204 protein-coding genes, 1 pseudogene, 2 CRISPR repeat arrays and 1 riboswitch (2 of these 208 cut by a window edge) are annotated in these 226974 nt (G+C 66.8%); of the genes and pseudogenes, 114 read left to right on the top strand and 91 right to left on the bottom strand.

Going from position 1 to position 226974, the window contains the following annotated elements; genetic code table 11:
* The 11 genes from YS110_17485 to YS110_17535 all read right to left on the bottom strand — a co-directional run.
* Positions 1 to 173 carry the 5' end (the start) of a TonB-dependent receptor gene (locus YS110_17485; GenBank protein ID UJB66419.1) on the bottom strand. It extends 2026 nt beyond the left edge of the window, so 173 of the gene's 2199 nt are visible here — the first part of the coding sequence; the start codon lies at positions 171 to 173; its stop codon lies beyond the left edge, outside the window.
* Positions 174 to 356: 183 nt separating this feature from the next.
* Entirely contained in the window at positions 357 to 716 is a 360-nt protein-coding gene (locus tag YS110_17490; protein ID UJB66420.1) for a hypothetical protein, read from the bottom strand.
* A 147-nt stretch (positions 717 to 863) separates the two neighbouring features.
* Positions 864 to 6317: a DNA repair ATPase gene (locus YS110_17495; protein ID UJB66421.1), complete on the bottom strand. Its 5454-nt coding sequence runs from the start codon at positions 6315 to 6317 to the stop codon at positions 864 to 866.
* A 55-nt stretch (positions 6318 to 6372) separates the two neighbouring features.
* Positions 6373 to 6714 (bottom strand): hypothetical protein, encoded by a 342-nt coding sequence (locus YS110_17500; protein UJB66422.1) that lies wholly within the window; start codon positions 6712 to 6714, stop codon positions 6373 to 6375.
* A gap of 20 nt (positions 6715 to 6734) precedes the next feature.
* Positions 6735 to 7802, bottom strand: coding sequence for a DUF1016 domain-containing protein (locus tag YS110_17505; protein ID UJB66423.1), 1068 nt, complete (start codon positions 7800 to 7802; stop codon positions 6735 to 6737).
* Positions 7799 to 8356: a hypothetical protein gene (locus YS110_17510; protein UJB66424.1), complete on the bottom strand. Its 558-nt coding sequence runs from the start codon at positions 8354 to 8356 to the stop codon at positions 7799 to 7801. Before YS110_17510 ends, YS110_17505 begins: the two co-directional genes overlap by 4 nt.
* Before the next feature lie 116 nt (positions 8357 to 8472).
* Entirely contained in the window at positions 8473 to 10605 is a 2133-nt protein-coding gene (locus YS110_17515; GenBank protein ID UJB66425.1) for a hypothetical protein, read from the bottom strand.
* Positions 10606 to 10665: 60 nt separating this feature from the next.
* Entirely contained in the window at positions 10666 to 11304 is a 639-nt protein-coding gene (locus tag YS110_17520) for a ubiquinone biosynthesis protein (GenBank protein UJB66426.1), read from the bottom strand.
* Positions 11305 to 11352: 48 nt separating this feature from the next.
* On the bottom strand, positions 11353 to 11739 hold the full coding sequence (locus YS110_17525; protein UJB66427.1) for a hypothetical protein: 387 nt from the start codon (positions 11737 to 11739) through the stop codon (positions 11353 to 11355).
* A gap of 17 nt (positions 11740 to 11756) precedes the next feature.
* On the bottom strand, positions 11757 to 12473 hold the full coding sequence (locus YS110_17530; GenBank protein UJB66428.1) for a PspA/IM30 family protein: 717 nt from the start codon (positions 12471 to 12473) through the stop codon (positions 11757 to 11759).
* An 18-nt stretch (positions 12474 to 12491) separates the two neighbouring features.
* On the bottom strand, positions 12492 to 12908 hold the full coding sequence (locus tag YS110_17535) for a DUF2170 family protein (GenBank protein UJB66429.1): 417 nt from the start codon (positions 12906 to 12908) through the stop codon (positions 12492 to 12494).
* Positions 12909 to 13033: 125 nt separating this feature from the next.
* A riboswitch (S-adenosyl-L-homocysteine riboswitch) is annotated at positions 13034 to 13115 on the top strand.
* 76 nt (positions 13116 to 13191) lie between these two features.
* Between YS110_17535 and YS110_17540 the strand changes: the two genes are divergently transcribed.
* The 5 genes from YS110_17540 (at position 13192) to YS110_17560 (ending at position 17730) form a co-directional block, all read left to right on the top strand.
* Positions 13192 to 14598 (top strand): adenosylhomocysteinase, encoded by a 1407-nt coding sequence (locus tag YS110_17540; GenBank protein ID UJB66430.1) that lies wholly within the window; start codon positions 13192 to 13194, stop codon positions 14596 to 14598.
* A 114-nt stretch (positions 14599 to 14712) separates the two neighbouring features.
* Positions 14713 to 15714, top strand: coding sequence for a TlyA family RNA methyltransferase (locus YS110_17545; GenBank protein UJB66431.1), 1002 nt, complete (start codon positions 14713 to 14715; stop codon positions 15712 to 15714).
* The gene (metF, locus tag YS110_17550; protein ID UJB66432.1) at positions 15711 to 16544 is read left to right on the top strand and encodes a methylenetetrahydrofolate reductase [NAD(P)H]; all 834 of its coding nucleotides are present in this window, start codon (positions 15711 to 15713) and stop codon (positions 16542 to 16544) included. Before YS110_17545 ends, metF begins: the two co-directional genes overlap by 4 nt.
* Positions 16545 to 16583: 39 nt before the next feature.
* Positions 16584 to 17129: a hypothetical protein gene (locus tag YS110_17555; protein UJB66433.1), complete on the top strand. Its 546-nt coding sequence runs from the start codon at positions 16584 to 16586 to the stop codon at positions 17127 to 17129.
* A gap of 157 nt (positions 17130 to 17286) precedes the next feature.
* Positions 17287 to 17730: a septal ring lytic transglycosylase RlpA family protein gene (locus YS110_17560; protein UJB67504.1), complete on the top strand. Its 444-nt coding sequence runs from the start codon at positions 17287 to 17289 to the stop codon at positions 17728 to 17730.
* On the opposite strand, the gene YS110_17565 is transcribed toward YS110_17560, so the two are convergent.
* The gene (locus YS110_17565) at positions 17727 to 18602 is read right to left on the bottom strand and encodes a 23S rRNA (adenine(2030)-N(6))-methyltransferase RlmJ (GenBank protein UJB66434.1); all 876 of its coding nucleotides are present in this window, start codon (positions 18600 to 18602) and stop codon (positions 17727 to 17729) included. The two genes, YS110_17560 and YS110_17565, sit on opposite strands and share 4 nt — an antisense overlap.
* Before the next feature lie 79 nt (positions 18603 to 18681).
* Between YS110_17565 and YS110_17570 the strand changes: the two genes are divergently transcribed.
* From YS110_17570 to mdtD, 5 genes are all read left to right on the top strand, one after another.
* Entirely contained in the window at positions 18682 to 20430 is a 1749-nt protein-coding gene (locus YS110_17570) for a serine/threonine protein kinase (GenBank protein UJB66435.1), read from the top strand.
* A 149-nt stretch (positions 20431 to 20579) separates the two neighbouring features.
* On the top strand, positions 20580 to 21008 hold the full coding sequence (gene rplM / locus YS110_17575) for a 50S ribosomal protein L13 (protein ID UJB66436.1): 429 nt from the start codon (positions 20580 to 20582) through the stop codon (positions 21006 to 21008).
* Between the two features lie 11 nt (positions 21009 to 21019).
* A complete protein-coding gene (gene rpsI, locus YS110_17580) occupies positions 21020 to 21412 on the top strand; it encodes a 30S ribosomal protein S9 (protein UJB66437.1) in 393 nt (130 codons plus the stop codon).
* Between the two features lie 158 nt (positions 21413 to 21570).
* On the top strand, positions 21571 to 21936 hold the full coding sequence (gene erpA / locus YS110_17585; GenBank protein ID UJB66438.1) for an iron-sulfur cluster insertion protein ErpA: 366 nt from the start codon (positions 21571 to 21573) through the stop codon (positions 21934 to 21936).
* A 74-nt stretch (positions 21937 to 22010) separates the two neighbouring features.
* Complete coding sequence (gene mdtD / locus YS110_17590; GenBank protein UJB66439.1) at positions 22011 to 23414, top strand: multidrug transporter subunit MdtD; 1404 nt, start codon at positions 22011 to 22013, stop codon at positions 23412 to 23414.
* Here mdtD and YS110_17595 read toward each other — a convergent pair.
* Positions 23402 to 24511 carry an anhydro-N-acetylmuramic acid kinase gene (locus tag YS110_17595; GenBank protein UJB66440.1) on the bottom strand — a complete coding sequence of 370 codons (1110 nt, stop codon included), beginning with the start codon at positions 24509 to 24511 and terminating at the stop codon, positions 23402 to 23404. The two genes, mdtD and YS110_17595, sit on opposite strands and share 13 nt — an antisense overlap.
* 10 nt (positions 24512 to 24521) lie before the next feature.
* On the bottom strand, positions 24522 to 25889 hold the full coding sequence (locus YS110_17600; protein ID UJB66441.1) for a M23 family metallopeptidase: 1368 nt from the start codon (positions 25887 to 25889) through the stop codon (positions 24522 to 24524).
* Positions 25890 to 26088: 199 nt separating this feature from the next.
* On the opposite strand from YS110_17600, the gene YS110_17605 reads away from it, so the two are divergent.
* A complete protein-coding gene (locus tag YS110_17605) occupies positions 26089 to 27321 on the top strand; it encodes a tyrosine--tRNA ligase (GenBank protein UJB66442.1) in 1233 nt (410 codons plus the stop codon).
* Between the two features lie 86 nt (positions 27322 to 27407).
* Here YS110_17605 and YS110_17610 read toward each other — a convergent pair whose 3' ends face one another.
* Positions 27408 to 27827: a bacteriohemerythrin gene (locus YS110_17610; protein ID UJB66443.1), complete on the bottom strand. Its 420-nt coding sequence runs from the start codon at positions 27825 to 27827 to the stop codon at positions 27408 to 27410.
* A gap of 231 nt (positions 27828 to 28058) precedes the next feature.
* Between YS110_17610 and glmU the strand changes: the two genes are divergently transcribed.
* Both glmU and YS110_17620 read left to right on the top strand, forming a co-directional pair.
* Entirely contained in the window at positions 28059 to 29501 is a 1443-nt protein-coding gene (glmU, locus tag YS110_17615) for a bifunctional UDP-N-acetylglucosamine diphosphorylase/glucosamine-1-phosphate N-acetyltransferase GlmU (GenBank protein ID UJB66444.1), read from the top strand.
* A complete protein-coding gene (locus tag YS110_17620) occupies positions 29465 to 30259 on the top strand; it encodes a two-component sensor histidine kinase (protein ID UJB66445.1) in 795 nt (264 codons plus the stop codon). Before glmU ends, YS110_17620 begins: the two co-directional genes overlap by 37 nt.
* Here the strand turns inward: YS110_17620 and YS110_17625 are convergent.
* The 3 genes from YS110_17625 to YS110_17635 all read right to left on the bottom strand — a co-directional run bounded on the left by YS110_17625 (position 30245) and on the right by YS110_17635 (position 32111).
* Positions 30245 to 30574: a MerR family transcriptional regulator gene (locus YS110_17625; GenBank protein ID UJB66446.1), complete on the bottom strand. Its 330-nt coding sequence runs from the start codon at positions 30572 to 30574 to the stop codon at positions 30245 to 30247. The two genes, YS110_17620 and YS110_17625, sit on opposite strands and share 15 nt — an antisense overlap.
* Before the next feature lie 2 nt (positions 30575 to 30576).
* Complete coding sequence (locus YS110_17630; protein ID UJB66447.1) at positions 30577 to 31563, bottom strand: DnaJ domain-containing protein; 987 nt, start codon at positions 31561 to 31563, stop codon at positions 30577 to 30579.
* 68 nt (positions 31564 to 31631) lie between these two features.
* Entirely contained in the window at positions 31632 to 32111 is a 480-nt protein-coding gene (locus YS110_17635; protein UJB66448.1) for an Lrp/AsnC family transcriptional regulator, read from the bottom strand.
* Between the two features lie 130 nt (positions 32112 to 32241).
* On the opposite strand from YS110_17635, the gene glmS reads away from it, so the two are divergent.
* From glmS to YS110_17660, 5 genes are all read left to right on the top strand, one after another.
* On the top strand, positions 32242 to 34104 hold the full coding sequence (gene glmS, locus YS110_17640) for a glutamine--fructose-6-phosphate transaminase (isomerizing) (protein ID UJB66449.1): 1863 nt from the start codon (positions 32242 to 32244) through the stop codon (positions 34102 to 34104).
* Positions 34105 to 34681: 577 nt separating this feature from the next.
* Positions 34682 to 35845 carry an MBL fold metallo-hydrolase gene (locus YS110_17645; GenBank protein ID UJB66450.1) on the top strand — a complete coding sequence of 388 codons (1164 nt, stop codon included), beginning with the start codon at positions 34682 to 34684 and terminating at the stop codon, positions 35843 to 35845.
* A 5-nt stretch (positions 35846 to 35850) separates the two neighbouring features.
* Positions 35851 to 41679 carry a serine protease gene (locus tag YS110_17650; GenBank protein UJB66451.1) on the top strand — a complete coding sequence of 1943 codons (5829 nt, stop codon included), beginning with the start codon at positions 35851 to 35853 and terminating at the stop codon, positions 41677 to 41679.
* A 17-nt stretch (positions 41680 to 41696) separates the two neighbouring features.
* Entirely contained in the window at positions 41697 to 41957 is a 261-nt protein-coding gene (locus YS110_17655; GenBank protein ID UJB66452.1) for a hypothetical protein, read from the top strand.
* Between the two features lie 390 nt (positions 41958 to 42347).
* Entirely contained in the window at positions 42348 to 42974 is a 627-nt protein-coding gene (locus YS110_17660; GenBank protein ID UJB67505.1) for a TIGR02391 family protein, read from the top strand.
* Between the two features lie 416 nt (positions 42975 to 43390).
* On the opposite strand, the gene YS110_17665 is transcribed toward YS110_17660, so the two are convergent.
* From YS110_17665 to YS110_17675, 3 genes are all read right to left on the bottom strand, one after another.
* Positions 43391 to 43966, bottom strand: a complete 576-nt coding sequence (locus tag YS110_17665) for a hypothetical protein (GenBank protein ID UJB66453.1) — start codon at positions 43964 to 43966, stop codon at positions 43391 to 43393.
* Positions 43967 to 44213: 247 nt separating this feature from the next.
* Complete coding sequence (locus tag YS110_17670; GenBank protein ID UJB66454.1) at positions 44214 to 45035, bottom strand: IS3 family transposase; 822 nt, start codon at positions 45033 to 45035, stop codon at positions 44214 to 44216.
* Positions 45032 to 45283 (bottom strand): transposase, encoded by a 252-nt coding sequence (locus tag YS110_17675; protein UJB67506.1) that lies wholly within the window; start codon positions 45281 to 45283, stop codon positions 45032 to 45034. The genes YS110_17670 and YS110_17675 overlap by 4 nt, the downstream gene beginning before the upstream one ends.
* Before the next feature lie 193 nt (positions 45284 to 45476).
* Here YS110_17675 and YS110_17680 point away from each other — a divergent pair, with 193 nt between their 5' ends.
* A complete protein-coding gene (locus tag YS110_17680; GenBank protein ID UJB66455.1) occupies positions 45477 to 46052 on the top strand; it encodes a hypothetical protein in 576 nt (191 codons plus the stop codon).
* Between the two features lie 150 nt (positions 46053 to 46202).
* Here YS110_17680 and YS110_17685 read toward each other — a convergent pair whose 3' ends face one another.
* On the bottom strand, positions 46203 to 47381 hold the full coding sequence (locus tag YS110_17685; GenBank protein ID UJB66456.1) for a Fic family protein: 1179 nt from the start codon (positions 47379 to 47381) through the stop codon (positions 46203 to 46205).
* A gap of 195 nt (positions 47382 to 47576) precedes the next feature.
* On the opposite strand from YS110_17685, the gene YS110_17690 reads away from it, so the two are divergent.
* From YS110_17690 to YS110_17725, 8 genes are all read left to right on the top strand, one after another.
* Positions 47577 to 48272: a hypothetical protein gene (locus YS110_17690; GenBank protein ID UJB66457.1), complete on the top strand. Its 696-nt coding sequence runs from the start codon at positions 47577 to 47579 to the stop codon at positions 48270 to 48272.
* 65 nt (positions 48273 to 48337) lie between these two features.
* The gene (locus YS110_17695; GenBank protein UJB66458.1) at positions 48338 to 48628 is read left to right on the top strand and encodes a hypothetical protein; all 291 of its coding nucleotides are present in this window, start codon (positions 48338 to 48340) and stop codon (positions 48626 to 48628) included.
* A 293-nt stretch (positions 48629 to 48921) separates the two neighbouring features.
* Positions 48922 to 49779 (top strand): DUF2971 domain-containing protein, encoded by an 858-nt coding sequence (locus YS110_17700; protein UJB66459.1) that lies wholly within the window; start codon positions 48922 to 48924, stop codon positions 49777 to 49779.
* A 508-nt stretch (positions 49780 to 50287) separates the two neighbouring features.
* Complete coding sequence (locus YS110_17705) at positions 50288 to 50677, top strand: transposase (GenBank protein UJB66460.1); 390 nt, start codon at positions 50288 to 50290, stop codon at positions 50675 to 50677.
* Positions 50678 to 50689: 12 nt separating this feature from the next.
* On the top strand, positions 50690 to 51031 hold the full coding sequence (gene tnpB / locus YS110_17710) for an IS66 family insertion sequence element accessory protein TnpB (GenBank protein UJB66461.1): 342 nt from the start codon (positions 50690 to 50692) through the stop codon (positions 51029 to 51031).
* A gap of 72 nt (positions 51032 to 51103) precedes the next feature.
* Positions 51104 to 52720, top strand: coding sequence for an IS66 family transposase (locus YS110_17715; protein UJB66462.1), 1617 nt, complete (start codon positions 51104 to 51106; stop codon positions 52718 to 52720).
* 5 nt (positions 52721 to 52725) lie between these two features.
* Positions 52726 to 53226, top strand: a complete 501-nt coding sequence (locus YS110_17720; protein UJB66463.1) for a hypothetical protein — start codon at positions 52726 to 52728, stop codon at positions 53224 to 53226.
* A 78-nt stretch (positions 53227 to 53304) separates the two neighbouring features.
* Positions 53305 to 53826, top strand: a complete 522-nt coding sequence (locus tag YS110_17725) for a DNA/RNA non-specific endonuclease (protein UJB66464.1) — start codon at positions 53305 to 53307, stop codon at positions 53824 to 53826.
* Positions 53827 to 53966: 140 nt separating this feature from the next.
* On the opposite strand, the gene YS110_17730 is transcribed toward YS110_17725, so the two are convergent.
* Positions 53967 to 54500 carry a hypothetical protein gene (locus tag YS110_17730; protein UJB66465.1) on the bottom strand — a complete coding sequence of 178 codons (534 nt, stop codon included), beginning with the start codon at positions 54498 to 54500 and terminating at the stop codon, positions 53967 to 53969.
* 78 nt (positions 54501 to 54578) lie between these two features.
* On the opposite strand from YS110_17730, the gene YS110_17735 reads away from it, so the two are divergent.
* On the top strand, positions 54579 to 54878 hold the full coding sequence (locus YS110_17735) for a helix-turn-helix transcriptional regulator (protein ID UJB67507.1): 300 nt from the start codon (positions 54579 to 54581) through the stop codon (positions 54876 to 54878).
* Between the two features lie 109 nt (positions 54879 to 54987).
* Here the strand turns inward: YS110_17735 and YS110_17740 are convergent, their stop codons facing one another.
* The 3 genes from YS110_17740 to YS110_17750 all read right to left on the bottom strand — a co-directional run bounded on the left by YS110_17740 (position 54988) and on the right by YS110_17750 (position 57428).
* Complete coding sequence (locus YS110_17740) at positions 54988 to 55269, bottom strand: hypothetical protein (GenBank protein UJB67508.1); 282 nt, start codon at positions 55267 to 55269, stop codon at positions 54988 to 54990.
* Between the two features lie 135 nt (positions 55270 to 55404).
* Positions 55405 to 55983, bottom strand: a complete 579-nt coding sequence (locus YS110_17745) for a DUF2384 domain-containing protein (GenBank protein UJB66466.1) — start codon at positions 55981 to 55983, stop codon at positions 55405 to 55407.
* A 323-nt stretch (positions 55984 to 56306) separates the two neighbouring features.
* The gene (locus YS110_17750; GenBank protein UJB66467.1) at positions 56307 to 57428 is read right to left on the bottom strand and encodes a hypothetical protein; all 1122 of its coding nucleotides are present in this window, start codon (positions 57426 to 57428) and stop codon (positions 56307 to 56309) included.
* Positions 57429 to 57452: 24 nt separating this feature from the next.
* Here YS110_17750 and YS110_17755 point away from each other — a divergent pair, with 24 nt between their 5' ends.
* The 4 genes from YS110_17755 (at position 57453) to YS110_17770 (ending at position 62801) form a co-directional block, all read left to right on the top strand.
* Positions 57453 to 58058, top strand: coding sequence for a helix-turn-helix domain-containing protein (locus YS110_17755; protein UJB66468.1), 606 nt, complete (start codon positions 57453 to 57455; stop codon positions 58056 to 58058).
* Positions 58059 to 58370: 312 nt separating this feature from the next.
* The gene (locus YS110_17760; GenBank protein UJB66469.1) at positions 58371 to 59273 is read left to right on the top strand and encodes a TnsA endonuclease N-terminal domain-containing protein; all 903 of its coding nucleotides are present in this window, start codon (positions 58371 to 58373) and stop codon (positions 59271 to 59273) included.
* The gene (locus YS110_17765; GenBank protein ID UJB66470.1) at positions 59264 to 61522 is read left to right on the top strand and encodes a DDE-type integrase/transposase/recombinase; all 2259 of its coding nucleotides are present in this window, start codon (positions 59264 to 59266) and stop codon (positions 61520 to 61522) included. Before YS110_17760 ends, YS110_17765 begins: the two co-directional genes overlap by 10 nt.
* Before the next feature lie 100 nt (positions 61523 to 61622).
* A complete protein-coding gene (locus YS110_17770; protein ID UJB67509.1) occupies positions 61623 to 62801 on the top strand; it encodes an AAA family ATPase in 1179 nt (392 codons plus the stop codon).
* Here YS110_17770 and YS110_17775 read toward each other — a convergent pair.
* The 3 genes from YS110_17775 to YS110_17785 all read right to left on the bottom strand — a co-directional run bounded on the left by YS110_17775 (position 62756) and on the right by YS110_17785 (position 66315).
* Positions 62756 to 64156, bottom strand: a complete 1401-nt coding sequence (locus YS110_17775; protein UJB66471.1) for a TniQ family protein — start codon at positions 64154 to 64156, stop codon at positions 62756 to 62758. The genes YS110_17770 and YS110_17775 overlap by 46 nt on opposite strands.
* Before the next feature lie 19 nt (positions 64157 to 64175).
* On the bottom strand, positions 64176 to 64505 hold the full coding sequence (locus tag YS110_17780; GenBank protein ID UJB67510.1) for a hypothetical protein: 330 nt from the start codon (positions 64503 to 64505) through the stop codon (positions 64176 to 64178).
* A gap of 67 nt (positions 64506 to 64572) precedes the next feature.
* A complete protein-coding gene (locus tag YS110_17785) occupies positions 64573 to 66315 on the bottom strand; it encodes a TniQ family protein (protein UJB66472.1) in 1743 nt (580 codons plus the stop codon).
* A 539-nt stretch (positions 66316 to 66854) separates the two neighbouring features.
* Here YS110_17785 and YS110_17790 point away from each other — a divergent pair.
* From YS110_17790 to YS110_17810, 5 genes are all read left to right on the top strand, one after another.
* Positions 66855 to 68240: a hypothetical protein gene (locus YS110_17790; protein UJB66473.1), complete on the top strand. Its 1386-nt coding sequence runs from the start codon at positions 66855 to 66857 to the stop codon at positions 68238 to 68240.
* 363 nt (positions 68241 to 68603) lie between these two features.
* Positions 68604 to 69545 (top strand): DUF3800 domain-containing protein, encoded by a 942-nt coding sequence (locus YS110_17795; GenBank protein ID UJB66474.1) that lies wholly within the window; start codon positions 68604 to 68606, stop codon positions 69543 to 69545.
* 392 nt (positions 69546 to 69937) lie between these two features.
* Positions 69938 to 70249, top strand: coding sequence for an HU family DNA-binding protein (locus YS110_17800; GenBank protein UJB66475.1), 312 nt, complete (start codon positions 69938 to 69940; stop codon positions 70247 to 70249).
* A 99-nt stretch (positions 70250 to 70348) separates the two neighbouring features.
* Positions 70349 to 70801: a helix-turn-helix transcriptional regulator gene (locus YS110_17805; GenBank protein ID UJB66476.1), complete on the top strand. Its 453-nt coding sequence runs from the start codon at positions 70349 to 70351 to the stop codon at positions 70799 to 70801.
* A gap of 851 nt (positions 70802 to 71652) precedes the next feature.
* Positions 71653 to 73332, top strand: coding sequence for an AAA family ATPase (locus tag YS110_17810; protein UJB66477.1), 1680 nt, complete (start codon positions 71653 to 71655; stop codon positions 73330 to 73332).
* Positions 73333 to 73451: 119 nt separating this feature from the next.
* On the opposite strand, the gene YS110_17815 is transcribed toward YS110_17810, so the two are convergent.
* Positions 73452 to 74135 carry a hypothetical protein gene (locus tag YS110_17815; protein ID UJB66478.1) on the bottom strand — a complete coding sequence of 228 codons (684 nt, stop codon included), beginning with the start codon at positions 74133 to 74135 and terminating at the stop codon, positions 73452 to 73454.
* A gap of 991 nt (positions 74136 to 75126) precedes the next feature.
* On the opposite strand from YS110_17815, the gene YS110_17820 reads away from it, so the two are divergent.
* Positions 75127 to 77493 carry a TonB-dependent receptor gene (locus tag YS110_17820; GenBank protein ID UJB66479.1) on the top strand — a complete coding sequence of 789 codons (2367 nt, stop codon included), beginning with the start codon at positions 75127 to 75129 and terminating at the stop codon, positions 77491 to 77493.
* A 32-nt stretch (positions 77494 to 77525) separates the two neighbouring features.
* Entirely contained in the window at positions 77526 to 78632 is a 1107-nt protein-coding gene (locus YS110_17825; protein UJB66480.1) for an ABC transporter substrate-binding protein, read from the top strand.
* A 93-nt stretch (positions 78633 to 78725) separates the two neighbouring features.
* Here the strand turns inward: YS110_17825 and YS110_17830 are convergent, their stop codons facing one another.
* The 3 genes from YS110_17830 to YS110_17840 all read right to left on the bottom strand — a co-directional run bounded on the left by YS110_17830 (position 78726) and on the right by YS110_17840 (position 82358).
* On the bottom strand, positions 78726 to 79883 hold the full coding sequence (locus tag YS110_17830; GenBank protein ID UJB66481.1) for an MFS transporter: 1158 nt from the start codon (positions 79881 to 79883) through the stop codon (positions 78726 to 78728).
* Entirely contained in the window at positions 79880 to 81103 is a 1224-nt protein-coding gene (locus YS110_17835; GenBank protein UJB66482.1) for an MFS transporter, read from the bottom strand. Before YS110_17835 ends, YS110_17830 begins: the two co-directional genes overlap by 4 nt.
* Positions 81104 to 81167: 64 nt before the next feature.
* Complete coding sequence (locus YS110_17840; GenBank protein ID UJB66483.1) at positions 81168 to 82358, bottom strand: beta-lactamase family protein; 1191 nt, start codon at positions 82356 to 82358, stop codon at positions 81168 to 81170.
* 122 nt (positions 82359 to 82480) lie between these two features.
* Between YS110_17840 and YS110_17845 the strand changes: the two genes are divergently transcribed.
* From YS110_17845 to YS110_17855, 3 genes and pseudogenes are all read left to right on the top strand, one after another.
* Positions 82481 to 83413: a LysR family transcriptional regulator gene (locus YS110_17845; protein UJB66484.1), complete on the top strand. Its 933-nt coding sequence runs from the start codon at positions 82481 to 82483 to the stop codon at positions 83411 to 83413.
* A 580-nt stretch (positions 83414 to 83993) separates the two neighbouring features.
* On the top strand, positions 83994 to 84416 hold the full coding sequence (locus tag YS110_17850; GenBank protein ID UJB66485.1) for a MerR family transcriptional regulator: 423 nt from the start codon (positions 83994 to 83996) through the stop codon (positions 84414 to 84416).
* A gap of 146 nt (positions 84417 to 84562) precedes the next feature.
* Positions 84563 to 85078, top strand: a pseudogene (locus YS110_17855) (aldehyde dehydrogenase family protein).
* A gap of 174 nt (positions 85079 to 85252) precedes the next feature.
* On the opposite strand, the gene YS110_17860 reads toward YS110_17855, so the two are convergent.
* From YS110_17860 to ttcA, 4 genes are all read right to left on the bottom strand, one after another.
* Complete coding sequence (locus YS110_17860; GenBank protein ID UJB66486.1) at positions 85253 to 86422, bottom strand: DSD1 family PLP-dependent enzyme; 1170 nt, start codon at positions 86420 to 86422, stop codon at positions 85253 to 85255.
* Positions 86406 to 87047 carry a histidine phosphatase family protein gene (locus YS110_17865; GenBank protein ID UJB66487.1) on the bottom strand — a complete coding sequence of 214 codons (642 nt, stop codon included), beginning with the start codon at positions 87045 to 87047 and terminating at the stop codon, positions 86406 to 86408. Before YS110_17865 ends, YS110_17860 begins: the two co-directional genes overlap by 17 nt.
* Before the next feature lie 11 nt (positions 87048 to 87058).
* Positions 87059 to 87661, bottom strand: a complete 603-nt coding sequence (locus tag YS110_17870) for a DUF4136 domain-containing protein (protein ID UJB66488.1) — start codon at positions 87659 to 87661, stop codon at positions 87059 to 87061.
* 73 nt (positions 87662 to 87734) lie between these two features.
* On the bottom strand, positions 87735 to 88688 hold the full coding sequence (ttcA, locus tag YS110_17875) for a tRNA 2-thiocytidine(32) synthetase TtcA (GenBank protein UJB66489.1): 954 nt from the start codon (positions 88686 to 88688) through the stop codon (positions 87735 to 87737).
* A gap of 176 nt (positions 88689 to 88864) precedes the next feature.
* On the opposite strand from ttcA, the gene YS110_17880 reads away from it, so the two are divergent.
* Positions 88865 to 91669 (top strand): EAL domain-containing protein, encoded by a 2805-nt coding sequence (locus tag YS110_17880; protein ID UJB66490.1) that lies wholly within the window; start codon positions 88865 to 88867, stop codon positions 91667 to 91669.
* 13 nt (positions 91670 to 91682) lie between these two features.
* Here YS110_17880 and YS110_17885 read toward each other — a convergent pair whose 3' ends face one another.
* Genes YS110_17885 through YS110_17895 form a run of 3 tightly spaced genes read right to left on the bottom strand, consistent with a single transcriptional unit; the run spans position 91683 to position 94661 of the window.
* Positions 91683 to 93500, bottom strand: coding sequence for a sulfatase-like hydrolase/transferase (locus YS110_17885; protein ID UJB66491.1), 1818 nt, complete (start codon positions 93498 to 93500; stop codon positions 91683 to 91685).
* Entirely contained in the window at positions 93494 to 93865 is a 372-nt protein-coding gene (locus tag YS110_17890) for a dihydroneopterin aldolase (protein ID UJB66492.1), read from the bottom strand. The genes YS110_17885 and YS110_17890 overlap by 7 nt, the downstream gene beginning before the upstream one ends.
* A gap of 7 nt (positions 93866 to 93872) precedes the next feature.
* Positions 93873 to 94661, bottom strand: a complete 789-nt coding sequence (locus tag YS110_17895) for an SDR family oxidoreductase (protein UJB66493.1) — start codon at positions 94659 to 94661, stop codon at positions 93873 to 93875.
* Between the two features lie 33 nt (positions 94662 to 94694).
* Here YS110_17895 and YS110_17900 point away from each other — a divergent pair, with 33 nt between their 5' ends.
* The 3 genes from YS110_17900 to YS110_17910 are packed head-to-tail and all read left to right on the top strand — an operon-like array spanning position 94695 to position 97001.
* Positions 94695 to 95789, top strand: coding sequence for an SAM-dependent methyltransferase (locus YS110_17900; GenBank protein ID UJB66494.1), 1095 nt, complete (start codon positions 94695 to 94697; stop codon positions 95787 to 95789).
* Positions 95790 to 95791: 2 nt separating this feature from the next.
* Entirely contained in the window at positions 95792 to 96508 is a 717-nt protein-coding gene (gene queC, locus YS110_17905; protein UJB66495.1) for a 7-cyano-7-deazaguanine synthase QueC, read from the top strand.
* Between the two features lie 28 nt (positions 96509 to 96536).
* The gene (locus YS110_17910) at positions 96537 to 97001 is read left to right on the top strand and encodes a hypothetical protein (GenBank protein UJB66496.1); all 465 of its coding nucleotides are present in this window, start codon (positions 96537 to 96539) and stop codon (positions 96999 to 97001) included.
* Here the strand turns inward: YS110_17910 and YS110_17915 are convergent.
* From YS110_17915 to YS110_17930, 4 genes are all read right to left on the bottom strand, one after another.
* The gene (locus tag YS110_17915) at positions 96985 to 97284 is read right to left on the bottom strand and encodes a type II toxin-antitoxin system RelE/ParE family toxin (GenBank protein UJB66497.1); all 300 of its coding nucleotides are present in this window, start codon (positions 97282 to 97284) and stop codon (positions 96985 to 96987) included. The two genes, YS110_17910 and YS110_17915, sit on opposite strands and share 17 nt — an antisense overlap.
* 2 nt (positions 97285 to 97286) lie before the next feature.
* Positions 97287 to 97571, bottom strand: a complete 285-nt coding sequence (locus YS110_17920; protein UJB66498.1) for a ribbon-helix-helix protein, CopG family — start codon at positions 97569 to 97571, stop codon at positions 97287 to 97289.
* A 65-nt stretch (positions 97572 to 97636) separates the two neighbouring features.
* Positions 97637 to 98320 (bottom strand): glutathione S-transferase family protein, encoded by a 684-nt coding sequence (locus YS110_17925; GenBank protein UJB66499.1) that lies wholly within the window; start codon positions 98318 to 98320, stop codon positions 97637 to 97639.
* A gap of 177 nt (positions 98321 to 98497) precedes the next feature.
* Positions 98498 to 99070 (bottom strand): 5-formyltetrahydrofolate cyclo-ligase, encoded by a 573-nt coding sequence (locus tag YS110_17930; GenBank protein ID UJB66500.1) that lies wholly within the window; start codon positions 99068 to 99070, stop codon positions 98498 to 98500.
* Between the two features lie 14 nt (positions 99071 to 99084).
* Between YS110_17930 and YS110_17935 the strand changes: the two genes are divergently transcribed.
* Together YS110_17935 and YS110_17940 are read left to right on the top strand one after the other, a co-directional pair.
* The gene (locus tag YS110_17935; protein ID UJB66501.1) at positions 99085 to 101082 is read left to right on the top strand and encodes a lytic transglycosylase domain-containing protein; all 1998 of its coding nucleotides are present in this window, start codon (positions 99085 to 99087) and stop codon (positions 101080 to 101082) included.
* Positions 101083 to 101160: 78 nt separating this feature from the next.
* Positions 101161 to 101712 (top strand): DUF4124 domain-containing protein, encoded by a 552-nt coding sequence (locus tag YS110_17940; protein ID UJB66502.1) that lies wholly within the window; start codon positions 101161 to 101163, stop codon positions 101710 to 101712.
* A gap of 4 nt (positions 101713 to 101716) precedes the next feature.
* Here the strand turns inward: YS110_17940 and YS110_17945 are convergent, their stop codons facing one another.
* The 6 genes from YS110_17945 to YS110_17970 all read right to left on the bottom strand — a co-directional run bounded on the left by YS110_17945 (position 101717) and on the right by YS110_17970 (position 107531).
* Positions 101717 to 102253 carry a cytochrome b/b6 domain-containing protein gene (locus YS110_17945; protein UJB66503.1) on the bottom strand — a complete coding sequence of 179 codons (537 nt, stop codon included), beginning with the start codon at positions 102251 to 102253 and terminating at the stop codon, positions 101717 to 101719.
* 148 nt (positions 102254 to 102401) lie between these two features.
* Positions 102402 to 102671, bottom strand: a complete 270-nt coding sequence (locus YS110_17950; protein ID UJB66504.1) for a PepSY domain-containing protein — start codon at positions 102669 to 102671, stop codon at positions 102402 to 102404.
* A gap of 102 nt (positions 102672 to 102773) precedes the next feature.
* The gene (locus YS110_17955; protein UJB66505.1) at positions 102774 to 103457 is read right to left on the bottom strand and encodes a Fe2+-dependent dioxygenase; all 684 of its coding nucleotides are present in this window, start codon (positions 103455 to 103457) and stop codon (positions 102774 to 102776) included.
* Entirely contained in the window at positions 103451 to 104572 is a 1122-nt protein-coding gene (locus YS110_17960) for an alpha-hydroxy-acid oxidizing protein (GenBank protein ID UJB66506.1), read from the bottom strand. Before YS110_17960 ends, YS110_17955 begins: the two co-directional genes overlap by 7 nt.
* Before the next feature lie 51 nt (positions 104573 to 104623).
* A complete protein-coding gene (locus tag YS110_17965; GenBank protein UJB66507.1) occupies positions 104624 to 106942 on the bottom strand; it encodes a TonB-dependent siderophore receptor in 2319 nt (772 codons plus the stop codon).
* Between the two features lie 226 nt (positions 106943 to 107168).
* Positions 107169 to 107531: a hypothetical protein gene (locus tag YS110_17970; GenBank protein ID UJB66508.1), complete on the bottom strand. Its 363-nt coding sequence runs from the start codon at positions 107529 to 107531 to the stop codon at positions 107169 to 107171.
* A 107-nt stretch (positions 107532 to 107638) separates the two neighbouring features.
* On the opposite strand from YS110_17970, the gene YS110_17975 reads away from it, so the two are divergent.
* A complete protein-coding gene (locus YS110_17975; protein ID UJB66509.1) occupies positions 107639 to 108391 on the top strand; it encodes a hypothetical protein in 753 nt (250 codons plus the stop codon).
* A 177-nt stretch (positions 108392 to 108568) separates the two neighbouring features.
* On the opposite strand, the gene YS110_17980 is transcribed toward YS110_17975, so the two are convergent.
* From YS110_17980 to YS110_17990, 3 genes are all read right to left on the bottom strand, one after another.
* Positions 108569 to 109495, bottom strand: a complete 927-nt coding sequence (locus tag YS110_17980; GenBank protein UJB66510.1) for an MBL fold metallo-hydrolase — start codon at positions 109493 to 109495, stop codon at positions 108569 to 108571.
* A gap of 94 nt (positions 109496 to 109589) precedes the next feature.
* Positions 109590 to 111269 carry an AMP-binding protein gene (locus tag YS110_17985; protein ID UJB66511.1) on the bottom strand — a complete coding sequence of 560 codons (1680 nt, stop codon included), beginning with the start codon at positions 111267 to 111269 and terminating at the stop codon, positions 109590 to 109592.
* A 62-nt stretch (positions 111270 to 111331) separates the two neighbouring features.
* Positions 111332 to 112066 carry a hypothetical protein gene (locus tag YS110_17990; GenBank protein UJB66512.1) on the bottom strand — a complete coding sequence of 245 codons (735 nt, stop codon included), beginning with the start codon at positions 112064 to 112066 and terminating at the stop codon, positions 111332 to 111334.
* A 107-nt stretch (positions 112067 to 112173) separates the two neighbouring features.
* Here YS110_17990 and YS110_17995 point away from each other — a divergent pair, with 107 nt between their 5' ends.
* Positions 112174 to 113082, top strand: a complete 909-nt coding sequence (locus YS110_17995; protein ID UJB66513.1) for an alpha/beta fold hydrolase — start codon at positions 112174 to 112176, stop codon at positions 113080 to 113082.
* 15 nt (positions 113083 to 113097) lie between these two features.
* Here the strand turns inward: YS110_17995 and YS110_18000 are convergent, their stop codons facing one another.
* From YS110_18000 to YS110_18015, 4 genes are all read right to left on the bottom strand, one after another.
* Positions 113098 to 113922, bottom strand: coding sequence for a phenylalanine 4-monooxygenase (locus YS110_18000; protein ID UJB66514.1), 825 nt, complete (start codon positions 113920 to 113922; stop codon positions 113098 to 113100).
* Positions 113923 to 113939: 17 nt separating this feature from the next.
* Positions 113940 to 115067, bottom strand: a complete 1128-nt coding sequence (hppD, locus tag YS110_18005) for a 4-hydroxyphenylpyruvate dioxygenase (protein UJB66515.1) — start codon at positions 115065 to 115067, stop codon at positions 113940 to 113942.
* 142 nt (positions 115068 to 115209) lie between these two features.
* Positions 115210 to 116004 (bottom strand): lipase chaperone, encoded by a 795-nt coding sequence (locus tag YS110_18010; protein ID UJB67511.1) that lies wholly within the window; start codon positions 116002 to 116004, stop codon positions 115210 to 115212.
* Positions 116005 to 116144: 140 nt separating this feature from the next.
* Positions 116145 to 117077: a triacylglycerol lipase gene (locus tag YS110_18015; protein ID UJB66516.1), complete on the bottom strand. Its 933-nt coding sequence runs from the start codon at positions 117075 to 117077 to the stop codon at positions 116145 to 116147.
* A 141-nt stretch (positions 117078 to 117218) separates the two neighbouring features.
* On the opposite strand from YS110_18015, the gene YS110_18020 reads away from it, so the two are divergent.
* From YS110_18020 to cas3f, 21 genes are all read left to right on the top strand, one after another.
* The gene (locus YS110_18020; protein UJB66517.1) at positions 117219 to 117692 is read left to right on the top strand and encodes an Lrp/AsnC family transcriptional regulator; all 474 of its coding nucleotides are present in this window, start codon (positions 117219 to 117221) and stop codon (positions 117690 to 117692) included.
* A 147-nt stretch (positions 117693 to 117839) separates the two neighbouring features.
* The gene (locus YS110_18025) at positions 117840 to 118574 is read left to right on the top strand and encodes a GNAT family N-acetyltransferase (protein UJB67512.1); all 735 of its coding nucleotides are present in this window, start codon (positions 117840 to 117842) and stop codon (positions 118572 to 118574) included.
* 90 nt (positions 118575 to 118664) lie between these two features.
* Positions 118665 to 119549, top strand: a complete 885-nt coding sequence (locus tag YS110_18030; protein ID UJB66518.1) for a CBS domain-containing protein — start codon at positions 118665 to 118667, stop codon at positions 119547 to 119549.
* On the top strand, positions 119549 to 121108 hold the full coding sequence (gene lnt, locus YS110_18035; GenBank protein ID UJB66519.1) for an apolipoprotein N-acyltransferase: 1560 nt from the start codon (positions 119549 to 119551) through the stop codon (positions 121106 to 121108). The genes YS110_18030 and lnt overlap by 1 nt, the downstream gene beginning before the upstream one ends.
* Before the next feature lie 171 nt (positions 121109 to 121279).
* Positions 121280 to 121804, top strand: coding sequence for a bifunctional 3-hydroxydecanoyl-ACP dehydratase/trans-2-decenoyl-ACP isomerase (gene fabA / locus YS110_18040; protein UJB66520.1), 525 nt, complete (start codon positions 121280 to 121282; stop codon positions 121802 to 121804).
* Positions 121801 to 123021, top strand: a complete 1221-nt coding sequence (gene fabB, locus YS110_18045; protein UJB66521.1) for a beta-ketoacyl-ACP synthase I — start codon at positions 121801 to 121803, stop codon at positions 123019 to 123021. Before fabA ends, fabB begins: the two co-directional genes overlap by 4 nt.
* Before the next feature lie 144 nt (positions 123022 to 123165).
* Complete coding sequence (glyQ, locus tag YS110_18050; protein UJB66522.1) at positions 123166 to 124104, top strand: glycine--tRNA ligase subunit alpha; 939 nt, start codon at positions 123166 to 123168, stop codon at positions 124102 to 124104.
* A 17-nt stretch (positions 124105 to 124121) separates the two neighbouring features.
* Positions 124122 to 126281 (top strand): glycine--tRNA ligase subunit beta, encoded by a 2160-nt coding sequence (locus tag YS110_18055; GenBank protein ID UJB66523.1) that lies wholly within the window; start codon positions 124122 to 124124, stop codon positions 126279 to 126281.
* Positions 126282 to 126299: 18 nt separating this feature from the next.
* Positions 126300 to 126869 carry a D-glycero-beta-D-manno-heptose 1,7-bisphosphate 7-phosphatase gene (gene gmhB, locus YS110_18060; GenBank protein ID UJB66524.1) on the top strand — a complete coding sequence of 190 codons (570 nt, stop codon included), beginning with the start codon at positions 126300 to 126302 and terminating at the stop codon, positions 126867 to 126869.
* Positions 126870 to 126936: 67 nt separating this feature from the next.
* On the top strand, positions 126937 to 127674 hold the full coding sequence (locus YS110_18065) for a 1-acyl-sn-glycerol-3-phosphate acyltransferase (GenBank protein UJB66525.1): 738 nt from the start codon (positions 126937 to 126939) through the stop codon (positions 127672 to 127674).
* 15 nt (positions 127675 to 127689) lie between these two features.
* Positions 127690 to 128565, top strand: a complete 876-nt coding sequence (locus tag YS110_18070; GenBank protein ID UJB66526.1) for a M48 family metallopeptidase — start codon at positions 127690 to 127692, stop codon at positions 128563 to 128565.
* Between the two features lie 73 nt (positions 128566 to 128638).
* A complete protein-coding gene (locus YS110_18075; protein UJB66527.1) occupies positions 128639 to 129073 on the top strand; it encodes a rhodanese-like domain-containing protein in 435 nt (144 codons plus the stop codon).
* 168 nt (positions 129074 to 129241) lie between these two features.
* The gene (locus YS110_18080) at positions 129242 to 130696 is read left to right on the top strand and encodes a hypothetical protein (GenBank protein UJB66528.1); all 1455 of its coding nucleotides are present in this window, start codon (positions 129242 to 129244) and stop codon (positions 130694 to 130696) included.
* Positions 130697 to 131047: 351 nt separating this feature from the next.
* Positions 131048 to 131773 (top strand): ABC transporter ATP-binding protein, encoded by a 726-nt coding sequence (locus YS110_18085; GenBank protein ID UJB66529.1) that lies wholly within the window; start codon positions 131048 to 131050, stop codon positions 131771 to 131773.
* Positions 131774 to 131776: 3 nt separating this feature from the next.
* Positions 131777 to 132367: an energy-coupling factor transporter transmembrane protein EcfT gene (locus tag YS110_18090; GenBank protein UJB66530.1), complete on the top strand. Its 591-nt coding sequence runs from the start codon at positions 131777 to 131779 to the stop codon at positions 132365 to 132367.
* A 214-nt stretch (positions 132368 to 132581) separates the two neighbouring features.
* The gene (locus tag YS110_18095) at positions 132582 to 133163 is read left to right on the top strand and encodes a biotin transporter BioY (protein ID UJB66531.1); all 582 of its coding nucleotides are present in this window, start codon (positions 132582 to 132584) and stop codon (positions 133161 to 133163) included.
* Positions 133160 to 134581 carry an AMP-binding protein gene (locus YS110_18100; GenBank protein UJB66532.1) on the top strand — a complete coding sequence of 474 codons (1422 nt, stop codon included), beginning with the start codon at positions 133160 to 133162 and terminating at the stop codon, positions 134579 to 134581. Before YS110_18095 ends, YS110_18100 begins: the two co-directional genes overlap by 4 nt.
* Entirely contained in the window at positions 134572 to 135747 is a 1176-nt protein-coding gene (locus tag YS110_18105) for an acetyl-CoA C-acyltransferase (GenBank protein UJB66533.1), read from the top strand. Before YS110_18100 ends, YS110_18105 begins: the two co-directional genes overlap by 10 nt.
* The gene (locus YS110_18110) at positions 135744 to 136418 is read left to right on the top strand and encodes a nitroreductase (GenBank protein ID UJB66534.1); all 675 of its coding nucleotides are present in this window, start codon (positions 135744 to 135746) and stop codon (positions 136416 to 136418) included. Before YS110_18105 ends, YS110_18110 begins: the two co-directional genes overlap by 4 nt.
* Before the next feature lie 69 nt (positions 136419 to 136487).
* Complete coding sequence (cas1f, locus tag YS110_18115; GenBank protein UJB67513.1) at positions 136488 to 137483, top strand: type I-F CRISPR-associated endonuclease Cas1; 996 nt, start codon at positions 136488 to 136490, stop codon at positions 137481 to 137483.
* Positions 137480 to 140968 carry a type I-F CRISPR-associated helicase Cas3 gene (gene cas3f, locus YS110_18120; GenBank protein UJB66535.1) on the top strand — a complete coding sequence of 1163 codons (3489 nt, stop codon included), beginning with the start codon at positions 137480 to 137482 and terminating at the stop codon, positions 140966 to 140968. The genes cas1f and cas3f overlap by 4 nt, the downstream gene beginning before the upstream one ends.
* Positions 140969 to 140973: 5 nt before the next feature.
* Here the strand turns inward: cas3f and YS110_18125 are convergent, their stop codons facing one another.
* Positions 140974 to 141285 carry a HigA family addiction module antidote protein gene (locus tag YS110_18125; GenBank protein ID UJB66536.1) on the bottom strand — a complete coding sequence of 104 codons (312 nt, stop codon included), beginning with the start codon at positions 141283 to 141285 and terminating at the stop codon, positions 140974 to 140976.
* Positions 141286 to 141332: 47 nt separating this feature from the next.
* Positions 141333 to 141614 (bottom strand): type II toxin-antitoxin system RelE/ParE family toxin, encoded by a 282-nt coding sequence (locus tag YS110_18130; protein ID UJB66537.1) that lies wholly within the window; start codon positions 141612 to 141614, stop codon positions 141333 to 141335.
* Between the two features lie 151 nt (positions 141615 to 141765).
* Here YS110_18130 and csy1 point away from each other — a divergent pair, with 151 nt between their 5' ends.
* From csy1 to YS110_18155, 5 genes are all read left to right on the top strand, one after another.
* Positions 141766 to 143166 (top strand): type I-F CRISPR-associated protein Csy1, encoded by a 1401-nt coding sequence (gene csy1 / locus YS110_18135; protein ID UJB66538.1) that lies wholly within the window; start codon positions 141766 to 141768, stop codon positions 143164 to 143166.
* A complete protein-coding gene (gene csy2 / locus YS110_18140; GenBank protein UJB66539.1) occupies positions 143163 to 144248 on the top strand; it encodes a type I-F CRISPR-associated protein Csy2 in 1086 nt (361 codons plus the stop codon). Before csy1 ends, csy2 begins: the two co-directional genes overlap by 4 nt.
* A 56-nt stretch (positions 144249 to 144304) precedes the next feature.
* Positions 144305 to 145330, top strand: a complete 1026-nt coding sequence (gene csy3, locus YS110_18145) for a type I-F CRISPR-associated protein Csy3 (protein ID UJB66540.1) — start codon at positions 144305 to 144307, stop codon at positions 145328 to 145330.
* A gap of 5 nt (positions 145331 to 145335) precedes the next feature.
* A complete protein-coding gene (gene cas6f / locus YS110_18150) occupies positions 145336 to 145911 on the top strand; it encodes a type I-F CRISPR-associated endoribonuclease Cas6/Csy4 (protein UJB66541.1) in 576 nt (191 codons plus the stop codon).
* Between the two features lie 129 nt (positions 145912 to 146040).
* Positions 146041 to 147449: a CRISPR direct-repeat array (repeat unit 28 nt; unit sequence GTTCGCTGCCGGATAGGCAGCTCAGAAA).
* Between the two features lie 97 nt (positions 147450 to 147546).
* The gene (locus tag YS110_18155) at positions 147547 to 148632 is read left to right on the top strand and encodes an IS630 family transposase (protein ID UJB66542.1); all 1086 of its coding nucleotides are present in this window, start codon (positions 147547 to 147549) and stop codon (positions 148630 to 148632) included.
* A gap of 14 nt (positions 148633 to 148646) precedes the next feature.
* A CRISPR array of direct repeats spans positions 148647 to 150536; the repeat unit is 28 nt; unit sequence GTTCGCTGCCGGATAGGCAGCTCAGAAA.
* A 60-nt stretch (positions 150537 to 150596) separates the two neighbouring features.
* Here the strand turns inward: YS110_18155 and ruvB are convergent.
* On the bottom strand, positions 150597 to 151646 hold the full coding sequence (gene ruvB, locus YS110_18160) for a Holliday junction branch migration DNA helicase RuvB (GenBank protein ID UJB66543.1): 1050 nt from the start codon (positions 151644 to 151646) through the stop codon (positions 150597 to 150599).
* 15 nt (positions 151647 to 151661) lie between these two features.
* On the bottom strand, positions 151662 to 152234 hold the full coding sequence (gene ruvA, locus YS110_18165) for a Holliday junction branch migration protein RuvA (protein UJB66544.1): 573 nt from the start codon (positions 152232 to 152234) through the stop codon (positions 151662 to 151664).
* Positions 152235 to 152283: 49 nt separating this feature from the next.
* Between ruvA and YS110_18170 the strand changes: the two genes are divergently transcribed.
* The 4 genes from YS110_18170 to YS110_18185 all read left to right on the top strand — a co-directional run bounded on the left by YS110_18170 (position 152284) and on the right by YS110_18185 (position 156754).
* Positions 152284 to 153234 (top strand): PhoH family protein, encoded by a 951-nt coding sequence (locus tag YS110_18170; protein ID UJB66545.1) that lies wholly within the window; start codon positions 152284 to 152286, stop codon positions 153232 to 153234.
* Between the two features lie 56 nt (positions 153235 to 153290).
* Positions 153291 to 153743 carry an rRNA maturation RNase YbeY gene (gene ybeY / locus YS110_18175; protein ID UJB66546.1) on the top strand — a complete coding sequence of 151 codons (453 nt, stop codon included), beginning with the start codon at positions 153291 to 153293 and terminating at the stop codon, positions 153741 to 153743.
* A gap of 86 nt (positions 153744 to 153829) precedes the next feature.
* Positions 153830 to 154579 (top strand): sulfite exporter TauE/SafE family protein, encoded by a 750-nt coding sequence (locus YS110_18180; protein ID UJB66547.1) that lies wholly within the window; start codon positions 153830 to 153832, stop codon positions 154577 to 154579.
* A gap of 90 nt (positions 154580 to 154669) precedes the next feature.
* The gene (locus YS110_18185; protein UJB66548.1) at positions 154670 to 156754 is read left to right on the top strand and encodes a TonB-dependent receptor; all 2085 of its coding nucleotides are present in this window, start codon (positions 154670 to 154672) and stop codon (positions 156752 to 156754) included.
* A gap of 105 nt (positions 156755 to 156859) precedes the next feature.
* Here the strand turns inward: YS110_18185 and lysM are convergent, their stop codons facing one another.
* Positions 156860 to 157348: a peptidoglycan-binding protein LysM gene (gene lysM / locus YS110_18190; GenBank protein UJB66549.1), complete on the bottom strand. Its 489-nt coding sequence runs from the start codon at positions 157346 to 157348 to the stop codon at positions 156860 to 156862.
* 145 nt (positions 157349 to 157493) lie between these two features.
* Here lysM and YS110_18195 point away from each other — a divergent pair, with 145 nt between their 5' ends.
* A complete protein-coding gene (locus YS110_18195) occupies positions 157494 to 158291 on the top strand; it encodes a type III pantothenate kinase (protein UJB66550.1) in 798 nt (265 codons plus the stop codon).
* Between the two features lie 21 nt (positions 158292 to 158312).
* Here the strand turns inward: YS110_18195 and YS110_18200 are convergent, their stop codons facing one another.
* The 3 genes from YS110_18200 to YS110_18210 all read right to left on the bottom strand — a co-directional run bounded on the left by YS110_18200 (position 158313) and on the right by YS110_18210 (position 160635).
* Positions 158313 to 159089: a hypothetical protein gene (locus tag YS110_18200; GenBank protein UJB66551.1), complete on the bottom strand. Its 777-nt coding sequence runs from the start codon at positions 159087 to 159089 to the stop codon at positions 158313 to 158315.
* 36 nt (positions 159090 to 159125) lie between these two features.
* Entirely contained in the window at positions 159126 to 159794 is a 669-nt protein-coding gene (locus tag YS110_18205; protein UJB66552.1) for a TetR/AcrR family transcriptional regulator, read from the bottom strand.
* Between the two features lie 163 nt (positions 159795 to 159957).
* Positions 159958 to 160635 carry a phasin family protein gene (locus tag YS110_18210; GenBank protein ID UJB66553.1) on the bottom strand — a complete coding sequence of 226 codons (678 nt, stop codon included), beginning with the start codon at positions 160633 to 160635 and terminating at the stop codon, positions 159958 to 159960.
* A gap of 231 nt (positions 160636 to 160866) precedes the next feature.
* On the opposite strand from YS110_18210, the gene YS110_18215 reads away from it, so the two are divergent.
* From YS110_18215 to YS110_18295, 17 genes are all read left to right on the top strand, one after another.
* The gene (locus tag YS110_18215; protein UJB66554.1) at positions 160867 to 162855 is read left to right on the top strand and encodes an SDR family oxidoreductase; all 1989 of its coding nucleotides are present in this window, start codon (positions 160867 to 160869) and stop codon (positions 162853 to 162855) included.
* Between the two features lie 66 nt (positions 162856 to 162921).
* Positions 162922 to 163983: a dTDP-glucose 4,6-dehydratase gene (gene rfbB / locus YS110_18220; protein UJB66555.1), complete on the top strand. Its 1062-nt coding sequence runs from the start codon at positions 162922 to 162924 to the stop codon at positions 163981 to 163983.
* Positions 163980 to 164870 carry a dTDP-4-dehydrorhamnose reductase gene (gene rfbD, locus YS110_18225; GenBank protein ID UJB66556.1) on the top strand — a complete coding sequence of 297 codons (891 nt, stop codon included), beginning with the start codon at positions 163980 to 163982 and terminating at the stop codon, positions 164868 to 164870. Before rfbB ends, rfbD begins: the two co-directional genes overlap by 4 nt.
* Positions 164871 to 164882: 12 nt before the next feature.
* The gene (gene rfbA / locus YS110_18230; protein ID UJB66557.1) at positions 164883 to 165770 is read left to right on the top strand and encodes a glucose-1-phosphate thymidylyltransferase RfbA; all 888 of its coding nucleotides are present in this window, start codon (positions 164883 to 164885) and stop codon (positions 165768 to 165770) included.
* Positions 165770 to 166315, top strand: coding sequence for a dTDP-4-dehydrorhamnose 3,5-epimerase (gene rfbC / locus YS110_18235; protein UJB66558.1), 546 nt, complete (start codon positions 165770 to 165772; stop codon positions 166313 to 166315). The genes rfbA and rfbC overlap by 1 nt, the downstream gene beginning before the upstream one ends.
* Before the next feature lie 67 nt (positions 166316 to 166382).
* Positions 166383 to 168113, top strand: coding sequence for a Flp pilus assembly complex ATPase component TadA (gene tadA / locus YS110_18240; protein ID UJB66559.1), 1731 nt, complete (start codon positions 166383 to 166385; stop codon positions 168111 to 168113).
* Positions 168106 to 169356 (top strand): type II secretion system F family protein, encoded by a 1251-nt coding sequence (locus YS110_18245; protein ID UJB66560.1) that lies wholly within the window; start codon positions 168106 to 168108, stop codon positions 169354 to 169356. Before tadA ends, YS110_18245 begins: the two co-directional genes overlap by 8 nt.
* Before the next feature lie 28 nt (positions 169357 to 169384).
* On the top strand, positions 169385 to 169822 hold the full coding sequence (gspG, locus tag YS110_18250; GenBank protein UJB66561.1) for a type II secretion system major pseudopilin GspG: 438 nt from the start codon (positions 169385 to 169387) through the stop codon (positions 169820 to 169822).
* Positions 169823 to 169850: 28 nt separating this feature from the next.
* The gene (locus YS110_18255; protein UJB66562.1) at positions 169851 to 170297 is read left to right on the top strand and encodes a prepilin-type N-terminal cleavage/methylation domain-containing protein; all 447 of its coding nucleotides are present in this window, start codon (positions 169851 to 169853) and stop codon (positions 170295 to 170297) included.
* Positions 170298 to 170368: 71 nt separating this feature from the next.
* Complete coding sequence (locus YS110_18260) at positions 170369 to 170710, top strand: general secretion pathway protein GspI (protein UJB67514.1); 342 nt, start codon at positions 170369 to 170371, stop codon at positions 170708 to 170710.
* Positions 170711 to 170742: 32 nt separating this feature from the next.
* Positions 170743 to 171393, top strand: coding sequence for a prepilin-type N-terminal cleavage/methylation domain-containing protein (locus YS110_18265; GenBank protein ID UJB66563.1), 651 nt, complete (start codon positions 170743 to 170745; stop codon positions 171391 to 171393).
* Positions 171393 to 172250, top strand: a complete 858-nt coding sequence (locus tag YS110_18270; GenBank protein UJB66564.1) for a general secretion pathway protein GspK — start codon at positions 171393 to 171395, stop codon at positions 172248 to 172250. The genes YS110_18265 and YS110_18270 overlap by 1 nt, the downstream gene beginning before the upstream one ends.
* Before the next feature lie 6 nt (positions 172251 to 172256).
* Complete coding sequence (locus YS110_18275; GenBank protein UJB66565.1) at positions 172257 to 173462, top strand: PilN domain-containing protein; 1206 nt, start codon at positions 172257 to 172259, stop codon at positions 173460 to 173462.
* An 8-nt stretch (positions 173463 to 173470) separates the two neighbouring features.
* Positions 173471 to 174022, top strand: coding sequence for a general secretion pathway protein GspM (locus YS110_18280; protein UJB66566.1), 552 nt, complete (start codon positions 173471 to 173473; stop codon positions 174020 to 174022).
* Positions 174019 to 174672 (top strand): hypothetical protein, encoded by a 654-nt coding sequence (locus YS110_18285; GenBank protein UJB66567.1) that lies wholly within the window; start codon positions 174019 to 174021, stop codon positions 174670 to 174672. The genes YS110_18280 and YS110_18285 overlap by 4 nt, the downstream gene beginning before the upstream one ends.
* A gap of 38 nt (positions 174673 to 174710) precedes the next feature.
* Positions 174711 to 177071 carry a type II secretion system secretin GspD gene (gene gspD, locus YS110_18290; GenBank protein UJB66568.1) on the top strand — a complete coding sequence of 787 codons (2361 nt, stop codon included), beginning with the start codon at positions 174711 to 174713 and terminating at the stop codon, positions 177069 to 177071.
* Positions 177072 to 177089: 18 nt separating this feature from the next.
* Entirely contained in the window at positions 177090 to 177518 is a 429-nt protein-coding gene (locus tag YS110_18295) for a hypothetical protein (GenBank protein ID UJB66569.1), read from the top strand.
* Between the two features lie 13 nt (positions 177519 to 177531).
* Here YS110_18295 and YS110_18300 read toward each other — a convergent pair whose 3' ends face one another.
* The 5 genes from YS110_18300 to YS110_18320 all read right to left on the bottom strand — a co-directional run bounded on the left by YS110_18300 (position 177532) and on the right by YS110_18320 (position 183334).
* Positions 177532 to 178434 (bottom strand): hypothetical protein, encoded by a 903-nt coding sequence (locus tag YS110_18300; GenBank protein UJB66570.1) that lies wholly within the window; start codon positions 178432 to 178434, stop codon positions 177532 to 177534.
* 84 nt (positions 178435 to 178518) lie between these two features.
* A complete protein-coding gene (locus YS110_18305) occupies positions 178519 to 179760 on the bottom strand; it encodes an ABC transporter ATP-binding protein (protein UJB66571.1) in 1242 nt (413 codons plus the stop codon).
* Between the two features lie 6 nt (positions 179761 to 179766).
* Positions 179767 to 180567, bottom strand: coding sequence for an ABC transporter permease (locus YS110_18310; protein UJB66572.1), 801 nt, complete (start codon positions 180565 to 180567; stop codon positions 179767 to 179769).
* Positions 180568 to 180621: 54 nt separating this feature from the next.
* Complete coding sequence (locus YS110_18315) at positions 180622 to 181389, bottom strand: peptidyl-prolyl cis-trans isomerase (protein UJB67515.1); 768 nt, start codon at positions 181387 to 181389, stop codon at positions 180622 to 180624.
* Positions 181390 to 181723: 334 nt separating this feature from the next.
* Positions 181724 to 183334, bottom strand: a complete 1611-nt coding sequence (locus YS110_18320) for a cell surface protein (protein UJB66573.1) — start codon at positions 183332 to 183334, stop codon at positions 181724 to 181726.
* A 392-nt stretch (positions 183335 to 183726) separates the two neighbouring features.
* On the opposite strand from YS110_18320, the gene YS110_18325 reads away from it, so the two are divergent.
* Positions 183727 to 185643: a hypothetical protein gene (locus YS110_18325; GenBank protein UJB66574.1), complete on the top strand. Its 1917-nt coding sequence runs from the start codon at positions 183727 to 183729 to the stop codon at positions 185641 to 185643.
* Between the two features lie 120 nt (positions 185644 to 185763).
* Here the strand turns inward: YS110_18325 and YS110_18330 are convergent, their stop codons facing one another.
* Entirely contained in the window at positions 185764 to 186702 is a 939-nt protein-coding gene (locus tag YS110_18330; protein ID UJB66575.1) for a glycosyltransferase family 2 protein, read from the bottom strand.
* A gap of 149 nt (positions 186703 to 186851) precedes the next feature.
* Between YS110_18330 and YS110_18335 the strand changes: the two genes are divergently transcribed.
* On the top strand, positions 186852 to 190136 hold the full coding sequence (locus YS110_18335; protein ID UJB66576.1) for a glycosyltransferase: 3285 nt from the start codon (positions 186852 to 186854) through the stop codon (positions 190134 to 190136).
* Positions 190133 to 190363, top strand: a complete 231-nt coding sequence (locus tag YS110_18340; protein ID UJB66577.1) for a hypothetical protein — start codon at positions 190133 to 190135, stop codon at positions 190361 to 190363. Before YS110_18335 ends, YS110_18340 begins: the two co-directional genes overlap by 4 nt.
* Positions 190364 to 190450: 87 nt before the next feature.
* On the opposite strand, the gene YS110_18345 is transcribed toward YS110_18340, so the two are convergent.
* A complete protein-coding gene (locus YS110_18345) occupies positions 190451 to 192862 on the bottom strand; it encodes a glycosyltransferase (protein ID UJB66578.1) in 2412 nt (803 codons plus the stop codon).
* A 286-nt stretch (positions 192863 to 193148) separates the two neighbouring features.
* Between YS110_18345 and YS110_18350 the strand changes: the two genes are divergently transcribed.
* From YS110_18350 to argB, 3 genes are read left to right on the top strand one after another with little or no spacing between them, the layout of a single operon-like run.
* The gene (locus tag YS110_18350; protein UJB66579.1) at positions 193149 to 193949 is read left to right on the top strand and encodes a glycosyltransferase; all 801 of its coding nucleotides are present in this window, start codon (positions 193149 to 193151) and stop codon (positions 193947 to 193949) included.
* A 12-nt stretch (positions 193950 to 193961) separates the two neighbouring features.
* Positions 193962 to 195065, top strand: coding sequence for a glycosyl transferase (locus YS110_18355; GenBank protein UJB66580.1), 1104 nt, complete (start codon positions 193962 to 193964; stop codon positions 195063 to 195065).
* A 47-nt stretch (positions 195066 to 195112) separates the two neighbouring features.
* Positions 195113 to 196003, top strand: a complete 891-nt coding sequence (gene argB, locus YS110_18360; GenBank protein ID UJB66581.1) for an acetylglutamate kinase — start codon at positions 195113 to 195115, stop codon at positions 196001 to 196003.
* A 63-nt stretch (positions 196004 to 196066) separates the two neighbouring features.
* On the opposite strand, the gene tgt is transcribed toward argB, so the two are convergent.
* Positions 196067 to 197239: a tRNA guanosine(34) transglycosylase Tgt gene (gene tgt, locus YS110_18365; protein UJB66582.1), complete on the bottom strand. Its 1173-nt coding sequence runs from the start codon at positions 197237 to 197239 to the stop codon at positions 196067 to 196069.
* A gap of 65 nt (positions 197240 to 197304) precedes the next feature.
* Here tgt and YS110_18370 point away from each other — a divergent pair, with 65 nt between their 5' ends.
* Positions 197305 to 197772 carry a universal stress protein gene (locus tag YS110_18370; protein UJB66583.1) on the top strand — a complete coding sequence of 156 codons (468 nt, stop codon included), beginning with the start codon at positions 197305 to 197307 and terminating at the stop codon, positions 197770 to 197772.
* A gap of 43 nt (positions 197773 to 197815) precedes the next feature.
* Here YS110_18370 and YS110_18375 read toward each other — a convergent pair whose 3' ends face one another.
* The 3 genes from YS110_18375 to YS110_18385 form a co-directional block, all read right to left on the bottom strand.
* A complete protein-coding gene (locus YS110_18375; protein ID UJB66584.1) occupies positions 197816 to 198202 on the bottom strand; it encodes a hypothetical protein in 387 nt (128 codons plus the stop codon).
* Positions 198203 to 198428: 226 nt separating this feature from the next.
* The gene (locus YS110_18380) at positions 198429 to 198881 is read right to left on the bottom strand and encodes a hypothetical protein (protein UJB66585.1); all 453 of its coding nucleotides are present in this window, start codon (positions 198879 to 198881) and stop codon (positions 198429 to 198431) included.
* Positions 198878 to 200941 (bottom strand): UvrD-helicase domain-containing protein, encoded by a 2064-nt coding sequence (locus YS110_18385; protein UJB66586.1) that lies wholly within the window; start codon positions 200939 to 200941, stop codon positions 198878 to 198880. The genes YS110_18380 and YS110_18385 overlap by 4 nt, the downstream gene beginning before the upstream one ends.
* A 115-nt stretch (positions 200942 to 201056) precedes the next feature.
* On the opposite strand from YS110_18385, the gene YS110_18390 reads away from it, so the two are divergent.
* The gene (locus tag YS110_18390) at positions 201057 to 202016 is read left to right on the top strand and encodes an AEC family transporter (protein UJB66587.1); all 960 of its coding nucleotides are present in this window, start codon (positions 201057 to 201059) and stop codon (positions 202014 to 202016) included.
* A gap of 206 nt (positions 202017 to 202222) precedes the next feature.
* Here the strand turns inward: YS110_18390 and YS110_18395 are convergent, their stop codons facing one another.
* From YS110_18395 to YS110_18405, 3 genes are all read right to left on the bottom strand, one after another.
* Positions 202223 to 203344 (bottom strand): asparaginase, encoded by a 1122-nt coding sequence (locus YS110_18395; protein UJB66588.1) that lies wholly within the window; start codon positions 203342 to 203344, stop codon positions 202223 to 202225.
* Positions 203345 to 203515: 171 nt separating this feature from the next.
* Positions 203516 to 205630 (bottom strand): primosomal protein N', encoded by a 2115-nt coding sequence (gene priA, locus YS110_18400; protein UJB66589.1) that lies wholly within the window; start codon positions 205628 to 205630, stop codon positions 203516 to 203518.
* An 801-nt stretch (positions 205631 to 206431) separates the two neighbouring features.
* Positions 206432 to 207544, bottom strand: a complete 1113-nt coding sequence (locus tag YS110_18405) for a uroporphyrinogen decarboxylase (protein ID UJB66590.1) — start codon at positions 207542 to 207544, stop codon at positions 206432 to 206434.
* Positions 207545 to 207644: 100 nt separating this feature from the next.
* Here YS110_18405 and YS110_18410 point away from each other — a divergent pair, with 100 nt between their 5' ends.
* Positions 207645 to 208967: an amidase gene (locus tag YS110_18410; protein UJB66591.1), complete on the top strand. Its 1323-nt coding sequence runs from the start codon at positions 207645 to 207647 to the stop codon at positions 208965 to 208967.
* Positions 208968 to 209172: 205 nt separating this feature from the next.
* Positions 209173 to 209361, top strand: coding sequence for a CsbD family protein (locus YS110_18415; protein ID UJB66592.1), 189 nt, complete (start codon positions 209173 to 209175; stop codon positions 209359 to 209361).
* 156 nt (positions 209362 to 209517) lie between these two features.
* Here the strand turns inward: YS110_18415 and YS110_18420 are convergent, their stop codons facing one another.
* Both YS110_18420 and YS110_18425 read right to left on the bottom strand, forming a co-directional pair.
* Entirely contained in the window at positions 209518 to 210840 is a 1323-nt protein-coding gene (locus YS110_18420) for an O-acetylhomoserine aminocarboxypropyltransferase/cysteine synthase (protein UJB66593.1), read from the bottom strand.
* An 85-nt stretch (positions 210841 to 210925) separates the two neighbouring features.
* Positions 210926 to 211441 (bottom strand): CoA-binding protein, encoded by a 516-nt coding sequence (locus tag YS110_18425; GenBank protein UJB66594.1) that lies wholly within the window; start codon positions 211439 to 211441, stop codon positions 210926 to 210928.
* 311 nt (positions 211442 to 211752) lie between these two features.
* On the opposite strand from YS110_18425, the gene YS110_18430 reads away from it, so the two are divergent.
* On the top strand, positions 211753 to 212025 hold the full coding sequence (locus YS110_18430) for a hypothetical protein (GenBank protein UJB66595.1): 273 nt from the start codon (positions 211753 to 211755) through the stop codon (positions 212023 to 212025).
* Positions 212026 to 212104: 79 nt separating this feature from the next.
* Positions 212105 to 212548, top strand: a complete 444-nt coding sequence (locus YS110_18435; protein UJB66596.1) for a hypothetical protein — start codon at positions 212105 to 212107, stop codon at positions 212546 to 212548.
* 144 nt (positions 212549 to 212692) lie between these two features.
* On the opposite strand, the gene YS110_18440 is transcribed toward YS110_18435, so the two are convergent.
* Positions 212693 to 213319: a thioredoxin family protein gene (locus YS110_18440; GenBank protein UJB66597.1), complete on the bottom strand. Its 627-nt coding sequence runs from the start codon at positions 213317 to 213319 to the stop codon at positions 212693 to 212695.
* Positions 213320 to 213444: 125 nt separating this feature from the next.
* A complete protein-coding gene (locus YS110_18445) occupies positions 213445 to 215652 on the bottom strand; it encodes a thioredoxin family protein (GenBank protein UJB66598.1) in 2208 nt (735 codons plus the stop codon).
* A 150-nt stretch (positions 215653 to 215802) separates the two neighbouring features.
* Here YS110_18445 and YS110_18450 point away from each other — a divergent pair, with 150 nt between their 5' ends.
* Positions 215803 to 216174: a hypothetical protein gene (locus YS110_18450; protein UJB66599.1), complete on the top strand. Its 372-nt coding sequence runs from the start codon at positions 215803 to 215805 to the stop codon at positions 216172 to 216174.
* Positions 216175 to 216276: 102 nt separating this feature from the next.
* Complete coding sequence (locus YS110_18455) at positions 216277 to 218598, top strand: TonB-dependent receptor (protein UJB66600.1); 2322 nt, start codon at positions 216277 to 216279, stop codon at positions 218596 to 218598.
* Between the two features lie 5 nt (positions 218599 to 218603).
* On the opposite strand, the gene YS110_18460 is transcribed toward YS110_18455, so the two are convergent.
* Positions 218604 to 219608: a hypothetical protein gene (locus YS110_18460; protein ID UJB66601.1), complete on the bottom strand. Its 1005-nt coding sequence runs from the start codon at positions 219606 to 219608 to the stop codon at positions 218604 to 218606.
* A gap of 108 nt (positions 219609 to 219716) precedes the next feature.
* On the opposite strand from YS110_18460, the gene YS110_18465 reads away from it, so the two are divergent.
* Entirely contained in the window at positions 219717 to 220568 is an 852-nt protein-coding gene (locus YS110_18465) for a creatininase family protein (protein ID UJB66602.1), read from the top strand.
* Position 220569: 1 nt separating this feature from the next.
* Here YS110_18465 and YS110_18470 read toward each other — a convergent pair whose 3' ends face one another.
* Positions 220570 to 221085 carry a hypothetical protein gene (locus YS110_18470; GenBank protein UJB66603.1) on the bottom strand — a complete coding sequence of 172 codons (516 nt, stop codon included), beginning with the start codon at positions 221083 to 221085 and terminating at the stop codon, positions 220570 to 220572.
* Positions 221086 to 221098: 13 nt separating this feature from the next.
* Complete coding sequence (locus YS110_18475) at positions 221099 to 221770, bottom strand: histidine phosphatase family protein (GenBank protein ID UJB66604.1); 672 nt, start codon at positions 221768 to 221770, stop codon at positions 221099 to 221101.
* A 176-nt stretch (positions 221771 to 221946) separates the two neighbouring features.
* Here YS110_18475 and YS110_18480 point away from each other — a divergent pair, with 176 nt between their 5' ends.
* Positions 221947 to 222408 (top strand): RcnB family protein, encoded by a 462-nt coding sequence (locus tag YS110_18480; protein ID UJB66605.1) that lies wholly within the window; start codon positions 221947 to 221949, stop codon positions 222406 to 222408.
* A gap of 2 nt (positions 222409 to 222410) precedes the next feature.
* Here YS110_18480 and YS110_18485 read toward each other — a convergent pair whose 3' ends face one another.
* From YS110_18485 to YS110_18505, 5 genes are all read right to left on the bottom strand, one after another.
* A complete protein-coding gene (locus YS110_18485; protein UJB66606.1) occupies positions 222411 to 223394 on the bottom strand; it encodes a threonine dehydratase in 984 nt (327 codons plus the stop codon).
* 62 nt (positions 223395 to 223456) lie between these two features.
* Positions 223457 to 224305 carry a PhzF family phenazine biosynthesis protein gene (locus tag YS110_18490; protein UJB67516.1) on the bottom strand — a complete coding sequence of 283 codons (849 nt, stop codon included), beginning with the start codon at positions 224303 to 224305 and terminating at the stop codon, positions 223457 to 223459.
* A gap of 82 nt (positions 224306 to 224387) precedes the next feature.
* Positions 224388 to 225575, bottom strand: a complete 1188-nt coding sequence (locus tag YS110_18495; GenBank protein UJB66607.1) for a PLP-dependent aminotransferase family protein — start codon at positions 225573 to 225575, stop codon at positions 224388 to 224390.
* Between the two features lie 119 nt (positions 225576 to 225694).
* A complete protein-coding gene (locus tag YS110_18500; protein ID UJB66608.1) occupies positions 225695 to 226609 on the bottom strand; it encodes a DMT family transporter in 915 nt (304 codons plus the stop codon).
* Positions 226606 to 226974, bottom strand: the 3' portion of a protein-coding gene (locus tag YS110_18505) for a LysE family translocator (protein ID UJB66609.1). It continues 231 nt past the right edge of the window; the window shows 369 of its 600 coding nt (coding positions 232-600); its start codon lies off the right edge, out of view; its stop codon occupies positions 226606 to 226608. Before YS110_18505 ends, YS110_18500 begins: the two co-directional genes overlap by 4 nt.

The raw sequence follows: 226974 nt of genomic DNA on the forward strand, positions 1-226974 counted from the left end.
TGGAGCTTGCCGTTCGGCGCGGGGGCCGCGTCCACCACGTTCACGGTCTGCAGGGTGGCGGCGGCGTTGGCGGGGGGCGTCTGGGCCAGGGCGTGGTGGCTGGGCAGCAGCACGCAGGCGAGAGAGAAGAAGGGCAGGGCGCGCACGGCGCGGCCCGGGGAAGCAAAGGACATGGCGAATCCACGAAAGCGCATGCTGCGCCAGCAGCCGCCCGTATTGCGCGGGGCGGCGGCTGGCGGCAGGCAAAACAGGGGTGGCCGGGCCCGCCCGGCGGGGGGCGGAAGACCGTCCACGGACAGCCGCGCGCAGGGCACGGCGGGACGGACGGCACGCGCGGGTGCGCGTGCCTGCCGTTGTCAGGCGCGCAGTGGCGGGGGGCCGCGGGCGGGCAGGGGCGCCGCTGTGGCGGCGGCGATGCGGGCCGCTGGAATGGGCTGCAGCGCATGGGCCAGCGGCGCCGGGGCGGACAGGCCCAGCGCCGGGGCGGGCGGGGGCGCGCCCAGGGCGGCGCACAGGGGGCAGTCCATGCCCGTGGGGGCCAGCTCCGGCGTGCCGTCGTCCGTCGAGGCCACGAGCTTCAGGGTGCCCGCGCCGGAGCAGATGGTTTGCAGGCCCTGCGGGTTGACCCATGGCGCGGCAATGGCCACGCCGCACGACGCCATGAACCACGCCAGCACCCAAAGGCGCAAGGCGGTAAAGGTTCGCAGGGCGGACATGGGGGCGGATGATACAGGCGGCTTCCTCCGCCGCGCAGGGCGGCGGAAGAGTGCTATTTTGTTGATAGCTGGTTGCGCTTGCTGGTCAAGGGCTGGAGGCTGATTTTGATGTGAATCCGGCAGGCCCCGGATTCCACCCAATCCCCTTCATGCCTTCGGTGCATTCGGTGCATGCGGCAGGCTGTCGAACATCTGCTCCAGCCGCTCCACTTCCTGGTGCAGCTTGGCGTCGGCGCCCATGCGGGTTTCGATGGCGCGCACCAGCGGCATGATGAGCTGGCGGTAGGTGACCGAGAGCGAGAGCAGCGCCTCCACCATGCGCTGGTGCTGCGCCGCGTCGCTGTGCGTGTGCAGCGCCTGGGTGCTGGCCTGCAGCGCTTGCATGGCCTGGGCCGAGGCGTGCAGGCCGTCGCGCAACTGCGCCTGGGCCTGGGTGGTGCCGCTTTGCAGGTGGCGGGCCATCTCGGCCAGGGCGGCGAGCGCGGGCTCCAGCCGCTCCAGCACCGCCGTCTGGGCCTGTTGCGCGGGCGTGGCCGTGCCCAGGCGCTGGGCGATGGCGACCAGCGGGCGTGCCAGCAGCTCGGTGGTCTGGCGTGGCTGCAGCGCATCCACGCTGCGCGCGATGTCGAGCAGCCCGCGCGTCACGCGCACGCTGGGGTCGTCGTCGGCGCCGCCGAGCTTGCGCTGGCGCTGGAAGCTGTCGCTGATCTCGGCCCAGCGCGCGGCTTCGTCGGGCGTGGGGCGGCCGATGAGGTGGGCGAGCTGCAGCAGGTTTTCTTCCGCGCCCGTGGTCAGCGTCTGCGCCTCGCCCCGGTAGTGGTCGCGCAGCAGGGCGTCGAGTTCGCCGTCCTGCATCAGCGGTGTGACCTGGGGCGCGAGGCGCGCCATGTTGCGGTAGCTGCCTTGCAGGCGAAACGGTGGCGCCGTCCGGTAGCGGTCGTCCTGCGCGGCGGATTCGATGTAGGCGAGGTTGACCTTGAGCAGCACGTCGCGCACCTTGAACAGGCGGCGCAGCAGGTTCGTCAGCTCGTCCAGTTCGACGGCGCTGTAGGGGTGGGCGAAGGCGGTCGCGTCGATGGCCTCGCCCTGCGCCATGCGCACCAGCAACTGCACGTCCTTCGGCTCGCGCGAGGCCAGCGGCTGGGTGACGGGGTGGGCCGTCAGGCTGTTCTCGATGTACGACAGCGCAAACACCGCCTCGCGGCCCGAGAGCACGTCGCCCAGGTTGTAGATGTCGGCCCGGTTGGCCAGCATGTCGGGGATGCGGAACACGTCGCCCGACTCGGTGTACGGGTTGCCCGACATGACGATGGCGAAGCGCTTGCCGCGCATGTCCCAGGTGCGCGGCTGGCCCTGCCACACGCCCTCGATGCGGCGCGTGCCGTCGGCCAGGGCGATGAACTTCTGCAGGAACTCGGGGTGCGTGTGCTGGATGTCGTCCAGGTACAGCATCACGTTGCTGCCCATGGCGAGGCCGAGGTTGAGCTTTTCCAGCTCCTGCCGGGCGGCGCTGTTGGGGGCGGTGGAGGGGTCGATGCTGGTCACGCCGTGGCCGAGCGCGGGGCAGTTGATGCGCACGAACACCAGGCCCAGGCGGTTCGCCACGTATTCCATCAGCGTGGTCTTGCCGTAGCCGGGCGGGGAGATGAGCAGCAGCATGCCCATGCGGTCGGTGCGTGCGGCGTCGCCCGCCGCGCCCAACTGCTTGGCGAGGTTGTTGCCGACCAGGGGCAGGTACACCTCGTCGATGAGCCGGTTGCGCACGAAGGTGGCGAGCGGCTTGGCCTGGAACTGGGCGAGGTGCAGGCGGGCTTTTTCCTGCACCAGCAGTTCGTGGCGCAGGGCTTGCAGTTGCGTGAATCCCTGCACCGCGTGGCTGCGGTGGTGGCGCACGCGGCGGCGCAGGTCGTTGAGGTGAAAGGGCAGGGAGCCTTCGCGGATGCGCGGGTGTTCGCCGCGCAGGCCGTCGATGTTTGCGCTCAGTTGCACGTTGACGCGGCGGCGTGGGCCTTGGAAAGTGAGGGCGGTGGCGGCGTCGTCGATCCATTCAGTACCGCTGTCTTGCGACGTGGCGAAGGCGCGCAGCCAGCCGCGTGCGAGTCGCCAGCGCTCCAGCGGCTCGGCCGCTTGCAGGTCGCGCTGCCATGCACTGGCGAGGCCGCCGTGGTCCAGTGTGCGTTGCAGGGCGTGCAACAGGTCTTCGCCTGCGCCGCTGATAGCCCAATGCGGCGCATCTTCGGCCTGCGCGAGTTCGCGCACGAGGTAGGCAGCGGCTTCTTCGGCCAGGGTGTTGATGAGGGAGCCGTCCTGCGCATGGGCGCCCAGCGCCTCGGCGAGTTCGGGCAGCCATTCCTCGCCCAGCGCGGAGTGCTGCGTGAGGAACTGGCGCAGGCCCTGCGCGGCTTCCTGCTCCAGCGTTGCGCGCGCGGCGGTCTGCGCGAAGAGCTGGGCGATGTGCTGCGCGCTGCGGGCGCGGCGGGCCAGGGACTGGCGGCTTTCCTCGCGCAGGCCCTGGTGCCAGTAGAGCTGCGCCAGCGCGCGTTCGGCCGGGCCGTAGAGCAGCAGGCCCGCCGCCGCCTGGATGGGCGCGAGCACGCGCACGATGGCGAGGGCGTCGTCGTCGTGGATGCCGCGCTGGTAGCCCTCCTGGTAGCGGCTGGCGGCGAAGCGGCGCAGGCTTTCGAGCGGGGCGGTGGAGGCTTCGTCCTGCAACTGCACCAGCAGTTCGTCCCCGTCGGTATCGTCCAGCCATTCGGCGGCAAGGTATTCGGCGCGCGCAAGCTGTGGCGTTTCCGACACCAGCGCCTGTGGCCAGAACGGGCGCAGCGCTTCCAGCCGCGCATCGTGCGCGGGTGCGAGGTAGTCGGTGCCGGTGATCTGCCACGCGAGGCCGTCGCCATGCGCCACCAGCGTCAAATCGAGCGGCTGCTTGTTGACCGTGAAGGTGTGCGTGCCCAGCTTGATGCCACCCTGCGCGCCCGATGAGAGTTCACGCTGGTCGCGCACCGCGCGCACGGCCTGGTCGCGTGCGGTGGCAAGGCGCGTCGCAATGTCATCCGCCGCCACCGCCGCGCCCAGCTTGCGCAGCTCGGCCACCTGCTCGCGCAGCTTGGCGAGCATGGGGTCGGACGCGAAGTAGCTGTGGACCTGCGCGATTTCAGTGAGGCCCGCCACGCGGCGCGGCACGCCGTCGAGGATGCGGCCCGCCGCGTCGGCCAGGGCCTTGGCGCGGCGCTGCTGGGCTTCCACCAGGCTTTGGCGGCGGGCGGAGAGCGCTTCATAGACCGTCTCGCGCTGTGTGGCAATGTCGGCCAAAAACTCTTCCTGCTCGGCAAAGCGGCCTTCAATGTCCTCCAGTTGCGCCAGCAGGCGCGTCAGCGCTTCGTCGCACTTCTCGGGCGTGTCCGACAGCTCCAGCGCGTTCTCCACCGCCTGCCCGAACAGCTTGAACTGCGCGCCGAACTCGGCCCGCTGCTCCGCCGCGCCCAAACTGCGGCGGCGCGCACGCGCATCGGCGCGCAGGCGGTTGATGTCGGCGTACAGTAGCGCGATGCGGTCGAGGATGGCGGTGCGCTGCACCGCGTCGCCGCCGGGCAGGTTGCCCAGTTGTTCGCTCAGTAAATCCAGGCCCGCTGCCTCGGCGTCCAGGCTGCCCAACTGTTCCGCAATCTGGGTGGCGGTGGCCGCCTGCGGCAGCACGGCGGCCACGGCGGCCAGCGCTTTTTGCTGGCCGTCGAAGGCTTTTTCCTCAGCCAGGAACTGCATGGCGCGCTCGCCCACGCGGCGCTGCTCGGTGGCGAGCTGCTCGGCCATCGTGTCGATCAGGCCCAGGTCGGCATAGCGCAGCTCGCGCAGCAGTTGCAGTTCGCCCTGGCGCTGGCGCAGCTTGTCCAGCGCCTGCACGAAGTCGCCGGGGCCGCGCCACATCTGGCTGGCGATGGCGGTCATCAGCTCGCGCTGCTGGCCCTCGGCCTTGTGCAGGGCGCGGGCCGTGTCCTGGCGGATGCTTTCGACCTTCTCGAACTCGCCCAGCGTGGCCTGCGCGGCCTGGTCGATGGCGGCCAGGTCGGCGGCGGCGTTCTGCGCTTCGCCGGCGTCGAGCCAGAAGTAGGCGTCGCGCGCGCGCTGGCACTGGCGGATGAGGTCCTCGTACGCGGTGCGCGTGGGCACCTGCTCGCGCACGGCGCGGGCAATGGCCAGCAGGTCGGAGATGCCGCGCACCAGGTCGGCATTGCCCACGCGGGCGTAGAAGCCGGTGCCTGCGGGCTGGCGGCTGGCGTATTCCTCGGTGGCAAACGGCGTGCGCCAGAGCTGCATGGGGTGCACCCGCGTGGCCTCGCCGCGCGCGGCCTGGAAGACCAGCATGCGCCCGTCCGGGAAGGCGCTGTAGCCGTCGGCCAGGATGGGCGGCGACAGGGCCTTGTCGATCAGGTTGTAGGTGAAGATGGCGTAGCAGCCCGCATCCAGCGTGGCGGGACTGCCCTGCGGCGGCGGCTGCGTGCCGTAGAAGATGTAGGCCACGTCCTCGCCGTTGGGCGAGCGCTTCATGCGCGTGAAGCGCAGTTGGCCGGTCAGCTCGGGCGGCAGGTCGAAGCGCTTGTGCTCGCCCGATTGCAGGTAGTAGCCGCCGGGGAAGATGATGCCGTGGTCCTCGGGCAGCTGCATGCACGAGGCGCCGATGGCGTCGATGCGCGTGACCTGCTGCGTGCGCTGGTTGAAGACCAGGTAGCGTGTGGCGTTCTCGCGGTAGGGGCGCACCTGCAGCAGGATCAAGAGGCCCAGCCTGGCGTAGGCGATCTCGGCGTCGCCCAGGGCCTGGTTGGCATCGTCCACCGGTTCTTCGTAGATGCCCAGGCCGGTCTCGGTGTTGTTCTCGACCTTGATGGTGAGCGTGCCGCCGATGGTTTCGACGAACAGCGTGTCCAGCACGTTGATGTGCGGGTGCGCGCCGCCCACGTGGTGCTCGCGCGTGAGCGGCGTCCACGCGAAGTCGTGGCTGGGCGGCGGCATCAGGTCGCGCTCGCCCCGGTTGTCCACGTATTTCAGCGAGCCGTCGCTCTCGCGCTTCCAGCGGAACACGCGGATGTCCTGCGCCTGCTGGCCGATCTGGAAGGCCGCGAGCAGGAACTCCGGCGTGGGCCGCAGCAGTTGCAGCGTGGCCTGCTTGTAGTAGGTGTACAGCTCGTTGAAGTCGGCGGCAAAGCGCGGGTCGTCCAAAAAGCTGCCCGCCAGGGGCACCTGCACCAGTTCGTCGCTTTCGGGTGCGCCGTTGCCTTCGTGGTGCGCGAGTTCGTAGATGGCGAACACGTCCTCCACCCGCGTCTCGCGCCGCAGGCCCATGAACACGTTGTAGCCGAACAGCAGCCGGTTGCCGCCGATGTAGGCCAGGTCGCGCGCCACGCAGTTGTGCTCGGTGCGCGCGCGCAGGCGCATCAGCAACTGCTGGTCGCGCTGGCCGAACTGGCCGATGCGCGCGGCGTTGAGCGCCTGGGCCTTGGCGAGCAATGCGTCGCCCTGGGTTTCGAGGCGCTTTTTCAGCAGCTCGTAGCTGCTGCTTTCGGCCACGCTGGCGTCGATGGCGGGGTCGGGCGGGGTGGTCATGGCGATGAGTGGTTAAAAGTGCCTCCAGCGCTTGTGGAGAAAGCGCTGGTAGCTATCAAATTTGATGTGCTGAATCCGGCGTGGGTTGAAGGCCGTAATAGAAGACCCACGCCGCAAGGAAATAAACCACCGGGTAGGCGGCCACATAGCCCAGCAATGCCAGGTACGCCGACAAACGGTCTTGCGCGGCCAGCAGTGCGTGCACCAGCGCTGCACCCAGCGCGATGGTGTAGCCAAGCAGCACCCCATACGCGGCTATCGTGGCCGCGTGCAGAAGGATGCGCTGCCTGCCCGGCAGCCGCAGCTTGCCCCGCCAGAGCTTGCGGGGGATGTCCACCAGCCGGTGGATGGCAAGGCCGAAGACCAGGGGCAGGAAGAGGGCGGGCAGTAGGAACATGGGGGGCGCTGGGGCGTTCTTCAGCCATCCGATGGGGCCGGGGGCAGTGCTGCGGGGGCCGCACGCTCGCGTGCCAATTGCACCGCACGGTGCAGTTGCGCCTGCAACAGCGCCGTATCGGGGATGTGCGCCAGGTATTCCGCCACGCGGATGTTGGAAGCGCCCAGGTCCATCAGTTCGACCTGCTCCGTGTCCTTGCCCGCGCACAGGATCAGGCCGATGGGCGGCTCCTCACCCGCTGCGCGGTCGTGCTGGTCCAGCCAGCGCAGGTACAGCTCCATCTGGCCCTTGTGCGCGGGCTGGAACTTCTCCAGCTTCAACTCCACCGCCACCAGCCGCCGCAGATGGCGGTGGTAGAAAAGCAGGTCGAGGTAGAAGTCGTCCGCCCCCACGCTGATGCGCTTTTGCCGCGCCACGAAGGTGAAGCCCACGCCCAGCTCCAGCAGGAAGCCCTCCATCTCGCGCAGGATGGCGCCTTCGAGGTCGCGCTCGCTGTAGCCGTGCGGCAGGCCCAGGAAGTCGAGCATGTACGGGTCGCGGAACACGAGGTCGGGCGTCATCTGGCCGCCTTCGCGCAGGTGGCTGATCTCGGCCTGCACGACTTGCTCGGGCTGCCTGGAGATGGCGGTGCGCAGGTACAACTGGCTGGCGATGCGCTCGCGCAGGGTGCGGACGCTCCAGCGCTCGATGCGGCACAGCTCGGCGTAGTACGCGCGCTCCAGGGGCTGCTTGAGGGGCAGGATTTCGATGAAGTGGCTCCAGCTCAATTGTCGCGACAGCGTCGCGACAATTCGTTCGTCGGGAAAAACTTCCGCGAACTTGACCATGCGCGCCAAGTTGCGGGCGCTGAACCCCTGCCCGTAGCTCGGCTGCAATTTTGCCGACAGTGTCGGCAAAATCTCCTCGCCGTAGCTGGCCCGCCCTTCCCGCAGCACTTCCTTGTGGATGCGCTGGCCCACGTACCAATACAGCATGGTTTGCGCGGCATTGGCCGTCTGCGCAACGTGCGTGCGCGCCTGCTCGATCAGGCCGCGCAGTTCGGTCAGCAGGCGGCCCGCGTCGGCGGGTGAATGAAGTGTGGGCTTCATGGCAGCGACCCCTCGGGCGATCGAAGCAGCGCCAGCAGCTCATCGGCCAGCGGCTGCCCCGCCAGCCAGCGGCGAAAGCGCAGCACTTCGTCGATGCGCTCGTCGCCATGGCGCTGCCGCAGGGTGTGCATGCGGGCGGCCAGCAGGCGTTCGTTTTGCAGGCGGCGCTGGCCTGCGTCGGACAGCAGCGTGTCCAGTTGCAGGGCTACGCCCAGTTGCACCAGCGCGGCCCATTCGCCGGGGTCCAGCCACAGGTACTGGCAAGGGATGCAGCGGTCTACGCGGAAGTCCTGCGCGTTGTGCACGGGCAGGCGCTGCATCAGCCGTGTGCAGGCGGGGCAGGCGCGGGCGCGGCCCGTGTCGGCGAGCGGCGCTGCTGCGGGGGCGGCCGCCGTGGGCGTCTGCGGCGCGCGGCTGCGCCAGCGGCGCCAGTCGTCCATTTGCAGCAGCACGGCGCCGCAATCGGGGCAGACGGCGGCGGGCAGCCCCGGTTCCAGCGCCACGGTCTTGAGGGTGGATTGGCTGGCGCAACTGCAATGCAGCGATGGAGGCATGGTCGTGTATCTGGGAGGGTGCTATTGAATCAGGAGCTTCTGGCGCTTGATTCCATTGGGTTTCAAATAGAAAACCACATGAAACCCTTGTATATCAAGCGCTGCCAGCTATCGTTTTATTTGCGAAAGCTCTGCGCCAGTTGCTGCAGCGCCTGCTTCTGGCTGTCCGTCCCGTTCTGCATCACCCGCGCAATCAGGGCCGAAACACTCAGGTTCTGCAACTCCCCCGCCGACTGCCCGGCGGCGCCCAGCACGCCCTTGAGGTCTTCCACCACGTCGCGCTCGCCCGCCAACTGCTCCTTGAACGCCACCTGCAAGGTATCGCTCTTGTTCACCGCCGCGTCGATGCCCTTGCCCACCGACAGCGCGCGCACGAAGCTGTCGAAGTAGTCCCCCTGGCCGCCCACGATGTCGATGCGCGCGTTCTTCAGCGCCACACCCAGCACCTCGGCCTGTTCCTTGGCGATGTGCTGCTGCGCCTCGATCTGCTTCAAGGTTTCGAGGTGCGCGCGCTCCAGGCGCATGCGGTATTCCTCGTGCTCGCGGGTCTCGGTGCTCATGGCCTTCATGGCCTCGAACTTTTCCTTGAGGCCGCGGGCCTCGGCGTTGAACTTCACGTCGATGTTGTGCGCCTCGGCATCGCCCAGCTTGGCGAGCGCTTCGGCATCCACGGTGCGCACCAGCGCCTCGGCCTGGCCGACCTTTTCTTTACCGGCTGCTTCGGCCTCCATGCGGGCGCGCAGGCCCACGGCCTCGGCCTGCGCCTGGGCTTCGATCACCTGCGCCTCGGCGCGGCCGACCTTCTCCTTGCCCGTGGCTTCGGCCTCCATGGTGGCGAGCTTGGCGCTGGCCGTGGCGACCTGCACCTTGGCATCGGCGAGGCCAGGCGCGGCCGTGAGGGCCTCAATGCCCTCGGCCTCGCGCTTCTTGGCTTCGGCCTCGCGCTCGGCCACTTTCAGGCGGGCGTCGGCCAGCACCAGGTCTTCGGCGGCCTTGTGGCGCGCCTTGCGTTCTTGCGCCTCGGCGGCCTTCACTTCCAGGATGACCTTCTCTTCGGCTGACGCTTCCGCGCCAATCACCACGGCCTTGCGCGTGCGGTCGGCCTCGGCCACTTCGCGCACTTCCTTAATGGCTTCTTCCTGCTCGGCCACGGTGCGCTCGACCACGATGCGCTCGCGCACTACGTCGGCGATGGCCTTCTTCTGCACTTCTACCGCCTTGTCCTTCTCGATGCGCTGCAGCGTCACTTCCTTCTCGCGGGCCACCACTTCCAGCTCCTGCGCGCGGGTCACGCGCTCCTGCTCGATGACGACGGCGCGCTTGCGGTTGTTCTCGGCCACTTCCTTCTCGCGCAGCACGTTCTCGTTCTGCACGGCCAGTTGCTGGTCGGATTGCAGGCGGGCCATTTCGGCGCGGGTGTGTTCCTCGGCGCGCACCTTGGCGGTTTCGGCTTCTTCGCGGGCCTTCACGCTGGCGACTTCGCGTGCTTGGCGGGCGGTGGCGTCGGCCTGCTGGCGCTCCAGCTCCAGCAGCGCTTCCTGCGTTTCCACGTTCTTCTTCTTGATCTGCATTTCCTCGTTGCGGCGCAGCTCGTTGGTGACGACGTGCTCCACAGCGGTCAGCTCGGTGATCTTCTTGATGCCCTGCGCGTCCAGGATGTTGTTGGTGTCCAGCTTGGCCAGCGGCGTCTGCTCCAGGTAGTCGATGGCGGCGTCTTCCAGCACGTAGCCCGAGAGGTCGTCGCCGATCTGCTCGATGATCTTGTCGCGGAAGCGGTCGCGCGCCTGGTACAGGTCCACGAAGTCCAGCGCCTTGCCAGCGGTCTTGAGCGCCTCGGAGAACTTGGCGGAGAACAGGTCTTCCAGGATCTCGTGGTTGGACGCGCGTGCGCAGCCGATGCCTTGCGCCACGCGCAGCACGTCGTCGGAGGTCTGGTTCACGCGCACGAAGAACTTCACCTTGATGTCGGCGCGGATGTTGTCCGCGCAGATCAGGCCCTGGTCGCCCGAGCGGTCGATCTCGATGGTCTTGATCGAGATGTCCATCAGCTCGGCCTTGTTGATGATGGGCAGCACCAGCCCGCCGGTGAAGGTGACCTTGGACTCGCCCCGGAAGGGGTTGATGATGAGCGCGTGGCCCTGCTCCACCTTGTGGTAGAAGCGCGCGAACATCGCGAACAGGCCGAAGATGAACACGACGGCGATGCCGGCGAGGACCAGGAAGGTGATGACCGAAGGCGAAAGTTGCATGGCAGACGGCTCGCTAAAAAAAGGGGGAAAAGGCAGAAAAAGAAGTGGTGGGCGCGGCGCTCACGGGTCGAGGGGCTGCACCAGGTAGCGGTGCGTTGTGGCGTCGTATTCGAGGACCAGCGCCTGGCTGCCGCGGCGCAATGTGTTGGGGCTGGGCGCCCAGACGCGGATGTTGATGCCCGCGCCGCGCTGGGCCACTTCGGCGCGGCCCTGCTTTTCGTCCACGATGCCGGTGAGGATGCGGCAGGGCTGGCCCACCAGGTCGGCGCTGTGCAGCCCGTAGCGCGTGGTGAACGCGCCGCGCAGCGGGCGCACCAGGCGCGCGGTGATGACCAGGGACAGCGCCGCGCTGGCCAGCAGCACCGCCAGGCCCGCCGCGACCTGCAGTGGCAGCGTGGGCACCCAGGCCAGCAGCCAGATGCTGGCGAAGGTGGACAGCGTCCAGCCGACCACCACCAGCAGCGAGACGACGATGGAGAACGGCACGCCCGACAGGCCGAACGCCACCACGTAGCTGGCGATGGCGCCGAGGTGGTCGCCCGGCGTGTCGGCGTGCTGGCCGATGTCCAGGTCGATGTCGCTCTCGCCGAAGTCCACCAGGCCGGCGATGGCCAGCAGCCAGTACACCAGCACCACCACCAGCAGCAGGCTGAACACGAAGGTGGGAAAACCCAGGATGACGGAGAGGAATTCGCGCATGTGTGTTTCGTTTTGTGTGGCGAACGGGGGGCGGGAAGGGATGGGCGATCAGGCCTTTTTCTTGCGCCGCGCGGGCGGGCCGAGGGATGGCGGCGGTGGCGCGGTGAACGCCATCAGCTCGCGTGTGGCCGCTTCCTTGATGCCCAGGCGGTCGTCGGGCGCCAGGCCGTAGCGCGCGGCGAGCTGTGTGTAGTCCGACTCGTCCAGCGTGACCGTGAGGCGCGGGCGCAGCGGGCGCGCGGCCACGGGCAGGCCCAGCACCTTGCGGATCTGCGTGGAGGTGGAGACGTTCTCGTGGAAGGCGGCGATGCGGATGGCCTCCATCACCGCCTGCTCCACGTCGAATGCCACCTGCACGGCGCGCAGGGCGCTTTCGGTGCCCTGCCAGCGGGCGGGCTTCTCTCCGGGGGCGGTCTTGCGCGGCGGCGGGGTCATGGCGCGGTTCCGGAAGGTCAGCCGTTGTTGGCCGGGCCGCCGCTGGTGCGGCGCGCGCGCAGCCGGGCCATCACGGCGGCGGCGCGGCTCTTGTCGCTGTCGCCAATGCCGGCGGCGGCCAGCTCGTGCTCCAGCGCCTGGTGGCCGAATTCCTTGTCCAGCGTTTCGGCGGCGGCCATGCGGTCGGCCAGGTCCTCGTGGCGCTTCTTGATGCGCTCCAGCGACTCGCGCGCGCTGGTCAGGCGCGAACCCGTGGCGCCCATGCTGTCGGAGATGCTCTGCGTGGCGCGGTACACGCTCTCGGTGGTCTTGGCGATGCCGATCTCGCGCTCGTGCTCGCGCACGCGCGCCTCGGCCGCGCGGATCAGGTCCTTGAGCTTGCCCACCTGCACGGCGAAGCCGGCGTGCGCGGCGGTCTGCGCCTGCAGCTCGCCCTCCAGCGCGGCCACCTTCTCGGCCACCTTCTCGGCCAGGCCCTCCTCGGCCTTGTCCAGCGCCTGCATCGCCATGTCCTCGTGGCGGCGGATCTCGCCCTGGATGCGCTCGATGTCGCGCGCCGTCTGCATCTCCTTGGCCATCACGGCGGTGAGTTCGGTCTTGGCCTCGGCGATGCTGTGGCGGGCATCGACGATCTCCTGCTCGTAGATGCGCGTGGCGTTGTTGTCCACCACGCTCTGGCCCAGTTCGCGCGCGCTGCCGCGCAGCAGGGTGACGAGTTTCTTGATGACGGTCATGTTCGGCTCCTGGTGGGGTTAGTGCAGGTAATCGGCCAGCGCGTCGAGCGCATCGAGCGCGTTGTCGCTCAGGACGGCGACTTCATGGGCCACGTCCTCGGCGCGGGCGCCGCGCGCCAGCGCGCCGGTGAGCATGTAGCGGCCATCGACGCGGCCGAAGGACGACAGCGGCACGGAAGGGTTCAGGTCCAGCAGCGCCTCGTGCAGCGCGGCGCGGCGCGCGGGCTGCACGTCGGCCTCGGTCCAGAGGTAGCACAGGCAGATGACCTGGTTGTCGGAGCAGGTCACGAAGATGGGCAGCTCCTCGCGCCCCTCGATGCTGACCTGGATCACGGGCACCTCGCCCGTGATGGGTTGCAATTGCACGGCCGCGCCGCCCATCAGGGCCGACAGCAGCGTGTCCAGGTGACTGAGCTGGCGAAGCAACGCGGTCATGTGAACCCCTCCGTTTGTGCTGGTGAGTGATGGCCCCAGTGTCGAAGGCCTGACATTTCATGTCAAGCGCTTTTCGACATGAAATGTCACGAAATGCATGCCGGACGGGCCGGTATAATTTGCCGCTTTCCGAGGAGCGTTGCAGCGCCCCCAGCACGGCGGGGCGCGAGGCTCGGAATCCCACTTCTGCAACGACGCTCGCCCACGCTGGTCTTGTGCGGTGAGTTCCTTTTTCCCTCTGCCAAGGCGCGTGGTTTTTCCTACTTTCTTGAAGGACGACACCATGAGTGCTGCAACCCCCGCCGATACCGCCATCGCCGACATTTCCCTGGCCGCCTGGGGCCGCAAGGAAATCGCCATCGCCGAGACCGAGATGTCCGGCCTGATGGCCATCCGCGAGGAGTTCGCCGCCAGCCAGCCCCTGAAGGGCGCGCGCATCACCGGCTCGCTGCACATGACCATCCAGACGGCCGTGCTGATCGAGACGCTGAAAGCCCTGGGCGCCGACGTGCGCTGGGCCTCGTGCAACATCTTCTCCACGCAGGACCATGCCGCCGCCGCTATCGCCGCCGGCGGCACGCCGGTGTTCGCCATCAAGGGCGAGTCGCTGCAGGACTACTGGGACTACACGCACCGCATCTTCGAGTTCGGAAACAAGGGCCCGAACATGATCCTGGACGACGGCGGCGATGCCACGCTGCTGATGCACCTGGGCCAGCGCGCCGAGAAGGACGCCTCGGTGCTCGCCAACCCCGGCAGCGAGGAAGAGCGCATCCTGTTCGCCGCCATCCAGGCCAAGCTCGCGCACGACGCCACCTGGTACACGCGCATGAGCGCCGAGATCATCGGCGTGACCGAGGAGACCACCACCGGCGTGCACCGCCTGAACGAGATGAGCGCCAAGGGCACGCTGCTGTTCCGCGCCATCAACGTCAACGACTCCGTCACCAAGAGCAAGTTCGACAACCTCTACGGCTGCCGCGAGTCGCTGGTGGACGGCATCAAGCGCGCCACCGACGTGATGATCGCGGGCAAGGTGGCCCTGGTGGCCGGCTACGGCGACGTGGGCAAGGGCTGCGCCCAGGCCCTGGCCGCCCTGCGCGCCCAGGTGTGGGTGACCGAGATCGACCCCATCAACGCGCTGCAGGCCGCGATGGAAGGCTTCAAGGTCGTGACCATGGAGTACGCCGCCGACAAGGCTGACATCTTCGTGACCACCACCGGCAACAAGGACGTGATCCGCCACGAGCACATGGTGGCGATGAAGAACGAATCCATCGTCTGCAACATCGGCCACTTCGACAACGAGATCGACGTGGCGTCGATCGAAAAGTACCAGTGGGAAGAGGTCAAGCCCCAGGTGGACCATGTGATCTTCCCCGATGGCAAGCGCATCACCCTGCTGGCCAAGGGCCGCCTGGTCAACCTCGGCTGCGCCACCGGCCACCCGAGCTTCGTGATGAGCAGCAGCTTCGCCAACCAGACCATCGCGCAGATCGAGCTGTTCACCAAGCAGGGCGACTACCAGGCCGGCAAGGTCTACGTGCTGCCCAAGGTGCTCGACGAAAAGGTCGCGCGCCTGCACCTGAAGAAGGTCGGCGCCCAGCTCACCGAGCTGACCGACGCGCAGGCCGCCTACATCGGCGTGAAGAAGGAAGGCCCGTACAAGGCCGACACCTACCGCTACTGAGCTTCAAAAACCATAGCTGCCAGCGCTTGCCTGTAGCCACTTCCGGCATGAAAAGTTCCTGAATATGGCTGTGGGCAAGCGCAACCAGCTATCAAAACGAGAGAGGACAGCGCCATGCGCGCCGATGTTTTTCTGGTGGAAGGCGGCCATGCCGCGACCCGCTCCCAGGCCCAGCGCCTGATCGCCGCCGGCGTGCAGTGGCGCCTGGCGCCCACGCTGCCGTGGAACGCCGTGGCCAAGAACGGCGATGAGATTCCCGCTGGCGCCGAGGTGCAATTGCTCGACGCCGCCGAGGCCAAGTACCTCTCGCGCGGCGGCCTCAAGCTCGAAGGCGCGCTGGCCGCGGCCGGCCTGCGCGTGGACGGCCTGTGCTGCCTCGACGTGGGCCAGAGCACGGGCGGCTTCACCGACTGCCTGCTCGCGCACGGCGCGGCCCAGGTGGTGGGTGTGGACGTGGGCCAGGGCCAACTGCACGAGCGCCTGCGCGGCGACGCGCGCGTGATCGGCGTGGAAGGGCTGAACGCCCGCCACATGACGCCCGAGGCCCTGCGCGAAGCCTGCGAGGAAGCGCTGTGCGAGCGCATCGAGGCCGAGCCCGAGGACAACGACACCCAGCCCGTGGCGCCCTACGCCTGGATGCGCAACGGCGGCGTGGTCGATGAAGCCTACGACGACAGCGACGACGCCAAGGAGCACGACGTCGAAGCCTTCAAGGCCGAGCGCGCCGCCAAGGCCCAGGCGCGCGCCGCCGGCCACGTGGCCACCGTGCGCCAGCGCCGCGCCGGGCGCGAGGGCGTGGCCATTCCCGCCGCGTTCGACCTGGTCACGGGCGACCTGTCCTTCATCTCGCTCACGCTGGTGCTGCCCGCGCTGGTGCCGCTGCTGGCGCCGCAGGGCCAACTGCTGCTGCTGGCCAAGCCGCAGTTCGAGCTGCAGCCGGGCCAGGTGGGCAAGGGCGGCATCGTGCGCGACGCCGCGCTGTTCCCCGTGGTCGAGCAGCGCCTGCGCGACTGCTGCGCGCAGCTGGGCCTGCAGGTGCTGGGCTGGCACGGCAGCGCCATCGAAGGCGGCGACGGCAACCGCGAGTTCTTCATTCACGCCAGGAGGTCGGCATGAGCCTGCCCATCAGTTTCGAATTCTTCCCGCCCAAGACGCCCGAGGGCGCCGAGAAGCTGCGCGCCGTGCGCCAGCAGCTGTACGCGCTGCGCCCGCAGTTCTGCTCCGTCACCTATGGCGCGGGCGGCTCCACGCAGGAGGGCACGTTTGCCACCGTGCGCGCCATCCTGGCCGAAGGCGCGGACGCCGCGTCGCATTTCTCGTGCATCGGCGCCACGCGCGCCAGCGTGCGCGCGCAGCTCGCCGAGCTCAAGGCCATGGGCGTCAAGCGCCTGGTGGCGCTGCGCGGCGACCTGCCCAGCGGCTACGGCATGGGCGGCGAGTTCCAGTACGCCAGCGACCTGGTGGCCTTCATCCGCGCCGAGACTGGGCGCGACTTCCATATCGAAGTGGCGGCCTACCCCGAAGTGCACCCGCAGGCGCGCTCGCCCGAGGCCGACCTGCAGGCCTTCGCCGCCAAGGTGCGCGCGGGGGCCGATTCGGCCATCACCCAGTACTTCTTCAACGCCGACGCCTACAGCCGCTTCGTCGAGGACGCGCGCCGCCTGGGGCTCGACGTGCCCGTGGTGCCGGGCATCATGCCCATCATGGGTTCGACCCAGCTGATGCGCTTTTCCGACGCCTGCGGCGCCGAGATCCCGCGCTGGATCCGCCTGCGCCTGCAGGGCTTTGGCGATGACACGGCCAGCATCCGCGCCTTCGGCATGGACGTGGTGGCGCAGCTGTGCGAGCAACTGCGCCGCGCCGGCGCGCCGGGCCTGCACTTCTACACCATGAACCAGAGCGCGGCCACCCAGGCGCTGTGCCAGCGCCTCGGGCTGATTGGGTAATATCGCGCGTCTTTTTTTCCGCATTGCCGTGTTGCCGCCATGAAAGCCGTACGGATCGTCGCCTTGCTTGCCTTGTCCCTGTCGGGCGCATTTGCCGCCGCGTCCGCATCGGCCCAGTACTACGGGCGCGGCTACACCCCGCCGCCCGAGGAGCCGCCGCACGTGCAGTTCATGGGCGGGCGCTGCCGCGACCTGTACAACGCCCTGCGCGCCCGCACCCTGCCGTCGTCGCACGAGGTCGTGGAAGGCATGCGGCGCGAGTACCGCCGCGATTGCGAGGAAGAAGAGCAGGATGCCCGCCAGCGCTACTACGACCAGCGCAACGATGCGCGCCGCGCCAGGTACGACGACCGGCGCGACGCGCGCCGGCAGGCCGATGCGCAGTACAAGGAGCAGCGCGCCGGTGTGCTGGCCAGCCGCCAGGAAACGGAAGTCGGGCGCCAGCAGAATGCCGAGCAATCGGCCCAGTGCGCGGAGTCCTACCGCATCCTGGCGGCCAAGAAGGCGCGCACGGACCTGTCGGCGGGTGAAATGAATGATCTGCGGCGTTTTGAAGACAACGTGGCTGCGCGCTGCCGCCGCTGATGCGCGGGGCGCGCGCCGGCGCTGGGGCGTGCGCGCCGCCGTCCTGGCATGGCTGGCCTGCGGCGCCATCGCCACCGGCGGCGCCTGGGCCAGCGAGGGGCTCAACCCCAAGAGCGAGGATTTCGCGCCCTTCGTCCTGACGGTGCCGGGCGAGGCCATGCTGCTCGATCCCCCCGGCGCCGTGGCGCCCGAGGACGAGGAGGCGCCGGAACTGCCCGCGGGCAACCCCTACGAGCTGCGCGAAACCGAGCGCGGCGGGGCCTCCTGGTATGGCGCGCGCTTTCACCGCCGCCGCACGGCCAGCGGCGAGCGCTTCGACATGCGCGCCTTGACGGCGGCGCACCGTACCTTGCCCTTCGGCACCCGCGTGTGCGTGCGCAGCCTGCTCACGGGGCGCGCCGTGGAGGTGCGCATCAACGACCGGGGCCCCTTCCATCCCGGGCGCGTGATCGACCTGAGCATGGCCGCGGCAGAGAAGCTGGGCAGCAAGGGCCTGGGCATCAAGCAGGTCTCGCTCGCCACCATGGACGATGCCGCCGACCTGTGCCAGGACGGCCCTCCGCCGGAGCCGGAAGAGGACGCCGAGGCGGACGGGGATTAGCCCGCGGCTTCGAGGCTGTGGGCGGCGTGGCGGTCCTGCGCCAGCAACTGCTGCAGCTGCGGCAGGGCCTCCTTCAGCGCGCCGTGCAGGGTGTAGGGCGGGTTGATGAGGAACATGCCGCTGGCGGGCAGGCCCGGGCGCTTCTCCGCCAGCGGTGCCGTCTTGCCGGACTTGACCGTCAGCGTGGCGTGCAGCCAGCCCTTGCCGGCCTTGGTGGCCAGCTGCTTGAGGCGGCGTGGCAGGTCGTGGGCTTCCTGGCGCGCGATGATCGGGTACCAGACGGCGTAGGTGCCGGTGGCGAAGCGCCGCAGCGCGTCGTCCACCATGTCCACCACGCGGCCATAGTCGCTCTTGATTTCATAGCTGGGATCGCACAGCACCAAGGCCCTGCGGGCCGGTGGCGGCAGGAATTTCTTCAGGCCCTCGAAGCCGTCCTCGAGCAGGATGGCCACCTGGCGCCCGGCCTCGAGCTGCGCCACGTTGCCCGCGAGCAGGCGGTGGTCCGTGGGGTGCAGTTCGAACAGCTTGAGCCGGTCGTGGCCGCGCAGCAGGCGCTGGGCGATGAAGGGCGAGCCGGGGTAGATTTTCGTGCTGGCGGGCGAGGCATTGAACGAGCGCACCAGATCGACATAGTCCTGCAGCGCGGGTGCCAGGCCGGGCGCCTGCGCCAGGCGCAGGAAGCCGTCCGCCGCCTCGCCGCTGGCGTGCGCGTAGTCGCCGTCGAGCCGGTACAGCCCCGCGCCCGCGTGGGTGTCCAGCACGGTGAGCGCCGCGTCTTTTTGTATCAAATGTTGCAAAACTGCAACCAGAACCGTGTGTTTGAGCACGTCGGCATGGTTGCCTGCATGGAAGGCGTGGCGATAACTGAACATGGGCCTATGGTAGCGGCGCCGGGTAGGCCACAATCTATGCCGCGCCGCAGCATCCTGCGCCTTTGCCTCTGCCGTATCGATGACAGCTTCCCTTGCCGCCGCCCCTGCCGTCAGCGTTGACCATGTCGACGCCTTGCCCGTGGGTGCGCGCCTGGGGGAGTTCGAGATCCTGGCTCTGCTGGGCGTGGGCGGGTTCGGCATGGTCTACAAGGCGTTCGACCACTCGCTGCACCGCCATGTCGCCATCAAGGAGTACATGCCCGCGGCGCTGGCCGCGCGCGCGCAGGGGCAGCAGCTGTCGGTGCGCACCTCCACCGATCTGCAGACGTTCCAGGCCGGGCTCGCCTCGTTCGTCGAGGAGGCGCGGCTGCTGGCGCAGTTCGACCATCCGTCGCTGGTCAAGGTGTTCCGTTTCTGGGAGGCCAACAACACCGCCTACATGGTGATGCCGCTGTACCAGGGCATGACCCTGAAGCAGGCGCGCGCCTTCATGCGCAAGCCGCCGCCCGAGGCCTGGCTGCGCAAGCTGCTCTGGGCCGTGCTGGACGCGCTGCGGGTGCTGCACGAGAACGACACGCTGCACCGCGACATCTCGCCCGACAACATCTTCCTGCAGGATGCCGGGCCCCCGGTGCTGCTCGATCTGGGCGCTGCGCGCCACGCGATCTCGGCGCCCGAGGCACAGCTCACGGCGATCCTCAAGGTCAATTACGCGCCCATCGAGCAATACACCCAGGAAAGCGGCGAGGCGCCGCTGCCCCAGGGGCCGTGGAGCGACCTGTACGCCCTGGCGGCCGTGGTGCATGGCTGCATCTGCAACGACACGCCGCTGCCCGCCACGCTGCGCGCCATCCGCGACCGGATGGTGCGTTTCGCGCGCGTTGCCAGGACCGTGAAGCGCCAGTTCGGCGTGGAATATTCCGACGCCTTCGTGGCTGCCATCTCCCAGGCGCTCGAAGTGCAGCCCGAGAAGCGCCCGCAGAGCATCGACGCCTTCCTGGCGCGCATGGAAATGCCGGGACCGCCCGAGGGGCAGGCGCATTTCGACTGGAAGGCCGAGCTGGGCTCCGCCTGGGAGCCCTCGCCGGAGTCGGCGCAGGAGGCCGCGGCCGATGCCGACCTGCCCACCCGGCTCATGGAGCCCCGCGCGGGCGAGGCTGCGGTCGATCTGGATTTCGGCGCCATGGACCGTGCCGTGGTGTCGCCCGTGGAGTCCGGCGGCCATGGCGATACGGTCTTCGTGGCGGAAACCGTGCCCGCGCCGCGTCCGCGCATCGCGGCGCAGCGCTCGCGTGCCCGGCGTCAGGTCTGGGGCGCGGTGGCCGTGGCCGGCCTGGCCCTGGCCGGGTGGTGGGGTTTGCGGCCCATGGCCGCCGTGTCGCCGGATGGGCTCGTCGCGGAGGCGGCCAAACCGGCCGGACTGCCCGGCCGGGCGGCTGAGATGCCGATTCCTGCGGCGTCTGATCCCGTCGAGGAGATCATCGAGGAGTACGAGCCGGCTCCCGCCCCCGTGGCCATTCCCGCGCCGGCTGCACGCCAGGCGCCGCACCGCAGTGCTGCGCGGCCTGCGGCCGCTGCGCCGGTGCCGGTGCCGGTGCCTCAGCCTGCGCCGGCACCCGAGACGCCAGCGCCGGTGCCCGCTCCGGCGCCGAAGCCGGCTGCGCCGCCGCGCGGCCCCGAGGAGGCCTGCGCCGACGCCAACTTCCTGACCCGGCCCATGTGCATCCACAACGAATGCCAGAAACCGGCGCTGGCCAGCCACCCCGTGTGCGTCGAGGCGCGGCGCCGCTACGAGGCCGATGCCCGCCGCCAAAGCATGAGCCCTTGAGGGTCTGCCTGGCTTTTCGTATAATGGCGGGCTTCGCAGCGTTTTCATAGGGTCCCGCGGCGAAGCTTCGAACCCACCTAAGAGGCTCCCGCAAGAGGAGCACCGACCGTGGAAAAGGGCCTTCCCTCCCTCTCAACCAAGAGAAAACCATGACTACTTTCAGCGCAAAGCCCGCTGAGGTCGTGCATGAGTGGTTTGTGATTGACGCCACCGACAAGGTGCTCGGCCGGGTCGCCAGCGAAGTGGCCCTGCGTCTGCGCGGAAAACACAAAGCCATCTACACGCCTCACGTCGACACCGGTGACTTCATCGTCGTCGTCAACGCCTCCAAGCTCAAGGTGACCGGCACCAAGTCCCTGGACAAGGTGTACTACCGTCACTCCGGCTATCCCGGCGGCATCACGGCCACGAACTTTCGCGACCTGCAAGCCAAGCATCCCGGCCGTGCGCTGGAGAAGGCCGTCAAGGGCATGCTGCCCAAGGGCCCCCTCGGCTACGCCATGATCAAGAAACTCAAGGTGTACGGCGGTGCAGAGCATCCCCACACCGCACAGCAGCCCAAGGCGCTGGAAATCTAAGGAGTCTTGAGATGATTGGTGAATGGAACAATGGCACCGGCCGTCGCAAGTCCAGCGTCGCCCGCGTGTTTCTGAAGAAAGGCTCCGGCAAGATCACTGTGAATGGCAAGGACATTCAGCAGTATTTCGGCCGCGAGACCTCCATCATGATCGCCAAGCAGCCGCTCGTGCTGACCAACCATGTCGAGACCTTCGACATCCAGGTCAACGTGCACGGCGGCGGTGAATCCGGCCAGGCCGGTGCCACCCGCCACGGCATCACCCGCGCCCTGATCGACTACGACGCGACCCTCAAGCCCACGCTGAGCGCCGCCGGCTTCGTGACCCGCGATGCCCGTGAAGTCGAGCGTAAGAAGGTCGGCTTGCACTCCGCCCGCCGCGCCAAGCAGTTCTCCAAGCGCTGATCCGCGCGAGTTGTCTGCGACAAAGCCACCTTCGGGTGGCTTTGTCTTTTGTTGGGGCATGGAAAGCCCCCATCGGCATGACCGGCAAGGCTGGCCCTGCCTGAATTCCCGAGCGGATTGCAGTAGCATTTCCGCAATCTAGAAAACCGGAGAGATCCATGAGCGCCGTCGCCGAAAACGTCACTACCGATATGCCCGCCCCCATCCATTTCACCGACAGCGCCGCGGCCAAGGTGGCGGATCTGATCGCCGAGGAGGGCAACCCCGACCTGAAGCTGCGCGTGTTCGTGCAGGGCGGCGGCTGCTCGGGCTTCCAGTACGGCTTCACGTTCGACGAAATCACCAACGACGACGACACGACCATGACCAAGAACGGCGTGTCGCTGCTCATCGACGCCATGAGCTACCAGTACCTCGTGGGCGCCGAGATCGACTACAAGGAAGATCTGCAAGGCGCGCAGTTCGTCATCAAGAACCCCAATGCCGAGACCACCTGCGGCTGCGGCTCAAGCTTCTCGGTCTGACCACGGCCCCTGGCATTCCAGGCCGCAGCGTGCCGCCCCGCCAGGGCGGCTTTTTTTTGAGGTCACGCCCACCCATGCCCACCGGAATCGAGCGTTCCCGCATGCCCCTGCTGTGGCTCGTGGCCGTGGGCTTCTTCATGCAGACGCTGGACGCCACCATCGTCAACACGGCGCTGCCCGCCATGGCGCAGAGCCTGGGCGAGAGTCCGCTGCGCATGCAGTCGGTGGTGGTGGCGTATTCGCTGGCCATGGCCATGCTGATCCCCGCATCGGGGTGGATGGCCGACCGCTTCGGGCCGCGCCGCGTCTACCTGGGGGCCATCAGCGCCTTCGTGCTCGGCTCGGTCCTGTGCGCCCTGTCGCCGCGCCTGGACCTGCTGGTGGCCGCGCGGGTGCTGCAGGGCTGGGGCGGGGCCCTGCTGCTGCCGGTCGGTCGCCTGGTGGTGCTGCGCACTTTCCCGCGCGACCAGTTCCTGCACGCCATGGGCTTCGTGACCATTCCCGGCCTGGTCGGGCCGCTCATCGGCCCGACGCTGGGCGGCTGGCTGGTCGAGACGGCGTCCTGGCACTGGATCTTTCTCATCAACGTCCCCGTCGGGCTGGCCGGCTGCATGGCCACGCTGCGCTTCATGCCGAAAGTGCAGGGCGCCGCCGCGGGCCGCTTCGATGCCGCGGGCTACGGCCTGCTGGCCTTTGGCATGGTCGCGCTGTCCCTGGGGCTCGACGGCCTGTCCAGCCTGGGCATGGGGCAGGCGGCGGTGCTGCTGCTCATGGTGTTCGGCCTGGCCAGCCTGGCCGCCTACTGGCTGCACGCGGCGCGCGTGCCGCAGCCGCTGTTTTCACCCCGGCTGTTCGCGCAGCCGTCGCTGCGCATCGGGCTGCTGGGCAACCTGTTCGCGCGGCTGGGCAGCGGCAGCATGCCGTTCCTGATTCCCTTGCTGCTGCAGGTGAGCATGGGCTACTCGCCGCTGCAGGCCGGCCTGATGATGCTGCCCGTGGCCGTGGCCGGCATGGGGGCCAAGCCGCTGGCCACGTGGCTCATCACCCGCCTGGGCTACCGCCGCGTGCTGGTGGGCAACACCCTGGCGGTGGGGGTTGTGATGGCCAGTTTCGCCCTCACGTCGCCAGCGCATCCGCTGGCGTTGCGCGTGGCCCAGCTGGCGTTGTTCGGCGCGGTGAATTCGCTGCAATTCACGGCCATGAACACGGTCACCCTGAAGGACCTGGCCCCCGGCATGGCCAGCAGCGGCAACAGCCTGCTTTCGATGGTGCAGATGCTGGCCATGGGCATGGGCGTGGCGGCGGCCGGGGCGGTGCTGGGGGCCTTCACGGCGCTGTGGGGCGGTGCGCCGGGGCAGACGCTGCCGGCCTTCCATGCCACCTTCGCCTGCATGGGGCTGATGACCATGGCGGCGGCGGGCATCTTCGCCCAGCTCTCGCCCGACCTGCCTGCCGATGAAGGGGCTCAGGCGGGGTAGATGGCGCCCAGGATGCGCGGGCCGGCGGCGCCTGTGACGCGCGGCAGGTTGCCGGGCAGGCCGTCCATGCAGCGCTGCGCCAGCCAGGCGAACGCCGCCGCTTCCACCTGCAGGGGCGGCAGGCCATGCCGCGCCGACGACTCCACGGCCCAGCCGGGCAGCAGCGCCGCCAGGCGCCGCATCAGGTGGCCGTTGTGCGCGCCGCCGCCGCAGACGATCAGTAGTTTGCTCTCGTTTCCGTAGCTGGTGGCGCTTGCTGCACAAGCGCTGGAGGTCAATTCGGCCAATGTCGCCTGCACGTCCGCAGGGTCCGCCGCGGGCGCGGCGTGGAGCCGTTGCTGCAGCCATTCGGGGTGGAACAGGTCGCGCCCGGTGCTCTTGGGCGGCGGCAGCGCCAGGAACGGCTCCGCCTGGAGCGCCTGCAGCAGCGCGGGCAGCACCTGCCCGCTGGCGGCCCAGGCGCCGTCGTCGTCGTAGGGGCGGCCCAGGTGCTGCTGGCACCAGTGGTCCATCAGGGCATTGCCGGGGCCGCAGTCGAAGCCCAGCACCGAGCCGTCCGCGCCCAGTACGCTCAGGTTGGCGATGCCGCCCACGTTGAGCACGCAGGCCGTGCGGCCCGGCTGGCCGAACAGGCCCCAGTGGAACGCCGGCACCAGCGGCGCGCCCTGGCCGCCCGCCGCCACGTCGCGGCTGCGGAAGTCGGCCACGGTGGTGATGCCGGTGCGTTCCGCCAGCAGGGCGGGGTTGTTGAGCTGCAGCGTGTAGCCCGTGCCGTCAAAGGCCTGCGGGCGGTGGCGCACCGTCTGCCCGTGGGCGCCGATGGCACGCACGGCCTGGGCCGGGACGCCGGTTTGCTGCAGCAGGGCTTGCACGGCCTGGGCGTAGCATCTGGCCAGCGCATTGGCCGCCAGGGCGGCGCGGTGCAGTTCGTCGGCTCCCGTGCTGTTGAGGGCCAGCAGTTCGGCGCGCAGCGGCGCCGCGAAAGGCAGCGCCACGTGGCCGAGCACGCGCCCGGGGGGCGTGGCGAAGTCGGCCAGCACGGCGTCCACGCCATCGAGCGAAGTGCCCGACATCAGGCCGATGTAGAGCGCGCTCACGGCGGCAGGGTCAGTTCGCGCTGGCTTGCTGCAGGGTGTCAGCGGCGGCAAGCTGGCTGCGCATCATGGCGGCCAGGCGCTCGAATGCGGGGCGCGCCGCGGCGGAGACCGGCGCCGCGGCCTCGCTCTGGCGGGCGATGGTCATCGGGTCCTGCTGCTGGCCGTTCACGCGGAACTCGAAGTGCAGGTGCGGCCCAGTGGCCCAGCCCGTGGCGCCGACGGCGCCCAGGGTGTCGCCCTGCGTGACCGGCTGGCCCTTGTGCACGTCCATGCGGCTGAGGTGGGCGTACACCGTTTCGTGGCCGTTGCCGTGCTTCACGAACACCACGTTGCCGTAGCCGTTCTGCACGCCCGCGAATTCGACCACGCCGTCGCCCACCGTGCGCACCGGCGTGCCCGTGGGCGCGGCGAAGTCCGTGCCCAGGTGGGCGCGCCAGGATTTCTGGATCGGGTGGAAGCGCATGGCGAAGCCGCTGGAGATGCGCGTGAACGCCACGGGCGAGCTGAGGTAGGCGCGCGCCATGCTCTGGCCATCGGGCAGGTAGTAGGCGCCCCGGGCCTTGGGCGACTCCTGGAACCAGACGGCTTGGTGTGTCTTGCCGTTGTTGCGGAACTCGGCGCTGAGCACGCGGCCGCTGCGCAGCGGCTCGCCGTCGGCCTCCAGTGTTTCGTAGACGACCGAGAAGCGGTCGTCCTTGCGCAGCGCGCGGCGGAAGTCGATGTTGCCCGAGAAGATGTCGGCGAGCTGCGTGGCCACGCCGTCGGGGATGTTGGCCTCGTCGGTGGCGGCGAACAGCGAGCTGCGGATCACGCCGCCCGCCAGGCGGCTGCCCAACTGCAGCGGGGCGGTGTCGATGCGCGAGCCCCAGGCGCCGTCCGCGCCGCGCTCGATCACCAGGCGCTTGAAGTTGCCGCTGTCGTCGTGGGCCCAGCGCGCGGTGAGGCGGATCAGGCGGTGGTCGTCGGTGGCCTCGGCCTTGACCTGGCGGTTGGTGCGGCCCAGCAGCTGCTGGCGCGCCAGGCCGTCGGTGCGCAGGAACGCCGCCGCGCTGGGGTCGGCCACGCCCATGCGCTGCAGCAGGGATTCGGCGGTGTCGCTGGCGCGCACCAGGTCCGAGCGGTACAGCGCGTAGCTGGGCATGCCGTCGGACAGCGCGGCCAGGGTCTGGCCCTCGGCCAGCGAGGCGACGGGGTACTGCACGGTGCTGACCGGCAGGTCGGCCGGATCGGGGCCGAGCGAGGCCACGGCGAAGGCGCCGCCGCCTCCGGTGAGGAGCACGGTGGCGATGGCGGCGGTGATGCGGCGGGGGTGCTGCTGGGCGGCGCGGGCGATCCGTTCGAGCAAAGCCTTACTGGCGGTGGTCAAGCCGTTGGTCAAAGTCGTTCCCCAGGGCGTGAATGCACGTTCAGGCAAAGCCGGCGCCCGGCTGTGGGGCGCGGTGCCTGAGTGTGCGGAACAATCCGGAAATGCAAGCCTTCGACGGAGCCGAAGTGGCGGGCCTACTAGAATCCGCCTTTTGCAAAATGTGGCCCGGAGTATAGCGGCGCTCGCTTGCCGGACATCCCCAGAAACCCTTATGAATCAATCTGCTGCCTCCACGAATCCGCCCAGCAATGAGGTACGTCAAGCGCTGGAAATTTCCCTGCGCGGGGTGGACGAGCTGCTGCCCCAGGACGAATGGCTGAAGAAGCTCGTGCGCGCCGAGGCCACGGGCCAGCCGCTGCGCATCAAGCTGGGGCTGGATCCGACGGCACCGGACATCCACCTGGGCCACACCGTGGTGCTGAACAAGATGCGCCAGCTGCAGGACCTGGGCCACCAGGTGATCTTCCTGATCGGCGACTTCACCAGCCTGATCGGCGACCCGTCCGGGCGCAACAGCACGCGCCCGCCGCTCACCGCCGCGCAGATCAAGGCCAACGCCGAGACCTACTACACCCAGGCCGCCAAGGTGCTGGACCCGGCGCGCACCGAGATCCGCTACAACAGCGAATGGTGCGACCAGCTGGGCGCGCGCGGCATGATCGAGCTGTCGGCCAGGTACACGGTGGCGCGCATGATGGAGCGCAACGATTTCCACCAGCGCTTCTCCGAAGGCAACTCCATCAGCCTGCATGAATTCCTCTACCCGCTGCTGCAGGGCTACGATTCGGTCGTGCTGAAAAGCGACCTGGAGCTGGGCGGCACCGACCAGAAGTTCAACCTGCTCATGGGCCGCCACCTGCAGCAGGAGTATGGGCAGGAGCCGCAGTGCGTGCTCACCATGCCGCTGCTCGTGGGGCTGGACGGCGAGCACAAGATGTCCAAGTCGAAGAACAACTACATCGGCATCACCGAGGACGCGAACACCATGTTCGCCAAGGTGCTGAGCATCTCGGACACGCTGATGTGGAATTGGTACACCCTGCTGTCCTTCAGGAGCCTGGCCGAAATCGCCGCGCTGAAGGCCGAGGTGGCGGGCGGGCGCAACCCCAAGGACGTCAAGGTGATGCTGGCCAAGGAGATCACCACGCGCTTCCACAGCGCGCAGGCGGCCGACGCGGCGGAGCAGGATTTCCAGAACCGCAGCAAGGGCGGCATTCCCGATGACATCCCCGAGGTGGCGCTTTCTGGCGCCCCCCTGGGCATCGGGGCGCTGCTCAAGCAGGCCAACCTGGCGCCCTCGACCAGCGAGGCCAACCGCCTGATCGACGGCGGCGGCGTGCGCGTGGACGGCGCGGTGGTCAGCGACAAGGGCCTGAAGCTCGCCTCCGGCAGCTACGTGGTGCAGGTGGGCAAGCGCAAGTTCGCCCGCGTCACGCTGGGCTGATTGGGTATAAAAATGGCCGCTAGCCCTTGCTGGGGGAGCGCTGGCAGCTATTGAAAGAGAAGCGCCCAAGCGCCCTCTGGGGCTCCTCAGGCCACGCTTTCCTGGGCGAGGGCGGCGCGGAAGAACGGCAGGTAGGCGCGATCGACCTTGCAGATGTGGTGGATCAGCCAGTCCTTGAGAAACTCCAGCGCTTCGAGCGAAACCTCCTCGCCGTCCTCGAAGCGCATCAGCAGATCCATCGCCTTGGCCGTGAAGCGGTTGTGCTGCGCCTGGTGCGCCGGGGTTTCCGGGTAGTCGTGCTGCTGGAACAGCACCTCCTCGACGATGAAGTGGTTGTGCGTGTAGTCCACCAGGCCTTCCAGCACGGCGCCAATGGCCGCGTGCTGCGGCGCGGGGCTGGAGATTTCGGCATGCAGGGCGTTGGCCAGCCGCACCAGCTCCTTGTGCTGGTTGTCGATCTCCTCGATTCCCAGCTCCAGTTCGCTGGTCCATGGCATGAATGTCATTGCTTCCCTCCTTCCGCGGCCGGCCACATTGCCCGGGGCGGCGAAAGTGTGACAGGAGGTTATTACCAAGGGATGGCTGTTGCCAGGCATTTTGCTGACCTGCATCAATCTCATGCATTGATGTTCATCAGGTCTGGGCCGGTGCGGGCCGGGGGCGGCGCGGCGGGATAATGGCGGCCATCCGGCGCCGGCCGCCCGGCCCGCGCCTTTCTTTCCCCGGATTGCTTTCCAATGACCACAGCACTGGACCTCATCATCATGGCCGCGGGCAAGGGCACGCGCATGAAAAGCCGCATCCCCAAAGTCTTGCAGCACCTGGCGGGCCGTCCGCTGCTGGCGCACGTGCTGGCCGCGGCGGCGCCGCTGCAGCCGCGCCGCGTGGTCGTGGTGACCGGCCATGGTGCTATGGAAGTGGAAGCTGCCAGCGCTGGCTGGGCAAGCCCTGGGGCCGGTTTTGACCTGCAATTCGTGCGCCAGGAGCCGCAGCTCGGCACCGGCCACGCCGTGCAGCAGGCCATGCCCCGGCTGGCCGACGACGGCACCGTGGTGGTGCTCTCGGGCGACGTGCCGCTGACGCGCCCCGAAACCCTGCAGGCGCTGGTGCAGGCCAGCGCGGGCGAGCGCCTGGCGCTGCTCACGGTGCGCCTGCCCGACCCCACGGGCTACGGCCGCATCGTGCGCGGCGCGGACGGCATGGTGCAGCGCATCGTCGAGCACAAGGACGCCAGCGAGGCCGAGCGCGCCATCGGCGAGATCTACAGCGGCATCATGGCCGTGCCCGCGCGGCGGCTCGCGCCCTGGCTGGCGCGGCTGACCAACGACAACGCCCAGGGCGAGTACTACCTGACCGACATCGTTGCCATGGCCGTGCAGGACGGCGTGCCGGTGGCCGCGCATTGCATCGCCGACGCGCTGCAGGTGGAAGGCGTGAACAGCCCTGCGCAGCTCGCCGCGCTGGAGCGCGCCCACCAGCGGCGCCAGGCCGATGCGCTGATGGAGCAGGGCGTGCGCCTGGCCGACCCGGCGCGCTTCGACCTGCGCGACGACGCGCGCAGCGGCGCGCGCGGCGAACTGGCCTGCGGGCAGGACGTGGAGATCGACGTGGGCTGCATCTTCACCGGCCGCGTGGAGATCGGCGCGGGCGCGCGCATCGGCGCCTACTGCTGCATCGGCAACGCCACCATCGCCGCGGGCGCGGTGATCCACCCGTTCACGCACATCGACGGCGAGCAGGCTGGCGCCCGCGTGGGCGAGGGCGCGCTGGTCGGCCCGTTCGCGCGCCTGCGCCCGGGCGCGCACCTGGGGCGCGAGGTGCACATCGGCAACTTCGTCGAAGTGAAGAACTCCACCCTGGCCGACGGCGCCAAGGCCAACCACCTGGCCTACCTGGGCGACGCCAGCGTGGGCGAGCGCGTCAACTACGGCGCCGGCAGCATCACCGCCAACTACGACGGCGCCAACAAGCACCGCACCGTGATCGAGGCCGACGCGCACATCGGCAGCAACTGCGTGCTGGTGGCGCCCGTCACCATCGGCGCCGGCGGCACCGTGGGCGGCGGCTCCACCATCACCAAGAACACGCCGCCCGGCGCCCTGAGCGTGGCGCGCGGCAAGCAGGTCAGCCTGGACGCAAGCAAATGGCAACGCCCGGTGAAGCAGCCCAAGAAGGCTTGAGCGACAGCCTGGGCGCGCAACTGGCCGCGCTGCGCCAGGCGCACGACGGGCTGCTGCACGCCGTCTCGCACGACCTGCGCGCGCCGCTGCGCCACATCACCTCGTTCGCGCCGCTGCTGCGCGAATCGGTGCAGGCGCTGCGCGCGGGCGCGCCGGGGGCGGACGCCGAGGCCGAGCAGTTCCTCGCCACCATGGAGCAGGCCGCGCGCCGCATGGCCGGCATGATCGACGCGCTGCTGCTGCTGTCGCGCGCGCAGCGCGCGCCGCTGCACCCCGGGCCGCTCGACCTTGCTGCGCTGGCGCGCGAAGCCAGCGCGCGCCTGCACGCCGCCGCCCCGCAGCGCGCCGTGGAATGGCAACTGCCCGCCGCGCCCGTGCCGCTGCACGCCGACGCGGCGCTGCTGCGCCAGTTGCTGGACGCGCTGCTGGGCAATGCCTTCAAGTTCACCCAGGGATGCGCGTGCGCGCGCATCGCCCTCACGGTGGAGCCGCAGCCCGGCGCCCTGTGCTGGCGCGTGCAGGACGATGGCGCGGGGTTCGACCCGGCGCGCGCGCAGGGGCTTTTCGGCCTGTTCCAGCGCCTGCACCGCGAGGGCGAGTTCGACGGCGTGGGCGGCGGGCTGGCGCTGGCCCAGGCCATCGTGCAGCGCCATGGCGGGCGGATCGGCGCCACGGCCCTGCCCGGGGCTGGCTGCGTGGTCACCGTCCACTGGCCGGTGGCGCCTGCGCAGCCGTTTCCAGGGTCAGTGGCCGCGTAGCGCCTCCAGCTGCCGCAGGCGCTGGCGCAGCGCCGCCACTTCCTCGATCAGGTCGGCGGTGAGCCCGGCGAGCTGCGGGTCGGCGTCGAAAGTGGCTTCCAGGTGGGCCAGGCGCCGCGCGCGCACCACGGTGGTGGCGCTGAAATGCCAGCCGCCCCCGGCGCGCTCGCCGTGCAGCAGGCCGGCTTCCAGCCGTTCGGTGATCCAGCCGGGCTGCATGCAGCAGGCGCGGGCCAGTTCGTCGAGGGTGAGGCGGGCCTGTTCGTCCAGCAGTTCGGCCAGGGCGCTGCTGCCGCCGTTGTCGTGCGTTGCCATGCTCATGCTCCTTGCGTGCGGGGCTGGAAGTGCGGGAAAGCCTGCGCCAGCGCGCGGTAGGCCGCGCGCTGCGCGTCGGTGGCGGCGGGCGGCAGGGCCACGTGCAGCTCCAGGTACAGGTCGCCGGGCGTGGCGGCGGGAATGCCGCGCTCCTTCAGGCGCAGCTTGCGCCCGGGCTTCCAGCCGGCGGGCACGGTCACTTCCACCGTGGCGCCGCCGGGCGTTTGCACCTCCACGGGGCCGCCGAGCGCTGCCTCCCAGGGGGCGAGGGCGAGCGGCTGGTACACGTCGCGGTCCTCTGCGCGCCAGCGCGCGTCGGGCCTGAACTGCACTTCCAGGAACAGGTCGCCCGCCGGCGCGCCGCCCTGGCCGGGGCCGCCCTGGCCGGCCAGGCGGATGAGCTGGCCCTCGCGCACGCCCTTGGGAATGCTGACCTGCAGCTGGCGCTCCTCGTTGACGAGGTGGCCGCCCGCGTCCAGCCGCGCGCCGCGCAGCGTCAGCGTGCGCTCGGCGCCGTGGTAGGCGTCGAGCAGGTCGAGCTCGATGCGGGCATGGCTGTCGCGCCCGCGCTGCGCGGAGGCGGCCCCGGCGCTTTGTGCGCCCGCGCGCCGTGCGCGCGCGGCCTGGCCGAAGAGCTGCTCGAAGAAGTCGCTGAACTGGGCCTCGTCCATGCCGTGGCCGCCGCCGGGCGCGGCGCCGGTGAACTCGAAGCCCGCGTCCCAGTGCGGCGGCGGGCGGAAGTCGGCGCCCGCGCCGTGCTGCTGTTGCTGCGCCGCCTGGCGGCCCAGCGCGTCGTAGGCGGCGCGCTTTTCCGGGTCCGACAGCACGGTGTTGGCCTCGTTCACCTCGGCCATGCGCGCGGCGGCGTCGGGCTCCTTGCTCACGTCGGGGTGGTAGCGGCGCGCGAGCTTGCGGTAGGCCGCCTTGATGCCGGCGGCCGTGGCGTCGCGCGGCACGCCCAGGATCTGGTAGTAGTCCTTGAACTCCATGCGTGTTCTCCATGCAAAGGCGCCGGGCTTGGCGCCCCGCGCCCACTATAAGAGCACGAAAGACGGCGCTACACCGGCACCGCCGTAGAGAACTTGGCCCGCTTGACGCCGAAGAACGCCTTGACGTTGCGCACGTTCGCATCCTGCGTGAACAGGCGCTGCGCCAGCGCCAGGTAGCCGGGCATGTCGCGCGTGTGGGTGACGAGCACGAAGTCCGGCCCCGGCGATACGCGCCAGCATTGCTGCACGGCCGCGTCGGCCACGGCGCGGGCCTCGAAGGCGTCGAGCTGCTCGGCGCCCTGGCGGTCCAGCGTCACCTCGACGATGGCCGACAGGCCGTGCCCCACCAGCGCCGCCAGCCGCGCGGGCGGCACGATGGCCACCTGGCGCTCGATCAGCCCCAGCGCGTGCAGCCGCCGCACGCGCCGCAGGCAGGTGGGGGGCGACACGTGCACGCGCGCGGCCAGGTCCTGGTTGCTCAGGCTGGCGTCGTGCTGCAGGGCGTTCAGCAGTTGCAGGTCGATGGTGTCGAGTTCGTCGGATTCCATTTTTTCTTCGGTAATGAAATTGAATTTTGCAAATCACAATTGTTGAAATTTAATTCCAAAATCATCCAAAAAACAATCGGTAATTTTTTTGCTCCACCCCTAGCATGGCGGCTTCTTCAAGGAGCTTTCCATGTGCGGCATCGTCGGCGCGGTCTCTTCGCGCAACATCGTTCCCATCCTCGTGCAGGGCCTGCAGCGCCTGGAATACCGCGGCTACGACTCCTGCGGCGTGGCCGTGCATGGCGCCAGCCTGGGCGGCGCGCCGGGCCTGCAGCGCGCGCGCAGCACGGCGCGCGTGGCCGAGCTGCTGGCCCAGGTGCAGGCCGAGCACCTGCAGGGCGCCACCGGCATTGCCCATACGCGCTGGGCCACGCACGGTGCGCCGGCGGTGCATAACGCGCACCCGCACTTCAGCCACGGCCCCGGCAGCGAGGGGCCGGGCCGCGTGGCCCTGGTGCACAACGGCATCATCGAGAACCACGAGGAACTGCGCGCCGAACTGCAGGCGCGCGGCTATGCCTTCGCCAGCCAGACCGACACCGAAGTCATCGCCCACCTGGTGGACAGCCTCTATGGCGGCGACCTGTTCGAGGCCGTGCAGGCCGCCACGGCGCGGCTGCGCGGCGCCTACGCCATCGCCGTCATGCACCGCGACGAGCCGCACCGCGTCGTCGGCGCGCGTGCCGGCTCGCCCCTGGTGCTGGGCGTGGGCGAGGGCGAGAACTTCCTCGCCAGCGACGCCATGGCCCTGGCCGGGGTGACGGACCAGATCGTCTACCTGGAAGAAGGCGACCTGGTGGACCTGCAGCCCGGCCGCTACTGGGTGGCCGGGCGCGACGGCCGCCCGCTGGACGCTGCGCAGCGCCCCGTGCGCACCGTGCACGCGCACAGCGGCGCGGCCGAGCTGGGGCCGTACCGGCACTACATGCAAAAGGAAATCTTCGAGCAGCCGCGCGCCATCGCCGACACGCTTGAAGGCGTGCACGGCATCGTGCCCGAGCTGTTCGGCGATGGCGCGTACCGCGTGTTCAAGGACATCGACGCCGTGCTCATCCTGGCCTGCGGCACCAGCTACTACAGCGGCTGCGTGGCCAAGTACTGGCTGGAGAGCATTGCGCGCATTCCCACGCAGGTGGAAATCGCCAGCGAATACCGCTACCGCGACACCGTGCCCAACCCGCGCCAACTGGTGGTCACCATCAGCCAGTCGGGCGAGACGGCCGACACCCTGGCCGCGCTGCGCCATGCGCAGAGCCTGGGCCACCGCCACACGCTGACGGTGTGCAACGTGGCCACCAGCGCCATGGTGCGCGAATGCCAGTTGGCCTACGTGACGCGCGCCGGGGTGGAGATCGGCGTGGCCTCCACCAAGGCCTTCACCACCCAGCTCGCCGGGCTGTTCCTGCTCACGCTGGCGCTGGCCCAGGTGCATGGCCGCCTGACCGAAGAACAGGAGGCCGCACACCTCAAGGCCATGCGCCACCTGCCGGTGGCGCTGCAGGCCGTGCTGGCGCTGGAGCCGCAGGTGATCCGCTGGGCCGAGGACTTCGCGCGCATGGAGAACGCGCTGTTCCTGGGCCGGGGCGTGCACTACCCGGTGGCGCTGGAGGGCGCGCTCAAGCTCAAGGAAATCAGCTACATCCACGCCGAGGCCTACCCGGCGGGCGAGCTCAAGCACGGCCCGCTCGCGCTGGTGACCAGCAGCATGCCCGTGGTGACGGTGGCGCCCAACGACGCGCTGCTGGAAAAGCTCAAGAGCAACATGCAGGAAGTGCGCGCGCGCGGCGGCGTGCTCTACGTGCTGGCCGACGCCGACACGCGCATCGAGAGCGGCGAGGGCCTGCACGTGATCCGCATGCCCGAGCACTACGGGCCCCTCAGCCCGCTGCTGCACGTGGTGCCGCTGCAACTGCTGGCCTACCACACGGCCTGCGCGCGCGGGACGGATGTGGACAAACCGCGCAACCTCGCCAAGAGCGTGACGGTCGAATGACCGGCGTGCTCTTTGGGGTAGCTATTCTGGGCAATTAAAGTCGTAAACACGCAAATAAAGTCGTAAACAAGCCTCCAGCATTCATGCGGGTTTGCGGGGTGGTCATTTGTAACGGTAAAGTCGTAAACTCGAATTCAACGGGTAGAGAAGACCTAGATATGCGCAACTAACCCCAGCCCCGTGCGGACTTGTTGCTATACAAAAAAGAGCGCTAGCTTTGAGCGCTCTTTTTTGCGAAAACTTCTTGAGGTTCGAGCAGGCCCTACATGCCGCAATGGCTGCAAGAGGCTGGACTGAGACATTCGCTGCCGAAGCCCGAATGCCGGCTTCGGCCGAAACCGGCTACTCGTGCGGCGTGGCCGCGACTGACCGCTGCACGCTCTAAACGTACGGTGGGAGCATCGCCGCATCACGGCGCATGGAATGGCTGTGTTCGCCGCCGGCGCACGTGTTGCGAGCTAGACTGCGCTAGGAGCCCCCCCTTTCCTCCTGCCCCACGCGCCCACGAGCGTGGCCTGTCTACGTCGCATGCATGTGACTGCACCGCATCAAAACAGCTCCTTGCCTTTGCCCTTGCATGCTGAGAATTAAGATGTACCCAGCCAGGAACGGCGACTCGTTCCTCGTAGATGCGGGAGGGCCGTTCATTCTCATCGATGCCGGCTTTGCAAGCACATTCCAGGATTTCGTCAAGAAGGACCTTTCGTTACTTGCCAGCAACGGCTGCCGGCTAGCCCTTGCAGTCTGCACGCACATCGACGCTGACCACATTGGCGGCCTTCTGGAGTTCTTCTCCTCCAATGGTCCTCAGCCACGCCGTATCGTTGAAGTCGACAGGGTGTGGCACAACAGTTTGCGCTCGATGCCGCTTCAACCTGGCGGAGAGGAAGGCGTCCAGGGCAAGCTCGTCCTGGAGGCGCTTCGAAGGCGAGGGTTCGGCGGGCCTGCGGCGCCGGGGCCTATCGGCGCTCGCCAGGGAAGTTCCCTCGCCAAGATGCTTGGGCACGACGGCTACCTTTGGAACGAAGGGAATGGCACGACCTGCATAAGCCAAGACCAGCAGCCGTTAGTCCTCTCGGAGGCGGTTTCAGTGGAGGTAGTCGGTCCAAGTCGCGCGCGGCTTGAAGCGCTGCGGAACGTATGGCTGAAGGAGGTTGCAAAGCTTGGATACAAGGGAGGTGCGGCGTCCACTGATCTTCTCGATGATGCGTACGAGATGTGGTGTGCGACCGCCCCCCAGGCTACAGCTCCACAGATTCGGAAGGTTTCCGCGAACGGCAACATGCGCCTCGCAGACATCTATGTGCCGGACCAGTCCCCTGCAAATGGCAGCTCGATTGCAGTCATCATCACGTCTGCGAGAGTTCGGTCGCTATTCCTTGGGGATGCATGGGCTGAGGATACGGTAGCAAGGCTGCGAGCTGCAAAGCCGACAACAGGCCCCATCCTGTTTGACGCGATTAAGGTTTCGCACCACGGCAGCTGCCACAACACGAGCCCAGAGCTGCTCGCCACTGTTGACGCCCCCTGCTTCCTGATTTCAACAGACGGTAGTCGTCACGGTCACCCAAACTTTGAAGTGCTTGCAGAGATCGTCGACCGCCCCGCACCCTTTGAGAGACGATTGATCTTCAACTATGAGACAGCTGCCTCTACGCGGCTGCGGTCTCACGCCTCTAGATCAGGTACGCCGTTCAGCATCCATATCGCAGACACTAACTGGATTTCACTTGGAGGCTGAACAGAATGACTGAGGAGGGTGTGAAGCTGGCAACCTGCCAGGTCGTCGGCAAAGAGGAATTAGGCACGGGATGGCTGGTCGCAAAGGACCGCATCCTCACCGCCTATCACTGCGTCGAGGCTGCGCATACGGCAGGTGAGTCGGTGGCGGTTCGCTTCGGCTTGGGCGCGTCTGCTTCAGAGCACTCGGTCGTCATCGACTCGCATGACGAGGACCTTGATGTATGCGTGCTTGTGCTTTCAGCGCCACTTGAGATCGAACCCGTTCCACTCAACGTAGAGCCTGTTCGCCCTGGAGAGAAGTGGTCCTGTTTTGGATATCCCGTGGCGAAGCTGCAACTTGGCCACGTTGCCCATGGTGACGTGCAGCAGGTCTTGTCTGATCGTGTGCACGGAGTCGACCTCGACCTGTCCGTCACGGCAGAGACCCAGCTTTCGGACTACAAGGGGTTGTCAGGCTCTGCGTTGATGGTCGGACTGGCTTGTCGGGGCCTGATCCGGCTGAATGTGGACAGCGCACTCTGCGCTTTGAGCCTACACGCAATCAAGCCGTTTCTAGAAGCCTCCGGTCTTATTGCCGACTGGCCCATCACAAAGCCAACCGACGCCCCGATTGGCCAGCGCCCAGCCTTTGACGACCTCCTTGAGTCGACGATTGCCAAGGTCGGTGGTGGCTATGTCTTCCTTGATGGTCCGCACGGAATCGGCAAGTCCACCTACTGCAAGGAGTTCGCGCCGCATTCCGAAACTCTCGAACGACTTGGTGTGTACCACTTCTCCGAGCACCTTCGGGGCGTGACTCCGGCGCATCAAGCTCAGCCAGACGTCTTCTTTGATTGGCTTAACTCGCTCTCTTCGACGCAGTTGACAGGAAGACCAGCGAGACTGCTGGATCTACCCTACAGTGAGCTCGTCACAAGGACGAACAAGCTCTTTGAGGTGTTGGCACAGCACCTGCGCAAGGCCAAGAAGCAGGGAATCATCTTCATTGATGGCATCAATGAGGCTGTTGCGGCAGGAGAGGACGCCTTGAGGCGCTTCGTTGGCCTACTACCGCCGTCTGTGCCTGAAGGCTTGGTGGTGGTGATAACGGGTGTCGGCTTGGATTCAATCGCCGCCAGCTTGAGCCCCATCCTGCAGAGCGCAGAGCGTCTGACCCTTCCCCAGCTTGACGACTCCGTTCAGCACAGCCTGTGTGTTGAGCTTCTTGATCAAGAGAAGGCGAAGTCGAGCACTGTGGCCACACTCTGCGAACGCGCCAAGGGGCACCCGCTGTATCTGCGTTACCTGACAGAGTTGGTCAACGGGGGGGCTGAGCAGTCGGAAATAGACGAGCTTCCAGCTTTCAGCGGAAAGATTGAAGACTACTACGAAACGATCTGGGCAGGCCTGATGGCAAGCCCCGACGCTGTTCATCTCCTGGCTCTCATTGCTCGACTGCGGCAGCCTATACCAGTCGCCAGCCTCGCTGGTCTACTCATGCCGTCTGAGGCAGCCGCCTTGCCTTCAACTCTTGCGCGGATTCGTCATCTCCTGCAGAAGCCTGAAGATGCGGCCATCTATCACTCTTCCTTCTCCGAGTTCATAGTTCTCAAAACCGCGACTGTCGACCAGTCGACGCACAGCCGCCTCGCGGACTTCTGTTTCAGTGGAGACAGCGGTGACTACGGTGCCCTGAACAGGGTTTTTCACTGCCTGCGCGGCCCCAGCTCCTTGAAGATTGAGGGTGTGCGTGCCTGTGGCCAGGAGTGGGTTGATGGATCTGTAGTTCTCGGGACCGAGCCCGATATTTTGCTGGCAGACATAGACGACGCTCTGGAAGTCGCTACTGAGTCTGGAGCCGCAACAGAGATTGTCCGATTGCTGTTGTTGTCGCAGCGTTTGAGCTTTCGCTACAACGTGCTTTTTGTTCAGTGCGCCGAGCTCGTTGCCCGTGCGCTAGTCTCGCTTGGTAAGCCTCAGGTTGCGCTTCGGCATGTTGTTCGTCACGGTCGGCTGGTCCTCTCTCCCGATGAGGCCTTCGCCGTCGCGAATGTCTTGATTCGACACGGTAACGAAGATGACGCACTGGAACTCCTTGAGAGGTTTCAGGGCGAACTCGACCGAGGATTCTTCGAAAGGATCGCCCCCGGAACAAGCATCAACGCTGGAGACTTCTTCGGCGCCATCAAGCTCCGTCTGCACGGCCATTCCCTTGCGCATGCGGCAGGGGCGCATGTGTCCTTCATGAGAACCCTTCAGGCGGTCGTTGAACGCTTCCTGCCATTGTCGAACCTCAAGCCCGAACAACGGGCCGAAGTTGTTCGACACCTTATCGGCGACATGACGGGCGCCAGGCTCACTCTTGAAGGTGCCTACTCACCCGTAAAAGAACTCGGCTTGCCGCCAGACGTCGATCCAAGCCACATGCTGTTGATGCTGCTGCAGATTGTCGAGCACGCCCAAGCACAGGCAAGGCACTATGCAATATCGCTGCCTCGGCACGAACTTGACCTTCTCCTGCAGGATGTGGCGAGCTTCATTGACGCACCTCTCGAACCAGAGCACCGACGCGACGACCTTCTGGACTCCTTGATCGAGTCCGGTGCAGGTGTTGAGCTGGTCGCAAGCTACGCGACAGGCATGGATCTGAGTGACGCTTCGATTCCTCTCACCAAGGAGAACCGTGCAGTTCCGGATGCATCAAGTTTCGAGGATGCCTTACGCTGCATTCGTGCCGCTTGCTTCCTTGATTCAAGGCTTGACGAGCCGCCGCTACTCTCTCCCGATTCCGACGGTTGGGAAGACTGGCTCCAGAGCGTTGCTCGAGCTGTAGCTTGGTGTGACGGCAAAGCTCGGCGTACTGCCGCGGCCAGGGACGAAGCGGGTAGCGCCAAAGTGTGGGCTTTCGCCACAGACAAGCTGCTGCGGGCTTTGGTTCTTGACCTTAGGTCTCGTTGCCACTGGGATTCCAGCTACTTCATTCCAGAAGCGGTCATTCCACTGCTCTATTGCCGCCTAGTCAAGCTCGCTCTTGACTGCAAGCCGTCCGCTGTTGATGTTCTCATCAACACACTTGATCGGGAGTTCGACTCTCAGCTTGGTCTTTACAACGAGGGATTCAGAGCCGTGCTAGCCGGCGTCTTGGACCTGGTTGTGCCCAGCAAGCCGTCGGGCGCGCTGGCTGACAAGACCTTTGAGCTCACGGTTCGCTGGCGAGACTACATCAGTGCCAACCTCGAAAACAGATTCGAACTTGTTCCAGAGCTGCTTCAGATTATCCCATTGCTTGTGGATCTTGAAGCAGTAGAAGAGGCGCAAAGAACCTACCGAATGGTTCTGTCCTTCTCCATGGGACCGAGCTGGTACAAGGAGGATCAGCTATCCCTCATGAGTGGCACATTGGAAGCCCTACCGGCCACGTCTTCGGTGGCTCCAGAGTCCTTGCGGGAGATCGCTGGACTGCTCGAGCGTGCCTCGGGCGAGATGACTTTCCAGCGGTTCGTGCGGGCAGACAAAGGCTCGTTCATTGCTGAGTTGTGTCGCCGTTCGCGCTACTCGGACGCGGTCAGGTACTTTCAACACCAAAGCTGCGGTACGAATGAGCAGCTGCATGTGCAGGCCACGACTGGGAATCTCGATCGAATCTCTGCGCTCGTTGGTATGCGCTTTCCAGGGGCGGCTCTGGAGGAGCAAGCCGCCTTGCTTGCGATGCTGCGGAAAGTGCGTGATGTAGCGCACTGGAGAGTTCGCTGGGCTTTACTTGAGGTATTCCTTCGTGGCGATGAGCGGCACTTACCGGATTGGGGACGCGAGTTTGGCGCCGTACTTTCCGAGTTGACCGAAAGCCCAGATGACTTGATGCAGGCAACGGGTCGATTGAGATCGATCATTGCCTCGCTCAGCGATGAGCGTGCGTGGCTACTGATGATGGCGCTTGTGCCTGCTGTGCCGCCCCCCATCCGAGCCGACTTGGAGGCAGTTCTTGCCACGCGTGAATCGAGACTTGAGCCCAACCAAGTTTCGCAGCTTGAGTCGACCTTCGATGTGAAGCGCGAGCTAGCTGCACGGAACGCAACCGCGACGGAGCCGGAGAAGACCAAGGAGCTTAGCGGGGACAGTGCCGCGAAGGAGTTGGACGAGGACGCACTTTACTTGCCTGGAACGTTTGGAAAGAAGGCGGCTCTACGCGACGCAAGCGAGCGGCTCACCTCTGCACGTCGACAAGCGTCCAGGGGAAACTCTGCCGCGGCAGTACGCGACAGCATTGGGACCCTGAGCGCACTTCAAGACGGCGGATGGTCCATCTGGTCGGGGAATCACTCACATCTGGAGGCGGAGGCAATCATCTCTGCCAACATCCAAGGCGCCGATGAACTTGCCCGTGCTTATGGTCCCCTCCTGCTAGATGAAAGGTACAACCAGCGTTGGATGGTTGCTAACCACGTCATCAGCCTGGTCGGCAGTCGACTTGATCCGGCCGGGCAGACTGAGCTGCTAAGGGTGGCGATCGATCACGTCAGACATCTGGTCGGCGCTGCATCGCCCGGGTCCTTCTCATACATCGGTGCAGACGCTTCCTTAAGTGCGACCGAAGCGTTGAATGAGCTGCTGCTTTGGGCTATTGATCATCCGTCATGGGAACGCAGGGACAGTGCTGCCGCAATGGTGCTGTGGTGCGCCAGATGCGACCCAGGATGGCTGCCCATGCTCGCGCGCCTAGCAGCTTCCATGGAAAGCAGGGCGAGAGCTGATATTGCCGCAGCGGTGCTCGATATACTCTCGCGGGAACGACCAGCGGGGGTGTGGCACATCATTGAGCCTCACGTGCCTTGGGCTGATGGGCTCACCAACTGCGGCCATGTTGGGCGCTTGGCGACTATCTTGCGAATCGCTGAACGCGCCAGCAAGTTGCACATCGATTCGGCGTCGAACGCTATTGCAGCCCTCAAGATGCGGTTCCCGGAAGGCCCATACAACCCGCCCGCTACGTCGGGGCTACCGCCACCCACCTACATTTCCTCCAGCCTGCGGTCGCATTGGCGTGACTTGGATCGCCTTGGCGCTTTGTCCCAGCCTGTGCTTGATCGGGTGGACGCAACACTTCGCAGCCTGTGCGAGCCGCATAGCGTTGCGACAGTGCATGAGCTTGAGAGCCTCGTCGCCGATGGGGCACGGGAATCGCGAACGCTGCCAACCGGACGATGGGCGTCACTGATTCGCTACGCCCTTAATGTTGCGCTGTTCGAGCCGATGCCGGCAAGCAAGCTCAGACTCATCGAGTCGGCGTTGAGGGCGTACAACCCCGAAAGCCTCACGGAGCCGAAAGCTGGCCATGAGCTGCTGAGTAGCTTGTTGGACTGTGTCAACAAGGGCAAGGAGCGCACGTATCGACCCACCTTTGAGGACCTGGTACTTCTAGATCTCCAGAGCTTTGTGGAGCTGAACCACAAGGTGGTGCACCTGGAGCTGATATCCCATCTGATGCCTCCAGGCCACGGACAGCTTCCTCGCTCTGCTGAGTATGCCTTCAAGGCTACTGAACTCCCCCGACCAGGCCCTGAGGAGCCGCTCGCCGTTTGTGGCAGGGCAATGCCCGCACACGCATTCTTTGGAGCCATCACACCCGCCATTCCTACGCCGAGGTTCCTGCAGCTTCTAAGCGCGAGTTCGGCAAGTATCGTTCGATACCATTGGAGAGACGGGGCAGGTGTGGAGGGGCACGAGTCGCATCGACGATTCGAGACCGCCGTCCTGGCAATTCGTCGTGACGCCTTTGCACTGCCTGTCGGCTGGAGAATCCTGTGGGTCATTCGGATTGATGGTGTTGCAAAGACAATCCTCAGCAGCTACTAGGGAGGTTTTGCGAAGTGATGAGACACATGGAAACGCCCTCAACGAGGGCGGAGTTTGAAGAGTGCATGCAGATCGTCCGTGAGCAACTCGTTCAGGGAAAGCTGTTGTTCAGCAAGGGCCTGCGCGGGCCGGAAAGCCTACTAAAGGTCAGGCTGCTCCCGAATCGTCGGATCGACCTGATGAGCATTGACGAATCAGCCCGCTTGCAGGGAAATATGGCTCGACAGTTCATGGACGGTGCCTTTGACGACGTACTTCCTGACAACAACGGACGATGAGCTCTACGACCGTAGTGCTATCTATAGTCGACGTTGGCGGAATTTGTGGTCGGCGTGCCCAGTGACCGTTCGATGCCAGTCAGCGGCAGTTCGCCCTCAACGCTTGACTGACCGAGGTCGCTGCTAATTGACCAGTCATCTCCGCACTGCGCAAGAAGAGGGGGGGGTAAATGACACTTGCCTAGATTGCGGGCCTGCCGGTCGGTGATTTACATTCAGCGGAGCCATTCAATCTACCCAACAGTCATGCAGGCGCAAAAGCTCAAAATACTCATCGGCTCGGCGCGCGCGGCATTGATGCGAGCTTATGAGGCCCATCAGCAACGTCCGATTCATCTCGATTTTGTCGTACAAGCGCATCTTCATTGCCGGTATGTTTCCGGTATTGCAATGCCATACGATGCACAGATCGAAGCACTGGAAGTGCTTGAGCAGCAGTATGAAGATCTAACCGGCGATGTTGATCTGGCCAGGTGGCGAGCGATGCGGGCGAACATGCGCGACATGATTGACGCTGGGGCCATTCATGCCGAGTCGGTGGATAGGGCCGCGGAATTCGTGACGCTGATTGACAGCAAACTCGCAGGGGATGATGAGCCGCCACTGCAGGAGAAATCTAGCGGGCTCGAGGCATTGCGCGAATTGCTGCATCCTGTCGTGATCGATAGCTCCTGGACTCAGTACCAGGCTGGCCACTTGCGAGACGCGGTCCTTAACGCCTTCGTCGCCCTCGGCGACTTCATTCGTGCGCGCACTGGACTTGTGCTCGATGGCAAGGCGCTTGTAGAGCAAGCGCTGTCACCTCATCAGCCTCGCTTGGTGCTCAGCACCTTGGAGACCGAATCTGGCCGAAACGATCAATCGGGATTCATGCAAATTTTCTCCGGTGCCTTCGTAGGTGTGCGCAACCCAAAAGCCCATAGCTTGGCGCACGACCTGGATCCGGTGCAGGCTGCTCAGTACCTCGTGTTTGCGAGTCTTCTGGCTCGCCGAGTTGCCGAGGCACGGCCAGTCTGAGGCGCGCTAGGCGGCAGGTGTCGACAAACAGCCTCTTGCGGCTCAAGTTGAAGACCGGGCCTTTCTCAGCCGACGGTGCCGGCTCTGTGGGTTCGCGTCAACGCGCTCAGTTAGTCACACGAAGTGATCAAGGAATGCCAGGCGTGCAACTAGACGACCGTGATCCTGGTGCACTATCACCCCTCCGAGTTCGCGGCGCCGTTGCGCGCCGATGAGACTCCGGCATGGACGCTCATGACGGTGCTGTTACTGGTGGATGTGCGGGTAGCCCATCCTCCACATCTATTCGCTCTTCCTTGGCCAGTAAGTCAGGCTGGTGATGAAGGGCGAATTGCTCAGGCCTATCTTGCTGGCGGCGGGCAGGAAATCGCCACACCGGAGAACTGCGTGCGCCGTGAGGAGTCGAGTGCAAGCCTTTATGCGACTGCACATTGCTGCAGCTTGTGCCGCAGCTCCCGCCTGACTTCCGGGTTGGACAGTCCGGTGGTGCCGTCACAAGCCACCAGGTTGCTGATGGCTGATATTGGCCAATCCTCAATGTCATCATCCAGGGCAATCCAGTGACGCGGTTTTCTGCGTTGCACGTCAGCCAGGATCTGCACGCCGCGCGGCGTACTGCGGAATGACACTAGGTTCCATGGATCGGCTCCATGGACACGCTTGTGGTACGTGCCGCCGATGAATCGCGCGCGTAGTTGCTCGGGCAGGCGCTGGAGCGTCTTGGCATAGCCGGGGCGGATGCACCAGGTACTACTAAGTACCAGGGCCACAGCGGGGTGTTGGGCCAGTTCCTCTTCCAGGATAGGAAGCCACTCGAACAGGGTGTGATCGGCAGCTTCTTGCGGGCTCATGTAGATGCCACGACGGGGATGCCAGAGCACAGCTTCATGGTGGACCACGCCGTCAAGATCCAGGTAGAGCACGGTGTCGGCACTACGTGGCTTGGAAATGGGAAGATAAGGAGCGCTGGAACTTGGCAGCAAGGCCGTCATGGGAGCATTCTGGGACACCAGCGCCTGATACGCCAACGGTCAGCCGTCCGTACGGGTCCCAGTCCCCTCTAACCGCAGGCCGAGCAAACGCTCAAGATCGGTAAGAACTGTTCGAGACGCACTGCGCGATTGCTGCAGCGATTCAGCCATGTCGGTTGGCACGAGCACCAATTCCAGGCCCAACTCTATGGTCAACGCCATGACGTTCGTGAGCTTCGGTGTATTGACCCAGCAGAACCTGCACAGGTCAGGCCGCTAATGCAAACGCCTCAGCGGGTGTTCTCATTTTCAGCGCCTGGTGCGGGTGCCGGTGGTTGTAGAAGTGGATCCAGTCCCCGATCAGGCGGCTGGCATGCTGCAGCGATTCGAAGCGGTGCCGATGCACGCATTGCTCCTTGAGCGTGCGGATCACCCGCTCGACCAAGCCATTCTGCTCAGGGCTGTGCGGTGTGATGAACTCCTGGCGCAGTCCGTAGCTCTTAACCAGGGCTGTGAAGCTGCGGCTGGTGAAGACCAGCCCATTGTCCGAACGCAGCAGGAACGGCTCAGATACTCGGTCCAGCGTGTCGAAGCGCGCGATCAGCGCCTGCTCCAGCGCTGACTCCGCCGTCTTCGATTTCCCGCTGCGCGACAGGTGCCAACCCAGCAGTTCGCGGCTGTGGCAGTCGATCACCAAGGCCATCGTGGTCCAGCCGTCGCGGCCGGCCCAGACTCGGCACATGTCAGTGGGCCAGCGCTCGTTGGGCGCCTTGGCCACTGAGGGCAGTGATTGGATCCTGGGCCTGAAGCCCACCGGGCGCTTGCGTACCTGCCAGCCCTTGAGCTGGAAGATGCGCTGCACGGTGTTCTTGTTGAACCCCAGCAGGTATGCCACGGTCCGATACCCGAAGGACGGGTTCTCCTCGATCATGGCCTTGATCGGCGCCACGAAGCGATCCTGCAACTTTGGCGTAGCTTTGACCGAGCGGTAGTACACGGTGCGCCTGGGCACACCAAACCAGCGGCACAGCTTGGAGATCGAAACGGTAATGCCATCGGCCTGCAGTCCCTGGCGGATCGTCTCGATCACTTCTCGTCCTCGCCCAGCAGGGACTGCAATTTTTTTCTGGCACGCAGCTCCAGCATCGCTTCGCCGTAGGCTTCCTGCAGTTCCTTGAGCTGGCGCTCGTACTGCTCGCGCACGTCCTGCGGGTTGGCCTTCAGGGCGTTCTCCATCCCTTTGCGGCCATCCTCCACCCAGCTCTCTATTTCCGAGGGCGGCAGGTCATAGAACCGACTGGCTTCGGCCACGCTGGTCTTGCCCTGGATGATCTCCAGTACTGTGAGGTTTCAAATTAATTGAGACATTCTTGAAATACGTGAGATTGATCTACCAGCGACTGATGCGTGTATTTGCCGCCCCGGAGCAGACCTAACTCGAGTAGTGGTGGAGGGCACTTTGGCGCCTCAGTGAGGCCGCTCTTGCGCATTCAACGCACGCGGCTTGCAGCGCACGCCTGAGAATGCCCTCATGGCAACTCTGCCCGCAGGCCCCCTTGCCCCCTACCTCCCGGCCTCCGCTCCCCGCAGCGCCGATGTGGTTCTATACCTTGACCTTGATGGCGTGGTTCACCATGAAGCCGTGCTCTGGCACCCCTACCGCGGCATCTACATGAGCCCCTACGAGGCCCCCGGCCATGCGCTGTTCGAGTGGCTTCCTATCCTGGAGGAAGAGCTGGCCCCGCACCCCTCTGTGGCCCTGGTGCTCAGCAGCACTTGGTGCATCCGCCCGGGCTATGCCAAGACGCTCCAGCGCCTGCCCGAGCAGCTGCGAGCGCGATTCATCGGAGGTACATACCACAAGCGTGTCCATGGCGCCGATCCGTGGAACCTGGCATCGTTCCGCAGTACCCCGCGCGGCATGCAGATCCTGGCCGACGTGCAGCGCAGAAAGCCGCGCCACTGGATCGCCCTGGACGATGACATCGAGGACTGGCCCCAAGCTGCCATCAGCAACCTGGTCGTTTGCGAGGGCACCACTGGCCTGTCCAACCTCGAAGTCCGGCAGAACCTGCGACGCAAGCTGCAGCAATGTGTGGCCGCTTGAAGGGCTTGGACTTGATTCCTCACTGCGCACGCGTTTCTCTGGCGCGGCGATTCCCTGACCTCCACCAGCAAGATGGGCCTGGGCAACTCACCCTTCATCAGCGGCCTGGTGAAGGAAGATCTGCCGTCGAGACGTGACTAAAGGCGACGCTCACTCAGCCCAAGCTGCCTCAGCCTCCGGCCACAAGTTGGGCAACAAAAACCGCAACATGTCCATCGGCACACCGAAGCGCACCAAGCCGCGCGGCGAGCCCGACTGCAGCAACCCGGCTTCCAGCAGCTTTCTGATGAGGGTTGTGGCCGTACGCTCGCCCAGCCCAGTCATGGCCGCGAAATCCCCGCGAGTGACTGCCCCTTGCGTGGCAAAGAGGTAGTGCAGGGGCAGCAGTGCCTCCATGCGCAGCCCTCGCTGGCCCACTTGCTCTTCATGCACAAGCAGCGCCTTCAACCGATCCAGCATATCTTGCCGGTGGAACATGTGTTGCATGAAGCGCACCTCCTCCAGGCACATGTCCAGGAAGAAGTCGATCCACGCCACCAGCATGCGCTCGCTGAGCGGCCCGGGCCCATCCAGTTCGTCCTGACGGGGCTGATCTGCATCGCTCAGCCTTTGGTTGTACCTGCCGCCACTTCTCGCCAGGCCGCGCAACGGCGACCAGAGCCCTGGGGCCAAACCCAGGGACTGCAGAACGGCCCAGGTGTGCAAGCGGACCACCCGCCCGTTGCCGTCGGCAAACGGATGCATCCAGGCCAGGCGGTGGTGTGCGGCCGCCGCGGCCACGATCTGCGTCTCCCCGCGCCGCACACCGCCGTAGACCTCGGCCCAGCGTTGGAGCATGGCATCCGGTGCCTCCCTGCCTGGCGCGATATGGCGCCCGATGGTCACATCGCATATGCGCAGCGCTCGTGGCATGGGCTCACCATCGGGGGCCAAAGGTCTAAGGATATGGGAGTGAATAGACCTTACGACAGGGGGCGAGTAGAGATCGGCAGCGGATTGGGAGGACGCCTGGAGCCAGCGCTCGGCTTCCACATGCGCCACGGCCAATTGCTGGCGCCGAGCCCTATCCACATCGGGAGAGAAATCCCCCGCGAGGGCGCGCGCAATCTCCAGCGGACTGGCGTGTTCCCCCTCGATCTTGTTCGAGTAGTAGGCATTCATCGACGGCAGCAGATTCGCCAGTGCTGCGTTCGCGCCGTTCTGGCAGGCGCCGCTCAGCCGTGCGGCCGCCATTTGGAGGTCACGGGCCTTCCCCAGCAGTCCATCGGCTTGAGGAACTCTGGGCAGCAGCGGCTCAAGAGCTGCTGGCGTGATCGGTGGCGTGACCATTTGCGAATCATGAAACTTGTGCAAGCCCATGATTTTGATGGACTTATCCAGACATTCAGGAAGAATTTTGCGGATGCAGATGCGACTATGCCAAGCACTGATTTCGGTGAGAGTATGGGCAATGCCTATGAGAGGTGTTCAAGCTGGCATGCACGCTCGTGTTGCAGAATGAGCGATAGAGACGGAGGAGCATGCATGGACGAGTCGACAAAATCTGTGGCAAAGGCAGCGGAGGAAGTCGCTAAAACAGCGGGCAAAGCGATTGACGCAGGGCGTGCCACGGGCAGCTTCCTTGCACAAATCGTCAAGGAGCCTTTGACGGAGGCAGCAGGTCTGCTTACCGACAAGATCAAGTATCGGCGTTGGGAAAATGCCTTGGACATGCAGACGCGTCTGGATCAAAAGATCGCTGCACTGGGCTCCAGATATGCGCCACGCGCTGTACCAATGGGGGTTAGCGTGCCACTGATCGAAGCAGTGTCTCTGGAGGACTCTGGAGAAGTGCGCGAGCTATGGGCAAATTTAGCCCTGAGCTTCTCCAACGCCCAAGGTGGAGCGCTTCCAAACAAAGCTTTCGTTGCGGCCTTGAGTGAGATGTCATCGCTGGATGCGCTGATCTTCAACAACGTCTATTCAACACCTGAAGCCGACACGCACTGCATATTGGCCGCACAACTGCCAGCGATCGTGGAATTTGAGCTACCGAAGCAAAGCGAGACTCTCACGAAACCAAAGCAGCCCTCCATTGAAGTAGGGCTCGCCATCGCGAACCTGTTCCGCCTGCAGTGTCTGCAAACTGCAAAGTACATGGGCGGCCCAGACGTCTATTCCACGATCTACACAACACATTTCGGCCGTGCATTGTTTGATGCGTGTGCAGCCCCGTTGTAGCCGCCTTCGCTAAAAAGGTAGCGGCCCCTCAACTGAGCCTCTCCCATATCACCTGAAAATCCCACATGCCCCCGACCGCTAAACAAATGGCTCAAGGCCACACCCGCTTCCTGGACGCCTATCCCCAGATTCACGCGGAGGTCATGGCCTATGACGATGCTGTGGCTAATGCCCTGGGCTTAGAATTGGAGACTATGCGCACTCAAGCAACAGCTGAGGCTATCGTGAAGCAGACCAATGACCTTAATATAGACCCGTTCGAGTTCCTTCTGCGGTTCGCGGTGGACACCGAAGAAGAGCGTAAGCAGCTCTTGGACTCTCGCAAGGAGTCCATACGCAGGGCGCTATTTACATGAAGCTGCACAGTGTTTTTTTTGATCTATGAGACGGACGAGCGCAGTCTGCCTCATTACTACGATGGCCCATCAGTGTATCGCGCCGCTCGTCGCAGATGATTTTCCTTCTCTGCTTGCACACCTGAAGGAACTGGCGCCGCTGGCCTAGCTACCTTAACGTGTGACAGGGAAATGCCTTGCGCCCTGATTTTGCTATCCCCTTGGAGTATCCGAATGGCCCCGGAACTACACCCTCCTGTCAATCCTTTGAGGTGTGCTACGCGTTAGGCGTGGGTGATATAGCTGCATCTTTCATGCAGGGCACTGATCGGGATCGCCGTGCCGATACCCTCAAAGGGCGCCGCTGGGATCTCGGGGACGGCAACCTTCCCTTGTACCTCTATAAGTACCGGCATCTGGAGACCGACAATCCCGATGAGCAGGCCAAGGCTGCGCTCCTTGAACGAGCCAGAGACTTTCTTGTGCGTGGCAAGATCTGGGTAGCGGCAGCTGAAACGCTGAATGACCTGCACGATATGCGCTTCAATGTGGTGCAAACCAATGATCCTCAAGTGATTGAGGATTGGCTGAACGCCAATGCTCACCTGCTCCGCCACATGGCACCAGCGAAACGGATCGCGCTGACGGGCGTTCTACGACGCCGAAAAATGGGCCCCGCTGAGATGGCAGAGCTTCAGACCGCTCTGGAGAAGACCATGGGTGTCTTTTGCGCTTCTCAGGATCCGAGGAACGAGCCCATGTGGGCACACTATGCGGCTGACCACCGTGGCTACTGTGTCCAGATTGATACCACGCAGGATGAACTATTCTTGCTCGCTGAGAAAGCCATTTACACCGCAACTTTCCCTACGATTACCCTTCCCAATGCCAACCGGCATGATCAAACGGCAGCCTACCTGTCAAAGTCCACTGCATGGTCCTATGAGCGAGAGTGGCGAGTTGTCGTTCCTCAGAGCAACTTTGCAGTGCGCCTTCGGCCTAACGCGATCGCAGGCGTGATTTTGGGGGCCAGGGCCTCGACAGCAACACGCGAGGCGATTCAAGCTTTCAACGCGGAGCGAGTTCAAGCAGGGTACCGACCGTTTCGGGTATACCAATCCCGCCAACATAGGGATCGCTTTGGGATGCTCATCTCCAAGGCGATGCTTTGAGCATTGGTAAACTGCCTCGGCTTCACTCAGCTATTTCAAAACGCTACAGGAGCGAGATGCATGTGCCGCAGCTCACGCAATTGGTGTTGGGGTTGAGCCTTCACGCATAGCAGCCGTTGTCCAGCACCACCGATCTGCGCGTCCAATTCGGGGCGAAATGAGTGTCCAACTCAAACCGGGTTAGTGTCCAAATACGGTCGAAGTATGCAGGCTCTGCCGCGTTGGTCGTAGCGATTGCCGCTGCAGCTTTCCTCTGCACTGTTTTCCCCGTTGCTGCGCGGTCTTCTCGAGGTGAGCCGCTGCGCGTCGAGTTGCCCACGCGCTTCGCACAATGCCCGCAGTTTTTCGCGAACGGACAACCGCCCCAGGTACCCGCTCAACCCGCACTGCGCGAGCTTTGCTACGAGGCCTTCGCAGTGCTGCACAGGGGTGAGCGTCCAGCGATCCCACCTTGCGCCTGACACAACGACTGCCGAGGATGGCGTCCACCTAAATTTGGCGGACGCCTATGCATCCCAATACTCCCAATCGCCGAGTCCACAGCGCCGATTTCAAGGCGCAGATCCTGGCGGAGTGCCGACAGCCCGGCGCATCGGTCTCTGCAGTGGCCATCGCGCACGGCCTGAACACCAACGTCGCGCGCAAGTGGCTCGCGGGCCGGGGCCTCAAGCGCATGTGTGCCGCGGCGGGTGCGGCCGGTGGCAGCGCGCCTGCCCTGCAGTTCGTCCCCGTGGAGTTGCCGCGCCCCGAGCCAATCGCCGCTGCTGCACGACAGACGGACATCCGCATCGAGCTTCAGCGCGGCGGGCTGCACGTGAAGCTCCAGTGCGCTGCCAGCGCAGGCGCACTGTACGCTGCGCAATTGCGCGCCCTGGCCGATGCCCTGTGCGCCGCCTGAGGAGCCGGTCCGTTGATCCGCATCGACACGCTGTGGCTGTGCACCCAGCCGCAGGACATGCGCGCCGGTGCTGACCGATTGCTCAACATCGTCGTCAATACCGTCGGCTCGGCGCGTGCGCACCACGGCTATCTGTTTGCCAACCTGCGCGCCACGCGCATCAAGCTGCTCGTACACGACGGCTTCGGTGTGTGGTGCGCCACGCGCCGGCTGCACACGGGGCGTTTCGTCTGGCTGGAGCGTGGGCCAGGGCAGGCTGCAACGCTGCAGCTGAGCGCGCAGCAGTTCGAAGCCCTGGCGGTCGGCCTGCCCTGGCAGCGCCTGGGCGAGTTCAGCGTCATCAGCCGGGCGTGAGGGTGGCCGGCAGCCCAGCGCTGCCGTTGACATCGCATCTGCCGATGCGCAGCGCCTGGCGACTCGTGCAATATGCCGAACATGCTCGGCGACACCGCTGCTTCCTCCATCGACATGGCGCAACTGCCGTCGAAGGCGGCCGCGTTGATCACGCGATTGCGCCAGCAGGTGCAGACCCAGGCGAGGGAGATCGCCTGGGCGCATGCCAAGCTCGAGAAGGTCAACCTCGAGCTCGCCCGTCTCAAGCGCTGGAAGTTCGGTGCCAGGACCGAAGCCATGACGGCCCAGCAGCGCGCCCTGTTCCAGGATACGCTGGCCGAGGACAAGGCCAGCCTGCAGGCGCAACTGGCCGAGTTGCAGCGCGGCCTGCCCGAGGTGCCCAAGACCCCGAAGGCGCCGCGCGCCAAGCCGCGCCGCCAGGCGCTGCCCGAGCACCTGGAGCGCGTCGAGCATCGCCACGAACCCCTGGACACGAACTGCCCGACTCCTGAGTGTGGCCGGCCCATGCAGCGCATCGGCGAGGACGTCAGCGAGAAGCTGGACATCGTTCCGGCCAAGTTCTTCGTGCACCGGCACATCTACGGCAAGTGGGCCTGCCGGTGCTGCCAGCAGATCCACCAGGAGCCGGCCGAGCCGGACGTGGTGGACGGCGGCATTCCCGCCAGCGGGCTGGTGGCGCACACGCTGATCAGCCGCTTCGTGGACCATCTGCCGTACTACCGGCAGGAGCCGATCAACGCGCGCTCGGGCGTGCACACGCCGCGCTCGACGCTGGCCGCCTGGGGCGGCGCCGGCGGTGCGAAGCTCGAGCCGCTGTACGAGGCGCATCGGCGCTTCATCCTCAGCTGTCGGGTACTTCACGCTGACGAGACCCCGGTCCCGCTGCTGGAGCCCGGCGCAGGCAAGACGAAGAAGGCCTACGTCTGGGCCTGGGCGCGCAGCCATCACGACCCGCAGCCGGGCGTGATCTACGAGTTCTGCCTGGGCCGAGGGGCGCAGTATCCAGTCGCCTTCCTCGGCGGCAAGGGGCCGCCATACCGGGAGCCACCGTGGAACGGCACCTTGATCACCGACCAGTACGCGGGCTACAACGCCGTGCTGGATGCGAGGATCTACCCGCAGCGCAGGTCGGCGGCGTGCGCCGCGCATGCCAGGCGGTACTTCGAGGAGCTCAGCCGCGGTGGCGACAGCGCCAGTGCGGCGGCCACCGAAGCGCTGCAGCGCTGGGCGCGGATCTACCGTGCAGAGGCGGCCTTCGCCGAGATGGATCACGACAGCCGTCGGCAGGCCCGGCAGCAATTGAGCAAGCCGCTGTGGGACGAGTTCGAGGTGTGGCTGAAGCTGCAGCGCGCGCAGGTGCTGGCTGGCAGCAAGATCGCCGGGGCCATCGACTACAGCCTCAATGCCTGGAAGGCGCTGACGCTGCACCTGGACGACGGTGCGGTGGTCATCGACAACAACCTCATCGAGCGGCAGATCAAGCCTTGGAAGCTTGGCGCGAAGAATTGGCTGTTCGTGGGCAGTGAGCTGGCAGGCCAGCGCGCAGCCGTGGTGATGAGTCTCGTGCAGTCTGCCAAGCTCAATGGCCTGGATCCATGGGCGTATCTGCGCGATGTGCTGGCGCGCATCCACTCGTACCCGAGTCATCGGCTGGATGAGCTGCTGCCGCACCGCTGGCGGCTGGGCTGAGGAAGATGGGCGTGATCACGCAGGCCGTGATGGTCCAGGCGACCATCGATGTCAACGGCATGGGCCAGGCGCAGAAGGTCGGCCTGGCCGACGAGATCTTTGCGCAGCAGCCCAACCTGCTCGCCTCGATCCTTGCGCTGCCTCGCATGGGAGTCGGCGTGGTGCAACTGGAGGTGCCGCTGCACATCCTGTTCGTGACGTTCCAGGCAATGAAGCGCAGCGGCCATACATGGCCGATCGTCTCGGAGGACGTGCAGGAGACGTGCATGCAGCGCTTGACAGCCCGCGCCCGCTTCAACGAGGGATTGCCGGCCAAGCTGGCCGATCAGCTCGTGCAGCAGTTCTGCGACGAGCATCCCGAACGCTACCTGCTCGCCTTCGTCTACGGATACCTCGGTGACCACGACTTGCTGCGGGTGCGCACCGATGCCGAGAAGTACCTGCTGCTGGTCGCTCTCAACCTCGCGGAGTGCGTGGCCTTCGTCGGGTCTACGACCACATCCTGACGATCACGGGCTCCCTCCCGAGCATGGTGGAACGGCTGGACGCTCACGCACAGGGGCTCCACCCGCACTCCAGTCTATGTGGCCCAGCGGCTCAACCGGCGCCTGCTCGAAGACGCCGACGAGAAGCGCGCCGACCGCTTCTTCGCCGATGCGAGGCTGCCGCGTGATGAGCGTGCGGAGCTGGAGGACTACAAGGGTTCAGGCTACTCCCGTGGTCATATGGCACCGGCCGGCGACATGCCTACGCCTTCGGCCATGGCCCAGAGCTTCTCCCTAGCGAATGTGGTCCCGCAAAACATCCAGCACAACAGCGGGGCCTGGGCCAAGATCGAACAAGACACGCGGCGCTATGCGCTGCGCGCCCAAGGCGACGTGTATGTGATCACGGGCCCAGTGTCTACGCGCGAAAGCGAGAGCATCGGCCCCCATAGCGTGAAGGTGCCCACCTACCTCTTCAAGCTGGTGTACGACGCCACCACCGGCCGCGCCTGGGCGCACTGGCAAGCCAATCGCGAAGGTGAGCGTGTATCACGGCCTATCAGCTATGCGGAGCTGGTTCGACGCACAGGGATTGAGTTCCTGCCCAGCCGTGTGAACTGAGCATACGGCCGCACACAGATAGGAGCTTCTCTGGGGAAGTTCAGCCTTGTTAAACGATTTCGCATAGCTTGGCTGCGTAGCAGGCTAAAGCATCCAGCGAACCATGATCACCCTGAGGCTCCTTTCTGCACAGGTCATGCTCAGAGCTTGGCCTTCTCCTCTGAACGCTTTTGCCGATCTTGGTTTTTCACCCCGTCCTGCCACGCCTTGACGAAAACCGGCGTCATGTAGCTGATCTCCATCTGGAAACCCATGTGAGGCGCACTGATCTCGATGATGGCATCTGGAACGCTGAACTGCGCATACTGGTCTCCGACGAAAGGACGCGCTTGCTTGACCAGCTTGTACTTGCTGGCCAGCAGATCGAAGATGTCCCCGAATCGAGTCTTGCCCATGGTCATCAACACGCAGGCTAGCTTGCCTGAAGCATCGAAGATGTATTGAACCGACTGCAGGCCTTCGATGCCGTAATTGCCTTGTTGGACAAGCAGGGATTGTCCCTTGGTCCAACTGTTGATGCCGGCGTCCTGCACCTTGCCAGAGGCAGATGCGATTTTGCGCACCTGCTCAATCGTGGACACCCCCACTTCGACATCAAGGACTTTGACGCCAGCGTGGGCGCAGACCCATAACAGGCTCGCTACGACAAAGACCAGACAGCGTTTGACGGACATGGATCCTCCCTAGTTATCAAGGTGATTACGCATAATTATGCGTGGCTTTTGATGATACATCAGCTGATCCTCAAGCCCATGTCGGGCGAGCCGAAGATCAGCAAAGGAAGGCCTTTCGGCTCACGCAGTTTCGAGCCCAAGTCGGTGCTCGCCTTCGGTCAGGTCGTGCGAGAACTGCGTCTAGTGGCGGGTGTATCGCAGGAGGATTTGGCCCATCGCTCCAGCCTGGAACGTGCACATGTGGGGCGAATCGAGCGCGGCGAGAATCAGCCGACGCTGTGGGTGATTCTCAAATTGGCCGAAGGATTGGGCGTGACGCCTGGCGTGTTGCTGGACCAGACGGTGGGGAAGATGCGGAACGCCGATAGAGCTGCTTAGCCGACCCGCTCATTCCTTTCTTGAGTGCAGTTGTCTCGCCTAACCATGTAAGCGTCGCAGCACGCGAACCGACTGATCGCTGAAAGACAGCCCTTCTGCTGAAAGGCATTCAGCGGCGCAAATCACCTTCACGCAATGGCCAGCTCAGTTGCTCAGCTGTTTTGAGCATGATCCATATGCTTTGTTCGGCCGTGCACCATCTCTTGTTCAAGAGGCCCTGAAAAACGGCCTTCGCAGTGGCGCGCTGATCGCCCCCGAATTCGGCCAGTTTGCGCTGGCAGTACGGAGCCAATTGTGCGACCAGGTCATCGCACACCTCGAAAGCCGCAAGTACCTCAGAGGGTGACGTTCCCGGAGCGTAAAACTTCCCGTCCTCCTGCACCAGGCTCAGCTTGGGTTGCGCACCACCTACCGCGGAAATCGTCGGCGTGATGGGAAAGTCATGCGGTATCTGCGGGTAGTCGGCACGATCGATGGGCATGTCCGTCGCTCCTTTGCGATGTTTCCAACGTACGTTACCTTGCCCTCAGGCATACGTGCCACTATGTGCTTGCGCCAACAACTGTGCGACCATCGCCTGGCCTTCTGCCGTGTCCATGAATTCGGCGGGTGTGCACCCACCCAGAGCGGGCAGCGCTTGCTCCAGCCAGCCTGCCAGCCACGCTGCTGCATCGAATGGCTCAGGCTTTCTTGACTCATGGACCATGAGCTGCACCTGTTCAATCATCCGAACCAAGCCCAGCACGCGGGAGGACTCGGACGTCGTCAGGGACCGCTGTTGCGCAACCTTGCGTTGCACGCCGGCCTGCGAGAGGCCCAACGTGTCCGTCAATCGTTTTGGCGGAATGCGCATGTGCTCCGCCAACTGGGCAATCACCTCGGCAGGAATGCCCAGCTTGACCATCTCCACCAAATCGAAGAGCGGCGCCTTATAGGCATTGACAAAGAAGCGCTCATGTTGAAACGGCCGACGGCCAGATGAGCACAGCGAGGTGGGCCACGCAAGCACCACTGTCGGGCGACGACTCGTTGGTCGACCATTGGAAGAGCCTCGCTTAAGCTTCGCCACTTCGGTGACCTTGAGGGATTGTGTGGGCGGCATCATGCGTCCATCAAAGAGCTATTTTTGCGCACGGTTTGTCGTCTTAGCAAGCCTTTGCCCCCTCCGCTTTCTGCCACTGCAGGATGAAGAGCCGAGCACGCGAGCCACCTCCTGCGAGGTGGCAAGCCACAGCAATGCCAACAGCGCAGTCGGACGAATCGGAAGCACGTCAAATATCTGCAATCTGACACAGTGGTGCCCATCGAGCGTGCCGGCTTCAACTTCTGTATCACCTCAGACCACGCTTACCCCTCAACCACAGGGCTCATTCTTGTAGCCCTGTCTAATTGATACACCTTGCCTTCGAAGTCATCAATCGCCATGGATCACTGAACCATCCGTATAGGATGTGCCCTCTCAAACGATTCAACCGCAGCCGCCACATTTGAGAGTGCCAGTCCAAGACTATTAAGCAACGTGAGATAACTTTGCCGCGCATCAATTAGCTTCTCATGTGAATCCGGCGTCCAATCAACCCCACCCAATGCGAGAGCCTGAGGAAGCAAAAGCTCCAGCTCCTCCGCGTCTTCTTCACCATAAAAAAGTGAATCCAATGCGGCCAGGTAGATGACCTCAGGCTCAACACCGCTTGCCGCGATCATGTATTTTTTTGCCCAGACAAGAGCGTTCAGCGCCAGCGCGGATGTTGCCAAATCCAAGCTCCATGCATGAGCCCTATCCGCACGAAGAAATTTTGCATCTGCTGCCAAGGCAAAAAGCAGCCGGTGAATCTGAACCGGAGCGAGATCGCGCAATTCAGCGAATGAGTCCACCTTGGGCTTAGGCGGCATGTTCAACCAGTGATCGAACATTGGAGGAGTAAAGCGGTCCAGAGTCCGCCTGATGGCTGCACGCTCCGCCTCTGGCGAAGCGGCCCACTCTAAGGCCAAATCGGAAGTAAGACTGGGATAAACATGGCCAGAGCGAGGGTGCCATCGATGGTGCAGTATTTCCATCACTCGCTCGGCCGCGACCACCTTGACAGTCTCCATGTCCACAGCGCCACCGCTTGAAGAAAAGGTCGCGACATCGATGGCGTCGAAATGCAAGTGCAGCGCGCTGATCGGCGTGTAGTCACACGCCCTCTGCTCCAAAACGGCCTTCGGAGACTTGCTCTTCGTTGGAGCTGACAGGCGACGCATGAGCCCGCCACAAATTAGCTCCTGATAGAAGTTGGGTGGTTGTTCACGGAGCCCTGGTATTTGAGCGGCACATTGATCCAGGCACGAGACTGCATCCGCCCGAGCCCTAGCAGGGGAATGGCCGAACCAGTTGCGCCAAGTCCGCGGATCCAAAGTACTCGATTCGACCAGCTGCGCGATACGGTCCATCACCAACCGGACCTGCGGCACCCCAGGGCGATGTTGGCTTTTGAGCAACCGTTCTTTGAAATGGTTAGTTCCAGCTCGCTGCCGCAGCATCGATGCATTGCCTTGATCAAGAAGCATTAGTACCTTTGTGTGGGCGACAGCATGGTCGATCCGCCAGTAGCAGCTTCCAACAGAAGGATGCGTCGCAAAACAACTGATCAGATTGTTGCCGCTCCGGGCTGTCAATACAAAACATGCCTGCGCATTTCACACGAAATTGCATCGCATTTCAGGCAGCTATCAGGTACTTTCGGCATAGGCTCACGCGCCTTTTCGCTCATGGATCACGTCACGTCGCAGCGCTGTTCGATCACACAAACCACTCCTTCTCGGCAGTGCAGCACCGTCCTCTTCGGCGAACTGCTCTTTGAGCTCCGAAAGGCGCGTCAGTTGAGTCAGCGGCAACTCGCGCGGAAGGCAGGCTTGCCCCCATCACTGATCTCTGAGTTGGAGAACACAAGACGCATGCCACCTTCTGGCAAGGTCGTCGCCGCCCTTGTTAAAGCTCTCCGAGCAACGCCATTCGAATGGCAACTTCTCGCCGAAGCTGCCGAACAAGAACGCACAGGCCTAGGGCTCAAGGTAGGTAAGAAAACTCCCCGACACGTGGCCGAGCTGCTCAGGGAGATAGCCACGCTCAGTCATCAGCTATCTCCGGCCAAAGTGCAGTCACTGCGGGTCGTCCTTGGGGAGGTAAGCATGCAATAAAAAACGGCAGGACCCCTTTTCAGAAGCCCCGCCGCCTGGGTGCTCAGACCGAAGTCTTCGCGAGTCGCACCGCTAGACTAACAGATCTGACACACGGGTGGGGGAAATGTTCACGCCTCACAGGCGAACACCCGAGAGTCAGATCTATGCAAGAAGCCCTCAATCACGGCCAGTCCGTGACATGTGCAGGCCAATTTCAGCAAGCGGCACAGCCCCAAAAAAACACCGCTCAAGTCAACCGCAGGACGCGTTTCTACCTACCGGATCAGCTTTCCGCTCACCCCTCACGCTCCGGCGAACTGAGGTGAATTGATGCGGACCGAAAAACGCTTCACGCCTAAAGTCCTTGGACGCTTCTTGAGAGAAGGCCGAGGTGACGGCACCTACGCAGACTACGTCCCTTGGCATTGTGTTTCCCGCGGTGATCCATCCAGCAGAGGGCGTTCCCATCTAATTGTCTGGCGAAACCGCCAGCGTGAACTTCTTTCTGACCAGGAGTGGGCCGGGCTGAACTTCGCAGGCCTGATCCCGAATCTGGTCGACCTCGTGGAGCAGTTCCCGCTGAGTCAAGAGAGCGCCACACATGAGATTTCACGCTGGCAAGTGGGCTCCGGATTGAAGCACTATCCGGGAACCCTTGAGATAGCTCGATCACTAGACATCAAGCACCCGAAGCTTACAGAGGGAGACCAGTCCCACGTCTGGACCAGTACCACTGACTTGTTACTGGTTCTCCAGAATCGCTGCGGAGCTCTGGAACTCCTCGCTGTCTCCTGCAAACCGACGAGCGCCCTCACCAGGCGCACCAAGGAGCTTCTTCTTCTGGAAAAGACCTATTGGTTGCACCGTGGCGTGGATTGGCTGCTCATCACTCCAGACCAGTATGAAAAAAGTGTGGCCCTCACCCTTCGCCGAACCTCGCCATGGGGATTCGACAACCCTACATCCGAGTCCGAAATCCGCGTCGCGTGCCAGGCGGTTCGTTCCATGCCCTGGCACCCGTACTCGGATGTGATCCATCACCTAACAGGCAGCTTCGGCGGTGATACACAGCGACACGCAGCACAGCGAGCGCTGTGGCAAGCAGTCTGGCGTGGTCTGCTGCCTGTTGATCTCCGTCGGGGATGGAGGCCTTCCCAGCCTTTGACCTTGCTCTCCGTGGAAGCGTTTTCTTCTCTCAACCCCATCTTGGCGCGGAGATCTGCATGTCTCTGATGCACAACCAGTTGTACCGGCTGACCACCGACACCCACGGGCTTTCTGCGGGAATCTACCGAGTCGTCATAGATGACGCTATCGCCGATGCCGTACTTTGTGTGTTGATCAGCCCAATCACACCTCCCGTCAAGATTCGGGGTGGTCGGCCAAGAATCGAAGCACTGAAGCGCCAGAAGCGCTTTCCCAAACCACCTCTCGTGGGCACCCTGCACAAAGTGGTGCGACAAGACTTCCTCGATCTGATTGAGAGCCATGAATTGATCGCACTCAGCCTGGATCTTCCTGGCCTGTACTACCAAAAGATCGAACAGCCAAATGCTGTGAGCGCTTTCGAGAAACGATGCCAAATCATGGAACAGTTTCTCGACCACGAGAAGCTCAAAGAAGGCCTTCTGGTTCACGGCAGTCTCTCGGGCCTGGTACAAGAAGCCGTGACGAAACATCAGGTAAGCCGATCGCACGTATACCGGCTCTGGTCAATCCTCTGCATGTTCGGCCTTACCCGGATCAGCCTCCGAGCGCGCTGGGACAAGTGCGGAGGCCGCGGAAAACGCCGAGACTTGTCAGGCGAAAGTCCCCGGAAGAAAGCGGGCAGAAAGACATTCGCCCAACGGCTTTCAAAACTGCTGCACGGCTGCTGGGGCGAGCCCCTTCAGCCCGGGATGAACGTTATCTGGCGCGTAAAAATCATGGTCGCCGACAAGGGCACGCCGACACCAAAGCCTTCGATGCCTGAGCGCTATAAACGCATCGTCGCCAGTCAGTTCACCACAGCAATGCGCTATGACGACAACGGCAACATCGTGGCTGTAGACCTCGAGAAAGGCCAGTATCCCAACTATCAGCAGGTCAAGCGGGTACTGACGGAGGAAGTCGAAGAAATCGACCGAATCCGGGAGAAGACAAGCAAAGGACACTTCGAACGCGCCCTTCGAGGCTTGTCTGGATGCAGTTGGGAAGGTGTCGAAGGCCCCGGGCTGATGTATGCCATTGACTCGACCATCGGTGACGTCTATCTGCGCTCATCGATAGACCCCACATGGATCATCGGCCGTCCGGTCGTCTACGTCATCGTGGATGTTTTCTCGACAGCCGTTGTTGGCTTTTATGTTTGTCTCACCGGACCCAGTTGGGATACCGCCCAAGTGAGCATCTTCAACACGGTCGCTTCTACCGAACTCCTGAGTGATCTGTGGGGATACGACATGCGGCAGTCCCTGTTCCCGGCGCCTACCCTCCCCGCAAGGCTGCTCTGCGATCGAGGGGAGTACCTGTCCAAGCGTGCAAAGGCCACTGGCATGAAGTTGCTCACTACGCTCAGCTACACCGCCCCCTTCCGTCCCGATCTGAAAGGCGTGGTGGAAGTGATGCATCGCATCATGAAAAACGTGCAGTACAACTTCATCCCTGGTGCCATGGATGCCCGCCGCAAGGAGTATGACCTGCGCCGTTCAAACCCCGCAGCAGCCACCATGTCGGTGCGTCAGTACATGCAGTTTCTTCACGAGTGCTTCTATATCTACAACCTGACTGCAGACCGCAGCAAACGCTTGGACGCACACATGATTGCGCAAGGAGTATTCCCCAGCCCTTCCGGCCTCTGGCATTGGGGCCATGCGATGGGGATTGGCTTCTCACGCGCACAGTCGCAGGCGGAGTTGATCACTCAGTTGCTGCCCGAGGCCAACGCACGCGTGACCCAACACGGCGTCATGTTCCGAACCAATCGCTATATCGCACCGATCGTAGAGACTGAACGGTGGACCACTCGCGTCCGATCAGTCAAGGGCAGTTGGGAAATCCCTGCTCAATACTACCCCGGCTCTGTTTCACGGATCTGGATTCCCTACGAGCGCGGAACAGGCCTGATCGATCTCACACTTTCAGACCATTCCCGTGCTGATCCCGCACTCACCCACGACGAGGTGGTTGATGCTTTTGCGCTCCAGAAGCTCAAGGCAGCAGACATTGCACACCAGCGCGTGGAGCAAGCAGTACTTGGCTACTACCGCATGGAACTCATCCGCAAGCACGCCCTTGAAGAAACTCGGGCAGCACGCCAACGTGCAAAAGGGCTCAAACCAACTATCCGCGAAGCACGCGCCTTTGAAAATGAGCTTGCTGGTCAGTTGATGGTGGGTGAAGTTCGGGGATCGGTCAAGACACGCGCTGAATCCAAGTCCAACTATGACGCGATGATGAGCGATCTGTACGTGACGATGGATGCGGAGGCTGCAAATGCCTAAACAACCTGTAGATGCCACTGCTGCGCACGACCCATACGTTGGCAACCCCCTCATCGCACAACTCGGCCCCATCCGCTCTCGTCCCGAAGCGGCCAAGCTTTTGGTGGAACTCCCACCCCGCCCACCCAAAGACATTGCGTCCGTTCCGCACCACATCCGCTTGCACATGCTGATGTGCGTGCGAGATTTTCATGTGCCCAGCGTGGAGGAATGCCAGCTGTACGAGACGATGGATTTGATGATCCGGCAAAACTACCGCCACCTGCATCCGTCGGCCTCTAGTACATGGAGCATGATCAGCGGTGAGGATGCCCGCTACAGGCTACCTGTGACCGCACCGACGTTCGGTGCGGCAGTCGCGGGGGTTTCAGGATCTGGCAAAACACAGGCGATCCGCCGTTGCCTCAACACCTTTCCTCAGATCGTCCAGCACACATCATTTTTCCGGATGGTCAACGGGTTGCAGCAGGTGGTGTGGCTTTCACTGGATGTACCTGCGGGAGGCAAGGCCACCGATCTGGCAGCAGCGCTTATGACAGCGTGGAAAAAGACGACCGGCAGCACTCGCTTCGACAAGACGCTTTCTGGAGAGTGGCGCAATGGCGCGCAAATGCTCGATGAGTGGCGCCAAGTGGCGTCCGCTCATTTCCTCGGTCTTCTGCATCTGGACGAAGTTCAGAATTTCTTCAAACTACCGACCCTGGGTAGCCGAAGGAAACGCAAGTTAGGCGAGCCGCTACCAGAGCTGCGCATCATCGAGGATCAGTCTCTCAAGTGGATCCTCACTGCGCTGAACGAGTGGCAGATTCCGCTGCTGGTGTCAGGCACACCAGATGGCTTCGGTGCACTGACCAAGCGCCTGAGCAACGCGGAGCGGATCGTCACATCGGGCTATCACGCCTTCAAACACTTCTGGGCAGACAACGACGAGGCGTTCCGGAAGCACTTTCTGCCAAGGCTGGGAGCTTACCAATTCGTTGCTCGCCCTCTCCCGATCACAGAGGCGTTGAGCGACCTCATCCTCGAGAAAACTGCTGGCGTGCAACGCTTGATCATCGCGTTGTGGATCGCAGCACACCGGGTGGCTTTCGAGCGCAGTGATGACGACCTTCGCCTGGATGACTTCAAGATTGCCGCGGACACGTTTCTTGCACCAGTGGCTCCGGCCGTTGTGGCTTTACACAGCAATGATCCAGGACGGCTTGCCATGTACGAAGATCTCTCGCCCCAAGATCACAGCTTTTGGGCGCAGTTCTGGAGCAGTGTCTCCCGGAGCTGATCTGTGGCGAGCGCTGCTGCGGCGCCATGCTCTCGGGGAGGCAGCAGCCCTTTCGCTTGCCGCGCCCTTGGTCGGTTTCTGATCTTCGAACTCATCTGGTCAAGGGCGATAGCCAGCTTCGGCCCACACTGACGCATAAGCGTATCGAACCGTGCTTCTGTCATACCTGAGATTTCCAGACATGAGGTGTAGGAGCGCTTGCCCAGATAGTAGGCCCTCAAAGCGGCTACAGCGCCAACTTCCGAGTTCACATCACACTCAGGCAGGCTAGGCAAGCCAAGATCACACAGCGTCTTTCGAACGGTATGAACGGGCAGCTCTAGCTGCCGGGCAACCTCCGCATGTACCCCTTTCGAATCGGCATACTGCGCCAGGAGCTCATCCATGCCGGGAACACGGCGTTGCGCCAATCGTGGGCGCAAGGCAGGCACGACCTTTCCATTGCAAGCATCCACCAGTGCATTGATGGCTTGGTCGGCGCTCTCGAATAGCACAGACAACACCAGCAGGTAGGCAATCACGGACGATGCCGACTTGCGCAAATAGAGCGCCCCATCCACTTGGTGGAGATACACACCCGGAGCTTTTGAGACCACTTCGTGAAACACGGTGCTCAGCCACTCTTCGGGAAGCAGTTCCTTCACGCGGTCGCTGATCAGCGTCCCCTGCTTAGACGCAGCGTTTGACTTGAAACCCTGCGCGCTTCCTGTATCCCGGAGTAAGGGCGCAATGAGCTCAACGCTCAAAGGGGTAGTTCTATCGTAGAGTGCGGCAACCAGCTCTAGGTATCGCTCCACATAGGCATTGCCAATGGCGGGCTTCATCCACTCTTCAGGGATCTGATCTGCTACCTCCATAAACATGGATGGGGATGCAGCGAAGGGATCTGCTGCCGCGACAAAGTGCAACGGCTTCATGTGCTTGGGACACCACATCTGGCCCGGCGTCTGCAAGTCCCTGCGCCAGTAACTGGCCCCATGAAATTTAACGTCTGCCTCGACACACTCCTTGCAGAAGAAGGCCGCGGGGTACTTTCGGAGAGTCCCGCTTATGCACAGCAGACTTCTTCTCTCGGTACTGCCATGCACGAGCGCAGGAAAGTAGGAAGTAACCCCTCTGCGCAATGGCAGGGTCGTGTGGCGCTGCGCAAAGTGCTCTGTAGTCATCCCAGCCATGCAGCTGAGAAGCTCGTGCGTCGTCAATTCACGGCGTGTTCGGCCTTCCTCGCCAAAGTGCGCAGCAATCGCCTCGACCATCTCCTTCGGCGACCTGTACCCATTGATCCGCATGATCCGCCCCAGGTAGCCTCGGTCCATTTCCTCTGGCAAAGGGGCTGGCTGCACAAGCATGTTCATCGGCTACCTTCTGTTGAGGTCAAGCGGGTTTGAGAATCGCCAAAGACCGAATCACGGAGGCCAGGGCCTTGGCATGCGATGCGGACCCATCCCATGTGGCTTGAAGTGCCTCGATCAACTCGCGATTGCTACGCACGGCATCGGCACTGATACCGCCCTCGAAGCGCTCCGCAAAAAGGCACACCTCTTCAAACAACCGGGAAGCTCTGATGCCCTTTCCCTTGAGGATGCGGCTGACCTGCGATTGACTGGCTCCCACATGAGCGGCGATATCGGCCTGGGCGATTCCGTGGGCCAAACAGATGCGGCGCGCATTGGCTGCACGCGCCTTCACTTCTGATTCCATAATGCATTAAGCATACGTCAATACATATATACATATCAAGCCGCAAACTTACGTTAGACATGCGTTTGCATCAGCGAAAAAGGTCCTGGGAGGGCGGACGTGCAGCCAGCGCCACCTGGATGGCCTCTAGCGTTCGGGGTAATCGGTGCAGGGACGCCTGCTTTGCTCGGAGGTCTGGTATCTGCTGGCACAGTTGCCAGAAGCGGATGCGCCGTATGCCCTGCGTCTCCATAAGTCTCAGAGCTACCTCATGCACCAAGCCACGTAGTCGCTCGTCTCTGGCATCCCAATCAACTACAGGGGGCCTTGGCCGTTGCACAGCAGGCAGAGGATCCGGCTTGTGTGCATCCAGCCAAGCGCGGTCATTCCGATAGAGCCAGGTGTAGGTGCGCGGGTCTAATTGGCGCATCCATTTGATGCCCAGACTTCCGGAGGACTGCAGAAGCTGGAGCCATATAGACCTGGAATGGGCTCTCGCCTTTGTGTTTCGCGCCGCAGACCAGTCTGCATGCAGCTTTGAATCACAAAGCAGCAGCCGAGTGATGGTCCCGATGGAGACGCCTGCCCGTGCAGCCACGTGCGCTTTGTCAGCGCCGTTGCGCAAGCCCAGGATCGCTCTGGCGCGAATGTCATTCGACAGCTTCTGGGGACGGCGTGATACCTCTATCCCGCCCCTTGCAGCCCAAACGAGCGCTGTTTGAGGGTCAATACCGACCAGGTTTGCTGCCTCGCGCACCGAATGCCCCTCCTTACTGACAAGGCGGCACAGGTGGTCTATTCGCGGATCAACGACAGGCGATGTGGGAAGAGCGTTGTCCTGCGGGGGTGCTTGGCAGTTGGTTCCTGGGGATCCCATTGCACGCTCAAAGTGCTGGGCATCGCCGAACAGCCAATGAATGAGCAACAGATGCCTCAGCGGATGAGTGCCAGAGCGAGGCGGCCGCAGCAAGCGGCCCAACTGCGTCTCCATACTTGCTTCGTCTTCAGGCAGTGCCACGAATTCCGGGATATGCCTGAGCAGCGTGCAGTGGCCGAGGAAGGCTTTTGCGATCTGGGCCATGCGCAGATTACCTGCTGCAGTGAGCCATCCACGCCGCCGTAGCTCTACACGGTATACCTCGTGAAGCGCTCCCTGTAGCAAAGGTTGGTGCGCTCTTGATTGCACGAGGTGTTCAACGAGCTCGGCCAGGCTCAGCAGCACGAATCGCGAGGACACGTCACCGTGCTCCAAGCCTGCAGAATGCATTTCGCTCAAGCGTGGCAGAAGCCATTGAAAGCGCTCCACCCCGTTTGCCTTGAGAGCAGATTGAAGCAGCAGTTGCTGGTGTTTTGTGCAGGTCCATACACCCGGGAGCTGGTGCTTCAGATGCCAATAGGTCCACCCCGTTTCGCGCAGGTCTTGCTCAATGCACTCGGGGCAGGCTTTGAGGGGATGATTGGCGCGAAAGCGGCTTGTGAGAATGCCCAGGCGCAACTTCAGATGCGCCACGCTGGGGCTCGACATGCACGCAACTGCATTTTCTGTCTCGGCTGTCGGGACGAAGGCTGCGTAGAACTTCAGCAACGTCCGCTCCTTCGCGATGGAACTGGCATCGCCAAGCATTGCATTTGTTCGCTGCACGAAAACACTCAGGCTGTTGGGCAGATCATGGTGCGTACCGGCGCGTGCACTGCTGAAGATCAGCTGGCAGGTTTGCGCTGCGATGGGGTGTCCCCAAAGCTGGTGATGGCGGCTGACAAGGCTGAAGAAGGTCTCGTCAGGCAGCCATGACAGTAGCTGGTAGTCGGCAAAAAGACTGTCCGTTTCTGGCATGGAGCAAGGCTATGCCGTTGGACATCAACTCGCAAGACGCTTCTATGGCGACTTTCGGCACAAGCACTGCCGGTGCGACCGTCCAGTACCAGTGAACCCTACCGATGTCTGCAATGCAGCGCTCTCGGTCGGTCGGCGTCGTTCATCCTGCGCTCGGTGATGGGCTCACTCCGGTCATCGGTGTGGGAGCTGGAGCACATGGCCTGAGCGACCGGTCAGCGGGCTGGAGCAGCCATTCGCTGCAGCTCACGCAGGCAGCGTCGAACTCAGCCTCATCGGATGTCTGTTACCTGCACCGCTAAACAGACGCTTCCGACCCACCGCTGCCGTTCGAGCCTCGTCGACCCATGTCTGCGGTGCAACGGCTGTGGCCTATCACTTCCTCAAACTCGCCCCCCGAAAGCTGCAAGTCCCTCCCGCCGCCCGGCATAGACTGGCCAACGATGTAGTAAGCAATGCCGCTGCCGCGAACAAGTCGTCAATTGAGGCATTTGCAGATACTCAGAGATAGCTTCGCTAATGGCTGAGCAGCCCACTCGATGAACCAGCCCCGCAGCATGATCAAATGCGCGATCTACAACGGCGCTGAGGATGGGAGGGACATGATGAGCGTGAACGAATCAGAAGCTCGACTTGCCGAGTTGTCGCGCCGGACCTTCATGTCGATGTGGTCGTATCAAAACCCGTTCTACAAGAAAGGCAAGGAACTATGCGACCTGCTGATCGTTTTCGGGCAAGACGTGATCATCATCTCCGACAAGGCGATCGGTTACGCGGAAGACAAAAACTCAGCGACAGCTTGGTCACGTTGGTACCGTAAAGCGGTGGGCGCGAGCGTGACTCAGGTTCTAGGTGCGCTGAAGACCATCAAAAACCGACCGGATTCCATCCACCTTGATGCAAAAGTCTCGTCGCCCTTCCCATTGGAATTTCCTGACCCGACCAAGGCTCGCTACCACTTGGTCGCCGTCGCACACGGATCTGAACAAGCTAGCGCCGCTCAATACGGAACGCCCAGCCTTGCGGTCGACTCCAGTGTCATCGATGACAAGGCGCTACTGACCGTCGGCGTGCGATTCGATGGCGTTTTCGTGCATGTCGTCAATCGAACGGCGTTGGACGCGATGTTTGAATGCTTCGACACAACCGCCGACTTGGTCAGATACCTGAGCGAGAAGCAGACCCTTTTTTCCGGTGGGCGTGTATTCATGTCTGGCGAGGAGGATCTAATCGCTGTGTACATGATGGGGCGCCGCCCCGACGGAAGCGCCTCTTTGAGCTCATTGGTTGAAGGCCCTGAACATGGCCCTAAGAGTGTGGCACCTGGCCTCTGGGCAGCACTGCAAGCCAGCGCGTCATTTGCCGACCGGCGCAAGCAACTTGCCCCGTCTTACGTCATCGACGATGTCGTCGAACAGTTAGCTTCAGAGTACAGGTTAGGGCGGATCAGCAGTGATCGAGCCTCCGACCTGGCTTACCATGCGGCCGCGTTCCAATTGCTCGCAGCCGAGTCGAGGATGGCACGTATGCTGATCGGGCTGGGCGTCGTTGACGTGCTAAACGAAAGCCCCGGCACATTCTGGAGCGTGGTGATTGAGTCGAGAGATCAGCCGGGCGTGCTCTATCTCTGGCTGATCTATCCCGTGGTGGACAGCAGCGTTTCAGATGACGATCTAGAAAAGCGTGTGGGAAGCGAACTGGTGGACTACATCGTGGTCGCTATGAGCAAATTTCCCAACGCGCGCACCGCGTTCGGCATCGCAATGCCCAACGCAAAGGATTCGCGAACATCGAGAGTTTTCCGCTTGTACAAGCGAAATATCTGGACTGATGAGATGCAAGCTGAAGCGGAGAAGCTGGGCCGGACCAAACAGATCCTGAGCGGGATCGAGAGTACGACATACGTTGCGGTCAAGCCGATATAGCCACCACCATGATCTACACGCATATGCTCAAGGTCGGCGGTGGGACTTTGCGGAGCCCCATAGACGCATTGGCCGCTCGGTCGACAGGGCTAACGCATGAGATCCCAGCGACCAGCTTCAAAGCGGTATCTGACGACGGCTCCCGGCAATGCGGCCACCGAGCAGTTGGTGGACTACCACCACAGTGCGCGTATTGTCGATTTGATCCAGCGCGTCAAGGACCTGGATGGTTGGATGGTCAGATGGTTGTTGCCTGAGCACTTCTCTTACTAGATTGGCCGACTGGCGTTCAGTCCCGATGACCAGAGTGACCCTGCCGCCCTGCGAGAGTCTTCAGCCTCCGTTCACATGCTAGGCTAAGCCATGACACAAATTTTCATTGACGAATCTGGCATCTTCAAGACTGCGCCGACTGACAATAATCCGTGGAGCGTCGTTGGCGCATTAGCGATCGCTGAGCAGAATCTGGAGCGACTTAAATTGGTTGTTGAAGGCTTGCCCGCCCAACTTGGGTTGGCGGAGGGCGCTGAGCCGAAAGGAACATGCTTTAGGAGCGATGAACAACTGATTTGCTTCGTAGAGCAGCTCAAGCTTTGTAATCTCGTTTTCGTCCCCGGCGTGGTCTTTCTAGACGAGACCCAGAAGCATCTCTTCGAGAAAGTTGCTGGAATCGACCGCGAATTGCTAGAGGAAGGTAAGAGCATCTTCAGCTCGAAGACCTTGCAAAACTACATTCAGTCAAACGTACTCCTGGATTTGCTCAACGCTGCGTTGTGGGGCAGCGTCTTGCATTTCTCGCGAACCGATCCCCTCTCGCTGCAAGCCTTCAAGTGGATGATTGACGAGAAAGATATTGTCGAGAAATTTGTTTCCTCCAAGATCAACGACTTTATTGCAGGATACGGGAATAACTTCACCCATGTCATCGCCCCCTCGCAGAGTATGAATATCAAGCCCTTCTACGAAAGCAATGGCGCCCCTGACTGTTCGGGCTTCTTTCCCCGAAAAGTGTTTGGCAACTTCGGATTTTACGAATCCAAATCACTGCCAGGCCTTATCGCAGTTGACATTCTTTCAAACGCATTCAGACGCTGCCTGCGTGGACATTGGGATGATCCGGAAACGGTGGCGACAGCACTCGGTACGCTGATGGTCGATCAGAAACCGCACTTGACGATCAAGCCTAGAGAGGCTGGTCTGCAGTTCAACTCGACGATATTACCCATCGCAGACAAGTTTAAGTTTCTTACTGGCGCCAAGCATGCCATCATCGACCGCCTCCTTAGCGGCATCCCAACACGCTAATTTGGATGCGTCGAGGACGGCGTACTTTTCGCGAAAGCCCTTCATTGCTGTTCAACGGCAGCAGTAGTGCACTTCAGCTTCAGACTGGTGCTGAACTCTTCGGTCCCGAACGGGCCGGACAGCAGTCGAGCGGCCGGTTCCGAGGGTGATGCGGCCGTTCGGGACAGGTAGCGTTCAACGACCGGTGTGGGCGGTTGCTGCCGTTCAGACACTGGACCGTGAATGACACAGATCAGCCTGAAGCCGTCAGATGGCCTGCAATCGATAGATCGTTCATGGCCGATAGGAGTGGGGCACGGTGGTCGCGGCAAGCAACCTTTCGGGTGGGCATTACTTGAGCGTGCACATCCGCTATAAAGCAAAATGCACTGCTTCTCACAGACACACACACCATGAACCGCACCGACCTCGTTGCAACCCTTGCCGCCGAGAACGACCTCTCCAAGACGGCCGCCAACGCCGTGCTCGACACGCTGATCGAAACCATCCAGACCGCCGTGAAGAAGGGCGATGCGGTGCAACTGGTCGGCTTCGGCACGTTCAAGTCCGCCAAACGCGCCGCGCGCACCGGCAAGAACCCCTCTACGGGCGCCGCCATCAAGATCCCTGCATCCACGGTGCCCAAGTTCGTGGCTGGCGCTAAGTTCAAGGCCGTGGTAGACCCCAAGGCTGCCAAGCGCAAGGCCGAGAAGGCTGGCAAATAAGCCGCCAGACCAACCTGCAAGCCGCCCGTACGCCTTGGCTCCGGGCGGCTTTTTGTTGGGGGCGATACGCTCCACATCTTCCACAGACTGGGTTCAACGATGACAGCTTTCTCCGACGCATTCCGGGCCGAAGTCATGCGCATGGCGCGCAAGGAGATCAAGGGCGAACTGGGCAACCTGCGCAAGATCCTCACGACGCAGCGGTCCGAGATTGCGGCACTCAAGCGGGATGTGAAGGACCTGGTGTCGCAGGTGAAGGGGCTGAACAAGGCCGCAGCCTGTCAGGCCGCTCCGGATATAGCGCAGACCCAAACCACCGAGGCTCCTACGCGCAGGGGACGCCGATTCCAGTTCAAGGCCGAAGCGTTGGCAACCAAGCGTGAGCAATTGAGCCTAACGCAACAGGCCATGGCGGTGCTGCTGGAGGCCTCGGCGCTCTCCGTGGCCCGGTGGGAGCGCGGGAAGGCGATGCCGCGGGCGGCGCAGCTCGAGCGCATTCAGGCGGTGTTGAAGATGGGGAAGCGGGAGGCGTTGAAAAAACTGCAGGCCTGATGCGCACTGGACGGCCCCTGATCCGGTAGACCAACCCTGCCCATCGTTGGATAGGTTGTGGTTACCGTTGAATTCGACCGCTGTTCGTCACGATGTTGCTGTTTACGACTTTAGGTGTGAGCGTGATGAGGCCGGGTAGCTTGGAAGCCGCATCAATGATAGGCTGCTGTTTACGACTTTATTTGCCGGGAATAGTAGCTATTTTTGCCATATAAAAAGAGCGCTCACTTTGAGCGCTCTTTTCTTTGGTTCTTGCGAGAGGTTCTTGTGGCTCGAGCTGCAGCTAGATGTTGCGATGACTGCAAGAGGTTGTGAGCGGTCTATCGCCGGACGGCAGACTTGATGGGGCAGCGCGACAAACCTGAGGTACCCATCAGCGGTCGTTCGTGTCGGCCAGCAATCGACCCTGAGCCGCCAGTCAAACGAAAGCCGCGAAGCCGTCATTTAACGAACTCCGCACCTATTGCACATAGGCAACCTCGGTGTCTGGGTATACTGTTTGTAACGACTTTGCTCGCGGATCTGATCCGGCAACTGTGTGGCACGCAATATGGGAGGGCGGCAGGTTCATGGCTGATTTGGTGCCGCTTTTATGCACAGCGTGTTTGCCCAGCGCTGGGCTGCAAGCCGCTTGCGGTGCTTAGGCCCCTGAGAACTTTGTGCGGGCTTGGCTTTGCTCTTAGAGTCGGTTCGTCGCTCATTGCCTCATTTATCTGGGCCACATGACATGTTCCTACATCCGCAATAAGCGAAGCGGAGAAACCGCAGCCTACTCGGTGCTCAAGCTGACCCGCATGCTACGTGTCGCTTACCTAGTTCATTAGGCCGCATAAACCAACCATACCTGCACTGTGAAACTCAAGAACATTCGAATCCGCAACTTCCGAACGGTCGGGGCCGAGCAGTCACTTGACTTAGAGCATGGCTTGACAATCGTCGGCCCAAACAGCACAGGCAAGACAAATTTGCTTCGCGCAGTGGAGATGCTCTTCACGGGCGTTGACAATCAGCACGGATACGACGCAGATCACGATCTCACATTCGGCGAGTCAACTGCCCAAACGGGCATGATCGCAACTTTCGTGGGATCAGAAGATACCGATGCCGACTTCTTTGGTCTCTACAGCGATCTCAGCCAAATGCTAGAGACTCCGAAGGAAATCAAATCCGATATCTCTCTATATCTGTACTTCACAAAAACAGGAACACCAGTCTATAAGTTTTTCTCCAACGAAACGATTAAGGCAAGCCTCAAAGCTCAGTTCTCGCGCAAACAGATCCAGACGCTAACAGCTCTATTTGAAAAGTTCGTCTGTCATTACGTCCCATCATCAAAGAGCATCTCCGATCTTTACGCATCGCTCCTTCTTCCTTTTGTCCGTCGGTCTATCTCAGGCCTTTTGCAGGACAAGCTGACAGAGATTGATGCACGGTTAGCAGATATCGCCAGCCATCTTGATGAACAACTAAAGCTTGCTGGTCTTCCCAAGATTAAGTCCTCTTTCACTCTGCCCAACAACTCACTTGAGCAACTCCTATCGTACTTTGACTTCAAGCTGGCCGATCCACACACTACATCAATTGACAGAAAGGGGATGGGCATTCAGGCTGCGTCGATCTTGTCTTCGTTCTTATGGATCACACGTGAGGAATCCAAACTGAACAAGTCTACTATCTGGCTTGTTGAGGAACCGGAGTCATACCTTCATCCGGAGTTAGCAGGCCCGTGCAGTAGCATGCTGGAGCAACTCCGCAGTGAGTCGCTCCTGATTACCACTACCCACTCTCTTGGCTTTGTTCCGAGCGATCCGCGGCAAGTAGTCGGTACATCTCTAGACGAGCATGGACGAACAAAAGTCACAACATATAAGACCTACTTCGAAGCGACAGCGCACATTCGCAGTGCCTTGGGAGTTAAATTTAGTGACTACTACAACCTCGGCACTCTCAATTGCTTCGTTGAAGGAAAGTCAGACCGAGAGGTTCTCAATTGGGCATTAGGCAAGATCACGCCAACGGAAGATGGCGCCTATGTTTGGTCTCATGCACGAAAGTGTGAGTTTCTCGACTTTACGGGAATCTCCGGGTTGGAAGGATTCCTCAAGGCAACCTACGCGTACATCCATAAGGAACGGGCTGTTGTCGTTTTAATTGATGGCGACTCCGCTGGTAACAAGACAAGAACAAACTTGCAACAGTACTTTGGCCAGCATCAAATTCAGTTCCATGCAAACTCAGAGTTCATCTCCCTACACAATGGGTTCGCACTCGAAGGTTTGTTTCCTCACAACTGGATCAAGGATCTGCACGATCAACATTCCAGTTGGTTTTCGGAGTACTCTGTAGACGTTGCAGGCTCACTCCAGCCTTTCACGCTAAAGAGCGAAAGCAGCAAAGTACAGCTTCGTAATGCTCTCATTGAGCGTGCCGAGCAAGCCACGGATCTCGATTGGGCCAGTCGATTTATCGAGGTGCTCTCAGCTCTCGACTCCTGCCTGGCAAAGAAGGCGACGGCCCTAGGTGCAGCCTAACTATCGGTTCAACGCGGACGCACTATGAGCCATCGCTACGCGATTTTGATGGTTCATAGTGGTGCCCTCCGCACTTTGTGCTCCAGTGCTGGTTAACTGGCTACACACGGACGAAGGGCTCACAGATATGTCGAGCGGACATGCTCATAAGTGGGAATAACGCCGAGCCTTTGAAAAAAGTCGTCAGTGAACGCGACTGCAGCTCTTACCGCCCATTGGGCACAACCTGCACCGAGGACTTTGTCTGGATAGAACGGGTTACCCAGGCCTGTTAGCGGGTTGATGGGAAATTTTCCTTTGAGGCGCTTTTCAAATTTGTGCTGTTGTGGTGTCTCGTGCCCGCTGAAGCCAACTATTGTTTCCGGCTCGTAGTGAATGAGTGCATTGCGCAATTCGATCAATAGTTTGACATCTTGATAAGGGCTCGTCCCAGCGTTAAATGCAGGTTTGCTGTTTAATTCAAGTGCTATTTCGTATTTCTCAATAATTGAGTACGAGGCCGTCCGAGGAATGCCTTTCTTCCACAAGCTTGCCATTAGAGCTCTGGCAGGCAAAGAGGTAATCTGTTCGTTGCTGTGAGCATCGGAGCAGTCTGAGAATATTTCATTGATCGTTGCTTCGAGGAAGGCAGCAGAGACGATCAAAGACGAGATTGCACAAGCGTTGTGCTGTCTACGCTGGGGGCTGTCAAGCGGCGTCGTTTGAGCCGTTGATTCAGATTCTTTGCACTGGTCCGCAAATAATACGGCTGCCGAAAGGTGCCCTATCGACAAGTAATGACGCATGGAAATTTTGATGGACATTTCGAGTGGCCTAACTCCAGATTTCATGAGCTGCCGAAGGCAGTCCGCTGGGAGGAACTGTTGGTGACTTTATTTGATTACCAAGCCATGATGCTCTTCCAGATGCCGTAGCATCCTTTCAAGAGCTGTCATTACATCGAGTTGGTTTGCACCAAATGAGTAATATCCACTACGAAGCGCCTCGTCAGAGATCTCATCTGGCACACAGTAATCTCGAATTTTTTGTTTTTCTTGATCATTTATTCGAACTACGAGTGGATAACGAAAAGCGCGACCATCAGCCTCTCGGATGCCGCCTGGCCCATAGTTCTGAATGCTTGCGTTGTAGCACTCACTGCCCAAAATGCTTTCCAATTGAACAAGCACATTTCTGCGTGCCTGTGATAATTTATGAACCACTCGATCTCCTTTGATATAACGTAATGTAGACCGCGCCAACCCACAGGTCATATCTAGGGCGTGCGGACTAAATTGGCGCGAAAAGTTCTACAAGCAGTATAGTCTGCGCACCGAGGAAACCCATGGGAATGGGAGTTCGGCGGACTTATTGAATGACGGCTTTTATCTGATCAGCTGCTCAGGGTCGATTGCTGGCCGACGCGAACGACCGCTGACGGGGCTCTCAGATTTGTCGCGCTGATGCATTGAATCAGCCGTCAGGCGACAGACCGTTCACGCTGCATTGCCGCCACCGGCGCAAATCGATCGACCAAGCGCGGCGCCAAGGCCGGGCGGCCACGGCCCGAGGTGACGTGGCTGGCGAAGTGCCGCTCGATCTGCCCCCAGTCCATCAAGCCCGCCAAGCGTACCAGCGGGGGCGCATGTTGATCTGCTCGTCTTGCAAATCCTGCGCCCTTCAAGCAGCAGAACTACGGGTCAGATCAACGGTTTGCAGGTTTTTCGGGTCGGACTAAAGAATTTTTGAGTAGTTTCAGGCGCTGTACCGTCAAGTACAGGTGAACACATCTGCATCTCTTGACTGGAACCCGCCATGCCTTCCTCGCGCTTCATCTCTCCTATCCGCCCCATTGCGGCGGCCATGCTTTCGCTGGTGGCCGCATGGGCCCAGGCAGCGCCCCTGGCCATCGATCTGCCAGCCCAGCCGCTGAGCACCTCGATCCAGCAGCTTTCGCGCCAATCGGGGCTGTCCATCGGCGGCAACGCCGCGCTGCTCGAAGGCAAGACCGCGCCCGCCGTCCTCGGCACGCTGGAGCCCGCCGATGCCTTGCGCAAGCTGCTGCAGGGCAGCGGGCTGAGCGTGGATTTCGACGGCAACAAGGCCGTCATCCGGAAGGCCGCATCCGTGCTGAAGGAGGTGGTGGTCTCCAGCGACGCCGTGGCGATACCGCAGGAAGGGAGCGCGGAGCTTGGGTATCGGCCCGAGACGGCCAAGACTCTCGGCCCACTGGGCGATAAACCGATTCTGGACACGCCCTATTCGATGACCGTGATGTCGGCCGATCTGATCCAGAACAGCGTAACGGCGACGCCTGACCAGCTCTACAAGATGAATCCCCAGACCCAGTTGGTCAGACCGTCAGCGTCTTACACGTTCGGTGCTGTCGTAATGCGCGGCACGTTTTCCCGCTTCGCGCTCGATGACGGCATGCTTGGCGATGGCACCGATGTCCTCGACATCGAGGCGCTCGACCGCATGCAGGTGCTCACGGGGCCAACGAACTTCCTCTATGGTGCGACGCAGCCCGGCGGCCGCGTCAATTACGTCTACAAGAACCCGACGCACGAGCGAATCAACGACATCACGGCCGGCAGCTACGGCGGCTCCAGCCGTTTCGTCCATGCCGATCTGGGCGGGAACATCGACAGCGACGGGGTGCTGTCCTACCGCGTCAACGCCCTGACTCAGGATGGCGACCTCTCCAAGGATGGCGGGCAAAAGCGCTCCTTCATTCGCGCCGCCGTCAATTGGAAGCCGGTCAATGGCATGACATGGCAGGGCTATTACTCGTATGGCGATTTGGAGAATACGGGCAATGTGATGACGTGGAGCAAGGCTGCGGGCGCGGTTCGCCCCTCGGCTCCGGACGTCAACAGGAACTGGGCCCAGCCGTGGACCTGGACTGGCACCCGCGTCGAAAAATTGGGTGGCAAGCTCGACTGGAGCCTCAACGAGAACCTTGGCATTCGGGCGGCGTACCAGCGCAAAAACCGCATCTTCAAGGGATATCTGGCAACGGATAACGAGATCAATGGCGATGGAACCTACACAACGACATATTGGGCAGGTGGGCGACAAACCTATGACGTCGATACCGGATACCTGTACTTGGATTACAGCGCGAACATCCTGGGTGCCCGGAACAAGCTCACGGTAGCTTATGCCGGTTACGACTACGATCAGACAGTCGAAGCCGCTACGCGAATCACACCGCTCACGCTCGGCACAACGGCGATGGGCAACCACGACACTTACCCCAAACCGGAGTTCACCACGTCGATGGCTGAGGGATGGAGTTATCTCAATCGCTATAAAACCTATACGGTTGGCAATGAGCTCAGTATGGGCAATTGGTCGGTATTGGCAAGCCTCAGCTACACAAAGATCAAAGCAGGCTATCCCGATGGCAGCGATACGTACGACAAGGGAAAGATTTCCCCGACGGGCGCGCTGATCTACAAACTCAACGACAGGCTGTCCACTTATGTGAGCTACGCCGAAGCGCTCGACAGGGGCAACATTGCTGGCACAACCTACAACGGTTTGCCCGTTACCAACGCAAACACCGTGCAGGAACCGACGGTCAGCAAACAGGTCGAGATCGGCGCCAAGGCGGATGTCGGCGGCCTGTTGCTCGGTGGGGCACTGTTTCGCCTAGACCAGGCATCAACGCGCTATCTCGACAACGGCAACGGCACCTATACCTTTGCGACCGACGGGAAGCAGCGCTTCACCGGCGTCGAACTGACGGCCGTTGGGCGCCCGATGCCACGGCTGACCGTATTCGGGGGACTCACCCTGATGAAGGCGGAAGTGGTATCGGCCAATGCAGCGACGGCCGCCAGCCCCAGCACCAAGGGCTATGTGCCCTGGGGCATCGCGCAGCAGATGGCCAAACTCACCGTTGAATACGACGTGGCCTCCGTCCCCGGCCTGACGCTAACAGGCGGCGCGTACTACACAGGCAAGTCGTATGCCGACAACTATGAGATGGACAAGCTGGCAGGCTACACCCTGTTCGACGCGGGTCTACGCTATGGGACGAAGTTCGCCGCAACCCCGATAACGCTGCGGCTCAGCGCCACCAACCTCACCAACAAGAGCTACTGGATGTGGGCGGGCCAGAACGCAGCGACCGCCCCACGTTCGCTGGCTTTAAGCGTCACCGCACGATTCTGATGCTGCGGCGGTCATTTGGCGGTGCCGCTGCAGTGGCCGGCATTGCGGCCATCGCCTGCCTGATGGCGCTGCGGCCGCCGCAACCGCCGACGCCCGAATTGCCCGGGCCTGTGCGGCAAGTCACCGACATGCAGGGACAGCCGGTGCTGCTCAGCGGCCTGCCTCGTTCGGTGATGGTCTTTCCACCGGTGCTGTGGGATTACCTCACGGCCGATGGCGAAGAGGGGCATGTCACGGCCATTGCCGGCTACCTGCAAAAAGAGGCGCAGGCAACGCTGCTGGGCAGCGTGTTTCCTGGCTTGCGCACCACCAACATGGCACAGGCGCGCATCGGCGCGGTGCCGCTTGGCGCGGAGCAGACCTTGCTGGAGCAGCCCGATCTCGTGCTGACCTGGTCATGGTTTGCCGACGCCCTGGCGCAAATCCGCTACCCGGGGCTGGTTCGGATCGAGGGCGATGAAACGGCAGGCATGCGGACGATATACCAGTTGTTCGGCGCGCTCAGTGGCAAGTCAAGGGCTGTCGATACCTTGCTGGCCCAGCATGCACGGGCAATGGACGAGCTCGGCCGTTCCATACCGCCCGCGCCGCGGCCGGTGAAGGTGGCCCTGATGGCAACGCCGGAGTTCGTCCTGCCGGTCAAAAGTGCGGACATTCTCCAAACCCTGGACTGGCTCGGCGCGCGCGATGCGGGCGCTGGCCTGCCGCAGCGCAACGGCCCGGTCAATGTCGAAACGCTGTTCGTGCTCGACCCCGATTTCATTTTTCTCCCCAGTTACAAGAGCGGCGCGCAGCTTGCCCCCGCCGACCTGTATGCCGACCCTCGGCTCAAGCCGCTCTCGGCGATCAGGCAGCGCCAGGTCTACCGGATGCCTGGCGGCGTGGCCCGCATGAGCGGGCCGGTAGAAGCGCCGTTGCTGGCGCAATGGATGGCCGAGCTGATTAATCCGGCCGCGCAACTGCGGCAGCCTTTGCGCGCGGCCATGCGCGATGCCTACCGCACGGCCTTCAGCTATGACGCCTGCGAAGACGACATCGACGAGGTGCTGCGCATCGGCGAGAACCGTGCGTCGTCCGGTTATCGGCGCTTTGCGCGGGACGCGGTTTGGCCAAAGAGCCCGCAGCCACGGCCGGAATAAACGCCACCGCCATCGGCCGCATCGCCGCCCAAACCCGCCAAGCGGATTGAACGGGCGTGGCATCCGAAGGGTGCTTTACCAGCGTTGCGTCGTTCATGCGGCCTCGCTTGCCCGCCAGGGCTTTCTGGCCAGTACGGTGGCCAGCGCCAACGCCGCAAACAGCCAGCCGCTCCAGACCGTTCCCCGCATTCCTGCCGCGTCGATGAAACCGCCGCCGGCCGACGCCCCCAGCACCACGCCGAGGTTGGCCGCCGAGACATAGAGGCTGGTGGCAAACTCGGGCGCCTCGGGCGCCGCCGAGCTCATCCACATCTGGCTCACGATCAAACCGCTGGTGTGCGCTGCGCCCCACAGCAGGCAGATCGGCAGCATGGCCGCGAAAGACGGCGAAGCGAACACCAGCAGCACGCCATAGGCGGCCGCCAGCGTCACGGGATAGCCCAGCACAGTCCAGGCGAGCCGGCGTCCCAGCGCACGCCCGGCCAGCAGGTTGCCAAGCACGCCGCCCACGCCGAAGACCGCCAGCAGCAGGCTGATCGCCTCGCTGCCCAGGCGCGCCTGCCGCGCCAGGTATTCGGCGGCGTAGCTGTAGACGGAGAACATCGCGGCGAACACGCACACCGCCGTCGCGATCGAGAGCCACACCGCGGGTCTGCGCAGGACGGCCAGCGGTCGTACCGGCGTGGCCGCCTGCGCCTCGGGCCTGGATGGCAGCATGATCCAGAGTCCGGCGGCGGCGGTCAGGTTGACTGCCGCGCAGAAGTAGAACGCCGCCTCGTAGGACACCCTGGCCTCAATCCAGGTCGCCAGGGGCACGCCCAGCACCAGCCCCAGCGTGGTGCCGAGGAACGCCATCGATGTGGCGTGCGCGGCACGTTCCGGCGGGTACAGCGACACGGCCGCAGCGAAGGCCACCGAGAAGAACACCGGGTGCAGCAGCGCCGGCGGCACGCGCAGCGCCATCAGCCCCCCGAAGCTGGGCGCCCAGGCCGATAGCAGGCTGCACAGGCTGAAGACCAGCAGCGAACCGGCCAGCACCTTGCGCCGGTCGAAGCGCGACAGCCACAGCACCATGGCCGGCCCGCACACCGCGACCACGCCCGCGAACAGCGCGACCAGCCCGCCCGCTTGCGCCACGCTGACGCCATGGCGCTGGACGATGGCCGGAAGGATGCCGACCACGCCGAACTCGACGGCATACAGGCCGAATAGGCCCAGTGCGATGAAGAACAATGGCCGGGTGCCGTTCATGGCCGCGCCTGTGCCTGTCGATCGGCTATCGCCGGGCATGCGCTGGCCGCCAGCGCCGGAGCGGGAAAGCCATGCCGCCTGGCCGCCCACACCACCACCAGCGTTGCCGCCAGCAACACCAGCAAGGCCGGTGCGAACGCGCCGACGCCCAGCCGTTCGAGCAGCACGCCGCCGGCCATGCCGCCACCGGCAATCGCTGTGTTCCAGGCGGTGACCAGCATGGATTGGGCGACATCCGCCGCTTCGCCTGCCGTTTTGGCCAGTGCCGTCTGGAACAGCGTCGCCGCACCACCGAAGGCCAGGCCCCAGGCGGCCACCGCCGCATAGACCACGACCGGCGCATCGCCCGCCACGCCCAGCGCCAGTGCGGACAGGCCGAACAGGGCCGTGCTGGCAAGTGTCAGCGCACGCAGGTGGCGGTCGATCAGCACGCCGATGATCCAGATGCCCAACAGCGAGGTCACGCCGAACACCAGCAGCACCACGTCCGTCCGGTCGGCCATGCCCGCCGCCGCAAGGAACGGCGCGATGTAGGTATAGAGGACGTTGTGCGCCAGCACGAAGGCCAGCACCACGAACAGCACTGGGCGGACACCAGCCACGGTGAATACATGGCCCAGCGGCAGCCGCCTGCCCGCCGCCTGCCCGGCGAAGTCCGGCAACTTGATGTGCACCCACACCATGAGCAGCAGCGCCAGCGCGCTCATGATGCCGAAGCACATCCGCCAGCCGACCAAGTTGCCGAGGAAGGTGCCGGCCGGCACGCCCAGCGACAGCGCCAATGGCGTTCCGGCCATCGCAATGGCGATGGCCCGGCCCTTCTGATGCTCGGGCACCATGCGCGCGGCATAGCCCGCCAGCAGCGCCCACAACAGTCCGGCCGACACACCCGCCAGGAAGCGTGCAACCATCGTCAGGACATAGCTGCCGGAGAACGTCGTGACGGTATTGGCGGCGACGAAGCCCGCGATGGCCGCCAGCAGCAGCGGGCGCCGCCGCACGCCCTGCGTGGCAGCGGTCAGCGGAATTGCCGCCACCAGCGAACCGATGGCGTAGACCGTCACTGTCTGGCCAGCCCAGGCCTCGGACACCGCCAGGCCCTGCGCCATCTGCGGCAGCAGTCCGGCGGGTAGTGCTTCGGTCAGGATGGTGATGAAAGCCGCCATCGCCAGTGCCAGCAACGACGCCAGCGGCAGGCGGTCATCGGCAACGGCGCTCATCGTCCGGCCTCCCGCGCGGGTTGCGCCATGTCGCCCACGGAACGGGCCACGACTATCGTTCTCATCACCGCACCTCCAGCGCGCCATAGACGGCATCGCGCAGGTCGGTGACGAAGCGGCCGGACATGCCTTCGTACAGCGTGTTGGTGAAGGCCACGACGCTCAGGCCCTGCGCCCGATCCACGAACCAGGAATGGCCGTAGGCGCCGCCCCAGCGCCAGGTGCCTGCCGATTCGGGGGAAGCGGCCAATGCCGGGTCGCGCAAGACCGAGAACCCCAGTCCGAAGCCGAAGCCAGGCGCATCGGGCAGTTCCCGGCCCTCCGTTTGATCCCGCGCCATCTCCGCGGCCCATTCGCTGGGCAGCAGCACACCGCTGCCCTGGCGCAGGGCTTCCAGCAGGCGCAGCAGGTCTTGCGCCGTCCCCGCCATGCCTGCGCCGCCCGAAGGAAATGCCTGCGGATCGAAGATGCGGGAGGGGCTGTAGGCGATGCCCACGGTGCCCTCGAAGGCCGAGACCGTCTCGCCCTCGCTCAGCCGATGCGGCTGCGGTGTGCCGTTCACGTAGACGGTCGCCACGCGCTGGGGATCGCGTGCGGCAAAGCCGGTATCGGCCATGTCCAGCGGGCCGGTCACGAGTTGGCGCACCGCCTCGTCCAGCGGCGTGCCGTGGACGCGCGCGATCAGCGCGCCCAGCACATCCGTCGCCAACGAATAGCCCCAGGCCGTGCCCGGTTCGTACAGCAGCGGCACGGTGGCGAGGCGGCGCAGGTTCTCCTCCAGGCTGATACCGGACGCATCCATGCCGTCCGACACGCCGGCCCGTGCGTAGGGGCCGGCTGCGTCGGCCTCGAAGAAGCGGTAGCCGAGACCGGCCGTATGGCTGAGCAGTTGCCGCACCGTGATGCGTGCCGAGCGGCCGTCGGCCAGCCGGGGTTGGAATTCGGGCAGCCAGCGCCCGATGTCCGCGTCGAGGTCGAGGCGGCCTTGCGCCACCAGCGCCAGGGCCGCAGTGGAGACGATGGGCTTGCTCACCGAGGCCAGCCGGAACACCGTTTCCGCGGTCATCGGCCGCGCGCTTTCGCGGTCGGCGAAGCCGGCGGCCTGCTGGTGGATCAGTTCGCCGTCACGCGCCACGAGGATCACGGCACCGACCAGCCGCTGGTCGTTAAGCGCCTGCTGAATGGCGCTGTGAATGCGCGTACCGAGGTGCGCCGGCGGAGCGCTTTGGCGCAGGAAAACTGGAGGATTCGTCATGGCAAGTCGTTCGATTCAATTGGCGAAGCCTTGACGATAGAAATCCTTCGATTAAAGAAAAAGTAGGCTACAGTTCCTCAATGTGCGGAGCAAAGTGTCCGTAATTGTGAGGAGCGCGGATCATGGGCAGCCTGAACGGCTTGGTGGTGTTTGTGCAGGTTGCCGAGGTGCGCAGCTTCGTCGCGGCGGGCCGGCTGCTGGGCGTGTCGGCCTCGGCCGTCGGCAAGAGCGTGGCGCGGCTGGAAGAGAAGCTGGGGGTGCGCCTGTTCCACCGCAGCACGCGCAGCGTCACGTTGACCGCCGAGGGCACGCTGTTCCTGGAGCGCAGCCGCCGCATCCTGGCCGAGAGCGAAGCGGCGGAACTGGAGCTGTCGCAAGCCAGCACGGCGCCCCGTGGCCGCTTGCGCGTGAGTCTTCCACTGGTCAGCTCGCTGGTACTGCCGGTACTTGGCGAGTTCATGCACGAGTACCCCGAGATTGAGTTGGATCTGGACTTCACCGACCGGATGGTCGATGTGATCAAGGAAGGTTTCGACGCGGTGGTACGCACGGGCGAGCCGGCCGACTCTCGCCTCACTGCGCGCATGTTGGGCTCCTTCCGCTCGGTGCTGGTCGCTTCGCCTGGCTACCTGGAGCTGCGGGGGACACCCCAAGTACCTGCCGATCTGCTGCTGCACACCTGCCTGCATTACCGCTTCCCCAATAGCGGCAAGCTGGAGGCTTGGGCGTTGCAACAGGAACCCGGCGCACCGGAGCTGCAATTGCCCACCTCGATGATCTGCAACAACATCGAGACGCGCGTGTGCTTTGCGCTGCAAGGGCTGGGGATCGCCTACCTGCCGGACTTCGCTATCCGCGCGCCATTGGCCGATGGCCGGCTTCAGCCCATCCTCGCTGGCCATGTGGAGCGCGCCGGCGTCTTCCACGTGCTCTGGCCTGCGAGCAGGCACCCCTCTCCGAAGGTGCGGGCGCTGGTCGACTTCCTGTGCGCACGAGTGTTTCCAGCTTCTGTGGACAAGCCCGGAGCGAAACCTCGGCGCCTGGTCAACCGATAGAGGAACCGCGAGCCCGCCCAATCCCCCACGCCGCGCCCACGCCGCGCCCGCGCCGCGCACCGTCGCGGCGATCTGCTGCCCCAGCAGCCACTGTTCGATCACCTGCCGCCAAGGTACAAGGCTGAATCCCGCACCCTCCTGCTGGATCCGCGCCAGCCCTTCGCGGTACGTGGTCACCGCGAACGCCGGGAAGCGCCGCTTGAACTTGCTGGAGTCGAACAGGTTGTCCTGCCCATACCGGGGCAGCAGCTCGCGGATCTCGCGCACCGGGCGGGAGAACAGGCCCGCGGCGGCCAAGGCCCATCGGGGCAGGACCGTGTAGCCGGCATCCCGCCCGAAAACCCCGGCGGCCATGGCGACGAATTGCTGGTACCGCGGCTGGCGTCGGGCGTCCAGATGAGCGTGCGGCGCGTGTCGTCGCGCACCGGCACGCGGGGCTTCTGGCCGCGCCGCAGTTCGCGCGCCAGTTCCACGGCAATCTGCCCGTTCGCGCCCAAGATCGTCTGCATGGGGCAGTCCTTTGAAATGTTGCTGGCGCAAGGTTCACCTTGAAGCAAGGTTCAATGTCAAACTCCGGGCCATGAAAATCGGAGAACTCGCCGGGCGCACCGGCCTGGCCGCCTCGCGCATCCGCTTCTACGAACGCATCGGCCTGCTCAAGGCCGTGGAGCGCCAGGCCAACGGCTACCGCAGCTACCCCGCCGATGCGGTGCTGACGCTGCAACTGATCACCGCCGGGCAGCGTGCGGGCTTCAGCCTGGACGAACTGCGCACGCTGCTGCCCAATGGCCTGGCGCAGTGGGAGCACGGCACCCTGGTCGAGACGCTGCGCCGCAAGGTGCAGGACATCGAGGCGCTGCAGGCGCAACTGGCGCAAAGCAAGGCGCATTTGCTGGAACTGGTGGCGCAGATCGAGGCCAAGCCCCAGGACATGGACTGCGCCGCCAACGCCCGGCGCGTGCTGGCGGAGATGCGGCTGGATGCAGCGCCCGCCAAGGGTTGACACATTCACTCCTTATTTGATAGCTTGTAGCGCTTGACTGGCGGGCGCTGGAGGCTATTTTTCTTCCTGAAACCTGTTGGGCGGGCCAACGCGAAGGCGGCTTTCACGCAAGGGCAAAAAAGCGCTTGACCTTGCAGTCAGGTTGAATCCTATGCCTTTCCAAGGTCGGGGGAGCCGGTGCGCAAAGGCGGCTCCTTCCCGCTTCGCCGAGGACGCACGCCGCCGTGGTGCCCACGCTGGCCGTCAACCCAGGCGACGAGGCGCCGCTGATGCAGGGGGAAATCTTCGGCCCCATCCTGCCGGTGCGCACTTACCGCAGCATCGACGAAGCCATCGCCTACGTGAATGCGCGGCCCCGCCCGCTCGCGCTCTACTACTTCGGCGCCGAGGAGGGCGACTGCGCCCGGCTGCTCGCGCACACCACCTCCGGCAACGTGGGCATGAACAACACCTTGGTGCATGTGGCGCAGGGCGATCTGCCCTTCGGCGGCGTCGGGCCCAGCGGCATGGGGGCTTGCCATGGCGTGGAGGGCTTGCGCGCGATGAGCCATGCCAAGGGCGTTTTCGTGCTGGGCCGCTGGAACTTTCCCGGCCTGCTGCATGCGCCGTTTGGCAGGTTCGCCGACATCGTGGCCGCGCTCACGCTGGGCAAAACCAAGGCATCGCCCCCATGGCTGCTGTGCCATCGGGGCCGGTGCGGATGGTTTGGGGTAATGGCCAAATCGGCACGAAACGCACGCCAGTCAAGCGCAGGCAGCTATTTATTCGATAGCTGCTGCCAATCCCTTTGCCATCCGCTCACCCGCCGGCCACGGGCAGGGCTTTGGCGACGTCGCCTACGTCACCGCCCCGCGCGCATCGACGCGGATGATGCGCTCCACCACGCCGTGCGCCAGCCCGCCGCGCACGCCGATCAGGTGGTCGTGCAGGTTCACCGTCGGGTCGCAGTGGCCGGGCACCAGCCACAGCATGCGCCCGAGCGCGGGCAGGCGGGCCTTGGGGCCCTCGGGGTAGAGGATGCCGTGCTCGTCCCCGCCGTTGGCGAAGCGCAGCGCGCGCTCCGGCGCCAGGCCGTGCACCAGCGGCAGGCCGGAGTCGATGGCGTGGCTCTTGTGCCCGGCGTCGCACACGGCGTGCGTGGCGCGGGCCGAGATCACCTGCGTCTTGACGAACAGCGCGTGCTCGAACGCGGGCTGGGCGCTCTCGCGTTCGTTGCGCGCGTAGTCCGCGTCCATGAACAGGAACGAACCGGCCTGCAGCTCGCCGTACACGCCGCTGGCAGCCTCGTGCACCAGGGTGCCGGTGCCCGCGCCGGTGACCAGGCCCACGGGCAGCCCGGCGGCCTCGATGAGCGTGCGTGTGCGCGCGGCGGCGGCCACGGCGGCCGCGATGGCGGCGCGCCGTGCGTCGGTGCCGCGCAGGTGCTGGGCGCCGCCGTGGTAGGCATGCAGGCCGGCGAAGCGCAGGCGGTGGTGGCGTGCGATGGACTGCGCCAGCGCCACGGCCTCGGGGCCGGGCGGCACGCCGCAGCGGCCCTGGCCCACGTCGATCTCGACGAACACGTCGATGCCGGCGTCGCTGCCCGCCTTGTCCATGGCCTCGGCCAGGCGCGCGATGCCTTCCTCGCTGTCCACCGCCAGCGCCAGGCGTCCGCCGCGCGCGGCGAGCTGCGCGGCCAGGCGCGCGGTGCGCAGCAGCTTGTTGGCGGCGAGGATTTCGTTGCTGATGAACAGGTCGCTCACGCCCCCGGCGGCCAGCGCTTCGGCCTCGGAGAGCTTTTGCACGCAGGCGCCGCAGGCCCCGGCCTTTTGCAGCAGCAGGGCGATCTCGGCGCTCTTGTGCAGCTTGGCATGCGGGCGCCAGCGCACGCCGTGCTTGCGCGCGAAGTCGGCCATGCGCTGGATGTTGCGCTCCATGGCGTCCAGATCGATGACCAGGGCAGGGGTGTCGATCAGGTCCACGCGCAGCCCGGCGGCGGCCGCCCAGGCGTCAGGCCGTGGTTTCATCGCGTGCGGCGTGTTCGAGGTGCTGCGTATCGGCCCAGCCGACCAGAGACAGGCCGTGCCCGTGCGTCCACAGCAGGCGGTTGATGGCGGCGTTGCCGAGCTGCCAGGTGCGCGGCGCCTGGATGTCCTGGCGCGTGGCGGCGCGGTACAGCACGTCGAGCACGCCGCCGTGCGCCACCAGCAGCACCAGGCCGCCGGGGTGCCGGGCGGCCACGCGGTGCGTGGTGCCGATCACGCGCTCGCGCAGCGCGCGCAGGGACTCGCCGCCTTCCGGCGCGTAGTCGGGGTCGCGCTGGCGCCAGCGGCGCGCCTGCTCGGGCTGCTCGGCCTCGACCTCTGCGAAGGTGCGGCCCTGGAACAGGCCAAAGGCGCGCTCGCGCAGGCCCGGCTCATCGGCCAGGCGGGCGCCGGTGGCGTCGGCCACGGCCTGGGCGGTGGTGCGGGCGCGCAGCAGGTCGCTGGTGTAGATGGCGCTGATGGCCTCGCCCGCCAGCGCGCCGGCGAGCTGGCGCGCCTGCCACAGGCCGGTGGCGTTGAGCGGAATGTCCAGGTGGCCCTGGATGCGTGTGTCCACGTTCCAGGCGGTTTCGCCGTGGCGCACGGCGATCAGGCGGGTGGCATCCATCGGCAGGTTCTTCAGCGTGCGGGGATTTCGGTGCGGATCTGGCGCCCGCCCGTGGGCGGCTGCGGGAAGCCGGTGAGCGCGGCGTCGAACAGCACGCCGAAGATCAGCGCGTCGTTGCTCCACACTTCCTCGTAGGAGGCGGAGGTCTCGTAGACGATCTTCTGCGTCTGCGCGTCGCGCATCACGATGCTCACGGCGCGGTACTGCAGCGTGGGCGGGCGGTCCATCATCCAGGTGCCGCCCATGGCCCAGCCGCGGTGGCCCCCGCCCCACCCCCAGGCCCAGGGGCGGCCGTAGGGGCCGTAGGGCCAGTACTCGGGGCTGGTGTAGCGCGCCTGGGCGCCGATCTGCACGATGAGGCTGCCGTTCTGGTCGTCGCGCTGCAGGCCCACTTTCTGCAGCGACTGCTGGGCCTGCGCCTCGATGGCCGAGAAGCTGGCGGCTTCGGCCTTCTGCGAGGGCAGCAGCTCCAGCCGGTACGTGGGCGGCGCGGGCAGGGCCGTGAGCGTGGAGTAGCTCTGCACGGCGCTGTCCACCGCGCGGGTGGAGGCGCAGCCGGCCAGCAGCGCGGCGGCCAGGGCAAGAAAGAGGGTGTGGAACCAGCGCGAAATCATGGTGGACTCTCCTGGGAGGATGGAACGAAATGGCTGGCGGGCGCTGGCTGTGTGGCAGGCTGCGGTGGGTGCGTCAGGTCAGCTGTACCACCTGCACGCCCGGCAGTGCGGGCGCGGCGGGAAACTCCTCGTGGTCGAACGCCGTGTCGCCGTCTTCGCTGGCGATGCCCGTAGCCTTGAGATGGCGGAAATCGTGCAGGGTTCCGTCGAGCAGGTGGGTGCGCACCACGTTCTGCATCGAGCGGAACATGTTGTCGATGCGGCCGGGGTACTTCTTGTCCCACTCGCGCAGCATGTCGCCCACCACCTGGCGCTGCAGGTTCTCCTGGCTGCCGCACAGGTTGCAGGGGATGATGGGGAAGTCTTGGTACTGCGCCCAGCGCGCCGTGTCCTTCTCGGGCACGTAGGCTAGCGGGCGGATCACCACGTGCTTGCCGTTGTCGCTGGCGAGCTTGGGCGGCATGGCCTTCATGCGCCCGCCGAAGAACATGTTGAGCATCAGCGTCTGCACGATGTCGTCGCGGTGGTGGCCCAGGGCGATCTTGGTGGCGCCCAGTTCCTCGGCCACGCGGTACAGGATGCCGCGGCGCAGGCGCGAGCACAGGCCGCAGGTGGTCTTGCCCTCGGGCACCACGCGCTTGACGATGCTGTAGGTGTCCTGGTTTTCGATGTGGAAGGGCACGCCCGTGGCCTTCAGGTACCCGGGCAGGATGTGCTCGGGAAAGCCCGGCTGCTTCTGGTCGAGGTTCACGGCCACCAGCTCGAAGCGCACGGGGGCGCGCTTTTGCAGGCGGATCAGGATGTCCAGCAGGGTGTAGCTGTCCTTGCCGCCGGACATGCAGACCATGACCTTGTCGCCGTCCTCGATCATGTTGTAGTCCACGATGGCGCGGCCGACCTCGCGGCACAGGCGCTTTTCCAGCTTGTGCGCCTCGCGTTCGATCTTGGGCTTGCCGGGCTGCTTGGCCTCGGTCTCGGCGGGGGCGCCTTCTTCGGCGGTCCAGGGGGATTCTGTTACAGCATTCATAGGTGCGAAGTTCGTCGCCAGGGCAGGGGCGGCCGGCAAGGCGCGGGGCCGCCAAGGGGTGGGATTTTCCCTGCAAACCCGCGGCTTGGGAAATTCCAGGCTTTTTGCCCTGGGGCCGCGCGCGCCAGGGCGTGGTAACGTGCAGCAAGCCTGCCCACCGCCTGCCAAGGAGTCCCATGCTCTCGCGCAACCGATCGCCGTATTTCCTGAAAACGCGCATCGCACTCCTGGCACTGGCTTTCCTGCTGGCGGGCATGTGGGCCCTGGCGCTGTATGCCGGCTACCGCCTGTACCAGGACATGCGTGGCCAACTCGAGGCGCAGCAGTCGTCGGAGGCCGCCTTGCTGTCCAGGGAGCTGGAGCGCTCGCTGCGCGAGCGTGGCAACGCCCTGCAACTGGTGGCGCGCGGCCTGGCCGACGACATGGCGCGCGGCGCGGCGGTGCTGCAGGGGCGCCTGGCCGAGCGGTCGGTGCTGCAGCAGATGTTCCGCGGCGGCTACTACGTGACCGACGGCGCGGGCGCGGCCATCGCCGCCTACCCGCCGCACCTGGGGGTGCAGCGCCGGGGGGGCGAGTCCAGCCGTTTCATGCAGCAGGCGCTGGCGGGCCAGACCGTCATCAGCGACCCCATGCCGGGCCTGGTGGCGGATGCACCCATCGTCATCGTGGCCACGCCGGTGCCGGGCGCCAGCGGCCACCCCGTGGGCGTGCTTGCCGGGGTGGTGCGGCTGCGCGACATCGGCGTGTGGGACGTGGTGCCCTCCGCCCAGGGCAGTCCGCACAACGACTACTGGGTGGTGGACCGCGCCACGCGCACCATCGTCGCGGGCAGCGACCCGCGGCGCCTCATGCAGGCGCTGCCCGCGCCGGGGCAGGACCCGGTGCTCGACCGCTTCGTCGCCGGCGCCGAGGGCAGCATCGTGCACACGTTCGACGGCGTGCGGGTGCTTGCCTCGGTGCGCCAGATGGCGGAGCCCGGCTGGATCGTGGCCGTCTCGCAGCCCACGGCGCAGGCGTTCGCGCCCCTCGAGGCGATGCGCCAGCGCATCGTCGTGGCCACGCTGGTGCTCACGGTGCTTGCGGCCTGGGGCATCTGGTGGATGCTGCGCCGCGCGCTGCGGCCGCTGGAGCACATGGCCCGGCGCATGGGCGCCATGGCGCGGCAGGAGGAGCCCCTGCAGCCGCTGCCGCCCCGGCGCGCGCGCGAGCTGGACCAGCTGGTGCAGGGCTTCAACCACCTGCTGGCCGAGCTGGAGCAGCGCCAGCGCGCCGTGCGCGAGAGCCAGGAGCGCTACCGCGCGGCCTTCATGACCAGCCCCGATGCGCTTGACATCACGCGGGTGTCCGACGGTGCCCACCTGGACGTGAACGAGGGCTTCGAGCGCCTGTTCGGCTGGCCGCGCGCGGAGGTGCTGGGCCGCTCGGGCCTGGGGCTGGGCATCTGGCGCGAAAGCGATGCCGGCGTGCGCGCGCGGCTGGTGCAGCAGGTGCTGGCGCAGGGCCGCATCGCGCAGCACGAGCAGGTGCTGCGCCGGCGCGACGGCAGCATGGTCACGGTGCGCATGGCCGCCAGCCTGCTGGACGTGGAAGGCGAACCCTGCCTGCTCTGGGTCACCCAGGACGTGACGGCCTACCTCCAGGCCCATGCGCAGATCCAGCGCCTGACCTCCACCGACGCGCTCACCGGCCTGCCCAACCTGCAGCAGTTCATGCTGCATCTGGCGCAGGCGCAGGCGCGCTGCCTTGAGGCGCAGCACCTGGGGGCGCTGCTGTGCATCGACCTGGACGACTTCAAGACCGTCAACGACAGCATGGGCCACGACCACGGCGACCAGCTGCTGCGCATGGTGGCCGGGCGCCTGCAGGAGGCGCTGGGCCCCGAGGGCGTGGTGGCGCGCCTCGGCGGGGATGAGTTCATCGTGCTGCTCGACGGCCTGCCCGCGCAGTTCGGGGAGGCGGCCCACGCCGCCCAGGCCATGGCCTACCGGCTGTCGGAGCGGCTGGGCGAGGCCTTGCCGCTCGACGGCACGGTGCACAACCCGGGCGTGGGCGTGGGCATCCTGGTCTTCGGCCAGGCGCACCAGGCGCCCAAGGAGCTGTTGCGCCAGGCCGTGCTGGCGCTGAACCAGGCCAAGCACACGGGGCCGGGCGCCATCCTGTTCTTCGAGCCGCAGATGCAGGACCAGGTGAGCAGCCGCGCGCGCCTGCAGCGCAGCCTGCGCGAGGCGCTGCAGAAGCAGACCTTCGCGCTGCACTACCAGCCGCAGCTGGCCGACAGCGGCGCCGTGGTCGGCGTCGAGGCGCTGGTGCGCTGGCATCTGCAGGGGCACGGCATGGTGCCGCCGGCCGAGTTCATCCCGCTGGCGGAAAAGACCGGGCTGATCCTGCCGCTGGGCCGCTGGATCCTGCACACCGCCTGCGCGCAGCTCGCGGCCTGGGCGCGGGCGCCGGGGCGCATGCACCTGAGCATGGCGGTGAACGTGAGTGCCGGCCAGTTCCAGCAGGACGACTTCGTGCAGCAGGTGCAGGAGGTGCTGGCCGAGACCGGCGCCCCCGCGCACCGGCTGAAGATCGAGCTGACCGAGAGCCTGATGATGTGCCAGATCGAGGACGTCATCGCCCGCATGAAGGCGCTGCGCGACCTGGGCGTGCGCTTTTCGCTCGACGACTTCGGCACGGGCTTTTCGTCGCTGTCCTACCTCAAGCGCCTGCCGCTGGACCAGCTCAAGATCGACCAGGGTTTCGTGCGCGACATCCTGGAGGATCACAACGACGCGGCCATCGCCCGCACCGTGATCGCCCTGGGCGAGAGCCTGGGCCTGGAGGTGATCGCCGAGGGCGTGGAGACGCCCGCGCACCGCGAAGCCCTGGCGCGCTGGGGCTGCCGCTACTACCAGGGCTACCTGTTCAGCAAGCCGCTGCCGCTGGCGCAGCTCGAAGACTACCTGGACCAGCAGCCGGCACCGGCGCTGGCGCCGTAGCCCGGGGCGGCCATCAAGGAATCCACTGGTGAAAGCGCAGGAGCTCGTGGGCGAAGTTCGCCTCCAGGTCGGGCAGCAGCGCGCGTTGGCGGTTGATTTCCTGCAGCGCGGCCTGGGCGTCCTGGGCATCGGCGGGCGCGTTGATCCAGGCGGTGTCGTCCCCCGCCAGGCGCACGAGGAACGGCGTTTCCTGGTCCTTGACCTTCACCAGCACCTGGCCACGCTGCGCGCCCAGCGGGTGGAAGATGAACCGCGCCTGCACGGGCTGCTCCAGGAACCGGCCCTGGAAATCGGAGGTGCACGAGGGCAGCCCCATGGTGGCGAGAAAAGAGGGAATGGCGTCGGCCTGCTGCCATTGCCCTGCCACCGGCGGCTGGCCCCGGTGCTCGGCGCTCACCACGACGGCGGGCACGCGCGCCGGTGCCGCGGGGCCCAGGCGGGCCTTTTCCTGGGCGTCCAGCAGGGTCATGCTGCGGTGGTCGCCGGTGATGAACAGCAGCCCGTCGTCGAAGAAATGGCGCGCCTGCAGTTGGGCCACGAGTTCGCCCAGGGCCGCGTCGGCGTAGCGCAGGGCGGCTTCCTCGCCGTGCTGCGTGCTGCCCGGAATGGTGAAAGGCGGGTGGGTGGTGATGGTTTGCACCACGGCGAAGAAGGGCCCTGCCGGACGCTCCTGGTCGAGCCATTGCAGCAGGCGCCGGTACAGCGCGGCGTCGCCCGGGTCGTCGAAGGAGCCCCGGGGCAGGCCCGCGTAGGCCGGGTGCTCGGGGCCTTCGATGGAGGTGAAGCCCAGGTTTTTCAGCCAGTCCCGGGTGCCGAGGAAATTCAGGTCCGCCGAGGTGAAGTAAAGCGCCGGGATATGGTGCCGGGCCAGTGCGGCGAAGAAATCCTGCTGCGGCTTGTCGTAGCCCGCGAAGGTGTTGGTGGACTGGTAGCGGTTGACTTGCGGAAATGGCACATGGCCGGTCAGCAAGGCGATCAGGCCGCCATCGGTGGTGAACCCATTGGCGTAAAAGGATTCGAGGTAGCTGTATTGCGAGGCGATCCGGTCCAGCGCCGGGGTGTAGTTCTTCAGGCCGGCGAATTTCTGGCTGTGGTGCAGCGACAGGGACTCGACCACCAGCAGGATGACCGGGCGGGCCTTTTTCGCGCTGGGGATGCAGGTCTGCGCGGGCGCGGGTGCGTTTTGCAGGCGCGCCCGCAGCGCGGCGGAAAAGGGGGCGTCGGTTCCGCTCTGGAGGTTGCTGCTCAAGTAATCCTGGTAGCCATTCTGGTGAATGTATTCCGCACCCTGCGGCAGGTAGCGGCATGCCCACAGGATGGGCAAGGCGCACAGGTAAACGAGTGCGCGGGTTTTCTGCCGCGGGGTGGTCCAGGCGCGGCGTGATGCCCGCACCAGGAATACGCTGGTCAACAGCGTGAGTGCCACCAGGAGCAGCCCCCGGCCGCTTGCCAGGTACGGCAGGGCCACGGTGGTGTTCGATGAAAAATCGCCCGCGTATTTGACCAGGTCGGCGATGCGCAGGCGAAAGCTGAACAGGTCGTACACCGCCATGTCGATGGCGTACAGCCACAGCACCGCCAGCGCGCACAGGGCCAGCGGCCAGCGCAGCCAAGCCGGGCTGGCCTTGGCCAACCCCACCAGGGCGAGCAGGACACCCAGGACGCCGGCGTCGTAGGCGGGGGCGCTCCACACCAGGCAATCGCGGGTGCAGGCGGTGACTTGCGCGAGCTGGGCCACCGTGAGCTGCCAGCGCAGCCCCATGCAGGCGGCAAAGCAGACCACCAGCAGCACCGTCGGCCCCAGGCGGGGCCGCGCCGCGTGGGCTACCACAGCCCCGTCTCGACGCGGATCGCCACTTCGCAGTCGTCGAAGATTTCCAGCTTGGCGATCTTCACGCGCACGCCCAGCACGCCGGGCAGCTGCATGAGGCGGCTGGCCAGCTTGCCGATCAGGCTCTCCAGCAGGTTCACGTGTTCGGCGCGGCACTCGTCGATGATGATCTGGCGCACCTTGCGGTAGTCCAGCACGTGCAGGATGTCGTCGTCGCGCGGCGCCAGGGGCTGGGGGCCCAGGTTCAGCTCGGCATCGACCTGGATGGGCTGGGGCGCGGTTTTCTCGTGCGCCAGGATGCCCAGGTTGGCATCGAAGCGCAGCCCCGTCAGCGTGAGGATTTGCGTGCCTGCGGCGTGGGTCATGGTGGGGTTACATCATCGAAAAATCGCGCGCGAAGCGCTGCAGGTGCTGGCCGCCATCGACCAGCAGCGTCGTGCCGGTCAGCGAGCGGTTTTCCAGCGCGAAGCGCACCGCGCCGGCCACGTCCTCGGGCGAGGACGAGCGCCCCAGCGGGCTCAGGGTGTGCAGCTGGGCGAAGCGCTCGGGCGTGAGCAGGTGGCTGGTCAGCGTCAGGCCCGGCGCCACGCCCACCACGCGCACGCGCGGCGCCAGGGCCAGCGCCAGCATGGTGCCGGCGGCTTCCAGCGCGGCCTTGGAGAGGGTGTAGCTCAGGAAGTCGGGGTTCTGGTTCCACAGCTTCTGGTCCAGCAGGTTCACCACCGCGCCGTGGGCATCGGCCTCGCCCGCCTGCGCGCGCTCGGCCAGGTGCTGGTGCAGCGCCTGGGCCAGCAGCACCGGGGCGCCGGCGTTGCTGCGCAGGTGGCGCTCCAGCAGGCCGTAGCTGAAGCTGGCGGCGTCGTCGTGCTCGAACAGCGCGGCGCTGTTGACCACGGCGTCCACGGCGCCGAAATGCGCCACCACGCGCGGCAGCAGGGCGCGCACGGCGGCTTCGTCGGCGAAATCCGCGTCGAAATGGCCGCTAACGCCCGACAGGCTTGCGCAAGCAGCTACGGTTTCAAGAGCGTCGTGGCTGGAGTCCCGGTAGTGCACGGCCACCTGCCAGCCCGCCGTGGCGAGCGCCAGCGCGATGGTGCGGCCCAGGCGCCTGGCGGCGCCGGTGACCAGGACGGTGCGGGGAGGGGAAGCGGCAGAGGGCATGGGGGCAAGGGTTCAGGGACAATCGCAGCCCTGATGACCAGCGAACCCGAAATTCTACCGAGCGCCCTGCAAACCCTGATCGCCAAGGCCATCGCCGAGGCCGGCGGCTGGATTGGCTTCGACCGCTTCATGCAGCTGGCCCTGTACCAGCCCGGCCTGGGCTACTACAGCGGCGGCCTGCCCAAGATCGGCGCCATGCCCGAGGGCGGCAGCGACTTCGTCACCGCGCCCGAGATGTCGCCGCTGTTCGGCGAGGTGCTGGCCGTGCAGGTGGCCGAGGCGCTGGCGCGCACCGGCACGCGCGAGGTGTGGGAGTTTGGTGCCGGCACCGGCGCGCTGGCGGCGCAATTGCTGGGCGCGCTGCCCGATGCCGTGGAGCGCTACACCATCATCGACCTCTCGGGCGACCTGCGCGCGCGCCAGCAGGCACGCCTGGCGCCGTGGGGCGGCAAGGTGCGCTGGCTCGACCGCCTGCCCGATGCCTTCGAGGGCGTGGCCGTGGGCAACGAACTGCTCGACGCCATGCCCGTGCAGTTGCTGGCGCGCAAGGGCGGCGTGTGGCACGAGCGCGGCGTGGCCTGGGCCGGCGGCGCCTTCGCCTGGGAAGACCGCCCGACCGCGCTGCGCCCGCCCGTGGAGGTGGAGGGCGCGCACGACTACCTGACCGAGTTGCACGCGCAGGGCGAGGCCTTCATCCACACCCTGGGCGAGCGCCTGGCGCGCGGCGCGGCGCTGCTGATCGACTACGGCTTTGGCGAGCGCGAGTACTACCACCCGCAGCGCGCCATGGGTACGGTGATGTGCCACCGCGCGCACTGCGCCGACGCGGACCCGCTGGCCGACGTGGGCGAGAAGGACATCACCGCCCACGTCAACTTCACCGCCATGGCCGTGGCCGGGCAGGACGCGGGCTTCGAGGTGCTGGGCTATACCTCGCAGGCGCACTTCCTGGTGAACTGCGGTTTGCTACAGAAAATGGAGCTGCTGGCGCTTGCCCCGCGGGCGATGGCGTCCAAATTGATGATGGAACACGAAATGGGTGAGCTGTTCAAGGTGCTGCTGCTGGCCAAGGGCGCGCCGTGGCCGCCCGCCGGCTTCACCCACGGCGACCGGCTTCACGGGCTTTGACCATGCACACCACCGCCCTGGTTCTTTTCTCCGGCGGGCAGGACTCGACCACCTGCCTGGCCCATGCGCTGGCGCGCTACGCGCGCGTCGAGACCCTGGGCTTCGACTACGGCCAGCGCCACCGCGTGGAGCTGCAGGCGCGCACCACGGTGCTGGCGCGCCTGCGCGAACGCTTTCCGGCCTGGGCGCCGCGCCTGGGCGAAGACCACGTGCTCACGCTCGACGTGCTGCGCCAGATCGGCGGCTCCTCGCTCACCGAAGAGCGCGCCTTCGCCATGCAGACCGACGGGCTGCCCAACACCTTCGTGCCCGGGCGCAACCTGGTGTTCCTCACGCTGGCCGGGGCGCTGGCCTACCGGCACGGGCTGCAGGTCATCGTGGCCGGGGTGTGCGAGACCGATTTCTCCGGCTACCCCGACTGCCGCGACGACACCATGAAGGCCATGCAGCTCGCGCTCAACCTGGGCCTTGCGCAGCGCCTGCGCATCAAAACGCCGCTGATGTGGATCGACAAGGCCGCCACCTGGCGCCTGGCCGCGCAGCTCGGCGGCCCGGCGCTGGTCGATCTGATCGTCGAGGAAACGCACACCTGCTACCAGGGCGAGCGCGGGGCGCGCCATGCCTGGGGCTACGGCTGCGGCGCGTGCCCGGCCTGTGCGCTGCGCGCGCGCGGCTGGGAAGGCTACCGCGCCGCGCCGGATGGGCCGGCGTTTGTATAGTGGCCCCTTCCATTCCGCAGCCCGCCCCATGTCGATTGCCTCCTCGCTCACCATCGCCCAGTTGAACCCCGACGGCAGCGTGCCCGTGCCCGTGGCGCCCGACGCGCAGGCCAACGCGGCGGCAGACGCCTTGCAGCGCGCGGCGCAGTTGGAGGCCCTGCAGGCCCAGGTGGCGGATCTGGAGGAAGTCCTGGCCAAGCCGCTGAGCGAAATCCTGGCCGACCGCGACCGCTTCAAGCAGGCCGCTGCCGCGTGGGATGCCTTCGGCGCGCTGTGGGTGCTGTCGCAGCGCGCCATGCGCCGCGTGGCGCTCGACCTGGCCGAGGCGCAGGGACTGAGCGAAGCCGAGGTGGTGGCGCGTGCCATGGCCTATGCCAACGACGTGCTCAACGGCGACGGGGAGGATCTGGGCGGCTCGATCGCCGCCGCCCAGATGGCGCACATCGCGCGGCACAAGCCGTTCCTGCGCAAGCAGTTCAGGCCGAGCGCTTGAACCCGGCTTCGCGCTGGCTGCGCACGGCCAGCACGAGCACGGTGTCGAGGGCCGCCACGTAGTGGTACAGCGCCACGTAGCCACGCGCTGCGCGGCCGATTACCAGTTCGCGCAGGCCGCCTTGCACGGGCCGGCCGATCAACGGGCTGTGGGTGAGGATCTGCAGGGCGTCCAGGATGCCGCCGATGCGCTCGGGGGCCGCGCCGGGATCGTATTGGACGATGTGATCGAAGAAACGGTCGAAGTCGTCCAGGACTTCCGGCGCCAGTTCGATGCGCGCCATGCTCACGCGGCGGGCGTGCGGGCGGCGGGCTTGCGCGGGCGCTTGCCGTCGGCGCGGGCCGCCAGGTAGGCCCGGGCGTCGTCCCAGGCCACGGTCTGGCCGGTGGCGCGGATGCGCGCCCAGCGCTCTTCCGCCAGGGCATGGAAGGCGTTGTCCTGCTCCACCTGGTCCACCGTCCTCTCCAGCGCCTCCAGGATGAAGGCGTGGGCCGACTTGCCCGCCTGCGCGGCGGCGGCGTTGATGCGCGTTTTCAGCGCGTCTTCCAGGCGGATGGTGGTGGTGGGCATGGGGGCTCCGGTAGCTGGCTCAATGTAGCACCTTTGTGCTGCATCTGTGCATCTGGCGCCGCCGCTCAGCGCCGCAGCCGGTACGGCTCCTCGAATTCGCGGAAGTCTTGCTCCGCCAGCGCGCCGTCGATCCAGTCCTTCACGCCCGGCAGCGCCTGCACGCGCCGCACGTAGTCGGCGATGGGCTGCGGCACTGGCAGCGCGAAGGTGGCCAGGCGCATGCACACCGGGGCGTAGAAGGCGTCGGCGATGCTGAACGCGCCGAACAGCATCGGGCCGCCGTGTTCCTGCAGCAGCGCGCTCCACATCGCCACCAGACGCTGCACGTCGGCGCGCACGCCGGCGTTGTCGCGCCAGACCAGCGCGCCGGCCTCGGGCAGGCGCGCCTCGATGTTCATGCCGCAGGCGCTGCGCAGCGCGGTGAAGCCGCTGTGCATCTCGGCCACCACGCTGCGCGCCGTCGCGCGGGCAGCGCGGTCCGCGGGCCAGAGCTGCTTGCCGGGGTATTGCTCGGCCAGGTATTCGGCGATGGCCAGGCTGTCCCAGAGGACCAGGCCGTCATCGACCAGCACCGGCACCTTGCCCGTGGGCGACAGGCCTGCGAGCTGCGCCTTGAACTGCGAGCCGGGCGCGAAGCTGTCGAAGCGCACAGGCCTTTCTTCGAAGGCGATGCCCGCCTGGCGCAGCAGCACCCAGGGGCGCATGGACCAGGAGGAGTAGTTCTTGTTGCCGATGTAGAGCTGGAGCATGGGTTTCCTTCGTCAAAAACAGGGCGCAGCGCTACCCGTCAAATGGCCGTGGAACAGGCCATGCCAGCGGACGCCGTGGAGCGGGCCTGGCCCGGCCACCGGCGGCGTCCCCCTGCCCGCGGCGCGCAGCGCTGCGAGAGCGGGGGGAAGCCGCGCAGCGGCTCAGGGGGATGTTCCTCATACAGGCCAGACCACGCCGTTGTCGTTCAGGATGGCGTCCAGCGGCTGGTCGTGCGCCTCGGGCTCGAAGTCGTCCAGGTAGCCCACGGTGTAGCCCAGGCCCACGGTCACGGGGCGCGGCTGCAGGCTGGCCAGGGTGCGGTCGTAGAAGCCGCCACCATACCCCAGCCGGTAGCCGCCCGGGCCGTAGCCCACGCAAGGCACGAACAGCAGTGTGGGCACGATCAGCTCGGTGTCCTTGGGCTTGGGGATGCCGTAGGCGTCCTCCTCCATCTCGCAGCCCGGGTACCAGGCGTGGAAGGTGAGCGTCTTGTGCTGCTTGTTGATCACGGGCAGGCCGATGCGCCGGCGCTGGGGCTGGTCCAGCAGCTCGCCGTCCTCCTTCCAGCGGTGCAGCGCGGGCAGCGGGTCGAACTCGCCCTTGATCGGCCAGTAGGCGCCGATCACCGTGTCGGCCTGGTTCAGCAGCCACAGGCGCATCACGCGCTGCAGCGCGTCGGCGCGTTCCAGACGGTCGGGCAGATTCAGGCGTTGCTCTATCAATTGGCGGCGCAGGGCGGCTTTGTCCATCACATAATTCCCTCATGCAATGGACGAAGATTCTGACACCGCTGGCGGCCTCGGCCCTGCTTGCCATGGCGGCGCTGCCTGCACAGGCGCAAAACCCGGGCGACGACACCCTGCTGGAAATGCAGCAGGCCTACCGCAAGGGCGACCGCAAGAAGCTCGCGCAGCTGCTGCCGGCCGCGCGCGGCCATGCGCTGGAGCCCTGGGCTGCCTACTGGGAGCTGCGCGCGCGCCTGGACGAAGCGCAGCCGCAGGAGCTGCAGGACTTCTTCACGCGCTACGCCGGCACCTACCAGGAAGACCGCCTGCGCAACGACTGGCTGCTGCTGCTGGGCCAGCGCCGCGACTGGGCGCGCTTTGCCGGGCTGCACCCGCAGTACCGCATGGGCGACGACCGCGAGGTGCGCTGCTACGCGCTGTACGTCGATCTGCTGCAGGGCAGCGCGCCGCCGCAGATGGCCGATGAGGTGCGCCGCCTGTGGTACGCGCAGCGCGATGCCGACGACGGCTGCACCCATGCCGCCGACCAGCTCTACGGCGAGAAGAAGCTCGGCGCGCAGGACGTGTGGCGCAAGGCGCGCCTGGCCATCGAGGCCAACCGCGGCCGCGCCGCGCGCAACGCCGTGGCCATCGTCTCCAGTGACGCGCTGCCCGGCCTGGCGCAGCTGCAGGCCTCGCCCACGCGCTTCCTGCTGGGGCGCGACGCCAAGGGCCGCGCCATGCCCGCGGGCAAGGTGCGCCAGGAATTGGCCACGCTCGCGCTCACCAAGCTCGCCACCAGCGACCACGAGGCCGCGGCCCGCCTGCTGGAGGGCACGTGGAGCACGCAGCTCGCGCCCGAGGAGCGCCACTGGGTCTGGGGCGTGATCGGCAAGCAGGCCGCGCAGCGCCTGTCGGAAGACGCGCTGGTCTACTTCGGCAAGGTGGCCCGGGACACCGACCTGTCCGACGAACACCTGGCCTGGAAGGCCCGCGCCGCGCTGCGCGCCGGGCAGTGGCAGACCGTGCGCAAGGCCATCGACGCGATGACCCCCGAGGCGCGCCAGGACAGCACCTGGGTGTACTGGAAGGCGCGCGCCCTGCTCGCCGGGCGCCCCGGCGAGGCCGAGCGCGAGCAGGCGCGGCAGCTGCTCGAAGGCATCGCCAGCCCGCGCGGCTTCTACGAGCAACTGGCGCTGGAGGAACTGGGCCAGTCCATCACCGTGCCGCCCGCGCCCGCGCCGCTCACCGCCGAGGAAAAGGCCGCCGCGCGCGCCAACCCGGGGCTGAACCGGGGGCTGTACGCCATCCTGCTCGGCCTGCGCAGCGAAGGCGTGCGCGAGTGGAACTACACCACCAACCTGCACCAGAGCGGCGGCATGACCGACCGCGAGCTGCTCGCCGCCGCCGACTTCGCCTGCGCGCAGCAGGTGTGGGACCGCTGCATCAACACCAGCGAGCGCACGCGCGCCGTGGTGGACATGGCGCAGCGCTTTCCCACGCCGTACCGCAGCGCGGTGGTGGCGCGCGCCCAGGGCATCGGGCTCGACCCGGCCTACGTGTATGGCCTGATCCGCCAGGAAAGCCGCTTCATCATGGACGCGCGCTCGGGCGTCGGCGCCTCGGGCCTGATGCAGGTGATGCCCGCCACCGCGCGCTGGACGGCGCGCAAGATCGGACTGGCCGGCTTCACGCCCGACCAGATCAACGACCGCGACACCAACATCACCATCGGCACCGCCTACCTCAAGCTGGCGCTGGACGACTTCGCCGGCTCCATGCCGCTGGCCGCCGCGGCCTACAACGCCGGGCCGGGCCGCCCGCGCAACTGGCGCAACGGCCCGGTGCTGGACGCCGCCATCTGGGCCGAGAACGTGCCCTTCAGCGAAACGCGCGACTACGTGAAGAAGGTGCTGGCCAACACCACCACCTACGCCGCGCTGCTCACGGGCCAGCCGCAGTCGCTCAAGAGCCGCCTGGGCACGGTGGGGCCGCGCGATGCGTCCACGCCCGACCCGAGCCGGGACCTGCCTTGATGCTATTTTATTGAGAGCTGCTGGCGCTTGCCTGGCAAGCGCTGGAGGCCTATTTTCTACTGATTCCCTGGAGGCGCGATGCACCTGCGCGATTGGAAAACCGTGGCCGCTGCCGCGCTGCTGGCGTGGGCCGGCGCGCAGGCGCAGCCGGTGTACAAGTGGGTCGATGCCGAGGGCCGGACCCATTACGGCGGCCAGCCCCCGGCCAGCCTGCAGGACGCCGAGCCGATGAAGCTGCACGGCGGCGGCGCGCCCGGCCGCGCGGGGGGCCCGCGCTACAACGCCGACGGCACGAAGAAGATCCCGAAGGAAGTGCAGGAGTTCGGCGAGGGCCTGCAGAAGTCGCTGGGCACGGTGGACTCCCAGGCCGTGCCGCTGAACTGCGCGGGCGCCGTCGCCAACATCCACGGCCAGGCCGACACGATGCTGGAGGTGGGCCAGAAGAACGTGAGCGACGGCTACATGGCGCAGGCCGACTTCGACAAGGCGGCGCCCAGGATCCGCGAGGCCAAGGGCCGCTACAGTGTGGCCGACTGCCAGTCGGCGTCGGGCGGCAAGCGCGCGTTCTACCAGTGCATGTCCAGCAGCCGTAACCATGTGACGGGCTGCGACAAGCAGTTCAAGCACTGAATCTTCAGGCTACGTCGTGCGGGCCCGGCGGCGTCTTGCCGCCCGTGACCATGGCGCTTGCCAGGTTTTCGTGGTGCGCCCGGCTGGTCCACAGCATGCCGCCGACGTGCAGCGCGACCAGCGCCAGCAGCGCCCAGCCCAGGTATTTGTGCAGGTAGGCGAGCCAGGCGTAGCCCCAGAACATATCGGTGGTCTGGAGCCAGCCGGTGAAGCCCAGCAGGGACAGGTTGGCCAGCAGCGCCAGCACCATCCAGCCGCCCAGCGGGTTGTGGCCGATGTAGCGCGGCGCACGGCCCGCCAGCGCCGCGCGCGCGTAGGCCAGCGTGACGCGCGGCGCGCGCACGAATTGCGCGAAGCGCGCATAGCGGCTGCCGCAAAAGCCCCAGGCCAGCCGCGCCGCGAGCAGCGCGATGACCCCGTAGCCCACGCGCTCGTGCAGCGGGCCGGTGTCGCTGCTGCTCCACCAGGCCACGGCCACGGCCGTGGCCATGCCCCAGTGCAGCAGACGCACGGGCGCGTCCCAGACAGGCACGGAACGCATCAGCGGCCCATGGCCCGTGAAACCGGCGCGGCCCAGCCCAGCAGACGCCGCGCAAGGGCCGCCCCGCCGCGCTGGCGTCGTCCCCCTGCCCGCCACGCGCAGCGTGGCGAGAGCGGGGGGAAGCCGCGCAGCGGCTCAGGGGGGTGTCTCATTCCTCCACGCGCTCGAAGGTCTTGGGATCGAAGAAGGCCTCGACGCGCTTGCCGTCCGGGGTCTTGGCGTAGACCTCGTAGCAGGTGTCGGTGCGCTCCATGCGGCGCACCTTCCAGCCTTCCTCGGTGAGCTTCTTCTCCAGCTCGGTGTGCGGGCGCCATTCGGACTTGGGGTACGCCTTGCACTCCACCTTGCTGTGGGCGAAGGCGGTGCCCGCGCTGGCGGCAAGGGCGAGGGCGGCGATGCGGGTGATCCAGGGTGTCATGGGGTTGTTTTCTTTCAGTGGTTCATGGGGCCACGCACTGCGCGCAGTGCATGAAACTGGCGCGCCCCAGGCACGGGCAGCCGCGCAGCCGCTCAAGTGGGGTCATGGCCTTGCCCAGCGGCGCAGGAGGTTGTGGTACACGCCGGTGAGCTGCAGCAGCCGCATGTCGTCGGGCGCGACCAGCGGCGTCATCTGCTGGATGGACTGGTCCAGGTCGAACAGCAGGGTGCGCTCGCCTTCGTCCTGCACCAGGCTCTCGATCCAGAAGAACGAGGCCACGCGCGCGCCGCGCGTCACCGGCGTGACGCGGTGCAGGCTGGTCGAGGGGTACAGCACCATGTCGCCCGCGCCGAGCTTGACGGCCTGCACGCCGAACGGGCCTTCCACCTCGAGCTCGCCGCCTTCGTATTCCTCGGGCTCGGCCAGGAACAGCGTGGCCGAAAGGTCGGTGCGCATCTGCTGGCTGCTGCCGGGCAGGAACATGAGCGCGCTGTCCACGTGCGCGCCGTAGGTGCCGCCGTCGGCGTAGCGGTTGAACTTCGGCGGGTAGATGGTGTGCGGCAGCGCGGCCGAGATGAACAGCGGCGTGGCCGCCAGGCGGCGCAGGATGTGCTGGCCCAGGCGCACGGCGAGTTCGCTGCCGTCGGCCACCTGCTGGTTGCGCTTGACGCTCTTGGCCAGCGTGCCGGCGGTGGCGGCGCCGTCGTTCCAGTCGCTGGCGTCCAGCTCCTGGCGGAATTGGCGGACTTCGTCCTTGGTCAGAACCTGGTCGATGGAGATCAGCATGGCGGTTTCTCGCAAGTCATGGAAAGGGGCAGCAGCGCCTCGGGCGTGATGTCGGCCAGCCGGGCGCAGCCGGCCTGGGCCATGCAGGCGTGCAGTTCCTCGATCAGCAGGGTCAGCATGTGGGCCACGCCGAGCGCGCCGGCCACGGCCAGCGCGTACACCTGCAGGCGGCCGATGAGCACGGCGTCGGCGCCCAGTGCCAGCGCCTTGAAGGCGTCCTGGCCGCTGCGCACGCCGCCGTCGAGCAGCACGGGGTAGCCGGGGCCGACGGCGGCGCGCACGGCGGGCAGCCGCGCCAGGCTGGCGGGCGCGCCGTCCAGGCTGCGCCCGCCGTGGTTGGAGACGATGACGCCCGCCACGCCCGCGGCGCGCAGCGCGGTGGCGTCGTCGGGGTGCAGCACGCCCTTGACCCAGACGGGCAGGCGGCTTTCCTGCAGCAGCCAGTGCAGGTCGTCCCAGGTGGGGGCGTGGCGCATGGCGCCCTGGAAGATGCGGCTCGCCCCGTCTTCGAGCGGCGGCGCGGGCGGCGGCGGGTAGCCGGCGAGGTTGGCGGCCACGCAGTCGGCGGGCATGGCGAACCCGGCGCGCAGCGCGCTGCGGCTGGCCAGCTGGATGCTGGCGTCCAGCGTCAGCACGATGGCGCGGTAGCCCGCCTGTTCGGCGCGGCGCAGCAGGTCGAGCGAATGGGCGCGCTCGGGCTGCAGGTAGAGCTGGAACCAGCGTGCCGGGCCGGCGGCGGAGGCGATGGCTTCGAGCGTGCACGACGACAGCGTGCTCGCCACCATACAGGTGCCGGTGGCCTGGGCCGCGCGCGCGGTGGCGGCTTCGGCCCCGGCGTGGGCCAGGCGCTGGTAGGCCACGGGGGCCAGCAGAAAGGGGTGGGGCAGCGCGAGGCCGCCCAGGGTGAGTTGCGTGTGGCCCTGGCGCATGTCGCGCAGCAGGCGCGGCAGCGGTGCCCAGTGGCCGAAGGCGGCGCGGTTGGCCGCCACGGTGGCATCCCAGCCGCAGCCGCCCGCCACGTAGGCGTGGTGGCCGGCGTCCATGGACTGGGGCGCCAGCAACTCGTAGTCGATGGCGTTGTGGACGCCGGGGGGGATGCGGTCGGCTGGGTTCATCAAAAACAATAGCTGCCAGCGCTTACCAGGTAAGCGCTGGAGGCCATTTTCTTACAAATCAAGGTTCAGCGTCAGGCGCACGGCGCGGGCGTCACCCTTATACAGGAAGGCGCCCGAGCGGTACACGGCGGTGTAATAGTCCTTGTTGGTCACGTTCAGCACGTTCAGGCGCAGGTCGGCCGTCTTGTTGATGCGGTAGGTGGCGAACAGGTCGTACACGCTGAAGCCGGGCACGGGCTGCGAGCACAGGCCCTGGGCGTTGTAGCCCGCGCCGGTGTCGGGCTGGCCGCCGCACTTGCCGCTTTCGTAGCGTGCCACGGCGCCCAGGCCGAAGTCGCGCGTGAATTGGTACTTGCCCTGGATGGTGACGGCGCGGTCGGCGAAGTTGGACAGCGGGTTGCCGACGTTGGCGGCATTCACCGAGTCCAGCACCTTGGACTTCATGAAGGCCACGCCCGCCTGCATCTGCAGCTCGCGCGTGACGTTGCCCGCCAGGCCGAATTCGATGCCCTGCACGCGGTTCTTGCCGGTGTTGAACATGCCGGCGGAGTCATAGCCGGTGCCGCTGGGCGCGGCTTCCATCACGTCCTTCTTGGTCGTGCGGAAGGCGGCGGCGGTGAACAGCAGCTTGTCGTCCAGCAGGTTCCACTTGGTGCCGATCTCGAAGTTCTGCGACAGCTCGGGCTTGGCGTTGGCGTTGCCCTTGGTGTCCACCACCAGGCCGCCGTAGCCAGCGCTGGTGCCCACGTCGGACTCGCCGCCGTTGATGTCCTGCGCGCTGCTGTAGCTGGCGTAGACCATGCCCATGGGGTTGATCTTGTAGCTCACGCCCAGGTGGCCGTTGAGCAGCGTGTCCTTGTAGCCGTAGTCGGCGGTCTGCGCGCCGGTGGCGGCGTTGTAGGTGGACAGGCTCAGGTCGGTGCGGTCGGCGCGCAGGCCGCCGAACACGGTCCACTTGTCGGTCAGGTCCACGGTGTCCATGATGGACAGCGCCAGCGCCTTCACGTGCCAGTCGCGGCCCATGGCGTTGCGGTCGTAGGTGCGGCCCGACAGGCCCCCCAGGTTGGGCAGCGGCACGCCGTTGGCGTCGGTGATGCAGAAGCCGTTGTTGGCGGTGGCCGTGGCGTTGGTGATGCAGTTCGGCTTGCCGTTGGTGGTGATCTTGTAGTTGCCCGACTTGACGCGGTGGTCGGTGTACTCGAAGCCGAAGATGAACTCATGCTTGAGGCCGCCGAGCTGCGCGTCCCAGCGCAGGTTGTCCTGGTGGGCGAAGTACTTCACGTCCTGCCAGCCGGTGTGGCCGCCGTCGATGGCGCCGCGCTGCGCCGTGGCGTTGAACGAGGCGCCGGTGGTGGCGTAGCCGTTGTCGGAGGTGCCGTAGCGCGTCAGGCTGGTGAGCTTGAGGTTGGGCGCCAGGCGGTAGGCGATGCGCGCCGAGATCGTGTCCACGTCGGACTGCACGAAGTCGTTGTCCTGCGCGTACACGGGCACGCCCTTGGCGGGGGTGCGGTACGGCGGCGTGCCGACGAGGTAGGCGCCCAGGTCGGGGCGCTTGTCCTTGGCGCGCAGGCCGTAGTAGTCGAGCGTGACGGACAGGTCCTTGTTCACTTCCCACAGGCCCGACAGCGCCAGGCCCTTGCGGCTGCGCTCGGAGGGGCTGCGGTCGGGCACGTCCTCGCCCGCATGCAGCACGTTGGCGCGCAGCGCGAAGCTCTCGCCGAAGGCCTTGTTCGCGTCCATGGTCACGCGGTGGTGGCCGTCGGTGCCGATGCCGGCGGAGACGCGCGTGAAGTCATAGTCCAGCGTGGCCTGCTTGGTCACGGCGTTGATCGCGCCGCCCGCTGAGCCGCGGCCCGCGAAGCTGGAGCTGGGGCCCTTGGTGATTTCGATCTGCTCGATGGCGAAGCTCTCGCGCGTGGTCATGCCGGTGTCGCGCAGGCCGTCCACGAACACGTCGGAGCGCGCTTCCTGGCCGCGGATGATGTAGCGGTCGCCGAAGGCGTTGCCGTTCTCGCCCGTGCCCAGGGTGATGCCGGGCTGCGCCGCCAGGATCTGCTTCAGGTCGGTCAGGCCCGAATCATCGATGGCCGCCTTGGTCACCACCGAGATGGTTTGCGGCGTTTCCGCCAGCGGGCGGGTGTGGCGCGCGTCGGCCGAGGTCTTGGCCTTGTAGGGCGCGCCGACTTCGGCGTTCGGGTTCGGGTCGATGGCCTGCTCCTGCACCGTCACGGTGGGCAGGGCGGTGGTGGCAGGCGCGGCGCTCTGGGCCATGGCGCCCAGGGGCAGCAGGACGGCGGAGGACAGCCCGGCGGCGGCCATGCCGTTGACCAGGCGCAGGCTCTTGGGCTTCTTCGTGCGAGAAGGATTCATGGTGTGAAAGGTGCTGAAGGTTGGAGGTGCGATGAAAACCCTGGAACGCGGAGGCATGTGCGGTAATGCAAAGCGCTCTCGTTCCCATTCTTGATACCGGTTAAACCGGCGTGGAATGTAATGGGTTGAAAGTAGTAGCGTCAAGTGCTACTTGCCGGCCGCGCAGCGGCGGTGGCCTTTGCGCAACAGCGCGCCGCGCCTGCGCTGGCGGGTAGTGCCTGGGCTACTACTGCTGCCGTTGCCCGTCGCCCGGGGGCGTGCCCGCGGGGCCGTCCACCCGGGCGCTGCGCACGTTGGCAACCTGGCCGCGCACCACGCGCCAGAAGTTGGAGGTGCCTTGCACCAGGCGCCACGCGCGCGAGCGGCCCGCCAGCACGCCGACCTCGGGCAGAACGTCGCGCAGGTTCTGGATGCCCAGGATCTTGAGGTATTTGCGGATGGTCGCCTGGCTGTGCATGAGCATGAGCACGCGCCAGCCATAGTGCCGGCCGAGCATGAGCATGCCGATCGCGCTTTCCAGCTCACTGAGGTCGCCATGGAATGCATCGGTGGCGCGGTCGATGATCTCGATGAGTTCTTTGTTCGTCATGGGGCGTGCGGGGGGCGCGATGGCCGCCAAGTTTATGTGAAGGCTGACCCGGTAAAATCGAATCATCAAATAGGAATCAATTTCAAATTCGATATGGCGGGGTACGCATGTTCGGAACTTTTCTCATCACGCTGCGGGAACTGGCTGAACTGGCACTGATCGCGGGCACCCTCGCCGTGGGGCTGGGGCAGGCCCGGCAGTGGGGGCTGGTGCGGCTGGTGCTGCTCAGCGTGCTGCTGGGCGCGGCCGTTGGCGGGGCGCTGGGGGCCAGCCTGCTGGACTGGGCCGAGCTCGACCTGCGCAGCACGGCGCTGCTGCACATCGGCATGGCCATCGGCATCCTGGTGCTGGTCAGCACCTCGCTGCTGGCCGAGTCGCGCATCACCCTGGGCACGGGCGCGTGGCTCAAGGGTGTGCTGGAGCGGCCCTGGGCGCCCTGGGCGGTGGCCTGCTTCGCCTGCTTCGTCGCGGGCCGGGAGGTGCTGGAGATCGTGGTGCTGCTGAACTCCGTCTGGAAGCCCGAGAGGGCCGCCGCGCAGCTGTCCGGCGTGGCCGCCGCGGCTGCGGCCGTGGTGCTGCTCGGGCTGGCCTGGAAGACGGTGGGCGCGCGCGTGCAGAGCCTGGCGCTGTTCCGCCTCTCGGCGCTGGTGACGGGCGTGGTGGCCGTGGAGCTTTTCCTCGACGGGATGGCCAGCTTCCTCTACGCGCAAGGCATGCTGTACGCGCCGGACCACTGGATGGTCGGCGTCTCGCGCGCCCTCGAAGCGGGGTCGTGGGTAGGCTGGGCGTGCCTTGCCATCATGGCGTTTCCCTCCGTGCTGGTGTTTCGCAGCCTGTGGCGCGAAGCGAGCCCGGCTTGAAATGAAACAACGACACCCCCCTGAGCGGCTGCGCCGCTTCCCCCCGCTCTCGCCACGCTGCGCGTGGCGGGCAGGGGGACTCATGCTCAGCGCAGCGGGGCGGCCCTTGCGCGGCGTCCGCTGGCCTGGGCCGCGCCGGTTTCATGGGCTGCGGGTGGCGCGTAGCACCATGAAAAATCAAGCGTTGTGCAGCACGTCGCCTTCGCGGGTGGCGGCGCCTGAGCGCACCAGGTCCTGCGCCAGCGCGTCGAGCCAGCCGGTGAGCGCCTGTTCGCTGAAATAGCGCGCATGCAGCATGCCGAAATAGGGCGTGGCCGTGGCCCAGGCGAGCAGGTCGGCGCGTGCGATCTGCTGCCATTCGAGCAGCTTGTACTTGAGCAGCACCTTGGCCGCGTACAGCGCATGCTTGGCCGGGCTGCGCACGAAACCCTCCAGTCGCTGGCGCGCGCCGGCGAGCGCGCGCGGCGCGTCGTGAAACACCGGGCCGTGGCCGGGGACCACGGTGCGCGGCGCGAGCCGCTCGATCAGGTCGAACGTGGCGGCCACGTCGGCGAAGGCCTGCGCGCCTTCCAGCTCGGGGAAGACCACGCCGAAGCCGTTTTCCCACAGCGCGTCGGCCGACAGCAGGATGCGCGCCTGCGGCTCGAACAGCACCACCGAGTGCGGGTCGTGCCCCGGCGCGGCGTGCACTTGCCAGGGCTTGTCGCCCAGCAGCACGCAGGAGCCCGGCTCCAGCAGCATGTCGGCGCGGAACGGCGGGCAGTGCTGGCCGGTGGGGGTGTAGCTCAGCGCGTAGGCATCCCAGGCGCGCACGTGGGGCGCCTGGCCTGGCGGGATGGCCGTGCGCACGCCGGGCCACGCCGCTTGCAGCGCGGCGTTGCCGCCGCAGTGGTCGCTGTGCAGGTGGGTGTTGAGCACGCGGTCCAGCGGCCGTCCGTCCAGGCAGGTGGCCACCAGCGCCACGGTCTGTTCGGCATGGCTGTGGTAGCCGGTGTCCACCAGGGCGGTGTCGTGCCGGCCGATGAAGAGGATGTTGTTGGCGGACAGCCAGCCGCGCTCCAATACGGTGATTTCAGGCGGCAACCCAGGCGGGGAAAGCGTCATCAGCTATCAAGAAAAGAGTAATCGCAGTGATCCATGGCGCGTCACCCGCGGCCCATGAACCCGGCGCGGAGGCCCGCGGACGCCGCGCTGGGGTTCAACTGCGCAGCTCGCGCCGGAGGATTTTGCCGACGTTGGTCTTGGGCAGCTCCTCGCGGAATTCTATGTACTTGGGCCGCTTGTAGCCGGTCAGGTTGTCGTGGCAGTAGCGCACCAGCGTGTCCTCGGTCAGCGAGGCGTCGCTCTTGATGACGAAGATCTTGATGGCCTCGCCCGATTTCTCATCCGCCACGCCCACCGCCGCGCATTCCAGCACCCCGGGGCACAGCGAGATGACCTGCTCCAGCTCGTTCGGGAAGACGTTGAAGCCCGAGACGATGATCATGTCCTTCTTGCGGTCGATGATGCGCGTGTAGCCCGCCTCGTCCATGATGCCGATGTCCCCGGTGCGCATGAAGCCGTCGGCCGTGAACGCCTTGGCCGTCTCCTCGGGCTGGTTGTAGTAGCCGCGCATGACGTTGGGGCCCTTGATGCAGATCTCGCCGCTCTGGCCCGTGGGCAGGCTGGCGCCCGCGTCGTCCTTGATGGCGATCTCGATGCCCGGCAGCGGCAGGCCGATGGTGCCGGTGAAGCTGGTGTTGCCCACCGGGTTGTTGGTGCCGATGGCGCAGGTCTCGCTCATGCCCCAGCCCTCGATCATGGTGCTGCCCGTGGCCTGCTGCCACTGGCGCGCCGTGCCTTCGGCGGCGGCCATGCCGCCGGCCTGGGAAACGCACAGTTGCGAGAAATCGAGCTTGCGGAACTGCGGGTTCTGCAGCAGCGCGTTGAACAGCGTGTTCACCGCGGGCAGCATGTGGAAGGGGCGCTTCTTCAGCACGTCGACGAACTTCGGGATGTCGCGCGGGTTGGGAATCAGCGTCAGGCTCGACCCCTGGCGGATCGCCAGCAGGCACAGCGTGAGCGCGAAGATGTGGTAGAGCGGCAGCGCCGCGATGCTGTTGGCCTTGCTCAGGTCGCCGATCTTGGCCAGCGCCGGGGTGAACCAGGCCTCGGCTTGCAGCGTGGCGGCAATGATGTTGCGGTGCGTCAGCACGGCGCCCTTGGACAGGCCGGTGGTGCCGCCGGTGTACTGCAGGAAGGCGATGGAGTCGTGGGTAGCCTGGCTCGGCTGGAGCCTGCGTGCACGGCCCAGTGCCAGGGCCTTCTTGAAGGGCGTGACCTGGCGGCCGCCGGTCAGTGGCAGGGCGTACGGCGGCACCATCTTCGCCAGGTGGCGCACGGCGAAGGTGATCCAGCGGCCGTACCAGGCACCCAGCATGTCGCCCATGGAGGCGATGCAGACATGCTGGATGTGCGTGTGCTCGATGACCTCGGCCAGGGTGTGGGCGAAGTTCTCCAGGATCACGATGGCCGTGGCGCCCGAGTCCTTGAGCTGGTGCTCCAGCTCGCGCGCGGTGTACAGCGGGTTCACGTTCACGCAGGTGAAGCCCGCGCGCAGCACGCCGGCCATGGTCACGCCGAACTGCGGCACGTTGGGCAGCATGATGGCCACGCGCGCGTCCGGCGCCAGCCCCAGGCCCTGCAGCCACGCGCCCAGGGCGGCGCTGTGGCGGTCCAGCTCCCCGTAGGTCATCCAGCGGTCCATGCAGACCGAGAAGGGGCTGGCGGCGTGCTGGCGGAACGATTCCTCCAGCAGGTGCGGCACCGAGCGGTACTGGTCGGGGTCGATATCGTGCGGTACGCCGGGGGGGTAGCTTTTGAGCCAGGTTTTTTCCATGCAAGAACCTTGAATGCGCCAGGGAAGTTGGCAGGCATTGTGGGTGCGCCCCCCGGCCAGGGCTATCGGGCTTGTCCCAGGGTCTGGCGCAATGCTGTCTCGCATGCGACAGGCGACGCGCCGAACAGCTGCTCCAGCAGGGCGCCCTCGCGCTGCGCAATGGTGCCGAGGAAGTGGGCCACCGCGCCGCGCGTGCGCGCCAGGGTGCCGAAGGTGTCGAAGCCGGCTTCCAGAAAGCGCTGCAGCTCGCTCAGCCCGGCGGCCTGGGCCGGGCCGCGCATCATGCGCAGCATGGTGCGCAGGCCGGGCTTGGCGGTCAGCCGCGCCAGGTCCTGCCCCATGGCCAGCACACTGGCGAGCTGCGCCTGGCGCGCCTGCGGCTGGCCCACCTGGCGCCAGGCGGCCACGTAGCGCGCGGCCGGGTCGCCGGGCAGGCCGTCCCAGGTGGCGCCCATGGCATGGTCGAGCTGCTCGGTCTGCGCATGCAATTGCGCCAGCGCCACGGCCATGTCCACCACCGGGCGGGGGAACAGCGTCTGCAGCGTGCCGGCGATGCGCCCGAACTGCGCGTCGCGCGCCTGGTAGTCGGCGCTGCCGTACAGCTCGGCCAGGAAGAAGCGCGCCGCCGGCGCGTACAGCACGGAGGCCAGCAGGTCGGCATAGGTGCCGCGAAAGCGCGCCGATTGCAGCGCCTTGACGGCGTGCACCGCCGCGCCCCAGGCGGGCGTGTCGGTGCGCTGCTGGCGCAGGGCCGTTACCTCGGCGATGCAGTGGCGGATGGTCTGGGCGGCGTCCATGGTATTTTCGGGCGGGTTGGCGCTGTGCAGAGAAATATAAGCCAAATCACCCTCCAAGGCCCATGCAGCAAGCGCGGGCAGCTATCAAAAAGAGAGTTCTCCCTATCATGAACGCCCGCTGGCAGCAAGCCCTCTCGCTCACGCTCCTGTGCGCCGCAGCCGCCTGGCTGGCCTGGCAGTGGCCCCGCTCGCCCGCCGTGGCGCTGGCGGGCCTGGCCGTGCTGGCGCTGTGGAGCCTGGCGTGGCTGGGGCTGCAGTTCGCGCTGATGCGGTACGTCAACCGCGGCGATCCCGCGCCGCGCGCGGGCCGCTGGCAGTGCCTGCGCGCCTGGTGGGCCGAGGCCGGCGTGGCGACGCTGCTGTTCGGCTGGCGCCAGCCGTTCCGCCACGCCGCCTGCCCGGACTGGCTGCCGGCCCAGGAGGCCGGGGGCGCCCCAGGCCGGGGCGTGGTGCTGGTGCACGGCTTCATGTGCAACCGCGGGATCTGGAACCGCTGGATGCGCCTGCTGCGCGCACGCGGCCATGCCCATGTGGCGGTGACGCTGGAGCCGGTGCTGGGCTCGATCGACGGGTATGCGGCGCAGATCGACGATGCCGTGCGCCGCGTCACGGCCGCCACGGGGTGCCCCCCGGTGCTGCTGTGCCACAGCATGGGGGGGCTGGCCGCGCGCGCCTGGCTGCGCGCCGTGCCGGGCGCAGACGCGCGCGTGCACCGCGTCATCACCCTGGGAACGCCCCACGGTGGCACCTGGGCGGCGCGCTGGAGCCGCGCCGGCAACGGCCGTCAGATGCGCCTGGACGGCGACTGGCTGCGCCAGCTCGCGCAGGCCGAGCCGGCCCAGCGGCGCGCGCTGTTCACCTGCTGGTATTCCAACTGCGACAACATCGTCTTTCCCGCCAGCACGGCGGCGCTGGCGGGGGCCGACAACCGCTTCATCGCCGGCGTGGCCCATTTGCAGATGGTGGACGCACCCGCGGTGGTGCGGGCCTGCCTGGCGGACATCGCGCGGGACTGAGGCCCCGATGGCGGGTCAGTGCGCGCTGGCGGCGAATTCCGGCAGCTTGCGCAGGCAGGCGTAGAGCGGCGTGAAGTCGGGCTCGGTGAGCGCGAACAGCTGCTCGAAGCTCTCGGCCACGAAGTAGGTCTGCTGGTAGCTGTCGATCTTGTAGCGCGTGCGCATGGTGCGCTCGATCTGCAGCGGCAGGCGCTGCGGTTCGGCGCTGCGCACGGCGTAGGCCAGCTCGCCGGCGGAGCTCAGGATGCCGGCGCCGTAGGCGCGCAGCGCGCCGCGCTCGCGGATCAGCCCGAACTCGATGGTGTACCAGTACAGGCGCGCGAGCATCTCGCAGGCGCCGAGCCGCTGGGCCTTGAGCCCGCCCTGGCCATAGCGCTGCACGTAGTCGGCGAACACGGGGTTGAACAGCAGCGGCACGTGGCCGAACAGGTCGTGGAAGATGTCCGGCTCGACGATGTAGTCGAATTCCGCGGGCGTGCGGATCCAGTCCGTCACCGGGAACTTGCGGTTCGCCAGCAGCGTGAAGAACGGCACTTCCGGGATCAGGCCGGGCACGGCCACGAGCTGCCAGCGCGTGGCGCGGTACAGGCGCTCGCTGACTTCCTCCAGGCGCGGGATGCGCTCCTTGGCGCCGAGCAGCGGCAGCGCGTCGATGAAGTGCTGGCTGGCCAGGCCGGGCAGCTGGGCCGACTGGCGCTCGTACAGGCGGTGGTAGAGGTCGTGGTCCTGCGCGGTGTAGGCGGCGTAGTCCTGCGCGCAGGTGTAGTCGTCGGCGGCGCGGTCATAGTCGCCGCGCGGCGGCCGCGCGCTGGCGCCATAGACGGCGGGGTTGACTGCCATGGCCGGGGCTCCCGGGCTCAGAGCACGCCGCGGCGCATCTGGTCGAGCTCGATGCTCTCGAACAGGGCCTTGAAGTTGCCGTTGCCGAAGCCGTCGTCGCCCTTGCGCTGGATGAACTCGAAGAAGATCGGCCCGAGCTGGTTCTCGCTGAAGATCTGCAGCAGGATGGCGCCCTGCTTGCCGTCGATGAGGATCTTGCGCCGGTGCAGTTCCTGCACGTCCTCGCCGTGGCCGGGGATGCGCTTGTCGATCAGCTCGTAGTAGGTGTCGATGGTGTCGAGCAGGCGCACGCCGCTGGCCTGCAGGCCGTCCACCGTGGCGTAGAGGTCGTCCGAGCCCATGGCGATGTGCTGGATGCCCTCGCCCTTGTACATGTCCAGGTACTCCTGGATCTGGCCGGGCTTGTCCTTGCCTTCCTCGTTGATGGGGATGCGGATCTTGCCGCAGGGGCTGGTCATGGCCTTGCTCTTGACGCCCGTGACCTGGCCCTCGATGTCGAAGTACCGGATCTCGCGGAAATTGAACAGGCGCTCGTAGAAGCCGGCCCATTCCACCATGCGGCCGCGGTGCACGTTGTGCGTCAGGTGGTCGATGTAGGTCAGCCCGTGGCCCCGGGGCGCGAGCATTTCCTCGGTGCCGATGCCCGGCAGCGGCACGAAGTCCACGTCGAAGAAGCCGATGTTGCCGATGTCGCCGGGCTGTGCGCCGTTCTTGCCGCGCCAGCGGTCCACCAGGTAGATCAGGCTGTCGCCGATGCCCTTGATGGCGGGAATGTTCAGCTCGCCCGGGCCGGCCTGGCCCGCATAGCCCCAGGCGCCGAGGTTCAGCGCGCGCTCGTAGGCGGCCTTGGCGTCGTGCACGCGGAAGGCGATGGCGCACACGCTCGGCCCGTGCAGGCGCGCGAAGCGCTGGGCGAACGAGTCGGGCTCGGCATTGATGATGAAGTTGATCTCGCCCTGGCGGTACAGCAGCACGTTCTTGTGGCGGTGCCGCGCCACAGCCTTGAAGCCCATGCGCTCGAACGCCTGGCCCATGGCCTGCGGATCGGGGGCCGCGTACTCGATGAACTCGAAGCCGTCGGTGCCCATGGGGTTGTCCCAGGCGGCGGTGGCGTTCGTGGCGGTGGCGGGCAGGGCGGCGTTCATGGTGTCTCCGTGTGGTTGGGGTTCTGCTGCCCACTGTAAGGATGACGGAGATCAGCATTTGCGCGAAATATGCCGCTGGCGTGCGATGTTTTGCAGGAATTTTGCGCAATGTCAGTGCATTGCGCTTTTTGCTGCGTGTGTTCTATGGCGCCGCCTGGCCCTGCTGCGCCCGCAGGGCCAGCGCCGCGTCGATGCGCAGCTGCTCCTGCGGGGTGAACAGCCTGCCGCGCAGCTGCTGCAGGCCGCCGTCGTCCAGGCCCTGGCCCAGGGCCTGCCGGTACTGGTCCAGCCGCGCGTTCCAGTCGCGTTCCTCATGGTCGAGCCGTGCCATGCGTTCGGCGGCCTCGGTGCCGTACAGGGCGCTGCGCTGCGCCAGGCGCGTGGCGTCGTCGGCGCCCTGCGCGTCGAAGGCGGCGGTTTGCCGCGCCGCATCCACGTGGGCGACGGAGGCCGCGCGGTCCGCGCGCGCCGCGGGCGGGAGCAGGGCCTCGGCCTCGGCCAGGGCCTGCTGCCGCTGCGCCGCGGAGAGGTGGGACTGGCGTTCGATGTCCAGGCGGGCCAGCGTGTACTGGTCCAGTTGCAGCTGTGCGCCGAACAGGGCGTCGTACTCCTCGGCGCTGAAGTGCTGCAGCTGCAGCGTGCGCAGCTGCGCCATGGCGCCGCGCAGGGCGTCGGGGTCCAGCGGGTCGGCCGGGGGCTTGAGCTGGCCCAGCGCCACGCGGTAGTCCACGTAGCGGCGCGCCAGCGCCAGCGCGCTTTGCGCCAGCGCGGGCGGAAAGTGCTGGGCCACCAGCGCGCCCAGCTTTGCCTTGAGGGCTTGCGGGTCGCTGGCGGGGCCCGCCGCGTGCAGCAGCGCCTCCAGCGCGTCGCGCAGGCCGGGGGTGAGCAGGGCCTGCGGGCTGGCCGGGCCGGGGCCGGCCGGGGTGGCGCCGGCCATGGGCGCTGACCCTGCGGCCCCGGCCACGGCGGGCGCGGGGCCTGCCGGGGCAGGGGCCGGGCTGCTGCCCGGCAGCCACCACCACAGCACCCCTGCGCCGGCCAGCATGCCGGCGCCGGTCCACGCCCACGCCCGGCGCGTCACAGTCCCAGGCCCTTGAGGCGTGTGGCGTGCTCGCGGTACAGCGTCACCGGGTCGGTGGCGAACCAGTCGCGCAGGCCCAGGAGCTGGTTGACTTCGTCCAGGTGGTTCTGCGCGTAGTCGCCCAGGCTCTTGCCCAGGCGCGAGGAGCAGGCCGAGACCAGCCCGTCGTTGGCCTCCCCGAACACCAGCCCCAGCAGGGCCAGCGGCGCATCGCTCAGGTCGAGCAGGTTGGTGGCGGTGCGCGTGCCGGTCCACGAGTAGTAGCGCACGCCGTTCACCTGTTCCGCGCCGCTGCCGCAGCCGCTGCCGGGCACGCCGGCGCCGAAGCGCTGGTTGAAGCGCGCCGAGCCTGCGGTGCTCAGGGAGTCGAGCGCGGCCGTGGGCATCTGCGGCAGGCCGGTGCCGCCCGAGGCGACGTTGATGAGGCTGACCAGCGCCTTGGCGGCGGTGTTGGCCACGGCCTCGCTCACGCTGCCGGCGGGGGCCACGCCGCGCACGATGTCGGCCACGCGCGAGCCCCGGTTGACGCCGCCCACGGAGGTGACCGAGGCCACGAGCTGGGGCGCCACGCCCGCGACGTAGCGGGCCGTGGGGCCGCCGTGCGAATGGCCGATCAGGTTGACCTTGGCCGCCCCGGACAGCGCCAGGATGTTCTTCACCTGCGCCAGCAGCTGTTCGCCGCGCACCTCGGTGCTGTTGGCGGCGGACACCTGGGCCACGTAGACCTTGGCGCCGTCGCGGCGCAGCGCGTCGGGAATGCCGTAGAAGTAGTCGATGCCCAGCGCCGAATCGAAGCCGAACAGGCCGTGCACCAGCACGATGGGGTAGCGCGTCTGCGTGGCGGTGCCCGCGTGCGCGGCCTGCCAAAGGGCCAGCGCGGCGCAGGCAACGACGAAGCCGCGCAGCGCGCGGCGCAATAAATCGGTCATGAATGTCTCCTGGTGGTTGTTTTGCGAAAAACGAACGACCGTGCGTTTTTCGGAGGACTATTTTTGGGGCAACGGCTTCGGCCAAGTCCTGGGATTTACCCGGTGCGCGGCGCCGCCGCCCCGATGCGCTAGAGTCGCCCGATGACCGCACTGGACAAACTGGACCGCGCCATCCTGCGCTGCCTGCAGGACAACGGGCGTGAAACCTACGACGTCATCGGGGCGCAGGTGGGCCTCTCGCCCAGCGCCGTGCTGCGGCGGGTGCGGCGGCTGGAGGAGGGCGGCGTCATCGCCCGCTATGTGGCCCTGGTGCCGCCCGAGGCCGTGGGGCTGGGGCTGACGGCCTACCTTAACGTGCGGCTGGAAAAGCACACTGAGAGCCACAAGCGCAACCCCATGGACCTGTTCCGCGCCAGCGTGCAGACCTGGCCCGAGGTGGTGGAGTGCGCGGCCCTCACCGGCGAGATGGACTACCTGCTGCGCGTGGTGGTGGCCGACATGGCGCACTACAGCCGCTTCATCATGGACACGCTGCTCAAGCACCCCAGCGTGCAGGACTGCAAGACCAGCTTCGTGCTCGACCGGGTCAAGGCGACCACGGCCATCCCCGTATAAACCCTCTGGTGGCGGACTCCGGGCTGGGCAACGCTGCGGCTTCGCTCCACCACGGCGGCGCCGCGCCGTGAATGGCCTTACGTTTTTTGTTGCATTGCAGCAAATAGTTGGATGACTCTAGGTGAAAACCCTATAGTCGTGCCCATGATGATCGCTACCAAAGACTGGATCAAAGCCTCTTACGACGCCGGACGCCACTGGATGCAGCCGCTGACCGAAGGCGGCCGCGCGCACCAGGAGCATGCCTCGCTCGTGCCCCTGATGGTGCCTATCCGTTCGCTGGGCGCGCAGCATCGCCAGCGTATCGAGGACCACCTGCTGGCGCTCGAGCCGTCCGACCGCTACCTGCGTTTCGGCTACGCGGCCAACGACGACCAGGTGCGCCGCTATGCGCAGCAGCTCGACTTCGAGCGCGACGAAATCTTCGGCATCTTCAACCGCCGCCTGGAACTGGTGGCCATGGCCCATGTCGCGTACGCCGACCAGCCGGGCCACCAGCAGTGCGCGGAGTTCGGCGTCTCGGTGCTGAGCCGGGCGCGCGGGCGCGGCTACGGCGCGCGCCTGTTCGACCGCGCCGTCATGCATGCGCGCAACCATGGGGTGAACATGCTGTTCATCCACGCGCTGTCGGAAAACACCGCCATGCTGAAGATTGCGCGCAACGCCGGCGCCACGGTGGAGCGCGACGGCAGCGAGTCCGAGGCCTACCTGCAGCTGCCGCCCGCCAACCTGGATTCGCGCATGGCGCAGATCGTCGAGCAGCAGTTCGCCGAGATGGACTACTCGCTCAAGAAGCAGGCCAAGCAGTTCTGGGACTTCCTGGCGCACCTGCAGGAAATCCGCCAGGGCGTGCGCGAAGGCCGCCACAAGGCCGCCGAGTAGCCCCCGGCGGCGGGTTGCCGCCGCGCTGTCATGGCAATCCGCTATCCTTGGCGGCTTGTTCCACCACCGCATGTCCTGCACGCCAAGACTGTGCCTGAGCCCTCTCCTGCGCGAGCGCCTGAAAAGGAAGACAAACGCTCGTTTTTCCAGAAGGTCGCCGAGTTCATCCACCCCGGCCCCGATTCCCGCGCCGAACTGATCGAAACCCTGGCCGAGGCCGAGGACAACGAGATCATCGGCGCCGACTCGCGCGTCATGCTGGAGCGCGTGATCCGCATGGCCGACATGACCGCCGGCGACGTGATGGTGGCGGCCCCGCGCATGGACATCGTCAACATCGACGCGCCGCTGGAGGAAATCCTGCACCTGGCGATCGGCACCGCGCATTCGCGCTTTCCGGTGTACCAGGGCGAGCGCGAGAACATCATCGGCACGCTGATGGCCAAGGACCTGCTCAAGCTGCAGCGTTCGCCGGACCTCAGCATCCGCACCCTGCTGCGCCCCGCTGTGTTCGTGCCCGAGAGCAAGGGCCTGAACGACCTGCTGCGCGAGTTCCGCGGCACGCGCAACCACCAGGCCATCGTCATCGACGAGTTCGGCCGTGTCGCCGGGCTCATCACCATCGAGGACGTGATCGAGCAGATCGTCGGCGAGATCGAGGACGAATTCGACATCGCCGAGGACGAGGGCGACATCTTCGGCCTGGCCGACCACACCTACCGCGTGTCGGGCGACACGCCGGTGGAGCGCGTGGCCGAGGCTTTCAACGTCACCATCCGCAGCAGTGACCCCGAAGAGGATTTCGACACCATCGGCGGCCTGATCGCGCACGAGATCGGCCATGTGCCCAAGCGCGGCGAGCAGACCGATCTGGCCGGGCTGCGCTTCGTCGTGCTGCACACCAAGGGCGGCGCGGTGCGCTGGTTCAAGGTGGCGCCTGTGCCCGCCGGCGAAGCCGCGGACCGCGCGCGCTGATGCGGCGCGGCGCGGCCGGTGCCGCGGCCCCCGCTGTGGCCCTTGCCGCGGCCCTTCTTGCGGCGGGCGGCGCGCAGGCCCTGGCGCTGGCCTGGCCGGGCTCGGGCCAGCCGCTGTGGTGGCTGCAGATCGTGTCCCTGGCGGGCTTCGCCTGGCTGCTGCGCCGCGCGCCAGGTGCGTTGGGCGCGGCGCTGCGCGGCTGGCTCTTCGCCACGGCCTGGCTGGTGGGCACGTTCTGGTGGCTGTTCATCTCCATGCACACCTACGGCGGGCTGGCGGCGCCGCTGGCGGCGCTGGCGGTGCTGGGGCTGGCGGCGTTTCTCGGTTCGTACTACGCCGTCGCTTCATGGTGTTTTTTGGCTCTAAGGCCCAAGGGGCGAGCGCTTGCAGCTATTGTTTTCGCAGCACTCTGGCTGCTCGCCGAATTGGCGCGCGGCGTGCTGTGGACCGGCTTCCCCTGGGGCGCGGGCGGCTACGCGCACGCCGACGGCCCGCTGGCCGCGCTGGCGCGCTGGGGCGGGGTGTACGGCGTGGGCGCCCTGGCCGCCGCGCTGGCCATGGCGCTGGCCCAGGCGCGGCCCGCGGATCTGCTGCGGCTGCGTGCCTGGCTCGGGGCCGGTGCGCTGGCGCTGGTGCTCTGGGGCGCGGCGGACGGGCGGGAGCGCGCCCTGGCGCCGGAGCCCGAGGCAGCGCCGCCCCTGGGCGTGGCGCTGCTGCAGGGCAATATTCCGCAGGATGAGAAGTTCCAGCCCGGCTCGGGCGTGCCCCTGGCGCTGCGCTGGTACGGGCAGGAATTGCGCGCCGCACGGGCGCGGCTCGTGGTGGCGCCCGAGACCGCCATTCCGCTGCTGCCCCAGCAGTTGGAGCCGGGCTACCTGGAGCAACTGCGTTCGCGCTACAGCGCGCTGGACGGGACGCAGGCGGCGCTGGTGGGCATTCCGCTGGGCAGCTTCACGCAGGGCTACACCAATTCGGCGCTGGGCTGGGTGCCCGGGGCCATCGAGCCCTACCGCTACGACAAGCACCATCTCGTGCCCTTCGGCGAGTTCATTCCGCCGCTGTTCAAGTGGTTCACCGAGATGATGGACATCCCGCTGGGCGACTTCAACCGGGGCGGGCTGGGGCAGCCGTCCATGGCCTGGGCGGGCGAGCGCATCGCGCCCAACATCTGCTACGAGGATCTGTTCGGCGAGGAACTGGGCGCGCGCTTCGCCGACCCGCAGCAGGCCCCGACGATCTTCGTCAACCTGAGCAACATCGGCTGGTTCGGCGACAGCATCGCCATCGACCAGCACCTTGCCATCAGCCGCATGCGCGCGCTGGAGTTCGAGCGCCCCATGGTGCGCGCCACCAACACCGGGGCCACGGCCCTCATCGACCACCGGGGCCAGGTCACGCAGCGGCTGCCTGCGCACACCCGGGGCGTGCTGCTGGGCGAGGTTCAGGGGCGCACGGGCCTGACGCCCTTCGCCCGCTGGGTGGCGCGCGCGGGCCTGGCGCCGCTGTGGGGGCTGGGGCTGGCCGTGGTGGCGCTGGCCTGGTGGCGCCGCCGCCGTTGATCCATCGCAGCGCCGAGCGCATTCGGGGGATTTTGTGGCGCGTGCGCCACGTCTTGCTTCGATAATAGGGGCCTGCGTCCTGGCGCCGCGCCGCGGTTCCTGCGGCACACTATCCGGTTCTTGGTATTGGTATCGTGGCGGCGCAGCCGCCCCTTCGGAGCACAACTGACAATGGCTGAATCCTTTTCCTACGAACAACTGATCGCCTCGGGCGAGGGCCGGTTGTTCACCCCGGACAGCGGGCGCCTGCCGCTGCCCCCCATGCTGATGTTCGACCGCATCACGCACATCGACAGCGATGGCGGTGCGCATGGGCTCGGAAGGATCGTGGCCGAACTCGACGTCAAACCCGACCTGTGGTTCTTCGACTGCCATTTCCAGGGCGACCCGGTCATGCCCGGCTGCCTGGGGCTGGACGCCATGTGGCAGCTCATCGGCTTCTACCTCACCTGGCTGCGCCTGCCGGGCCGCGGCCGCGCACTGGGCGCGGGCGAGGTCAAGTTCACCGGCGAGGTGGGCCCCGACGTGAAACTCGTCACCTACGAGATCGACATCAAGCGCGTCATCAAGCGCAAGCTCAACATGGCCATCGGCGACGCGCGCCTGCTGGCCGACGGCAAGGAAATCTACGTCGCCAACGACTTGCGCGTGGGCCTGTTCCTGCGCGAGGGCGACCCGGCTAAGGAAGCGGCATGACCAAGAAGCGCGTAGTCATCACGGGCGCAGGCATCGTGTCCTGCATTGGCAACGATCTGGCGACCGTCGAGGCGGCGCTGCGCGCGAGCCGCAGCGGCATCAAGGCGGTGGAAAAGTTCACCGAGCTGGGCCTGCGCAGCCAGGTCGGTGGCGTGCCCGAGATCGACATCGAAGCGCGCATCGACCGCAAGCAGCTGCGCTTCATGGGCGACGCGGCGGCCTACGCGCAGATTGCGCTGGAAGACGCCATTGCCCAGGCCGGCCTGCCCCCTGAACAGGTCAGCCACCCGCGCACCGGCCTCATCATGGGCTCGGGCGGCGGCTCGCCGGCCAACCAGATCGAGGCCGCCGACACGCTGCGCGAGAAGGGCATCCGCCGCGTCGGGCCGTACCAGGTCACGCGCTGCATGAGTTCCACCGTGTCGGCCTGCCTGGCGACGAACTTCAAGGTCAAGGGCATCAACTACTCCATCACCTCGGCCTGCTCCACCTCGGCGCACTGCATCGGCGCGGCCGCGCAGCAGATTGCCTGGGGCCTGCAGGACGTGATGTTCGCCGGCGGCGGCGAGGAGCTGTCCTGGGGCATGTCGCTGCTGTTCGACGGCATGGGCGCCATGTCGAGCAAGTACAACGCCACGCCCGAGAAAGCCTCGCGCGCCTATGACGCGAACCGCGACGGCTTCGTCATCGCCGGCGGCGGCGGCGCCGTGGTGCTGGAAAGCCTGGAGCACGCCCAGGCGCGCGGCGCCACCATCCTGGCCGAGGTCGTGGGCTTCGGCGCCACGAGCGACGGCGAGGACATGGTCGCGCCCTCGGGCGACGGCGCCATCGCCTGCATGAAGCAGGCCATGGAGGGGCTGGACGCGCCCATCGACTACATCAACACCCACGGCACTTCCACACCCGTGGGCGACATGCAGGAAGTGCGCGCCATGCAGGCAGTGTTCGGCGACGCCGTGCCGCCGTTCTCCAGCACCAAGTCGCTCACCGGCCACTCGCTGGGCGCCACGGGCGTGCAGGAGGCGATCTACTGCCTGATCATGCTGAACAAGGGCTTCATTGCCGGCTCGGCCAACGTGGAGACGCCCGACCCGCTGCTCGGCGGCATGCCGCTGGTGACGCAGACGCGCGATGCGCAGCTCACCCACGTGCTGTCCAACAGCTTCGGCTTCGGCGGCACCAACGCCAGCCTGGTGCTGCGGCGCTGGGCGGCGTGATGCGCTCCTGAAAGAAGAGCTGTCAGCGCTTGCTGCATAAGCGCTGGCGGCCTTTTTTATTCATAAATCACGGGGCGGGGCGCGGCCCGTAAAATGGCGGGTTCGCGCGCTTTTGCGCCCTTCCATCCAACGAATCTCCGGGCCATGCTGACCTTCCAACAAATCATCCTCAAGCTGCAGTCGTACTGGGCTGAGCAGGGCTGCGCCCTCTTGCAGCCCTACGACATGGAGGTGGGCGCTGGCACCTCGCACACCGCCACCTTCCTGCGCGCCCTGGGCCCCGAGCCCTGGAAGGCCGCCTACGTGCAGCCCAGCCGCCGCCCCAAGGACGGGCGCTACGGCGAGAACCCCAACCGCCTGCAGCACTACTACCAGTACCAGGTGGTGCTCAAGCCCGCGCCGGCCAACATCCTGGAGCTGTACCTGGGCTCGCTCGAAGCGCTGGGGTTCGACCTGAAGAAGAACGACATTCGCTTCGTCGAGGACGACTGGGAGAACCCCACGCTCGGCGCCTGGGGCCTGGGCTGGGAGGTCTGGCTCAACGGCATGGAGGTGACGCAGTTCACCTACTTCCAGCAGGTCGGCGGCATCGACTGCAAGCCCGCCACGGGCGAGATCACCTACGGCCTGGAGCGCCTGGCCATGTACCTGCAGGGCGTGGACAACGTCTACAACCTGACCTGGACCGACGGCCTGACCTACGGCGACGTGTACCACCAGAACGAGGTCGAGCAGTCCACCTACAACTTCGAGCATTCCGACGCGGAGTTTCTTTTCACCGCCTTCGGCGCGCACGAGAAGCAGGCCCAGCACCTGATGGCCGAGCGGCTCGCGCTGCCCGCCTACGAGCAGGTGCTCAAGGCCGCGCACACCTTCAACCTGCTGGACGCGCGCGGCGCCATCTCGGTGACCGAGCGCGCCGCCTACATCGGCCGCATCCGCAACCTGGCGCGCGCCGTGGCCAAGGCCTATCTGGACAGCCGCGCGCGCCTGGGCTTCCCCATGGCGCCGAAGGCGCACGCCGACGAAGTGCTGGCCGAACTGGCCAAGGCGGCGGAACAACAGAACAAGAAGGCTGCCTGAGCAGGAGAGAGAACACCATGACCGCACCATCCAACCTGCTCGTCGAACTGTTCGTCGAGGAACTGCCCCCGAAGGCCCTGCAGAAGCTGGGCGACGCCTTCGCCCAGGTGCTGCTGGAGCAGCTCGCCGCCCAGGGGCTGGCCACCGGTGCCTCGCAGTGCACCGCCTACGCCTCGCCACGCCGCCTCGCGGCGCACATCACCGCCGTGCTGCCCCAGGCGGCCGACAAGGCCGTGTCGCAAAAGCTCATGCCCGTGTCCGTGGGCCTCGCGGCCGACGGCCAGCCGACGCCCGCGCTGCTGAAAAAGCTCGCCGCCCTGGGCGCCGATGCCAGCGCCGTGCCCGCCCTCCAGCGCGTGCACGACGGCAAGGCCGAGGTGCTGTACTTCGAGAGCACGGCCAAGGGCGCGCTGCTGGCCGAGGGCCTGCAGAAGGCGCTGGACGAAGCGGTGGCCAAGCTGCCCATCCCGAAGGTGATGCGCTACCAGTTGCAGGACGGCTGGAGCAGCGTGAACTTCGTGCGCCCGGCCCATGGCCTGGTGGCGCTGCATGGCGCCAGCGTGGTGCCGGTGGCGGTGCTGGGCCTGCAGGCGGGCAGCACGACGCAGGGTCACCGCTTCGAGGCCGCTGCGTGCCCCGTGGCGCTGCGCGATGCCGACAGCTACGCCGCGCAACTGCGCGAGGAGGGCGCGGTGATCGCCAGCTTCGCCGAGCGCCGCGCCGAGATCGCGCGCCAGCTCCAGGCCGCCGCGGAAAAAGTCGGCGGCGGCGTGCGCCCGATCGAGGACGCCGCGCTGCTCGACGAGGTCACGGCCCTGGTCGAGCGCCCCAACGTGCTGGTGTGCCAGTTCGAGCAGGAGTTCCTTGCCGTGCCGCAGGAATGCCTGATCCTGACCATGAAGGCCAACCAGAAGTACTTCCCGCTGCTCGACGCCGAGGGCAAGCTCACGCACCAGTTCCTGGTGGTGAGCAACATCAGCCCGCAGGACGCCAGCGCCGTCATCCAGGGCAACGAGCGCGTGGTGCGCCCGCGCCTGGCCGACGCCAAGTTCTTCTTCGACCAGGACCGCAAGAAGACCCTGGTCAGCCGCGTGGAGCAGCTCGCCAAGGTCGTGTACCACAACCAGCTCGGCACCCAGGGCGAGCGCGTGGAGCGCGTGCGCGCCATCGCCAAGGCCATCGGCGCGCAGCTGTTCGAGGCGCTGGCGGCGCAGCACCGCATTGACGGCACGCAGGATGCCGAGGTCGTGCAGGACTACCTGATGACCTGCGTGGACAACGCCGCGCTGCTGGCCAAGACCGACCTGGTCACCGACATGGTGGGCGAGTTCCCCGAGCTGCAGGGCATCATGGGCGGCTACTACGCCGTCAACGACGGGCTGCCCGACGACGTGGCCCATGCCATCGAGGACCACTACAAGCCGCGCTTCGCGGGCGACGCCCTGCCGCGCAACAACGTCGGCCTGGCCGTGGCGCTGGCCGACAAGCTGGAGACGCTGGTGGGCATGTTCGGCATCGGCAACCTGCCCACGGGCGACCGCGACCCGTTCGCGCTGCGCCGCCATGCGCTGGGCGTGATCCGCATGCTGGCCGAGCGTGACCTGCCGCTGGACCTCTCGGCCCTGCTGGCCGTCGCCACGCCGGCCTTCGGCGGCAAGATCGAGGACGCCTCGGCGCAGCTCGCCGACTTCATCTACGACCGCCTGGCCGGCAGCCTGCGCGAGCAGGGCTACAGCGCCCAGGAGGTCGATGCCGTGCTGGCCCTGCGCCCGCAGCGCCTGGCGCTGGTGCCCAAGCAACTGGCCGCGGTGCGCGCCTTCGCCGCGCTGCCCGAGGCGCCGGCCCTGGCCGCCGCCAACAAGCGCGTGACCAACATCCTCAAGAAGGCCGGCGAGGTCGATGCCCACGTGAACCCGGAACTGCTGCAGGAGCAGGCCGAGAAGGACCTCTACGCCGCGCTGCAGCGCTTCGTGCCCGAGGCCAACGCGCAGTTCCTGGCGGGCGACTACACCGGTAGCCTGCAGACCCTGGCCGTGCTGCGCGCCCCGGTGGACGCCTTCTTCGACGACGTGATGGTCAACGCCGAGCAGCTCGACCTGCGCCTGAACCGCCAGGGCCTGCTCAAGACGCTGCACGACGCCATGAACCGCGTGGCCGACCTGTCCCGCCTCGCCTGACACCCGCAGGGGCCGGCCATGAAAATCATCATCCTGGACCGCGACGGCACCCTCAACCAGCTGGGCGAGGAGTACATCACCACCCCCGCCGAGTGGCAGGCCGAGCACGGCGCGCTGGAGGCCGTGGCGCGGCTCAACCGCGCCGGCTGGCACGTCGTGGTGGCCACCAACCAGCCCGGCCTGGGGCGCGGCCTGCTCGACGTGCTGGCGCTCAACGCCATCCACGCCAAGATGCTGCGCCAGCTCGCCGCCCAGGGCGGGCGCATCGACGCCGTGTTCTACTGCCCCCACGTGCCCGACGACGGCTGCCACTGCCGCAAGCCCGCGCCGGGCCTGCTCACGCAGATCGCCGAGCGCTACGGCGTCGAGCCGCGCGACCTGCGCGTGGCCGGCAGCACCGCCGAGCACCTGCAGGCGGGCGCGGCCATCGGGGCGCAACTGCACCTGGTGTGCACCGGCCAGTCGGCCAGCCACGTGCCCGGCCAGCCGCTGCCGCCCGGCGTGCCCGAGGGCGCCCTGGCGCATGCCGACCTGCAGGCCTTCGCCGACCACCTGCTGGCGCCCGCGCCGCCGGCCCCCGGGGCTTGATTGCTATTGAAATAAGAGCTTCTGGCGCTTGCTGGACAAGCGCTGGAGGCCAAAAACGCTTCAAACCATGTCCTTGATCCGCTCCCTCCTCCACCTGCTCTGGATGGCCATCACCGTCGTGCCCTACACGCTGGCCATCCTGCTGGCCTCGCTGCTGGGCTGGCGCGGCCCGAAGCTGTACCGCATCGCCCGCGCCTGGCTGGCGCTGAGCGTGGACAGCGCGCGCGTCATCATGGGCATCCGCACGCGCGTCACCGGCATGGAGCACCTGCCCCGCGGCGAGCGCGACGGCGTGGTGCTGCTGGTCAAGCACCAGTCCACCTTCGAGACTTTCCTGATGCCGGCGATCATGCCGCACCCGCTGGCCTACGTGTTCAAGAAGGAACTGCTCTACATCCCGTTCTTTGGCTGGTCCATCGGCCGGCTGGACATGATCCACATCGACCGCGCGCAGCGCGCGCGCGCCTTCGTGCGCGTGATCCAGCAGGGCAAGAAGCTGCTCTCCGAGGGCGTGTGGGTCATCATGTTTCCCGAGGGCACGCGCATGCCGCGCGGCGAAAAGGGCACCTACCAGAGCAGCGGCGCGCGCCTGGCCATCGAGGCCGGCGTGCCCGTGGTGCCGGTGGCCGTCACCTCGGCCAAGTGTTGGCCGCGCAAGGCCCTGGTCAAGACGCCGGGCGTGGTCGATGTGTCGATCGGCCGCCCCATCGACTGCGCCGGGCGCAAGTCCGACGAGGTGATGCGCGAGGTGGAGGCGTGGATCGAGGCGGAAATGCGCCGCCTCGACCCTGAAGCCTACGCCTGACGCCGGTGCGCTGACATGCCCGCCTGGCTGCAGCAGGTGTTCGATTGGCTGGATGCGCCCCAGCCCGCCGCGTCCGCCCCCGCTCCCACGCCTGTGCCTGCGCCGCGCAGCCGCCGCATCGCGCCCACGGCCCCCCCTGGCGCGGGCGTTTTCAGCCACCCCGAGGCCAGCCGCGAGGTGCTGCTGGACGGCGTGCGCGTGGCCTACCGGCTGCAGCGCGCGCGGCGGCGCACCATCGGCTTCACCGTGGGGCCGGACGGCCTGGCGGTGCGCGCGCCCGGCTGGGTCACGCTCGCGGCGGTGGATGCCGCGCTGCAGGAGAAGGCCGCGTGGATCCTGCGCAAGCTTGGCGAGGCCAGCGCGCGCCAGCGCCGCCAGGCCGATGCGCGCATCGCCTGGGCCGACGGCGCCACGCTGCCGTACCTGGGCGAGGCCCTGACCCTGCGCCTCGACCCGTCGCAGCAGCGCCGCGGCATGCTGGCGGGGCCGGACGGCGGCGGCCCCGTCCTGTACCTGGGGCTGGCGCATGCGGCCCAGGACGCGCAGATCCGCGACGCCGCGCAGGCCTGGTTCAAGCACCAGGCGCGCGCGCACTTCACGGCGCGGCTGGAGCATTTCGCGCCGCTGCTGGGCGTGCGCTGGCGCAGCCTGCGCCTGTCGAGCGCGCAAACGCGCTGGGGCAGCGCGCGCGCCGACGGCTCCATCGCGCTGAACTGGCGCCTGCTGCACTACCGCCCGGCCATCATCGACTACGTGGTGGCGCACGAGCTCTCGCACCTGCGTGTGATGGACCACAGCCCGCGCTTCTGGGACACCGTGGCCGAGGTCGTGCCCGACTACGGCCGCCTGCGCCAGCAGCTGCGCGAGCAGCCCGCGCCGCCGTGGGAGTAGCGCGGGCGCGGCGCCGGATTCGGTCAGAATCCGGCGTTGGCCGCCTCCACCTCTACCTTCACGACGCTCCGCCATGACCACCGATTCCGCCTCCTCCTCCGCCGCCACGCCGCGCCCCGCCGAGGGCTATGCGGGCGACGTTTCGCCGCAGTTGGCCTGGCAGTGGGTGCGGGCCGGCGAGGCCGTGCTGATCGACGTGCGCACCGACGCCGAGCGCGCCTGGGTGGGCTACGTGCCGGGCGCCGCCGCGGTGGCCTGGAAGCAGTGGCCCGGCATGGCGCAGAACCCGGATTTCGACGTGCAGCTGCGCGCCGCCGTGCCCGCCGGCATGAAGGCTGTGCTGCTGTGCCGCAGCGGCGTGCGCTCGGTCGCCGCCGCGCGGCGCGCCACGGAGCTGGGCATCGCTGCCTACAACATCCTCGAAGGCTTCGAGGGCGACGCCGACGCCCGGTCGCAGCGCGGCAGGCTCGGCGGCTGGCGTTTCCATGGCCTGCCGTGGCGGCAGTGATGCTCCTTGAAAGATAGCTGCTGGCGCGGTCTGCGTGGTGGTTTCGATATGAAAACCATCTGAAACGCCCGGCAGACAAGCGCAAGGCGCTATTGTTTTTTAAGACTCGCAGGGAAGAACAGGCGAGCGCCGCTCAAGAAGCGCGCCGGACTGCCGATACACACGCGCATGACGACGCTCTCCGCCGCCGGCCTTGGCACGGCATCTGCCGCCAGCCTGGCCGTTGCCCGGGCGGCCGCGCAGGCCGGGGCGCTGCCGCTGCCCATGCCGTCTTCGGCGCCGCAACCCTCCGCACAGTTCACCGCCTCGGCCGCCACGCCGGACGTGGTGTACGCCCGGCCCGCCACCGCGCCCTGGTCCCCGCCCGCGGCAGCCTGGGCTGGGCCTGCCGGGGACGCCGTGAGCGCCTTGATGGAGCGCAGCAGTCGCAGTTCCGGCAGCGGCCTGGCGGCCCAGTGGCGTGGCGTGGGCGGCGCGCTGCTGGCGCACCTGGCCGCCACCGGCACGGACTACCAGCAGACCCGGCTGGGCCGGCCCGACGCCGCGCAGCCGCTGGACGCGCAGTTCCGCTGCGTGGCCGATGGCGCGGCCACGGTCAGCCTGCAGGTCCAGACCCGCGCGGGGCAGACGGTGGACTTGCGCATCGCCCTCAACCCCGGCACGGCGCAAGGCGCGGTGGCCGGCATGCAGGTGGAAATTTCCAGCTCCGGCGCGCTGGACGACACCGGGCGCGCGGCGCTGGCGGCGCTGTCCGGCGGGCTGGAGCAGGTGCTGCAAGGGCTGGGCGCGGCCCGGGGCCCGGCGCTCGACATGGCGGACCTGCTCGCCTTCGACCGCAGCGTGCTCGCCAGCGTGGAGCTGCGCGTGGTCAACCCGGAGGCGCGTGCCGCGCTGTCCTCCTTCTCCCTGCGCCTGGGCGACGGCGGCAGCGCGCTCGCCCTGCAGGGCGCCGAGGGCCGCATGGACATGCGCCTGGACGCCGCCACGCCCCTGACCGGCAACGCGCAGCAGCGCCAGGCGGCCATTGCCGAGCACCTGCGGCGCATCGACGCCGCCGCCGCACGCGGCCGCGCGGGCGAGAACCTGGTGGCCCTGTTCAAGAGCGCCTTCGCGCAGATGCATGGCGCTGCGCCTGCGGCAGCCCCGGCGGCCCTGCCCGACCCGGTGCTGGCGCGGGCCCAGGCCCTGGTGAGCGGGCTGGTGGATTTCGAGGCGCACTTCGATGGCGATGCCGAGCGCACCAACCAGTGGGGCTTCGTCAACGAGCGGAGCCACACCGCCTACAGCGTGGAGCAGAAGACCGAGGCGGGGCGCGCCGACGCGGAGGGCCGGCGCAGCATCGTCCAGACGCAATCCGAACGCCTGCAGGCGCGCTACCTGCGCGGGCGCAACGGCAGCGCACTCGATACCGAGGGCGGCAACTACGACCTGTACCAGGTTGACGACCGTCACAGCGCCACCACCACCATCGAGACCGTGAAGAACGAACTGCGCAGCGCCCGGCGCCACACCGATACGCGCCAGCACCTGACGTTCCAGAAGCTGGTGAACCACCGCGTCGAGGAGCGGCGCGAAACGCCAGGGGGGCAACGCAGCGTGGTCGATCTGCTCTCGGAAAGATAGCTGCCAGCGCTTGACTGGCAAGGGCTGGAGGCGTTTTTTTGCCTGAAATGCACCATGTGCCTGGCGTGCCCAAGGAAAAGGGCGCTGGGCGCGCATGCCAGGAGCCCTCGCCATCACCGCCGATCTCCCAGTGGCATTTGCTGTGACTTGCATGCAGTTGCCATCTGTTGGGTGTGTGATGGCGGCGAATCAATGTGGGGTTTTTGGGTGTGCTGCTACTTCGGTTAAGGCGCTGCCAACTTCGGTCTTTTCCATCCAAAGTTGCGATCTTTTGCCGCCATTGTTTTGCAACCCGCTTTTTTGCGCTGGGCACGGCACAAAAACGGCGCGGCTTTCTAGAATCCGGCCCCAATGAAGCAAGACACCCACGCCGCCGCCACACCGTCCCAGCCCGCCCAGGGCTGGTGGCTGACGCAGGTTTGCCTGCGCCGTGGCGCCACCCAGGTGTTCGACCGGCTGGAACTGGCGCTGGACGAGCCGCGCATCGGCCTGGTCGGGCGCAACGGCGCGGGCAAGACCAGCCTGCTGCGCATGCTCGCGGGGCTGGAGCCGCCGCAGCACGGGCAGGTTTCCTGGCAGGGGCAGGCGGTGCACGCGCCCAGCCGCCAGGTGGGGCTGATGTTCCAGAACCCCGACGACCAGATCATCTTCCCCACCGTGGAGGAAGAGCTGGCCCTGTCCTGGCAGAGCGCGCACGGCGCCGACCGCCGCGCCGCCAAGGCCGGCGTGCGGCAGTTCCTGCAGGCGCGCGGCCTGGCCGACTGGGGGCCGCGCGCCGTGGGCGCGTTGAGCCAGGGCCAGCGCCAGTGGGTGTGCTGGCTGGCCATGCTGCTGGCCGGGCCGCGCGTGCTGCTGCTGGACGAGCCCTACGCCAGCCTCGATCTGCCCGGCCAGATGCGCCTGGCGGCGGACATGGCCGCCAGCCCGCAGCAGATCATCGTCTCCACCCACGTGCTGGAGCATGTGCGCGCCTACCCGCGTGTGCTGTGGCTGGAGCAGGGGCAGGTGCGCGCCGACGGCCCCGGCGCCGTGGTCTGCGCGGCCTACGAAGCCTGGGCGCGGGCCTTGGAGGGTTGACCCATGGGCAGCCTGTACAGCGAATACACCACCTGGCTGCACGGCTGGCGCGCGGGCGCCAAGCTGCTGGCGCTGGCGCTGCTGGGCACGCTGCTGTTCGCGCTGCGCCAGCCCTGGATGCTGGCGGCGGCCGCCGTGCTGTGCGCCGCCGTGTACGCCAGCCTGGGCGCGGCCACGCGGGCGGCGCGGCGGCTGATGGTGTCGGTGCTGGTCGGCGCCGCGCTCGTGGCCGCCTTCCACGCCGCCATGGGCCACTGGGCGCTGGCCGCCACCAGCGCGCTGCGGCTGGCCTGCGCCGCCAGCCTGGGCGTGGCGCTGACGGTGACCACGCGCAGCGGCGACCTGGTGGACGTGCTGGAGTGGCTGCTGGCGCCGCTGCGCCCGCTCGGCGTGCAGCCCGCGCGCCTGTCGCTGCAACTGGCGCTGATGCTGCGCTTCACCGAACATTTCTTCGTGCAGTGGCAGAAGCTGGACGAAGCCCACCGCCTGCGCACCGGGCGCGCCGGAGGGCAGCGCCTGATCGCGCCGCTCACGGTGCAGATGCTGCAAACCGCGCGCCGCGTGGGCGATGCGCTGTTCGTGCGCCTGGGATGAAGCGACAACCCCCTGAGCGGCTGCGCCGCTTCCCCCTTCTCTCACGCTGCGCGTGGGAAGGGGGACGACGCCCGCGCGGCGGGGCGGCCCTTGCGCGGCGTCCGCTGGCCTGGGGCGCGCCGGTTTCATGGGCTGCGCCAGCCACCCGCTGCGGGCCGGGCATGCGCATGCCTTCCCAAACACCTTCGACCCGTATCACCAGGAGATTTTCCACATGACCCCCAGCCTGAACCGCCACGGCGCCCAATCCCTGTCCATGGTGGCCCTGTTTGCCGCGCTGATGGCGGTCATGGGCCTGATCCCGAAGATCGACCTGCCGTTCGGCGTGCCCATCACGCTGCAGTCGCTGGGCGTGATGCTCGCGGGCTGCCTGCTGGGCGCGCGGCGCGGCTTCCAGGCCATGGCGCTGTTCCTGCTGGCGGTGGCCGCCGGGCTGCCGCTGCTGTCGGGCGGCCGGGGCGGCCTGGGCGTGTTCATGGCACCGTCGGCCGGCTACCTGGTGGGCTACGCATTCGCCGCGGGCGTGACCGGCGCGCTGATGGCCCGCCTGCCCGCCGGCACGCCCCTGCGCGCCGCCGCCAGCGCCTTCGCGGCCTCGGTGCTGGGCGGGCTGGTGTTCCTGCACGCGCTGGGCATTGCCGGCCTGGTGGCGCTGGCCCAAATGCCGCTGCGCCAGGCGTTCATGGTGGACCTGGCCTTCGTGCCCGGCGACCTGGTCAAGTGCGTGCTGTGCGCGCTGGTGGTGCACACCGTCGCCAAGGCCCTGCCCGACTGGCGCATGGGCGGCCGCGCATGAGCGCACCGCCGCCGTTTCAGCAGGTGCACGCGCCGCTGGCCCACTGGGCCGGGCAGCGGCCCGGGGCCATCGCCCTGGCCCATGAAACGGGCCACCTGACGTTTGCCGAGCTGCATGCCCGCGTGCAGCAGCGCGCCCAGGCCCTGCAGGCCGCCCAGGCCCCCGCCACGGTGCTGCTGCCGCGCACGCTGGGCGTGGTGGAGACGCTGGTGGAATTCCTGGGCGTGCTGGCGTCCGGGCGCTGCGGCGCCATCGGCGACCCGGCCTGGCCCGCGCCCATTGCCGCGTCGGTGCAGGCGGCCATCGGCGCACTGCCGCCGCCGGCATCCATGCCGCCCGGGCGGGCGCCGTTCTACATCGGCTTCACCTCCGGCAGCACCGGCATGCCCAAGGGGTTCCGGCGCCACCACGATTCGTGGGTGGAGAGCTTTCGCGTCAGCCTGCGCGACTTCGGCCCGGCCATGGCGGGCCGCATCGTGGCGCCGGGCAGCATGACGCACTCGCTGTTCCTGTTCGGCGCCATGCTGGGGCTGTGGACCGGCGCGGGCGCCGTGGTGCAGGCGCATTTTTCCGCCGAACGCACGCTGCACGACCTGGCCAGCGCGCCCGCCACCGTGCTGGTGGCCGTGCCCAGCCAGCTGCTGCTGATGCTGCAGCTGGCGCAGCGCCGCCAATGCGCCCCCGTGCCCCAGGTGCGGCTGGTGCTCATCAGCGGCGCGCGCTGGATGCGCGAGCACACGCCCGCGCTGCGCCGGCTGTTCCCCGCTGCGCGCATCGTGGAGTTCTACGGCGCCTCCGAAGCCAGCTACGTGGCCTGGATGGACGCCTGCGAAGACGCGCCACCCCAGGCCGTGGGCCGCCCGTTCAGCAACGTCGCCCTGCGCATCGGCGACCATCCCCACACTCCGGTGGCCACGGGCGAGCCCGGGCGCATCTGGATGCGCAGCCCCATGCTGTTCATGGACTACGTGCACGCCATCGACGGCTCGGCCGCCGTGCAGGAAGACGGCTGGCTGAGCGTGCGCGACATGGGCTGGCTCGACGCCCAGGGCCTGCTGCACCTGTGCGGCCGCGAAAGCCGCATGCTCGTCACCCAGGGCAAGAACCTGTTCCCCGAGGAAGTGGAAGCGCGCCTGCAGGCCCACCCGGCCATCGCCCAGGCCAGCGTGCTGGGCCTGCCCGATCCGCTGCGCGGCCTGCGCGTGCATGCCGTGCTGGCCGTGGCCCCGGGCCAGGCGCTGCCCGACGGGCTGGCCCTGGCCCACTGGTGCCGCGCCACGCTGGAGGCCTACAAGGCCCCGCGCCAGTGGTGGTGCTGGCAAGGCCCCTGGCCGCAAACGCGCAGCGGCAAGACCGACCACGCCGCCCTGGCCCAGGCGCTGCGGGCCGCCGACGAAAGGCTGCGGCCATGGCGCTGAACGCCGGCTGGCCCATCATCGGCTGGGTCCGCACCCCGGTGGCCCCCGTCGGCGGCGCGCTGCGCCACTGCGAGCCGCATGACCTGGGCGCGCCGCTGGTGCGGCACCTGCTGGCGCAGGCCGGCCTGCCCGCCGATGCGGTGGACGCCGTGGTGCTGGGCAACGCCCTGGGCGCGGGCGGCAACCCGGCGCGCCTGCTGGCGCTGGCCGCCGGCCTGCCCGAACGCACCCAGGCGCTGACCGTGGACACGCAATGCTGCGCCGGCATGGACGCCGTCACCCAGGCCTGCGGCCTGCTGGCCCTGGGCCAGGCCCAGGTGGTGCTGGCCGGCGGCGCCGAAGCCTGGAGCCGCGCCCCCATCCGCATGCACCGCCCGCGCGGCGCCGAGGCACCCCAGCCCTACGAGCAGCCCGCCTTCACCCCCTGGCCCGCGCGCGACCCCGACATGCTCGACGCCGCGGCCGACAGCGCCGCGCTGCAGGCCCTGGCCCGCAGCGCGCAGGACGCCTACGCCCTGCACAGCCACGCCCAGGCCTGCCGCCACCGCAGCGCCCAGCAGGCCGAAATCGTGCCCGTGGCCGGGCTGGCGCACGACGCCTATCCGCGCGCGTTAACGCCCGCCCGCGCCGCGCGCATGCCCGCCGTGCGCCAGCGCGCCAGCGCCCAGGGGCTGGACTGCAGCCTCTCGCCCCTGGCCATCGCCCCCCGGGCCGATGGCGCGGCCCTGCTGCTGCTGGCCCACCCGGCCGCCTGCCGCCGCTGGGGCCTGCGCCCGCGCGCCGCCTGGCGCGACGCCTGCACCCTGGGCGGCGCGCCCGAGGCGCCCATGCTTTGCGCCCAGCAGGCCGCGCTGGCGCTGCTGCAGCGCCACGCCATCGCCCCGGCCGCGCTAGGCGCCGTGGAGCTGCACGATGCCTTCGCCGCGCAGGGACTGGCCTTCGCCGCCGCCCAGGGCCTGCCCTGGCAGGCGCTGAACGCCGAAGGCGGCGGGCTGGCGCGCGGGCACCCCATTGGCGCCTCGGGCGCCATCGCCCTGGTGCGCGCGCTGGCCCGCCGCGCGGCGGCGGCGGCCACGCAGCCCCAGGCCCTGGCGCTGGCCTGCGTGGCCGGCGCCGGGGGGCTGGGCAGCGCCACCTTGCTGGGCGCCTGGAATGGCTCCGAATGACTGACACCTACCAACCGCTGGCGCGCACGCGCCACTCCGTGCGCGCCTTTCTGTCCACGCCGGTACCCCGGCCCCTGCTGGAAGAGTTGCTGCAAACCGCCCGGCTGGCACCCAGCGGCGCCAATCTGCAGCCCGGGCATTTCTGGCTGGTGCAGGGCGGCGTGCGCCAGGCCCTGACCGATGCCCTGTGCCACGCCTGCGCCAGCGGCCAGCCCGAGGAGGAGGACTACGCCTACTTCCCGCGCCCCATGCCGATGCAGCTGCGCAAGCGCCAGGTGGCGGCGGCCCAGGCGCTGTACGGCTGCCTGGGCGTGGAGCGCGGCGATGCCGCCGCGCGCGCCCGGCACTTCGCGCACAACTACCGTTTCTTCGATGCGCCGGCGGCGCTGGTGGTCACGCTGCAGCAGGACTTCGGCAGCGGCGGCTTCATGGACCTGGGCATGGCCCTGCACGGCCTGATGCTGGCCGCCCATGCGCGCGGCCTGGGCGCCTGCGCCATCGGCGCGCTGGCCTCGTACCCCGGCGTGGTGCGCCAGGCCCTGGGCCTGCCCGCCGACCATCTGGTGGTCTGCGGCATGGCCCTGGGCTACGAGGACACGGCCGCCCCGGTCAATGCCACGCGCACGCAGCGCGCGGCGTTGAAGGAGTATTTTTCCGTGCTGGGCGCGTAGCCCCTGCGCGCGGCGGCATGATGGGTGCCATTGCCGTCACGAGAGGGGGACAGGAAGGTGACCGAGGCGATTCGCAGTACCGATCTCAAGACGATCATCCATTCCAAACGCGCCAACATCTATTACCTGGAGCACTGCCGTGTGCTCGTCAATGGCGGCCGCGTCGAATACGTGACCGACGCGGGCAAGAAGAGCCTGTACTGGAACATTCCGATTGCCAACACCACCAGCATCCTGCTGGGCACGGGCACGTCTATCACCCAGGCCGCCATGCGCGAACTGGCGAAGGCCGGTGTGCTGGTGGGTTTCTGCGGCGGTGGTGGCACGCCGCTGTTTGCCGCCACTGAGGTCGATGTGGAGGTGGCCTGGCTCACGCCGCAAAGTGAGTACCGGCCCACCGAGTACCTGCAGGCCTGGGTGCGGTTCTGGTTCGACGATGCGCTGCGCCTGCATGCGGCCAGGCAGTTGCAGGCACTGCGGCTGCAGCGCTTGCAGGCCGCGTGGGCCGCCCGCGCCCTGCGCGAGGCGGGTTTTGCCGTGGATCTGGTGCGCCTGCAGGGCCTGGTGGCGCATTTCACGCCGCGCATGGCGAGCGCCCCCGATGTCACGGCCCTGCTCGCCAATGAAGCGCATCTGACCAAGGCGCTGTTCAAGCTGGCCGTCGATGCGGTGGGCTACGGTGAATTCACCCGTGCCAAGCGCGGCACGGGCACCGATGCCGCCAACCGCTTTCTGGACCACGGCAACTACCTGGCTTATGGCTTGGGCGCCACGGCCACCTGGGTGCTGGGCCTGCCGCATGGCCTGGCGGTGCTGCACGGCAAGACGCGGCGCGGCGGGCTGGTGTTCGACGCTGCGGATCTGGTCAAGGATGCGGCCATCCTGCCGCAGGCCTTCCTGTCGGCCATGCGCGGCGATGACGAGCAGCAGTTCCGTCGCCAGTGCATCGAGGCCTTGACGCGCAGCGAATCGCTGGACTTCATCATCGAAGCGCTTCAGCAAATCGCTGCCGCCACCGCGCGCCTAGCCAACGCGCCAGCGCTGCCGCAGGAGCCTAGCGCATGAACGTACTGTTCGTTGCCCAATGCACCAAGCGTGCACTGACTGAGACGCGCCGCATCCTTGACCAGTTTGCCGAGCGGCGCGGCGAGCGCACCTGGCAAACACCCATCACGCAGGACGGACTGGACACCGTGCGCCGGCTGCTGCGCCAGAGCGCGCGCAAGAACACCGCCGTGGCCTGCCACTGGATTCGCGGACGCGACCACAGCGAGCTGCTCTGGGTGGTCGGCGATACCCGCCAGTTCAACGACCAGGGGGCCGTGCCCACCAACACGACGGCCCGCAACGTGCTGCGCGCGGGTGACGAGAACGCCTGGCACCACCTGCCGCTGATGACGGCCCTGGCCGCGCTGGCCGCCCTGCTGCACGACCTGGGCAAGGCCACACAGGCTTTTCAGGATCGATTGAAAAACCCTGGCATGCGCGAACGCAATCACTACCGGCACGAATGGGTGTCGGTGCGGTTGTTCGGGGCGTTCGTGGGCCGTGATGACGATGCAGGCTGGCTGCAGCGCATGGCAGCGTGCGCCGATGCAGACATGGATACCAGCGCGTATGAAGCGCTGTGGCTGGATCACACAGGCGGGCACCTGCTGCGAGACGGCCTGGATGAACCTCGGGCTACGCAAAATCCACCCTTCGCCCGGTTGCCGCCGCTGGCCCAGGCCGTGGCATGGCTGGTGTTCACCCACCACCGGCTGCCGTGCCTGCCCGTCCCGCAGGCGGGCGGCGGTGACGATGAAGACATCGACGCGCCCCAGGCGGAATACCGGCGCTTTGGCGCGCATCCTCTTTTCATCAACGCCAATGAACTGGAGGACGTGCTGGCCCGCGTCAGCGCCGACTGGAACGAGCCGCGCGAGCGTGCCGACCACGCCACCGTGCGCGCCCATTGGCACTTTCCCCACGGCTTGCCCGTGGCTACCCCTGCCTGGCGCAAGCAGGCCGCCCGCTACGCCCGCAAGCTGCTGGCGATCTCGCCGCCACTCGCCAGCGGGCAGGTGCTGCACGACCCCTTTGCCATGCATGTGGCGCGCCTGTGCCTGATGTTGGCCGACCATCACTACTCCGGCATCCACGACGAGCCCCGGCGCCAGTCCTACCGCAATGCGGGGTACCCGCTGTATGCGAACACACGAACCGATGGCCTCAAAAACGATAGCTGCCAGCGCTTGCCTGGCAAGCGCTGGAGCCCGATTTTCAATCAAACCCTGGATGAGCACCTGCTGGGCGTGCAGGGCCACGCCACGCTGGTCGCGCGCTCCCTGCCCAGCCTGGCGCACAGCCTGCCTGCGCTCAAGAACCACAAGCCCCTCAAGAAACGCAGCGCCGACCCACGCTTTGCCTGGCAAGACAAGGCCGCCGACCTGGCCGCCAGCGCGCGCCTGCGGGCAGCGGCACAGGGCGCCTTCATCGTCAACATGGCCTCCACCGGCTGCGGCAAGACACTGGGCAACGCCCGCGTCATGAACGCACTGGCCGACCCGGCCACCGGCATGCGCTGTGCGTTTGCCATCGGGCTGCGCACACTCACACTGCAGACCGGGCGTAGCTTTCAGAGCGGCCTGGGCCTGGGTGAAGAGCAGCTCGCCATCCAGGTCGGCGGTGCTGCCAGCCGTGCGTTGTTTGAATACTGGGCGCAGCAGGCCGAGGCCAGCGGCTCCGCATCGCGCCAGCAACTGCTGGACGAAGCGGGCACCGTGCTGTACGAGGGCAATGACCAGCATCCCTTGCTGCAGCGCCTGACGGACGATGCCAAGGCCCGCGCTTTGATCGCCGCGCCGCTGCTGGTGTGCACCGTGGACCACCTCACCCCCGCCACCGAAAGCCTGCGCGGCGGCCGCCAGATCGCGCCCATGCTGCGCCTGCTGACCAGCGACCTGGTGTTGGATGAACCCGACGACTTCGACATCGCCGACCTGCCTGCCCTCACGCGGCTGGTGCACTGGGCGGGGCTGCTGGGCAGCCGCGTGCTGCTCTCCTCCGCCACCTTGCCGCCCGCGCTGGTGGAAGGGCTCTTCCTGGCCTACCGCGCAGGGCGCGCGGTGTACCAGCAGCACCGCAGCGAGCGGCCCGGCGAGCCCGCGCCCATCTGCTGCCTGTGGATCGACGAATTCCAGCAGGCTGCACAGGACTGTGCCGATGGCGCCGCCTTCCGCGAGGCCCACACCCAGTACGTGCACAAGCGCGTAGCCCGCTTGGCGCAGGCCGAGGCAAGGCGGCAGGCCCAGATTGCACCCTTGCCCGAAACCTGGCAGAGCATGAAGCAGCCCGAGCGGCGCAAAGACTTTGCCCGCGTGGCGCTGGAGCAGGCATGGCGGCTGCACCAACTGCCCCACAACCACAGCACCGACGCGGCGAGTGGCAAGCGCATCAGCCTGGGTCTGGTTCGCATGGCCAACATCGCCCCGCTGTACGACGTGGCACTGGCCCTGTACGCCCTGGGCGCTCCCGCCCCGGGTGTGCGCGTGCACCTGTGCGTGTACCACTCCCAGTTCCCGTTGTGGCTGCGATCGGCCATCGAGCGGCAGCTCGACATCCTGCTCGACCGCCGGGGTGCCCAAGGCGGGCTGGACCCCGTGCTCCAGCGTCCGGCGCTGCGCGCATTCATCGATGCGCACCCCGAACCCGATCACCTGTTCATCGTGCTGGGGTCTCCCGTCACGGAAGTGGGCCGGGACCACGATTACGACTGGGCCGTGGTCGAACCTTCGTCCATGCGTTCGCTCATCCAACTGGCCGGGCGCGTGCGGCGCCACCGGCAAGGCCCTGTGGGTGGCGTCAACATGGTGGTGCTGGACAGCAACCTGAGGCATTACGAAAAAGCCAACCAGGCCGCCTTCTGCAGGCCAGGTTTTGAAACCGCACGCGCACCGTTCCAGCTCAAGACGCACTCCCTGCATGACCTGCTGGCGCGGGAGACGCGCGGCACCGATGCGTGGACCGTGGATGCGCAGCCGCGCATCGCCCTGGCGCTCGACAAGCTGTTCCCCAGCCGCCGCCTCGTGGATTTGGAGCATGCCCGCATGCACGACAGCATGCTGCCGCGCCCGCAAGGCACGCCCATGCCCACCCATGCGGCCTGCCTGCACTGGGCCCACCCGGGGCACCTCTGGCTCACCGGCCTGTTGCCGCAGTTCCAGCGCTTTCGCCACGACCCGCTGCGGCGCGACGACGTGGTCTTGCTGCCCGATGAGGATGAGGAAAGGCTGGTGCTGCACCGCATTCAGGATGGAGAGCGGCGTGGCGACAAGCTGTACGTGCCTGTGCATGACAGCCTGTGCCATCCGGTGCCAGAGACGCAGTTGACATCCTCCAGCGTATCTCCGTGGCCGCAGGTGGAGCTGATGGAGGAATTGTCTGCGCTGGCGCAAGCGCGGGGGTTGTCACTGCAGGAGTGCGCGGAACGCTATGCCACTGCCAGCCTTCCTGCGCACTGCGATGGCTGGCTGTTCCATGAATTGCTGGGCTTTACTGTCAAGCAATGAGGCCGTCAGGTTGGATGCAGTGCTATGGGATGCACTGCCATCACGGCCGTTTGCAGCGTCTCGTCCAGTTCCGCCACCCGCAGGTCATAGGCCGTTTGCAGGTTCAGCCACGACTGTGCATCGCCGCCAAAGCAACGGCCCAGGCGCAACGCGGTATCGGCAGTGATACCGCGCCGCTCCAGCACGATGTCATTGATGCGCGAGGCCGGCACATGCAATTGCCTGGCGAGTGCGTTGGCGCTCATACCCATGGGCTTCAGGAAATCCTCGCGCAGGACTTCGCCGGGGTGGACTGGCCGCATGCCGTTCTTGAACATGTATTTCTCCTGAAACTGAGCTGCCCATACGGCAGCGAGCAGGCACCTCAGTGGTAATCCACGATTTCCACGTCGGCCACCCCTTTTCCCGTCCAGACAAAGCACACGCGCCACTGGTCATTGATGCGAATGCTGTGCTGACCTTGGCGGTCGCCGCTCAACAGTTCCAGGCGGTTGCCCGGAGGGCTGCGCAAGAAATCGAGCGTTTGCGCTGCATCCAATTGCGTCAGCTTGCGCTCTGCCACGCTCTGGATATTGGCGAAACGGCGGGTCTTGCCACTGGTGAACAAGCGCTGGGTGTCCTGACACTTGAAAGAGACGATCGCCATGGGATGGAGGAGATTTTATAGCGCTTACCGATATTCGGTATGACTGCCTATGCGGCAGGGCAAAAGATCATCACGGATGATTTTCTAAGCTGCGTGTTCTGCAGATCTTCACGTATGATGGATATTCATTTTATCGCCAGGAGGAGACTGCGTGAAGGATGAAGCGACACTCACACCGCGAGGCCGACAGATACGGCTGCACATGCACCAGCACGTTGAACGCCGCCTGAACGCCGTCATGGCGCGGTACCACGATCGCACGGATGCAGCGGCACGCAATGCGATCAGCGCTGCCCAAGAAAAATACACGCTGGAGTCCCTTCTGGCGAAGGGTGCAAGGGCGGCAGGAACAATCGCCATTGCCAGCCACATTGCCAAGGCGACGCATCCTGACCTGAAGGTTAAAGGCGTCACCCATTTGGCAGTGGACTTCTCCACCTTGCCCACATTGGAAGTTTTGGGCTCACACGCCCTTCCGGAGAGTGAAAGCCTATGGGACGCTACAGGCGATGGCGCCCACAACAACGCCGCCTATGAGCTGTATTTGCTGCTCGACAGCTTGTTTGATAGTCGATCGTTGGGGGCATGGCTGGCCGCAGGCGATGAAGACACAGTGAATGCCTTTGCCGCTGGTGACGGCATTGATGGACAGCCATGGTTGGACTTACTGCGCAGTAAATGCCCGCAACCTGCCGCCAGCACCCTCAGCAAGCAAATTTATTGGCTTGACTCACCCGGCATGGTCTGCGTTGACCAAGCCTATCTGTTATTGGTACCCCTGTTTCCAGCATCGCTGGTACATCAGGCCTATCTGCAAATCCATGCAGACCGCTTCGGCGAAGCCAACAAGGCCGCTCGCCAAGCCCGACGCGAGCGCAAAGCGCACGACGGCGTGTTCCATGACTACCCAGGTCTGGCCGTACAGAACATGGGTGGAACGAAGCCACAAAATATCAGCCAGCTCAACAGTGAGCGCCGGGGCATGAACTACCTGCTGTCGTCGCTGCCGCCGCAGTGGAAGGAGAGCGAAAAGCGCCTGCCCGTCTACACCGACTCCGTGTTTAACCACTACTTCGGCAGTCGCCCTTTGGTGCGCCAAACCGTGCAGGCATTGCGAGTGTTCTTGGAGTCCAACCCACCCGCAAATCAAGCGACCCACAACCAGCGGGATGACATGGTGTACCAGCTGGTGGATGAAATGGTGGCTATGGCAGCAGACCTGGAGCACATGCTCAAGCCAGGCTGGACGCTGAACGACGAGCATTTTTCCAAGCTCCATCAGGACGAGCAATATTGGCTTGACCCGCTGCGGGCGGAGCTGCCAGAGGAAGCGGACTTTGCAGACACGTGGCTGGCAATGGAGTGGCCTGATGCCATTGGCAGGCGCTTCGGCAATTGGCTCAATGACCGCTTGGAAGGCAAGCTGCATTTGGGCGAAATTGAGTTTCGCGCATGGAAGAAAGAACTGCTGGCAGACGAGGATGGCTTTGGCCAGCAATTGCGCGAGCGACGTAACCGTATCCGTGCCGCACGCAAGGAGGCCACGCAATGACGGCACCAGAAGCCATCCTTGTCCTGCCCCACCTGCGCATCCAGAACGCCAATGCCATCGCCAGTCCGCTCACACACGGCTTCCCGTCCATCACCGCCTTCACCGGGTTGATGTGGGCGCTGGAGCGCAAGCTGGCGCAGGTCGGCATACCGCTGCGCCTGCAAGGCGTGGGTGTGGTGTGCCACGACCACCAGGAGCAAGTCACGCAGGGCTATGTGCGCAGCTTCAACCTGACGCGCAACCCGGTGGACAAAGACGGCAGCACCGCCGCCATCGTGGAGGAAGGCCGCATGCACCTGCAACTGACGCTGGTGCTGGCCGTATCCGAAAAACTGCCGCCCGGCGCACCTGCGGCGCTGGTGCAGGGCAACGACGCCCAACTGGCCGACTGGGCGCAGATCACGGGCGACACGCTGGCCGGCATGCGCGTAGCCGGTGGGAGCGTGCTGCCTTCGCGCCCCGTGCCGGGCAAGCGGGTGCGGCCGTGGATGGCCATCGTGCCCGAAGACCCCGTGGCCGCCGAAAAAGCGTTCCGCCAATGGCGCCGGCAGTGGCTGCCCGGCTTTGCCCTGGTGGGGCGTGACGACCTGCTGGCCCAGCGCCTGCGGCACCTGCGTGGCACCCGGCCCGACGCCACGCTGCTGGACGCCTGGCTGCACGCAGCACGCTTCAACCACCAACCACTGCCCGGCGCAGACGGCGCACCCGTGCCCCATGGCCAGGTGCGCTGGGGCGACCCGTTGCGCCCCAAGGGCAGCGGCTGGGTGGTGCCCATCCCCGTCGGCTATGCCGCCCTCACGCCCCAGGCGCATGCCGCAGGCGCGGTGCGCAATGCGCGCGATGCCTCGGTGCCCCTGCGGTTCGTGGAGTCGGTCTATTCGCTGGGCGAATGGATCAGTCCGCACCGCCTGAGCAGCTTGGCGCAACTGTTGTGGCACGCTGAAACCGACGCCGCCCAAGGCCTGTACCGATGCCGCAATGGCTACCAGTCCCCGCTGGAGGCAACAACGCCCATGGATGCCAATGGCCCATCCGACACGCCGGACGAATGGGACGCCGCCGAGGCCTATGACTACACCTGAGCCGGCATCTGCCCATTCGCATTCAACACCCACAGAATTTCTCAAGGATCGACACCATGACCGACAAACTCACCACCGCCTCCGTCCTGGCCTTCGAGCGCAAGCTGGACCCGTCCGACGCCGTGTTCCACGCCGGCCGCTGGGAGGAGCGGGCCCAGTCGCACGCCTGGCGGCCCGTCTCCATCCAGACCAAATCCGTGCGCGGCACCATCAGCAACCGGCGCAAGGCCAAAGACCAGGATCCTGCCAAGCTGGACGCTGCCATCGAGAACCCCAACCTGCAAACCGTGGACGTGGCCGCCTTGCATCCGGAGGCCGACACGCTCAAGGTGCAATTCACGCTGCGCATGCTGGGCGGTGCAGGCACGCCATCGGCCTGCAACAGCGCGGCCTACCAGGCCAAGCTGCAGGCCACCGTGCAAGGCTATGTGCAGCAGCACGGCTTTGGCGCGCTGGCCCTGCGATACGCCGCCAATCTGGCCAATGGCCGGTTTCTGTGGCGCAACCGCGTAGGCGCAGAAAGTGTGCAAGTCATAGTCGAGCGGATGCAGGACGGCAAGGCCGTGAATGAATGGTCTTTTGACGCCCTGGCGCTTGATACACGTGCGGTAGATGCTATCAATACGGAAGCAAAAGGTGTGACTGAACTGGGCCAGGCCATTGCGGCCGGGCTGGCAGGTTCGGCACATGTGCTGCTGCGGGTGACAGCCTTTGTGCGCCAGGGCGCGGGGCAAGAGGTATTCCCCTCGCAAGAGCTGATACTGGATAAAAGCAGCGCGGGCAAAAGCAAGACGCTGTACCAGGTAAGCGGCGTGGCCGCCATTCACTCGCAAAAAATCGGCAATGCCATCCGCACCATCGACACCTGGTACATCGGAGCCGACGAATTGGGTCCGATCGCGGTGGAGCCCTACGGCTCCGTCACCACCCAGGGCAAGGCTTACCGCCAGCCCAAGCAGAAACTGGACTTCTACACCCTGCTGGACAACTGGTTGCTGAAGGACCAGGTGCCGCCTGTGGAGCAGCAGCACTTCGTGATGGCCGTGCTCATCCGGGGCGGCGTGTTTGGTGATGCGAACTGATGACCATGACCACGCACTACATCGACATCACCCTGCTGCCCGACCCGGAGTTCAGCCATGCGCACTTGCTGGGCGCGTTGGTGGCCAAGCTGCACCGTGCGCTGGTGCAGCATGGGGCGGGCGATATTGGAGTGAGCTTTCCGCAGCACGTGGATGCCCCCCGGCACCGGCGTACCCTGGGAAAAGTGCTACGGCTGCATGGCAGCGAGCAAGCATTGCCGACCCTGATGGCGCAGGACTGGCTCAGGGGCATGCGCGACCATGTGGCGCTTGCGCCGCTGGCGGCCGCACCGCCAGACGCTCCCCACCGGCTGGTGCTGCGCCGCCAGTTCAAGACCAACGCTGAGCGCCTGCGCCGCCGCCGCATGCTGCGCAAGGGCGAAACCGCTGAACAGGCCGCAGCCGCCATCCCCGACAGCGTGGAGCGTACCCCTGACCTACCGTATGCGCAATTGCGCAGCAGCAGCACGGGCCAGCCGTTTTGCCTGTTCGTGGCCCACGGCCCGATTCTCGAAAGTGCCTTGGCTGGGCGTTTCAACACCTACGGCCTGGGCCCGCAGGCCAGCGTTCCCTGGTTCTGACCCTTTTTTCTCACGCTGCTGGAAGACTATATGAATCAATAGGTTACGCGGTAAGTCAAAAATTGGCTGGATGGCTTTGAATGACTCTTTATTCTTTAATAATCAAAGAGTTGGATGCATGAGAACGAGGTTCGCTGCCGGATAGGCAGCTCAGAAAGTCCTGGCGCAATCCCGGCGCGCACCGTCAACGTTCGCTGCCGGATAGGCAGCTCAGAAATTTTCCAGCTCATTGAGCTTCGCCGTGTCCTTGTTCGCTGCCGGATAGGCAGCTCAGAAATCGAAGTCATGGCCGCCGAAGCTGTGATCTACGTTCGCTGCCGGATAGGCAGCTCAGAAAACCAGGAACCGCGACGGCAGCCCCGGCAAGGAGTTCGCTGCCGGATAGGCAGCTCAGAAACGCGAAAGCCTGGATGCCGAAGTAGCCGGCCAGTTCGCTGCCGGATAGGCAGCTCAGAAAAAGGCCCAGGCCACTCCGAAAACCATGGATTTGTTCGCTGCCGGATAGGCAGCTCAGAAATCCGTCTCGCCCGATGAATGGTGGCTGATTGGGTTCGCTGCCGGATAGGCAGCTCAGAAAATCGACCGCGTGACGCGCGGCGCCGTCGTCGTGTTCGCTGCCGGATAGGCAGCTCAGAAAACCTCCAGCTCTGTCACGTCAAAAACCACCTGGTTCGCTGCCGGATAGGCAGCTCAGAAACGAGCCCGTGCCAGACCGCCCAGCCATGCCCACGTTCGCTGCCGGATAGGCAGCTCAGAAACATTTCGCCCGTTTTGGCCCCTCTGGGCGCCCGTTCGCTGCCGGATAGGCAGCTCAGAAAAAGCGGGCGCAAGCCAAGGAAGGCAGTGCAGCGTTCGCTGCCGGATAGGCAGCTCAGAAAAAGTCCATGCGGCTGAGTGGGCGCGTGGTCCTGTTCGCTGCCGGATAGGCAGCTCAGAAAACGATGTCGGCGGCCTGGCCGGTTGTGTGGTCGTTCGCTGCCGGATAGGCAGCTCAGAAAAGAAGGCGACAGCCACTTACATCAGCAACGCCGTTCGCTGCCGGATAGGCAGCTCAGAAAAGGCTGTGGGTGGCGTTCGTCGGCGACCCATCGTTCGCTGCCGGATAGGCAGCTCAGAAAATCCTGGGCTACAAGCCGCACACGATCCGCGTGTTCGCTGCCGGATAGGCAGCTCAGAAAATCACGCGCCCACTGGCGGTGGCCTGCAAGAAGTTCGCTGCCGGATAGGCAGCTCAGAAAAGCCAGGCCATCACCAAGACGATGCGCGAGAGGTTCGCTGCCGGATAGGCAGCTCAGAAATTGCCGTCCCAGTTGGTCAGGCCGGTGAGTTCGTTCGCTGCCGGATAGGCAGCTCAGAAATTGCCGTCCCAGTTGGTCAGGCCGGTGAGTTCGTTCGCTGCCGGATAGGCAGCTCAGAAATGAGTCGGAGCTTTACGCGATTGATACTGCGCGTTCGCTGCCGGATAGGCAGCTCAGAAAAGAGGGACGCGGCCATGGTTGCGTGGCGATTCGTTCGCTGCCGGATAGGCAGCTCAGAAATCTGCACGCACCAACTAGTGTCGTGAGTTAGAAGTTCGTTGAACTAATCGAAGATGGCCGAATCGATCGTGTACCGTATGCACACGACGAGGCGGCCATGCGAGGAAGACCCAAGGCAGAACTGGTGCTGAGCGAAACCGAGCGCGAGCAGCTCACAGCGCTGACGCTGCGGCGCAAGACCGCGCAGGCGCTGGCGTTGCGCGCTCGCATTGTTCTGGCCTGCGCCGAAGGCGTGGACAACCAGGTGGTTGCAAGCCGCCAGCGCGTGACGCAGCAGACGGTTTCGAAGTGGCGCGCCCGATTCGTCGAGCATCGGCTGGACGGACTGCTGGACGCCCCTCGGCCTGGCGCACCGCGAACGATTGACGACGCGCGGGTCGACGCCGTAATCGCCAAGACGCTGGAGAGCGTTCCCGATGCGGCGACGCATTGGAGCACCCGCACCATGGCGCGCGAAACCGGCATGTCGCAAACGGCGGTGTCTCGCATCTGGCGCGCATTCGGACTCCAGCCTCATCGCCAAGAGACCTTCAAGCTCTCCAGCGATCCCCTGTTTGTGGAGAAGGTGCGCGACATCGTCGGGTTGTATCTGGACCCGCCGCTCATGGCCATGGTCCTGTGCGTGGACGAGAAGAGTCAAATTCAGGCACTCGATCGCACGCAGCCCCTGCTGCCCCTGGCCCCGGGCATCCCCGAGCGGCGTACCCACGACTACGAGCGCCACGGCACGACCACGCTCTTCGCGGCGTTGGACATTGCCACCGGGTCCGTCATCGGGGACTTGCATCGCCGCCATCGAAGCGCGGAGTTCCTGCAGTTCCTGCGCACCATCGAGGCCAACGTGCCGGCGGTGCTGGACATCCACCTCGTGATGGACAACTACGGAACACACAAGACTCCTGCCATCAGAAGCTGGCTTGCCCGGCATGCGCGCTTTCACGTGCACTTCACCCCGACCTCTGCGTCCTGGCTGAACCAGGTCGAGCGCTGGTTCTCCACCCTGACGCAAAAGTACATCCGCCGCGGCACTCATCGCTCCACACGACAACTCGAACAGGCGATCAGGCACTACATCAAGAACAACAATGACCACCCGAAGCCGTTCGTGTGGTCCAAGACCGCCGACGACATCCTCGCGAGCGTCGAGAGATTTTGTTTGCGAACTTCTAACTCACGACACTAGATAGCGTCGAGCGCGTTCGCTGCCGGATAGGCAGCTCAGAAATATGCCATCCGAAGGGCAGAGGAAGGCGTCGTGTTCGCTGCCGGATAGGCAGCTCAGAAATCATGGCGGTTAGGCAACGCGCTCGCCCGCGATGTTCGCTGCCGGATAGGCAGCTCAGAAAGTCACGTTTCCTGTGACGGGAGCCGAGAACCGGTTCGCTGCCGGATAGGCAGCTCAGAAAGGGCTTCACCCTGAACCCGAACCCAGGAAGTTGTTCGCTGCCGGATAGGCAGCTCAGAAATTGGGGCAATGCTCAGGCGCTGCGCTACACCCGTTCGCTGCCGGATAGGCAGCTCAGAAATCTTCCAGCTCAAGCCAGCGGTCAATGATCCTGTTCGCTGCCGGATAGGCAGCTCAGAAAAGATCCAGATTGCGAGCGGTAGCGGCATGGTCGTTCGCTGCCGGATAGGCAGCTCAGAAAAACTGGAAAGACCTGTTCGCGCGCTTCCCCGAGTTCGCTGCCGGATAGGCAGCTCAGAAAGTGGTGAGCAACGGCCAGACCATCAACTGCGCGTTCGCTGCCGGATAGGCAGCTCAGAAAATCCCGGGCGAATTGAAGCGCCGCTGCCCCCAGTTCGCTGCCGGATAGGCAGCTCAGAAACGCCACGCCAGCGACCTGCCTGCGCTCGACGTGTTCGCTGCCGGATAGGCAGCTCAGAAAGACACGTGCGCCAGCATGCAGGCCCTGGGCGAGTTCGCTGCCGGATAGGCAGCTCAGAAAGCCTCGGCTTCGTCGGTGGGCACGGCCTCGATGTTCGCTGCCGGATAGGCAGCTCAGAAAGCCGTCGAGAGCGCTATGGCATCGGGCAACGCGTTCGCTGCCGGATAGGCAGCTCAGAAAGACGTGCTGCTGCGCGTGACGCGCGGCGCGCAGTTCGCTGCCGGATAGGCAGCTCAGAAAAGTCGCAGCCCAGCCAGGCGGCGCGGATCAGCGTTCGCTGCCGGATAGGCAGCTCAGAAAGTTGAGCGCCTGCGCCAGCGAGTTTCGCTGCAGTTCGCTGCCGGATAGGCAGCTCAGAAAAAGGACACACGACCACCTTGGACAGGTTGCGCGTTCGCTGCCGGATAGGCAGCTCAGAAACTCTCGCTTGGCTTCCTGGGCGGCTTCGTGCTTGTTCGCTGCCGGATAGGCAGCTCAGAAATGCTGGACGATAGCGACTTTGCTGCATGCTGGGTTCGCTGCCGGATAGGCAGCTCAGAAAACCAGATCAACACCGAATGGGTGGAGAAGTACGTTCGCTGCCGGATAGGCAGCTCAGAAAAGCCTCATGGGCCTGGACCCCGCCGCGCTGCCGTTCGCTGCCGGATAGGCAGCTCAGAAAAGCGGCCCACGGCACGGCGCACCATCGTGCTGGTTCGCTGCCGGATAGGCAGCTCAGAAAATGATCGTGGCGATCGCCGTCAGCAGCATCAGGTTCGCTGCCGGATAGGCAGCTCAGAAAAAGGGCAACATCACGCTGCACACCTACGACGGGTTCGCTGCCGGATAGGCAGCTCAGAAAGTCAGGGCTTTTGCCCAGTAGATCGCGGAGATGTTCGCTGCCGGATAGGCAGCTCAGAAACTAACGGGAAGCGACAGCAGGCACAAGCATGGGTTCGCTGCCGGATAGGCAGCTCAGAAAACAGCGCCCACACCTTGCGCTCGCGCGGGCTTGTTCGCTGCCGGATAGGCAGCTCAGAAAATGTTCTGGATCAGCGTGGCCTTCTGCACGCCGTTCGCTGCCGGATAGGCAGCTCAGAAATCACCGCGCGCTGGATCATCACGCGCACCGTGGTTCGCTGCCGGATAGGCAGCTCAGAAAAGCAGCGGCCAAAGCTTGCGCTTGTCGATGCTGTTCGCTGCCGTATAGGCAGCCCAGACGGGAGGGTTCTAGCTACCGCGCAAAGGTTGCCTCCAGAACTGTCCCCGACCCCCAGGCTTCCTAAAAAAGCCCGCCCCCCTGCGGCGGCGCCACGCCCAGGTGGCGGTAGGCGGCCAGGGTGGCGATGCGCCCGCGCGGGGTGCGCTGCAAGAAGCCCTGCTGGATCAGGTAGGGCTCGATCACGTCTTCGATGGTGCCCGGCTCCTCGCCGATGCTCGCGGCGATGTTGTCCAGCCCCACGGGGCCGCCGTCGAAGCGGTGGATCACGGCCTCCAGCAGCTTGCGGTCCATCACGTCGAAGCCTTGCGGGTCCACGTCGAGCAGCGCCAGCGCGCGCTGGGCGATGTCCAGGGTGATGCAGCCGTCGCCCTTCACGTCGGCGTAGTCGCGCACGCGGCGCAGCAGGCGGTTGGCGATGCGCGGCGTGCCGCGCGAGCGGCGGGCGATCTCGGCGCTGCCCTCGGGGTCGATGGGGGCCTGCATCAGCGCGCTGCTGCGCGTGACGATGCGCGACAGTTCCTCGGGCGTGTAGAACTCCAGCCGCGCGACGATGCCGAAGCGGTCGCGCAGCGGGTTGGTGAGCATGCCGGCGCGCGTGGTGGCGCCTACCAGGGTGAAGGGTTGCAGGTCGAGCTTGATGCTGCGCGCCGCGGGCCCTTCGCCGATCATGATGTCGATCTGGTAGTCCTCCAGCGCGGGGTAGAGGATTTCCTCCACCACGGGCGAGAGGCGGTGGATCTCGTCGATGAAGAGCACATCGTTGCGCTCCAGGTTGGTGAGCAGCGCGGCCAGGTCCTTGGGCTTTTCCAGCACCGGGCCGCTGGTCTGGCGCAGTTGCACGCCCAGCTCGGCGGCGATGATGTGGCTGAGCGTGGTCTTGCCCAGGCCGGGCGGGCCGAAGAGCAGCACGTGGTCCAGCGCCTCAGAGCGCTTCTTGGCCGCGCCAATGAAGATTTCAAGCTGCTCGCGCGCCTTGGCCTGGCCCACATAGTCGTCCAGCAGCTTGGGGCGCAGCGCGCGCTCCAGCGCTTCTTCCTGCGGCGAGGCAGGGGCGGCGGAGACCACGCGCTTTGGTGGCGCGGGGGCGAAGTCGTCGGTGTGGATGGTCATCGCGGGGCGCTGCGGTTACTTGGCCAGCGCCTTCAGCGCCAGCTTGATGCCTTCGCTTACGCCCACGTCGGCCGGCAGGGCCTTGAGGGCAGCGGCGGCCTCCTTGTCGCTGTAGCCCAGGGCCAGCAGCGCCTGCAGGATGTCGGCCTGGCTGTCGTCGACTGCGTGGGCGCGCGCCCCCATGTCGGCGCCGAGCTTGCCCTTGAGCTCCAGCAGCAGGCGCTCGGCGGTTTTCTTGCCGATGCCGGGCACCTTCACCAGGCGGCCGCTCTCCTGCAGCGAAATGGCCTGCGCCAGGTCCCGCACGCCCAGGCCCGAGAGGATGGACAGCGCCGTGCGCGGCCCCACGCCGCTGATCTTGATGAGTTCGCGGAACGCCTGGCGCTCGGGCGCCGTGCCAAAGCCGTAGAGCAGCTGCGCGTCCTCGCGCACGATGAACTGGGTGAGCAGGCCCACGCGCTCGCCCACGGCGGGCAGGTTGTAGAAGGTGCTCATGGGCACCAGCACCTCGTAGCCCACGCCGTTGCAGTCCACCAAGACCTCGGGGGGGTTCTTTTCCAGCAGCGTGCCGGTCAATTTGCCTATCATGCGAATCCTTTGCCGCACCTTCGGGCGGCGACCCACGGAATTATCAAGCGTGATCCTGCGCCACACCTTCACCCCGCACAACAACCTGCGCCTGTCCCACCTGTGCGGCCCGGCCGATGCGCACCTGCGCACCATCGAGCTGGCGCTGCAGGTCAAGATCGCCCACCGGCACGAACAGTTCAAGGTGGACGGCCCCAAGGCCGCCGCCCAGCAGGCCATGGAGCTGCTGCAGGCGCTGTATGAAATGGCCGACCGCCCGATCCAGGACGACATGCTGCAGCTCATGCTGGCGGGCGACAGCGCCATGGTCGAGGCCGGGGACGGCGCCCAGGTGCTGCACACGCGCCGCGCCGACCTGCGCGCGCGCACGCCGCGCCAGAGCGTGTACCTGGACAACATCGCCACGCACGACATCACCTTCGGCATCGGCCCGGCAGGCACGGGCAAGACCTATCTCGCCGTGGCCTGCGCCGTCGATGCGCTGGAGCGCAGCCAGGTGCAGCGCATCGTGCTCACGCGTCCGGCCGTGGAGGCCGGCGAGCGCCTGGGCTTCCTGCCCGGCGACCTGACGCAGAAGGTGGACCCGTACCTGCGCCCGCTGTACGACGCGCTGTACGAGCTGATGGGCTTCGACAAGGTGCAGAAGGCCTTCGAGCGCAACGCGCTGGAGATCGCGCCGCTGGCCTTCATGCGCGGGCGCACGCTGAACAACGCCTTCGTCATCCTCGACGAGGCGCAGAACACCACGCCCGAGCAGATGAAGATGTTCCTCACGCGCATCGGCTTCGGCGCCAAGGCCGTGGTCACGGGCGACGTGAGCCAGGTCGATCTGCCCAAGGGCGCCATGAGCGGCCTGGTGGACGCGGAGCGCGTGCTCCAGCGCGTGCAGGGCATCGCCATCTCGCGCTTCACCAGTGCCGACGTGGTGCGCCACCCGCTGGTGGCGCGCATCGTCGATGCCTACGACGCGCAACGCAGCCGGCGCAGCCCAGCCGCCTGATTCTTCTCCCGATTTGATAGCTGCCAGCGCTTGTCTGGCGGGCGCTGGAGGCCAAAATGGCTTTGAACCAACTCACCCTGTCCCTGCAATTCGCGCGCGATGCCGCCGAACACCGCGCCACCCTGCCGCGCCACAAAGTGGCGCGCTGGATACGCCACGCGCTGGCCGTGGACGCGGAGATCACCGTGCGCATCGTCGGCACCGGGGAAGGCCAGCGGCTCAACCGTGAATACCGTCAGAAGGACTACGCTACCAACGTGCTCACCTTCGACTACCAGCAGGCCCCCCTGGCCGTGGCCGACCTCGTGCTGTGCGCACCCGTGGTCGAGCGCGAGGCGCGCGAGCAGAACAAGACGCTGGAAGAACACTACGCCCACCTGCTGGTGCACGGCGCGCTGCACGCCCAGGGCTGGGACCACGAAACCAGCGCCGAAGATGCCGACGAGATGGAGGCCTACGAGACCGCCATCATGGAAGAACTGGGCTTTGCCGACCCGTATGCCAAATAGGCCAAATAGGCCAAATAGGCCAAGTAAAACACCGTAACCCGGCAGGCAACCAATACGGCGGTGCTGCCCGCCTAAGATCGGCTCCGATGTTCGATACCGCCTTGCTCCTCGCCGCCGCCTTCGTCGCTGGCGCGCTCAATGCCGTCGCCGGGGGCGGCAGCTTCCTCACGCTGCCCGCGCTGGTTTTCACCGGCGTGCCGCCCGTGGCCGCCAATGCCACCGGCACCGTGGCGCTGCTGCCCGGCTACATGGCGGGTGCCTGGGGCTTTCGCGAGGACATGGTGCCGCCGCCCGGCCTCTCGATGCGCACCGTGGTGGCGCTCTCGCTCATCGGCGGCTCGGCGGGCGCGGCGCTGCTGCTGTTCACGCCCGATGCCACCTTCAAGAAAGTCGTGCCCTGGCTGCTGCTCGCGGCCACGGCCCTGTTCGCCTTCGGGCCGCAGTTGCGCCAATGGGCCGGGGCCAGCCACCATGGCGCGCCGTCGCCGCTGCGGGCCGCGCTGGGCATGCTGGCCGTGGCGGCCTACGGCGGCTACTTCAACGGCGGCCTGGGCATCCTGCTGCTGGCGCTGTTCGGCCTGCTCGGGCAGACCCAGCTCCATGCCATGAACGGCATGAAGAACCTGGTCTCAGCCTTGCTCACGGCGATTGCCGTGGCCATCTATGCCGCGGGCGGCATCGTGCAGTGGCCGCAGGCGCTGGTGATGATGGTGGCCGCCACGGCGGGCGGCTACGGCGGGGCGCGCGTGGCGCGCCGGCTGCCCGCGCCGGTGCTGCGCTGGGGCATCGTGGCCACGGGGCTGGTGATGGCGGCGGTGTTCTTCTGGCGGCAGTAGCCTGCACGGGCGCGGCCATGCGCCAAACGGCGTATTCACCGTGCGCGCCTGGCGTGAAGAATGCAGGCGTGTTCATACCCAGGCCACGCCATGCGCTCTTTTGCCCTGTACGCCCCCTGCCTGTGGATGGCGGCCCTGCTTGCCAGCACTGCCGTCCGTGCGCAGGAAAGCCACCTTCCCGGGGTCTTCGTCCATGGCCCGCGCGATGCGGCCATCGGCACGGCCGACAGCGCCACCGAGGGGGCGGCGGAAAAAGCCGCGTTCCAGGCCCGCCCCAAGCTGCGCCCCGGGGACATCGTCGAAGCCGTGCCGGGCGTGGTGGCCACGCAGCACTCGGGTGACGGCAAGGCGAACCAGTACTTCCTGCGCGGGTTCAACCTCGACCACGGCACCGATTTCGCCATCACGGTGGATGGCATGCCCGTGAACATGCCCACGCACGGGCATGGACAGGGGTTTGCCGACTTGAACTTCCTGATTCCGGAGCTGGTGTCCGGCGTGCACTACCGCAAGGGGCCGTACTTTGCCGACGGCGGAGACTTCTCGCTCGCCGGCAGCGCCGCGCTCGGCCATGTCAGCGCGCTCGATGCGCCCTTTGCCGAGGCCACGCTCGGCGCCCACGGTTTCCGGCGCCTGCTCGCGGCGGGCTCCCGCACCCGGGAAGACCATACCTGGCTCGGCGCCATCGCGCTGGAGGGGAACGACGGCCCCTGGGACGCACCCGAGCGCCTGCGCAAGGTCAACGCCGTGCTGCGCTATTCCCACGGCACGCCGGCGCGCGGCTTCAGCCTCACGGGCATGGCCTACCAGGGCCGCTGGAATGCCACCGACCAGATTCCCGAGCGCCTGATGGCCAGCGGCGGGCTGTCCCGTTTCGGCTCGCTCAACCCCACCGACGGCGGGCGAAGCCGGCGCGCCAGCCTGTCGGGCCAGTGGTTCGCCCACACCCCCGAGGGCCAGACGCAGTTCGGCGCCTACGCCATCGACTACCGTTTCGCGCTGTTCTCGGACTTCACGTACTTCCTGAACGACCCTGTCCACGGCGACCAGTTCGAGCAGACCGACCGCCGCGGCATCTTCGGCGCGCACGCCCTGCACAGCCGGCCCAACCGCATCGCCGGGCTCGACGGCATCCTGCGCCTTGGCGCCCAGTGGCGTGGCGACCGCATCGGCGAGGTGGGGCTCTACCGCACGGTGGCACGCGAGCGCATCGCCACCGTGCGCGACGACCGGGTGGCGCAGGACCTGTTCTCGGTCCATGTCCAGCAGTTGCTGCACTTCAGCGCGCGCTGGCGTGGCTACCTGGGGCTGCGCGGCGACATGCTGCGCTACCGGGTGGACGGGCGCGAACCCGTGTACGGCAGGGCCAACAGCGGCCGTGGCCATGATGCGCTCGCCAGTCCCAAGGCGGGGCTGGCCTTCACCGCCACGCCGGCGCATGAGCTGTACCTGAACGCCGGCGCGGGGCTGCACAGCAACGATGTGCGCGGCGCCACGATCCGCACCGACCCGCAAAGCGGCCTGCCCGCCGACCCGGTGCCGGCGCTCGTGAAGGGGCGGGGCGCCGAGATCGGCTGGCGCTTCCAGCCGCACGACGGCCTGGCCCTCACGGCGGCGCTGTGGCAGCTCCAGCTCGATTCGGAGCTGGTCTATGTGGGCGACGCTGGCACCACCGAGCCCGGCCGCGCCAGCACGCGGCACGGGCTGGAGGCCACCGTGCGCTGGCAGGCCCACCCGCGCTGGCGCCTGGAGGGCGACGTGGCGCTGTCGCGCGCCCGCTTCCGGGGCCAGGCGCCCGCAGGCGAGGGCAACCACATCGACAACGCCGTGGAGCGGGTCCTCGCCGCCGGGGTGGTCTATGCCAGCGGGCCACTGACGGCGGCCCTGCGCCTGCGCTACCTGGGGCCGCGCGCGCTGGATACGCGCGGCACCGTGCGCTCGCGCGCCGCCACGCTGCTGAACCTCGGCGTCCGCCATGCCGTGGACCGGCACCTGACGCTCGGGCTCGATCTTTTCAACCTGGCCGGAAGGCAGGACAACGACATCGAGTACCTCTATGCCTCATGCACCGCTGGGGAGGTGGCGCGCGGCACCTGCGACGGCAGCATCGAGGGGCGCCACATCCACCCCGTGGAGCCGCGCAGCGCGCGCGTCAGCGCACGCTGGACGTTCTGAGGGGCCACCGCGCTGGGGTGCGGCGCGTGGCCGATTTGCTCTCAAAAAAATAGCTGCCAGCGCTTTCTGGACAAGCGCTGGCAGCTATTTTGGCTTGAAAGCCGGTTACTTGGCGAGCGGCGGGATGCGCAGCTTCTGGCCGGGGTAGATCTTGTCCGGGTGCGTCAGCATGGGCTTGTTGGCCTCGAAGATCACCGGGTACTTGTTGGCGTCGCCGTAGAACTTCTTGGCGATGGCCGAGAGCGTGTCGCCGCGCACCACGTCGTGGTACTGCGCCTCGGGCTCGGGGTTGGTCACGGCCATCTGGTTGTCCACGCTCTGCACGCTGGCCACGTTGCCGCAGCACAGGGTCACCTTTTCCTTGACGGCCTGCGTGGGCGCCTGGCCTTGCACGGTGACCTTGCCCTGGCTGCCGTCGAAGGCCACCTTCACGTCGCTCACGCCCAGGTTCTGCGCGCCGATGTAGGTGGCGATGGCCTGCGCGGCCTTGGCATTGAGTTCATCCGCGGAGGGCGCGGCGGGCGTGGCCGCCTGTGCTTCCTTGCCGCCGAACAGCTTTTCACCGGCTTCCTTGATGAAACTGAAAAGACCCATGGTCCAACTCCTGTAGGTGGTGGTTGAGTGAGATCGAAGCGCCCACTGTAACGCCGCCGTGCGGCGTGTGGCCGTGGCGCGAGACGATTGTTCACTATCGCCTAGGAGGCAGGCGCCAGCGCAAAACTCGTGATAATCGCGCCCTATGACTTTTCTGGCCATAGACGTTGGCAACACCCGCCTCAAATGGGCGCTGTACGACGCGCCCCGCCCGGGCGCGGCATTGCTCGCGCATGGGGCCGAGTTCCTGGAGCACATCGAGCGTCTGGCCGAGCATGCCTGGGGGGCCTTGCCAGCGCCTTCGCGCATCCTGGGCTGCGTGGTGGCGGGCGATGCCGTGAAGCGCCGCGTGCGCGAGCAGGTGGAGCAGATGCCGCAGTGGGACGTGACGCCGCAGTGGGTGGTGTCCTCGGTGCAGGAGGCCGGGCTGGTGAATGGCTACGACCATCCGCTGCGCCTGGGGGCCGACCGCTGGGTGGCCATGATCGGCGCGCGCCACCGCCTGCTGGCGCGCGGCGAGCGGCGGCCGCTGATCGTGGTCATGGTGGGCACGGCGGTGACCGTGGAGGCCATCGACGCCGAAGGGCGCTTCCTGGGCGGCCTGATCCTGCCGGGCCACGGCATCATGCTGCGCGCGCTTGAATCTGGCACGGCTGGCCTGCACGTGCCCACGGGCGAGGTGCGGCTTTTTCCCACCAACACCAGCGATGCGCTGACCAGCGGCGGCACCTACGCCATCGCCGGGGCCGTGGAGCGCATGTTCCAGCACCTGGCGCAGCACTGCGGCCAGGAGCCGGCGTGCCTGATGACCGGCGGCGCCGGCTGGAAGATGGCGCCGAGCATGACGCGGCCCTTCGAGCTGGTGGACCACCTGATTTTCGACGGCCTGCTCGAAATCGCCGCCCACCGCGTGGCGGCGGCGGCGCGCCAGGCGGCGGCCTGATCCGGCACGCGTCCGCGGGGGTCAGTCGTCGGCCAGTTCGGCGCGCGCCAGTTCCACGTCCAGGTGCTCCATGGCGTCCGCCGGCTCGCAGGCGGCCGCTTGTTCGTAGAGCTTGGTGGCTTCTTTCATTTTTTTGTCGCCTTCGAGCATGACCAGCGCGTTGGCGTATTCGATCATGGCGATGGCCGAGCCCGGGTTGAGCTTGAGCGCCTGCTGGAACAGCTTCAGCCCCGTGTCCTTCTTCGCTCCGTAGGTCATGCCGCCGATGAGCGCGCCCACCTTGTCGATCACTTCGGCGTGGAAGGCGCCCAGGGCGATATGGGCGTCGGCGTGCGCGGGGGCCAGGGCGATGGCCTTTTCCAGCGCGGTCTTGATCTTGCCGCCCAGGCCCTGGGCCAGCGCCTTGGCCACGCTGATGCCCTGGCTGTAGCGTCCCAGGGCGTAGGCGTGCCAATACCAGGCGTTGGCGTTGCCGGGCTCGGCCTGGGCTTGCGCTTCGGCGCGTTCGGCCACCTGGAGGAACAGGTCGAGCCGGTTCTTCTCCTTCGGCTCCAGGTAGGTGGCGTAGATGGCCTGGGCCTTGTTGGCTGCCGTGATGCCGGCGCCGCCCGCGGCCAGGCCGGCTTCGGTGGCGCGCTGGAACTCGCCGGCATGGAACAGGGCCCAGGCGTCGAGCACTTTCTTGTCGCTGGGGCAGGGTTCGGCGTCGCCCGCATGCAGGCGCGCCCATTGCTTCTTGGCGCTGGCGGCGGTGAAGGGGTAGTCGCTGGCATGGGGGAAAGCGGTCCAGGCGGCCATGGTGGTTGTCTCCTTATGGTTTTGTCGTTGAGGGTGTCAGGGTGTCGCGGTCGGTGTCTGGTAGGCGCTGGCGAGCGTGAGCAGGTGGGCGCGCTGGCTGGCCTCGAGGTAGGGCATCAGCAGGTTCAGCACGTGGTGCGCGCCGCGCAGCAGCGCGGCCTGGGCGCTCTCAGGCTCGAGTGCGCGGCGCGGGTCGCGCACGTACTCGAAGCTCAGCCAGTAGGTCAGCACCACGACCATGCTGGTGGCCGTGGGCTCCAGTTCGCGCGAGTCGATCTGCAGGGCCCCGGCGCGCTGCATGCCGTCGAGCAGCGTGCGCATGGCGCGGGTCTTGTGCTTGAGCACGGCCTGGAAATGTGTTTCCAGGCGCCGGTTCTTGGACAGCAGGTCGTTGAGGTCGCGGTACAGGAAGCGGTATTGCCAGATCAGCTCGAACAGGGTGTGCATGAAGAACCAGGCGTCTTCCACGTTGCGCACGCCGGTGCTGGCGCCCAGGAGCTCGTCCAGGCTGGCGTTGTAGCGGTCGAACAGCGCGTTGATCAGCTCATCCTTGGCCGGGTAGTGGTAGTACAGGTTGCCGGGGCTGATGCGCAATTCGGCCGATATCAGCGTGGTCGAGACGTTGGGTTCGCCAAACCGGTTGAACAGGTCCAGCGTGGTTTCCAGAATGCGTTCGGCGGTGCGGCGCGGCGCTTTTTTCACCATGGATGCGGATCCTCATGCTCGTTCTTGCGGGCTACTCTAACCGACGATGCCGCGCGCTGGCATGGGGGTTGCGCAGGGTCGATGCAAAGAAAACGGCTGCCGCACCCAAGGCGCGACAGCCGCATGGGCAGGGCGTTGCCTGCCGGGGAAATGCGCAGCGCGATCAGGCGCTGGCAGGGGTGTCCGCAGGTGCCGCGGTGGCGGGTTCTGCACCGGCGTTGCGCGGCGCTACCTGGGGAAAGGGCGGGCGCTTGGCGGCCGGCTTCTTGGCTGCGGGCTTGCTCGCAGCCTTCTCGGCAGCGGGCTTGGGTGCGGCCTTTTTCGGCGCAGGCTTGGCGGCCGGCTTGGCTGCGGCTTGCTTCGGTGCCGGGGCGGCCTTGGCGGTGGCGGCCTTCTTTGCGGCGGGCTTGGCTTCGGCCTTGGCCGCAGGCGGTGCCTTGCCCACGCTCTTGGCCAGGGCGTCGATGCGGGCGTTCAGCGCGTCCAGGTCGCGCGAGGTGGGCACGCCCAGGCGGGACAGGGCCTTGGCCACGCGGTCCTCGAAGATGGATTCGAGCTTGTCCCACTGGCCGGCGGCGCGCGAGCCGATGTCGTTGGCCATGTGGGTCACGCGGCTGGTGGCCTCGGTGATCTTTTCCTCGGCCACGGCCTGGGTCTTGCGCTGCATCGACAGGCCTTCCTTCACCAGGGACTCGAACACCTTGGAACCTTCTTCCTGGGCCTTGGCGAAGGCACCCAGGCCGGCAAGCCAGATCTGCTGGGCCGAGTCCTTGATGGCGCGCGGCAATTCGGCGCTGTTCTTTTTCTTTTCGTTGCTGAGTTTCTGCAGTTTCTTGACCATGGAAAACCTCCGGGGCAATAGGGATTGCGGTTGCCAGCATTTTGTGTTCTGGCGCGTGAGGGCAACTTTACGCCTGCAAGGCGCATGCGTGTAGGTGCCTGTTCCTAAAAACATAGAGCTCTGCGCCTACTCGCCGTGCCGCCGCACCCGCTAGCATCGCCCCGGGTTTGTGCTGAATCGGGCGCTATGGGCGCTGGGCAAGAATCGCCGAGTCTAAAGGAGCTATTTTCTATGCGGTATTTCGTCACGGGGGCAACGGGTTTCATCGGCAAGCGGCTGGTCAAGAAGCTGCTGGAGCGCAAAGGCACGGTGGTTCATTTCCTGATCCGGCCCGAGAGTGCCGACAAGGTGGCGGCGCTGCGCAGCTACTGGGGCGTGGGCGCGGCCCGCGCCATTCCCGTGCATGGCGACCTGACGGCGAAGAAGCTCGGCGTGAGCGCGGCCGACGTCAAGGCGCTCAAGGGGCAGATCGACCATTTCTTCCACCTGGCCGCCGTGTACGACCTTGCGGCCGACGTCGAGACCCAGGTGGCCGTCAACATCGACGGCACGCGCAATACCGTCGACCTGGCGCGCGCCATCGACGCCGGGCACTTCCACCACGTGTCCTCCATCGCGGCGGCGGGACTGTACGAAGGCGTGTTCCGCGAGGACATGTTCGACGAGGCCGAGGGGCTGGACCACCCGTATTTCCAGACCAAGCACGAGAGCGAGAAGATCGTGCGCCAGGAGGGCAAGCTGGCCTGGACGGTGTACCGCCCCGCCATGGTGGTGGGCGACAGCCAGACGGGCGAGATGGACAAGATCGACGGCCCGTACTACTTCTTCAAGGTGATCCAGCGCCTGCGCCAGATCCTGCCGCCGTGGATGCCGTCGGTCGGCCTGGAGGGCGGGCGCGTGAACATCGTGCCGGTCGATTTCGTGGTCGATGCGCTGGCCGCCATCAGCCACCAGGAAGGCATTGCCAGGCGCTGCTTCCACCTCGTCGATCCGGTGGGCTACCGTGTGGGCGACGTGCTCGACATCTTCTCGCGCGCCGCGCACGCGCCGCGCATGAACCTGTTCATCAACGCCGCGCTGCTGGGCTTCATTCCCCGGGGCGTGCGCAAGGGGCTGATGGCGCTGTCGCCCATGCGCCGCGTGCGCAATGCCGTCATGAAGGACCTGGGCCTGCCCGAGGACATCCTCACCTTCATCAACTACCCCACGCGTTTCGATTGCCGCGAGGCCCAGGCCGCGCTCAAGGGCACGGGCGTGCAGTGCCCCAACCTGCGCGACTACGCCTGGCGCCTGTGGGACTACTGGGAGCGCCACCTCGACCCCGAGCTGCACATCGACCGCTCGCTCAAGGGCACGGTGGCGGGCAAGGTGGTGCTGATCACCGGCGGCTCGTCCGGCATCGGCCTGGCGGCGGCGCACAAGTTTGCCGAGGCGGGCGCCACCACCATCATCTGCGGGCGCGACCAGGACAAGCTCGACGCTGCCTGCCAGGAGGCCAAGGACAAGGGCCACGCCTTCGTCACCTACGCGGTGGACATCTCCGACATGCAGGACTGCGACCGCTTCGTGCGGCAGCTCATCGCCGACCATGGCGGCGTGGACTTTCTCGTCAACAACGCGGGCCGCTCCATCCGCCGCGCCATCGAAAGCAGCTACGACCGCTTCCACGACTACGAGCGCACCATGCAGCTCAACTACTTCGGCAGCCTGCGCGTGACCATGGGCCTGATGCCCAAGATGGTGGAAAAGCGCAAGGGCCATGTGGTCAACATCAGCTCCATCGGCGTGCTGACGAACGCTCCGCGCTTCTCCGCCTACGTGGCGAGCAAGGCGGCGCTGGATTCGTGGACGCGCTGCGCCGCCAGCGAGTTCGCGGACCAGGGCGTCACCTTCACCACCATCAACATGCCGCTGGTGCGCACGCCCATGATCGCGCCGACCAAGATCTACGACAACGTGCCCACGCTCAGCCCCGACGAGGCGGCCGACCTGATCGCCCAGGCCTGCATCTTCAAGCCCGTGCGCATCGCCACCAAGCTGGGCATCACCGGCCAGGTGCTGCATGCGCTGCTGCCGCGCGTGGCGCAGATCACGATGAACACGAGCTTCCGCATGTTCCCCGACTCCGAGGCCGCGCAGGGCGAAAAGAAGGGCGGCAAGCCCCAGCTCGCCGCCGAGGCCGAGGCGCTCAAGCAGATGATGCGGGGCATCCACTTCTGAGCCGGGAGCGTGCGCGGGGGAGGGTGGGATAATTGCCCGTCTCCTTTCCACCCCTCCCCGCATTCCATGATTCTCGTGACTGGTGGCGCCGGCTTCATTGGCGCCAACTTCGTGCTCGACTGGCTCGCCTGCCAGGGTGAAGCGGTCGTGAACCTCGACAAGCTGACCTACGCGGGCAACCTGCACAACCTCGACAGCCTGCGCGGCGATGCGCGCCACGTCTTCGTGCAGGGCGACATCGGCGACCGCGCGCTGCTCGACCGCCTGCTGGCCGAGCACCGCCCGCGCGCCATCGTCAACTTCGCGGCCGAGTCGCACGTGGATCGCTCCATCCACGGCCCCGAGGACTTCATCCAGACCAACGTGGTCGGCACTTTCAGGCTTCTGGAGGCTGCAAGGCACTACTGGCAAGCGCTGGCAGCTACGGAAAAAGGAGCGTTCCGCTTCCTGCACGTCAGCACCGATGAGGTCTACGGCACGCTCGCGCCCACCGATCCTGCCTTCACCGAAGACCACCGGGTCGAGCCGAACAGCCCCTATTCGGCCAGCAAGGCCGCCAGCGACCACCTCGTGCGCGCCTGGCACCACACCTATGGCCTGCCGGTGCTCACCACCAATTGCAGCAACAACTACGGCCCGCTGCACTTTCCCGAAAAACTCATCCCGCTGATGATCGTCAACGCGCTGGCGGGCAAGAGCCTGCCCGTCTATGGCGACGGCATGCAGATCCGCGACTGGCTGTACGTGCGCGACCACTGCAGCGCCATCCGCCGCGTGCTGGAGGCGGGGCGGCTGGGCGAGACCTACAACGTCGGCGGCTGGAACGAAAAGCCCAACATCGAGATCGTCCACACCGTCTGCGCGCTGCTCGACGAACTGCGCCCGCGTGCCGACGGCCAGCGCTACGCCACGCAGATCACCTACGTGACCGACCGTCCCGGCCATGACCGGCGCTATGCCATCGATGCGCGCAAGATCGAGCGCGAGCTGGCTTGGCGCCCCGCCGAAACCTTCGACAGCGGCATCCGCAAGACCGTGCAGTGGTACCTGGAGCATCCCGAATGGGTGCAGCAGGTGCAGACCGGCGCCTACCGCGACTGGGTCGCCAAGCAATACGCAACGGCATGAACATCCTGCTTCTCGGCAAGAACGGCCAGGTCGGTTGGGAACTGCAGCGCAGCCTGGCGGTGCTGGGCCAGGTCACGGCGCTGGATTTCGACAGCACGGCGCATTGCGGCGACTTTGCCAACCCCGACGGCGTGGCCAAAACCGTGCGCGCGCTGCGCCCCGACGTGATCGTCAACGCCGCCGCGCACACCGCCGTGGACAAGGCCGAGGGCGAGCCGGAGCGGGCCCGCCTGCTCAACGCCACCACCCCCGGCAGGCTCGCCGAAGAGGCCGCGCGCCTGGGCGCCTGGCTGGTTCACTACAGCACCGATTACGTGTTCGACGGCAGCGGCGAGCGCCCCTGGGTGGAGGCCGACGCGCCCGCGCCGCTGTCGGTCTATGGCGCCACCAAGCTGGAGGGGGAGCAGCGTATCCAGCAATCCGGCTGCAAGCACCTCATCCTGCGCACGAGCTGGGTCTATGCCGCGCGCGGCGGCAACTTCGCCAAGACCATGCTGCGCTTAGGCAGCGAGCGCGAGCGCCTCACCGTGATCGACGACCAGTGGGGTGCGCCCACCGGGGCCGACCTGCTGGCCGACGTCACCGCGCACGCCATCCGCCACCTTGCCCGGCACCCGGAAGACGGCGGCCTGTACCACTGCGCGGCGGGTGGCGAGACGAATTGGCATTCGTATGCAAAATACGTTCTAGACCAAGCCAGTCAAGCGCAAGCAGCTATCAAAATGAAAGCGACTGAAATCGCTCCCGTACCCACCAGCGCCTTTCCCACGCCAGCGCAGCGTCCGCACAACTCGCGCCTGGACACCCGCAAGCTGCAGGCCACCTTCGGTCTCGCGCTGCCGCACTGGCAGCAGGGCGTGGCGCGCATGCTCACTGAAATCCTCTGACCCGTCCGCCCCATGACACAGCAACGCAAAGGCATCATCCTCGCCGGCGGCTCCGGCACCCGCTTGCACCCGGCCACGCTGGCCATCAGCAAGCAACTGCTGCCGGTGTACGACAAGCCCATGATCTACTACCCCCTCAGCACTTTGATGCTGGCGGGTATCCGCGACATCCTCGTCATCAGCACGCCGCAGGACACGCCGCGCTTCGCGCAGTTGCTGGGTGACGGCAGCCAATGGGGTGTCCGCCTGCAATACGCCGTGCAGCCCAGTCCCGACGGACTGGCGCAGGCCTTCCTGATCGGCGAGGAATTCCTCGGCGGCGCTCCCAGCGCGCTGGTGCTGGGCGACAACATCTTCTACGGCCACGACTTCCACCACCTGCTGGCCAACGCCATGGCCCGGCCCGAAGGCGCCAGCGTCTTCGCCTACCATGTGCACGACCCCGAGCGCTATGGCGTGGCTGAGTTCGATGCCCAGGGCAAAGTGCTGAGCCTCGAAGAAAAACCCAAGGCGCCCAAGTCCAGCTACGCCGTCACCGGCCTGTATTTCTACGACGCCCAGGTGGTCGAACTCGCCAAGCGCCTGCGGCCCTCGCAGCGCGGCGAGCTGGAAATCACCGACCTGAACCGCCTGTACCTGGAGCAGGGGCAGCTCAGCGTCGAGATCATGGGCCGGGGCTACGCCTGGCTCGACACCGGCACGCACGAAAGCCTGCTCGACGCGGGGCAGTTCATTGCCACGCTGGAGCAGCGCCAGGGCCTGAAGATCGCCTGCCCCGAGGAGCTCGCCTGGCGCCACGGCTGGATCGACGCGGCCCAGCTGGAGAAGCTTGCGCAGCCGCTGTCGAAGAATGGCTACGGCCAGTACCTGCTGCGCCTGCTGAAAGAGAAGGTGTACTGATGCGCGTGACCCGCCTGGCGATCCCCGACGTGGTGCTGATCGAGCCCAAGGTGTTTGGCGATGCGCGCGGCTTCTTCTTCGAGAGCTTCAACCAGAAAGCCTTCAACGAAGCCACGGCGACCTGCCACCAGTTCGTGCAGGACAACCACAGCCGCAGCGGCCGTGGCGTATTGCGGGGGCTGCACTATCAGATCGAACAACCCCAGGGCAAGCTGGTGCGCGTGGCGCGCGGCACGGTGTGGGACGTGGCGGTGGACATCCGCAAAAGCGCGCCCACCTTTGGGCAATGGGTGGGTGCGGAACTGAGCGAGGACAACCAGCGGCAGATGTGGGTGCCGCCCGGCTTCGCGCACGGGTTCGTGGTCTTGAGCGAGAGCGCGGACTTCCTCTACAAGACGACGGACTACTATGCGCCGCAGCATGAGCGGTGCATTGCGTGGAACGATGCGCAACTGGCGATTGCGTGGCCCTATGCGGGCGCGCCCAGCCTGTCCGCCAAGGATGCACAGGGTGTTTCCTTCGCGCAGGCGCCGGTGTATCCATGAACATCCAAGGCATGATCCCGATGCAGCGGGAACGTACACTTTGCCCCGTAGTGAGGTTTCTCAACACATGGTGACAAATACATTGGCCGCTCCAGCGGCATCGCAGGAGCCGGTGGCCGCGCCGCGCCCCTTCTTGGGGGAGCTGCTGGTGCAGGCCGGCAAGCTCACGGCCCGCGACCTGGAACGTGCGCTTTCCGCGCAGCAGGAAATGGGCGGCATGCTCGGGCGTGTGCTGGTCCGGCTCGGGCTGGTGTCCGAAATCGACGTGGCGCGCACCTTGTCTGAGCAGTTGGGCCTGCCCTTTGTCGCTGCCGATGCCTTCCCCGACCTGATGCCCGAGGTGCCGGGACTGCTGCCGGAGTTTCTGCAGGCCAATGCGATCTACCCCTTGCGCCAGGAGGGGCAGGAGCTCCATGTGGCCATGGCCGTGCCGCAAGACGCCTTTCTGCTCAAAGCGCTGCACCTGGTCACCGGCTGCACGGTGAAGTCGCACCTGGCCCTGGAAAGCGACATCGAGAAAGCGCTGGCAGAGCCCGCCGAGGAGGCCTCTACGGATGACGATGACGGCTTTGCCGATGGCCTTGACGGCGGCGACTTCGTCGAGCACCTGAAAGACCTGGCGAGTGAAGCGCCGGTGATCCGCCTGGTCAACACCATCATTGGCCGTGTGACCGACCTGCGTGCATCCGACATTCACCTGGAGCCTTTCGACGATGGCCTGCATGTGCGCTACCGTGTCGATGGCGTGATCCATCTGGGCGAGTTGGTGCCGCCGAGGCTTTCGGCCGCGGTCAGCTCGCGTGTCAAGCTGCTGGCGCATCTCGACATCGCGGAGCGGCGCTTGCCGCAGGACGGGCGCATCAAGACCCGCGTGAAGGGGCGCGAGCTGGATTTGCGCGTTTCCACCGTGCCCACGGTGCATGGCGAAAGCGTGGTGATGCGCGTGCTCGACCGCGCCAGCGTGCGCCTGAACCTCGACACCATGGGGTTCGAGCAGGATACGCTGGCGCGCTTCAACGAACTGCTGTCGCGGCCCCATGGCATCTTGCTGGTCACGGGGCCCACGGGTTCGGGCAAGACCACCACGCTGTACGCGGCCCTGTCCAAGATCGACGCGCAGGCGAACAAGATCATCACGGTCGAGGACCCGGTCGAGTACCAGCTTGAGGGCATCAACCAGATCCAGGTGCACCCGCAAATCAACCTGACCTTTGCCAACGCCCTGCGTTCCATCCTGCGGCAGGATCCTGACATCATCATGATCGGTGAAATGCGCGATGGGGAAACCGCGCAAATCGCGGTGCAATCCGCACTGACCGGCCACTTGGTGCTCTCCACCTTGCACACCAACACGGCGGCTGGCGCGGTCATCCGCATGCAGGACATGGGGGTGGAAAGCTACCTCATCACCTCTTCGGTGAATGGCGTGCTCGCGCAGCGCCTTGTGCGCACCTTGTGCGGCCACTGCAAGGAAGCGTACGAACCTGGGCCGGAGCTGCGCGTCAGCACGGGCCTGGCAAGGTTTTGTCCGCCAGGCCAGCGCATCTACCGCGCCGTGGGCTGCGAGCATTGCCGCCAGTCAGGCTACCGGGGGCGCACGGGGATCCATGAGCTTTTCGTGCTGGACGAGCCCATGCGCCGCGCCATCATCGACGGGCGCGATGCCAACGCGCTCAACACCCTGGCGGCCCAGGGCGGCATGCTGAGCCTGTTCGAGGATGGTTTGCGCAAGGTGGCCGCGGGCGTGACCACGCTCGACGAATTGGCGCGTGTGACGCAGGACCAGTCCGATGCCTGAGTTTGTCTGGAGGGCCGCCACGGCGGCAGGCAAAGTCGAGGAAGGGCGGCTGTCCGCGGTCAGCAGCGCTGCCGTGCAGCGGCAACTGCGTGAGCAGGGTTTGACGCCACTGCGCATCGACGATGCCGCCAGTGCCAATGTGCAGAGTGCCAAGGTGAAAGGGGGCGCCGGACTCCCGGCCCCATCCAGGGGGCGTCAGGCCAAAGGGCCGGTCAATGCCGCCGATGTGCATGCGCTGACGTCCGAACTGGCCATCATGCTGCGCGCTGGCTTGGCGCTCGACAATGCCTTGCGTGTGCTGATCGACATGAGCCATAAACCCAGCGTGGCTGCCTTGGTGCAAGGCATCCTGGACGCCGTCAAGGGCGGTGTGCCCCTGAGCCGGGCGCTGACTGCGCACCGGGCGCTTTTTGGCGATTTCTACATCAACATGGTGCGTTCGGGCGAGGTCAGCGGCCAGATGTCGGCCGTGCTGGACCGCCTGGTCGAGCACATGGAGCGCCAGCGCGCACTGCGCGACAGCGTCATCTCCGCCACCATCTACCCGGCCATCCTGCTGGGTGTGGCCGTGCTTTCTCTGGTGGCCATGCTGGGCTTTGTCGTGCCGCAGTTCGAAAAACTGTTTACCGACATGGGCGACGCCCTGCCTTTGCCCACGCGCATCGTCATGGAGCTGGGGCACGGTTTCCGGCATTACGGCCTGTTCATCGGGATCGCGGTCGTGGCGGGTGCGTCTTTGCTGTTGCGCTGGCTGCGGTCGCCTGCGGGGCGGCAATGGTGGCAGGCGCGCCTGCTGCGCTTGCCGCTCATGGGGCCGTTGGCCCTGAAGTACCAGCTCACGCTGTTTTCGCGTTCGCTGGGCACCTTGCTGGGCAATGGCGTTCCCATGCTCACGGCGCTGCACATTGCCACGGAAACCGTGGGCAACATGGTGCTGCAGCAGGCGCTTGCCAAAGTTGCGCCCATCGTGAAGGAGGGTGGCAAGATGGTGCAGGCGATTTCTGTTACAGGCATCTTTGAACCTTTGGCAGTCAACCTGATCCGAGTGGGTGAGGAGACGGGACGGGTGGGCCCCATGATGCTGGAGCTTTCCAATATCCTGAATCGCGAGGTGGAAACCGGAATCAAGCGGCTTCTGACCCTGGTCGAGCCCGTGCTGATTCTTGTGCTAGGCGTGCTCATCGCAACCATCATCGTTTCCATCCTGCTTGGTATCCTGTCCATCAATGACCTCGCCGTATAATTTTCGTTTGCCTAAGAAAGCGCTTCTCATGGCTGCTCGCTCCCTTTTTGCTTCGCGTGCTCGTCGGCACACGGCACGCGGCTTCACGCTGATCGAACTGCTCGTGGTCTTGGCCATTCTCACGATGCTGGCGGGCTTGGTAGGCCCGAAGGTTCTGGGGCAGCTGGGTGGCGCCAAGGCTAAAACAGCGGCTGTGCAAATCGCCGATATCGACAAATCCCTGGAGCTTTTCAAGCTCGACGTTGGCCGTTTCCCCACCACCGAAGAGGGGCTGGATGCGCTGGTGAGAAAGCCTGGCTCCGCCAATGCGTGGAATGGCCCTTACCTCAAGGGCGGCGTGCCCACGGATCCCTGGGGCAACCCTTATCGCTATGCCAACAATGGCGGAGCCATCGAGATTCTCTCTCTGGGGGCTGACGGTGCAGCCGGCGGCGAGGGGGAGAACGCCGACATCCGCAACCGTTGACCGCTCACAGGCGCTGGGGCGGCTTGCCATGAGGCGCGAGAGCGGCTTCACGCTGGTTGAGTTGCTGGTGGTGTTTGCCATCATGGCGCTTGTGGTTGGCTTGGTGCCCATGGCGTTCGAGCGCATGCGCGACACGGCACAATACCGCAATACCTTGCGCAGCATGATGTCGGAAATGCGTGTGGCGCGCAGCCGGGCATTGGCTACCCGCAGTGAAACCCGTTTTGTTGTCGATTTGTCCCGGCGCAGCTACGGAATTGCCGGTGACCCAGAGCACGCCTTGCCTGATTCTTTGGCGATGCGCGCCACTGTGGCGGGCATTGAAGCGCAAGCCCAGGAGGCAGCCATCCGCTTCTTCCCGGATGGCGGTGCAACCGGGGGGAGCATCGAGATCGTACGGCCCTCCGGCACTGGCGCACGCCTGCAGGTGGACTGGCTGTCCGGGCGCATTACCCAAGAGGCACTCTTGCCGTGACGGCCTGCACCCAGGTTCGCCGGTGGCAGCGCGGACTTTCGCTTCTGGAGCTGCTTGTCGCGCTGGCCATCATGGCCATGGCATTGGGCATGCTCTACCGTGCCAGCGGCAGCAGCGCACGCAGCGCGGGCGATTTGCAAAGCTACCAGCGGGCGGCAATGCTGGCGCAGTCCTTGCTTGCGGCGCGTGATGCCATACCTGAAACAGGCTGGAACGAGGCAGGGGACTCTGCAGGGTTTGCCTGGGCGGTACAAAGCAGCCCCTATGGGGCCGCCGACCCGAACCCGAACGTGCCCCGTCTGCACGAAATCGTGATCGAGGTTGCCTGGCAGGAAAGAGGCAGCAGCAAGTACATCGTGCTCCAGACACTGCGTCCGCAAAGGCTGCCCATGGCCGGCGGAGGGTTGCGGTGATGCGAGGGCGCTCCTGGGAATGGCGTGGCGCCATGTTTGGCTCCGCAGGCTTCACGCTGGTGGAGCTTCTGGTCGCCATGGCCTTGCTCTCCTTGCTGATGCTGGGCATGGCCTCGGCGCTGCGCTCCATGGCGCAGACGGAAGAGCGTGTGGATAGCCGCCTTGAACAGGCGGATGAATTCCGTGTGGCGACGGGGTTTCTCGATACGGTTCTGGGGCGGGTCTCGGTACGTAAAACCACTGCCCTGCTCAAGGAGGGGGAGTCCCCTTATCTGTTTTCCGGCAGGCAGGACGAGATGGCGTGGCTCGGTATCATGCCGGCCCGGCATGGGGCTGGCGGGCGCACGTTCTTCCGGCTGAGGCTGGAGCCGGTGGAGGGTGGGGGGGCACTTGTCATCTCTTTCCTGCCCTGGGATGGCTCCTCGGCGTTTCCCGACTGGTCGAAAGCGCAATCGCGTGTATTGGTGCACGGTGCCACATCGCTGGCCTTGGCGTATGAAGATGCCCGCCGGCCTGTGCCTGAATGGGGCCCTCTGTGGACCAGCCCCGATGGTTTGCCCGAGCGCGTACGCATCGAACTGGGGACCCAGTCCGGAGCCTGGCCCATGTGGATCGTACCCATGCGCTTTCTTCCTGCCAGCCAGGGCAGTCGCAGCCGTTTTTCCTCGGGGCCTGACGACTGATGGAGCGGGGCAATGAAATGACGCATCGCGTCCGGGGGATTGCACTGATCGCCGTGTTGTGGATTGTTGCGGCCATGGCCATTGCAGTCACTGGCATGACGCATGCCGTGCGCAACGAGATCCGTACGGCTGCGGCCGCACGCAGCAGCATCGAGTCGCAGGCTTTGGGCGAAGCCGCTATCGCCCTGGCCGTGCAAAAAATGCTGGCCCAGCGGCCCTTCAAGCCATGGGCCCGGATGGATGTCGAGTACCGCGGGCAGACCATGGCCGTGGAAGCGGCGTCATTGAATGGCTGGATCGACATCAATACGGCGCCGGATGCCTTGCTGGCGAGCCTGTACGCCGTTGCAGGCGGTCTGCCAGCCCAGGCTGCAAGTGCGCTGGCTGCGGCAACGGCGGAAGCCCGCCGGCAGAAAGACGCAACGGGGCGAGAGCAGCGTTTCGAGGCGCCGCAGGATTTGATGCGTGTGCCGGGGGTCGATTACGACCTCTATGCTAGACTTTCGCCGCTTTTGACCGCAGGAGCGGGGGGGAGTGCTGGACGGGTGAACGCCCTCGCTGCGCCGTTGCCGGTGCTCGCTGTACTGGCGGAGGGCAACATTGCACAGGCGCAAGCCGTGAGCCAGCGCCGCAGCCAGGGTGAGCAGACGCTGGATACCAGCTCGCTGCGGGGCGAATGGTTGGACAACAACCTGGGCACACGTTATCGGCTTCAGGTCGAGATTCCCCTGGGTGATGGCACGCAGGCCATCGTTTCGCGTGATATTGACGTGCGCCCTGATCCCCGTGCGGGGCTGCCGTGGCGTTTTTTCGGGTCTGATTATTCGATCCGGGCCAAGCCCGCCCAGGGGGCCTGAATTTCCATGCCGATAACGACAAATTCTCTACAGCTTTTTGGCCTCGATCTGGGGCAGGTCTGGCAGGAGCTTCGGCAAGCCTGGCGTGGCATGCAGAAATCACCACCCCTGGCGTGGCTGACGCCCGATTTCCCGGTACGTGTGCTGCGAGCCGATGGTACGCAGGCATTCTGGTGCGGCGATGAGCAGGTTGCCAGCGTGTCGAAGCAGCCACGTTTCGAAGCCATCGAGGTGCCCGACAGTCTGCTGCTGCGCAAAACCATGCTTCTGCCGGCCATGCCTGAAGCAGAAGCGGCGCATGCGGTGGAACTGGAAGCGCGCAGTGGCAGCCCTTTTGCCGCCATGGATCTGGTGTGGGGATACAAGGCAGCTGCCTCTGCGAAAGTGGGGCAGGGCGTGCCGTGCAAGGTAGAGGTTCTGCTGGCATCGCGCAGCCAGGTGGCGGAATACGCCGAAACGCAACGGCAGCTCCTGGCACACGCGGCACAGCCTTGTGAAGTCTGGGCCTTTACCGCACAGGATGAGCGGCCTGTCGTACTCCAAGGTTGGGGAGAGGACCAGCGCGTGCGTGCCGGGCAGCGGCGGCGGCACATGGCCTACGGCCTGCTGGCAGTCATGCTGGCGATGCTGGCGGCCATGGCCATCACACCCACAGCGCAACTGAGGCTGCGTGCCATCGAGGCAACCCATGCCCATGAAGCCATGCAGCGCAAAACCGCAGACATCGTCGGGAAGCGCGAGGCGTACCTGCATGCGGTGGAGCGGATCGATGCCGTGCGCGGTTTGCTGGCTGAACGCACCGAGCCCATGCGGTTGCTTGAGATCTTGACGGAAGCCTTGCCCGATGGCACCTATCTCCAAAGCCTGCGTGTGCAAGGGCTGAAGGCCACTGTCCAGGGGCTGACGCCTGACGCTGCTGCACTCATGCAGTCGCTGGGAAAAGTGCGGGGATTCAAAGAAGTCAAAGCGCCTTCGGCGGCGGTACGGAACCCTGGCGCCACCGCGGACAGTTTCATCATTGAGCTGCAACTCGATCCTGCGCTGCTGTCGCAGTTCCCCGCTCCGCCAGCGGTAGCGCCAGCACCGCAGGTGCAGCCTGAAGCTGCTCCCCCAGCGCAGCAACCTGCCCCCCCGGCGAGTGCCGCTGCTGCCGCGCAGCCGCAAACACCAGCCAGTGCGCCGCGCAAAAGCCGGTTCACATCGGGCGAATGAGGCACACCATGAAGCGATATGTCCCTATTGAAGTCGTGGTGCTGCTCCTTGTCGCCATCGTTGTTTTGTTCCCCTTGGGGGGGCTTGGCATCTACGTGTACCAAAAGCACCAATGGGCGCAAAACCGTCTGACCGATTTCGAGCCGCGGTATGCCCGGCTTGCCGGTCTCGATACCAACCGCGAAGCCCTGGAGCAAGCCCTGGGCAAAGTGCATGCCATCGAAGGCTGGTATCTGTATCCCGCCGAGCAGGATGGCACCCAGACCGGCAACGATGCGCAGCAGCGCATCCGCAGCATCCTGAGCAGTGCCGGCATGACGGTCGTCAGCAGCCAGGTCTTGCCCGCCAAGGATGAAAAAGGCATAGAGCGCATACCCTTGGCGGTACGCGCGGAGGGCGACATCGTCTCCTTGCAAGGCGCATTGGCCGGGCTGGCCGAGCAGAAGCCTGCCTTGCTTGTCGATGACATGCTTGTCCATGCCCAGGGCCCAGGAAACAAAGGCCCACAGCGCTTGGCCGCGCAGTTCAGCCTCTCGGTGTTGCGGAGGGTGCAGCCATGAAGCGCCATCTGCTGTCCATTCTTGCATTCGCCTGTCTGGGCTTGGCCGTGTTGCTGGCTGGGCTATGGATCAATCGCCAGGGCGAATTGCGCAACACGCACTGGCAGGCGCCTGCTCCGCTGGCTACCAATTACCTGGAAATGCTGCCCCTGCTGCCCGAGCCTGCCAGAGTGCCAACCAGCCGTTTCATGGCGCTGTTGGAGCGCCCGCTATTCTCGGAAACCCGCCGTCCGCCGCCGCCGCCGCCGCCGCCCGCGCCACCGGTGCCGGTTGACGTGTTGAGCAATGCCCAGCTTTCCGCCATTTATGCGGGGGAGCAACTGACAGGGGTCATCATCAATGTGAACGGCAAGAATCGCCGTGTCCGGCTGAACGAGTCGATCGATGGATGGGTACTGCGTTCGGTGCAAGGGCGGGTCGCCACGTTTGATTACGGTGGTCAGCAACGCCAATTGCAGCTGATGCGCGCCAAGGTGGGTACGAGTGCGGGGGGGAAACCATTGAATGCCGCACCTGCCCCAGCCGAAGCCATGGCGCCGGCACCTGCGGCTGTTCCATTGGTGCCGGAAGCAGCTGTGTCGCCACCACCCGTGGCACCACAAGAGGCCGCATCTTCCACGCCCGCTCGCCGTCCCCGTTTCGGTCCTTGATCCGAGTGGTTCGCCTGGTAATTTCTTTTGGTTTTTTTATGACATCCAGCAAGCACGTTTTTTCTCTGGCCGTATTCGCAGCCTGCCAGCTTGCCGTGGCACAGACACCCGCACCTGTACCTGCGCCCGCGCCCGCGAAAGCTCCGGCATCGCAGAGCCAAGGGGCCGAGGATGCAGGCAAATCGGTGGACTCCGCAGGTTTCGAGCCGCGTTATATCCGTGGCGATGACCGCGTCATCGCGCCTTCCAAGGCGGTCAGCGCTCTGTCTGGCCCCCCTATCAGTCTGAACTTCGAGGAGGCGCCGGTCGCCGAAGTGGTGCGAACCATTCTGGGTGATCTGCTGCGTGTGGACTACGTGCTTTACCAGCCCATCAATGGCACGGTGACATTGTCCACGCGCGCACCAGTGAGTCCGGACCAGGCGGTTTACCTGCTGGAGGGGGCGTTGTTTGCCAATGGGCTGGCACTCACCCGTGACGCGCGCGGAAGCTACCACGTGGGCCGCCCCGAGGCATTGAAGGGCGTCACCGGCGGGGTGCGCCAGGCGAGCGGGACTTCGCTGCCCCCAGGCTCTGGCGCCATCGTGGTGCCGCTCCAATACATTGGGGCTGCCGAAATGGCCGCCATACTGCGCCCCATGCTGCCTGCGGACAGCCTTGTGCGCGTGGACAACGTGCGCAATCTGCTGATCCTTGCCGGATCGCGCGCGCAAGCCGAGGGCTGGCTTGATCTTGTCAACACGTTCGACGTCAATTTGCTCAAGGGCATGTCGGTGGGGGTGTTCCCCCTGAAGCATGTCTCTGTGCAGGAAGTCGAAGCGGCACTGCAATTGATGGCCGGAGGCGCTGTTTCTCCAGCAGGGGGAAGCACGGCGGCCAGGGCATCCGCTGCGCCTGGCACAACTGCAGTGGGATCCGCGAGTGGCAGTGCGGCCGCAGCAGCGCGAACGACAGCAGCCATGGGCGAGGGCAATCCTTTGTTTGGCGCATTGCGTGTCATGCCTATTGAACGCCTCAACAGCATTCTGGTGGTAACGCCAAGGGCTGCATATCTTGACGAGGTACGGCGCTGGATTGAGCGCTTTGACCGTCCCAGCGACAACAGCGGCGAGCCGCAGTTGAATATCTACCGTGTCCAGAACGGCAATGCCAGACACCTGGCCAGCGTGCTGCAGGGGATTTTCGGCGGCGCATCTTCCGGGGCGGTTTCGGGAACCACCGGTGTTGCGCCCGGCTTGGCAACGGCCAGTGGGACAACGGGCGGGTTTGGCACAGGGGGGCTGGGCAGCCAGACTAATAACCGTCTCGGGGGTCTCCAATCTGGTGGCCAAGGCGGACTGGGCGGGGGCGGACTCATGGGAGGGCTCAATCGAAACGTGCAAAACCCGACTGCGCAACAGCCCGTTAGTGCCACGATCGGCAATATCCGGGTCATGTCGGATGACCTGAACAACACGGTGCTGGTCTGGGGCACTCGCTCTGAATTTGCCAAGATCGAGGCGACCTTGAAGCGCCTTGATTTGCCGCCCACGCAGGTTCTCATTGAGGCCAGCATCATCGAAGTAACGCTGACAGACGATTTGCGGTATGGCCTGCAATGGGCTTTCAATGACAGCCGTACTACGACTGGATATACAGGGGCTGGTCAGTTGAGTAGCTCTACGGATTCGAAAAGCCAGTTCGCCATCCCCACGAGTGGTTTCTCTTACACATTGCGCAACGGCGCAGGTGCCGTGCGTGCTGTCTTGAGCGCCTTGTCTTCCAAGACGAATGTCAAGGTGGTCGCCAGCCCTTCGTTGATGGTGCTGGACAACCATCAGGCGGCCATTGCGGTCGGTAGCCAGGTTCCGGTGCAGACGGCAACGATCACGTCCCTCAATCAAGAGAATCCCTACAACAACTCCACCTCCACCTACCAGTGGAAGGACACGGGGGTCAATCTGGTCGTTACACCCTCTGTGAACTCGGGCAATCTCGTCAGCATGCAGATTGACCAGTCCGTGACGGATGTCGGCGCAGCCGATGACGTGACGAAACAGCGCGCGTTCCTGCAACGCCAGCTCTCCAGCAAAGTGGCAGTCCGCTCGGGTGAATCCATCGTCATGGGCGGGTTGATACAGGAACGCAGCAGTACTGGAAAATCGGGAATTCCCATTCTGCATACCCTGCCGGTGGTGGGCGCGCTGTTTGGCAGTACGACCAACGATGGAGGGCGGACGGAATTGCTGGTCGTCATCACTCCCCGAGTGGTTCGTTCCGATATCGATGTGCGCGAAGTCAGCGAGGATCTGCGCGAACGGATGAAAGGGCTAGTCCCCGCCATGACCAATATGGATACCCTGAAAACGGCGCCAGCCCCTGCTCCCGCTCTGGCGCCCACAATTCCTTCTTCTCCTTGATACCTTAGTGAGATTGCTATGAAAAAAGCCTTTACTCGATCCCTCGCTTCTACCGCACTCCTGGGCATGGTGGCTGCATTGACGGGTTGCGCAAGTGGCGTTGGTTCCGTGGCCGCCCACAAAGAGCAGATAGTGGAGCAGCGTGCCCAGGAACGCTTGAACCATCTGAAGGGCAAAAACTATGCCCAAGCCTATGCATACCTGACGCCGTCATACCGCTCGGTAGTCTCTGCTGAGAGCTACGGTAACCAGTTCGGCAATGGGGCTACCTGGACGGATGCAACGGTCAAAAGCGTCCAGTGCGAAACCGACGAGCGCTGCACGGTAAACGTGGATCTCAAGGTCTTGGTGGTCGCCCGTGGGTTCGGCAGCAAACCCCTCCCCGCCAATCTCGTTGAAACCTGGCTGAAGGAAGACGGCCAGTGGTGGTTCTATCAGAAGGATTAGAGCGTGTGGAGCACTAAGGTTTGAAAAACCGGTGTGCTTCGCTCCAGAAGTGCCAGAGCGCCTTGCTCTCGTCCATGCATCCATTCAGCCGTTGAAACACCACATCGGCCAGCGTTTGCAAATCAGGCTGTGAGGGGATCTGCTCCATACGCAAGAAACGCTGGCCGGTCTGCACATCAAAGCCATTGATGTACACCGTCACGGGCACCTGCATGTCGAAGGCCAGGCGCAGCAGGCCCTTGGGCACGCGCGCGGCCATGCCGCAGACCGTGATGGGCAGGCTGCTTCCCTCGGCTTGGTCGGCTGGCACATCCACAAGGCCCAGCACCTGCTCACCGCTGCGCAGCGCCTGAACTACCGGGCGCAAACTGCCTGAAATCACCAGGGGCGAATGGCGCAGGGCCACGCCCACCTGGGCCGTGCGGGCAATGGCATAGCGATGCAGCACGTTCCGGCCCACAAAAGGCGCACCTTCCACTGCGGCAACCAACGCGTGGACCTTCATCCCTTGTGCGCCCGCATGCCGTAGCGCCCACATGCCCGCGCCCCAATGAAAGCTCAAGAGCACCCCGGCTTGTTCGGGTGAGGGCCATTGGCCTTGCACGCGCATGTGGCGGCGCATGTAGGCATCGGAGCGGGTAATGGCCAGGTAATAGTCGGCATGATCGACCAGCGTGACCAGCCGGCGGGTGGCCAGCCACTCGGCTTCGGTCCCTGGAGGTACTTGGCCCAGCGCCTGCGCCTGGCGCAAAGCCTCGTGGCTGGCGCGGCGATAGAACCAGTCGATGCGTGCCAGGCGCTTGAACAGTGCGAAGCTCCAGCGCCATGGCAATACCGCAGCCAGGCCCGGCACCAGCACCAGTTCAATCAAATCGCGCAACTCAACGCGCAGGCGGTGGCGGGTAATGCGGGGCATGAAGAACTCTCTTTTTGCTCTATTTTCAAGAGCTGCTGGCGCGCTCTGGTAAAGGCTAACAGCCAATTTGGCTATGATTTTGATTCAGCTCCACTGGTGCGCCAGGCGCACGATACCCGGGGTGCTCTGGGCGAAGACCTGGGAGAACCGCTGGCAGTCCTTCCACTCGTCATAGACCACCAGCCCTTTGTTGTCGAACAAGTAGGCGCTGATCTTGTACTGCCCTGTGTGGAGGGGAATGTCGGGAAAAGTCACCGTGGCCACCCAGGCGCCGGTGCTGTCCTGGTGGGGTTGCGTGCCATCAAAGTGGGTAGCAACCGAGGTGACGCCCACGCCATCGACCTGCTCGATCAGCAAGCCGATGTGGGGCTGCACTCCCTCGGGCGTGCGTGCGCGCACCGTCATCCGCAGGTGCGGTGAATCCAAGCGTCCGCAACTGCCAGTAGTGCTGGCGCTGGGTTCCTGCACGTCGGCCAATAGGACTGCCTCGATATGGGCGGCATCCGGCGCCGGGCGAAGAGCAGGGGCCGCCGTCTCCTCGGCAGGAGGGGCTTCCGCCTGCTGCTGAAGGCGCACATGGGCCTCGTAGGCAGCTACCACTTCAGGCGTTGGCCCCAGGGCGCGCATATGCCCCTGGTGCAGCCACAGGGCCTGGTCGCACAGGCGCTGAACGTGGTAAAGGCTGTGCGAGCAAAACAAAATGGTGCAGCCGTTGTTGCGGAATGCCTCGATGCGCTCGACGCACTTCTTCTGAAAATGCTGATCCCCCACGGCCAGCGCTTCGTCAATGATGAGCACCTGCGGCTCCAGCGCCGTCACCAGCGCAAAGGCCAGGCGCACCACCATGCCGGAGGAGTAGGTCTTGATGGGGCGGTCCATGGCCTCGCCCAGTTCGCTGAAGGCAATGATCGACGCCTCCAGCGCGCGCATTTGCGTGGCATCAATGCCAATCAGGCTGCCGCCAAAGTACAGGTTCTGCCGGCCGGTGAAATCGGGGTGGAAACCAGCCCCCAGTTCCAGGATGGCCGTCACGCGGCCATGCCGTGCCAGGGTGCCGCAGGACGGTTGCAGCGTGCCCGCCAGCAGCTTGAGCAGCGTGCTCTTGCCCGCGCCATTGTCGCCAATCAGCCCCAGGCACTGGCCGCGCCGCAACTGGAACGACACCCCCTGCAGCGCCCAATGGCTGCGGTAGTTGCGCCGATTCGCCAGCAGCGACAGCAGGCGCTGTGCGGGCGAATCGTAGAGGCGGTACTCCTTGCCCAATTGCTGGGCGTCGAGTGTGGGTAGTGCGCCATCCGGGAGCGCGGCATGGGAGGGCAGGAGCATTTCGGGTCAGAGCCAATCCGTCAACTGGTCGCGGCTGCGCACCAGCAGCACTTGCAGCAGTAACGCCCCGCCCATGAGCCAGGCTGCCATGCCGATCCAGTGTGACAGCGGCGGCCAAGCGCCTTGCAGCAGCAGCGCCTGGTAGCTGCTGACCCACGCCGTCATGGGATTGAGCCACAGCGCCCAGCGCCAGGCCTCGGGGAACAGGTGGGCAGGAAATAGCACGGGCGACAGGAAAATACCCAGCGACAGCGCAAAGGTCACGAGCTGCATCACATCGCGCAGCGCGGCCGCCAGAATCGCCAGCACAGAACCCCAGAGCATGCACAGCACCACTTGCAGCACCACCAGGGCCGGCAGTGCCATCAATGCGGGAGCGAAGTGGTGCAAGGGCGCATAGGCAAACACCAGCAGCACCAGCAGCGGCGCATAGACCAGGGCGCTGGCCAGCACCGCGCGCACTGGGAACAGCATGGGGGGCAGCGCGTTTTTCTGCAAGACGCTGGCGGACTCCAGCAGGCTCGTCATGCCTCGCGTCAGCGCGTCGCTGAAAGCCATCCAGGGCAGCATGCCGGCGATCAGGTAAGTGCCTACGGCATGGGTCGGCGCGCCTGCACCCAGGCGCATGGCAAACACCACGTCAAAAACCAGGTAATAAGCCGCCATGGTCAGCAGCGGCTGGGCATAGGCCCACAGCACACCCAGTGCCGTACCGGCATAGCGGCTGCTGATTTCCCTTCGCGTCAACGTCCAGCACAGGCTGCGTGCATGCCAAAGGGCTGCGGCTTGTGCCGCGAGCGTTTTCATGGTTCGTGGGGGAGAGCGGGCAGGCCATGCGCTGGCGCAGCCTGCGCCGGTGGGTTATTTCGCTTGCGCTGCGGGCGCGGGGGCCAGGCGTTTCTGCTCGGCAATGAATGCATCCATGGCGCTGGCGTCGCCCTTGGCCTCGTTGCGGACGCGCTCGACTTCCTTCTTGCGTGCATCCTGCTGCAGCTTGGCCACCGTCTCGGCACGCAATTGCTCCTTCACTTCGTCGAAGGAGCGCAAGGTGCCGGGCTTGCGCGCTTCCAGGCGGATGATGTGCAGGCCGAACTCGCTTTCCACCACAGGGCTCAGGCTGCCAGGCTTGTCCAGCGCATCGAGTGCGGTGTCGAAGGCGGGAACCATCTTCCCCTTGGGGAAAAAGCCCAGGTCGCCCCCCTTGGCGGCACTGCCAGGGTCAGCCGAATGCTCGCGGGCCAGCGCTTCAAAGTCCGCGCCGTTGCGCAGTTCCTGCAGCAGCTTCTCTGCCTGCGCGCGCGCGTCGGCATCTTTGCCTTTGATGAGAATGTGGCGCGCATGGGTTTCCGCAGGCGTGCGGAAGCGCTCGGGTTCGGCTTTGTAAATGCTTTGAATCCGCTTGTCGATGGCGGCGGGGGCGGGGGTTGCCGACTCGGCGATGCGGTCCACATAGGCTTCGGCCAGGATGCTCTCACGGGCGGTGGCCAGCTTGTATGCAGTTTCGGGAGATTGAGCCAAGCCGCTGGTTTGTGCCTGTGCGGCAAGGACTTTGCGCAGGTGCAGGGTTTGCACGAGTTCGCGGAGTTGGTCGGGCTCACTCAGAAAGCGCTCGCGCACCGCCTCTGGCATGCGCTGCATCTCGGCCTGCACGTCTTGGGCGTTGATCGAGACACCGCCGCCTTCGATCAACACCGCACCGCTCGCGTGGCTGCCCATGGCGCTAAATGCAAACATGGCTGCCATGGCGAAGCGCAGCAAGGGCAGATGGCGGGGATGCTTGGAAGGGTTGTTGCGGCGGTTGGGCAGAAACATTGCGCAGTCTCAATCAAAAAGCAGGTCAGATATTGAAGAGACTCCCGCCGCTCGGGCGGGAGTGTGCAAAAAGTACGCCGTATGGACGTAAAAAAGGCGGGGAAGGTTCCCCGCCTTTTGTGAGCCTACAAGAAGCAGGCTGGCCCGGTCATTAAGGGCGCGCAGTACGGTGCATCCAGGTACCACCCAGGTTGCCCGAGTTGGCCTTGGCAGCGGCGTAGCCGACGACAGGCAGGCCAACGGGGAGAGCAGCAGTGCTGGTCACGCCAGGGGTGCGGACGGTGAACCAGCCTTCAGCAAAGCCCGTGGGGATTTGTTGCGTAGCGATCTGAGCGCCCAGCACGGCAGAAGTCGCGCTGTTGAAGCTCAGCACGCTGGCTTCGCCGCAGAAACGCATGCTCATGTCGGGCGAGATCACGAAGGTGGTCTTGCTGCGCTCTTCGCGGTCAAAGCCGCGGAGGTTGCCCGCATCCACGCAGATCTGCCAGTTGGCATTCGTTGTCAGGTTGCCAGCGCCGAAGTGACGGGCCACGGCGAGGTTACGCGAAACGCCTGCAGGAGCCGAGCTTGCAGCGTAGTTCATTGCCACGGCATAGCGGCGGGTGGGCATGGAGAACACCCAGTCGGTGGCAAAGCCACCGCTGCTGGCTGCGGTCAGGTACTCGTTGGTAACCGACAGCGTTTCCAGGGCAAATGCCAAGTCACTGGCTTGGGTGCTCGGAACGCCAGCCGCTGCGCGCGTGTAGGGCGTGGACAGATCCGGGAAGTCGTACATTGCAGCGCGCAGGGGGGCAGGAGCGCCGAGCGAGAGCAGCGGGTCAGCCGTCAGCTGAGCAGCATTAGCTTGTGCCACGCTCTCGGTGGTTTGCGGGAACCAGACCAGATTGCCAGAGCCTGTTCCATCGATCACAGCGGACGACGATGCGCGCAGTGCCACAGCTTCGCCAGAGAACGATGCGTTGGTCGCCACGTTCACGATGAGCCAGTTGGCGAACAGACCACCAGTGGGCCAGGAATAGCCACGGTTACGCGGCGTGTCGGGCGAGTCCGGGTTGGTGAAGTCCAGCGCAGTAGCTTGCTGATCCATCACGGCGGCCGTGCAAGGTGCAACGCCATCGGCGTTGTGCTTGATTGCTGCATACAGCGGGTTCGGCTTGGTCGGATCTTGTACGCCAGCGTCGTTGTTCAGGAACGGACGAATGTCGGCGGAGTTCAGAATCTCGATATAGCCTTCGCGGGTCTGGGCGGCGTCGCCACCGCGCACGCGGTTAACCTTGAAGCGGCCATTGTTGGTAGCCTTGATCTCTGCCTTGCTGGGCAGCGTGCAGCTGTTGTCGTCCGTCTGCAGGCGCGAGAAGTCGTTCTCTGCAGCCACATCGGCGGCCCACACGTCACCAGGCGACAGGTACACGGTGATGTCGAACACGTCGTCAGAGTTCGATGCGCCGCGGTAGCGCAGCTTCACAGCCTTGCCGTTCACCAGGTCGGTGTTGGTGATGCTCAGCAGCGAGTGGTTGGCAGTCTGCGAAGTGAAGTAAGGCACCACCAGAACGTGACCAATGCCAGTGGTCGTGGGTTGCAACTGGGTCGCGGCAGCGAAACCAGCTTGGGTGAGACCAACATACGCCTTGGCGGGCGTATTGCCAGTACCAGACGTGTTCGTTGCAGCGCTGTTGTCGAACAGTGCCACTTGTGCGTTGGCCGCGCCGGACAGGCCACCAACCATGGCAGCAATGCTCAGGGCGAGAAGATTTTTTCTCATGTATGAACTCCAGTTAAAAGTTGAAAGCGCAACTACCAAGATTGTTTACGCTAGGGAATGGTAGCACAGCCTTTTTGGGGGGAGAGCCCGCTTTCCGTTAGGTGTTGCCTGGTGTTTATAAAAAACAACATTTGCCACACGGTGGGGCCGCACAGAGGGAATGACTCACTGCTCAGGCCCCACCAGAGGCGGGTCGGGGCGGAGTATAGGGACGGAAACATGACGCAGCAACCGCTTTGGATTGATTCAGCGCATTTTTGGAAGAATTTTCGTTTCTGGGCGCTGAACTGCGGCTTCCAGTTCACAGTGGTCGGCTTGTAGTCATGCGCTGCTTTGGCTCGGGATCGGGCCGGTTAAGCTCGCTTCCTTGTCGCGTCTGCTGCTTGCTTTCTATGTTCACTGGCCATCGCGTCCCTCTCTTTTTTGCTTTCCTGAGTGCTGTTGCCGTATTGGCTGCCGGTGGGGGGGGCGTGCATTTGCTGCACCGCGTCGAGGCGGCGCAGAGCCAGCCTGCGCGCCCGCTGCTGCTGGCCCCCATGCTGGGGGTGCTCGATACCTGCGTGCTGCTGCCTGCCGACGGCGCCTCGGACCTCGCTCAGCGCTGTACGCGGCCGGGTGGCTCTGCGGCCGCGCTGGTGGAGGCGACCGTGGCACCGCTGGAGCCGCCCAAGCCCCAGGAGGGTGGCGCCCCGGCGCCTTACCGTCTGGGCTACACGCTGCAGGCGCCGCTGCTGCAGTTGTTCCGGGCGCAGGGCAATGCCTGGGAGATTGACTCCGAGCGCGTCGATCGCCTAGTGCGAACGGTTCAGGGCAATGCCCGCCCGGTGGTGCTGTATCTGTTTTCCACGCACTTTCCGGTGGATGCGCCACTGGAGCAGATTTTGGCGCGCGATCCAAACAATCTGTTGCAAACTCAAGAGGGCCCGCTGCCGGTGGATGCCTACTTTGGCATTCCCACCTACCCGTGGACTTTCGCGCGTACCGATACCGACATCACCGCCCGGCGCGTGCAGGCCACGCAGGCGCTGCTGGACGGGTTGTGCAAGCTGCCTGATGCCGACCGGGCCAAGATCGAGGGCATCACCCTGCTGGGCGAGGTGCACCATTTGTTTCCCGACTTCCAGGGAGGCATGGGCTGGCGGCCGCCCTACCGGGTGACGGACTACAGCGCGGCTTCCGTCGAAGGGTTTCAGAAATACCTGGCGCAGCAGTTCGGCCGCATTGGGCAGCTCAACCAGTTGCTCGGCAGCCGCTATGCGCGCTTCGAGGATGTGCGGCCGCCGGGGCGCGACCTGCGCGCCGGGCCGCAGGGACAGACACCGGCGCCGGCATGGGCGCAGTGGGCCGAGCACATCGACAGTTTCGCGCACGGGCGCTTGCCGGTTTCGGGCTGGGCTTTCGCGCCGGGCGTGTCGCAGCCCTGGGTGCATGTGTACCGCAATGGCCGCTGGGTGGGCAAGACCGGGGTGAACATGCGCCGCGAGGACGTGCAGAAGGTGCACCCCGAAGTGGGGCTGGCGGACACGGGCTGGCGCATGGACCTGGATTTCCGTTCCTGGGCCGAAGGGGTTCATCGCCTGGATGTGTTCCTGGAAACCGCGCCGGGGCGGCTGGTTCCCATGGCCACGCGCCATGTCGCCGTCATGGGACGCGCGGGGGGCGGGGCGCTGCCCGCGCCCCGGCCGCAGCAGCCGTTGCCGGCGAGCGTGGCGCCGGTGCCCGGGGTCATGATCGACGTGGACATGCCGGGCGAGATGCAGACGCTGTACTACAACCCGCTGGCTGCGCTATGGCACGCCTTCCGGGGGCAGCAGGTGGCGCGCTATCTGCAATTCTTCGACAAGGTGGTGGCGCAGTCGTGCCTTGCGGGCACGCCGCGCTATATCCATCAGTTGCTTGCGTTCCCCAACCCAGGCTGGGATGAGAGCAAGTATGCCGTCGAGGCCTCGCTGCAAGCGGGCCGAAGCCCCGCCATGGGTGACCTCCGCCTGGGGGTGAGCCTGTACGGCGATGCCACCTATGGGCCGCGCTTCACGCAGTGGCTGGCCGAGAGCGGGCCGCGCCCGTATGGCATTACCGAGTTCCACCCGCTGCGGCCGCTGGACGGGCAGGCCCTGCAAGAGGTGTTGGCGCGGCATGCGGCACAGGGGGCGCAGTTCCTGTCGTTCTTCATGGAGCCGCGCTGGCAGGGGGCGCTGGTGGAGCGGCCGCACAACCCGTTCTCCTTCGACCCGGAAAATGCGCATTACCACTCTGCGGCGCTGTACCAGGCGGTGGACTGGATACGCCAGCATGGCGCGGCGCCTTGATGGGCTCCATGGGTGCTTCGTTTTATATAGCTACTGGCGCTTTCCCTGTAAGGGTTTGATGGTGAAAATATTCACAAACCCTTGTCAAAAAAGCGCTGGCAGCTATCAAATTTGAATGGACTATTCCCAGGTATCGCGGCGCCCCTGGCGCTGCTGGCGGGCGTCGGCCAGGCCCAGGGCGATCATGCGCAGGCGCTCGCGCCAGGGGCCTGTGGGCAGGCAGCAAAACAGCGCCAGGTAAAGGTGGCGCAGCCGGCTGATGCGCTTCCAGCGCGGCGAGAGTTCCGGGCGGCGCAGCAGCAGGGCGTTGTTGCGAAAGATGTAGTAGTAGCGGAACGGCGCGTGCAGCGGCAGGTTGCGCCAGCGCCCCAGCCACACGCGCCAGCGCTGCTCGCCCAGCGCGTGGATCATGCGCGCGCCGTGCACGCCAAACAGCCGGTAGCCCCGGCTGCGCGCGCGCAGGCACCATTCGGTGTCCACATGGTCGATGAACAGCCCTTCGTCCATGGGGCCGATGGCGTCCAGCGCCGCCATGGGAATGAGCGAGCCCGAGGAAATCAGGAAATCCGCCTCCACCACGGGCCGCGCGATGCTGGCGCGCCGGTGCACCAGGCGCAGCCAGCCAAAGCGCACGAAGCCTGACCAGTCCTTGCCGTCCTCGGCGCGGTATTCGGGGCCTACGGCGGCCAGGCGCTGGCCCTGGTGCTGCAGTGCCAGTGCGGCGTTGCGCAGGCGGGCCACGGCGCCAGGCTCCGGGCGGCTGTCCTGGTCGAGCAGCAGCACCCAGCGTGCGCCCCGGGCGCGCGCGGCCTGGATGCCGATGTTGTGCGCGGCGCCCAGGCCCAGGTTCTGGGGCTGGGCCAGCAGTTGCGCGGGCACGGTAGCCTGTGCCACCAGGGCAGCCAGCCAGGGGACGGCACCAGGGGTGCCGGTGTTGTCCACCACGTAGACCTGGCCGACCTGCTGGTGCAGCGCCTGGAGCGCGTCCTGCAGGGCGGCTGGCTGCGGGTGGTAGGTCACCAGCACGGCAGCGACATCGGGGCAATGGGTGGAGGGCATGGGAGCGGGGCATGCGCCCCGAAAGCCGTGCGGTGCAGCGGGCGGGGGGCAAAACGAAGCGTGAGAGAATCGAAAATTTTAAGCGCCCGCCCCACGGGCCGTGGCCGTAGCCGCAGCGTACCGCTGACTTGGCCCTCCCTCTGCCCGCCATGCCCGATACCACCGACGCAGCCCTCGCGCCCGATGCGCAGCCCCTGATCAGCGTCTTGATCCCTGCCTACAACCATGCCCGGTTCGTGCGTGCGGCCCTGGACAGCGTGCTGCAGCAAAGCTGGCGCAACCTGGAGTTGATCGTCATTGACGATGCCTCGCCCGACGCCACTTGGCAGGTGCTGCAGGAATGCACCGACCCGCGCGTGCGCCTGTTGCGCAACGAAAGCAACCTGGGCTCGCATGGCACGCTGAACGCGGCGCTGCAGCAGGCGCGCGGCGAGTTCATCGCCATCCTCAATTCCGACGACCTGTTCCTTCCCACCCGCCTGGCGGCCTGCCATGCCGCGCTGCAGGCCAGCGGCGCCGACCTGGTGGGCACCGACATGCGCCTGATGGACGATGACGGCGCCTTGGTGCAGGCGCATTGGTGGATCGACGCCTTCGACGCGCTCAAGCGCGTGTGGGCCGACACGCAGGATTGGCCCGCCACGCTGCTGGCGGGCAATGTGTTCATGACCACCTCGAACTTCTTCTTCCGCCGCCGCTGGCTGGAGCAGGTGGGGGGCTTTCAGGACCTGCGCTACGTGCTCGACTACGACTGGCTGCTGCGCGGCCTGGGCCAGGGGCTGCGTTTGGCATGGATCGACGCGCCGCTGCTGCAATACCGGCTGCATGCGGCCAACACCATCAGCGAGCGCCCGCTGCGCGCCAACCTCGAATGCGCGGCCATGCTGCGCCAGCATCTGCCGCAGGTGCTGGGGCAGACGCCCGCGCTGCGCACGCAGCTGGCGCAGCTCGCTGAACAGTGGGCGCGCATCGAGAAATACCTGGGCGAGATCGCCGCCACCCAGCGCCACGAGGCACTGGTGGCGAAAGAGGCCGAATTGTTCCCGCTGATCGCGGACCGCGACCGCTGGATTGCCGAGCGCGATGGCTGGATTGCTGAACGGGACGGGCATATTGCCGAACGGGACGGGCATATTGCCGAAAGAGACCAGCAGATCGCGGAGCGAGACGGGCAGATCGCCGGCAAGGACCAGCAGATCGCCCTGCTCACCCAGGCCCTGACGGAGCGCTGGCAGCGCCCGCAGCCCGTGGCCCCGGCGCTGAGCGGCACGGACGTGGCCGCCAGCCCTGGCTTTGCCATGCCCGCGCCCGCCGTGCGGCCCGGGCAGGCCGCGCGCGCTCCCGCGGGGCGGCCGCAGCGCCTGGGGGATCTGGCGCACTTGCAGGATTGGCTGGAGCCCCGCCTGGGCCGCGTGCGCTGCGTGTCGTTCGACGTGTTCGACACCCTGCTGGCGCGCTGCATCGAGCCACCCGAGGCGGTGCTGGAACGCCTGGCGCAGTTGGTGGCGGAACGGATGGCGGACAAGCTGCCGGCGTATTCCCCCGCGCAGGTGCTGGCGGCGCGGCGCGAGGCCGAGCACGCGCTGCGCCAGGAGATGCTGGCCCAGGGGCTGGACCACGAGTGCCACCACGACACGCTGGTGCAGGCCTGGGTGACGCGGCTGGCGGGCCAGCGCGACGTGCTGCTGGAGGCCTTCGTCCACACCCAGGAGCGGCGCCTCGAAACCCTGGCTCTGGCGGCCAAGCCCGGGGCCGTGGCCCTGCTGGGCTGGCTGCGCCAGCAGCAGGTGCGGGTGATCGCGGTGTCGGACATGTACCTCGGCCACGACCATGTGTACGCCCTGCTCGATGCCTGCGGCCTGGGCGCCTTCATCGACCAGGTGTATGTGTCTTCCGAGTTCGGCCTGGGCAAGTACTCCGGGCGCCTGCACAGCCAGGTGCTGGCGCTGGAGGGCTTGCAGCCCGCGCAGGTGGTGCACGTGGGGGACAACCTGGTGTCCGACATGCGCGCGCCGCTGCGCCTGGGGATCGAGGCCGTCTTCCTCGATGAGAAGGCCCAGCGCCTGCGCCGGCGCCACCAGGCGCTGTCGGCGCGCATGGCGCGCCTGGGCGGCGTGTGGAGCGGGCGCCACTTTTTCGAGGCCGTGGCGGTGCGCCAGCGCATGCTCCAGCGCGCGGGCCAGGCGGGCGAGGCGTTCTTCCACCACTACGGGCGCGATGTGCTGGGGCCGGCCTTCGCCACCTTCACGCTGGCGCTGGCGGAAAAAATCGCTCGGCAGCGGCCGGACAAGATCTTCTTCCTGGCGCGCGACGGCTACCTGTTCATGCGCCTGTACGAGCGCTGGTGCGCCCTGCAGCCCCAGCCGCAGCAGCCCTGGCCGCAGCCGGTGTACGTGTACGCCTCGCGCCGCGTGGTGGCCATGGCCTCGATGGCCGATGGCCTGCGCCACGAGCAGGCCATCGTCGCCCTCTACAACCCGAAGCAGCAGGGGCTGCTGTCGGTGCTGAAGACGTTCGGCCTGGCGGCGGCGGACTTCGAGGCGCTGGCGCGGGCGCATGGCTTTGCCGACATGGCGGCGCCCCTGGCCGACTGGAACGACGCGCGCCTCAAGGCCTTCCTGGCCGACGAGCAGGTGCAGGCGCGCATACGCCCCGTGGGCCAGGCGGCGCGCGCGAACTTGCAGGCCTATTTCGAGCAGCAGGGCTTCTTCGCCTGCGAGCGCGCGGCGCTGGTGGACATCGGCTGGAACGGCACCATCCAGAAATTCCTGCACGACAGCTTTGGCCAGCGGCCCGACTACCCCGAGGTGCACGGCTGGTACCTGGCCTTCGTGGCCGCTATGCATGGCGACTTCGGCATGGGCGAGCGCATCGAGGGCCTGCTGCTGGATGCGCGCCGGGGCGATGCCTACGAGCGCGCGCCGATGGATTTCGAGGAAATTTTCGAGCAGGCCGCGCGCGCGGGCGAGGGCACCACGCTGGGCTACCAGGCGGTGGACGGGCGCATCGTCCCCGTGCTGAAAAGCGACGACAGCCCGGACCGGCATGGCGAGCTGGCCTGCAACCCCCTGATCGCGCAATTGCAGGCCGGGGTGCTCGAGCACCTGGAGGATTTCCATGCCGTGTGGAGCCTGACCGGCTACCCGGCGCAGCGGCTCAAGCCCTATGTGCAGGCGCTGCTGGAGCGTGCCGTGGTCTACCCCACGCCGGAGGAGGTGGAGTACATCGGCCAGCTCGTGCACACCGAGGATTTCGGCCACGACCACACGCTGGACATCGCCCCGCCGCGCGTCGGCTGGCTGGACCTGCTGCGCCCGCGACGGCTCTACCACCGGCTGCGCCCGCTGGCGTGGAAGTTCGCCGCCTTCGCGCATTTCCCCAGCGACCTGCCGGCCTGGCTGTTCCGCCTGGCGCATTTGAAGAAACGCCAATGAAAAAGACCCCCTCTCGCCGCAGCGGCCTGGTGCTGCCGCTGCACCGCATCTGGCTGCTGAGCCTGCCGCTGCGCTGGGCCGCCCGTGCGCCGGGGCCGGGCTTCGCGCCCGGGCTGCGCAACCTGCTGGCCTACGAAAAAGGCCGCCTGTGGCATCTGCTGCACGAGCGCGAGCGCCTGGTGTACCGCTGGCTCCGGCTGCGGGCAGGCTGGGGGCCGCGCGACTGAGGCTCGCGCAATGTGAGCCAAAATGGCTTCCAGCGCTTGCCAGTCAAGCGCTGGAAGCTATCAAATAAGGAGCTTCTCAGGCCGTTCTCACGAACGGGGCGCCAGCCCCTGCAAATAGTCGCGCGCATAGTCCCATGGGCTTTCCTGCGGCGTGGCTTGCGGCGCCACGGCGGGCGCGCCTTCGGGTGCCGTGCCTTCGATGAAATGCTGCTGGCGCAGGCGCAGGAAGAACGCCAGCCAGTCCTGTGCCGAGGTGTCCCAGGGGCGCACCCACGTCCAGGGGCGCTGCGCCAGGCGCTCCGCGAAGGCGCCCAGGTCGGTCGTGACCACGGGCAGGCCCGCCTGCAGGCAGGTGCTCAGGGTGTAGCTGTAGGTTTCGGGCCAGACGGCGGGGAACCACACCAGGTGCGGCTGCAGGCGCTCCAGCAGGCGCGGCAGGTCGTTGTCCTGGTAGGTGCCGTGGATGGTCAGGCTGGCCTCGGGCTGGGCCTTGAAGGTGCGGAACACATAGCCCAGCAGGTGCAGCTCCAGCGGCGCGTTCTGGCGTGCGGCCTCCAGCGCCACGGCCTCGGCCACGTCGCCGCCCTTGATGGCGCTCAGGCCGCCGACGAGGAAGATGCGCAAATGGCCCTGTGCGGGCAGCGGCAGCGGCGCGCGCACCGGCACGGCGGGGTGGTGCAGCATGTCGGTGTGCGGGGCGTAGCGGATGCGCGCCTGCGGAAAGTAGCGCTGCATGCGCCGTGCGCAGTCGTGGCTCGGGGCCAGCACCCAGCGTGCCTGGCGCAGGAACAGGCGGTAGCGCAGGCGCCAGTCGTCGATGCTTTCCTGCGTTGCCGTGGGCCGCTCCTGCACGCAGGCACGGCACTGGTCCAGGCCGTGTTCGCCGCAGTAGGTTTCGCGCGCGGTGGTCAGCGAGATTTGCGGGCAGGCGCTGTAGTAGTCGTGCGCGGTGAAGTCGTAGCCCACGCCCAGCGGCTCGTGCAGGTGCATGACATCGGCGGCATGGCCGACCAGGTGGTGGTAGTGGACGTGGCACACCCCGATGTCGCGCAGCAGCGCCGTGAGCTGTGCCTGCTCGGTGGGCCAGTGGAAGTCCTGCGCGAAGCCCTCGCGCGCATCGAGCCAGCGCAGGCGCACGGCGCCTTCGGGCAGGGGCGAGAGCAGCAGGAAAACCGCCTGCCCGTGCAGGTGGCGCGCCAGTTCTTCCACATGCCGCTGCGTGCCGCCGCCCCAGCCGTGCGACACGGCCAGGATGCGCGGCAGCGCGCTGGCGCGCAGCCGCGCCACGTCCAGGCGCTGGCGGTAGGGGCGTGCGGGGTCGCGCTGCACATGTTCCTGCACGGCGCCGGCGTAGCCGGGGTGCAGGCGCTGCAGGGTGGCGAAGGCGGCCTGCTCGCGCGGGCTCTTGTGCGCGCCGAAGCTCACGCCGCCGGTGTGCAGCACGAAGGTGTCGAGTGCCTGCACGCTGCGCCAGCCCAGGTCGGCGGCGCGCTGGCAGAAGTCGTTTTCCTCGCCGTAGCCGATGCCGAAGTTTTCCACGTCGAACAGGCCCACCTGGCGCAGGCAGTCGCGCCGGATGTACATGCAAAAGCCCACCGCCGTGGGGATGTCGATCACGGCGCCAGGCTGGCTCTGGGCGCACAGCGCGTCCAGCGCGGCGGTGCTCCAGCCCTCGGGCAGGGCGTTGGCTTCGCAAAAGCGCGGGTAGCTGCAAATGGTGGCGTTGCTGGAAAAGGGGGTGACGGTGCCGATGCGCGCCTGGCCATAGGCCGCGGCGCGCAGGCGGTCGAGCCAGTCGTGGGCGACTTCGGTGTCGCTGTTGAGCAGCAGCACGTCCTGCGTGTCGCTCAGCGCCATGCCCCGGTTGACGGTGGCGACGAAGCCGAGGTTCCCGGCGTTCTCCAGCAGGGTGACGCGCGGCTCGCGCGCCGCGAGCGCGCGCAGCCAGCCGGTGAGTGCAGGCTCGGGGCTGGCGTCGTTGATGACGATCAGGCGGGCCGGGGTCTGGCTGCTGCTGGCCAGCACCGACTGCAGGCAGCGCTGGGTGTCTTCCAGCCCCTTGAAGACCGGCACGATGATGTCCACGCCCGGCGCCGGCTCCACCGGGCCGGTATCGGGGGGCGCCAGGGCGGGCGCGGTGGTGGGCTCGGGCGCCGGGACGGTGGCGGGGCGGCGCCCCAGCGCCTGGTCGAGGCGGATTTTGGCGTTCACCAGCGGGCGGGTGGCGCGGATGACGGTGGAGTGCCGTATCTCGTGCAGGTGCGCGGCCAGGGCCTGGTGCTGCTGGCGCAGCTGTTCCAGCGCCTCGGCCGCCGTCTGGTGTTCCGTCAGCTGCGCCTGTGCCGCCTGCAGCGCGGACAGCGTCTGGCGGTGCGCGTACTGCAGTTCGCTGAGTTTTTGCTCGGCATGCGCCAGTTGCGCGCTTTGCGTCTGCACGAGCGACAGAAGATCGGCGGCATTCAGCGGCTCGGAGGGAGGCCTATCGCGGGGGGGAATCATGGCGGAATTATCCTGGATCGGTGGCTGCCAAGGCTTGAGCCACTCTTTTTTTGATAGCTGCTTGCGCTTGCTACATAAGGAAAAACGTGATTCTGATCGTTTTCCAGGAGGGGCCGGGCGGGCGTGCGCGGGCTACCGTCCGTGAGTTGCCAGGATTTTTCGTATTTTTGGCCTCCAGGGCTTGTCCAGCAAGCGCTGGCAGCTATCAAAGGGGGAGCGTATGGGGTGGCCTGGCGTTCCTTCTGTAACCAGGCGGGCCTGGCGCTTGCCGGACAATCGCACACCCATGCCTCCACTGTCTGCCTCCCCCGCTCCTGCGCCCGCATCCGCCGCGAACCTGGTGGTCTCCATCGTCAGCCATGGCCATGGCGCGCTGGTGCAGGCGCTGTTGCAGGCGCTGGCGCAGCGCTGCGCGGCGTCGGTGGCGCGGGTGGTGCTCACGCTGAACCTGCCCGAGGCGCCTCCGTGCGCGCCCGCCGCGGGCTGGCCGTTCGTGCTGGAGCTGCGCCGCAATGCCCATCCGGCCGGCTTTGGCACCAACCACAACCGGGCTCTGGCGGGGGCGCAGGAGGCCTTCGTGTGCGTGCTTAACCCCGACGTGGCCCTGCACCCCGATGGCGCGGACCCCTTCGCCGCCCTGGTCCAGGCCGCCGGCACGCGCGGTGCGGGCTGCGCCTACCCGCTGCAGGTCGATGCCCAGGGGCGCGTGCAGGACAGCGAGCGCGCCCTGCCCACGCTGATGGCGCTGTGGCAGCGGCGCGTGCGCGGGCGCGGCGAGCAGCGGCTCGACTGGGTCAACGGCGCCTGCCTGGTGCTGCCGCGCCCGGTCTGGGGGACGCTGGGGGGCTTCGACGAGGGCTACCACATGTACTGCGAGGACGTGGACCTGTGCCTGCGCCTGCGTTTGGCCGGCTGGACCCTGGTGGGCGCCGCTGCCGTGGTGGTGCATGCGGGTGACCGCGCCAGCCGCCGTGCCTGGCGGCCCCTGTGGTGGCATGTGTGCAGTCTGCTGCGGCTGTGGACGTCCCCGGTTTTCTGGCGTGCCCGGGGGCTGCCTTCGCTGCAGGCCGCGGCGCGGCCAGAGTAGGATCACGCCCCCATGATTTGGCTTTCCGTCATTGCGTTTCTCACGTCTGCCTTTGCCGCGGGGGGCGTGGTGCGCTGGGCGCACGGCCATGCGGCCGCCTATGGGCACGAAATGCCCCAGCGCTTTCACCTCGGCAACGTGCCGCGCCTGGGCGGCCTGGCCATGCTGGCGGGCATCGTCGCCAGCTGGGGGCTCGGGGGGCTTCTGTCGGCGTTCTGGGGTGATCCGGCTTCGCTGCGCATCGGCGCATGGGCGGGCTGGTGGCTGGTGGCGCTGCTGCCCGCCGCTTTCGGCGGCATGGCCGAGGACGCGACCCAGCGCCTGACCGTGCGCTACCGCCTGCTGCTGACCGGCCTGAGCGGCGCGCTGGCCGTGGTGGTGCTCGACCTGCACGTGCCGCGCCTGGGCGTGCCGTGGCTGGATGCCCTGCTGGTGCTGGCGCCGTGGCTGGGCTGGGCCCTCGCGCTGCTGGCCGTCACGGGCCTGCCCCATGCGTTCAACATCATCGACGGCTACAACGGCCTGGCGGGCATGGTGGCGATCATCGTGTGCCTGGCGCTGGCGCACGTGGCGCTGCAGGTGGGCGATCGCGGCCTGGCGGCGCTGCTGGTGGCCACGGCGGCGGCCACGGGCGGCTTCCTGGTGTGGAACTACCCGCGCGGCCTGCTGTTCGCGGGCGATGGCGGGGCCTACATCTGGGGCGTGGTGATCGCGCTGGCGAGTCTGACCCTGGTGCAGCGCAATCCCGACGTGTCGCCCTGGTTCCCGGTGCTGCTGCTGATCTACCCGCTGTGGGAGACGGCGTTCTCCATCTACCGCAAGCTGGCCCGTGGCGTGTCGCCCGGCGTGGCCGACGCGCTGCATTTCCACCAGCTGATCTACCGCCGCATCGTGCGCAGCGTGTTCCACGAGGACATGTCGCGCCGCATGCTCAAGCGCAACAACCGTACCTCGCCCTACCTGTGGGCGTTCACCATGCTCACGGTGGTGCCTGCGCTGCTGTTCTGGAGCAACACGCCGGTCTTGATGGTGCTGTGCGTGCTGTTCTGCGTGTGCTACGTCTCGGCGTACCTGGCGATCGTGCGCTTCAAGGTGCCCGACTGGGTGCGGCGCTGACTGCTGCACAATCCGGGGGTTCCTGAACCTTTCCGACCGCACTGCACATGACCGACCCGCTCTCCATCGCACCGCGCGACAAGGCCGAGATCCTCGCCCAGGCGCTGCCCTACATCCGCAAGTTCCACGGCAAGACCATGGTCATCAAGTACGGCGGTAACGCCATGACCGACCCGGAACTGCAGCAGGACTTCGCCGAGGACGTGGTCCTGCTCAAGCTGGTGGGCATCAACCCGGTGGTGGTGCACGGCGGCGGGCCGCAGATCGAGACCGCGCTCAAGCGCCTGGGCAAGCAGGGGCACTTCATCCAGGGCATGCGCGTGACCGACGCCGAGACCATGGAGGTGGTCGAGTGGGTGCTGGCCGGCGAGGTGCAGCAGGACATCGTGGGTCTCATCAACCAGGCGGGCGGCAAGGCCGTGGGCCTGACGGGGCGCGACGGCGGGCTGATCCGTGCCCAGAAGCTCAAGCTGCTCGACCACAAGGACCCGAGCATCGCGCACGACGTGGGCCAGGTTGGCGACATCGTGGCCATCGACCCCAGCGTCGTGAAGGCGCTGCAGGACGATGCCTTCATCCCGGTCGTCAGCCCGATCGGCTTTGGCGACGCCAACGAGAGCTACAACATCAACGCCGACGTGGTCGCCAGCAAGCTGGCCACCGTGCTGCAGGCGGAAAAGCTGCTGTTGCTGACCAACATCCCCGGCGTGCTGGACAAGCAGGGGCAACTGCTGCCCGAGCTGACCTCTGCGCAGATCGACGCGCTGATCGCCGACGGCACGATCTCCGGCGGCATGCTGCCCAAGCTGGCGGGCGCTATCGACGCGGCCAAGGCCGGCGTGAAGGCCGTGCACATCGTCGATGGCCGCGTGCCGCATGCGATGCTGCTGGAAATCCTGACCGACCAGGCCTACGGCACGATGATCCACAGCGAATAAGCAGACCCCTGCCGCTGGCACCGCCAAAGCCCCGCGGCCGTGGCCATGGGGCTTTTCTTTTGCCTACACGCCGCGCGCCCGCTCGGTCTTGAAGCGCGCGCGGAACGGCGCGAAGGCGCCCGCATCCAGCGCCTCGCGGATTTCGCGCATCAGGTTCAGGTAGTAGTGCAGGTTGTGGATGGTGGTGAGCATGGGGCCCAGCATCTCGCCGCAGCGGTCCAGGTGGTGCAGGTAGGCGCGCGAGAAGCCGCCGCGCCCGCCGTCGGCCCAGGCCACGCCCTCCTTGCCGGCGCAGGCGTGGCAGGTGCAGGTGGGGTCGAGCGGCTGGTGGTCCTCGCGGTGGCGTGCGTTGCGGATCTTCAGGTCGCCGTGGCGCGTGAAGATGGTGCCGTTGCGTGCGTTGCGCGTGGGCATCACGCAGTCGAACATGTCCACGCCCTGGGCCACGCCTTCCACCAGGTCTTCCGGCGTGCCCACGCCCATCAGGTAGCGCGGCTTGTGGCTGGGCAGGCGGTGCGGCGTGTGCGCCATGATGCGCAGCATCTCGTCCTTGGGCTCGCCCACGCTCACGCCGCCCACGGCGTAGCCGGGGAAGTCCATCTCCACCAGCGCTTCGAGCGACTCCTGGCGCAGGTGTTCGTACATGCCGCCCTGCACGATGCCGAAGAGCGCGTTGGGGTTCTCCAGCCGCTCGAACTCGGCCTTGGAGCGCAGCGCCCAGCGGCGGCTCATTTCCATGGACTGGCGCGCTTCGCGCTCGGTAGTGAGGTGGCCCTTGGTCTCGTAGGGCGTGCACTCATCGAGCTGCATCACGATGTCGGAGTTCAGCACGGTCTGGATCTGCATGCTCACCTCGGGCGACATGAACAGCTTGTCGCCGTTCACGGGCGAGGCGAAGTGCACGCCTTCCTCGGTGATCTTGCGCATCGGCCCCAGGCTCCACACCTGGAAGCCGCCCGAGTCGGTCAGGATGGGCTTGTGCCACTGCTCGAAGCCGTGCAGCCCGCCGAAGCCGCGCATCACGTCCAGGCCCGGGCGCATCCACAGGTGGAAGGTGTTGCCCAGGATGATCTGCGCGCCCATGTCGTGCAGGCTTTGCGGCATCACGCCCTTGACGGTGCCGTAGGTGCCCACGGGCATGAAGATGGGGGTCTCTACCGGGCCGTGGTTGAGCGTGAGGCGGCCCCGGCGCGCGTGGCTGCCGGGGTCGGTCTTGAGCAGGTCGAATTGCAGCATAGGGGGGCGATTTTCCCAGACTGCGTTGGCCTACACTGGTTCCATCTAACCAAGGAGAGAAAACGATGCTCAGAATTCTGGTGGCTGCCGACGGTTCCGAACTGGCGCTGGATGCCGTGCGCCACGCGCTGATGCTGGTGCGCCGCGGCGGCCTGCAGGCCACGCTGGTGCTGGGCCACGTGCAGGAAGAGGCCTCGCTGATCGAGCTGGCCACGCAGGGCGCCGATGCCGTGGCCGTGGCCAGCGTCGAGGCCGGCCAGCACCTGCTGGCCTCGGCCGTGGCGCTGGTGGACGCTGCGGGCGTGCCCTACGAGACGGAAATCGCCCTGGGCCCGGTGGCGGCCACGCTGGCCGACATGGCCGAGCGCTGCGGCTGCGACGCGCTCATCATCGGCGCGCGCGGGCTGGGCGGGCTGCGCGGCGCCTGGCTGGGGTCGGTGTCGCAGGCGCTGGTGCACCAGAGCACGGTGCCGGTGACGGTGGTCAAGCACCCTGAGCCGCAAGAGGTGATCGACGCGGGTGACGACGCCTGATGTGCTATTGAAGGAATAGCTGCCAGCGCTTGCCAGATAAGCGCTAGGCGGCTTTTTTATAGGAAGATTCGTGGCGCTGCAGCTTGCCGTGCGGCAGGCTGGCCAGGCGCTTGAACATGCGGCGGCAGTAGCCCGCGATCCACAGGCATTTGTTCAGCTCGTCCACCGGCAACGGGCCGGAGACGACCACCAGGTCGTTGGCCTCGGCCAGGGCGCCGGCGGCGCGCAGGCGGCGGCGGTGGTGCGCGGCCCACGACTGGATGCGCGTCGGGTTGCCGTGCTGGTGCACCTGGCCGGTGAACAGGTCGAAGGCGATGGCCACGGTATCCGTCTTGAGCTTGAAGCGGCGCTCGCCCGTGACGGTGCTGGGCGCATCGCGCATGTCGTACAGGTAGTAGTTGCCGGCCTTGAGCTGGTATTGCAAATCCATGGATCTTCCTTCGGGCGCTGTTGTCTAGGGACGGGACGCCGCGGGGCTTTCATGTGAAACGGCGGCAAGTGGCTGCAAATCGCCGCTTGTCGTCGTATCTCCTCCCTTCGTATATCCCCGCTTGCAGGAGTGCGTGCATTGTGGCCGCAGCCCCGGGGGGATTCAAGCGCGGAGGGCGGCGCAACCGTAACGGGTTGTGACCTGGCTCAAGGCATTGTCAGCCGCATCACCAGCCGCTTTGCTTGCGCAGCACGAACGGCACGGGCGCGGGCACCGGCCCGCTGGCGCCCGGGGCGGCCTCGGGGCTCCAGGTGCCGCGGATTTCCTTGCCGCAGCGGCCCTCGGCGACCTCGCCCAGCCAGGTGGCGCTGATGCGCTTGCCGTCCTCCGACTCCTCCAGCGTGAGCTGGCCGTCGTCCACGTCGCCCACGACCTGCACCGTCTGGCCGCCGCGCTGCAGGGTGCCGCGCACGCTCTCGCGCAGCTCCGGGTGCGGCCCCAGGCGCAGCGCCACGGCCTGGCCGCCAAGTTCGGCCTGCCACTGGCCCAGCAGATGGCGCTGCTGCATGTCCGTGGCGGCAGGGCAGGGGGCTTGCTCTGGTTGCGAGGTTTTTTGCGCCCAAACGCCCGTGGAGAAAGCGCTGGCAGCTATTAAAAGAAGAGTGGCAATGCGGGTCATGGCGTGCGGTTGTCGGCCTGGGCCTTGCGTGCGGCGAATTCGGCGCGCAGGGCCTTGAGTTTCTCGCGCGGGTCTTCGCGCGCGGTGCGGGCGTCGAGCTTCATTTCGGCGATGAAGCGGCTGGGCTGGCAGGCCACCATCTCGCGGCCCTTCTTGCGCTTCTTCGTCCAGCTCACCACCAGGGTGCGCTGGGCGCGGGTGATGCCCACGTACATCAGGCGGCGCTCTTCCTGCAGGCGCGCCGCCGTGTCGTTGCTGACCTTTTCCTGGCGGCCTTCGTCGTCGTCGAGCTTGAAGGGCAGCATGCCCTCGGTCACGCCCACCAGGACCACGTGCGGCCACTCCAGCCCCTTGCTGGCGTGCAGGGTGGAGAGCACCACCATGTCCTGCTCCTGCTCGCGTTCCGAGATGGTGGAGAGCAGCGCGATGGTCTGCGCGACTTCGAGCAGGCTCTTGGTCTCGCTTTGCACGCTGCTGCCTTCCTCGGCCTGGCCGCCCGCGCGCTGGGCCATCCAGTCGCAGAATTCGAGCACGTTGCTCCAGCGCGCGGCGGCCACTTTCTCGCTGTCCTCGCTGTCGTACAGGTGCTGCTCGTAGCCCAGCTCCTTCAGCCAGTCGGCCAGGAAGGCGCGCGCCGCCTCGGCGCCGTGGGCGTGGCGCGCGCGGTACTCCAGCTCGTTGACGGTGCGGCCGAACTCCATCAGCCCCTCCAGTCCGCGCCGGGGGATGACGGCCGGCAGCATGGCGTTGAACAGCGCGCCGAACATGCTCTGCTTGTGCTGCGTGGCGAACTCGCCCAAAGCGCCGAGCGTGGTGTGGCCGACGCCGCGGCGCGGGCTGGTGATGGCGCGCAGGAAGGCCGGGTCGTCGTCGCTGTTGATCCACAGGCGGAACCAGGCGCACAGGTCCTTGATCTCGGCGCGGTCGAAAAAGCTGGTGCCGCCGGAGACCTTGTAGGGGATGTTGGCGCGGCGCAGCGCCTTCTCGAACGGCTTGGCCTGGTGGTTGGCGCGGTAGAGCACGGCGAAGTCCTTCCACCCCGGCGGCGGGTTGGCGGCGGCGCGCAGGCTCTGGATGCGCGCCACGGCGCGCTCGGCCTCGTGCTCCTCGTTGTCGCAGTCCTGCACGCGCACCGGCTCGCCCTCGCCCAGTTCGCTGAACAAGGTCTTGGGATACAGCTTGGGGTTGGGCTGGATGACGTTGTTGGCCGCGCGCAGGATGGCGCTGGTGGAGCGGTAGTTCTGCTCCAGCTTGATCACCTTGAGCTGCGGGAAGTCCTGCGGCAGCTTCTTCAGGTTGTCCAGCGTGGCGCCGCGCCAGCCGTAGATGCTCTGGTCGTCGTCGCCCACGGCGGTGAAGCGCGCGCGCTCGCCCACCAGGAACTTCAGCAGCTCGTACTGCGTGGCGTTGGTGTCCTGGTATTCATCGACCAGCACGTGGCCCAGGATGCGCTGCCACTTCTCGCGCACCTCGGGGTGGTGGCGCAGCAGGCGCATGGGCATGCCGATCAGGTCGTCGAAGTCCACGCTCTGGTAGGCGGCGAGGCGCTCCTCGTAGCGCTGCATGATGAGGGCGATGCTGCGCTCGTGGTCGTCCTGCGCCATGGCCAGGGCCTTGCGCGCGTCCCAGCCCTGGTTCTTCCAGGCGCTGATGGTCCATTGCCACTGGCGCGCGGTGGCCAGGTCGGTGGTGCCGCCCGCGCAGTCCTTGAGGATGCCGCCCACGTCGTCCGCGTCGAGGATGCTGAACGAGGGCTTGAGGCCGAGCACGTGCCCGTCCTCGCGCACCATGCGCACGCCCAAGGCGTGGAAGGTGCACACCAGCACGTCCTTGGCCTGCCTGCCGATGAGGCCGCTGGCGCGCTCGCGCATCTCGGCCGCGGCCTTGTTGGTGAAGGTGATGGCGGCGATGCGCCGGGGCTGCAGCCCGGTCTCGATGAGCCGCGCGATCTTGTGCGTGATGACGCGCGTCTTGCCCGAGCCCGCGCCCGCGAGCACCAGGCACGGGCCTTCGGTGTAGTGCACTGCCTGGAGCTGGGCGAGGTTGAGACCGGCGGACATGAAGGGAAAGGGGACGGAGCGGGGGGCGCAAAAGCGGAGCGCGCATGATAGCGGCGGAAAAAATTTCACGGGCCTGGGCCCCCGGCCGCCCTGCGCGCAGGGCGAGAATGCGCCGGTGCTGTCCGTCCTGCAAATCACCTTTCCGTTCTTCGCCCTGGTGCTGTGCGGCTACCTGGCCACGCGTACCGGCGTGCTGCCGGTGCCGGCCATCGGCGGGCTGAACACCTTCGTGCTGTACTTCGCGCTGCCGTGCATGCTGTACCGCTTCGGCGCGGGCACGCCGATCGCGCAGCTGCTCGACCCGGTGGTCGGCGGCGTCTACCTGCTGTGCGCGCTGCTGGTGGTGGGCACGACCATCGCCGCCACGCGGCGCGGGCGCATCGGCTGGAATGACGCGGCCTTCGGCGCGCTGGTCACGGCGTTTCCCAACTCGGGCTTCATGGGCGTGCCGCTGCTGGTGGCGCTGCTGGGCCAGGCCAGCGCGGGGCCGGTCATCGTCACCATGGCGCTGGACATGTGCGTCACCACCTCGCTGTGCATCGCGCTGTCGCGGCTCGATGGCGCGGGTGCGCACGGCGCGGCGGTGGCGCTGCGCAACGCCCTGCGCGGCATGGCCGTGAACCCCATGCCCTGGGCCATCTTCCTGGGCGCGCTGGCCTCGGCGCTGCAGTGGCGCCTGCCCGCGCCGGTGGACCAGACCCTGGCCATGCTGGCCGGCGCGGCCTCGCCGGTGGCCCTGTTCACGCTCGGCGCGGTGCTGGCGCGCTCGCAGACGAACCTGCACGAGCAGGTGCCCTGGCGCCAGTACGTGCCGCTGGCGCTGGCCAAGCTGGTGGCGCACCCGTTGCTGGTGTGGGGCGTGGGCCGGGCCGCCATCGCCCTGGGGGCGCCGCTGTCGGACTTCACCCTGACCGCGCTGGTGCTGGTGGCGGCGCTGCCCAGCGCCAGCAACGTGGTGCTGCTGGTCGAGCGCTTTGGCGCCCACGGCGGGCGCGTGGCGCGCATCATCCTGGTGTCTACCGCGCTGGCGTTCGGCAGCTTCTCCGCCGCCGTGGCGCTATTGGTTCAAAAATGAGAGCGCCTGGCGCAGGACCAGATTGGACCAGAGCCCGATTGGGCTAAAAAAACTGCGCCTGAAGCGCAGCCTGTGCAACGGGCGCGGCCCAACCCAGCAGACACCAAGCAAGGGCCGCCCCGCAGCGAGGGTGTCGTCCCCCCTCCCGCCACGCGCAGCGTGGCGAGAGAGGGGGGAAGCGGCGCAGCCGCTCAGGGGGGGAGTCCTCAATACTCCCAGAACATGCGCTGCAGTTCCTGCGTGCTGGCGCCCTTGGCCAGGGCCAGCATGGTCAGGATGCGGGCCTTTTCCGGGCGCATGTCGTGGGCCACGACCCAGTCGTACTTGTCGTCGGGCTGCTCGGCATTGCGCAGCACGAAGCCGTAGGGCACGCGGGCCGAGCGCACCACCACCACGCCCTTGGCGCGCGCGTCCTGCAGCGGCTTGACCATGCGGTCGGCCACCGAGCCGTTGCCCGTGCCGGCGTGGATGATGGCCTTGGCGCCGCTGGCCACCAGGGCGTTCACGGCCGTGGGCTGCACGTTGCCGTAGGCGTAGACGATGTCCACCTGGGGCAGCGCGGTGATGTTGTCGATGTTGAACTCCGACTGCAGCGTGTGGCGCTTCACCGGGGCGCGGAACCAGTAGTTCCGGCCTTCCACCACCATGCCCAGCGGGCCCCACTGGCTCTTGAAGGCGCTGGTCTGGATGTTGATGTCCTTGTTCACGTCGCGCGCGGTGTTGATCTCGTCGTTCATGGTGACGAACACGCCCTTGCCCTTGGCGTCCTTCGAGGCGGCCACGCTCACGGCGTTGACCAGGTTCAGCGCGCCGTCGGCCGACAGGGCGGTGCCTGGGCGCATGGAGCCGACCACGGCGATGGGCTTGTCGGTATGCACCGTCAGGCTCAGGAAGTAGGCGGTCTCGGCCAGCGTGTCGGTGCCGTGGGTGATGACGATGCCGTCCACGTCGCTCTGCTTGGCCAGCTGCGACACGCGCTGGGCCAGCTTCAGCAGGTGCTCGTTGGTGAAGCTCTCGGAGGCGATCTGGAACACCTGCTCGCCCGACACCTTGGCGATGTTGCCCAGCTCGGGCAGGCCGGCCAGCAGCTTGTCCACCGGCACCTTGGCGGCCGAGTAGGTGGCGCTGTTCATGGCCGAGGCGCCGGCGCCGGCGATGGTGCCGCCGGTGGCCAGCACCACGACGTGGGGCTTGGCGGCGGCCTGGGCGGCGGCGCTGGCGGCGGCCGGGCTGGCATCTTGCGCCAGGCTCAGTGCGGGGGCGCCGGCGATACCGGCGAGGACGATGGCGGCTGCCACCAGGGATTTGCGCAAGGGCTGGAAGGTCATGTGTGGATTCCCATCAAAAAAACGGCCTTGTGGACCGTGGGCAGGCACGATGCCCGAAAAGAAACCGCTTGGCATTGGTGAAAACACCGGCGGGTCATGCATTTCATGCATCACGGGTGACGCAAGGAGCATGCCCGCGGCGCGGCGCCCGGGCTGGCGCCTCGCGGCCGGTCAGATCGCCTGGGGATCGACGTCCACCAGCCAGCGCACCAGGCCCTTGTGCTGTGCACGCCCGGCGTGCAGCAGCGGCTGCCAGGCGGCCAGGAAGCGCTGCAGCGCGGTGCGGCTGGTGCTCTCCAGCAGCATCTGCGCGCGCTCCACGTTGGCCACGCGCTGCACCGCCAGCGGCACGGGCGGGAAGATGAACACCTGTTCCAGCCCCGGCAACTGCGCAGCGCGGGCGGCATCGCCGGCGGCCTGCAGGAAGGCCTGGGCCGTCTCCTGCGTGCGCGCGTCGGCGCGCACCAGGGCCTGGAAGGCGAAGGGCGGCATGCCGGCCTGCGCGCGTTCGCCGAGCTGCTGCGCCGCGAAGGCCGGGTAGTCGTGGCGGCGCAGCGCGGCGAACAGCGCGTGCTCGGGGTGCCAGGTCTGCACCCACATCTCGGGCGCATGGCCTTGCGCGGCCATGTAGCGCGCGTCGCGCCCGGCGCGGCCGGCCGCCTGCATCAGCAGCGCGAACAGGCGCTCGGGCGCGCGGAAGTCGCTGCTGAACAGCGCGCCGTCGGGCTGCACCGCCGCCACCAGCGTGATGCGGCGGAAGTCGTGGCCCTTGGCCACCATCTGCGTGCCCACCAGCACGTCCACCTCGCCCGCGTGCACCTGGGCCAGCTGTTCCTCCAGCGCGCCCTTGGCGCGCGTGGTGTCGGCGTCGATGCGCGCCACGCGCGCGGCGCGCCCGGCGGGGGTGATGACGTTGCGCAGCAGCGCGGCCAGTTGCTCCTCCAGCTGCTCGGTGCCGCGCCCCACGGGGGCGATGTCGAGGTTGCCGCAGCCCGGGCAGGCGCGCGGCACGCGCTGCGCGAAGCCGCAGTGGTGGCAGCGCAGGCTGCGGTCGGCCTTGTGGAACACCTGGTGCGCGCTGCAGTGCGGGCAGTCGCTCTTCCAGCCGCAGGCGTGGCAGTGCAGCACCGGGGCGAAGCCGCGCCGGTTCAGCAGCACCAGGCACTGCTCGCCGCGCTCCACGCGCTCGGTCATGGCGGCCAGCAGCGGCGGCGAAAACACGGCGCCGCGTGGCTGCTGCGCCATGTCCACCAGGCGCAGGCGCGGCAGCGCGCCCGCGCCGATGCGGCTGGGCATGTGCAGGCGCAGGTAGCGCCCGCCCTGCGGGTCTTCGGGCGTGGGCGGGCGGCTGGCGTGCCAGCTCTCCAGCGAGGGCGTGGCGCTGCCCAGGATGACCTTGGCGCCCTGCTCGCGCCCGCGCCACAGCGCCAGGTCGCGCGCCGAGTAGCGCGCGCCTTCCTGCTGCTTGTAGCTGGCGTCGTGCTCCTCGTCCACCACGACCAGCGCCAGCCCCGGCAGGCTGGCGAACACCGCCATGCGCGTGCCCAGCACGATGCGCGCGCGCCCGGCGTGCGCGGCCAGCCAGCTCGCCAGGCGCTGCGGATTCGTCATGCCGCTGTGCAGGCTGACCACGCTGCCCGCGCCGTACAGCGGCGCGAAGCGGGCGCGAAAGCGCGCTTCGAGCTGCGGCGTGAGGTTGATCTCGGGCACCATCACCAGCGCCTGGGCCGCCGGGTCGCGCGCCAGCGCGGCCTGCACGCTGTGCAGGTACACCTCGGTCTTGCCGCTGCCGGTGCTGCCGTACAGCAGGAAGGGCCCGGGTTGCGACTCGATCTGGGCGCAAACGCTTTGCTGTTCAGCGCTGAGTGCTATGGTTTCGGTAGCTCCCAGGGCGTCCGGCGCGTCCTGCGCGGGCGCGGCCGGGCGGCGCAGGCGGCGCGCGAGCTGCTCGGGGCCGAGTTCGCGCAATTGCGGCGGCAGCGCGGCCAGCGCCACCTCGCCCAGGCCGCGCTGGTAGTAGCGCGCGGCGAAGGCCACCAGGCGGCGCCAGGCGGCATCCAGCGGCGCCAGCCCGGCGAGCACGCCGGCCACGGGGCGCAGCTGCGCCGTGGCGGGGGGGGCCTCGCCGGCGGAGGCATCCCACACCACGCCCAGCACCTCGCGCTGGCCAAGGGGCACGCGCACCAGCGTGCCGGGCGCCAGCGCCTCGGCGTGCCGGTAGCTCAGCAGGTCGCCCACGCCGCTGTGCGCGGGGGTCTGGACGGCCACTTGCAGGATGCAGGTCATTTAGCGGAACTTGTTCACACGGTTTGGCGGATGCGGGGCTAAGTGCTTGATGTGCCAGGGTTTGCGCGATCATCCACGGTTTCTGTGGATAACTTTGTGGGCATCCTGTAGCCACCCCGGCCCAGGCCGCATGGAGACTGGGCCCGCACGGATTGCCCGCAAATTGGGCAAAACGAAAAATCCTTATGAATCAACGCTCTTTGCCTTCGCGGGCGAGGGCGCCGGGGTGGATGCCATGGGCCGGAAGGCGGTGTCTCTTGCTATGGTTTTTGTGCATAAGTACGTCCTTGCGGCGCCGGATAACCAAAGATAGGGCGGTTTTGTGCTAGGGTTTTTACCTAGAAAGTCCCCCGCGTCCTTCAATTCCAAACGCAAGTGCTTGATTTTTCGGGGGTTTCCCCAGGTATCCCGAGAAACTGTGGATAACTTTGTTGACATCCCCGGGGAACCGCCCCCAAAGCCTTGAAAAATGGGGCTTTCGCTGGATTGCCCGGAAAATGGGCAAAACCAGCAATCCATTGAAAATCAAGCACTTACGCGAACCGTGCAACGGCTGGCCGGTGCGTTGCCGGGGCGGGCCCTGGCTTGTAACGCCGGGGCTGCGCGGTGCATAAGTGCCCGCTCACCTCGCTAGCGTGGTGCTCGACGCTTGATGGAACAAATAAAACCGATGGATTCGTCGTCTTGGCTAGGCGCAAACCGCAGCGATAGCCGTAGCTATCGCGAGGATTTGCAACGACGCCAGGGCGGCGAAGACGCGGTTTTATGTTCCAGATAGCGTCGAACACCACACTCGGCGCGTCAACCCTGGCGCAGCGCGCGCGAGTGGCTGTGCACCGCCTCCACCAGCGCCGCCACGTGCTCGGGCGGGGTGTACTGGCTGATGCCGTGGCCCAGGTTGAAGATGTGCGTCGGGCCGGTGGTGGCCGTGTCGGTGTGGGGCTTGCCGAAGCTGTCGAGCACGGCGCGCGCCTGCGCCGCCACGGCCTCGGGCGGGGCGAACAGCACGTTCGGGTCGATGTTGCCCTGCAGCGCCTTGCCCGGGCCGCCGGCCTGGCCGCCGACGATGGCGCGCGCCTTGGCCAGGTTGGCCGTCCAGTCCAGGCCCAGCACCTCGCAGTCGATGTCCTTCATGTCGTCGAGCCAGATGCCGCCGCCCTTGGTGAAGACGATGCGCGGCACGTCCTCACCATCCGCGCCCGTGCGCTTGAGCCGCGTCAGCACGCGGCGGGTGTATTCGAGGCTGAACGCCTGGAAGCACCCGTCGGCCAGCACGCCGCCCCAGCTGTCGAACACCATCACGGCCTGGGCGCCCGCGTCGATCTGCGCATTCAGGTAGGCGGCCACGGCGTCGGCGTTCACGGCCAGGATGCGGTGCATCAGGTCCGGGCGGCTGTACATCAGGCTCTTGACCAGGCGGTAGTCGTCGCTGCCCTTGCCCTCGACCATGTAGCAGGCCAGCGTCCAGGGGCTGCCCGAGAAGCCGATCAGCGGCACGCGCCCGTTCAGCGCGCGGCGGATGCTGGTGACGGCATCGAATACGTAGCGCAGCTTGTCCAGGTCGGGCGCGGCAAGCCGGGCCACGTCGGCCTCGGTGCGCACCGACTGGGCGAAGCGCGGGCCCTCGCCCTCGGCGAAGCTCAGCCCCAGGCCCATCGCGTCGGGCACGGTGAGGATGTCGCTGAACAGGATGGCCGCGTCGAGCGGGAAGCGGGCCAAAGGCTGCAGCGTGACCTCTGTGGCGTAGTCCACGTTCGTCGCCAGGCCCATGAAGCTGCCGGCCTTGGCGCGCGTGGCCTTGTACTCGGGCAGGTAGCGCCCCGCCTGGCGCATGAGCCACAAGGGGGTGTAGTCGGTGGCCTGGCGGCGGCAGGCGCGCAGGAAGGTGTCGTTGAGAAGTGGGGGGAATTGCATGGCCCCGATTGTCTCGCACCAGAAAGAAGGCCCTGGCGGAAGGCCCCGGCGCGGCATGGTAGCTTCGCGGGGCATCTGAGCTTCTGACCGGAGAACCGCCATGCAACCCACTTCCCTGCAGCGCACCGAGAACGCCCTGGCCGCCATCGCGGCGGCGGGCGACGAAGGCCGGCGCATCTTCACCCGCGTGTACACCCAGGCCGCGCTGGCCGCCGCGCGCGCGGCCGATGCGCGCGCCGCCAGCGGCACCCCGCTCGGCCCGTTCGACGGCCGCGTGGTGTCGGTGAAAGACCTGTTCGACGTGGCGGGCGAGCCCACCACGGCCGGCTCCGCCGTGCTGCGCGGCGCGCCACCGGCCGCGTGCGACGCCGTGGCCGTGCAGCGCCTGCGCGCCGCCGGGGCGGTGGTCGTGGGCAAGACCAACATGACCGAGTTCGCCTTTTCGGGCATCGGCCTCAATCCGCACTACGGCACGCCGGGCAACGCGGCGGACGCGGCGCGCATTCCCGGCGGCTCCTCCTCGGGCGCGGGCGTGGCGGTGGCGCGCGGGCTGTGCGAGATCGCCATCGGCTCCGACACCGGCGGCTCGGTGCGCATTCCCGCCGCGTTCAACGGCGTGACCGGCTTCAAGCCCACGCAGCAGCGCGTGCCGCGCGACGGCGCCTACCCCCTGTCCTTCACTCTCGACACCGTGGGGCCGCTGGCGCGCAGCGTGCTGGACTGCGCCCAGGCCGACGCCGTGCTCAGCGGCCAGCGCTGGCAGGCATTGCCCGCGCGCCAGTTGCGCGGCCTGCGCGTGGGCGTGCCGCGCGGCCTGCTGCTGACGCATACCGAGCCCGCCGTGCAGGCGGCCTTCGAGCAGGTGCTGCAGGCCCTGTCGCGCGCCGGCGCCCGCGTGGACGACCTGGCGCTGGACGAATGGCTGGGTGCGCCCTTCGCGCTGCAGGAAAACGGCACGCTGACCGCCGCCGAGGCCGCGCACATCCACGCGCGCACGCTGGCCACGCAGCCCGGCGCGCTCGATCCGCTGGTGCTGGCGCGCATCCGCCGGGGCGAGACCATCACCGCCGCGCACTACGTGGGCGTGCAGCAGGCACGCCAGCGCCTGCTGGCCGCGCTGGATGCGCGGCTGGCCGGCCTCGACGTGCTGGTGCTGCCCACCGTGGCCTTCATGGCGCCGCGCATCGACACCCTGGCGGGCGACGCCGAGGCCTTCAACCGGGCCAACCTGCTGGCGCTGCGCAATACCTCGGTGTTCAACTTCTACGACCTGCCCGCGCTGTCGCTGCCCATCACGCAGTCCGCTGCGCCGCTGCCCGTGGGCCTGATGGTGGCCGGCCAGCGCAGCGGCGACCGCGCCCTGCTGGGCGTGGGCCAGTGCCTGCAGACCCAGCTGGAGCTGCTGCGCGAGCGCCGCACCTGATGCAGGAATTTCAACGGTTTTTGGCCTCCAGCCCTTGGTGGACAAGCGCTGGAAGCTATGGAAGAAGGAGCAAAGTCACACGCCGGCTCTTGACCCATGTCAGCTTGTGCCTACATGCAGCGGCGACCTGTGCCGACTGCGCGGCGCTGCGCGGCCCGGGATACTGGGGCTTCCTCGTAACCATTCAAGCGCAAGGAGCTACCGTATGAACAAGCATCAAGTGACCGGCCGCGTCGAAGAAGCCAAGGGCGCCGTCAAGGAAGTGGTGGGCAAGGTGGTTGGCAACCCGAAGCTGGAGGCCGAAGGCATCGTCCAGAAGAACGCCGGCAAGGTCGAGGCCAAGGCCGGCGACCTAGCCGCCAAGGTCGAGGACGCGGTCAAGCGCTCCAAGTAATTCCAGTTCCAGATCAATCGATTACTTTGTCGGCTTCGCTTGCCGTGCGTCAGCACTGTCTGCGCTTCGCCTTCGCGTACTCGATCGATCTGGAAATGGAATAAGCGGGCCTGCCCCGCGCCCCGGCAACGCCACCTGCGGGTGGCGTTGCCGCTTTCAGCACTGGGAACGCGCCAGCGCCTGGTCGATGTCCCAGAGGATGTCGGCCACGTCCTCGATGCCCACGCTCAGGCGCACCATGTCGGCGCGCACGCCGGCGCGCTCCAGTTCTTCTTCGCTCAACTGGCGGTGCGTGGTCGAGGCGGGGTGGATCACCAGCGTCTTGGCGTCGCCGATGTTGGCCAGGTGGCTGGCGAACTCGCAGGCGTCGATGAACTTCTCGCCCGCTGCGGCCCCGCCCTTGACGCCAAACGTCAGGATGCCCGACGCGCCCGGCTGCCCGTCCACCGCGCGGAACTGCTTCTGCGCCAGCGCGTGGTACGGCGAATCCGGCAGGCCGGGGTAGTTGACCCACGCCACCAGCGGGTGCTGCTGCAGGAAGCGGGCCACCGCCAGCGCGTTGCGGCAGTGCTCGCGCATGCGCAGGTGCAGCGTCTCGGCGCCCTGCAGCAGCTGCCACGCGTTCAGGGGCGAGAGCACGCCGCCGAAGGTGCGGTTGACCTCCATGCGCGCCTTCATGGTGTAGCCGAAGTCGCCGAAGGTCTCGTAGAACTTCACGCCGTGGTAGGCGCGGCTGGGCTCCACCATCTCGGGGAATTTGCCGTTGTCCCACGGGAACCTGCCGCCTTCCACCACCACGCCGCCCATGGTGGTGCCGTGGCCGCCGATGTACTTGGTGGCGCTGTGCACCACGATGTCGGCGCCCAGATCCAGCGGGTTGCACAGGTAGGGGCTGGCCACGGTGTTGTCGATCACCAGCGGCACGCCGTGGGCGTGGGCCACATCGGCTATTGAACCGATGTCGAGCACGTTGACCAGCGGGTTGCCAATGGTCTCGCCATACACGGCGCGCGTGTTCGGGCGCATGGCGCGCGCGAAGTTCTCGGGGTCGGCGGGGTCCACGAAGGTGGTCTCGATCCCCAGGCGCGCAAAGCCCACGCCCAGTTGCCCCACCGTGCCGCCGTACAGCGTGCTGGCCGCCACGATGTGGTCGCCGGCCTTCAGGATGGCCAGCAGCGCCGCCATCTGCGCCGCCATGCCGCTGGCGCAGGCCAGCGCGGCGCGGCCGTTCTCCAGGCTGGCGATGCGCTCCTCCAGCACCGCCACCGTGGGGTTGCTGATGCGGCTGTAGACGTTGCCGAAGGTCTGCAGGTTGAACAGGCTGCTGGCGTGCTCGGCGTCGTCGAAGACGAAGCTCGTCGTCTGGTGGATGGGCGTGGCGCGCGCGCCGGTCACGGGGTCGGGGCGGGCACCGGCATGGATGGCGCGGGTGCCGAAGCCGAAGGCGCGCTCGGCGCCGGAAGATGCGTTGTCTGCCATGGTGTGATGCAAAAAAGGCCTCCAGCGCTTATGGGACAAGCGCTGGCAGCTATTGATTCAGGAGTGATGGGGTGCCCGTGCAGGGTCAGTACGGCAGTTGTTGCAGCCGCTTCGATGAGATCACCTTGGTGTTCACGCCCATCCAGCCCAGGCCGCCGAAGAGGCGTGCGTGCTCGATCTTCACGCAGCGGTTCTGCACCGTGAGAAGCCCGGCGCTCTCGGCGCGCGCCACGGCGGCCTCGTTGAACACGCCCAACTGCAGCCACAGGCACCGGGCGCCCACGGCCACGGCCTCCTCGGCCAGCGGCGGAATGTCTTCGCTCTTGCGGAAGCAGTCCACCATGTCGATTTTCGCGCCCTGCGCGGCCAGCGCGGCGGCGGCCTCGGTCACGCTGGCGTAGGCGGTCTCGCCCAGGATCTGCCCGCCCTCGCGTGCCACGGCCGGGTTCACCGGCACGACGCGGTAGCCATGCGCCTGCATGTACTTGGCGGCGAAGTAGCTCGGGCGGTGCCACTGGGGCGACAGGCCGACCACGGCCAGGGTGCGGCAGCGCGTGAGGATGCCTTGCAGGGTGCTGATGGTGTCGGGGGTACGGCTCATGCGCTGGAGTGTAGGGGGCTTTGCCGCGGCGACGTGGCTGCATGCTGGGGCGGTTTTCCATTTTGTACGTGTCCCCCAATCACACCTTGCAGTTTTGATGTTGGTGCGATGCTTTGCGCGGTGCCACTGTGGTAGATCAATTTGTGCTTTGGTTCTTGTTGCTTGTGGGAGTGTTCTGGACGAGGCTTTTTATTATTTCTATTTTTTCTTTGCTGTTGGGTAGGGCGAGCGGTCTAGTTCCAGTGCAATGGTGTGCTATCCGGCTATTTTCGATGAGAATGATGTATTCTTCCCCCGTCTGGAAGTGCGTTGTGCATGAACTGCCGATGGTTCCTGAAAATACGGTTGTTTTTGATGCGGCGTTCCCTTTTAAGACTTCAGAGACCAATATTTCTGCTTCCGATCCTTTGTTTTCTTCTGTGGCGATTTTTGTGGCGATGACGCGGCCTACGAAGATCTCCTGGGCGGATGCTGTCTGCGTCTCAAGGGTCATGGCATCTGTGCAACTGCAGGCGTACGCTGTTCTGAATGTGCAGGCGATTAATGCGATCGTGATGAATTTGCGTAGTTTTGGCATTTTTTGAAATCTGCGCATATCCCCTGCGCTCAGGGGCGTGTTGATCTTTTTGATTGGGGCATGTTTTGATTTTATTCCGTGCTGCTTTGCTCGCCTTTTTGTTTTTCTGCGCTATTGTCGAAGTCGGTGCAACAACCGTCAAGGCGGTCAAGTCCATGTCGTTGTATTTCGAGCCTGGGGCGGTAGCGCTGGCTGCGGCCGATAGAGTGCGTATCGCGCATTTTGTGGCGGATCTTCGTGCGGAGGCATGGTGTCCGGTTGTGGCTGTGATGGTCCATTCCTATGGGGCCAAATTGAGTGGGGCGCTTAAATACCGCTCGAATAGCCATTTGCGACTTCATTATGTTGTCGGTGTTTTGAGGAGAAGTGGGCTGCCGGTGGATGTGATCTACCCCGCCGAAGGCCATGACATCGTGGAGCGCTCAGTGGTTGAGGTGGAGGCGGTGGGCGTACCGTGGCACGAGGGGTGTCTTGCGCGGAGGCAGGAGGGATTTCACCTTCCTGCGGACAGGATGGCGTTGCCGCGTTGAGTGGCCTGCCGTGGGTGTGTTTCTGGGGGGGAATGCCCGGGCCACGCTGGACGAACGGCGTCCAGTGGGCTTTCGCGTCATGGGCTTGGTTTCGGCTGGGCTGGGCTATCGCACAGCGCCGTCGCGGGTTGGATGCGGGGGCTGCTACGGCTTGTACTTCACGCTGCACCCATACGCCTGTGTCACCGCCTGGGCCACGGGCCGGCCGGCCGCCAGGTCGGCCAGCGCGGCCTTGACGTAGTTGGTGGCCTTGGGAATGTCGGCCGGGCGGGCCGAGGGAATGCTGTCGATGGCGCCCGCGTACACCAGCGTGCCCTCGGGGTTGACGATGACCATGTGCGGCGTGGTGCGGGCGCCATAGGCATGGCCCACGGTGCCTTCCTCGTCCATGAGCACGGCCGTGGCCACGCCCTTGCGTTCGTGCAGCCAGTGGGCCAGCGCGGCGGGCTGCAGGTAGTCGCCGCTGCCCTTCTCGGTGGAGTTGATGGACAGCCACACCACGGCATGGTCGATGACGCCCTTCTGCGTGGCGGGCATGTTGCCGCTGTCGTAGTGCTTGCGCACGAAGGGGCAGCCGGGGTTGGTCCACTCCAGCACCACGGTCTTGCCCTTGTAGTCGGACAGGCGCACGGGCTGGCCGGCGGTGTCCTGCAGCGTGAAGTCGGGCGCGCGCTGGCCCACGGTGGCGCTGGCCTGGGCCAGCGATGGCAGGGCGCTGAACGCCATCAGGGCGGCGCTGGCGATCAGCGAGCGGCGGCAAAGCGTGGGCATGGCGGGTTCTCCTTCTTGGGGGGTGAAAGTCAAAAAAGATAGCTGCTTGCGCAGGTCTTGCTTCGTTTTTTCGCGCAAAGAACGGTAAAGACTTGCAAGCAAACCATGGCCCTGCAAGCGCTTTCTTACAGCGCCGCCAGTGCCGCGCGCAGGTCGCTGGCGCTGAGGATTTCGCTGAACACCACGGGCGCCTTGCCCGGCGCGTGCAGCACGTACACCGGCACGCCGCTGCGCCCGAGCTGCGCCAGCGCGGCGGTGATGGCGGGGTCGCGCCGTGTCCAGTCGGCGCGCAGCAGGGCCACGTTCCGGGCGGCCAGGTCGGCCAGCACCTCGGCATCGGCCAGCGTGGTTTTCTTGTTGTACTGGCAGGTCACGCACCAGGCGGCGGTGTAGTCGACGAACACGGGGCGGCCCGCGGCCACGATCTCGTCGGGCAGGCCGGGACGCCAGGGTTGCCATGCTCCTGAACCAATAGCTGGTTGCGCTTGATGTTCCTTGATTTCAACGATATTCGGCATCCAATTCCAGGCCAGCCAAGCGCAAGCAGCTATGGAAAGCGGAGCAATCAGCCAGCGCGCGGTGCCGCGCAACGTCAGCGCCCACACGGCCATGGACAGGGCCACCAGCAGCGCCAGCAGCGCCGCCGCGCCGTCGATGCCGGTCTGCTGGCCCAGCACCCACACCAGCCACACCACCGTGGCCAGCATGGGGAAGGCCAGGAAGCGGCGCAGCGTCTGCATCCATGCGCCGGGGCGCGGCAGCGCGCGCGCGAAGGCGGGCAGCCAGCTCGCCAGCAGGTAGGGCAGCGCCAGGCCCAGGCCCAGCGCGGCGAAGATGCCCAGCGCCTGCGCGGCGGGCAGCGTGGCCGTGAGGCCGAGCGACGCGCCCATGAACGGCGCCGTGCACGGCGAGGCCACGGCCACGGCCAGCACGCCGGTGAGGAATGCGTCCGCCACCGGGTGGCGCGCCTGCAGGCCGGCCAGCGACGACGGCAGCATGCGCCCGAATTCGTACACCCCGGCCAGGTTCAGCGCGATCAGCGTGAACAGCGCCGCCAGCGTGGCCACCACGGCCGGCGACTGCAGCTGAAAGCCCCAGCCCACGGCCTCGCCCGCGGCGCGCAGCCCGAGCATGAGCGCGCCCAGCCCGAGGAAGGACAGCAGCACGCCCGCGGTGTAGGCCAGCCCGCTGATGCGGTGGGCGCGCGTGTCCTGCGCGTGGCGCGCGAAGCCCACCACCTTGATGGCCAGCACCGGGAACACGCAGGGCATCAGGTTCAGCACCAGCCCGCCCAGCAGCGCGCCGAGCAGGGCCACCAGCCAGGTGCCAAGGGGCGCGGCGGCGGGGGCGGCCGCCGGGCCAGGTGCCGGGGTGTTGCCCAGCTGCGCATTGGCGCGCAGCGCCGCCTCCAGCGCGGGCGAGACGGTGGCGGCGGCGGCCAGCGCGGGCCAGCCGCCCTCCACCGGCAGCTCGGCGCGCCAGCCCTGGCCGCCGTGCGCCAGCACCACGGGCAGCGGCTCGGGGCTGGCGCTGCGCTGGGACGACAGGGGGATGCGCGCCGTCCACACTGCGCCTTCCCACGCCTGCGTGTACGGCGCGGCGGTTTCGATCACGCTGCCAGTCTCGGCAAAGAACTCCAGCGCCTGCCCCCGCAGCGCAGCGGGCAGCTGGGCCACGCGCAGCAGCAGCGCGCCGTCCTGCACGCGGGCGCTGCTGCTGCCGTCGTTGCTGGCGGGCAGCGCCTGCGGCGCAGCCTGGCGTGCGGCGGCGAAGGCGGCGGCGTCCAGCGCCGTGGTGCTGCGCAGCGGCAACTGCAGCGTGAAGTGGCCTTCTTCCGGAATGCACTCCTTGCGGCACACCAGCCACGAGGCCTGCAGCTGCACCGTCACCTCCTTGGCCAGCGGCCCGGGCGCGAAAGCGCCCGACACCGTGACTGGCACGGGCAGCAGCACCTGCCCTTCGTAGCCATAGTTGGCCAGGCTGCCGATGCGGATCTTGTGCGGCACGGGCCAGGCGATCTCGCCCGCGTCCATGCCTTCGGGCAACTGCCATTCCAACTGCGTGGGCAGGCCCGAGTCGCCGGGGTTCTTCCAGTAGGTGTGCCACTCGGGCTGGTGCGTGATGGAGAGGCCCAACCACAGCGGCTGGCCCGGCCCCACGCCCTCGGGCGCATGGGCCACCAGCTCGGCCTGCACGTACGGCGTGGTCACCACGCTGCTGCCGGCAGTGGCCGATGTCTTGAGGGAGATTTGCGCGCCAGCGCCCGTGGATAAAGCGCTGGCAGCTATCAGAAAAAGAGCATGCAGCAGGCGCTGCAAAGAATGGAGGAGCATGGCGCAGGGTGGGAGCGGCAGGGCCGGGCATTGGTTCCCCGGGCGCGCTGACGGGCAGGCCGGCGCAAAGAGGCCACGGGGCGTGGGGCCAATGGTAGCGGGCGCTATGATCGGCGCCCCCTCTTCCCCGCGCTTCCCGCTCCGCCCGGCATGCCGCTGTTCCACCACCTCCGCACTCTGGCGCTCGCCTTCCTGGGCCGCGCGGTGCTGGCGTGGTTCGCGCTGTCGCTGGGCGTGGCGGTGGCCTCGCCCCTGGTGGACCCGCAGGGGCTGGAGCTGGTGTGCTCCAGCACGGGGGTGATGAAGGTGGTCGCCCGGCAGGACGGTGGCGCGCCGGCCGCCAGCGCGGCCCACCTCGACTGTCCCATGTGCATGTCGCTGGCGGCGCCCCCGCCGCCCGCGCCGGCCGGCGCGCTGCCTCCGCCGTCCGCGCTGTCGCATGTGCTGCGGCCCGTCGCCGCCGCGCGCCTGGCCGCCGCCACGGCCGCGCCGCCACCCGCGCGCGGGCCGCCCCGCCTCTGAGCTTGCCTTTCCGATGCTTCGCTGCATGCCTGCCCCCGGGGGCGGCGTGCCGCATCGTCCCATGCAAGTGATGGCGCCGGGCTGGCGCCGCAGAGGTTATCCATGAACAAGATTTTCGTGCCGCTCGTGCTGGGCGGTGCCCTGGCCTGCGCGCAGGCCAGGGCCGGTGAATCCGGTGAGTCCGGCGAGGCGCCGGAGCGCGCCAGGTCGCTCGGCGTCGTCACCGTGAGCGGCGGGCAGCCGAGCTCGCTGCCCACGCAGATTCCCACCACTATCGAGGGCGTGACGCGCGAGGAGATCGACGCGCGCATCAACGCCACCGACAGCGAGGACGCGCTCAAGTACCTGCCGAGCCTGCTGGTGCGCAAGCGCTACATCGGCGATTACAACCACGCCATCCTGTCCACGCGCGCCTCGGGCACGGGCAACAGCGCGCGCTCGGCCGTCTATGCCGACGGCATCCTGCTGTCCAACTACCTGGGCAACGGCATCGCCAACGGCACCAACTACGCGCCGCGCTGGGGCCTGGTGACGCCCGAGGAGATCGAGCGCGTGGACGTGATGTACGGCCCGTTCTCCGCGGCCTACCCGGGCAACTCGGCCGGCGCGGTGGTGGACTACGTGACGCGCATGCCCACCCGGCTGGAGGCGCACGTCAGCGCGGGCTATTCTTCCCAGCCGAACGACCTGTACGGCACCCACCGCAGCTTCAACAGTTGGCAGAGCAGCGCCTCGCTGGGCAGCAAGAGCGGCGACTGGTCGTTCTGGGTCAACGTGCACCGCACCGACAGCCAGGGCCAGCCGCAGACCTTCACCACGGTGCCCGTGGCCTCGGGCACGCCGGGCGCGGCGGGCACGCCCGTGTCCGGCGCCGTGCCGGGGCTGAACACCACGAACACGCCGTGGTACATCCTCGGCACCGGCACGCAGTACCACACGGTGCAGGACCACGCCAAGCTCAAGCTGGCCTACGACCTCACGCCCACGCTGCGCGCGAGCTACACCCTGGGCTGGTGGGACAACCGCTCCGAGGGGCGCCCCGCGAGCTTTCTGACGGGGCCGGACGGCCAGCCGGTCTACAGCGGCGTGGTGAACATCGGCGGGCGCAGCTACACCCTCGCGCCCACGGCGTTCCCGCTCACCAACGACGCGCAGACGCACACCATGCACGGCGTATCGCTCAAGCGCCATACGCAGGGCGTGTTCGATTGGGAGCTGGCCGCCAGCCTCTACGACTACGGCAGGGACCGCCAGCGCGCCCCCGCCGTGGCCCTGCCGCAGGCCGCCGCGGGCGGGCCCGGCACGCTGCAGCGCCAGGACGGCACGGGCTGGAACACCCTGGCCGCCAAGGGCACGTGGCGCCCGCAGGGCGCGCGCGGGGAGCACATCGTGGACTTCGGCGCGGGACGCGACGCGTACAAGCTCGGCATCGACAAGCTGAACGTGGCGGGCAACTGGATCGACGGCGCCGCCGACCCTGCGTCGCCCGTGAGCAGCGTGGGCGGCCGCGCCGAGACGGTTTACCTGTGGGCGCAGGACGCCTGGCGCTTCGCGCCGCGCTGGACGGCCGTGCTGGGCCTGCGCTGGGAGGACTGGACGGCGCACGACGGCTTCACGGCCACGGCGGGCAGCCAGCAGGCCTACGGCCGGCGCAGCGCGTCGCACTTCTCGCCCAAGGCGGCGCTGGCCTACCAGTGGCGCAGCGACACCGTGCTCAAGGCCTCGGTGGGGCGCGCGGTGCGCTTTCCCACGGTGGGCGAGCTGTATGGCGCCACCTCGGGCGGGGCGCTGTCGTTCATCAACGACCCCGACCTGCAGCCCGAGACGTCGTGGACCGGCGAGCTCTCGGCCGAGAAGGACCTGGCGGACATGGGTGGGGGCCTGGCGCGCGCCACGCTGTTCCACGAGACCACGCGCGACGCGCTCTACAGCCAGCCGATACCGGGCACCACCGTCTCGCGCGTGCAGAACGTGGACAGGGTCCGCACGCTGGGCCTGGAGCTGGCCTACAGCGGCCAGCCGGCATGGATGCGCGGGCTGGACCTGGGCGCGAGCCTCACCTACGCCGACTCCCGGATCGTGGCCAACGCCGCCAACCCCGCGAGCGTGGACAAGTGGCAGCCGCGCGTGCCGCGCTGGCGCGCCACCGCCTACGCCACCTGGCAGCCCGACGACCACTGGGCCCTCACCGTGGCCGCGCGCTACAGCGGGCGCCAGTACTCCAGCCTGGACAACAGCGACGTGAACGCCTTCGCCTACTTCGGCGCGAGCAAGTACTTCACCGTGGACCTGCGCGCGCGCTACAGGCTCACGCGGCAGCTCTCGGCGGCGCTGGGCATCGACAACGCCAACAACTACCAGTACTGGAACTTCCACCCCTATCCGCAGCGCACCTACACGGCCTCGCTGCGCTGGGATCTGTGATGTGATCAGCGCTTGCGCGCCGCCGCCGCTCCTGCCTTCTTGCGGATGCAGTAGTAGTAGGCGTTGCTGCCCCTGGGGTTGCGGTTGGGCACCACGCGCTCGTCGGCCGACTGCTGGGCCACGTAGAGCTGGCCGGTGCGCATGTGGTACAGCCGGTCGCTCTTGGCCTCGATGCCGCCGTGGTAGACGCCGGACGACTCGCCCACCTCCATCTCGTTCTCGGTGGGCAGTTCGGCGCCCTGGGTCTGGCAGTAGCGGCTGGCCGCTTCGAGCGACACCATCTGGTCGCGGTGGCCGGGCGCGGGCTGCAGCCATTCGCGGTCGGCCAGCGGGTTGCGGTACGGCGCGAAGCGCGTGCTGTAGAAGTAGTGGAACACGTCCTGCGCCAGCGCCGCGGCGGCCTGCGAGGCCAGCGCCGTCGCGGTGAAGCTCTGCGAGCTGCCGTCGGCCGGCTTGAGCAGCGTGGCCGTGACCTGGATTGAGCTGCCCTCGGTGCGCGCGTAGGTCATGTACACCAGCAGCGTCACCTGCCCGGCCTTGGCCTTGAGCGCGGCCAGCGCGGTGGCGTCGAGCAGCGCCGGGCGCTGCAGCTCGGCCGGGGTGATGCCGGCGAAGTCGAAGCGCAGCTTGGGCGTGCGGATGGAGGTGGCGCGCGTGAGCCGGTCCAGCTCGCTGATGAACAGCACGTTCAGGCTGCGCCCCAGCTCGGCCAGCGCGGCGCGCTCGTGGTGGGCCTGCAACTGGTCCACTGCCTGCAGCGCGGCGATGGTGGTGGCCGGGTCGCCCTTGGCGGCGTGCAGTTCGTCGAAGATCTTGCGGTCGGCGGCGTACTCGGCGAAGTCGGTGGCGCGCACCACCGGAATGTTGGGCCAGACGACGAACTGCTGCCCCTCGGGGTCGCGGAAGTCCGCCGCCGCGAGGCCAGGCAGCGCCAGCAGCACGGCGGCCAGGCAGCAGCGTTGCAGGTGGCGCAGGAGCAGGAGCAGAACCGGGGAAAAGGGCGTGGGCATGGGCGGATCAAGGCGCAGTGTGCGCCTGGATTGTGCCGCCGCCCCCGGCCCGGCCAAGGGCCGAGAAAGCGGCGCAAGCGGGCGCAATTCAGCCGCTACCATGCCGCCATGCCTGCACCTTTGCTGAATTCCTGGCCCGCGCGCCACTGGGCCGACGTCTCCACCCGCGACTTTGCCGCCGCGCAGGCCTCGGGCCTGGCGGCGCGCACCGTGGCCGTGCTGCCCGTGGCGGCCGTTGAGCAGCACGGGCCGCACCTGCCGCTGTCGGTCGATGCCACGCTGCTGCAGGGCGTGATCGACGCCGCGCTGGCGCTGCTGCCGGCCGACGTGCCCGCGCTCTTTCTGCCGCCGCACAACGTCGGCCTGAGCACCGAACACCTGTCCTACCCCGGCACGCTCACGCTCTCGCCGGCGACGCTGATCGCGCTGTGGAGCGAGCTGGGGGCGTGCGTGGCGCGCGCCGGGGTGAAGAAGCTGCTGCTGTTCAACGGCCACGGCGGCAACGTGGCGGCCATGGACATCGTGGCGCGCGAGCTGCGCCAGCGCCACGGGCTGCTCACCTACAGTGCAAGCTGGTTCAGCCTGCCGCTGCCCGACGCCGTGCAGGGCCTGTTCAGCGCGCAGGAGCACCGCTTCGGCATCCACGGCGGCGAGATCGAGACGTCGATGATGCTGCACCTTGCGCCCGCCACGGTGCGCATGGAGGAGGCGCGCGACTGGCGCTCCACCTCGCAGGACCGCGCCGAGGCGCATGCCATCCTGGGCAACGGCCGCAGCGCCAAGATGGGCTGGGCCATCGAGGACTACCACCCGGCAGGCGCCGTGGGCAACGCCGCCGCCGCCACGGCCGACAAGGGCCGCGCCGTGGTGCAGGCGGCGGGCGAGGCGCTGGCGCAGCTGCTGTCGGAGCTGCATGCGCTGCCCTCGTCCACGGTCGGCGCGCCCGCGCAGCCGCTGTGATTCAGCCGCCGATGTCGATCCATTCGCTTTCCCAGTGGTGCAGCGCCTCGCGCAGGATCAGCAGTGCCGCAGCGAAGTCCGGGCGCTGGGGCAGGGCCGGGTCGGCATGGCCAGGGCGGTGCGCCTGGCTGGCCAGGCGGCTGAACAGGTGTTCCACCGCCGCGCGTGACAGGCGGGCGGGGCGGGCGGCCAGATCGGCCCCTGCGGCCTGGGCCACCTCGCGCAGCAGCGGGCTGGCCGTGCGCAGCACGTAGGGCGTCCCCGGCAGCACGCGCGCGGCGGGCATCACCGCATCCTCCACGGAGGCGATGGCGTGCTCCAGCGCCAGCGCCGCGGGCATGCGCTGGCCAAAGGCCTGCGCCACCGTGCGCCAGCCCAGGGGCGCGGCGTAGGGCGCCGCCGGGAGCGGCGGCACGAGCCGCAGTTGGTCGGGCTCCAGATGCAGGTCGAAGGTGGCGGGGTGTGCGGGTGTGTGCGGCATGCCCCGGTTGTACTCCGGTGCGGGCTGGCGCGCCATGCCGTGCCGGGCGTCAGGCGTGGGTGACCAGCGCGGCGTGTTCCGGCGCGTCCAGGTGCGGCAGGGTGTTGAAGGTCTGCAGCATCAGCCGCTTGGGCGAGAGGGAGAACTCCGTCACCGCGCTGTTGCGGATGCGCATGTTCAGCGCGATGGTCACTTCCGGCGCCGTGCCCAGCACCTGGCCGACGGCGGTGGAGATGGGGCCGCCGCTGCTCACCAGCAGCACGTTCTGCCCGGCGTGCGCGCGGCGCACGAGCTCCAGCGCGGCGTGCACGCCGCCCGAGAAATCATCCCAGCTCGGCATGCCCTGGGGGCTGATGGTGCCGCCCATCCACTGCGCCAGCGCGTCGCACAGGATGCGGAAGTGCTGGCGGAACAGCTCGGGCGTGTCCGGCTTGGCCAGGGGGGCGGGGTGGATGGCGCGGATCAGCGCCAGGCTGTCGTACTCGTCCAGCCCGGGCAAGGCCTGGGCCGGGGGCAGCGGGCCCAGTTCATCGCCGATGCCGGCCAGGGTTTGCGCGTGGCGCTGCAGCGTGCCGGTGAGCACGGCATCGAAGCGCAGGCCGCGCGCGCGCCAGTACGCGCCCAGGCGCTGCGCCTGCTGCAGGCCGCGCGGGCTGAGTTGGTCGTAGTTGGCGGCGCCAAACGAGGCCTGGCCGTGGCGCACGAGGTAGAGGGTTCCCATGGCGGCGATTGTCCGGAGGCGCCGCGCCGCGGCCTGTCTCCGCAGCGACGGCGGCGGGCGCGCTGTTGCATCGGGTGACAAGCTTCACCGGCCGTGCATGTTTGCGACATGTGCGGGCGCGCGGGTGCGCCGCAGAATGGGCGCATCGCTTCCCCCCACCGCGAAAGGACGACACCATGCACAACGCATACCGCCGCGCCAGCGCCGCCTTCGTGGCGGCGGCGCTGCTGGCGACTTCATCGCTGGCCATGGCGCAGCCCCATCGTCCGCCGCCCGGCCACGACGGGCGCCCGCCGCCGCACGCCGCGCCGCCCGGTCATGAGAGGCGCCCGCCGCACGCTGTACCACCGCGCCCCATGCCGCCGCACGCCCGGCCGGGCCACCGGCCGCACATGCCGCCGCCGCATGCGCAGGGGCCGCATTTCCACGGCCAGCGCGGCGCCGGACCGCAGCACGACTGGTACCGCGGCGCGCGCATTCCGCCACCGTACCGTGGGGGCCATTACGTCGTGAACGACTGGCGCGTGCACCGGCTCGCACCGCCGCCCCGGGGCTACCACTGGGTGCAGTACGGGCCGGACTACCTGCTCGTGGCCATCGCCACCGGCGTGATCGCGCAAATTATTTTTAGCAACTGACTTCAGCAGGACGCGCCGCCGAGCACGCGCGCGAAGACCGCCGCGTCCACGTTGCCGCCAGTGAGGGCCACGCCCACGGCCTGGCCGGCAATGTGCTCTTTCTCCTGCAGCGCGGCGGCCAGCGCGGCGGCGCCCGCGCCCTCGGCCGCGTTGTGCGTGTCGGTGTAGAGGGCGCGCATGGCGGCGGCCACCTCGGCGTCGCTCACCTGCACCACGTGGTCGAGGTGCGGCGCCAGGATGTCGAGCGCGGCCTGGTCGGCCACGCGGCAGGCCATGCCGTCGGCCAGTTCCGTGGTCACGGCGCTTTCCACCACGCGGCCGGCGGCGATCGAGTCGGCGTAGGTGGTGGCGTGGCTGCTGACCACGCCGACGATGCGCACGCCGTGCCCCAGCGCCTGCTTGGCGGCGATGGCGGCGCACGCCCCCGAGCCCTGGCCGATGGGCACGTAGGCCACGGCCATGTGCGGCACGGCGCGCAGGAATTCCCACCAGTACGTGGCCACGCCGCGCAGCAGGTCGGCGTGGAAGCTCGGCACCATGTGCGCGCCGCGCTCGGCGGCCAGGCGCATGGCGTGCTCGCGCGCCTCCTGGAAGTCGCTGCCGTGCTCGACCAGCGTGACGCCCAGCGCGCGCATGGCGGCGTTCTTCTCCTGTGAGTTGCCGCGCGGCACGACGATGGTGCAGGCCACGCCGTGGCGGCGCGCGGCCCAGCCCATGCTCTGGCCGTGGTTGCCGCGCGTGGCGCTGATGACCTCGCGGGGCAGCGCGCCGCGCCGCGCGAGCTGGTCGAAGTAGGTCAGGCCGCCCCGGATCTTGAACGCGCCCACGGGCGTGTGGTTCTCGTGCTTGAGCCAGCACTCGGCGCCCAGGCGCTGGCCCAGCAGCGCCCAGCGGTACTGCGGCGTGGCGGGAAAGTCCTGGTAGATGAGCTGGGCGGCGGTCTCGATGTCGGCCAGGGTGGGCAGGGAGGATGCGGGGTTTTTCATGGTCGAAATGGCCTCTGGGCCTTGCTGGTAAAGCGCGGGAAGCTATTGAGTTGATAGTACGGTCAGAGCAGTACCGTGCCGTCAATGCACGTCACGCTGCTGCCGCCGACCCAGATGTGGCCGTCTTCCTGCGCAACATGGACGAGTCCGGCGCGCTGCAGCGCCGTGCCCTGGCGTGCCACATAGCGCGCCGGGGCCAGCCCGGCGCCGATGAGCCATTGCGCCAGTGCGGCGTTCAGGCTGCCGGTCACGGGGTCTTCGGTCAGGCCGTTGTTGCCGGGGAAGAAGGCGCGCACCTCGAAGGCGATGCCCTCGGCGCCGCTGGGCGCCACCACGCCCACGTCCAGGCCGGCGAGCAGGGCGGTGTCGGGGCGCAGCGCCAGCACCTGCCGCGCGTCGCGCAGCATCACGCCGCGCCACTGCGGGCCGTTGTCGCACCAGGCGTGCGCGGCGATGTCGCCGCGCGCCACGCCCAGGCCCTGGGCGATGCGCTGCACGTCGGCTTCGTCCAGCGGGCCGCTGCGGCGCAGCGGCGGCGCGGCAAAGGCCAGCCGGCCGCCGTCGCGGCGCAGCGTGACCAGGCCCACGCCGCATTCCTGCACCACCACGCCGTCCTGGCGCGGCTGGCCGCCGGCTTCGAGCCAGGCATGGCAGGTGCCCAGCGTGGGGTGCCCGGCAAAGGGCAGCTCGCGCCCCGGGCAGAAGATGCGCACGCGGTAGTCGGCCCCGGCCGCGCGGCCTTCGGCCGTGGGCGGCAGCACGAAAGTGGCTTCGGACAGGTTGGTCCAGTGCGTGAAGTGCTGCATGGCCTCGGTGGCCAGGCCCGTGCCGTCCAGCACCACGGCCAGCGGGTTGCCGCGGTAGGCCTCGGCGGTGAAGACATCGACTTGCTTGAAAGGGCGTTGGCGCAGGGGCATGGCGTTTTTCCAGGGTGTGGCAGGCCACGCCCCTGGCGCGGGCCAGGGGCGGGTTGCTGCGGGAGCAGGGGGGAGGTTAGGTGCGCGCCAGGCGCGCGCGCACGGCGTCGGCCAGGGCCTTGACGCCGGCGTCGATCTGCGCCGGGCTGGCCGTCACGAACGACAGGCGCAGCGTGCGCGTGTCGGGTGCCTCGGCGTAGAAGGCCGCGCCGGGCACGAAGGCCACGTTGCGCTCCACGGCCTCGGGCAGCAGGTCGATGGCGTTCATGCCTTCGGGCAGGCGTGCCCACAGGAACATGCCGCCGTCCGGGCGGCTCCAGGCCACGCCCAGGCTGGCCAGCTCGCGCTCCAGCGCGGCGTGCATGGCATCGCGCTGGCGCTTGTACAGGGCGCGGATGGTGGGCACGTGGCGGTCCAGGAAGCCGTCCTTCAGCACCTCGGCCACCATGCGCTGGTTGAAGCTGGGGCTGTGCAGGTCGGCCGCCTGCTTGGCCTGCAGCAGCTTGGGGTAGATGGCCTGGGGCGCCACCACGTAGCCCAGGCGTAGGCCCGGCGCCAGCACCTTGGAGAAGCTGCCCAGGTAGATGCAGCCCTCGGGGTTGCGCGCCGTCAGCGGCGCGGGCGGGGGCTGGTCGAACCACAGGTCGCCGTAGGGGTTGTCCTCGACCAGGGGCACGCCCAGTTCGGCCGCCTTGGCCACCAGCGCGGCGCGGCGCGCCTCGCTCATGGTGCGGCCCGTGGGGTTCTGGAAGTTGGGCAGCAGGTACATGAAGCGCGCGCGCCCGCTGCCGTGCCCGGCCGCCAAGGCGAAGTCGTCCACCAGCGGGCCTTCGTCGTCGCTGGCCACGCTGACGATGGTCGGCTCCATGGGCGTGAAGGCCTGCAGCGCGCCCAGGTAGGTGGGCGTTTCGACCAGCACGCGGCTGCCTTCGTCGACCAGCACCTTGGCCACCAGGTCCAGGCCCTGCTGCGAGCCGGTGGTGATCAGCACCTGGGCCGGATCCACGTCCCACGGCAGCCACTGGGCCACGGCCTCGCGCAGCGCGGGAAAGCCTTCGCTCGCGGCGTACTGCAGGGCGGCCGGGCCGTCCTGGGCCAGCACGGTGGCGGCGGCGCGCGCGAAGTCATCGACCGGAAAGGTCTTGGGCGAGGGCAGGCCGCCCGCCAGGCTGATGATGCCGGGCTTTTCGGTGACCTTGAGGATCTCGCGGATCACCGAGGGGTTCATCTTGGCGGCGCGTGCGGCCAGGGTCCAATTCGTCATTCAGTATCTCCAGGGGCGCACGCCAGGTGCGCCGGATCGTTCAGAAAATGCCGTTGTGCGGCGGGCTGCCGCCCTGCGGGTGGGGCGGCGGGTGCAATGGTATCTGGCAAGCACCGGGGTCATGACAGCCGCTTGCCCGCCACCACGGTGGCCACCACCGCCAGGGCGAAGCCGAGCGTTACCACGTCCAGCGGCTCGCCCAGCAGCGGGATGGCGGCCAGGATGGAAAAGAACGGCTGCAGCAGCTGCGTCTGGCTCACGCGCAGCGCGCCGCCCAGGGCCAGCCCGCGGTACCAGGCGAAGAAGCCGGCCCACATCGAGAACACGCCCACGTACAGGAAGCCGCCCCAGGCCGACGGCGCGATGGGCTGCGCGGGCCACAGCCACAGCGTGGCCGGCAGGGTGGCCGGCAGCGCCAGCAGGCACACCCAGCAGATCACGCGCTCGGCCCCCAGCGCGGGCGTGATGCGCGCGCCGTGGATGTAGCCCACCGAGGCCGCCACCACCGCGCCCACCAGCAGCGCGTCGGCCGCCTCCAGGCCAAAGCCATGGCCCTGCTGCCCGCCGCGCAGCAGCGAGAACGCCACCACCAGCACGCTGCCCAGCACCGCGCACACCCAGAAGCCCAGGCGCGCGCGCTGGTGCAGCACCAGCGCCGCCACGCCCGCCGTCACCAGCGGCAGCAGCGCCGTGACCACAGCCGCGTGGCTGGCCGTGACGCTGCGCAGCGCGTACGCCAGCAGCAGCGGGTAGCCCAGGGCATTGCCCAGCACGGCCCAGCCCAGGTGCTTGAACTGGTGCGGCTGCGGGCGCGGCGAGCGCGTGGCCAGCAAAAAGACCGCCGACAGCAGCCCCGCCAGCGCCGCGCGGCCCAGCGTGACGAACCAGGGCGAGAGCTGGGGCTGGTCGTGCGTGCCCGTGGCCAGCCGCGTGGCAGGCAGGGTGACGGCGAAGATCGCCACGCCCAGCACGCCGAGCCACAGGCCCAGGGTCTGGTCCCGGCGCGAGGGGTGAAGGGATGGATGGGCGCTCATGCTGTCACCATCCAGGCCGCAGTGAGCACCAGCACCAGCGCCATGGCGCGGTTGAACCACAGCAGGCGCTGCCCGCGCGCCAGCCAGTGGCGCAGCAGCGCCCCCGTGGCGGCGTACAGCAGGTTGCTGGCGAGGGCGAAGAACGCCATCACCGGCAGCACCACGGCCAGGCGCTCCAGGCTGTCGGCGCGGCCGATGACCCAGCCGGCCACGATGGTCAGCGCCAGCAGCCAGGCCTTGATGTTGACGAACTGCAGCGCCGCGCCCTGCCAGAAGCCCACGTGCATGCGGTGCGCGTCGGCCTCGGCCAGGCGGTGGCTGCCGCTGAGCTTCACGGCCAGCCACAGCAGGTAGGCGATGCCCGC

The organism is Acidovorax sp. YS12, from assembly GCA_021496925.1.
Lineage (GTDB): Bacteria > Pseudomonadota > Gammaproteobacteria > Burkholderiales > Burkholderiaceae_C > Paenacidovorax.

What these genes read in the sequence shown, in the direction of transcription:
- YS110_17860 (UJB66486.1), bottom strand. Translation starts at nt 86,422, where the DNA reads ATGAAACCACGGCCTGACGCCTGGGCGGCCGCCGCCGGGCTGCGCGTG.
- YS110_17955 (UJB66505.1), bottom strand. Translation starts at nt 103,457, where the DNA reads ATGCTGATCTCCATCGACCAGGTTCTGACCAAGGACGAAGTCCGCCAA.
- YS110_17730 (UJB66465.1), bottom strand. Translation starts at nt 54,500, where the DNA reads ATGTCCGTCAAACGCTGTCTGGTCTTTGTCGTAGCGAGCCTGTTATGG.
- YS110_17545 (UJB66431.1), top strand. Translation starts at nt 14,713, where the DNA reads ATGCGCGCCGATGTTTTTCTGGTGGAAGGCGGCCATGCCGCGACCCGC.
- YS110_17920 (UJB66498.1), bottom strand. Translation starts at nt 97,571, where the DNA reads ATGCCCACCACCACCATCCGCCTGGAAGACGCGCTGAAAACGCGCATC.
- YS110_17975 (UJB66509.1), top strand. Translation starts at nt 107,639, where the DNA reads ATGTTCGGAACTTTTCTCATCACGCTGCGGGAACTGGCTGAACTGGCA.
- YS110_18335 (UJB66576.1), top strand. Translation starts at nt 186,852, where the DNA reads ATGCCCGATACCACCGACGCAGCCCTCGCGCCCGATGCGCAGCCCCTG.
- YS110_18110 (UJB66534.1), top strand. Translation starts at nt 135,744, where the DNA reads ATGACTGACACCTACCAACCGCTGGCGCGCACGCGCCACTCCGTGCGC.
- YS110_17510 (UJB66424.1), bottom strand. Translation starts at nt 8,356, where the DNA reads ATGCCTCCATCGCTGCATTGCAGTTGCGCCAGCCAATCCACCCTCAAG.
- YS110_18260 (UJB67514.1), top strand. Translation starts at nt 170,369, where the DNA reads ATGGCCATGGCATTGGGCATGCTCTACCGTGCCAGCGGCAGCAGCGCA.
- YS110_18125 (UJB66536.1), bottom strand. Translation starts at nt 141,285, where the DNA reads ATGTTCAAGAACGGCATGCGGCCAGTCCACCCCGGCGAAGTCCTGCGC.
- YS110_17940 (UJB66502.1), top strand. Translation starts at nt 101,161, where the DNA reads ATGCACCTGCGCGATTGGAAAACCGTGGCCGCTGCCGCGCTGCTGGCG.
- YS110_18460 (UJB66601.1), bottom strand. Translation starts at nt 219,608, where the DNA reads ATGCCCACGCCCTTTTCCCCGGTTCTGCTCCTGCTCCTGCGCCACCTG.
- YS110_18105 (UJB66533.1), top strand. Translation starts at nt 134,572, where the DNA reads ATGGCGCTGAACGCCGGCTGGCCCATCATCGGCTGGGTCCGCACCCCG.
- YS110_18155 (UJB66542.1), top strand. Translation starts at nt 147,547, where the DNA reads ATGCGAGGAAGACCCAAGGCAGAACTGGTGCTGAGCGAAACCGAGCGC.
- YS110_18080 (UJB66528.1), top strand. Translation starts at nt 129,242, where the DNA reads ATGACGACGCTCTCCGCCGCCGGCCTTGGCACGGCATCTGCCGCCAGC.
- YS110_17680 (UJB66455.1), top strand. Translation starts at nt 45,477, where the DNA reads ATGGCAACTCTGCCCGCAGGCCCCCTTGCCCCCTACCTCCCGGCCTCC.
- YS110_18280 (UJB66566.1), top strand. Translation starts at nt 173,471, where the DNA reads ATGAAGCGATATGTCCCTATTGAAGTCGTGGTGCTGCTCCTTGTCGCC.
- YS110_18345 (UJB66578.1), bottom strand. Translation starts at nt 192,862, where the DNA reads ATGATTCCCCCCCGCGATAGGCCTCCCTCCGAGCCGCTGAATGCCGCC.
- YS110_17935 (UJB66501.1), top strand. Translation starts at nt 99,085, where the DNA reads ATGCAATGGACGAAGATTCTGACACCGCTGGCGGCCTCGGCCCTGCTT.
- YS110_17720 (UJB66463.1), top strand. Translation starts at nt 52,726, where the DNA reads ATGGGCGTGATCACGCAGGCCGTGATGGTCCAGGCGACCATCGATGTC.
- YS110_17705 (UJB66460.1), top strand. Translation starts at nt 50,288, where the DNA reads ATGCATCCCAATACTCCCAATCGCCGAGTCCACAGCGCCGATTTCAAG.
- YS110_17850 (UJB66485.1), top strand. Translation starts at nt 83,994, where the DNA reads ATGAAAATCGGAGAACTCGCCGGGCGCACCGGCCTGGCCGCCTCGCGC.
- YS110_18305 (UJB66571.1), bottom strand. Translation starts at nt 179,760, where the DNA reads ATGCTCCTGCCCTCCCATGCCGCGCTCCCGGATGGCGCACTACCCACA.
- YS110_18000 (UJB66514.1), bottom strand. Translation starts at nt 113,922, where the DNA reads ATGGCAGTCAACCCCGCCGTCTATGGCGCCAGCGCGCGGCCGCCGCGC.
- YS110_17840 (UJB66483.1), bottom strand. Translation starts at nt 82,358, where the DNA reads ATGACGAATCCTCCAGTTTTCCTGCGCCAAAGCGCTCCGCCGGCGCAC.
- YS110_17695 (UJB66458.1), top strand. Translation starts at nt 48,338, where the DNA reads ATGCCCCCGACCGCTAAACAAATGGCTCAAGGCCACACCCGCTTCCTG.
- YS110_17970 (UJB66508.1), bottom strand. Translation starts at nt 107,531, where the DNA reads ATGACGAACAAAGAACTCATCGAGATCATCGACCGCGCCACCGATGCA.
- YS110_18475 (UJB66604.1), bottom strand. Translation starts at nt 221,770, where the DNA reads ATGGGAACCCTCTACCTCGTGCGCCACGGCCAGGCCTCGTTTGGCGCC.
- YS110_18425 (UJB66594.1), bottom strand. Translation starts at nt 211,441, where the DNA reads ATGAGCCGTACCCCCGACACCATCAGCACCCTGCAAGGCATCCTCACG.
- YS110_17815 (UJB66478.1), bottom strand. Translation starts at nt 74,135, where the DNA reads ATGTCCATCAAAATTTCCATGCGTCATTACTTGTCGATAGGGCACCTT.
- YS110_18455 (UJB66600.1), top strand. Translation starts at nt 216,277, where the DNA reads ATGAACAAGATTTTCGTGCCGCTCGTGCTGGGCGGTGCCCTGGCCTGC.
- YS110_18465 (UJB66602.1), top strand. Translation starts at nt 219,717, where the DNA reads ATGCCTGCACCTTTGCTGAATTCCTGGCCCGCGCGCCACTGGGCCGAC.
- YS110_18315 (UJB67515.1), bottom strand. Translation starts at nt 181,389, where the DNA reads ATGCCAGAGGCGGTGCGCGAGCGCTTTCTGAGTGAGCCCGACCAACTC.
- rfbD (UJB66556.1), top strand. Translation starts at nt 163,980, where the DNA reads ATGAACATCCTGCTTCTCGGCAAGAACGGCCAGGTCGGTTGGGAACTG.
- YS110_17505 (UJB66423.1), bottom strand. Translation starts at nt 7,802, where the DNA reads ATGAAGCCCACACTTCATTCACCCGCCGACGCGGGCCGCCTGCTGACC.
- YS110_18325 (UJB66574.1), top strand. Translation starts at nt 183,727, where the DNA reads ATGTTCACTGGCCATCGCGTCCCTCTCTTTTTTGCTTTCCTGAGTGCT.
- mdtD (UJB66439.1), top strand. Translation starts at nt 22,011, where the DNA reads ATGCCCACCGGAATCGAGCGTTCCCGCATGCCCCTGCTGTGGCTCGTG.
- cas3f (UJB66535.1), top strand. Translation starts at nt 137,480, where the DNA reads ATGAACGTACTGTTCGTTGCCCAATGCACCAAGCGTGCACTGACTGAG.
- YS110_18500 (UJB66608.1), bottom strand. Translation starts at nt 226,609, where the DNA reads ATGAGCGCCCATCCATCCCTTCACCCCTCGCGCCGGGACCAGACCCTG.
- YS110_17610 (UJB66443.1), bottom strand. Translation starts at nt 27,827, where the DNA reads ATGACATTCATGCCATGGACCAGCGAACTGGAGCTGGGAATCGAGGAG.
- YS110_18100 (UJB66532.1), top strand. Translation starts at nt 133,160, where the DNA reads ATGAGCGCACCGCCGCCGTTTCAGCAGGTGCACGCGCCGCTGGCCCAC.
- YS110_18255 (UJB66562.1), top strand. Translation starts at nt 169,851, where the DNA reads ATGAGGCGCGAGAGCGGCTTCACGCTGGTTGAGTTGCTGGTGGTGTTT.
- YS110_17775 (UJB66471.1), bottom strand. Translation starts at nt 64,156, where the DNA reads ATGAACATGCTTGTGCAGCCAGCCCCTTTGCCAGAGGAAATGGACCGA.
- YS110_17540 (UJB66430.1), top strand. Translation starts at nt 13,192, where the DNA reads ATGAGTGCTGCAACCCCCGCCGATACCGCCATCGCCGACATTTCCCTG.
- YS110_18350 (UJB66579.1), top strand. Translation starts at nt 193,149, where the DNA reads ATGCCTCCACTGTCTGCCTCCCCCGCTCCTGCGCCCGCATCCGCCGCG.
- YS110_17560 (UJB67504.1), top strand. Translation starts at nt 17,287, where the DNA reads ATGCTGCTCGATCCCCCCGGCGCCGTGGCGCCCGAGGACGAGGAGGCG.
- rpsI (UJB66437.1), top strand. Translation starts at nt 21,020, where the DNA reads ATGATTGGTGAATGGAACAATGGCACCGGCCGTCGCAAGTCCAGCGTC.
- YS110_17790 (UJB66473.1), top strand. Translation starts at nt 66,855, where the DNA reads ATGAACCAGCCCCGCAGCATGATCAAATGCGCGATCTACAACGGCGCT.
- YS110_17645 (UJB66450.1), top strand. Translation starts at nt 34,682, where the DNA reads ATGCTGAGAATTAAGATGTACCCAGCCAGGAACGGCGACTCGTTCCTC.
- YS110_17930 (UJB66500.1), bottom strand. Translation starts at nt 99,070, where the DNA reads ATGGACAAAGCCGCCCTGCGCCGCCAATTGATAGAGCAACGCCTGAAT.
- YS110_18480 (UJB66605.1), top strand. Translation starts at nt 221,947, where the DNA reads ATGCACAACGCATACCGCCGCGCCAGCGCCGCCTTCGTGGCGGCGGCG.
- glmU (UJB66444.1), top strand. Translation starts at nt 28,059, where the DNA reads ATGACCACAGCACTGGACCTCATCATCATGGCCGCGGGCAAGGGCACG.
- YS110_17630 (UJB66447.1), bottom strand. Translation starts at nt 31,563, where the DNA reads ATGGAGTTCAAGGACTACTACCAGATCCTGGGCGTGCCGCGCGACGCC.
- YS110_18200 (UJB66551.1), bottom strand. Translation starts at nt 159,089, where the DNA reads ATGGCCGCCTGGACCGCTTTCCCCCATGCCAGCGACTACCCCTTCACC.
- YS110_18090 (UJB66530.1), top strand. Translation starts at nt 131,777, where the DNA reads ATGGGCAGCCTGTACAGCGAATACACCACCTGGCTGCACGGCTGGCGC.
- YS110_17880 (UJB66490.1), top strand. Translation starts at nt 88,865, where the DNA reads ATGCTCTCGCGCAACCGATCGCCGTATTTCCTGAAAACGCGCATCGCA.
- lnt (UJB66519.1), top strand. Translation starts at nt 119,549, where the DNA reads ATGCGGCGCGGCGCGGCCGGTGCCGCGGCCCCCGCTGTGGCCCTTGCC.
- YS110_17965 (UJB66507.1), bottom strand. Translation starts at nt 106,942, where the DNA reads ATGAATCCTTCTCGCACGAAGAAGCCCAAGAGCCTGCGCCTGGTCAAC.
- rfbC (UJB66558.1), top strand. Translation starts at nt 165,770, where the DNA reads ATGCGCGTGACCCGCCTGGCGATCCCCGACGTGGTGCTGATCGAGCCC.
- YS110_17910 (UJB66496.1), top strand. Translation starts at nt 96,537, where the DNA reads ATGTCGATTGCCTCCTCGCTCACCATCGCCCAGTTGAACCCCGACGGC.
- YS110_18075 (UJB66527.1), top strand. Translation starts at nt 128,639, where the DNA reads ATGACCACCGATTCCGCCTCCTCCTCCGCCGCCACGCCGCGCCCCGCC.
- YS110_18195 (UJB66550.1), top strand. Translation starts at nt 157,494, where the DNA reads ATGACTTTTCTGGCCATAGACGTTGGCAACACCCGCCTCAAATGGGCG.
- YS110_17765 (UJB66470.1), top strand. Translation starts at nt 59,264, where the DNA reads ATGTCTCTGATGCACAACCAGTTGTACCGGCTGACCACCGACACCCAC.
- rfbA (UJB66557.1), top strand. Translation starts at nt 164,883, where the DNA reads ATGACACAGCAACGCAAAGGCATCATCCTCGCCGGCGGCTCCGGCACC.
- YS110_18295 (UJB66569.1), top strand. Translation starts at nt 177,090, where the DNA reads ATGAAAAAAGCCTTTACTCGATCCCTCGCTTCTACCGCACTCCTGGGC.
- gspG (UJB66561.1), top strand. Translation starts at nt 169,385, where the DNA reads ATGGCTGCTCGCTCCCTTTTTGCTTCGCGTGCTCGTCGGCACACGGCA.
- YS110_17500 (UJB66422.1), bottom strand. Translation starts at nt 6,714, where the DNA reads ATGTTCCTACTGCCCGCCCTCTTCCTGCCCCTGGTCTTCGGCCTTGCC.
- YS110_17625 (UJB66446.1), bottom strand. Translation starts at nt 30,574, where the DNA reads ATGGCAACGCACGACAACGGCGGCAGCAGCGCCCTGGCCGAACTGCTG.
- YS110_18440 (UJB66597.1), bottom strand. Translation starts at nt 213,319, where the DNA reads ATGCCCACGCTTTGCCGCCGCTCGCTGATCGCCAGCGCCGCCCTGATG.
- YS110_17750 (UJB66467.1), bottom strand. Translation starts at nt 57,428, where the DNA reads ATGCTTCTTGATCAAGGCAATGCATCGATGCTGCGGCAGCGAGCTGGA.
- lysM (UJB66549.1), bottom strand. Translation starts at nt 157,348, where the DNA reads ATGGGTCTTTTCAGTTTCATCAAGGAAGCCGGTGAAAAGCTGTTCGGC.
- YS110_17690 (UJB66457.1), top strand. Translation starts at nt 47,577, where the DNA reads ATGGACGAGTCGACAAAATCTGTGGCAAAGGCAGCGGAGGAAGTCGCT.
- YS110_18085 (UJB66529.1), top strand. Translation starts at nt 131,048, where the DNA reads ATGAAGCAAGACACCCACGCCGCCGCCACACCGTCCCAGCCCGCCCAG.
- YS110_17835 (UJB66482.1), bottom strand. Translation starts at nt 81,103, where the DNA reads ATGAGCGCCGTTGCCGATGACCGCCTGCCGCTGGCGTCGTTGCTGGCA.
- YS110_17755 (UJB66468.1), top strand. Translation starts at nt 57,453, where the DNA reads ATGGTCGATCCGCCAGTAGCAGCTTCCAACAGAAGGATGCGTCGCAAA.
- queC (UJB66495.1), top strand. Translation starts at nt 95,792, where the DNA reads ATGCACACCACCGCCCTGGTTCTTTTCTCCGGCGGGCAGGACTCGACC.
- YS110_18245 (UJB66560.1), top strand. Translation starts at nt 168,106, where the DNA reads ATGCCTGAGTTTGTCTGGAGGGCCGCCACGGCGGCAGGCAAAGTCGAG.
- YS110_18340 (UJB66577.1), top strand. Translation starts at nt 190,133, where the DNA reads ATGAAAAAGACCCCCTCTCGCCGCAGCGGCCTGGTGCTGCCGCTGCAC.
- YS110_18380 (UJB66585.1), bottom strand. Translation starts at nt 198,881, where the DNA reads ATGACCCGCATTGCCACTCTTCTTTTAATAGCTGCCAGCGCTTTCTCC.
- YS110_18470 (UJB66603.1), bottom strand. Translation starts at nt 221,085, where the DNA reads ATGGCGCGCCAGCCCGCACCGGAGTACAACCGGGGCATGCCGCACACA.
- YS110_18025 (UJB67512.1), top strand. Translation starts at nt 117,840, where the DNA reads ATGATCGCTACCAAAGACTGGATCAAAGCCTCTTACGACGCCGGACGC.
- YS110_17555 (UJB66433.1), top strand. Translation starts at nt 16,584, where the DNA reads ATGAAAGCCGTACGGATCGTCGCCTTGCTTGCCTTGTCCCTGTCGGGC.
- gmhB (UJB66524.1), top strand. Translation starts at nt 126,300, where the DNA reads ATGAAAATCATCATCCTGGACCGCGACGGCACCCTCAACCAGCTGGGC.
- gspD (UJB66568.1), top strand. Translation starts at nt 174,711, where the DNA reads ATGACATCCAGCAAGCACGTTTTTTCTCTGGCCGTATTCGCAGCCTGC.
- YS110_18065 (UJB66525.1), top strand. Translation starts at nt 126,937, where the DNA reads ATGTCCTTGATCCGCTCCCTCCTCCACCTGCTCTGGATGGCCATCACC.
- YS110_18210 (UJB66553.1), bottom strand. Translation starts at nt 160,635, where the DNA reads ATGGTCAAGAAACTGCAGAAACTCAGCAACGAAAAGAAAAAGAACAGC.
- YS110_18355 (UJB66580.1), top strand. Translation starts at nt 193,962, where the DNA reads ATGATTTGGCTTTCCGTCATTGCGTTTCTCACGTCTGCCTTTGCCGCG.
- metF (UJB66432.1), top strand. Translation starts at nt 15,711, where the DNA reads ATGAGCCTGCCCATCAGTTTCGAATTCTTCCCGCCCAAGACGCCCGAG.
- YS110_17490 (UJB66420.1), bottom strand. Translation starts at nt 716, where the DNA reads ATGTCCGCCCTGCGAACCTTTACCGCCTTGCGCCTTTGGGTGCTGGCG.
- YS110_17915 (UJB66497.1), bottom strand. Translation starts at nt 97,284, where the DNA reads ATGGCGCGCATCGAACTGGCGCCGGAAGTCCTGGACGACTTCGACCGT.
- YS110_18485 (UJB66606.1), bottom strand. Translation starts at nt 223,394, where the DNA reads ATGAAAAACCCCGCATCCTCCCTGCCCACCCTGGCCGACATCGAGACC.
- YS110_18015 (UJB66516.1), bottom strand. Translation starts at nt 117,077, where the DNA reads ATGACCGATTTATTGCGCCGCGCGCTGCGCGGCTTCGTCGTTGCCTGC.
- YS110_18070 (UJB66526.1), top strand. Translation starts at nt 127,690, where the DNA reads ATGCCCGCCTGGCTGCAGCAGGTGTTCGATTGGCTGGATGCGCCCCAG.
- cas6f (UJB66541.1), top strand. Translation starts at nt 145,336, where the DNA reads ATGACCACGCACTACATCGACATCACCCTGCTGCCCGACCCGGAGTTC.
- YS110_17985 (UJB66511.1), bottom strand. Translation starts at nt 111,269, where the DNA reads ATGGAAAAAACCTGGCTCAAAAGCTACCCCCCCGGCGTACCGCACGAT.
- fabB (UJB66521.1), top strand. Translation starts at nt 121,801, where the DNA reads ATGACCAAGAAGCGCGTAGTCATCACGGGCGCAGGCATCGTGTCCTGC.
- rplM (UJB66436.1), top strand. Translation starts at nt 20,580, where the DNA reads ATGACTACTTTCAGCGCAAAGCCCGCTGAGGTCGTGCATGAGTGGTTT.
- YS110_17795 (UJB66474.1), top strand. Translation starts at nt 68,604, where the DNA reads ATGACACAAATTTTCATTGACGAATCTGGCATCTTCAAGACTGCGCCG.
- YS110_17655 (UJB66452.1), top strand. Translation starts at nt 41,697, where the DNA reads ATGAGACACATGGAAACGCCCTCAACGAGGGCGGAGTTTGAAGAGTGC.
- YS110_17830 (UJB66481.1), bottom strand. Translation starts at nt 79,883, where the DNA reads ATGAACGGCACCCGGCCATTGTTCTTCATCGCACTGGGCCTATTCGGC.
- YS110_18420 (UJB66593.1), bottom strand. Translation starts at nt 210,840, where the DNA reads ATGGCAGACAACGCATCTTCCGGCGCCGAGCGCGCCTTCGGCTTCGGC.
- YS110_17650 (UJB66451.1), top strand. Translation starts at nt 35,851, where the DNA reads ATGACTGAGGAGGGTGTGAAGCTGGCAACCTGCCAGGTCGTCGGCAAA.
- YS110_17980 (UJB66510.1), bottom strand. Translation starts at nt 109,495, where the DNA reads ATGACGCTTTCCCCGCCTGGGTTGCCGCCTGAAATCACCGTATTGGAG.
- priA (UJB66589.1), bottom strand. Translation starts at nt 205,630, where the DNA reads ATGACCTGCATCCTGCAAGTGGCCGTCCAGACCCCCGCGCACAGCGGC.
- YS110_17990 (UJB66512.1), bottom strand. Translation starts at nt 112,066, where the DNA reads ATGGACGCCGCCCAGACCATCCGCCACTGCATCGCCGAGGTAACGGCC.
- YS110_18310 (UJB66572.1), bottom strand. Translation starts at nt 180,567, where the DNA reads ATGAAAACGCTCGCGGCACAAGCCGCAGCCCTTTGGCATGCACGCAGC.
- ruvB (UJB66543.1), bottom strand. Translation starts at nt 151,646, where the DNA reads ATGACCATCCACACCGACGACTTCGCCCCCGCGCCACCAAAGCGCGTG.
- YS110_18330 (UJB66575.1), bottom strand. Translation starts at nt 186,702, where the DNA reads ATGCCCTCCACCCATTGCCCCGATGTCGCTGCCGTGCTGGTGACCTAC.
- YS110_17685 (UJB66456.1), bottom strand. Translation starts at nt 47,381, where the DNA reads ATGGTCACGCCACCGATCACGCCAGCAGCTCTTGAGCCGCTGCTGCCC.
- YS110_18130 (UJB66537.1), bottom strand. Translation starts at nt 141,614, where the DNA reads ATGGCGATCGTCTCTTTCAAGTGTCAGGACACCCAGCGCTTGTTCACC.
- ybeY (UJB66546.1), top strand. Translation starts at nt 153,291, where the DNA reads ATGGCTTTGAACCAACTCACCCTGTCCCTGCAATTCGCGCGCGATGCC.
- YS110_18300 (UJB66570.1), bottom strand. Translation starts at nt 178,434, where the DNA reads ATGCCCCGCATTACCCGCCACCGCCTGCGCGTTGAGTTGCGCGATTTG.
- csy2 (UJB66539.1), top strand. Translation starts at nt 143,163, where the DNA reads ATGACGGCACCAGAAGCCATCCTTGTCCTGCCCCACCTGCGCATCCAG.
- YS110_18385 (UJB66586.1), bottom strand. Translation starts at nt 200,941, where the DNA reads ATGTCCGCCGGTCTCAACCTCGCCCAGCTCCAGGCAGTGCACTACACC.
- YS110_17535 (UJB66429.1), bottom strand. Translation starts at nt 12,908, where the DNA reads ATGACCGCGTTGCTTCGCCAGCTCAGTCACCTGGACACGCTGCTGTCG.
- YS110_17845 (UJB66484.1), top strand. Translation starts at nt 82,481, where the DNA reads ATGGGCAGCCTGAACGGCTTGGTGGTGTTTGTGCAGGTTGCCGAGGTG.
- YS110_18275 (UJB66565.1), top strand. Translation starts at nt 172,257, where the DNA reads ATGCCGATAACGACAAATTCTCTACAGCTTTTTGGCCTCGATCTGGGG.
- YS110_17495 (UJB66421.1), bottom strand. Translation starts at nt 6,317, where the DNA reads ATGACCACCCCGCCCGACCCCGCCATCGACGCCAGCGTGGCCGAAAGC.
- tgt (UJB66582.1), bottom strand. Translation starts at nt 197,239, where the DNA reads ATGCTGCAATTCGACCTGCTCAAGACCGACCCCGGCAGCCACGCGCGC.
- YS110_17735 (UJB67507.1), top strand. Translation starts at nt 54,579, where the DNA reads ATGTCGGGCGAGCCGAAGATCAGCAAAGGAAGGCCTTTCGGCTCACGC.
- YS110_18395 (UJB66588.1), bottom strand. Translation starts at nt 203,344, where the DNA reads ATGACCTTCCAGCCCTTGCGCAAATCCCTGGTGGCAGCCGCCATCGTC.
- YS110_17890 (UJB66492.1), bottom strand. Translation starts at nt 93,865, where the DNA reads ATGACCCACGCCGCAGGCACGCAAATCCTCACGCTGACGGGGCTGCGC.
- YS110_17960 (UJB66506.1), bottom strand. Translation starts at nt 104,572, where the DNA reads ATGAACCCAGCCGACCGCATCCCCCCCGGCGTCCACAACGCCATCGAC.
- YS110_17865 (UJB66487.1), bottom strand. Translation starts at nt 87,047, where the DNA reads ATGGATGCCACCCGCCTGATCGCCGTGCGCCACGGCGAAACCGCCTGG.
- glyQ (UJB66522.1), top strand. Translation starts at nt 123,166, where the DNA reads ATGCTGACCTTCCAACAAATCATCCTCAAGCTGCAGTCGTACTGGGCT.
- YS110_17530 (UJB66428.1), bottom strand. Translation starts at nt 12,473, where the DNA reads ATGACCGTCATCAAGAAACTCGTCACCCTGCTGCGCGGCAGCGCGCGC.
- YS110_18285 (UJB66567.1), top strand. Translation starts at nt 174,019, where the DNA reads ATGAAGCGCCATCTGCTGTCCATTCTTGCATTCGCCTGTCTGGGCTTG.
- YS110_18450 (UJB66599.1), top strand. Translation starts at nt 215,803, where the DNA reads ATGCCGCTGTTCCACCACCTCCGCACTCTGGCGCTCGCCTTCCTGGGC.
- YS110_17785 (UJB66472.1), bottom strand. Translation starts at nt 66,315, where the DNA reads ATGCCAGAAACGGACAGTCTTTTTGCCGACTACCAGCTACTGTCATGG.
- YS110_18270 (UJB66564.1), top strand. Translation starts at nt 171,393, where the DNA reads ATGGAGCGGGGCAATGAAATGACGCATCGCGTCCGGGGGATTGCACTG.
- YS110_17520 (UJB66426.1), bottom strand. Translation starts at nt 11,304, where the DNA reads ATGCGCGAATTCCTCTCCGTCATCCTGGGTTTTCCCACCTTCGTGTTC.
- YS110_18185 (UJB66548.1), top strand. Translation starts at nt 154,670, where the DNA reads ATGCGCTCTTTTGCCCTGTACGCCCCCTGCCTGTGGATGGCGGCCCTG.
- YS110_18010 (UJB67511.1), bottom strand. Translation starts at nt 116,004, where the DNA reads ATGGCCGGCGCCACCCCGGCCGGCCCCGGCCCGGCCAGCCCGCAGGCC.
- YS110_17745 (UJB66466.1), bottom strand. Translation starts at nt 55,983, where the DNA reads ATGATGCCGCCCACACAATCCCTCAAGGTCACCGAAGTGGCGAAGCTT.
- YS110_17565 (UJB66434.1), bottom strand. Translation starts at nt 18,602, where the DNA reads ATGTTCAGTTATCGCCACGCCTTCCATGCAGGCAACCATGCCGACGTG.
- YS110_17715 (UJB66462.1), top strand. Translation starts at nt 51,104, where the DNA reads ATGCCGAACATGCTCGGCGACACCGCTGCTTCCTCCATCGACATGGCG.
- YS110_18215 (UJB66554.1), top strand. Translation starts at nt 160,867, where the DNA reads ATGCGGTATTTCGTCACGGGGGCAACGGGTTTCATCGGCAAGCGGCTG.
- YS110_18180 (UJB66547.1), top strand. Translation starts at nt 153,830, where the DNA reads ATGTTCGATACCGCCTTGCTCCTCGCCGCCGCCTTCGTCGCTGGCGCG.
- YS110_17900 (UJB66494.1), top strand. Translation starts at nt 94,695, where the DNA reads ATGACCAGCGAACCCGAAATTCTACCGAGCGCCCTGCAAACCCTGATC.
- YS110_17515 (UJB66425.1), bottom strand. Translation starts at nt 10,605, where the DNA reads ATGCAACTTTCGCCTTCGGTCATCACCTTCCTGGTCCTCGCCGGCATC.
- YS110_17895 (UJB66493.1), bottom strand. Translation starts at nt 94,661, where the DNA reads ATGCCCTCTGCCGCTTCCCCTCCCCGCACCGTCCTGGTCACCGGCGCC.
- ttcA (UJB66489.1), bottom strand. Translation starts at nt 88,688, where the DNA reads ATGAATGCTGTAACAGAATCCCCCTGGACCGCCGAAGAAGGCGCCCCC.
- csy3 (UJB66540.1), top strand. Translation starts at nt 144,305, where the DNA reads ATGACCGACAAACTCACCACCGCCTCCGTCCTGGCCTTCGAGCGCAAG.
- YS110_17925 (UJB66499.1), bottom strand. Translation starts at nt 98,320, where the DNA reads ATGCTCCAGCTCTACATCGGCAACAAGAACTACTCCTCCTGGTCCATG.
- YS110_17800 (UJB66475.1), top strand. Translation starts at nt 69,938, where the DNA reads ATGAACCGCACCGACCTCGTTGCAACCCTTGCCGCCGAGAACGACCTC.
- YS110_17995 (UJB66513.1), top strand. Translation starts at nt 112,174, where the DNA reads ATGAACGCCCGCTGGCAGCAAGCCCTCTCGCTCACGCTCCTGTGCGCC.
- YS110_18405 (UJB66590.1), bottom strand. Translation starts at nt 207,544, where the DNA reads ATGCAATTCCCCCCACTTCTCAACGACACCTTCCTGCGCGCCTGCCGC.
- YS110_18055 (UJB66523.1), top strand. Translation starts at nt 124,122, where the DNA reads ATGACCGCACCATCCAACCTGCTCGTCGAACTGTTCGTCGAGGAACTG.
- YS110_18375 (UJB66584.1), bottom strand. Translation starts at nt 198,202, where the DNA reads ATGGATTTGCAATACCAGCTCAAGGCCGGCAACTACTACCTGTACGAC.
- YS110_18095 (UJB66531.1), top strand. Translation starts at nt 132,582, where the DNA reads ATGACCCCCAGCCTGAACCGCCACGGCGCCCAATCCCTGTCCATGGTG.
- YS110_18415 (UJB66592.1), top strand. Translation starts at nt 209,173, where the DNA reads ATGAACAAGCATCAAGTGACCGGCCGCGTCGAAGAAGCCAAGGGCGCC.
- YS110_17945 (UJB66503.1), bottom strand. Translation starts at nt 102,253, where the DNA reads ATGCGTTCCGTGCCTGTCTGGGACGCGCCCGTGCGTCTGCTGCACTGG.
- YS110_17870 (UJB66488.1), bottom strand. Translation starts at nt 87,661, where the DNA reads ATGATTTCGCGCTGGTTCCACACCCTCTTTCTTGCCCTGGCCGCCGCG.
- YS110_17620 (UJB66445.1), top strand. Translation starts at nt 29,465, where the DNA reads ATGGCAACGCCCGGTGAAGCAGCCCAAGAAGGCTTGAGCGACAGCCTG.
- erpA (UJB66438.1), top strand. Translation starts at nt 21,571, where the DNA reads ATGAGCGCCGTCGCCGAAAACGTCACTACCGATATGCCCGCCCCCATC.
- YS110_18410 (UJB66591.1), top strand. Translation starts at nt 207,645, where the DNA reads ATGCAACCCACTTCCCTGCAGCGCACCGAGAACGCCCTGGCCGCCATC.
- YS110_17605 (UJB66442.1), top strand. Translation starts at nt 26,089, where the DNA reads ATGAATCAATCTGCTGCCTCCACGAATCCGCCCAGCAATGAGGTACGT.
- YS110_17820 (UJB66479.1), top strand. Translation starts at nt 75,127, where the DNA reads ATGCCTTCCTCGCGCTTCATCTCTCCTATCCGCCCCATTGCGGCGGCC.
- YS110_18320 (UJB66573.1), bottom strand. Translation starts at nt 183,334, where the DNA reads ATGAGAAAAAATCTTCTCGCCCTGAGCATTGCTGCCATGGTTGGTGGC.
- YS110_17760 (UJB66469.1), top strand. Translation starts at nt 58,371, where the DNA reads ATGCGGACCGAAAAACGCTTCACGCCTAAAGTCCTTGGACGCTTCTTG.
- YS110_17635 (UJB66448.1), bottom strand. Translation starts at nt 32,111, where the DNA reads ATGGAATCCGACGAACTCGACACCATCGACCTGCAACTGCTGAACGCC.
- YS110_17700 (UJB66459.1), top strand. Translation starts at nt 48,922, where the DNA reads ATGCAGGGCACTGATCGGGATCGCCGTGCCGATACCCTCAAAGGGCGC.
- YS110_17570 (UJB66435.1), top strand. Translation starts at nt 18,682, where the DNA reads ATGACAGCTTCCCTTGCCGCCGCCCCTGCCGTCAGCGTTGACCATGTC.
- glmS (UJB66449.1), top strand. Translation starts at nt 32,242, where the DNA reads ATGTGCGGCATCGTCGGCGCGGTCTCTTCGCGCAACATCGTTCCCATC.
- YS110_17660 (UJB67505.1), top strand. Translation starts at nt 42,348, where the DNA reads ATGCCATACGATGCACAGATCGAAGCACTGGAAGTGCTTGAGCAGCAG.
- rfbB (UJB66555.1), top strand. Translation starts at nt 162,922, where the DNA reads ATGATTCTCGTGACTGGTGGCGCCGGCTTCATTGGCGCCAACTTCGTG.
- YS110_18265 (UJB66563.1), top strand. Translation starts at nt 170,743, where the DNA reads ATGTTTGGCTCCGCAGGCTTCACGCTGGTGGAGCTTCTGGTCGCCATG.
- YS110_17525 (UJB66427.1), bottom strand. Translation starts at nt 11,739, where the DNA reads ATGACCCCGCCGCCGCGCAAGACCGCCCCCGGAGAGAAGCCCGCCCGC.
- ruvA (UJB66544.1), bottom strand. Translation starts at nt 152,234, where the DNA reads ATGATAGGCAAATTGACCGGCACGCTGCTGGAAAAGAACCCCCCCGAG.
- YS110_18020 (UJB66517.1), top strand. Translation starts at nt 117,219, where the DNA reads ATGACCGCACTGGACAAACTGGACCGCGCCATCCTGCGCTGCCTGCAG.
- YS110_18445 (UJB66598.1), bottom strand. Translation starts at nt 215,652, where the DNA reads ATGCTCCTCCATTCTTTGCAGCGCCTGCTGCATGCTCTTTTTCTGATA.
- YS110_17665 (UJB66453.1), bottom strand. Translation starts at nt 43,966, where the DNA reads ATGACGGCCTTGCTGCCAAGTTCCAGCGCTCCTTATCTTCCCATTTCC.
- YS110_17805 (UJB66476.1), top strand. Translation starts at nt 70,349, where the DNA reads ATGACAGCTTTCTCCGACGCATTCCGGGCCGAAGTCATGCGCATGGCG.
- tadA (UJB66559.1), top strand. Translation starts at nt 166,383, where the DNA reads ATGGTGACAAATACATTGGCCGCTCCAGCGGCATCGCAGGAGCCGGTG.
- fabA (UJB66520.1), top strand. Translation starts at nt 121,280, where the DNA reads ATGGCTGAATCCTTTTCCTACGAACAACTGATCGCCTCGGGCGAGGGC.
- YS110_18205 (UJB66552.1), bottom strand. Translation starts at nt 159,794, where the DNA reads ATGGTGAAAAAAGCGCCGCGCCGCACCGCCGAACGCATTCTGGAAACC.
- YS110_18495 (UJB66607.1), bottom strand. Translation starts at nt 225,575, where the DNA reads ATGACGAATTGGACCCTGGCCGCACGCGCCGCCAAGATGAACCCCTCG.
- hppD (UJB66515.1), bottom strand. Translation starts at nt 115,067, where the DNA reads ATGAACGCCGCCCTGCCCGCCACCGCCACGAACGCCACCGCCGCCTGG.
- YS110_17950 (UJB66504.1), bottom strand. Translation starts at nt 102,671, where the DNA reads ATGACACCCTGGATCACCCGCATCGCCGCCCTCGCCCTTGCCGCCAGC.
- argB (UJB66581.1), top strand. Translation starts at nt 195,113, where the DNA reads ATGACCGACCCGCTCTCCATCGCACCGCGCGACAAGGCCGAGATCCTC.
- YS110_18370 (UJB66583.1), top strand. Translation starts at nt 197,305, where the DNA reads ATGCTCAGAATTCTGGTGGCTGCCGACGGTTCCGAACTGGCGCTGGAT.